Source organism: Burkholderia sp. HI2714 (genome assembly GCF_002223085.1).
GTDB classification, from domain to species: Bacteria; Pseudomonadota; Gammaproteobacteria; order Burkholderiales; family Burkholderiaceae; genus Burkholderia; species Burkholderia lata_D.
Window position 1 is genome coordinate 112573 of the sequence record NZ_NKFM01000021.1, and the last position, 219981, is coordinate 332553.

Annotated in this window: 190 protein-coding genes, 11 tRNA genes and 2 pseudogenes (1 of these 203 only partly in view); 81 read left to right on the top strand and 122 right to left on the bottom strand. The window is 66.5% G+C overall.

Annotated features, from left to right (window positions below; all coding sequences use genetic code 11):
* On the top strand, positions 1 to 49 hold the 3' portion of the coding sequence (locus tag CFB82_RS10655) for an NRDE family protein (protein ID WP_089484104.1). The gene continues 797 nt to the left of window position 1, outside the view; only the last 49 of its 846 coding nucleotides appear in the window; the start codon falls outside the window, past its left edge; its stop codon occupies positions 47 to 49.
* 20 nt (positions 50 to 69) lie between these two features.
* Here CFB82_RS10655 and CFB82_RS10660 read toward each other — a convergent pair whose 3' ends face one another.
* The 4 genes from CFB82_RS10660 to CFB82_RS10675 form a co-directional block, all read right to left on the bottom strand.
* Positions 70 to 510 carry a GNAT family N-acetyltransferase gene (locus CFB82_RS10660; protein ID WP_069248160.1) on the bottom strand — a complete coding sequence of 147 codons (441 nt, stop codon included), beginning with the start codon at positions 508 to 510 and terminating at the stop codon, positions 70 to 72.
* Between the two features lie 54 nt (positions 511 to 564).
* On the bottom strand, positions 565 to 1524 hold the full coding sequence (locus tag CFB82_RS10665) for an alpha/beta hydrolase (RefSeq protein ID WP_089484105.1): 960 nt from the start codon (positions 1522 to 1524) through the stop codon (positions 565 to 567).
* Between the two features lie 174 nt (positions 1525 to 1698).
* Positions 1699 to 2178 carry a PaaI family thioesterase gene (locus CFB82_RS10670; protein WP_046545900.1) on the bottom strand — a complete coding sequence of 160 codons (480 nt, stop codon included), beginning with the start codon at positions 2176 to 2178 and terminating at the stop codon, positions 1699 to 1701.
* Entirely contained in the window at positions 2175 to 2489 is a 315-nt protein-coding gene (locus CFB82_RS10675) for a Dabb family protein (protein ID WP_027787175.1), read from the bottom strand. Before CFB82_RS10675 ends, CFB82_RS10670 begins: the two co-directional genes overlap by 4 nt.
* 1206 nt (positions 2490 to 3695) lie before the next feature.
* On the opposite strand from CFB82_RS10675, the gene CFB82_RS10680 reads away from it, so the two are divergent.
* Both CFB82_RS10680 and CFB82_RS10685 read left to right on the top strand, forming a co-directional pair.
* The gene (locus CFB82_RS10680) at positions 3696 to 4163 is read left to right on the top strand and encodes an avidin/streptavidin family protein (protein ID WP_083265891.1); all 468 of its coding nucleotides are present in this window, start codon (positions 3696 to 3698) and stop codon (positions 4161 to 4163) included.
* A gap of 315 nt (positions 4164 to 4478) precedes the next feature.
* Positions 4479 to 5402, top strand: a complete 924-nt coding sequence (locus CFB82_RS10685; RefSeq protein WP_069248198.1) for a recombination-associated protein RdgC — start codon at positions 4479 to 4481, stop codon at positions 5400 to 5402.
* Between the two features lie 183 nt (positions 5403 to 5585).
* Here the strand turns inward: CFB82_RS10685 and CFB82_RS10690 are convergent, their stop codons facing one another.
* Positions 5586 to 6116 (bottom strand): isochorismatase family protein, encoded by a 531-nt coding sequence (locus CFB82_RS10690; protein ID WP_069248199.1) that lies wholly within the window; start codon positions 6114 to 6116, stop codon positions 5586 to 5588.
* 822 nt (positions 6117 to 6938) lie between these two features.
* Here CFB82_RS10690 and CFB82_RS10695 point away from each other — a divergent pair.
* Entirely contained in the window at positions 6939 to 9083 is a 2145-nt protein-coding gene (locus tag CFB82_RS10695) for a hypothetical protein (protein WP_089484106.1), read from the top strand.
* A gap of 163 nt (positions 9084 to 9246) precedes the next feature.
* Here CFB82_RS10695 and CFB82_RS10700 read toward each other — a convergent pair whose 3' ends face one another.
* The 5 genes from CFB82_RS10700 to CFB82_RS10720 form a co-directional block, all read right to left on the bottom strand.
* Positions 9247 to 10647: a sensor domain-containing diguanylate cyclase gene (locus CFB82_RS10700; protein ID WP_069248201.1), complete on the bottom strand. Its 1401-nt coding sequence runs from the start codon at positions 10645 to 10647 to the stop codon at positions 9247 to 9249.
* A gap of 261 nt (positions 10648 to 10908) precedes the next feature.
* Positions 10909 to 12087 carry an acetyl-CoA C-acyltransferase gene (locus tag CFB82_RS10705; RefSeq protein WP_069248202.1) on the bottom strand — a complete coding sequence of 393 codons (1179 nt, stop codon included), beginning with the start codon at positions 12085 to 12087 and terminating at the stop codon, positions 10909 to 10911.
* Between the two features lie 359 nt (positions 12088 to 12446).
* The gene (pncA, locus tag CFB82_RS10710) at positions 12447 to 13079 is read right to left on the bottom strand and encodes a bifunctional nicotinamidase/pyrazinamidase (RefSeq protein ID WP_089445808.1); all 633 of its coding nucleotides are present in this window, start codon (positions 13077 to 13079) and stop codon (positions 12447 to 12449) included.
* Between the two features lie 40 nt (positions 13080 to 13119).
* On the bottom strand, positions 13120 to 15204 hold the full coding sequence (locus tag CFB82_RS10715) for a 3-hydroxyacyl-CoA dehydrogenase NAD-binding domain-containing protein (protein WP_089484107.1): 2085 nt from the start codon (positions 15202 to 15204) through the stop codon (positions 13120 to 13122).
* A 201-nt stretch (positions 15205 to 15405) separates the two neighbouring features.
* On the bottom strand, positions 15406 to 17049 hold the full coding sequence (locus tag CFB82_RS10720; protein ID WP_089484108.1) for a 3-(methylthio)propionyl-CoA ligase: 1644 nt from the start codon (positions 17047 to 17049) through the stop codon (positions 15406 to 15408).
* A 146-nt stretch (positions 17050 to 17195) separates the two neighbouring features.
* On the opposite strand from CFB82_RS10720, the gene CFB82_RS10725 reads away from it, so the two are divergent.
* From CFB82_RS10725 to CFB82_RS10745, 5 genes are all read left to right on the top strand, one after another.
* Positions 17196 to 18764, top strand: a complete 1569-nt coding sequence (locus CFB82_RS10725) for a protein adenylyltransferase SelO (RefSeq protein WP_089484109.1) — start codon at positions 17196 to 17198, stop codon at positions 18762 to 18764.
* A 44-nt stretch (positions 18765 to 18808) separates the two neighbouring features.
* Positions 18809 to 19240 (top strand): peptide-methionine (R)-S-oxide reductase MsrB, encoded by a 432-nt coding sequence (gene msrB / locus CFB82_RS10730; RefSeq protein WP_046545914.1) that lies wholly within the window; start codon positions 18809 to 18811, stop codon positions 19238 to 19240.
* 125 nt (positions 19241 to 19365) lie between these two features.
* A complete protein-coding gene (locus tag CFB82_RS10735) occupies positions 19366 to 19896 on the top strand; it encodes a septation protein A (protein WP_011352350.1) in 531 nt (176 codons plus the stop codon).
* 1 nt (position 19897) lies between these two features.
* Complete coding sequence (locus tag CFB82_RS10740) at positions 19898 to 20206, top strand: BolA family protein (RefSeq protein ID WP_089484110.1); 309 nt, start codon at positions 19898 to 19900, stop codon at positions 20204 to 20206.
* An 18-nt stretch (positions 20207 to 20224) separates the two neighbouring features.
* Positions 20225 to 21007, top strand: a complete 783-nt coding sequence (locus CFB82_RS10745; RefSeq protein ID WP_069248208.1) for a peptidylprolyl isomerase — start codon at positions 20225 to 20227, stop codon at positions 21005 to 21007.
* A 176-nt stretch (positions 21008 to 21183) separates the two neighbouring features.
* Here the strand turns inward: CFB82_RS10745 and CFB82_RS10750 are convergent, their stop codons facing one another.
* Both CFB82_RS10750 and purL read right to left on the bottom strand, forming a co-directional pair.
* On the bottom strand, positions 21184 to 21729 hold the full coding sequence (locus tag CFB82_RS10750; protein WP_089484190.1) for a GNAT family N-acetyltransferase: 546 nt from the start codon (positions 21727 to 21729) through the stop codon (positions 21184 to 21186).
* A gap of 5 nt (positions 21730 to 21734) precedes the next feature.
* Entirely contained in the window at positions 21735 to 25799 is a 4065-nt protein-coding gene (gene purL, locus CFB82_RS10755) for a phosphoribosylformylglycinamidine synthase (RefSeq protein WP_089484111.1), read from the bottom strand.
* Positions 25800 to 26129: 330 nt separating this feature from the next.
* Here purL and CFB82_RS10760 point away from each other — a divergent pair, with 330 nt between their 5' ends.
* The 3 genes from CFB82_RS10760 to pgi all read left to right on the top strand — a co-directional run bounded on the left by CFB82_RS10760 (position 26130) and on the right by pgi (position 30762).
* Positions 26130 to 27431, top strand: a complete 1302-nt coding sequence (locus CFB82_RS10760; RefSeq protein WP_089484112.1) for an FAD-dependent oxidoreductase — start codon at positions 26130 to 26132, stop codon at positions 27429 to 27431.
* A gap of 52 nt (positions 27432 to 27483) precedes the next feature.
* On the top strand, positions 27484 to 29028 hold the full coding sequence (locus tag CFB82_RS10765) for an NAD(P)H-hydrate dehydratase (RefSeq protein WP_089484113.1): 1545 nt from the start codon (positions 27484 to 27486) through the stop codon (positions 29026 to 29028).
* Between the two features lie 111 nt (positions 29029 to 29139).
* Positions 29140 to 30762, top strand: coding sequence for a glucose-6-phosphate isomerase (gene pgi, locus CFB82_RS10770; RefSeq protein ID WP_089484114.1), 1623 nt, complete (start codon positions 29140 to 29142; stop codon positions 30760 to 30762).
* Positions 30763 to 30830: 68 nt separating this feature from the next.
* Here pgi and CFB82_RS10775 read toward each other — a convergent pair whose 3' ends face one another.
* Complete coding sequence (locus CFB82_RS10775) at positions 30831 to 31544, bottom strand: ABC transporter ATP-binding protein (RefSeq protein WP_089484115.1); 714 nt, start codon at positions 31542 to 31544, stop codon at positions 30831 to 30833.
* Between CFB82_RS10775 and CFB82_RS10780 the strand changes: the two genes are divergently transcribed.
* Positions 31543 to 32217 carry an arylesterase gene (locus CFB82_RS10780; RefSeq protein ID WP_069248214.1) on the top strand — a complete coding sequence of 225 codons (675 nt, stop codon included), beginning with the start codon at positions 31543 to 31545 and terminating at the stop codon, positions 32215 to 32217. The two genes, CFB82_RS10775 and CFB82_RS10780, sit on opposite strands and share 2 nt — an antisense overlap.
* A 70-nt stretch (positions 32218 to 32287) precedes the next feature.
* On the opposite strand, the gene CFB82_RS10785 is transcribed toward CFB82_RS10780, so the two are convergent.
* The 7 genes from CFB82_RS10785 to tig form a co-directional block, all read right to left on the bottom strand.
* Complete coding sequence (locus CFB82_RS10785) at positions 32288 to 34222, bottom strand: SurA N-terminal domain-containing protein (protein ID WP_089484116.1); 1935 nt, start codon at positions 34220 to 34222, stop codon at positions 32288 to 32290.
* A gap of 330 nt (positions 34223 to 34552) precedes the next feature.
* Positions 34553 to 34629, bottom strand: a tRNA-Asp gene (locus tag CFB82_RS10790).
* 23 nt (positions 34630 to 34652) lie between these two features.
* Positions 34653 to 34728: transfer RNA gene (locus CFB82_RS10795), tRNA-Val, on the bottom strand.
* Between the two features lie 204 nt (positions 34729 to 34932).
* A complete protein-coding gene (gene lon / locus CFB82_RS10800) occupies positions 34933 to 37356 on the bottom strand; it encodes an endopeptidase La (RefSeq protein ID WP_011352361.1) in 2424 nt (807 codons plus the stop codon).
* A 197-nt stretch (positions 37357 to 37553) separates the two neighbouring features.
* Positions 37554 to 38825 (bottom strand): ATP-dependent Clp protease ATP-binding subunit ClpX, encoded by a 1272-nt coding sequence (gene clpX, locus CFB82_RS10805; protein WP_006489345.1) that lies wholly within the window; start codon positions 38823 to 38825, stop codon positions 37554 to 37556.
* Positions 38826 to 38988: 163 nt separating this feature from the next.
* The gene (clpP, locus tag CFB82_RS10810; RefSeq protein ID WP_010092137.1) at positions 38989 to 39642 is read right to left on the bottom strand and encodes an ATP-dependent Clp endopeptidase proteolytic subunit ClpP; all 654 of its coding nucleotides are present in this window, start codon (positions 39640 to 39642) and stop codon (positions 38989 to 38991) included.
* A 140-nt stretch (positions 39643 to 39782) separates the two neighbouring features.
* Positions 39783 to 41129: a trigger factor gene (tig, locus tag CFB82_RS10815; protein WP_089445816.1), complete on the bottom strand. Its 1347-nt coding sequence runs from the start codon at positions 41127 to 41129 to the stop codon at positions 39783 to 39785.
* 388 nt (positions 41130 to 41517) lie between these two features.
* Here tig and CFB82_RS10820 point away from each other — a divergent pair, with 388 nt between their 5' ends.
* Together CFB82_RS10820 and CFB82_RS10825 are read left to right on the top strand one after the other, a co-directional pair.
* Positions 41518 to 42663 (top strand): glycerate kinase, encoded by a 1146-nt coding sequence (locus CFB82_RS10820; RefSeq protein ID WP_089484117.1) that lies wholly within the window; start codon positions 41518 to 41520, stop codon positions 42661 to 42663.
* Positions 42664 to 42725: 62 nt separating this feature from the next.
* Complete coding sequence (locus tag CFB82_RS10825) at positions 42726 to 43175, top strand: MarR family winged helix-turn-helix transcriptional regulator (RefSeq protein WP_039367176.1); 450 nt, start codon at positions 42726 to 42728, stop codon at positions 43173 to 43175.
* A 177-nt stretch (positions 43176 to 43352) separates the two neighbouring features.
* Here the strand turns inward: CFB82_RS10825 and CFB82_RS10830 are convergent, their stop codons facing one another.
* Entirely contained in the window at positions 43353 to 44351 is a 999-nt protein-coding gene (locus CFB82_RS10830) for a 2-dehydropantoate 2-reductase (protein ID WP_089484118.1), read from the bottom strand.
* Between the two features lie 109 nt (positions 44352 to 44460).
* Complete coding sequence (locus CFB82_RS10835; RefSeq protein ID WP_089484119.1) at positions 44461 to 45606, bottom strand: helix-turn-helix transcriptional regulator; 1146 nt, start codon at positions 45604 to 45606, stop codon at positions 44461 to 44463.
* Between the two features lie 302 nt (positions 45607 to 45908).
* On the opposite strand from CFB82_RS10835, the gene CFB82_RS10845 reads away from it, so the two are divergent.
* The 4 genes from CFB82_RS10845 to CFB82_RS10860 all read left to right on the top strand — a co-directional run bounded on the left by CFB82_RS10845 (position 45909) and on the right by CFB82_RS10860 (position 49655).
* Entirely contained in the window at positions 45909 to 46955 is a 1047-nt protein-coding gene (locus CFB82_RS10845; RefSeq protein WP_089484121.1) for a porin, read from the top strand.
* Positions 46956 to 46976: 21 nt separating this feature from the next.
* The gene (locus CFB82_RS10850; protein ID WP_089484122.1) at positions 46977 to 48185 is read left to right on the top strand and encodes an MFS transporter; all 1209 of its coding nucleotides are present in this window, start codon (positions 46977 to 46979) and stop codon (positions 48183 to 48185) included.
* Between the two features lie 16 nt (positions 48186 to 48201).
* On the top strand, positions 48202 to 49311 hold the full coding sequence (locus CFB82_RS10855; protein WP_089484123.1) for a class II histone deacetylase: 1110 nt from the start codon (positions 48202 to 48204) through the stop codon (positions 49309 to 49311).
* A gap of 113 nt (positions 49312 to 49424) precedes the next feature.
* Complete coding sequence (locus tag CFB82_RS10860; RefSeq protein ID WP_089484124.1) at positions 49425 to 49655, top strand: hypothetical protein; 231 nt, start codon at positions 49425 to 49427, stop codon at positions 49653 to 49655.
* Between the two features lie 104 nt (positions 49656 to 49759).
* Here the strand turns inward: CFB82_RS10860 and CFB82_RS10865 are convergent, their stop codons facing one another.
* Positions 49760 to 50053: a hypothetical protein gene (locus tag CFB82_RS10865; RefSeq protein ID WP_089484125.1), complete on the bottom strand. Its 294-nt coding sequence runs from the start codon at positions 50051 to 50053 to the stop codon at positions 49760 to 49762.
* Positions 50054 to 50246: 193 nt separating this feature from the next.
* Positions 50247 to 50333: transfer RNA gene (locus tag CFB82_RS10870), tRNA-Leu, on the bottom strand.
* A gap of 235 nt (positions 50334 to 50568) precedes the next feature.
* Here CFB82_RS10870 and hpnD point away from each other — a divergent pair.
* The gene (gene hpnD / locus CFB82_RS10875; protein ID WP_089484126.1) at positions 50569 to 51402 is read left to right on the top strand and encodes a presqualene diphosphate synthase HpnD; all 834 of its coding nucleotides are present in this window, start codon (positions 50569 to 50571) and stop codon (positions 51400 to 51402) included.
* 10 nt (positions 51403 to 51412) lie between these two features.
* Here hpnD and CFB82_RS10880 read toward each other — a convergent pair whose 3' ends face one another.
* The 3 genes from CFB82_RS10880 to CFB82_RS10890 form a co-directional block, all read right to left on the bottom strand.
* Positions 51413 to 52633, bottom strand: coding sequence for a DUF1501 domain-containing protein (locus tag CFB82_RS10880; RefSeq protein WP_089484127.1), 1221 nt, complete (start codon positions 52631 to 52633; stop codon positions 51413 to 51415).
* Between the two features lie 67 nt (positions 52634 to 52700).
* Positions 52701 to 54203 carry a DUF1800 domain-containing protein gene (locus CFB82_RS10885; protein WP_089484191.1) on the bottom strand — a complete coding sequence of 501 codons (1503 nt, stop codon included), beginning with the start codon at positions 54201 to 54203 and terminating at the stop codon, positions 52701 to 52703.
* A 132-nt stretch (positions 54204 to 54335) separates the two neighbouring features.
* On the bottom strand, positions 54336 to 54614 hold the full coding sequence (locus CFB82_RS10890) for a hypothetical protein (protein WP_011352385.1): 279 nt from the start codon (positions 54612 to 54614) through the stop codon (positions 54336 to 54338).
* Between the two features lie 258 nt (positions 54615 to 54872).
* On the opposite strand from CFB82_RS10890, the gene ompR reads away from it, so the two are divergent.
* The 4 genes from ompR to CFB82_RS10915 all read left to right on the top strand — a co-directional run bounded on the left by ompR (position 54873) and on the right by CFB82_RS10915 (position 58351).
* A complete protein-coding gene (gene ompR / locus CFB82_RS10900; protein ID WP_006478565.1) occupies positions 54873 to 55607 on the top strand; it encodes an osmolarity response regulator transcription factor OmpR in 735 nt (244 codons plus the stop codon).
* Positions 55608 to 55647: 40 nt separating this feature from the next.
* A complete protein-coding gene (locus CFB82_RS10905; RefSeq protein WP_069248226.1) occupies positions 55648 to 57009 on the top strand; it encodes an ATP-binding protein in 1362 nt (453 codons plus the stop codon).
* Positions 57010 to 57198: 189 nt separating this feature from the next.
* Complete coding sequence (locus CFB82_RS10910; RefSeq protein WP_006478563.1) at positions 57199 to 57747, top strand: peroxiredoxin; 549 nt, start codon at positions 57199 to 57201, stop codon at positions 57745 to 57747.
* A 76-nt stretch (positions 57748 to 57823) separates the two neighbouring features.
* The gene (locus tag CFB82_RS10915; protein WP_011352388.1) at positions 57824 to 58351 is read left to right on the top strand and encodes a carboxymuconolactone decarboxylase family protein; all 528 of its coding nucleotides are present in this window, start codon (positions 57824 to 57826) and stop codon (positions 58349 to 58351) included.
* A gap of 134 nt (positions 58352 to 58485) precedes the next feature.
* On the opposite strand, the gene ispF is transcribed toward CFB82_RS10915, so the two are convergent.
* Positions 58486 to 58971, bottom strand: a complete 486-nt coding sequence (gene ispF, locus CFB82_RS10920) for a 2-C-methyl-D-erythritol 2,4-cyclodiphosphate synthase (RefSeq protein ID WP_021160386.1) — start codon at positions 58969 to 58971, stop codon at positions 58486 to 58488.
* 28 nt (positions 58972 to 58999) lie between these two features.
* Positions 59000 to 59710: a 2-C-methyl-D-erythritol 4-phosphate cytidylyltransferase gene (gene ispD / locus CFB82_RS10925; protein ID WP_089484128.1), complete on the bottom strand. Its 711-nt coding sequence runs from the start codon at positions 59708 to 59710 to the stop codon at positions 59000 to 59002.
* 107 nt (positions 59711 to 59817) lie between these two features.
* Here ispD and mfd point away from each other — a divergent pair, with 107 nt between their 5' ends.
* The 4 genes from mfd to CFB82_RS10945 all read left to right on the top strand — a co-directional run bounded on the left by mfd (position 59818) and on the right by CFB82_RS10945 (position 66271).
* Positions 59818 to 63288 (top strand): transcription-repair coupling factor, encoded by a 3471-nt coding sequence (mfd, locus tag CFB82_RS10930; RefSeq protein WP_089484129.1) that lies wholly within the window; start codon positions 59818 to 59820, stop codon positions 63286 to 63288.
* Between the two features lie 105 nt (positions 63289 to 63393).
* Complete coding sequence (gene argE / locus CFB82_RS10935) at positions 63394 to 64614, top strand: acetylornithine deacetylase (protein WP_089484130.1); 1221 nt, start codon at positions 63394 to 63396, stop codon at positions 64612 to 64614.
* Between the two features lie 60 nt (positions 64615 to 64674).
* Positions 64675 to 65694, top strand: a complete 1020-nt coding sequence (locus CFB82_RS10940; protein ID WP_046545939.1) for a threonine/serine dehydratase — start codon at positions 64675 to 64677, stop codon at positions 65692 to 65694.
* Positions 65695 to 65839: 145 nt separating this feature from the next.
* Complete coding sequence (locus tag CFB82_RS10945) at positions 65840 to 66271, top strand: DUF3574 domain-containing protein (protein WP_089484131.1); 432 nt, start codon at positions 65840 to 65842, stop codon at positions 66269 to 66271.
* Positions 66272 to 66360: 89 nt separating this feature from the next.
* Here CFB82_RS10945 and CFB82_RS10950 read toward each other — a convergent pair whose 3' ends face one another.
* The gene (locus CFB82_RS10950) at positions 66361 to 68874 is read right to left on the bottom strand and encodes a penicillin-binding protein 1A (RefSeq protein WP_089484132.1); all 2514 of its coding nucleotides are present in this window, start codon (positions 68872 to 68874) and stop codon (positions 66361 to 66363) included.
* Positions 68875 to 69317: 443 nt separating this feature from the next.
* On the opposite strand from CFB82_RS10950, the gene CFB82_RS10955 reads away from it, so the two are divergent.
* The 4 genes from CFB82_RS10955 to CFB82_RS10970 all read left to right on the top strand — a co-directional run bounded on the left by CFB82_RS10955 (position 69318) and on the right by CFB82_RS10970 (position 72694).
* Complete coding sequence (locus CFB82_RS10955) at positions 69318 to 69998, top strand: PspA/IM30 family protein (protein ID WP_089484133.1); 681 nt, start codon at positions 69318 to 69320, stop codon at positions 69996 to 69998.
* Between the two features lie 88 nt (positions 69999 to 70086).
* The gene (locus tag CFB82_RS10960) at positions 70087 to 71250 is read left to right on the top strand and encodes a tetratricopeptide repeat protein (RefSeq protein WP_089484134.1); all 1164 of its coding nucleotides are present in this window, start codon (positions 70087 to 70089) and stop codon (positions 71248 to 71250) included.
* A 232-nt stretch (positions 71251 to 71482) separates the two neighbouring features.
* Entirely contained in the window at positions 71483 to 71914 is a 432-nt protein-coding gene (gene mscL, locus CFB82_RS10965) for a large conductance mechanosensitive channel protein MscL (protein WP_006487991.1), read from the top strand.
* Between the two features lie 333 nt (positions 71915 to 72247).
* Positions 72248 to 72694 (top strand): hypothetical protein, encoded by a 447-nt coding sequence (locus CFB82_RS10970; RefSeq protein WP_027784713.1) that lies wholly within the window; start codon positions 72248 to 72250, stop codon positions 72692 to 72694.
* 66 nt (positions 72695 to 72760) lie between these two features.
* On the opposite strand, the gene CFB82_RS10975 is transcribed toward CFB82_RS10970, so the two are convergent.
* Complete coding sequence (locus CFB82_RS10975) at positions 72761 to 73654, bottom strand: NAD(P)-dependent oxidoreductase (RefSeq protein WP_069248235.1); 894 nt, start codon at positions 73652 to 73654, stop codon at positions 72761 to 72763.
* Between the two features lie 135 nt (positions 73655 to 73789).
* On the opposite strand from CFB82_RS10975, the gene CFB82_RS10980 reads away from it, so the two are divergent.
* Together CFB82_RS10980 and CFB82_RS10985 are read left to right on the top strand one after the other, a co-directional pair.
* Positions 73790 to 73999: a dodecin gene (locus tag CFB82_RS10980; RefSeq protein ID WP_021160372.1), complete on the top strand. Its 210-nt coding sequence runs from the start codon at positions 73790 to 73792 to the stop codon at positions 73997 to 73999.
* A gap of 221 nt (positions 74000 to 74220) precedes the next feature.
* Entirely contained in the window at positions 74221 to 75150 is a 930-nt protein-coding gene (locus CFB82_RS10985; protein ID WP_006762467.1) for a LysR substrate-binding domain-containing protein, read from the top strand.
* A gap of 102 nt (positions 75151 to 75252) precedes the next feature.
* Here CFB82_RS10985 and CFB82_RS10990 read toward each other — a convergent pair whose 3' ends face one another.
* Complete coding sequence (locus tag CFB82_RS10990; protein WP_069248236.1) at positions 75253 to 76665, bottom strand: 8-oxoguanine deaminase; 1413 nt, start codon at positions 76663 to 76665, stop codon at positions 75253 to 75255.
* A gap of 510 nt (positions 76666 to 77175) precedes the next feature.
* Between CFB82_RS10990 and uraH the strand changes: the two genes are divergently transcribed.
* Together uraH and CFB82_RS11000 are read left to right on the top strand one after the other, a co-directional pair.
* Positions 77176 to 77529, top strand: coding sequence for a hydroxyisourate hydrolase (gene uraH, locus CFB82_RS10995; protein ID WP_011352401.1), 354 nt, complete (start codon positions 77176 to 77178; stop codon positions 77527 to 77529).
* A gap of 52 nt (positions 77530 to 77581) precedes the next feature.
* Positions 77582 to 78775: a urate hydroxylase PuuD gene (locus CFB82_RS11000; protein ID WP_039342830.1), complete on the top strand. Its 1194-nt coding sequence runs from the start codon at positions 77582 to 77584 to the stop codon at positions 78773 to 78775.
* 93 nt (positions 78776 to 78868) lie between these two features.
* Here the strand turns inward: CFB82_RS11000 and CFB82_RS11005 are convergent, their stop codons facing one another.
* Complete coding sequence (locus tag CFB82_RS11005; RefSeq protein WP_089484135.1) at positions 78869 to 79285, bottom strand: ACT domain-containing protein; 417 nt, start codon at positions 79283 to 79285, stop codon at positions 78869 to 78871.
* Positions 79286 to 79357: 72 nt separating this feature from the next.
* Positions 79358 to 80278 (bottom strand): LysR substrate-binding domain-containing protein, encoded by a 921-nt coding sequence (locus CFB82_RS11010; RefSeq protein ID WP_089484136.1) that lies wholly within the window; start codon positions 80276 to 80278, stop codon positions 79358 to 79360.
* 133 nt (positions 80279 to 80411) lie between these two features.
* Between CFB82_RS11010 and CFB82_RS11015 the strand changes: the two genes are divergently transcribed.
* Positions 80412 to 81227, top strand: coding sequence for an aminotransferase class IV family protein (locus CFB82_RS11015; RefSeq protein ID WP_179255393.1), 816 nt, complete (start codon positions 80412 to 80414; stop codon positions 81225 to 81227).
* A 142-nt stretch (positions 81228 to 81369) separates the two neighbouring features.
* Here CFB82_RS11015 and CFB82_RS11020 read toward each other — a convergent pair whose 3' ends face one another.
* The 11 genes from CFB82_RS11020 to CFB82_RS11070 all read right to left on the bottom strand — a co-directional run bounded on the left by CFB82_RS11020 (position 81370) and on the right by CFB82_RS11070 (position 91575).
* On the bottom strand, positions 81370 to 81882 hold the full coding sequence (locus tag CFB82_RS11020) for an ureidoglycolate lyase (protein WP_043187989.1): 513 nt from the start codon (positions 81880 to 81882) through the stop codon (positions 81370 to 81372).
* Positions 81879 to 82892: an allantoicase gene (gene alc, locus CFB82_RS11025; RefSeq protein ID WP_011352409.1), complete on the bottom strand. Its 1014-nt coding sequence runs from the start codon at positions 82890 to 82892 to the stop codon at positions 81879 to 81881. Before alc ends, CFB82_RS11020 begins: the two co-directional genes overlap by 4 nt.
* Positions 82893 to 82954: 62 nt before the next feature.
* Entirely contained in the window at positions 82955 to 83476 is a 522-nt protein-coding gene (uraD, locus tag CFB82_RS11030; RefSeq protein WP_069248241.1) for a 2-oxo-4-hydroxy-4-carboxy-5-ureidoimidazoline decarboxylase, read from the bottom strand.
* Positions 83473 to 84426 carry an allantoinase PuuE gene (puuE, locus tag CFB82_RS11035; RefSeq protein WP_069248242.1) on the bottom strand — a complete coding sequence of 318 codons (954 nt, stop codon included), beginning with the start codon at positions 84424 to 84426 and terminating at the stop codon, positions 83473 to 83475. Before puuE ends, uraD begins: the two co-directional genes overlap by 4 nt.
* Before the next feature lie 148 nt (positions 84427 to 84574).
* Positions 84575 to 85366, bottom strand: a complete 792-nt coding sequence (locus CFB82_RS11040; protein WP_069248243.1) for an aspartate/glutamate racemase family protein — start codon at positions 85364 to 85366, stop codon at positions 84575 to 84577.
* Positions 85367 to 85376: 10 nt separating this feature from the next.
* Entirely contained in the window at positions 85377 to 86861 is a 1485-nt protein-coding gene (locus tag CFB82_RS11045; protein WP_089484137.1) for an NCS1 family nucleobase:cation symporter-1, read from the bottom strand.
* A gap of 150 nt (positions 86862 to 87011) precedes the next feature.
* Complete coding sequence (locus CFB82_RS11050) at positions 87012 to 87716, bottom strand: GntR family transcriptional regulator (protein ID WP_089484138.1); 705 nt, start codon at positions 87714 to 87716, stop codon at positions 87012 to 87014.
* Between the two features lie 308 nt (positions 87717 to 88024).
* On the bottom strand, positions 88025 to 88963 hold the full coding sequence (ldcA, locus tag CFB82_RS11055) for a muramoyltetrapeptide carboxypeptidase (protein ID WP_089484139.1): 939 nt from the start codon (positions 88961 to 88963) through the stop codon (positions 88025 to 88027).
* Positions 88964 to 89082: 119 nt separating this feature from the next.
* Positions 89083 to 89679, bottom strand: coding sequence for a tRNA adenosine(34) deaminase TadA (gene tadA / locus CFB82_RS11060; RefSeq protein ID WP_069248247.1), 597 nt, complete (start codon positions 89677 to 89679; stop codon positions 89083 to 89085).
* Complete coding sequence (locus CFB82_RS11065; protein ID WP_006478536.1) at positions 89676 to 90077, bottom strand: DnaJ family domain-containing protein; 402 nt, start codon at positions 90075 to 90077, stop codon at positions 89676 to 89678. Before CFB82_RS11065 ends, tadA begins: the two co-directional genes overlap by 4 nt.
* Positions 90078 to 90354: 277 nt before the next feature.
* Positions 90355 to 91575 carry an MFS transporter gene (locus tag CFB82_RS11070; protein WP_089484140.1) on the bottom strand — a complete coding sequence of 407 codons (1221 nt, stop codon included), beginning with the start codon at positions 91573 to 91575 and terminating at the stop codon, positions 90355 to 90357.
* 323 nt (positions 91576 to 91898) lie between these two features.
* Here CFB82_RS11070 and CFB82_RS11075 point away from each other — a divergent pair, with 323 nt between their 5' ends.
* From CFB82_RS11075 to CFB82_RS11115, 9 genes are all read left to right on the top strand, one after another.
* Complete coding sequence (locus tag CFB82_RS11075) at positions 91899 to 92669, top strand: GntR family transcriptional regulator (RefSeq protein ID WP_069248249.1); 771 nt, start codon at positions 91899 to 91901, stop codon at positions 92667 to 92669.
* A complete protein-coding gene (locus CFB82_RS11080; protein WP_089484141.1) occupies positions 92666 to 94405 on the top strand; it encodes a fumarate reductase/succinate dehydrogenase flavoprotein subunit in 1740 nt (579 codons plus the stop codon). The genes CFB82_RS11075 and CFB82_RS11080 overlap by 4 nt, the downstream gene beginning before the upstream one ends.
* Positions 94406 to 94415: 10 nt before the next feature.
* Positions 94416 to 94661 carry a 4Fe-4S dicluster domain-containing protein gene (locus tag CFB82_RS11085; RefSeq protein WP_089445846.1) on the top strand — a complete coding sequence of 82 codons (246 nt, stop codon included), beginning with the start codon at positions 94416 to 94418 and terminating at the stop codon, positions 94659 to 94661.
* A 31-nt stretch (positions 94662 to 94692) separates the two neighbouring features.
* Positions 94693 to 95688, top strand: coding sequence for a HEAT repeat domain-containing protein (locus tag CFB82_RS11090; RefSeq protein WP_089484142.1), 996 nt, complete (start codon positions 94693 to 94695; stop codon positions 95686 to 95688).
* On the top strand, positions 95685 to 95972 hold the full coding sequence (locus tag CFB82_RS11095; protein ID WP_089484143.1) for a gamma-butyrobetaine hydroxylase-like domain-containing protein: 288 nt from the start codon (positions 95685 to 95687) through the stop codon (positions 95970 to 95972). Before CFB82_RS11090 ends, CFB82_RS11095 begins: the two co-directional genes overlap by 4 nt.
* A 97-nt stretch (positions 95973 to 96069) precedes the next feature.
* Positions 96070 to 96954, top strand: a complete 885-nt coding sequence (locus CFB82_RS11100; RefSeq protein ID WP_089484144.1) for an NAD(P)-dependent oxidoreductase — start codon at positions 96070 to 96072, stop codon at positions 96952 to 96954.
* Between the two features lie 50 nt (positions 96955 to 97004).
* Positions 97005 to 97496, top strand: a complete 492-nt coding sequence (locus tag CFB82_RS11105; protein WP_089484145.1) for an NUDIX hydrolase — start codon at positions 97005 to 97007, stop codon at positions 97494 to 97496.
* Positions 97497 to 97611: 115 nt separating this feature from the next.
* A complete protein-coding gene (locus CFB82_RS11110; protein ID WP_089484146.1) occupies positions 97612 to 98076 on the top strand; it encodes an acetyltransferase in 465 nt (154 codons plus the stop codon).
* Between the two features lie 255 nt (positions 98077 to 98331).
* Complete coding sequence (locus CFB82_RS11115; RefSeq protein WP_089484194.1) at positions 98332 to 98949, top strand: 3'-5' exonuclease; 618 nt, start codon at positions 98332 to 98334, stop codon at positions 98947 to 98949.
* A gap of 155 nt (positions 98950 to 99104) precedes the next feature.
* On the opposite strand, the gene CFB82_RS11120 is transcribed toward CFB82_RS11115, so the two are convergent.
* The 6 genes from CFB82_RS11120 to CFB82_RS11150 form a co-directional block, all read right to left on the bottom strand.
* The gene (locus CFB82_RS11120; RefSeq protein ID WP_089484147.1) at positions 99105 to 99398 is read right to left on the bottom strand and encodes a hypothetical protein; all 294 of its coding nucleotides are present in this window, start codon (positions 99396 to 99398) and stop codon (positions 99105 to 99107) included.
* Positions 99399 to 99867: 469 nt separating this feature from the next.
* Positions 99868 to 101487, bottom strand: a complete 1620-nt coding sequence (gene guaA / locus CFB82_RS11125; protein WP_069248259.1) for a glutamine-hydrolyzing GMP synthase — start codon at positions 101485 to 101487, stop codon at positions 99868 to 99870.
* Between the two features lie 116 nt (positions 101488 to 101603).
* Positions 101604 to 102209, bottom strand: a complete 606-nt coding sequence (locus tag CFB82_RS11130) for a hypothetical protein (protein WP_089484148.1) — start codon at positions 102207 to 102209, stop codon at positions 101604 to 101606.
* 6 nt (positions 102210 to 102215) lie between these two features.
* A complete protein-coding gene (gene guaB / locus CFB82_RS11135; RefSeq protein ID WP_011352433.1) occupies positions 102216 to 103676 on the bottom strand; it encodes an IMP dehydrogenase in 1461 nt (486 codons plus the stop codon).
* Positions 103677 to 103952: 276 nt separating this feature from the next.
* Complete coding sequence (locus CFB82_RS11145; RefSeq protein ID WP_089484195.1) at positions 103953 to 104759, bottom strand: DUF2182 domain-containing protein; 807 nt, start codon at positions 104757 to 104759, stop codon at positions 103953 to 103955.
* A gap of 28 nt (positions 104760 to 104787) precedes the next feature.
* Entirely contained in the window at positions 104788 to 105552 is a 765-nt protein-coding gene (locus CFB82_RS11150) for a DUF899 domain-containing protein (RefSeq protein ID WP_089484150.1), read from the bottom strand.
* Positions 105553 to 105666: 114 nt separating this feature from the next.
* Here CFB82_RS11150 and CFB82_RS11155 point away from each other — a divergent pair, with 114 nt between their 5' ends.
* The 3 genes from CFB82_RS11155 (at position 105667) to CFB82_RS11165 (ending at position 108725) form a co-directional block, all read left to right on the top strand.
* The gene (locus CFB82_RS11155; protein WP_089484151.1) at positions 105667 to 106887 is read left to right on the top strand and encodes a helix-turn-helix domain-containing protein; all 1221 of its coding nucleotides are present in this window, start codon (positions 105667 to 105669) and stop codon (positions 106885 to 106887) included.
* Positions 106888 to 106918: 31 nt separating this feature from the next.
* Positions 106919 to 107605: a Vgb family protein gene (locus CFB82_RS11160; protein ID WP_089484196.1), complete on the top strand. Its 687-nt coding sequence runs from the start codon at positions 106919 to 106921 to the stop codon at positions 107603 to 107605.
* 136 nt (positions 107606 to 107741) lie between these two features.
* Positions 107742 to 108725: a DMT family transporter gene (locus CFB82_RS11165; protein ID WP_089484152.1), complete on the top strand. Its 984-nt coding sequence runs from the start codon at positions 107742 to 107744 to the stop codon at positions 108723 to 108725.
* A 54-nt stretch (positions 108726 to 108779) separates the two neighbouring features.
* Here CFB82_RS11165 and CFB82_RS11170 read toward each other — a convergent pair whose 3' ends face one another.
* Entirely contained in the window at positions 108780 to 109103 is a 324-nt protein-coding gene (locus CFB82_RS11170) for an RnfH family protein (RefSeq protein ID WP_089484153.1), read from the bottom strand.
* Positions 109104 to 109107: 4 nt separating this feature from the next.
* Positions 109108 to 109545: a type II toxin-antitoxin system RatA family toxin gene (locus tag CFB82_RS11175; RefSeq protein WP_034188832.1), complete on the bottom strand. Its 438-nt coding sequence runs from the start codon at positions 109543 to 109545 to the stop codon at positions 109108 to 109110.
* A gap of 98 nt (positions 109546 to 109643) precedes the next feature.
* Between CFB82_RS11175 and smpB the strand changes: the two genes are divergently transcribed.
* Positions 109644 to 110090 carry an SsrA-binding protein SmpB gene (gene smpB, locus CFB82_RS11180; RefSeq protein ID WP_039342760.1) on the top strand — a complete coding sequence of 149 codons (447 nt, stop codon included), beginning with the start codon at positions 109644 to 109646 and terminating at the stop codon, positions 110088 to 110090.
* A gap of 240 nt (positions 110091 to 110330) precedes the next feature.
* Here the strand turns inward: smpB and CFB82_RS11185 are convergent, their stop codons facing one another.
* The 3 genes from CFB82_RS11185 to ppsA all read right to left on the bottom strand — a co-directional run bounded on the left by CFB82_RS11185 (position 110331) and on the right by ppsA (position 114386).
* Positions 110331 to 111266: an SPFH domain-containing protein gene (locus CFB82_RS11185; RefSeq protein WP_069248266.1), complete on the bottom strand. Its 936-nt coding sequence runs from the start codon at positions 111264 to 111266 to the stop codon at positions 110331 to 110333.
* A 33-nt stretch (positions 111267 to 111299) separates the two neighbouring features.
* Entirely contained in the window at positions 111300 to 111734 is a 435-nt protein-coding gene (locus CFB82_RS11190; protein WP_089484154.1) for an NfeD family protein, read from the bottom strand.
* Between the two features lie 252 nt (positions 111735 to 111986).
* Positions 111987 to 114386, bottom strand: a complete 2400-nt coding sequence (ppsA, locus tag CFB82_RS11195) for a phosphoenolpyruvate synthase (protein WP_089484155.1) — start codon at positions 114384 to 114386, stop codon at positions 111987 to 111989.
* A 376-nt stretch (positions 114387 to 114762) separates the two neighbouring features.
* Here ppsA and ppsR point away from each other — a divergent pair, with 376 nt between their 5' ends.
* Complete coding sequence (gene ppsR, locus CFB82_RS11200; protein ID WP_011352445.1) at positions 114763 to 115578, top strand: posphoenolpyruvate synthetase regulatory kinase/phosphorylase PpsR; 816 nt, start codon at positions 114763 to 114765, stop codon at positions 115576 to 115578.
* A gap of 96 nt (positions 115579 to 115674) precedes the next feature.
* Here the strand turns inward: ppsR and CFB82_RS11205 are convergent, their stop codons facing one another.
* The 16 genes from CFB82_RS11205 to rpsB form a co-directional block, all read right to left on the bottom strand.
* On the bottom strand, positions 115675 to 116457 hold the full coding sequence (locus tag CFB82_RS11205; protein ID WP_069248269.1) for a TrmH family RNA methyltransferase: 783 nt from the start codon (positions 116455 to 116457) through the stop codon (positions 115675 to 115677).
* Entirely contained in the window at positions 116454 to 117098 is a 645-nt protein-coding gene (gene rnhB / locus CFB82_RS11210; RefSeq protein ID WP_069248270.1) for a ribonuclease HII, read from the bottom strand. The genes CFB82_RS11205 and rnhB overlap by 4 nt, the downstream gene beginning before the upstream one ends.
* A complete protein-coding gene (gene lpxB / locus CFB82_RS11215; protein WP_046545976.1) occupies positions 117095 to 118264 on the bottom strand; it encodes a lipid-A-disaccharide synthase in 1170 nt (389 codons plus the stop codon). The genes rnhB and lpxB overlap by 4 nt, the downstream gene beginning before the upstream one ends.
* Positions 118265 to 118267: 3 nt before the next feature.
* Positions 118268 to 119056 carry an acyl-ACP--UDP-N-acetylglucosamine O-acyltransferase gene (lpxA, locus tag CFB82_RS11220; protein WP_089445861.1) on the bottom strand — a complete coding sequence of 263 codons (789 nt, stop codon included), beginning with the start codon at positions 119054 to 119056 and terminating at the stop codon, positions 118268 to 118270.
* A gap of 58 nt (positions 119057 to 119114) precedes the next feature.
* Positions 119115 to 119582: a 3-hydroxyacyl-ACP dehydratase FabZ gene (gene fabZ / locus CFB82_RS11225; RefSeq protein WP_011352450.1), complete on the bottom strand. Its 468-nt coding sequence runs from the start codon at positions 119580 to 119582 to the stop codon at positions 119115 to 119117.
* 129 nt (positions 119583 to 119711) lie between these two features.
* Positions 119712 to 120791 (bottom strand): UDP-3-O-(3-hydroxymyristoyl)glucosamine N-acyltransferase, encoded by a 1080-nt coding sequence (lpxD, locus tag CFB82_RS11230; protein ID WP_069248272.1) that lies wholly within the window; start codon positions 120789 to 120791, stop codon positions 119712 to 119714.
* Positions 120792 to 120807: 16 nt separating this feature from the next.
* Positions 120808 to 121305: an OmpH family outer membrane protein gene (locus CFB82_RS11235; protein WP_069248273.1), complete on the bottom strand. Its 498-nt coding sequence runs from the start codon at positions 121303 to 121305 to the stop codon at positions 120808 to 120810.
* A 64-nt stretch (positions 121306 to 121369) separates the two neighbouring features.
* Entirely contained in the window at positions 121370 to 123679 is a 2310-nt protein-coding gene (gene bamA / locus CFB82_RS11240) for an outer membrane protein assembly factor BamA (RefSeq protein ID WP_069248274.1), read from the bottom strand.
* A 61-nt stretch (positions 123680 to 123740) separates the two neighbouring features.
* Positions 123741 to 125111, bottom strand: coding sequence for an RIP metalloprotease RseP (gene rseP / locus CFB82_RS11245; protein ID WP_089445864.1), 1371 nt, complete (start codon positions 125109 to 125111; stop codon positions 123741 to 123743).
* Positions 125112 to 125122: 11 nt separating this feature from the next.
* Positions 125123 to 126319: a 1-deoxy-D-xylulose-5-phosphate reductoisomerase gene (locus tag CFB82_RS11250; RefSeq protein WP_089445865.1), complete on the bottom strand. Its 1197-nt coding sequence runs from the start codon at positions 126317 to 126319 to the stop codon at positions 125123 to 125125.
* 15 nt (positions 126320 to 126334) lie between these two features.
* Positions 126335 to 127156, bottom strand: a complete 822-nt coding sequence (locus tag CFB82_RS11255) for a phosphatidate cytidylyltransferase (RefSeq protein WP_089484156.1) — start codon at positions 127154 to 127156, stop codon at positions 126335 to 126337.
* Entirely contained in the window at positions 127150 to 127932 is a 783-nt protein-coding gene (uppS, locus tag CFB82_RS11260) for a polyprenyl diphosphate synthase (protein ID WP_069248278.1), read from the bottom strand. Before uppS ends, CFB82_RS11255 begins: the two co-directional genes overlap by 7 nt.
* A gap of 49 nt (positions 127933 to 127981) precedes the next feature.
* Complete coding sequence (gene frr / locus CFB82_RS11265) at positions 127982 to 128542, bottom strand: ribosome recycling factor (RefSeq protein ID WP_039342717.1); 561 nt, start codon at positions 128540 to 128542, stop codon at positions 127982 to 127984.
* A gap of 91 nt (positions 128543 to 128633) precedes the next feature.
* Positions 128634 to 129347 (bottom strand): UMP kinase, encoded by a 714-nt coding sequence (gene pyrH, locus CFB82_RS11270; protein WP_011352459.1) that lies wholly within the window; start codon positions 129345 to 129347, stop codon positions 128634 to 128636.
* A 163-nt stretch (positions 129348 to 129510) separates the two neighbouring features.
* On the bottom strand, positions 129511 to 130392 hold the full coding sequence (gene tsf / locus CFB82_RS11275) for a translation elongation factor Ts (RefSeq protein WP_069248279.1): 882 nt from the start codon (positions 130390 to 130392) through the stop codon (positions 129511 to 129513).
* Positions 130393 to 130555: 163 nt separating this feature from the next.
* Complete coding sequence (gene rpsB / locus CFB82_RS11280) at positions 130556 to 131296, bottom strand: 30S ribosomal protein S2 (RefSeq protein WP_006752149.1); 741 nt, start codon at positions 131294 to 131296, stop codon at positions 130556 to 130558.
* A gap of 378 nt (positions 131297 to 131674) precedes the next feature.
* On the opposite strand from rpsB, the gene map reads away from it, so the two are divergent.
* From map to CFB82_RS11300, 3 genes are read left to right on the top strand one after another with little or no spacing between them, the layout of a single operon-like run.
* Positions 131675 to 132490 carry a type I methionyl aminopeptidase gene (gene map / locus CFB82_RS11290; protein ID WP_021159103.1) on the top strand — a complete coding sequence of 272 codons (816 nt, stop codon included), beginning with the start codon at positions 131675 to 131677 and terminating at the stop codon, positions 132488 to 132490.
* A gap of 45 nt (positions 132491 to 132535) precedes the next feature.
* Positions 132536 to 135112, top strand: coding sequence for a [protein-PII] uridylyltransferase (locus tag CFB82_RS11295; protein ID WP_089445867.1), 2577 nt, complete (start codon positions 132536 to 132538; stop codon positions 135110 to 135112).
* A 16-nt stretch (positions 135113 to 135128) separates the two neighbouring features.
* On the top strand, positions 135129 to 137135 hold the full coding sequence (locus CFB82_RS11300) for a pseudouridine synthase (RefSeq protein WP_089484157.1): 2007 nt from the start codon (positions 135129 to 135131) through the stop codon (positions 137133 to 137135).
* A gap of 92 nt (positions 137136 to 137227) precedes the next feature.
* Here the strand turns inward: CFB82_RS11300 and def are convergent, their stop codons facing one another.
* From def to CFB82_RS11325, 5 genes are all read right to left on the bottom strand, one after another.
* Positions 137228 to 137761: a peptide deformylase gene (gene def / locus CFB82_RS11305; RefSeq protein ID WP_069248281.1), complete on the bottom strand. Its 534-nt coding sequence runs from the start codon at positions 137759 to 137761 to the stop codon at positions 137228 to 137230.
* On the bottom strand, positions 137758 to 139833 hold the full coding sequence (ligA, locus tag CFB82_RS11310) for an NAD-dependent DNA ligase LigA (RefSeq protein WP_069248282.1): 2076 nt from the start codon (positions 139831 to 139833) through the stop codon (positions 137758 to 137760). Before ligA ends, def begins: the two co-directional genes overlap by 4 nt.
* Positions 139834 to 139999: 166 nt before the next feature.
* Positions 140000 to 141283, bottom strand: coding sequence for a cell division protein ZipA C-terminal FtsZ-binding domain-containing protein (locus tag CFB82_RS11315; RefSeq protein WP_089484158.1), 1284 nt, complete (start codon positions 141281 to 141283; stop codon positions 140000 to 140002).
* An 85-nt stretch (positions 141284 to 141368) separates the two neighbouring features.
* Complete coding sequence (smc, locus tag CFB82_RS11320) at positions 141369 to 144881, bottom strand: chromosome segregation protein SMC (protein ID WP_046545990.1); 3513 nt, start codon at positions 144879 to 144881, stop codon at positions 141369 to 141371.
* 139 nt (positions 144882 to 145020) lie between these two features.
* Positions 145021 to 145962 carry a DMT family transporter gene (locus CFB82_RS11325; protein ID WP_089484159.1) on the bottom strand — a complete coding sequence of 314 codons (942 nt, stop codon included), beginning with the start codon at positions 145960 to 145962 and terminating at the stop codon, positions 145021 to 145023.
* Positions 145963 to 146121: 159 nt separating this feature from the next.
* On the opposite strand from CFB82_RS11325, the gene dapC reads away from it, so the two are divergent.
* The 6 genes from dapC to cls all read left to right on the top strand — a co-directional run bounded on the left by dapC (position 146122) and on the right by cls (position 152291).
* Positions 146122 to 147354, top strand: coding sequence for a succinyldiaminopimelate transaminase (gene dapC, locus CFB82_RS11330; protein ID WP_089484160.1), 1233 nt, complete (start codon positions 146122 to 146124; stop codon positions 147352 to 147354).
* A 43-nt stretch (positions 147355 to 147397) separates the two neighbouring features.
* On the top strand, positions 147398 to 148225 hold the full coding sequence (gene dapD / locus CFB82_RS11335; RefSeq protein WP_006478479.1) for a 2,3,4,5-tetrahydropyridine-2,6-dicarboxylate N-succinyltransferase: 828 nt from the start codon (positions 147398 to 147400) through the stop codon (positions 148223 to 148225).
* Complete coding sequence (locus CFB82_RS11340; protein WP_069248286.1) at positions 148225 to 148593, top strand: ArsC family reductase; 369 nt, start codon at positions 148225 to 148227, stop codon at positions 148591 to 148593. Before dapD ends, CFB82_RS11340 begins: the two co-directional genes overlap by 1 nt.
* A gap of 90 nt (positions 148594 to 148683) precedes the next feature.
* On the top strand, positions 148684 to 149823 hold the full coding sequence (dapE, locus tag CFB82_RS11345; protein WP_089484161.1) for a succinyl-diaminopimelate desuccinylase: 1140 nt from the start codon (positions 148684 to 148686) through the stop codon (positions 149821 to 149823).
* Between the two features lie 11 nt (positions 149824 to 149834).
* Complete coding sequence (gene prmB, locus CFB82_RS11350; protein ID WP_089445875.1) at positions 149835 to 150743, top strand: 50S ribosomal protein L3 N(5)-glutamine methyltransferase; 909 nt, start codon at positions 149835 to 149837, stop codon at positions 150741 to 150743.
* A gap of 108 nt (positions 150744 to 150851) precedes the next feature.
* Positions 150852 to 152291: a cardiolipin synthase gene (cls, locus tag CFB82_RS11355; RefSeq protein WP_089484162.1), complete on the top strand. Its 1440-nt coding sequence runs from the start codon at positions 150852 to 150854 to the stop codon at positions 152289 to 152291.
* Between the two features lie 63 nt (positions 152292 to 152354).
* Here cls and CFB82_RS11360 read toward each other — a convergent pair whose 3' ends face one another.
* Complete coding sequence (locus CFB82_RS11360) at positions 152355 to 152834, bottom strand: glutathione peroxidase (protein WP_089484163.1); 480 nt, start codon at positions 152832 to 152834, stop codon at positions 152355 to 152357.
* Between the two features lie 136 nt (positions 152835 to 152970).
* On the opposite strand from CFB82_RS11360, the gene CFB82_RS11365 reads away from it, so the two are divergent.
* On the top strand, positions 152971 to 154902 hold the full coding sequence (locus CFB82_RS11365; RefSeq protein ID WP_089484164.1) for an ATP-binding cassette domain-containing protein: 1932 nt from the start codon (positions 152971 to 152973) through the stop codon (positions 154900 to 154902).
* A 194-nt stretch (positions 154903 to 155096) separates the two neighbouring features.
* Here CFB82_RS11365 and CFB82_RS11370 read toward each other — a convergent pair whose 3' ends face one another.
* From CFB82_RS11370 to alr, 3 genes are all read right to left on the bottom strand, one after another.
* Positions 155097 to 155363, bottom strand: coding sequence for a DUF2866 domain-containing protein (locus CFB82_RS11370; protein ID WP_039342663.1), 267 nt, complete (start codon positions 155361 to 155363; stop codon positions 155097 to 155099).
* Between the two features lie 145 nt (positions 155364 to 155508).
* A complete protein-coding gene (gene radA, locus CFB82_RS11375; RefSeq protein ID WP_069248291.1) occupies positions 155509 to 156885 on the bottom strand; it encodes a DNA repair protein RadA in 1377 nt (458 codons plus the stop codon).
* A gap of 11 nt (positions 156886 to 156896) precedes the next feature.
* A complete protein-coding gene (alr, locus tag CFB82_RS11380; RefSeq protein ID WP_089484165.1) occupies positions 156897 to 157967 on the bottom strand; it encodes an alanine racemase in 1071 nt (356 codons plus the stop codon).
* Between the two features lie 218 nt (positions 157968 to 158185).
* Between alr and lplT the strand changes: the two genes are divergently transcribed.
* Together lplT and thiD are read left to right on the top strand one after the other, a co-directional pair.
* The gene (gene lplT / locus CFB82_RS11385) at positions 158186 to 159493 is read left to right on the top strand and encodes a lysophospholipid transporter LplT (protein ID WP_069248293.1); all 1308 of its coding nucleotides are present in this window, start codon (positions 158186 to 158188) and stop codon (positions 159491 to 159493) included.
* Positions 159494 to 159551: 58 nt separating this feature from the next.
* Positions 159552 to 160361, top strand: coding sequence for a bifunctional hydroxymethylpyrimidine kinase/phosphomethylpyrimidine kinase (gene thiD / locus CFB82_RS11390; RefSeq protein ID WP_089484166.1), 810 nt, complete (start codon positions 159552 to 159554; stop codon positions 160359 to 160361).
* Between the two features lie 18 nt (positions 160362 to 160379).
* Here thiD and CFB82_RS11395 read toward each other — a convergent pair whose 3' ends face one another.
* The 4 genes from CFB82_RS11395 to tsaB are packed head-to-tail and all read right to left on the bottom strand — an operon-like array spanning position 160380 to position 163630.
* Complete coding sequence (locus tag CFB82_RS11395; RefSeq protein ID WP_089484167.1) at positions 160380 to 161345, bottom strand: DUF1853 family protein; 966 nt, start codon at positions 161343 to 161345, stop codon at positions 160380 to 160382.
* Complete coding sequence (locus tag CFB82_RS11400; protein ID WP_089484168.1) at positions 161342 to 162379, bottom strand: uracil-DNA glycosylase; 1038 nt, start codon at positions 162377 to 162379, stop codon at positions 161342 to 161344. Before CFB82_RS11400 ends, CFB82_RS11395 begins: the two co-directional genes overlap by 4 nt.
* On the bottom strand, positions 162366 to 162866 hold the full coding sequence (gene rimI / locus CFB82_RS11405) for a ribosomal protein S18-alanine N-acetyltransferase (RefSeq protein WP_069248297.1): 501 nt from the start codon (positions 162864 to 162866) through the stop codon (positions 162366 to 162368). Before rimI ends, CFB82_RS11400 begins: the two co-directional genes overlap by 14 nt.
* Positions 162863 to 163630 (bottom strand): tRNA (adenosine(37)-N6)-threonylcarbamoyltransferase complex dimerization subunit type 1 TsaB, encoded by a 768-nt coding sequence (tsaB, locus tag CFB82_RS11410; protein ID WP_089484169.1) that lies wholly within the window; start codon positions 163628 to 163630, stop codon positions 162863 to 162865. The genes rimI and tsaB overlap by 4 nt, the downstream gene beginning before the upstream one ends.
* A gap of 148 nt (positions 163631 to 163778) precedes the next feature.
* Between tsaB and CFB82_RS11415 the strand changes: the two genes are divergently transcribed.
* The 3 genes from CFB82_RS11415 to aceA all read left to right on the top strand — a co-directional run bounded on the left by CFB82_RS11415 (position 163779) and on the right by aceA (position 167681).
* Complete coding sequence (locus CFB82_RS11415; protein WP_011352486.1) at positions 163779 to 164048, top strand: acyl-CoA-binding protein; 270 nt, start codon at positions 163779 to 163781, stop codon at positions 164046 to 164048.
* A gap of 363 nt (positions 164049 to 164411) precedes the next feature.
* Positions 164412 to 165962, top strand: a complete 1551-nt coding sequence (locus CFB82_RS11420) for a DEAD/DEAH box helicase (protein WP_089445881.1) — start codon at positions 164412 to 164414, stop codon at positions 165960 to 165962.
* A 411-nt stretch (positions 165963 to 166373) separates the two neighbouring features.
* Positions 166374 to 167681, top strand: coding sequence for an isocitrate lyase (gene aceA, locus CFB82_RS11425; RefSeq protein WP_069248300.1), 1308 nt, complete (start codon positions 166374 to 166376; stop codon positions 167679 to 167681).
* 200 nt (positions 167682 to 167881) lie between these two features.
* Here aceA and CFB82_RS11430 read toward each other — a convergent pair whose 3' ends face one another.
* Together CFB82_RS11430 and CFB82_RS11435 are read right to left on the bottom strand one after the other, a co-directional pair.
* The gene (locus tag CFB82_RS11430) at positions 167882 to 168316 is read right to left on the bottom strand and encodes a universal stress protein (RefSeq protein ID WP_031399397.1); all 435 of its coding nucleotides are present in this window, start codon (positions 168314 to 168316) and stop codon (positions 167882 to 167884) included.
* Between the two features lie 159 nt (positions 168317 to 168475).
* On the bottom strand, positions 168476 to 169381 hold the full coding sequence (locus CFB82_RS11435) for a LysR family transcriptional regulator (protein ID WP_069248301.1): 906 nt from the start codon (positions 169379 to 169381) through the stop codon (positions 168476 to 168478).
* A 154-nt stretch (positions 169382 to 169535) separates the two neighbouring features.
* Here CFB82_RS11435 and CFB82_RS11440 point away from each other — a divergent pair, with 154 nt between their 5' ends.
* Both CFB82_RS11440 and aceB read left to right on the top strand, forming a co-directional pair.
* Positions 169536 to 170297, top strand: coding sequence for a haloacid dehalogenase type II (locus tag CFB82_RS11440; RefSeq protein ID WP_089484170.1), 762 nt, complete (start codon positions 169536 to 169538; stop codon positions 170295 to 170297).
* A 67-nt stretch (positions 170298 to 170364) separates the two neighbouring features.
* Positions 170365 to 171957: a malate synthase A gene (aceB, locus tag CFB82_RS11445; protein WP_089484171.1), complete on the top strand. Its 1593-nt coding sequence runs from the start codon at positions 170365 to 170367 to the stop codon at positions 171955 to 171957.
* A 135-nt stretch (positions 171958 to 172092) separates the two neighbouring features.
* On the opposite strand, the gene CFB82_RS11450 is transcribed toward aceB, so the two are convergent.
* Positions 172093 to 172506 (bottom strand): gamma-glutamylcyclotransferase family protein, encoded by a 414-nt coding sequence (locus tag CFB82_RS11450; protein WP_089484172.1) that lies wholly within the window; start codon positions 172504 to 172506, stop codon positions 172093 to 172095.
* A 258-nt stretch (positions 172507 to 172764) separates the two neighbouring features.
* On the opposite strand from CFB82_RS11450, the gene CFB82_RS11455 reads away from it, so the two are divergent.
* Positions 172765 to 173640, top strand: coding sequence for an AraC family transcriptional regulator (locus tag CFB82_RS11455; protein ID WP_089484197.1), 876 nt, complete (start codon positions 172765 to 172767; stop codon positions 173638 to 173640).
* Positions 173641 to 173666: 26 nt separating this feature from the next.
* Here CFB82_RS11455 and CFB82_RS11460 read toward each other — a convergent pair whose 3' ends face one another.
* The 9 genes from CFB82_RS11460 to gltX all read right to left on the bottom strand — a co-directional run bounded on the left by CFB82_RS11460 (position 173667) and on the right by gltX (position 177052).
* A complete protein-coding gene (locus CFB82_RS11460) occupies positions 173667 to 174131 on the bottom strand; it encodes a GNAT family N-acetyltransferase (RefSeq protein WP_069248304.1) in 465 nt (154 codons plus the stop codon).
* Positions 174132 to 174482: 351 nt separating this feature from the next.
* Positions 174483 to 174559, bottom strand: a tRNA-Asp gene (locus CFB82_RS11465).
* A gap of 73 nt (positions 174560 to 174632) precedes the next feature.
* Positions 174633 to 174708 (bottom strand) — tRNA-Glu (locus CFB82_RS11470).
* A 66-nt stretch (positions 174709 to 174774) separates the two neighbouring features.
* Positions 174775 to 174851: transfer RNA gene (locus CFB82_RS11475), tRNA-Asp, on the bottom strand.
* 78 nt (positions 174852 to 174929) lie between these two features.
* Positions 174930 to 175005: transfer RNA gene (locus CFB82_RS11480), tRNA-Glu, on the bottom strand.
* A 63-nt stretch (positions 175006 to 175068) separates the two neighbouring features.
* A tRNA-Asp gene (locus tag CFB82_RS11485) sits at positions 175069 to 175145 on the bottom strand.
* 79 nt (positions 175146 to 175224) lie between these two features.
* Positions 175225 to 175300 (bottom strand) — tRNA-Glu (locus tag CFB82_RS11490).
* Positions 175301 to 175438: 138 nt separating this feature from the next.
* Positions 175439 to 175514: transfer RNA gene (locus tag CFB82_RS11495), tRNA-Ala, on the bottom strand.
* 128 nt (positions 175515 to 175642) lie between these two features.
* Positions 175643 to 177052 carry a glutamate--tRNA ligase gene (gene gltX, locus CFB82_RS11500; protein ID WP_089484173.1) on the bottom strand — a complete coding sequence of 470 codons (1410 nt, stop codon included), beginning with the start codon at positions 177050 to 177052 and terminating at the stop codon, positions 175643 to 175645.
* A gap of 279 nt (positions 177053 to 177331) precedes the next feature.
* On the opposite strand from gltX, the gene CFB82_RS11505 reads away from it, so the two are divergent.
* Positions 177332 to 178246 carry a patatin-like phospholipase family protein gene (locus CFB82_RS11505; RefSeq protein WP_089425949.1) on the top strand — a complete coding sequence of 305 codons (915 nt, stop codon included), beginning with the start codon at positions 177332 to 177334 and terminating at the stop codon, positions 178244 to 178246.
* A 147-nt stretch (positions 178247 to 178393) separates the two neighbouring features.
* On the opposite strand, the gene CFB82_RS11510 is transcribed toward CFB82_RS11505, so the two are convergent.
* The 6 genes from CFB82_RS11510 to CFB82_RS11535 all read right to left on the bottom strand — a co-directional run bounded on the left by CFB82_RS11510 (position 178394) and on the right by CFB82_RS11535 (position 185436).
* Positions 178394 to 179068 (bottom strand): C40 family peptidase, encoded by a 675-nt coding sequence (locus CFB82_RS11510; protein WP_089484174.1) that lies wholly within the window; start codon positions 179066 to 179068, stop codon positions 178394 to 178396.
* Between the two features lie 128 nt (positions 179069 to 179196).
* Positions 179197 to 180819 (bottom strand): ABC transporter ATP-binding protein, encoded by a 1623-nt coding sequence (locus CFB82_RS11515; RefSeq protein WP_089484175.1) that lies wholly within the window; start codon positions 180817 to 180819, stop codon positions 179197 to 179199.
* Positions 180816 to 181913 (bottom strand): ABC transporter permease, encoded by a 1098-nt coding sequence (locus CFB82_RS11520; protein WP_069248308.1) that lies wholly within the window; start codon positions 181911 to 181913, stop codon positions 180816 to 180818. Before CFB82_RS11520 ends, CFB82_RS11515 begins: the two co-directional genes overlap by 4 nt.
* A gap of 48 nt (positions 181914 to 181961) precedes the next feature.
* Positions 181962 to 183005, bottom strand: coding sequence for a microcin C ABC transporter permease YejB (locus tag CFB82_RS11525; protein WP_059532181.1), 1044 nt, complete (start codon positions 183003 to 183005; stop codon positions 181962 to 181964).
* Positions 183006 to 183057: 52 nt separating this feature from the next.
* A complete protein-coding gene (locus CFB82_RS11530; RefSeq protein ID WP_089484176.1) occupies positions 183058 to 184929 on the bottom strand; it encodes an extracellular solute-binding protein in 1872 nt (623 codons plus the stop codon).
* Positions 184930 to 185070: 141 nt separating this feature from the next.
* Entirely contained in the window at positions 185071 to 185436 is a 366-nt protein-coding gene (locus CFB82_RS11535) for a hypothetical protein (RefSeq protein ID WP_069248311.1), read from the bottom strand.
* Positions 185437 to 185732: 296 nt separating this feature from the next.
* Between CFB82_RS11535 and CFB82_RS11540 the strand changes: the two genes are divergently transcribed.
* From CFB82_RS11540 to CFB82_RS11555, 4 genes are all read left to right on the top strand, one after another.
* Positions 185733 to 188951, top strand: coding sequence for an efflux RND transporter permease subunit (locus CFB82_RS11540; protein WP_089484177.1), 3219 nt, complete (start codon positions 185733 to 185735; stop codon positions 188949 to 188951).
* Positions 188941 to 190116: an efflux RND transporter periplasmic adaptor subunit gene (locus CFB82_RS11545; protein ID WP_089484178.1), complete on the top strand. Its 1176-nt coding sequence runs from the start codon at positions 188941 to 188943 to the stop codon at positions 190114 to 190116. Before CFB82_RS11540 ends, CFB82_RS11545 begins: the two co-directional genes overlap by 11 nt.
* On the top strand, positions 190109 to 191524 hold the full coding sequence (locus tag CFB82_RS11550; protein ID WP_089484179.1) for an efflux transporter outer membrane subunit: 1416 nt from the start codon (positions 190109 to 190111) through the stop codon (positions 191522 to 191524). Before CFB82_RS11545 ends, CFB82_RS11550 begins: the two co-directional genes overlap by 8 nt.
* Positions 191525 to 191646: 122 nt before the next feature.
* Positions 191647 to 191892 (top strand): DUF4148 domain-containing protein, encoded by a 246-nt coding sequence (locus CFB82_RS11555; RefSeq protein ID WP_256990337.1) that lies wholly within the window; start codon positions 191647 to 191649, stop codon positions 191890 to 191892.
* 73 nt (positions 191893 to 191965) lie between these two features.
* Here the strand turns inward: CFB82_RS11555 and CFB82_RS11560 are convergent, their stop codons facing one another.
* The 3 genes from CFB82_RS11560 to CFB82_RS11570 are packed head-to-tail and all read right to left on the bottom strand — an operon-like array spanning position 191966 to position 194728.
* Complete coding sequence (locus CFB82_RS11560; protein WP_089484181.1) at positions 191966 to 192631, bottom strand: response regulator transcription factor; 666 nt, start codon at positions 192629 to 192631, stop codon at positions 191966 to 191968.
* Between the two features lie 19 nt (positions 192632 to 192650).
* A complete protein-coding gene (locus CFB82_RS11565; RefSeq protein WP_089484182.1) occupies positions 192651 to 194042 on the bottom strand; it encodes a sensor histidine kinase in 1392 nt (463 codons plus the stop codon).
* An 11-nt stretch (positions 194043 to 194053) separates the two neighbouring features.
* A complete protein-coding gene (locus CFB82_RS11570) occupies positions 194054 to 194728 on the bottom strand; it encodes a response regulator transcription factor (RefSeq protein ID WP_089445897.1) in 675 nt (224 codons plus the stop codon).
* Positions 194729 to 194944: 216 nt separating this feature from the next.
* Between CFB82_RS11570 and CFB82_RS11575 the strand changes: the two genes are divergently transcribed.
* The gene (locus CFB82_RS11575) at positions 194945 to 195244 is read left to right on the top strand and encodes a DUF4148 domain-containing protein (protein ID WP_069248318.1); all 300 of its coding nucleotides are present in this window, start codon (positions 194945 to 194947) and stop codon (positions 195242 to 195244) included.
* A gap of 107 nt (positions 195245 to 195351) precedes the next feature.
* Here the strand turns inward: CFB82_RS11575 and cyoD are convergent, their stop codons facing one another.
* The 11 genes from cyoD to cysS all read right to left on the bottom strand — a co-directional run bounded on the left by cyoD (position 195352) and on the right by cysS (position 208428).
* Entirely contained in the window at positions 195352 to 195684 is a 333-nt protein-coding gene (gene cyoD, locus CFB82_RS11580) for a cytochrome o ubiquinol oxidase subunit IV (RefSeq protein WP_009692722.1), read from the bottom strand.
* Positions 195685 to 196293 carry a cytochrome o ubiquinol oxidase subunit III gene (gene cyoC / locus CFB82_RS11585; RefSeq protein WP_069248319.1) on the bottom strand — a complete coding sequence of 203 codons (609 nt, stop codon included), beginning with the start codon at positions 196291 to 196293 and terminating at the stop codon, positions 195685 to 195687. It lies immediately after the preceding gene.
* The gene (gene cyoB, locus CFB82_RS11590) at positions 196293 to 198299 is read right to left on the bottom strand and encodes a cytochrome o ubiquinol oxidase subunit I (protein ID WP_069248320.1); all 2007 of its coding nucleotides are present in this window, start codon (positions 198297 to 198299) and stop codon (positions 196293 to 196295) included. The genes cyoC and cyoB overlap by 1 nt, the downstream gene beginning before the upstream one ends.
* Before the next feature lie 3 nt (positions 198300 to 198302).
* Positions 198303 to 199190, bottom strand: a complete 888-nt coding sequence (gene cyoA / locus CFB82_RS11595) for a ubiquinol oxidase subunit II (protein ID WP_039342567.1) — start codon at positions 199188 to 199190, stop codon at positions 198303 to 198305.
* A 275-nt stretch (positions 199191 to 199465) separates the two neighbouring features.
* Positions 199466 to 200995 (bottom strand): complex I subunit 4 family protein, encoded by a 1530-nt coding sequence (locus CFB82_RS11600; protein ID WP_069248321.1) that lies wholly within the window; start codon positions 200993 to 200995, stop codon positions 199466 to 199468.
* An 820-nt stretch (positions 200996 to 201815) separates the two neighbouring features.
* Positions 201816 to 201909, bottom strand: a tRNA-Ser gene (locus CFB82_RS11605).
* A gap of 110 nt (positions 201910 to 202019) precedes the next feature.
* The gene (locus tag CFB82_RS11610) at positions 202020 to 203273 is read right to left on the bottom strand and encodes an aspartate kinase (protein ID WP_027787050.1); all 1254 of its coding nucleotides are present in this window, start codon (positions 203271 to 203273) and stop codon (positions 202020 to 202022) included.
* A gap of 343 nt (positions 203274 to 203616) precedes the next feature.
* Positions 203617 to 205038, bottom strand: coding sequence for a tRNA lysidine(34) synthetase TilS (tilS, locus tag CFB82_RS11615; protein ID WP_089484183.1), 1422 nt, complete (start codon positions 205036 to 205038; stop codon positions 203617 to 203619).
* A 46-nt stretch (positions 205039 to 205084) separates the two neighbouring features.
* Positions 205085 to 206056 carry an acetyl-CoA carboxylase carboxyltransferase subunit alpha gene (locus CFB82_RS11620; RefSeq protein ID WP_039364696.1) on the bottom strand — a complete coding sequence of 324 codons (972 nt, stop codon included), beginning with the start codon at positions 206054 to 206056 and terminating at the stop codon, positions 205085 to 205087.
* Positions 206057 to 206159: 103 nt separating this feature from the next.
* Entirely contained in the window at positions 206160 to 206987 is an 828-nt protein-coding gene (locus tag CFB82_RS11625; RefSeq protein ID WP_089484184.1) for a DNA-3-methyladenine glycosylase family protein, read from the bottom strand.
* 43 nt (positions 206988 to 207030) lie between these two features.
* The gene (cysS, locus tag CFB82_RS11630) at positions 207031 to 208428 is read right to left on the bottom strand and encodes a cysteine--tRNA ligase (RefSeq protein WP_069248324.1); all 1398 of its coding nucleotides are present in this window, start codon (positions 208426 to 208428) and stop codon (positions 207031 to 207033) included.
* A gap of 234 nt (positions 208429 to 208662) precedes the next feature.
* On the opposite strand from cysS, the gene CFB82_RS11635 reads away from it, so the two are divergent.
* From CFB82_RS11635 to CFB82_RS11650, 4 genes are all read left to right on the top strand, one after another.
* A complete protein-coding gene (locus tag CFB82_RS11635; protein ID WP_069248325.1) occupies positions 208663 to 209385 on the top strand; it encodes a tetratricopeptide repeat protein in 723 nt (240 codons plus the stop codon).
* 39 nt (positions 209386 to 209424) lie between these two features.
* A complete protein-coding gene (locus CFB82_RS11640; protein ID WP_011352517.1) occupies positions 209425 to 210006 on the top strand; it encodes a peptidylprolyl isomerase in 582 nt (193 codons plus the stop codon).
* 88 nt (positions 210007 to 210094) lie between these two features.
* On the top strand, positions 210095 to 210586 hold the full coding sequence (locus tag CFB82_RS11645) for a peptidylprolyl isomerase (protein WP_006478428.1): 492 nt from the start codon (positions 210095 to 210097) through the stop codon (positions 210584 to 210586).
* 23 nt (positions 210587 to 210609) lie between these two features.
* Positions 210610 to 211410: a UDP-2,3-diacylglucosamine diphosphatase gene (locus tag CFB82_RS11650; protein WP_069248326.1), complete on the top strand. Its 801-nt coding sequence runs from the start codon at positions 210610 to 210612 to the stop codon at positions 211408 to 211410.
* Between the two features lie 48 nt (positions 211411 to 211458).
* On the opposite strand, the gene cysE is transcribed toward CFB82_RS11650, so the two are convergent.
* Positions 211459 to 212262, bottom strand: a complete 804-nt coding sequence (cysE, locus tag CFB82_RS11655; protein WP_089484198.1) for a serine O-acetyltransferase — start codon at positions 212260 to 212262, stop codon at positions 211459 to 211461.
* A 262-nt stretch (positions 212263 to 212524) separates the two neighbouring features.
* Complete coding sequence (locus CFB82_RS11660) at positions 212525 to 213349, bottom strand: RNA methyltransferase (protein ID WP_069248328.1); 825 nt, start codon at positions 213347 to 213349, stop codon at positions 212525 to 212527.
* A 280-nt stretch (positions 213350 to 213629) separates the two neighbouring features.
* Between CFB82_RS11660 and CFB82_RS11665 the strand changes: the two genes are divergently transcribed.
* Both CFB82_RS11665 and CFB82_RS11670 read left to right on the top strand, forming a co-directional pair.
* The gene (locus CFB82_RS11665) at positions 213630 to 214433 is read left to right on the top strand and encodes an inositol monophosphatase family protein (protein ID WP_011352522.1); all 804 of its coding nucleotides are present in this window, start codon (positions 213630 to 213632) and stop codon (positions 214431 to 214433) included.
* Positions 214434 to 214746: 313 nt separating this feature from the next.
* On the top strand, positions 214747 to 216369 hold the full coding sequence (locus CFB82_RS11670; protein ID WP_089484186.1) for an NAD(P)/FAD-dependent oxidoreductase: 1623 nt from the start codon (positions 214747 to 214749) through the stop codon (positions 216367 to 216369).
* 815 nt (positions 216370 to 217184) lie between these two features.
* Here the strand turns inward: CFB82_RS11670 and CFB82_RS11675 are convergent.
* The 3 genes and pseudogenes from CFB82_RS11675 to CFB82_RS11685 form a co-directional block, all read right to left on the bottom strand.
* Positions 217185 to 217316, bottom strand: a pseudogene (locus tag CFB82_RS11675) (helix-turn-helix domain-containing protein); the annotation flags it as partial.
* A 41-nt stretch (positions 217317 to 217357) separates the two neighbouring features.
* Positions 217358 to 218312 (bottom strand): annotated as a pseudogene (locus CFB82_RS11680) (IS5 family transposase).
* 224 nt (positions 218313 to 218536) lie between these two features.
* Positions 218537 to 219981, bottom strand: a 1445-nt coding sequence (locus CFB82_RS11685) for a C80 family cysteine peptidase (RefSeq protein ID WP_256990338.1), incomplete at its 5' end; no start/stop codon positions are given.

Consider the following 219981-nt stretch of genomic DNA (forward strand, 5'->3'; position numbering starts at 1 on the left):
GTTCGAGCGCGCGTTCACGTTCGACCTCGACGCGGCGCCGCCGCGCTGAGCACGCAAGCAGGCGCCGCGCTACGGCGCGCGCGCCATCTCGACGTGCGGCACGCCGGCTTCGACGAACGGTTCACCGACCGCCGCGAAGCCGTGCCGCAGGTAGAACGACACGGCCGAATCCTGCGCGTAGAGCCGTACGACGATTTCGCCGCGACGCCGCGCGGCCTCCAGCAGCGCGTTCAGCACGGCTGACCCGACGCCCTGCCCGCGCGCGTCGGCCAGCACCGCGACGCGGCCGATCGTGCCGGACGGCAGCAGCCGCCCCGTCGCGACCGCGCGGCGTGCGCCGGTCGCCGCATCGACGCGGTACGCCACCGCATGGAGCGACAGCGGATCGTCGTCATCGAGCTCCCATTCCGGCGGAATCTGCTGCTCGCGCACGAACACCGCGTCGCGGATCCGCGCGGCGTCGCCGCCCAGGACCGTCCAGTCGCCCGTTTCCACCACGCCGTTCGTCATCGCAGCCCCCTCCATGCGGCGCATACGCCGCTCAACAACCGCCGTCAAACGTTGTCAAACGTCGTCGAATGCGCCCTTCAACGCCGCGACCGCGTCGGCATGCGCGGCCCGCACCTCGGGCACGTAGCCGCCCATCTTGAAGAATTCGTGGATCATCCCCGGATAGCAGACCAGCGTGACCGCGTTTCCCGCCGCGCGCAACTTCTCCGCATACGCGGCGCCTTCGTCGCTCAGCGGATCGTATTCGGCCGTCGCGATCCACGCCGGTGCGACGCCCGCGAACGACGGCGCATCGCGCGTGCCGTCGAGCGGTGCGAAACGCCAGTCGTCGCGGTCCGCCCGATCGCGCACGTATTGCGTGAAGAACCACTGGATCGTGTCCTGCGTCAACAGGTAGCCGTTCGCGAGCCGTGCGTGCGATTCGGTGTCCTGGAAGCCCGTCACGCCCGGGTAGATCAGCATCTGCAGCGCAAGACGAATGCCTGCGTCGCGTGCAAGCACCGCGCAGACGGTCGCGAGCGTGCCGCCCGCGCTGTCGCCGCCGACGGCCAATCGCTCGGCATCGATGCCGAACGTGGCCGCTTCGCGATGCAGCCATTGCAACGCATCGTCGGCGTCGTTCACCGCGGTCGGAAACCGGTGTTCGGGCGCGAGCCGGTAGCCGACCGACAGCACCGCACATTGCGCATCGTGCGCGAACATCCGGCACAGCGCGTCGTGCGTATCGACGCTGCCGACCGTGAAGCCGCCACCGTGGTAGTAGACGAGCGCGGGCAGCGGCTCCGCGAGGCTCGGCGCGACCGGCAGGTACAACCTCGCACCGATCGTGCGTCCGTCGCGCGTCGGCACGACACATTCCTCGACCGAATGCATCGGCGCCGGTGCGACGTCGAGGATCGGCGCGCTCTTCTCATACGCGGCGCGCGCCTGCTGCGGCGTCTGGTGGTGATAGGACGGACGTTTCGCACGCTCGATCATGTCGAGCACCTGGGCGATCTTCGGATTCAGCGGCATCGGTGAGGACGGCGCCGGCGGGGCACCGTGAACGGACAAGCGTGCATGATGCCATGCGCGCGTCAGGCGGGCGTGATGCGCCGTGTGTTGCAACATTCCGCGGAGAACCGATGCACGCCGCAAAACAAAACGGCCCTGCCGGTGAAGAGGCAGGGCCGCCGTGCGTCCGGGCGCTTACGCGTCGCTCGGGCCGGGCTGGGCGTCCGGCGCGGTGCGCGAGCGTTGCCGCTTGATGTCGCGGCCCACCGCGAGCCGCCGCATGTACTTGAACGTGCCGAGCGCCTTCGCGACGAAATTGCCGTCGCTGTCGCGCACTTCGCCTTCGCAGTAGGCCATCGTCGTCGAGCGATGCATCACGCGTCCGTAAGCGCGCAGTTCACCGCGCCCCGGCTGCATGAAGTTCACCTTCATCTCGACGGTGACGACGCCGATACCGTCGTCGGTCAGGCTGCGCGCCGCCATCGCGAGCGCGATGTCCGCGAGCGTCATCGTCACGCCGCCGTGCGCGATGCTCCACGTGTTCATGTGCCGCTCCTCGAGCGGCAGCACGATCTCGCTTGCGCCGTCCTTCGCGGACACGAGTTGCACGCCGAGCATGTCGACGAACGGGCTTTCGATCGACGGGCCGTCCGTCGGGGTTGCCGCGTCGCTCATCGTGCGCTGTCGACGATATAGTCGACGCACTCGCGCGATTCGGCCACCGCGACGACGAATTTCTTCACTTCCTGGTGAACCGGGTGCACCTGGTATGCATCGAGTGCGGCCTTGTCCGCGAAATCGGATACCAGCACGATGTCGGCGGTCGCGTCGAGGCCCGGCGTCGCCACGCCGACGTCGATCTGTAGCGTGCCCGGCACGAGATCGCGGCAGCCTTCGAGCTTTTCCTTCAGCTTCAGCGCATTCTGTGCGCGCGTCGCGCCTTCGGCCGATTCTTTCAACTTCCACATGACGATATGTCGGATCACTTCGTTTGCTCCTGTTCGTTCCGGTTCGGCGACTTGCCTGTCACCCTTGCCAGTCGGGCATCTTACGCCCTTTCACCGTTAACTCGCGTTCGCTGGAAGTTGCGTCCGGCCGAGAAAGATGCGGGTAATAAAGCGGGTATCGTTTCGATCACCCGAAGACGATACCGGCTTTTTCACCCTGTAAGTTGACGACGCCAAGATCCGACAAGCGAAGGCAGACGACAAGCCTACCAAACTTGCCGACTTCGATGGACAGGATCTGTTTGGTGAATCCGCCCGGCTCCAAGCGCTAGCGATACAAGTACAGGATTACCGGGAAGGAGAATCTCCTCGCGATCGGCGAAGGGTCGGCGATCTGCTGCTGAGTCGGCATGAATATGCCCCCCCTATGAAGACTCGCCAGCAGAGAAAAAACTCGGGTCCGCCCCTCCCCCGCGTATGGCGATGGCCGTAGGGTCCCCGCCTGCTCAAAAAGTGGGCAGACCCGCCCCGATCGCGACATCGGCGCTCGAGCCGCGCGGTCCATCGCCCACACGACACGGTCCATCGCGTCGTCAAACACGAAACACCGCGCTGTAACGCACCCCACGCTTCGATCTTCATCCCACGCCGACCAAACGTCACGCGGTTCGACGCTCGTCGACTCGACTCGCATTTCTACGTCTCCAAAGCAAAAAACCCGTAGGGCCTTCGCCTAACGGGTTTCACCTTCTATTGGCACATCTCCAATATGGGGAGGTGCACCGCATCTACGTGACATCAATCATGATGCACATAATTGAAAATAATCGACAACAATTTCATTTAATTCACCCATCCCATGACGCCCACAAAATTCAGCCCCACATCACCACAAAGTCAGCATTTATTGACCCCGCAAATTCACCAAAATCCAATTCGCATTCTTGCAAATCACCCCCGATCAACCTATTCTGAATTTCCAATAATCACCCCAGAGAAAACCGCCTATTGAATAACAAAGCAACCAAGACCATTCTCGCCCGGTCAACTTTTCCCGTCATTGTTAATGGAAACGATCGCTCGAATAAATCACCCACTCGACCAAACCTCTTAAAAGGATGATTGCTGCCACCAGGAATCATCAGTCGAGCTCGCGCAATTGCGTGTCGGATTGGGGGTAAGGCTCACCACAGCGTGGTCGGGCCCATATGCGGGATCCGCACAATCACACGAAAGGAAGCCAAAATGAAGAAGACTCTCGCATCTCTCGCTATCTTGGCGACGCTCACATCACCCTCATGGGCCGAAACAGCTCCCACCACCCCAACTTGCCAGAGCCCAATCGGCTCATGGCGTAATGAGCTGGGTTCAACGATGAAAATCGGCTCCGTTTCCGGAGCGGGCGCCATTCAAGGCACTTATATTTCTCCCTCCGGAACAACAGGACAAACCTTTTCGCTTTCTGGTTGGTACTATGCCGCACCGCCTTCAAATAACGGGCTTGATCAAGTTACGCTGCTTACTTTTTCCGTAAACTGGAACAATAGCTCGGCCAGCTACAACAGCATTACAACGTGGTCGGGACTTTGCCGAGTGACGAACGGCACGCCGACTATCACCGCGCTCTACTACTACGCAAACGCTTTCGCCCAGTTTTCGTGGAAGCACACCAATGTGGGCCAAGATGTTTTCACACCGATCGGCTCACAGTAAGGAGGCCGCACTCCATATTCCCGAACCCACCTCACGTGTCAGTGTCAGGACTTGAAACGAAAGCGCCCCGCTGCCGAAGAATCGGCGCGGGGCGCTGGTTGAGCTGCACACAAAAAAGCCGTGGGAGCTTTCGCACTCAGGGCTTCGATATTCATTTCGACGACGATGCCCGCTTTTTCACCGTGGCGAATTGGGTGAGCGATGCCCACCTGCTCGACACGACATCCATCAACGATTGGCCCGTCACATCGCGCGACCGAATCCGCACCGGACGCATCACCGTCATATAGAATGGTGCGCTTTGCCCGTACTCCTATGTGGTTCAAGAACCTTCAGCTTCATCGTCTTCCGGCACCTTGGGCCGTTACCCCCGATCAGATGGAAAAATGGCTGGCGCCCCACGCGTTCCAGCCGGGCACCAGCGTCGAGATGCAGAGCCATGGATGGGCGTCGCCGCGTGACGACGGCGCACTTGTCTATTCGATCAACCGGCAGATGTTGCTGACGTTTCGTGCCGAAAAGAAGCTGCTTCCGGCGTCGGTCGTCACTCAGGTGACCAAGGCCCGCGCGCTTGAAATCGAGGAGCAGCAGGGCTTCAAGGTCGGGCGAAAACAGATGCGCGAACTCAAGGAGCAGGTGACCGACGAACTGCTCCCGCGCGCGTTCACCATTCAGCGCGATACCCGCGTGTGGATCGATACGGCGAACGGCTGGCTCGTCATCGATGCGGCTTCACAGGCGCTTGCCGACGACGTTCGCGGCCTGCTCGTCAAATCGATCGATCAGTTGCCGCTCGCCGGTGTTCAGGTGGTGCGTTCGCCGGTCGCCGCGATGACGGATTGGCTGTTGTCCGGCGAGGCGCCGGGCGGATTCACCGTGGACCAGGACGCCGAGTTGCGCTCGAGCGGCGAAGGTGGCGCCACGGTGCGATACGTCGGCCACGCGCTGGAAGCGAACGACATGCGCCGGCACATCGAGGCCGGCAAGCAATGCATGCGCCTTGCGATGACCTGGGACAACCGGATCTCCTTCGTGCTGACGCCGTCGCTGACGATCAAGCGCGTGACGCCGCTCGACGTGATCAAGGAAGCGGCGGATCCGACCGCACAGAACGACGATGAACGCTTCGACTCGGATGTCACGCTGATGACCGGTGAATTGGAGCGGATGTTGACCAGCCTCATCGATATCCTGGGTGGCGAGCAGCGCGACTCGGTTCATCAGGCGGCAGCAGCGTGAACGCCGTCGGCGGCCGAGAAACCTCGGCCGCCGCGACGACGAGGTTTCGAGCCGGCGCGACGATCCCGCCCACGACCGCCGGCGGCCAGCCCACCAAACCCGCCGGCTCCAACGGCCGACCTCCCCAGATTCACGCATCCGGCTCCCGGAACGCTGTTTCCGTCAGCGCACGGGCCCCGCGACTCACTTGATCAGGCGCAGCACATCGCGAAAACGCGGATGCCGGCTGGAGCCCAGCCATTCGAACCCGATCATCTCGACCGTTGCGATTTGCACCCCCGCCGCCGCGAGCCGGGCGATCCCCGCGTCCCGGTCGATCGTCCTGCGCGACCCCACGGCGTCGCTGACCACCGTGACTTTGCGGCCGCTGCGCAACAGCCCGAACGCTGTTTGCAATACGCACACGTGCGCCTCGCAACCGGCGACGATGACGCTGTTGCGCCCGGCCGGCAATGCATCGACCAGGCCCTCCGCGCATGCGTCGAAATGGTCCTTGACGACGGTGTTCGAGCAAAGATCCTTGATGTCCGGCACGTTCCGGCCCAACTGGACGGGGCTCTGCTCGGTACCCATCACCGGCACCCCGAGTATCTGCGCAATACGGGCAAGTCGGACAGCCTGCGTGACGACCGACACCCCGTCGTGGATCACCGGCATCAGCCGCGTCTGAAAATCAACCAATACGACCACTGAATCGTCGGATACGTGCAGCACGGCGCATTCTCCGGAGTGAAGGCGACGTCAACCCCCATCGGCCATCGATGGAGAGTCGCTCTGTCGCAAGATCGTCAGTCCCGCAAAAGACGGATATCGAATCGCATCAATGACCGACTGCGCCAATTCGATAAACGGAAGCGGTCCCCAAGCCTACCAAACTTGCCGACGCCGCTGGCGTGATCGCATGGAGCCCGGTTCACGGATTCACACGCCAGCCCGGTCGCAGGAACGCCGGTTGCTCACGGCTCTGTATTGCAGAATCCACCGCACTCCGCTCCTTCGTTTGAACCGCCCGAGACACGGCGACAGGCAAACCGCCACGATTCAATCCCGGTTCGGAATCAATCACCAATACCGACATCGATTGCCAATCGATTTTCACCAAACTCGACGATCAGCGCATCTCTATTTCCCCCGTGAATTCGCACATTTTACCGACCGAACAAGCAATAATTGCGACCTCATTCCAGAACATTATTCGAAAGCCATAAATCATTATTGACTTCGACTTTATCCGAACTTTAGAATCCCCTACGACAGCTTACGTTTCGTTTTTCACACCGCGCGCGCACCCATATCGGCACGGCGCCGGAACGTCAGCAGAGAAGTCTTTCATGCCTGGCCGGGGCAGCGCCTCCTTTTGTTTTCAATTCCGGCATTAGCCGCCAGTCGGTTATCTCCCATTCAATTCGCCTCAAAATCACATCCTGATTAATCCCATAGTTTCCGGGAATTCTTCAATACAGGACGCAGTAAACCGAGCATCCGCTCATTCGATAATTCTCATAAAAATCGCCAGTCATCAGGAGGGACATCAACATGCATCGCCTTGCGAAGTCGCTGTGTCTCGGATTCATCTGCGCCGGCTTGCTCGCGGCCTGCAATGACGACGACGTCAAATCGAGCAATCCGCCGTCGAACAACGCCGCACTGTCGTTCCGCATGGACACCGGCGGCCAGATCAACGCGTTCTACCGGCAGGACAACGTCGCCGCACACCTGCTGGTGCGCTCGTCGACAAAGCCGCGTCTGCTCGTGGTCTTCCCCGCCGGCAACAGCGGCACCGGGCTGTGGTTCGACGATACCGCGCAGCCGGTGAACTGGAGCCTCGACACGCCGCCGTCCGCGCTATCGGCACCCGACACGCACGGCCGCCCGCTTTACGGCATCGGTGCCGACGTGTCGGTGGACACCAACACGCTGACGATCCGCCAGGGCGTGCTCAGCAACGTGCGCTTCCTGCGCGACTTCAACGGCGGCGCCACGATTCCGCAGCAGATCCTCACCGCGCCGACGGTCCAGGGCAGCGCCGTGCAATGGCAACGCGACCGGATCGACGGCGCGCCCGGCTATTCACTGCGCATCACGCTGCGCGACGGCGGCAGCATCGCGCCGGCAGCGGGCGGCAAGCTCGTCCTGAGCGCACCGGCGGGCTCGCACACGCTGCGGCTGCATGTCGATGCGCTGTCGGGCGAGACGCCGTTGTCGCCGATCACGCGCGCCGACCTGCTCGCACCATCGGTGAACCCCGACCCGGTGAGCCAGAACGTGCTTGAGTTCCTGAGCTTCCACGACAAGCTGCTGGCCGGGTCGTGGCAATACGACACCTACTTCGGCCGCGACACGCTGATCTCGGTGCGCATGCTGATGCCCGTGCTCGAACCCGCGGCGATCGAGGCCGGCCTGTCGTCGGTGCTGAGCCGGCTGTCCACCGACGGCAAGGTCGCGCACGAGGAAGGGATCGGCGAATTCGCCCTCGTCGACAACCAGAAGAACGGGCGGCCGAACGATCCGACGCCGACCTACGACTACAAGATGATCGACAGCGACTACCTGCTCGCGCCGATCGCGGCCGCGTGGCTGATCGACGATACGCGCGGCCAGGCGCGCGCGGCCGCCTATCTCGCGCAGCGCGGCAGCGACGGGCAGACCAATGGCAGCCGCCTGGTCGTCAACCTGCTGCACGTCGCGACGACCGCGCAGCCGTTCGCGCAGCAGCCGTCGGTCGCGAACCTGATCCACCTGCGGCCCGGCGAAATCGTCGGCAACTGGCGCGACAGCACCGACGGGCTCGGCGGCGGCGTCTATCCGTACGACGTCAACGCGGTGCTCGTGCCGGCCGCGTTGCGCGCGGCGAACGCATTCCTCGCGCGCGGCCTGCTCGATCCGTATCTGGATGCCGGACAGCGCGCAACGCTCGCCAACACGGCCAACCAGGCGGCCACTTGGGAAACCCAGGCACCGCCGCTGTTCCAGGTCAGCGTGCCGGCCGCGCAGGCAGCCACCGACGTGTCGGCCTATGCGCCGTCCGCAGGCGTGCCGGCCGGCGCCGCGCCGGGCACGCCGCTGGCGTTCTACGCGCTGTCGCTCGATCAGCAGGGCAATCCGGTTCCGGTGATGAATTCGGACGGCGGCTTTGCGCTGCTGTTCGGCACGCCGCCGGACGACGAACTTCAGCGGATCGTCACCGACGTCACGCGGCCGTTCCCGACCGGGCTCGTGACCGATGCCGGGATGCTGATCGCGAATCCGGCGTATGCAAGCCAGGCGCTGTGGCCGAAGTTCACCAGTTCCGCGTATCACGGCACGGTGATCTGGTCGTGGCAGCAGGCGATGTGGGTGGCCGGGCTCGATCGCCAGCTCGCGCGCCAGGACCTGTCGGCCGCGACACGCACGCTGCTCACACAGGCACGGCAAACGATCTGGCAGGTGATCTCGAACGGACGCGACATGCGCACGTCGGAGATGTGGACGTGGTCGTACGTGAACGGCAAGTACCAGACCGATGCTTTCGGCACGCGCAGCGCGGACGCCACCGAAGCGAACGCGGCACAGCTCTGGAGTACGACGTATCTCGCGATCCGCGACCCGCAGCAGCGCGCGGGCAAGTACTGGTGGCAGGCGTCGCAGCGGATGCAGGATGCGCAGCCGAAGCAGAGCGCGGCGGCCCTGGCGTCGCGGTAGCGCATCGCCAGCCGCGTGCCGACCGGGCATGCAAAAGCCCCGGGCGCGTTACCGCCTCCGGGGCTTCGTGGGAGATCGCGGCGCCAGACACAGCCTCCGTACGCCCGGGTTGCCGAATGTTCCGCGTCCGCTCACCGATGTCCGCGTGCCGCGCAAACCCGCGTCACCGCGCCACGACCCGGTTCCGCCCTTCCCGCTTCGCCTGGTACAACCGTTCGTCGACCACACGCAGCAATGCATCGACCGTGCTGCCGTCGGGCCCGTATTGTGCAACGCCGACGCTGACCGTCACCTGCACGCGCTTGAAATCGAGCCCGAACGGCGAACTCGCGATCGACGAGCGCACGCGCTCGGCGGTCATCCGTGCGCCTTCGAGCGGCATGTCCGGCAGCAGCGCCATGAACTCCTCGCCGCCGACCCGCGCGAGCCCGCCGGCCGGCCGGATCGCGTCGAGGCACTGGCGCACGACGCCGCGCAGCACCTCGTCGCCGATCTGGTGCCCGTACGCATCGTTGATGTTCTTGAAATTGTCGAGATCGAGCGCGAGCAGGCAGAACGGCGTGCCGTCGCGTTCGGCCCGCACCATCTCGCGCTCGACCTGCGCGATGAACTGCCGGCGGTTCGACGCCCCCGTCATCGGATCGGTCGCGGCCATGTATTCGAGCTTCTGGTTCGTGCGCCGCAGCTCCTGCAGCGCGCTTTCGGTACGCGCCATCGATTCCGACAGCCGGCTCATCAGGTCTTCCTGGCTGTAGATCGCCGAGAACGAGCGCGTCGTCTGCAGCGCCTGCACGACGCCGTAGCTGAGCAGGAAGAAGCCGCCGGCAAAAATCGCATGCGCGAGCCACCACATGTGATTCCACGGCTTGCCGAGAATGAATGCGAGCGACGACAGCGCAAACGCCATGATCGACACGCCGTAGATCACCATCAGCGGCGAGCGGATCCGCCGCGCGAGCAGCACGGCGACGTTCAGCAGCGAGAACAGGAGCGCGCCGCCTTCCATCGACAGCCGCGTGCCCGGCGCGCCCGCGACCGGCGAATACGCGATGTACGCCACGGCCACGTTGACGATCACGAAGAACACGATCCACGGCAGCCACGTGCGCACGCTCGTGCGCTTCTCGAAGCGATCGGGCGGACGCGAATACGACAGCAGGCCCGTGAGCAGCAGAATCGACATCACGAGCCGCGACGCGGGCCCGTACAGCAGGAACAGCCAGATGTTGTGATGCGCCATCCCGGTGAATGCACCGTGCAGCGCATAGATCATCGCGAAGCCGAGAAAGCCGAGTGTCAGCCAGCGCAGCAGCGGCTCGCCGGACGAGCGGTAGCAGACCCACGTCACGTAGGTGACGAACGCGCCTTCGAGGGTCGCGGCCGCGATCGCGATTTCATGGAACGCGTGGTTCTCGAACACGACGTGCGGATCGCTGAAGAACCACAGATAAGCGATCAGATAGGCAGGCAGCAACGCGAATCCGACCAGCAGGCATTTCGCGTAGAGCCTTGCGGCCGCGCTGACGACGCGCGGCGGTTCCCCGGCTGCATAGGTCGTACTCATTCGGTCCCCGGTCGGTCTGCTGCGTTGGTTCGAACCTTCGCGGCACGGATCGCACGACGCACGATCCGGCCCATCGTGCCGAAAGGCAAATGTCAGAGCAAGTATAGGTGGGGCAATTCGTTTGACAAGTAAGGGGAAACGGCATTGCCGGGCGCATGCCTTTTGCTTCCCGATTGTTTCGAATGGCGGATCAGTCGCGCCGATTCGCGACGCGGCCGCCTGTCTCGCCGAAGCGAAACCGCGGCCGCTCCGCGCCAAAGATCAGAGGATTTCGAACAGGCCGGCCGCGCCCTGCCCGCCGCCGATGCACATCGTGACGACCGCGTACTTCACGCCGCGCCGCTTGCCTTCGATCAGCGCATGGCCCGTCAGGCGTGCGCCCGACACACCGTATGGATGGCCGACCGCGATCGCGCCGCCGTTCACGTTCAGACGATCCTCAGGAATCCCGAGCGTGTCGCGGCAGTACAGCACCTGCACCGCGAACGCTTCGTTCAGCTCCCACAGGCCGATATCGTCGACCTTCAGCCCCGCCTGCTTCAGCAGCTTGGGCACGGCGAACACGGGGCCGATGCCCATCTCGTCCGGCTCGCAACCGGCCACCGCGAACCCGCGGAACACGCCGAGCGGCTGCAGCCCTTCGCGCTGCGCGGCGTCGGCGCTCATCACGACGCAGGCCGACGCACCGTCCGAGAACTGGCTCGCGTTGCCCGCGGTGATCACGCCACCCGGCACGGCCGAGCGGATCTTCGACACGCCTTCGAGCGTCGTGTCGGGGCGAATCCCTTCGTCGGCCGAGACCGTCACTTCCTTCGTGAACAGGCGGCCCGTCGCCTTGTCGGCAACGCCCGCGAGCACCGTGATCGGCACGATCTCGTCGCGGAAACGCCCGGCTTCCTGCGCAGCCGCGGCGCGCAGCTGCGACTGCACGCCGTACTCGTCCTGCCGCTCCTTCGAGATGCCGTAGCGCTTCGCGACGTTCTCGGCCGTCTGCAGCATGTTCCAGTAGATCTCGGGCTTGTGCTGGACGAGCCAGCCTTCCTGGATCATGTGGTGGTTCATCTCGTTCTGCACGCACGAGATCGATTCGACGCCGCCCGCGACATACACTTCGCCTTCGCCCGCGATGATCCGCTGCGCGGCGAGCGCGATGGTCTGCAGCCCGGACGAGCAGAAACGGTTCACCGTCATCCCCGGCACCGTCACGGGCAGCCCCGCGCGCAGCGCGATCTGACGCGCGATGTTCGCGCCGGTTGCGCCTTCGGGGTTCGCGCACCCCATGATCACGTCCTCGACGCGGGCGGGGTCGAGCTTCGCGCGTTCAACAGCGGCCGCGACCGCGTGGCCGCCGAGCGTCGCGCCGTGCGTCATGTTGAACGCACCGCGCCAGGATTTCGCCAGCGGCGTGCGGGCGGTCGATACGATTACGGCTTCGGTCATGCGAGTCTCCTTCGGTCCTGCTTCATGTTAGGGTCTGCTTACCTATGGAACGCGCATGCGTTGCCACGAGAACGGCCGCTCGCGAGGCGCGCGACGCCGCGAATACTGACGTATTCGCAAGGAGCGCAACGCGGCGAGCGGCCGTTCTCGTGGCAACCCCTAATTAAAAAATCCATTCCACGGGAATGCCCGAAATCGCCCGTATGGCGGCGTCGCTCATCGCTTGTCCCCCAAGGGGACTTCCTTCGGGGCGTTTGGCAACGCGAAACGGCGCTCCTCACTTCTTGCCCTACGAGCGATTTCGGGCATTCGCATGTGCGTTCCATAGGTAAGCAGACCCTAAATCGATTGGGAATGCGCTACGCCGCCGGGCGCGCGCCCGCGGACGTCACATGCGCGACGCCCGCTGCCTGCATCTGCTGCCATGCGTGGGCGAGCGACCCGTTCAGGTCGATCGCGCGACACGCATCGTTGATCACCGCGGCTTCGAAACCGGCCGCGCGCGCATCGAGCGCGGACCACGCGACGCAATAGTCGGTAGCGAGCCCGCAGCACCACACACGCTTCGCGCCGAGCTCGCGCAGATAACCCGCGAGCCCGGTGCGCGTCGTGCGGTCGGCTTCGACGAACGCGGAATAGCTGTCGACCTGCGCGTCGCCGCCCTTGCGGATCACGAGCCGCGCATGCGGGATATCGAGATCGCGATGCAACGCCGCGCCTTCGGTGTCCTGCACGCAGTGCACGGGCCACAGCACCTGCTCGCCGTACGGCAGCGCGAGCGTGGAGAACGGTTCGCGGCCCGGGTGATTCGCCGCGAACGACACGTGCTCGCGCGGGTGCCAGTCCTGCGTCAGCACGACCTGGTCGAAGCGTTGCGCGAGCGCGTTGATCACCGGCACGACCGCGTCGCCGTCGGGCACCGCGAGCGCGCCGCCCGGCATGAAGTCGTATTGCACGTCGATCACGAGCAGGACGTCGTCAGTGCGTTTCATTGCGTTTCTCCGGGTGTGCGTGGCGCCGCGATCCGGCGCGTCAGCCGTTGAACCCGCGGCCGGCCTTCGCGAGCTCCGCGATCGACGGCGCGAGCTGCCATGCGTCGCCGTTCGGTGCAGCCGCGTAGCGGCGAATCGCGCGCTCGACGTTGTAGAGGCCGACCACGTCCGCGTACAGCATCGGGCCGCCGCGCCACAGCGGGAAGCCATAGCCGGTCAGGTAGACCATGTCGATGTCGGACGCCTTCGACGCGATCTTCTCCTCGAGGATCTTCGCGCCTTCGTTGACGAGCGCGAACACGAGCCGTTCGACGATCTCGTCGTCGCCGATCTTCCGACGCTCGACACCGCGCTCCTTCGAATACGCGACGACCATCTCGTCCACGAGCGAAGACGGCTTCGCCTTGCGATCGCCCGGCACATAGTCGTACCAGCCGGCGCCCGTCTTCTGGCCGAAGCGGCCCTGTTCGCACAGGCGGTCGGCGATCTTCGAGTAGTGGAGCTCGGGCTGCTCGACGTAGCGGCGCTTGCGGATTGCCCAGCCGATGTCGTTGCCGGCGAGGTCGCTCATCCGGAACGGTCCCATCGCGAAACCGAATTTCTCGATCGCACGGTCGACCTGCGCGGGCAGCGCGCCTTCCTCGAGCATGAAGAGCGCCTGGCGGATGTACTGCTCGATCATCCGGTTGCCGATGAAGCCGTCGCACACGCCGGACACGACCGCCGTCTTGCGGATCTTCTTCGCGACGGCCATCACGGTGGCGAGCACGTCCTTCGCGATCTGCGCGCCGCGCACGACCTCGAGCAGCTTCATCACGTTCGCCGGGCTGAAGAAGTGCATGCCGACGACGTCCTGCGGACGCTTCGTGAACGCCGCGATCTTGTCGACGTCGAGCGTCGACGTGTTCGACGCGAGGATCGCGCCCGCCTTCGCGACTTCGTCGAGCTTCTTGAACACCTGCTCCTTCACGCCGAGTTCCTCGAACACGGCTTCGATGATCAGGTCGGCGTCCTTCAGGTCGTCATAGGACAGCGTGGGCGTGATCAGCGCCATGCGCGCGTCGAGCTTCTCCTGCGAGAGCTTGCCCTTCTTCACCTGCGCGTCGTAGTTCTTGCGGATCGTCGCGACGCCGCGCTCGAGCGCGTCCTGTTTCGTCTCGAGCAGCGTGACGGGCAGCCCTGCGTTGACGAAGTTCATCGCGATCCCGCCGCCCATCGTGCCCGCGCCGATCACGCCAACACGGCGGATCTCGCGCAGCGGCGTATCGCCCGGCACGTCGGGAATCTTGCTCGCCGCGCGCTCGCCGAAGAACGCATGCCGCAGCGCGCGGCTTTCCGGCGTCATCATCAGCGCGACGAAACCCTCGCGCTCGGCAACGCTGCCCTTGTCGAAGCCGTGCAGCACACCGGCCTCGATCGCGTCGATACACTTGTGCGGTGCGGGGAAATTCGGTGCGGCGGCCCGGGCCGAATTGCGCGCGAACTGGATGAAGCCGGCGGCGTTCTCATGGACGATCTTGCGATCGCGCACGCGCGGATGCGGCCCCTTCTGCGCACCGACCTTGCGGGCGAACGCGACGGCCGCGTCGAGCAGGTCGCCGTCGGCCATTTCGTCGAACAGCCCGCTCTTCGCGAGCTGCTCCGACGGCACGGGCGCGCCCGACACGATCATGTTCAGCGCGGTTTCGAGCCCCACCGCACGCGGCAGGCGCTGCGTGCCGCCCGCGCCCGGCAGCAGGCCGAGCTTCACTTCGGGCAGCGCGACCTGCGCGCCCGGCGCCGCGACGCGGTAGTGCGCGCCGAGCGCGAGCTCGAGGCCGCCGCCCATCACGACGCTGTGCAGCGCCGCGATGACGGGCTTCGCGCTCGCCTCCACCGCGCGGATCACGGTGTGCAGCGTCGGCTCCTGCAACGCCTTCGGCGTATTGAATTCGGTGATGTCGGCGCCGCCCGAGAATGCGCGTCCCGCGCCGGTCAGCACGATGGCCGTGACCGACGGGTCCTGCGCGGCGCGATCGAGCGCGTCCATGACGCCCTGACGGGTCGACAGGCCGAGCCCGTTGACGGGCGGATTGTTGAGCGTAAGGACGGCCACGCCGTCGCGAGTCGAGTAATCCACTGCCATCTGCCTGCCTCCATGCATCGCGCGCCGGGGTGGCTGCGCTTCATTGTGCGCGGTCGAACAGCCGCATGTCCTGATGAACGGAGTCAGCATACAACGAAAAAGCACGGTCGTTCAATTTGAATTTTGCTCCCGATGCCGGTCGCCCGATCCGTCCCCGGATCGGGCGACCGCCTCACGAGCCGCTTCCGGCTCGGCCCCGGGTTACGGCTCGCAGACCGCCGTCGGCAACACGTAGTCGCGGAACGTCTCGCGCAGCTTCAGCTTCTGCAGCTTGCCGGTCGCGGTGTGCGGCAGCGATTCGACGAACACGACGTCGTCGGGAATCCACCATTTCGCGACCTTGCCTTCGTAGAACGCGAGCAGCGCGTCGCGGCTCAGGTTCGCCCCTTCGCGCGGCACCACGACGAGCAGCGGGCGCTCGGTCCATTTCGGATGCGCACAGGCGATGCAGGCGGCCTCGGCCACGCCCGGGTGCGCAATCGCGACGTTTTCGATGTCGATCGAGCTGATCCACTCGCCGCCCGACTTGATCACGTCCTTGCTGCGGTCGGTGATCTGCAGGAAGCCGTCGGGATCGATCGTCGCGACGTCACCGGTCGGGAACCAACCGTCCGACAGCGGCGACGACTCGCCGCGAAAGTAGTGATCGATCACCCACGGGCCGCGCACCTGCAGTTCGCCGAATGCGACGCCGTCCCACGGCAGTTCGTGGCCGTCCTCGCCGACGATGCGCATGTCGACGCCGCAGATCACGCGCCCCTGCTTCTCGAGCAGCTTGCGCTGCGCGTCGACCGGCCGCTGCGACTGCGCCCAGTTGAGCTTCGCGAGCGTGCCGAGCGGCGACAGCTCGGTCATGCCCCATGCGTGAATCACGCGCACGCCGTATTCGTCCTCGAAGGTGCGCAGCATCGCGGGCGGGCACGCGGAGCCGCCGATCACCGTGCGGTTCAGCGTCGAGAAGCGCACGCCGGCCTCGCGCATGTAGTTGAGCAGGCCGAGCCACACGGTCGGCACGCCCGCGGAAAACGTCACGCGCTCGGCCTCCATCAACTGGTACAACGATTTCCCGTCGAGATCCTTGCCGGGCAGCACGAGCTTGCCGCCCGTGAGCGGCACCGCGTACGGCAGCCCCCATGCGTTGACGTGGAACATCGGCACGACGGGCAGCACGGCGTCCATCGCGGACAGGTTCATCGCGTCGGGCAGCGCGGCGCCGTATGCGTGCAGCACGGTCGAGCGGTGCGAATACAGCACGCCCTTCGGGTTGCCGGTCGTGCCCGACGTGTAGCACAGCCCCGACGCCTGCTGCTCGTCGAGGCGCGGCCAGTCGTAGCGGCCGTCCTCCGCTTCGACGAGCGTTTCGTAGCAGAGGAACGGCGTCGTGCCGGACGGGAGGTGCGCGGCGTCCGTCATCGCGACCCAGCCCTTCACGTGCGGGCATTGCGGCGCGATGGCCTCGACGAGCGGCGCGAAATTGATGTCGAAGAAGACGTAGCGGTCTTCCGCGTGATTGACGATGTACGCGATCTGCTCGGGAAAGAGGCGCGGGTTGATCGTGTGGCACACGGCACCCATGCCGCCGATCCCGTAATAGGCTTCCAGATGCCGGTAGCCGTTCCACGCCAGCGTACCGACGCGATCGCCGGTTTCGACGCCGAGCCGCGCGAGCGCCTGCGCCAGCTGCTTCGCGCGGCGCTCGCAATCGCGGTACGTGTAGCGATGCAGATCGCCTTCCACGCGCTTCGACACGATCTCCGTATCGCCGGCGTGCCGCGCGGCGTGAGAAATCAGCGAGGACACCAGCAACGGCATGTCCATCATCTGGCCCAGCAACGGCTTACCCATCGTCTTGTTCTCCGTGAGGATGCGAATCGGTGCCTCTGCGGCGCGCCCGTCAGCGGCCCCGGACGGGCTTGGCGCACGATGCGCGGGCCACCATGCGGGCGGCGCGGCGCCGTCTTACAATATCGGCTTACCCAGAGGCGCTCAACATGTCGTTTTCCCGAAGCGCAGCCGATGCGGCTGACACCCTCCCCGACCTCGCCGCCACGCTCGGCGAGCCCGGCACTGGCGCGTTCGTCTCGCTCGGCGACGCGTTTCATACGCGGCTGCCGGCCGCGCCGCTTGCCACGCCGTACGTCGTCGGCTTTTCCGACGAAGTCGCGCAACTACTCGACCTGCCGCCGTCGATCGCCGCGCAGCCCGGCTTCGCCGAGCTGTTCGCCGGCAACCCGACGCGCGACTGGCCCGCGCACGCGATGCCGTATGCATCGGTGTATTCCGGCCACCAGTTCGGTGTGTGGGCCGGCCAGCTCGGCGACGGCCGCGCGCTGACGATCGGCGAGCGCACCGGCACGGACGGCCGCCGCTACGAGCTGCAGCTGAAAGGCAGCGGTCGCACGCCTTACTCACGGATGGGTGACGGCCGTGCGGTGCTGCGCTCGTCGATCCGCGAATTCCTGTGCTCGGAAGCGATGCATCACCTCGGCATCCCGACCACGCGCGCACTGACGGTGATCGGTTCCGACCAGCCGGTGGTGCGCGAGGAGATCGAGACGTCGGCCGTCGTCACGCGCGTGTCGGAGAGCTTCGTGCGCTTCGGCCACTTCGAGCACTTCTTCTCGAACGATCGCCCCGACCAGCTGCGCCAGCTCGCCGATCACGTGATCGACCGCTTCTATCCGGATTGCCGCCGCGTCGACGATCCGTACCTCGCGCTGCTCGAAGCCGCGACGCTGCGCACGGCCGACCTCGTCGCGCAGTGGCAGGCCGTCGGCTTCTGCCACGGCGTGATGAACACCGACAACATGTCGATCCTCGGCGTGACGATCGACTACGGCCCGTTCGGCTTCGTCGACGCGTTCGACGCGAACCACATCTGCAACCACTCGGATACGAGCGGCCGCTACGCATACCGGATGCAGCCGCGCATCGCGCACTGGAACTGCTATTGCCTCGCGCAGGCGCTGTTGCCGTTGATCGGGCTGCAGCACGGCATCGCCGACGACGACGCGCGCGCCGAGCGTGCGGTGGAGGACGCGCAGGCCGTGCTCGCTAAGTTTCCGGAACGCTTCGGCCCCGCGCTCGAACGTGCGATGCGCGCGAAGCTCGGCCTGGCGCTCGAACGCGAGAACGATGCCGAGCTCGCCAACAAGCTGCTCGAGACGATGCATGCGAGCCACGCGGATTTCACGCTGACGTTCCGCCGGCTCGCGCAGATCTCGAAGCACGACGCGAGCCGCGACGCGCCCGTGCGCGACCTGTTCATCGACCGCGACGCGTTCGATGCGTGGGCGAACCTCTACCGCGCGCGGCTGTCCGAGGAAACACGCGACGACGCGGCACGTGCCGCCGCGATGAACCGCGTGAACCCGAAATACGTGTTGCGCAACCATCTGGCCGAAGTCGCGATCCGGCGCGCGAAGGAAAAGGATTTTTCGGAAGTCGAGCGGCTCGCGCAGATCCTGCGCCGCCCGTTCGACGAACAACCGGAGCATGAAGCGTACGCGGCGTTGCCGCCCGACTGGGCCGGGTCGCTCGAAGTGAGCTGCTCGTCCTGAGCCCCGACCCGCGCGTATCGACCGACCGATCAGGAGAACCCCACATGTCCCACGATTCAGACGACAAGACCTTCCCGTACGAGAAGGACGACGCCGAGCTGCGCCGCCGGCTCACGCCGATGCAGTACGAAGTCACGCAGCATGCGGCAACCGAGCGTGCGTTCACCGGCGAATACACCGACACCGAAGACGACGGCATCTACAAATGCGTCGTCTGCAGCACGCCGCTGTTCGAGTCCGGCGCCAAGTTCCACTCGGGCTGCGGCTGGCCCAGCTACTTCAAGCCGCTCAACGGCGAGGTGATCGACGAAAAGGTCGACTACTCGCACGGGATGGTGCGCGTCGAGGTGCGCTGCAACCACTGCGGTGCGCACCTCGGCCACGTCTTCGAGGACGGCCCGCGCGACAAGACCGGTTTGCGGTACTGCATCAATTCGGCTGCGTTAAACTTCGAGTCCCGACCCGAAAACGAATGAGCGGCGCCGGGCGGATCCGCGGGGCGCCCCTCGCGCCACCGCCCCGATCCGCTCCGGCGGTGCCTGGCGGGTCCCTACAACGGTGAAAGGCCGCGCAAGCGGCCTTTCACGCAGCTGCGAGCGCCATGAAATTCCTGTTCGATCTGTTTCCGATCATCCTGTTTTTTGCCGCCTTCAAGGTCTGGGGCATCTTTACCGCCACCGCCGTCGCGATCGTCGCGACGCTGGCCCAGGTCGCCTGGGTTGCCTTCCGGCACCGGAAGGTCGACACGATGCTGTGGGTCAGCCTCGGCGTGATCGTCGTTTTCGGTGGCGCCACCCTCGTCCTGCATGACGAGAAATTCATTCAATGGAAACCGACTGTGCTGTACTGGCTGTTTGCGATCGGGCTGCTCGCCGCGCGCTATGCGTTCGGCAACAACCTGATCGAGAAGATGATGGGCAAGCAGCTCACGCTGCCGCACCCCGTGTGGGACAAGCTGAACGTCGCCTGGGCGCTGTTCTTCGCGGTGCTCGGTGTCGCGAACCTGTACGTGGTGCACAACTTCACCGAATCGCAATGGGTGAACTTCAAGCTGTTCGGCACGACGGGCGCGATGGTCGTATTCATCATCCTGCAGAGCCTGTGGCTCACGAAATACCTGAAGGACGAGTGACATGACGGACGCCTTTCTCCACGCATCGCCCGACGAACGCATCGCGCTGATCGAAGCGCGCCTCACCGCGGCGCTCGCCCCGCTGTCGCTCACCGTGCGCGACGACAGCGCGCAGCACGCGGGCCACGCCGGCGCGTCCGCCGGCGGCCACTTCACGGTCACGATCGTGTCGGCCGCCTTCGCCGGCAAGCCGCGCGTCGCGCGGCACCGGCTGGTGTATGATGCGCTCGCTGATGCGATGCAGCGCGGCGTTCACGCGCTCGCGATCGTGGCTTACACGCCCGAAGAATTCAACGAATCTTCAATCTAGTCTCATTAGGAATTCCCGATGATCCTGAAATCCCCCCGCCTGTGGGTCGCGGCGGCTGCTTTTGCAGCGGCACCGGCATTTGCCCAGAACATCGCCGTCGTCAACGGCACGCCGATTCCGAAGTCGCGCGCCGACGCGATGGTTGCTCAGCTCGTCCAGCAAGGCCAGACCGACAGCCCGCAACTGCAGCAGGCCGTGCGCCAGGAACTCGTGAACCGCGAAATCCTGATGCAGGAAGCGATCCGCGAAGGCATCCCGAACCGTCCGGACGTGAAGGCGCAGGTCGCCGTCGCGCAGCAGACCGTCGTGCTGCGCTCGATGATCGAGAGCTTCCTGAAGAAGAACCAGCCGACCGACGCCGAAGTGAAGGCGCGCTACGACGACCTCGTCAAGGGCGCCGGCGGCAATCGCGAATACCACCTGCACCACATCCTCGTCAGTGACGAGCAGCAGGCGAAGGACCTGATCGCGAAGATCAAGGCCGGCGCGAAGTTCGAGGATCTCGCGAAGCAATACTCGAAGGATCCGGGTTCGGGCAAGAACGGCGGCGATCTCGACTGGTCCGACCCGAAGGCGTACGTACCGGAATTCGCGGCGGCGGCGCAGAAGCTGCAGAAAGGCCAGATGACCGACACGCCGGTGAAGACCCAGTTCGGCTGGCACATCATCCGTGTCGACGACATCCGCGACATCGCCCCGCCGCCGCTCGAGCAGGTGAAGGCGCAGATCGCGCAACAGCTCGTGCAGCAGAAGCTGCAGGCGTTCGAGGAAGGTCTGCGCCAGCAGGCAACTGTCAAGTAACGCCGGCACGCGCCGCACGCGCATCGAAAAGCCGCTCTTCGGAGCGGCTTTTTTATTGCCCGCGCGCACCGCCTGCGGACGCGTCACGATGCGCTTGCAGCCCCGCAAAAGAAAAAGGCCGCTCCAAAGAGCGGCCTTACCCGTGCCGGATTCACGCGCATCGCAAGCGCAGCAGGCTACGCAGGATGGAACACGTCGTGATAGCGAACGTCACCCGACGGCCGCGGCGCCGAATCGTCGAGCGACAGCGCGAGGAAATACTCGGGCGGCACGCCCGGGAACACGATGTCGCCGGATGGCGCAAAGCCGAACCGCGTGTAGTACGCGGGTTCGCCGAGCAGCACGCAGCCGCGCGCGCCAAGCCGGCGCAACGCGTCGAGCCCCGTGCGCACCAGCCCCGCACCGATGCTCTGCCGCTGGCAACCGGGCAGCACCGCGAGCGGCGCCAGCCCGTACCAGCCCTGGCTGCCGGACGGCTCGCCGCCGATCGACACCGGCGAGAACGCAACGTGCCCGATCAGGCGGCCGTCGCGCTCCGCGACGAGCGAGACGCTCAACGCACCGTCCGCACGCAGCGTATCGACGATCCGCCGTTCGAACTGGCCGCCTTCCGGCTCGCCCGCGAACGCGGCGACGATCACGCGGCCGATCGCGTCGGCCTCGCTTGCACGCTCATCGCGCAGCGTGACGACCTCGACTGGCGCGTGCGGGTCGAACATCATCCCGATCAGCCGATCCAGCGGCGCGCGTTGCGGAACACGCGCATCCACGGGCTCGCTTCACCCCAGCTTTCCGGGTGCCAGCTCATCGCGACCGTACGATGCACACGCTCCATGTGCGGCATCAGCACCGAGAAGCGGCCGTCAGCCGTCGTGACCGACGTGATGCCGGCCGGCGAGCCGTTCGGGTTGAACGGATAGCGCTCGGTCGCTTCGCCGCGGTGGTCGACGTAACGCATCGCGACCGCGACGCGATCGATGTCGCCCTGCTGCGAGAAGTCCGCGTAGCCTTCGCCGTGCGCGACCGCGACCGGAATCCGCGAACCTTCCATCCCCGCGAAGAAGATCGACGGCGACTTCTCCACTTCGACGAACGAGAAGCGCGCCTCGAACTGCTCGGACTTGTTGCGTGTGAACTTCGGCCACGCATCCGCGCCCGGGATCATCGACGCGAGGCTCGACAGCATCTGGCAGCCGTTGCAGATGCCGAGCGCGAACGTGTCGGGACGCGCGAAGAAGGCCGAGAACATGTCGGCGAGGTTCGCGTTGAAGCGGATCGTCTTCGCCCAGCCTTCGCCCGCGCCCAGCACGTCGCCGTACGAGAAGCCGCCGCATGCGACCGCACCCGCGAAATCGGCGAGCGTGGCACGGCCGGCGAGCAGGTCGCTCATGTGCACGTCGTGTGCATCGAAGCCCGCGCGGTCGAACGCGTAGGCCGTTTCCAGATGCGAGTTCACGCCCTGCTCGCGCAGGATCGCGACGCGCGGCCGTGCACCCGTCGCGATGAACGGCGCGGCGATATCGTCGGCCGGATCGAAGCTCAGCACCGGCGAGATGCCCGGATCGGCCGCGTCGAGCAGCGCGTCGTATTCGGCATCCGCGCAGGCGGGGTTGTCGCGCAGGCGTGCGATGCGCCAGCTCACTTCGCTCCATGCGCGATGGAGTTCGATGCGCGGTGCGTCGAAGATCTTCTTCGCGTCGCGGTACACCTCGATCACGTCGCGATCGTTGACCGAGCCGATCACGTGCGAGCATGCCGACAGGCCGAACTCGCGCAGCGCGCCGAGCACCGCGTCGCGATCGGTCGCACGCACCTGCACGACGGCGCCGAGTTCCTCGGAGAACAACGCGCGCAGCGTGCGATCCTCGCGGCGGCCGCTCGTCTGCTTCGCCCAGTCCTTCGCGTCGCCGTAGTCGGATTCGTGATTCGGGTCGAGCGTCAGCATGTCGACGTTCAGCGACACGCCCGCGTGGCCCGCGAACGCCATTTCGCACACCGTCGCCCACAGGCCGCCGTCCGAGCGGTCGTGGTATGCCAGCAGCTTGTCTTGCGCATTGAGCGACTGGATCGCGTTGAAGAAGCGCTTCAGGTCTTCCGCATCGTCGACGTCCGGCGTCGTGTCGCCGACCTGCTGCGTGACCTGCGCGAAGATGCTGCCGCCCATCCGGTTCTTGCCGCGGCCGAGATCGATCGCGATCAGCACGCTGTCGCCCGCGTCGGCGATGCGACGCAGTTGCGGCGTCAGGTGACGGCGCACGTCCTCGACCGGCGCGAACGCGGAGATGATCAGCGACACCGGCGACACCACTTCCTTCGCGACGCCCTGCTCGTCCCACTTCGTCTTCATCGACAGCGAATCCTTGCCGACCGGGATGCCGATCCCGAGCGCCGGGCACAGCTCCATGCCGATCGCCTTGACCGTGTCGAACAGCGCGGCGTCCTCGCCGGCCGTGCCGCATGCCGCCATCCAGTTGGCCGACAGCTTCAGCTTGTTGAGCGACGCGATCGGCGCGCTCGCGATGTTCGTGATCGCCTCGCCGACCGCCATGCGGCCCGATGCCGGCGCGTCGATCACCGCGAGCGGCGTGCGCTCGGCCATCGTCATCGCCTCGCCCTTGAAGCCCGCGTAGTCGAGCGCGGTGACCGCGCAGTCGGCCACCGGCACCTGCCACGGGCCGACCATCTGGTCGCGCACCGACGTGCCGCCGACCGAGCGGTCGCCGATCGTGATCAGGAACGACTTGCTGCCGACCGTCGGGTGCTTCAGCACGTCGACCGCGACCGTCGACAATGCGATGCCCGTCACGTCGACCGGTGCACGCTCCGCCGTCACGCGCGTGACGTCGCGATGCATGCGCGGCGGCTTGCCGAGCAGCACTTCCATCGGCATGTCGACCGGGTATTCGTCGGCGCCCGTCGCCTCGTCGTCGACGAGCTTCAGCTGGCGTTCGTCGGTCGCGACACCGACCACCGCGAACGGGCAGCGCTCACGGGCGCAGATCGCCTCGAAGCGCGGCAGGTCGGCCGGCGCGATCGCCAGCACATAGCGCTCCTGCGCCTCGTTCGACCAGATTTCGCGCGGCGACAGGCCCGATTCCTCGAGCGCGACCTTGCGCAGCTCGAAGCGCGCGCCCTTGCCCGCACCGTCGACGATCTCGGGGAACGCGTTCGACAGGCCGCCCGCGCCGACGTCGTGGATGCTCAGGATCGGGTTTTCCGCGCCGAGCTGCCAGCAGCCGTTGATCACTTCCTGTGCGCGACGCTCGATTTCGGGGTTGCCGCGCTGCACCGAGTCGAAGTCGAGTTCGGCCGTGTTCGCGCCGGTCGCCATCGAGCTCGCGGCGCCGCCGCCCATCCCGATCCGCATGCCGGGGCCGCCGATCTGGATCAGCAGCGAGCCTGCCGGCACGTCGTGCTTGTGCGTATGCTGATCGGCGATGTTGCCGAGGCCGCCCGCGATCATGATCGGCTTGTGATAGCCGTGCACCTTCCCGCCGACGTTCTGCTCGTACACGCGGAAATAGCCGCCGAGGTTCGGACGGCCGAATTCGTTGTTGAACGCGGCGCCGCCGAGCGGGCCGTCGATCATGATCTGCAGCGGCGACGCGATGCGGTCCGGGCGGCCGTACGGGCCGTGCACATCGTTCGGGTTGCGCTCGGCCACCGGCTGCGCGGCGTCACGGTCGTTTTCCCACGGCTGGCGGGCATCGGGCAGATCGAGGTTCGACACGGTGAAGCCCGTGAGGCCGGCCTTCGGACGCGCACCGCGGCCCGTCGCGCCTTCGTCGCGGATCTCGCCGCCCGCGCCGGTCGCCGCCCCCGGGAACGGCGAGATCGCCGTCGGGTGGTTGTGCGTCTCGACCTTCATCAGTGTGTGCGTGAGCTCGGTGTGGCGGCCATAGCGCTCACCCGGTTCGCCGGCCGAGCCGGTATTGCGCGGGAACCAGCGCTCGGCTTCGGCGCCGACCATGATCGACGAGTTGTCCGAATACGCGACGATCGTGCCCTGCGGGTTCAGCTTCTCGGTGTTGCGGATCATCGCGAACAGCGACATGTCCTGCGCCTCGCCGTCGATCGTCCACTGCGCGTTGAAGATCTTGTGACGGCAGTGCTCGCTGTTCGCCTGCGCGAACATCATCAGTTCCACGTCGGTCGGGTTGCGTTCGAGCTTGCGGAACGCGTCGACCAGGTAGTCGATCTCGTCGTCGGCAAGCGCGAGGCCCAGCTCGACGTTCGCGCGCTCGAGCGCGCCGCGGCCGGCGCCCAGCACGTCGACGCTCGCGAGCGGCTTGGCCGGCAGTTCGTCGAACAGGTGCTTCGCGTCGTCGCGTGCCGCGACCACGCTTTCGGTCATGCGGTCATGCAGTGCGGCCGCGACGGCTGCGCGCGCGTCGTCCGACAGCGCCTTCTTGCCGCCGAGCAGGCCCGACTTCAGCGTGACCGTGAATTCGACGCCGCGCTCGATGCGGCGCACCTGCGTGAGGCCGCAGTGCTGCGCGATGTCGGTCGCCTTGCTCGCCCACGGCGAGACCGTGCCGAAGCGCGGCAGCACGACGAAGGTCTCGGCCGTGCCCTTCTCGGCCGCCGGCTCGAACGGCGCGCCGTAGTGCATCAGCGCGTCGATGCGCGCGCTGTCGTCGGCCGACAGCGGCTCGGCCGCATTGACGAAGTGCAGGAACTGCCCGCGCACCGCGACGATGTTGGCGTCGATTTGCTTGAGCGTGTCGAGCAGACGGGTTTGACGGAAATCGGAGAGGGCCGAAGCGCCGGGAAAACACGAGAAGTGAGCCATGGGCTGGACTGACGTCGATGAGTCGCGCGAGGTGGCGACGTGGGGCGAAAGGAAGGCCGTAATTATACCCGGAAGTCGGTCGCCCCAGACCGGCCAATCGGTAGCCTGCATGCACCGCAACGGTGCCGCGGCGTGCGCGGCGCACGGCACGCCCGCCGGGCCGCCCGCGCGGGCGCGGCAGCCGGCGGCCGTGGCGCGGCTGCACGGTCCGTGCTCGCCCGGCGCCGGTTCCCGCGATTTTGGCGCTATCATTCCGGGTTCACCGGGCCGGGGCCCTCAGCGAATTCTCACCGGGCGGCGCACGCGCGCCGCCCGTCATCGAAGCAATCCATGGATGTCATCGTCATCGGCGGCGGAATCAGCGGCGTCGCCACCGCCTACCAGTTGCGCGCGGCCGGCCATCGCGTGTGCGTGGTCGAACGTCACGCCACCGTCGCGCAGGGTGCGACCTACGGCGACGGCGGCGCGCTGCTGCCGAGCCCGCTCGACGTCTGGTTCGGCCCGACCTTCATGCGCCAGCGCCAGCCGCGCGACAGCGGCATCGTCTACAAGCCGGGCTTCAACGGCGGCGTGCGCCGCTTCGTCAAGCAGCTCGGCACGCTGCGCGAACCCGACGCGTTCGCCGCCCAGTACGCGCGGCTGCGCCCGCTGATCGATGCATCGCGCGACACGCTCGCCGACATCGAGACGCGCCTCGAACTCGAATTCGAACAGAAGCCCGGCATCCTGCACGTGGTGCGCGATCCGCGCGACTGGGAGGCGATGCAGCCCGCGCTCGACCTGTTGCGCACGCTCGACCAGCCGTACCGCCTGCTCTCCGCCGACGAATGCGCGGCGCTCGAGCCGTCGGTGCCGGCCGAGCCCGGCTTCGCCGGCGGCGTGCTGCTCGAATCCGAACGTACCGGCAATTGCCCGCTGTTCGCGAAACTGGTCAAGCAGACGCTCGACGAGCATGGTGTGCAGTTCCGCTTCGGCGCGGAAGTCGCCGCGATCCGCGTCGATACCGGCCGTGCCGCGGTCGAGCTCGTCCCGCCCGGCGACCGGCGCGCGTCGAACGCACGCGAGGTCGACGTGATTTCCGCCGATGCGATCGTGGTCGCCGCCGGCGCCGGCAGCCTGCCGCTGCTCGACCGGCTCGGCTGGCGCCTGCCGCTGCACCCGGTGCGCGTCCATACGCTCACCGCGCCGGTCGCCTACGAAGAACACGCACCGCACCTGAACGTCATCGATTCGATCAAGCGGATCTCGATCACGCGCACCCACCAGCGGCTGCGCGTCGGCGGCGGCGCCGTACTGCAGAGCCTGCCCGACACCGCGAAGCCGCTCGCCGAGCCGCTGTCCGAGGCCGCGCTCGCACTGCTCGGCCAGGCCGTCCACGACTGGGTGCCCGGCGCCGCGCGGATCTCGGCCGCATTGTCGTGGCAAGGCACGCAGCTGCTGTCACCGGACGGCCTGCCGGTCGTCGGTCCGACCCCGCATCCGCGCGTATTCGTCAATTTCGGGCACGGTCCGGCCGGCTGGGGGCTCGCATGCGGGTCTGCTAAAGTGGTGACCGACTATCTGGGCGGCGACGTGCAGCACTGGCCCGCCGACACGCTCGCCGCACTGCGCGCCGGGCGCTTCACGACCTGACCGCCGCGGGCCCGTTCCCGGCGGCCTCCTAGCCAGCCGCCACGACCCCGCGATGACCGTTACCCATCCGCTCCCCGACTCCGATCCGATCGCGCTGCTGCGCGTCGCCGACCTGCGCACGGCCGAAACCGACGCCGCGGCGGCGCTGCCGCCGCATGCGCTGATGGGTCGCGCCGGCACCGCCGCCGCGCACTGGCTGTCCGAGCGCATGGCCGGCGACGACCGCCCCGTGTGGTTCGCAGTCGGCCCGGGCAACAACGGCGGCGACGCGCTGGTTGCCGCCGCTCACCTCCAGCAGCTTGGCGTCGCCACGCAAGCGTGGATGCCGGTGCCGGTAAAACCGGACGACGCGCAATGGGCGCTCGGCCTCGCGCGCGCAGCCGGCGTACCGCTGTCCGCCACGCCGCCTGCTTCGCTGGACGGCTATGCATGGGTCGTCGACGGGCTGTTCGGCATCGGTCTCGGCCGCGCGCTCGACGGCGCATTCGCCGAGCAGGCCCAGCGCATCGCCGCGCATGCGCGCAGCGGCGGCCACGTGCTCGCACTCGATGTCCCGAGCGGGCTCGACAGCGATACGGGCCAGATCGTCGGCGCAGGTGTCGCCGTCGCCGCCACCCATACGCTCACGTTCATCGCCGCGAAGCCGGGCCTCTACACGGGTGAAGGCCGCGATCTCGCCGGCGAAATCGACGTCGCATCGCTCGACGTCGCGCCGCCCACTACGCCGGCCATCGTGCTGAACGCGCCTGCGCGCTTCGCCGCTGCCCTGCCCGCGCGCGCATTCGCGTCCCACAAGGGCACGTTCGGCAGTCTCGCCGTGCTCGGCGGCGACACGGGCATGTGCGGCGCGCCGATTCTGGCCGCCCGCGCCGCGCTGTTCGCCGGTGCCGGCAAGGTGCACGTCGGCTTCCTCGGCGCCGGCGCACCGCCGTACGACCCGCCGTTCCCCGAACTGATGCTGCATCCGGCCGACGGCCTCGATCTCGACGCGATGACTGCCATCGCGGCCGGCTGCGGGCTGGGCACGCGCGAGGCCGCGGCGACGCTCGTGCGCGACGTGCTCGCACACGATGCCGTGACGCTGCTCGATGCCGATGCACTGAACCTCGTCGCGACGCATGCGGATCTCGCGACCGCCGTCGCCACGCGCGGTACGCGCGGCAATCCGTGCGTGCTGACGCCGCATCCGCTCGAAGCCGCGCGGCTGCTCGGCAGCGACACGGCGACGGTCCAGCGCGACCGCGTCGCAGCCGCGCAGGCGCTTGCGACTCGTTATGCGGCGCGTGTCGTGCTGAAAGGCTCGGGCACGGTGATTGCGGCGCCCGACGGCCGCGTGACGATCAATCCGACCGGCAACGCGGCGCTCGCCACGGGCGGCACCGGCGACGTGCTCGGCGGCCTGATCGGTGCGTTGCTCGCGCAGCGCGTCGCACCGTACGAGGCGGCGCTGGCGGGCGTGTACCTGCACGGCCTCGCGGCCGACACGCTGACCGCACACGGCACCGGCCCGGTCGGACTCACGGCCGGCGAACTCGCGCCGATGGTGCGCACGCTGATCAATCGCCTTTTTTACGCGTCGCCGCGCGCCGACACATAAGGCCGCTATACTGACTGCCCCGCCGCACGGCGGGCCCTCTCGTCCGCCGGCCTTCCGATCCCGATGAGCCGGCGCGGCATTCCTCCCGATTCACGCTTCACTCGAACCGCCATGACGCTGAATTCGCTCCCCGCCTGGACTGCCCTTCAATCCCACTTCGAGCAAATCCGCCATGCTCGCCTGCGCGACTGGTTCGCGCCGGAAAACGACCACGCGCCGACGCGTGCCGAACGCTTCACGCTCGCGGGCGGCGGCCTCGCGGCCGATTTCTCGAAGAACCGCATCAACGACGAGACGCTGCGCCTGCTCGTGCAACTCGCGCGCGACGCGGGCGTCGAAGCACGCCGCGACGCGATGTTCGCGGGCGAGATCGTCAACCCGACCGAAGGCCGTGCCGCGCTGCACACCGCGCTGCGCGCGACCGATCCGCAAGCGCCGTTCCACGCACAGATCAGCGCCGAGCGCGCGAAGATGGCGACCTTCGCGCGCGCCGTGCGCAGCGGCACGTGGACGGGCTACACCGGCAAGCGCATCCGCCACGTGATCAACATCGGCATTGGCGGCTCCGATCTCGGGCCGAAGATGGTCGTGCATGCGCTGCACCACGTCGCGACGCCTGAGATCACCACGCACTTCGTGTCGAACGTCGACGGCGCCGATCTCGCACGCGTGCTCGAACAGGTCGATCCCGAGGAAACGCTCGCGATCATCGTGTCGAAAACGTTCACGACGCTCGAGACGATGACGAACGCACGCTCGCTGCGCGACTGGTTCGTCGCACGCGGCTGCCCCGAGGACGCGCTCGCGAAGCACTTCGTCGGCGTGTCGGCGAACCCGGCCGAAGTCGTGAAGTTCGGCATCGCCGCGGACAACGTGTTCGAAATGTGGGACTGGGTCGGCGGCCGTTACTCGCTGTGGTCGGCAGTCGGCCTGTCGATCATGATCGCGATCGGCCCCGAGCAATTCGACGAACTGCTGGCCGGCGCGAACGACATGGACCGTCATTTCCGCGAAGCGCCGCTCGAGCGCAACCTGCCCGTGCTGCTCGGCCTGATCGGCATCTGGTACCGGAATTTCTTCGGTTCGCAGAGCTATCTCGTCGCACCGTATTCGGAAGCGCTGCACTACCTGCCGTCGTACCTGCAGCAGCTCGAAATGGAGAGCAACGGCAAATCCGCGCGCCTGGACGGCACCTTCGTCGATTACCCGACCTCCGCCGTCACGTGGGGCGAGCCGGGCACCAACGGCCAGCACGCGTTCTTCCAGATGCTGCACCAGGGGCCGACGATCGTACCGATCGACTTCATCGCGGTGCTGACGCCCGAGCATCCGCTCGCGAGCCATCATCCGAAGCTGCTGGCGAACTGCTTTGCGCAGAGCGAGGCGCTGATGCTCGGCCGCACGCTCGACGAAGCGCGCAAGGTCGCGGGGCCGGGCAAAGAGGCGCTCGCGCCGCATCTGACGTTCCCCGGCAACCGCCCGACGACGACGCTGCTCGTCGATGCGCTGACGCCGCGCACGCTTGGCGCGCTGATCGCGCTGTACGAACACAAGGTACTCGTGCAGGCAACGGTGTGGGACATCAATCCGTTCGACCAGTGGGGTGTCGAGCTCGGCAAGATTCTCGGCAAGGTGGTGGAAGCCGACCTGACGGCCGAGTCGGTCGATCCGGCCAAGCACGACTCGTCGACCACCGCGCTGATCGAGCGCGCCCGCGCGGCGCTGAAGCGCTGATGCGCTGAGGTATCGGCGTCATGCAGATGCCGGCCGCGCAGCCCTGCCCGCGCGGCCGGCCGCTCAATTCAGGTGCCGCGCTGCTCCGCGTGCGGCTCGACGATGCGTCCGGCGTCGATCGTCACGGTCGTCGCGCAGCGGCGTGCGAGTTCGACATCGTGCGTGACGAGCACGAGCGTGGCGCCATGCATGCGGTTCAGTTCGAACATCAGGTCGATGACCGCATGGCCCGTAGCCGCATCGAGGCTGCCGGTCGGCTCGTCGGCGAACAGGATCGCCGGGTGCGTGACGAATGCGCGCGCAAGCGCGACGCGCTGCTGCTCGCCTCCGGACAACAGCTTCGGATAATGCGCGGTGCGCTCGCCGAGACCGACCTGCACGAGCAGCGCCCGGGCACGATCGGCTGCTTCACGCGCGCTGATGCCCCCCTGCAGCTCGAGCGGCAGCATCACGTTCTCGAGCGCCGTCAGGTGCGGCATCAACTGGAACGACTGGAACACGAAGCCGACTGCACCGTTGCGCAGCGCCGCACGCGCATCCTCGTCGAGCTGGTCGAGCGCGCGACCGAGCAGGCGAACCGCGCCGCTCGTCGCGCTGTCCAACCCGGCAAGCAGGCCGAGCAGCGTCGATTTACCCGACCCCGACGCACCGACGATCGCGAGGCTGCTGCCCGGCTGCACGGCGAGCGTGATGCCGTCGAGGATCGTCAGCTCGCCCGTTGCATCGGCGACCCGCTTGCATACGTCATGGACTTCGATGATCGGATCGGTAATCTTGAACATGGACACGACATTTCGCTGGAAAAGACGCGCGGCGGTCGCCGCGCTGCTGGGCACCCTGCTCGCTGCCGCCGTGCCGGCACGCGCGGCAACGACGCCGGCCGCGACATCGGGCCAGCCCGTGATCGTCGTGCTCGGCGACAGCCTGTCGGCCGAATACGGACTGCCGCGCGACTCCGGCTGGGTGGCGTTGCTGCGGCAACGACTCACGACCGAGCGAATCGATTATAGCGTCGCGAACGCCAGCGTCAGCGGCGACACCACGAGCGGCGGCCGCGCGCGGCTACCTGCGGTGCTGCAGCGGCTCAAGCCATCGATCGTCGTCGTCGAGCTCGGTTCGAACGATGCGCTGCGCGGCGTGCCGCTCGCCACGACCGAGCAAAACCTGCGCGACATCATCGCCGGTGCGCGACAGGCGCGGGCAAAGGTCGTGCTGGTCGGCATGTATGTGCCACCCAATTACGGCCCCGACTACACACAGAAGTTCCACGCCGTCTATACGCGGCTGTCGAAGGATCTCGGCGTGCCGCTCGTGCCGTTCCTGCTGGCCGGCATCGAGAACAAGCCCGAGATGTTCCAGGCCGACCAGATGCATCCCGCGCAGCAGGCGCAGGGCATTCTGCTCGACAACGTCTGGCCCGCGTTGAAGCCGCTGCTCGGCAAGCCGCGCGGCTGACGATACCGCCCCGCCGGAAAACAAAAAGCCCCGCGTGAAGCGGGGCTTTTTGTTGCATGCGAAACGACGCTCAGTTGTCGCCGTCCTGCGACTGGCTGGCCGTCGAGCCGTACAACTTCACCTTCGAGCGATCGCGCAGTGCGGCGAGATACGCTTCGCCTTCGCTCTGCGCGTCGACCTGCGCCATCTGCTGCTGCGCGGCGGCCAGTTGCTGCGGATCGACCGCCGAACCCGGGATCACCGCGTTCACACGGTAGATCGCGTAGCCGTCCGCGCCGAGATCGACACCGACGTACGCCGGCAGCGTCTTCGCATCGACCTTGTACACGGCGCTCAGTGCAGCCGGCGTCAGGCCCTGCGACTGCGTGCGCGACACCTTCTGCGCGGCCGCGAACCCGTCGGCCGACTTCGACTTCTGCAGTTCGGCAAGCTTCGCCGCGCCGTCCTTCTTCGCGAGTTCCGCAGCCTGTTCGGCAACGACCTTCTGGCGCACGACGTCCTTGATCGCGTCGAGCGCGGGCACGGCGGCCGGCTTGTAGTCGGTCACGCGCGCCGAGATCAGCGTGTTGTTGCCGACGTCGATCGCCTGCGTGTTGTTCTGGTTCTTCACCGCGTCGTTCGCGAATACGGCGGCCAGGAACTTCGGATTGTTCAACGGGCTCGTCGCCGGCAGCTGCGGATTCGGCGTCGGCGTGACGGTGGCCGTCTGGATCGTCAGCTTGTACTTGTCCGCGGCCGGCTGCAGCGTCTTCGCCTTTTCGTAGACGGTGGACGTGAAGCCTTCCGCGTTGTCCGTGAACGCCTTCGATGCGTACTGCTGCTTCAGGGCGACTGCGATTTGGTCCTTCACGTCGGCGAACGGCTTGATGGCGGCCGGCTTCACTTCCGTTGCCTTCAGGATGTGGAAGCCGAGATCCGACTGCACGACACCGCTCACGTCGCCCTGCTTGAGCGCGAACGCGGCATCGTCGAACGCCTTGCCGCCCGCCGTCGAGCCGCGCGCGATGAAGCCGAGGTCGCCGCCCTTCGCTGCCGACGGTGCGTCCTGCGAGCTCTTCTGCGCGATCTGCGCGAACTGGTCCGGATGCGCCTTCACGTCGGCCAGCAGCTGCTCGGCCTTCGTCTTCGCTGCTGCCTTGTCGGCCGCGCTTGCGCTGCCCGGCGCGGCGATGAAGATGTGGCTCACGCGAACCTGCGCTTCGGTGCGGAAGTGCGTCGGGTTGTCGTCGTAGAACTTCTTGATGTCCGCATCGGTCGGCTGCGTGCTCGCGGCTGCTGCGGCGGGCGAATAGACCAGGTACTGGATCGTCGCGGTCTCCGGCGTCGCGAAGCTCTGCTTGTGCGCGTCATAGTACGCGGCGAGCTGCGCATCGGTCGGCTGGACCTTCGCGGCGAAGTCGCTCGTCTTCAGCACGAGCGCCTGCACTTCGCGCTGCTGCGCGGCGAGTTCGGACAGGCGTTGCGCGAGGCTCTTCGGCGTGAATGCGCTCGACACGATGCTGGCCGGAATCTGTTGCAGCGAGAGGCTGTAACGCACGCGCTCCTGATACTGTTCGGGCGTCATCCCCTGGAACGACAGCAGTTGCGCATAGCGCTCGACGTCGATCGAGCCGTCGGGCTTCTTCAGCGACGCGATCATCGGGTCGCTCATCAGCGCGTCGCGCACCGCGTTGTCGGATGCGGTCAGGTGCAGACGTTGGGTCTCGTCGGCCAGCACGCGTTGCTGGATCAGGCCGTCGAGCACCTGCTTGCGGTGCTCGGGCGTATCGAACATCTTGATGTCGAACTGCCCGCCGAGCGCCTGACGCGCCTGGTCGATCTGCTGGCGGAACGCGCCGTCGAATTCGACCCGCGTGATCTTGTGCCCGTTGACTGCCGCGACGTTCGCGCTGTCGTCGAAGAAGCCGCGGAAGCCTTGGATCCCGACGAAACCCAGCCCCGGCAACACGATCAGGAGCAGGAGCGCCATCATCAGGCGCTGGTGATTACGGAAGAAATCGAGCATGCGTGACGGGAAAATTGGACAAAACGACCGATATTACAACATACGGGGTGGGACGGGAGAAAAGCAGACGTACTGCGGGCGAGTACGGCGCGGCAAACAGGCGCACAAAACGAAAATGCCCGCACAAGGCGGGCACTTTCGTTTGTTTGGCGGAGCGGACGGGACTCGCCTACATCCTGCAGGCCGCGGCTGCGCTTGCAAGCGCAGCCCTTCGAGTCCCGCCGGAAGCTGCGCAGGCAGCTTCCTCCACTCCGCAGTCACGCGCCCGCCAGCGGGCACAATCGGAAACGCAAATGAAAAAGCCCGCACAAGGCGGGCTTCTTCATTTTCTGGCGGAGCGGACGGGACTCGAACCCGCGACCCCCGGCGTGACAGGCCGGTATTCTAACCGACTGAACTACCGCTCCTTGGTCTGGCTGAATCAGGAAACTGGTGGGTGCTGAGGGGTTCGAACCCCCGACCTACGCCTTGTAAGGGCGCCGCTCTACCAGCTGAGCTAAGCACCCGTTTCCGATTCGTTCTGGCTGCGATCTGCGTTTCGGCATCAACAACCAGCGAGCCCGCAAGTTTAATTCATCCCCGATCATTTTGCAAAGCCCTGACGCGAATTTTTTAAACGTCCGCGCACACGATTCGGCTACGCATAAAAAAACCCGCGGCCATGCCGCGGGTTTCGTGAACAACCGTCAGGAACGACGGTGTCCCGATGCTTAGTGCTTGACGAATTCCGTCGAGCCGGCATCCTTCGCCGCATCGGCGACCGGTGCCGCCGCCTTCGCCTCTTCTTCCGGCGGCAGCGGGGTCGGCGAACGCTCGAGCGCGAGTTCCAGCACCTTGTCGATCCAGCGGACCGGCACGATCTCGATCGCGTTCTTCACGTTGTCCGGAATCTCGGCGAGATCCTTCACGTTCTCTTCCGGGATCAGCACGAGCTTGATGCCACCGCGATGCGCCGCGAGCAGCTTCTCCTTCAGGCCACCGATCGGCAGGACTTCACCACGCAGCGTGATTTCGCCCGTCATCGCGACATCGGCACGCACCGGGATACCCGTCAGCACCGACACCAGCGCGGTCGTCATCGCACCGCCCGCGGACGGACCGTCCTTCGGCGTCGCGCCTTCCGGCACGTGGATGTGGATGTCCTGCTTCTCGAACGCTTCGTCCTTGATGCCGAGACGACGCGAGCGCGAGCGCACGACCGAACGTGCTGCCTCGACCGACTCCTTCATCACGTCGCCGAGCGAACCCGTACGGATCACGTTGCCCTTGCCCGGCATCACCGCGGCTTCGATCGTCAGCAGATCGCCACCGACTTCCGTCCACGCGAGGCCCGTCACCTGACCGACCTGGTTTTCCTTCGCCGCGAGGCCGAAGTCGTACTTGCGTACGCCGAGGAACGTATCGAGGTTTTCGCCGTCGACCTTGATCGCGCCCGATGCCTTCTTCAGCAGCAGCATCTTCACGACCTTGCGGCAGATCTTCGACACTTCCCGCTCGAGCGAACGCACACCGGCTTCACGCGTGTAGTAGCGGATGATGTCGCGGATCGCCTGCTCGGTGACCTCGATCTCGCCTTCCTTCAGCCCGTTGTTCTTCTTCTGCTTCGGCAGCAGGTAACGCTGGGCGATGCTGACCTTCTCGTCTTCCGTGTAACCCGACAGACGGATCACTTCCATCCGGTCGAGCAGCGGCGGCGGGATGTTCAGCGAGTTCGACGTCGCGACGAACATCACGTCCGACAGGTCGAAGTCGACTTCGATGTAGTGGTCGGCGAACGTGTGGTTCTGTTCCGGATCGAGAACTTCGAGCAGCGCCGACGACGGATCGCCGCGGAAATCCATGCCCATCTTGTCGACTTCGTCGAGCAGGAAGAGCGGATTGCGCACGCCGACCTTCGTGAGGCTCTGCAGGATCTTGCCCGGCATCGAACCGATGTACGTGCGGCGGTGGCCACGGATCTCGGCCTCGTCACGCACGCCGCCGAGCGCCATCCGGACGAACTTGCGGTTCGTCGCGCGGGCGATCGACTGGCCGAGCGAGGTCTTGCCGACGCCCGGGGGCCCGACGAGGCACAGGATCGGCGCTTTCACCTTGTCGACGCGCTGTTGGACCGCGAGATACTCGAGGATGCGTTCCTTCACCTTCTCGAGGCCGAAGTGATCCTCGTCGAGCACCTGCTCGGCGTTCGACAGGTCGTTGTTGACCTTGCTCTTCTTGCGCCACGGCAGGCCGATCAGCGTGTCGATGTAGTTGCGCACGACGGTGGCTTCCGCCGACATCGGCGACATCAGCTTCAGCTTCTTCAGCTCGGCGTCGGCCTTCTTCTTCGCTTCCTTCGGCATGCGTGCGGCGTTGATGCGCTTCTCGAGCTCCTCGAGATCCGCACCCTCTTCGCCTTCGCCCAGTTCCTTCTGGATCGCCTTGACCTGTTCGTTCAGGTAGTACTCGCGCTGGCTCTTTTCCATCTGGCGCTTCACGCGCCCGCGGATGCGCTTTTCGACCTGGAGGATGTCGATCTCGGCTTCGAGCTGCGCGAGCAGGTGCTCGAGGCGCTCGATGACCGGGAACATCTCGAGGATGTGCTGCTTCTGGTCGAGCTTAAGCGGCAGGCGCTCGGCGATCATGTCGGCGAGGCGGCCCGCTTCGTCGATACCCGACAGCGACGTGAGGATCTCCGGCGGGATCTTCTTGTTCAGCTTCACGTACTGGTCGAACTGCGACACGATCGCGCGGCGCAGCGCTTCCGTTTCAGCGCTGTCGGCATGATCGGGCTCGAGCGGCATCACTTCGCAGGAGAATTGCGTTTCCTGCTCTTCGATCGACAACGCCTTCGCGCGCTGCAGGCCCTCGACGAGCACCTTCACGGTGCCGTCCGGCAGCTTCAGCATCTGCAGGATGTTGGCGATACAACCGACCTCGTACATGTCCTTTTCGGTCGGTTCGTCCTTGGCCGCGGTTTTCTGGGCGACGAGCATGATGTGCTTGCCGCCTTCCATCGCTGCTTCGAGGGCCTTGATCGATTTCGGCCGGCCCACGAAGAGCGGAATCACCATGTGCGGGAAAACGACGACATCCCGCAGCGGCAGCAGCGGGAGCGTGATGCGTTCCGGCGGGAGAAGTTGGGTGCCTGACATTTCATTTCCCCATGAGTGGAATCAATTGTTCGGTAATTGAGGCCGCCACAACGAATTGCAAGCCTTCAAGTGCGGGAAATATTCGGTAAGAAAGTAACCACCGCGTGTCGAGTCAGAGTTACCCACAAGATAAACGAAAAAAAGCCGCCCACGGTCTCATGAACGGCCTTTTTCGCAGAACATCGTCGGCAAGCCGGTCAGTTCGAACCCGCCACCTTCGGCGTGTCCTCGTAGATCAGCAAAGGCTTGCCGTCGCCATCGATGACGTTCTCGTCGATGATGACCTTGCTGACCCCTTTCATCGTCGGCAGTTCGTACATCACGTCGAGCAACGCCTGTTCGATGATCGAACGCAAACCGCGCGCGCCGGTCTTGCGGCGGATCGCCTTGCGGGCGACTGCCTGCAGTGCGCCCGGCCGGATCTCCAGCTCGACGCGCTCCATCGCGAACAGCTTGTGATACTGCTTGACGAGCGCGTTCTTCGGCTCGACCAGGATCTTCATCAGCGCGGCTTCATCGAGCTTGCCGAGCGTCGCGACCACCGGCAGGCGGCCGATCAATTCGGGGATCAGACCGAATTTGATCAGGTCTTCCGGCTCCGTCTCGCGCAGCACTTCGCCCGCGTCGCGCTCCTGCTTGCTCTTGACCGTCGCGCCGAAGCCGATACCGGTTTTCTCGGTACGGTCGGTGATCACCTTTTCGAGGCCGTCGAATGCGCCACCGCAAATGAACAGGATGTTGGTCGTGTCGACCTGGATGAAATCCTGGTTCGGGTGCTTGCGACCGCCCTGCGGCGGCACCGACGCCATCGTGCCCTCGACGAGCTTCAGCAGCGCCTGCTGGACGCCCTCGCCCGACACGTCGCGCGTGATCGACGGGTTGTCCGACTTGCGGCTGATCTTGTCGATTTCGTCGATGTAGACGATCCCGCGCTGGGCCTTGTCGACCTCGTAGTTGCAGTTCTGCAACAGCTTCTGGATGATGTTCTCGACGTCCTCGCCGACGTAGCCGGCTTCGGTCAGCGTCGTCGCATCGGCGATCACGAACGGCACGTTGAGCAACCGCGCGAGCGTCTGCGCGAGCAGCGTCTTGCCGGAGCCCGTCGGGCCGATCAGCAGGATGTTGCTCTTCGACAGCTCGACGTCGTCCTTCTTGTCGAGATGCTTCAGGCGCTTGTAGTGGTTGTACACGGCCACCGCGAGGATTTTCTTCGCACGCTCCTGACCGATCACGTACTGATCGAGGATGTCGCGAATTTCCTGCGGGCTCGGGAGATCCGACCGGGACAGGCTGGCCTCGACGCCGGCGGCAGCCGCCTCGTCGCGAATGATTTCGTTGCAGAGGTCGATACATTCATCGCAGATGAACACCGACGGGCCCGCGATGAGTTTTTTCACCTCATGCTGGCTTTTCCCGCAAAACGAGCAATACAACAGCTTCTCGCTGTTCGAACCTTTTTTGTCCGCCATGAATGTAGAGCCTCCGGACAGGTAAATGACATGATACGCCGATTGCTCCGGACGCCGCGCCTAGGGCGCGACCGGAGCCGGCTGGATGCGCTTGCCGCAGATGCTCAGGGCACTCGGGACGTTTGAGGGCGCCGCCCGAATCGGGGCGGCACCCCGTTTAAGCTCACGGGCGCTTCAACAGCACCTGATCGATCAGCCCGTACGCCTTCGCGTCCTCGCTCGACATGAAGTTATCACGGTCGGTGTCGCGCGCGATGCGCTCGACGTCCTGGCCCGTGTGCTGCGCGAGCAACTGGTTCAGCCGCTCCTTCAGGTAGAGGATTTCGCGTGCCTGGATCTCGATGTCGGATGCCTGGCCGCGTGCGCCGCCGAGCGGCTGGTGAATCATCACACGCGAGTTCGGCAGCGCGAAACGCTTGCCCTTCGCACCCGACGCGAGCAGGAACGCACCCATGCTGGCCGCGAGACCCATGCACAGCGTCGACACGTCCGGCTTGATGAACTGCATCGTGTCGTAGATCGCCATGCCGGCCGACACCGACCCGCCCGGGCTGTTGATGTACAGGCTGATGTCCTTGTCGGGATTCTCGCTCTCGAGGAACAGCAACTGCGCGACCACGAGGTTGGCGGTCTGGTCGTTCACTTCGCCGACCATGAACACCAGGCGCTCCTTCAGGAGACGCGAGTAGATATCGTACGAACGCTCGCCGCGGCCGCTCGTTTCGACGACGATCGGCACCAGCCCCAGCGCTTGCGCCTCGAAACCCTGCGGCGCGTTCGAAGCAAGCATGTCCAGCAATTCAGCGCGAGTGATCATTCAATGAACCTTGTTCGAATGGAAAATTGAACGGAAGGAAGCCGCCCGCTCAATCGCCATATTAATGGCAACCGTGCGCTTGACGTAAAAACGGCGTGCGGGCCGTCGCTCCGACAGCCGGCACGCCGCTAGAGCAACACTTACGCTTGCGCCGATGCGCTCGCGAGTGCTTCGAAGCTCACTTCCTTGTCCGTCACCTTCGCCTTGCCCAGCACGAAATCGACGACGTTGCTTTCAACGACGAACGCTTCCATCTCGGCGAGGCGCTGCTGGTTCGAATAATACCAGCGGACCACTTCCTTCGGGTCTTCGTAGCTCTTCGCGAACTCGTCGACTTCCGCGCGGATCTGTTCCGGCTTCGCTTCGAGGCCGTTCGACTTCACGAGCTCGGCCAGCACGAGGCCCAGCTTCACGCGGCGTTCTGCCTGCTCGGTGAACATCTCGGCCGGGATCGGTGCGTCCTTCGCGTTCGGCACGCCGCGCTGCGCCAGGTCCTGGCGAGCCATTTCGACGAGGCGTTGCTGGTCCTGCTCGATCAGCGCCTTCGGCACGTCGAGTTCGGAGATCTTCAGCAGCGCGTCCATCACCTGGTTCTTGACGATCGACTGCGTGCGACGCTTCGCTTCGCGCTCGAGGTTTTCCTTGATCTCGGCGCGCATCTTCGTGAGGTCGCCGTCTTCGATGCCGAGCGACTTCGCGAATTCCGCGTCGATTTCCGGCAGGTGCGGCCACTCGATCTTCTTCATCGTGACCGTGAACTGCGCCGTCTTACCCGCGACGTCCTTGCCGTGGTAGTCCTCTGGGAACGCCAGGTCGAACGTGCGCGATTCACCTGCCTTCAGGCCCAGTGCAGCCTTTTCGAATTCCGGCAGCATGCGGCCTTCGCCAAGCACGAACGGGAAATCTTCGGCCGTGCCACCCTGGAACGCGACGTCGTCGATCTTGCCGACGAAGTCGACCGTCACGCGGTCGCCGTCCTTGGCTGCGGTGTCCGCGCCGCCGTCGCCGTGCTCGCCGGCTTCGCCGCGTGCGTGGTAGTGCACGCGTTGCTTGCGCAGGATGTCCAGCGTGCGGTCGATTTCGGCGTCGCCGATCGACGTCGTCGAGCGCTCGACTTCAGCCGTCGCCAGATCGCCGATCTTCACTTCCGGGTACACCTCGAACGTTGCGTCGAACGCGTATGCACCTTCAGCCTGCTCCTGCTTCGGCTCGAAGCTCGGCTGGCCAGCGACGCGCAGGTTTTCCGCGCGGCTGATCGTGAAGAATTCCTGGCCGATCTTGTCGCTCAGCACTTCCGCCTCGACCTGACCCGCGTACTGTTGCGCGACCATCTTCACCGGCACCTTGCCCGGGCGGAAACCCGGCATGCGCACAGTCTTCGCGAGTTTCTGGATACGGGCGTCGATTTCCTTCTGCACGGTGTCTTTCGGCAGGGAAATCGTCACGCGGCGTTCAAGCTTGCCGAGGTTCTCAACAACGTTAGCCATGGCTTCAATCGTCCTAAAATTATTCGAGCGAATCGGGTTTTCCTTGCCGTGCCTGCCTGCGGCGTGATGTGTGTCACATCCACTCGCCGCGCCGGAGCGCCACGCCATCCCTGCACGCGCCGGATGGCTAGCGCAAGCGGCTCGGAGCACGGCTTTGGCCGGAAGAATCGACTATTCTAGCAAACAATTTTCATCACACCGCCAGATCGGCGCGACGCGCGTGCGTCCGCGCCGCGTCAACAGCCCTTTGCACGGCAATGCAAGCGGATCGCCGCTATGCCGAACGCCGTATCCACCCCGGGCCCGCCATCCTGTAAGCTCCAATTGAAGGGTCGCCGCCGTCGCGGCCCCACCATTCTTCACACCAATCACGCCTTCCGGAGACACCATGCCGCAACACCCGTCCGCGCCTGTCGTCGTCATCGCGCCCGATTCGTTCAAAGGCTCGCTTTCCGCCGAGCAGGTCGCGGACGCGATCGCCACCGGCATCCGCCGCGCCCGGCCCGACGCTGTCGTGCGCTGCTGCCCGATGGCCGACGGCGGCGAAGGCACGCTCGACGCGATGCTGGCGGGCGGCGGCACGCGGCGCGCGCTGCGGGTGGCCGGCGCGTCGCTCGCGGCACGCGACGCGGCGGTCGGCGTGATCGACGCGCGCACCGCGATCGTCGAGACGGCGGAGATCGTCGGCATTACCGATCCGGTCGGCATGAGCGTGCCGGTCGATGCACGCAGCACACGCGGGATGGGCGAGGCGATCCGCACGCTGCTCGACGAAGGCGTGCGCCGCTTCTTCGTCGCACTCGGCGGCAGCAGCACCAACGACGCGGGCGCCGGGCTGCTCGCGGGCCTCGGCCTGCAGTGCTTCGACGCGGCCGGCCAGCCGGTCGAGCCCGTGCCGTCGCGGCTCGCCGACATCGCGCGCATCGACGCGTCGGGGCTCGACCCGCGGCTGAAGGAAACGGAATTCATCGGCATGTCCGACGTCGACAACCCGCTGACGGGCGCGCACGGCGCGACCGCCGTGTTCGGCCCGCAAAAAGGCGTGACGCCCGGGCAGGTCGCCACCCTCGACGCCGCCCTCGCCCGCTTCGCCGACCTCCTCGAAGCCGCGCTCGACCGTCGCAGCCGCGACCTGCCGGGCGCCGGCGCCGCGGGCGGCCTCGGTTTCGCGCTGCACATGCTCGGCGCGCAGTTCGAAGCGGGCGCCGAAGTGGTCGCGCGGCAGGTCGGCCTCGATGCGGCGCTCACCGGCGCCAACTGGCTGATCACCGGCGAAGGCCGCTCGGACGTGCAGACGCTGCACGGCAAGGCGCCGTTCATCGCGTGCCGCCATGCGCAAGCCGCGGGCGTGCCGGCGGCGCTGCTGTCGGGCGCGGTCGACCCGGCCGCGCTGCCGCGCCTGTCCGAACATTTTTCCGGCTGCTTCTCGCCGGCTCCCGGGCCGATCACGCTCGACGTCGCGATTCGCGACGCGGCCAATCTGCTCGCGAACGAAGCGGAGCAATTGACACGCCTGAAGTACGGCGCACACTGACCGTTGACCCGAGCGCGCGATACAGGAACAATCGGGCCCGCCCTTTTTCTTCAGGATTCGACATGAAAGGCCGTCAAGCCGGGCTCGATCAGTTTCTGACCTATCGCCTCCACGCGCTCACGAAGCGATCCGACCGCGGGATCGGCGAGGTGTACCGGCACAAGCTCGACATCTCGCTGCCCGAGGCGCGCGTGATCGCCGCCGTCGGCGCCTTCGGCCCGTTCTCGATCATGGATCTCGCGCGCCACACCAATCTCGACAAGAGCCAGGCGAGCCGGGCAGCCGAGGCGCTGCTGCGCCAGGGGCTGCTCGAACGCAGCGCAAGCGAGGAGGATGGCCGGATCGTGCTGATCGCGCTGACCGCCGACGGCCGCGCACTGCATCGCAAGATCATGCCGATCGTGCGCAAGTGGAACGACGGCTTGCTCGCGTGCCTGTCCGACAGCGAACGCCAGACGTTCGAACGGCTGCTCGACAAGGTCGTCGCGCACGCGACCGAGCGGGACGACTGAGCCGCCGCAACACAGGGCATGGCGCACCCGGTATTGATCCGACGAATTTGACGGGCCGCCCCGGTCGCCTCACCGGCGACGCGGGCGGCCCGTTTTGCGTCATGCGGCACGTCGCGTTGCAAACGGACTACGGCGCTCCGCCTCGCCGGCGTCGCGCATGCAGCGGCCCCGCCCGCGCTACAGCCCGCTGTTCGCTGCACGCTGGCGCAGCAGCCCGAGTACCGCGTCGCAGTACGGGGTCGACACGCCGAGCTTGCGTCCGAGTTCAGGGAACACGCCGAGAATCGGCCCGATCTCGAGCGCGCGCCCCGCTTCGAAATCCTGCAGCATCGACGTCTTGAACGCGCCGAGCTTGCGCGTGACCGCGATCCGCTCGGGTCCGCTCATCCCCGTCGACAGGCCGAGCCTCGCGCCGATCGCGGCCGCCTCCTCCATCATCCGCAACGCGAGATCCTGCGTGAACGGATCGTCGAGCAGTTGCTCGGCCGTCGACCCCGTCAGCGCGCTCAGCGGATTCATGTTCATGTTTCCCCACAGCTTCGTCCAGATCTCGGTCCGGATCGCGGGCGTCGACTCGACGTCGAAACCGCCGGCCGCGAGCGCCGCGGCGAAGCGGGCTGTGGCGACGTCGAGCCGCGGATCAGGCGCACCGACGATCAGCCGGTTGCCGCGCCCGCGACGCACGACGCCCGGCGCGTCGGTACTCGACGACAGGTGCACGACACAACCGATCGCCTGCGCCGGCGGCAACGCCGTCGACACCGCGCCGGCCGGATCGACCGCATCGAGCGACACGCCGTCGAGCGCCCCTTCGAGCCCGTGCGTGAACCACCACGGCAGCCCGTTCATCGCCGCGACGATCACGGTGTCCGGCCCGACCAGCGGCGCAATGCGCGCGGCCAACGCCGGCAGCACCTGCGCCTTCAGCGCGATCACCACGTAGTCCTGCACGCCGAGCGCGGCCGCATCGTCGCTCGCTCGCACCGGAACCGACGATGTCTCGCCCGCCTCGTCGATCACACGCACGCCGTGCGCATTCAGCGCGTCGAGCGTCGCGCCGCGCGCATATGCGCTCACGGTCATGCCGGCCCGCGACAGCGCGGCCGCGAGCAACCCGCCGATCGCGCCGACCCCGACCACTGCCGCGCGCACCGACCCTGAATTCGTGTCGTTCATGATGGAATTCCGTCTCCTGGAAGCTGACGAGCATAACGCCCAATGGTTGCGGGAACAACCATTCACGCGATTGCATGCAACGCGCGGCGATCGTGCGACTCAGCGCAATTCAGCGCGACTCGCCACCGGCTTCCATCGGCTCGTCGTCGGCCGCGCCGCCCGTTGCGCCGAGCACGCCGGCGATCTGGCTCTTGTCGTGCATGCCGAGCTTGCGGTACGCGCAGCGCAGGTAGTGGCGCACGGTCGTCGGCGAAATCGCCATCCGTTGCGCAACTTCCTTGTGCGAGCGCCCGGCGCCGTAATAGCGGATCGCCGCGAGCTCGCGCGGGCTCAGGCGGTCGAGCAGCGAGCGCGGCCGCGCCTCGATCTGGAACAGCCCCGCAACCGGCACGCACTGGATTCGCAGCGCATCGCCGACGAACGGCTGGCCCGACTGGCGCCGCAAATGCGCGACGAGCGGCTCCGGCACGCGGGCACCGGCCCATGCCGGCCATTCGGTGCGCAGCACGTCGTCGAAACCGTGATCGGCATGGTGAAGCACACCGAAGTTGTCGCACAGTGCACGCGCCGCCGGCGCGACCGCATCGCCGCGCTCGCGCGTGAGCTGCGCGGCGCGATTGATCGTCAGCGCCGCCGCGAGATGCGGAATCACTTCCTCGAAACGGCGTGCATCGTCGTCGCTGAACGGGCGATTCAAGCCCTGGCGGTAGATCGACATGAACGTCGTCAGGCCGAAACGGCGATCGAGCGTGCACACGCACATCAGTTGTGCGAGCCCGTACTTCACGCACCAGTCGCGAAACCGGGCATCGAGCCCCGGTTCGACGACCGACAACCGCACCGCATGGCCATGCGCGCCGCGCAGCGTGCGGTGCGCGAGCGGGTCGCAATCGCGCACGCGCTTCCAGTCGCTGAAAAATGCGTGCGGCAGACGGTACAGGAAGCTGTTGTGCATCACCGGGCCGGTCGGCACATGGGTCGCGACGCCCGTCCATGCGGCGTCGAACGGGATGAGCGCCTGCAGCAGCGAAAAGAACCGATATTCGAATTCGCCGATGCCGGACCGGGCGGCAACCGCGTACAGGTCGAGCAGCATCAGCCCGAGTTCGCGCTGCGATGCGTCACCGCACGTGACGCCGTCGAAATCGGCACGCCGGGGCGGCAGCGTCGGCCAGGCGAAGTCGTCGAGCACGATGGCGGCCGGCACGTCGCGCAGCGCATCGAGATCCTGCCCGATATCCGTCGTGATCCTCACCTTCCGCTCCCCTGCCCGATCGGGCTGCTGATGTGCGCAACGACACCGGCCGATTATAGCGATCGGCTTTTTTGACGGGCCACGGTGCCGGAACGGGCGTCAGCCCCATCCATTTGAACGGTGCACGGCACGTTGCTGCTCCGCAGCACGTCGCACCACGGCTACTCGCCGCTTGCGTGCCGCGCACCACGGGTTTTCCACACCGTTCATCTGTACGACTGTTCGAAGGTTTTCCCGCTGCGGACACTGCGTCGCGACAACACCAACGACAAACCGATGCAGGACGGTATGGAGAACCCCACGTGACGAAACCCCGCTTCATCCGCACGGCCGCGGCCGTCGCGACGCTTGCCGCGTGCAGCGCTGCCGCGCACGCGCAGTCGAGTCTCACGCTGTACGGCGCGCTCGACGCCGGCGTGCAATACCTGGCGCATGCCGACGGGCGCCACTCGGCCGTGCAGTTGCAGAACTACGGCATCCTGCCTTCGCAGATCGGGCTGAAAGGTCACGAGGATCTCGGCGGCGGCTGGCGTGCGCTGTTCAAGCTCGAACAGGGCCTCAACCTCAACGACGGCACCGCGACCGTGCCCGGCTATGCATTCTTCCGCGGCGCGTACGTCGGCATCGCGGGGCCCGTCGGCACCGTCACGCTCGGCCGGCAGTTCAGCGTGCTGTTCGACAAGACGTTGTTCTACGACCCGCTCTGGTACGCGTCGTACAGCGGCCAGGGCGTCATCGTGCCGATGAACGCGAACTTCATCGACCACTCGGTCAAGTACCAGTCGCCGACGTTCGCCGGCTTCGACGTGGAGGCGCTTGCCGCGACGTCCGGCGTCGCCGGCAATACACGCGCCGGACGCGTGCTCGAACTCGGCGGCCAGTACACGAGCAACGGCCTGTCGGTCAGCGCGGTACTGCATCAGGCACATGGCGATGTTTCCACGGCCGACGACACGTCGGCGCGCCGCCGCGAACTCGGCACGCTCGCCGCGCGCTATGCGTTCGCCACACTGCCGCTCACCGTTTATGCGGGCGTCGAACGCCTGACCGGCGACCTCGACGCGGCGCGCACGATCGTCTGGGGCGGTGCGCGCTACCAGATGTCGAGCGAGATCGGCCTGAACGCGGGTGTCTATCACACCGACTCGCACACGCCGGCGATCGGCCACCCGACGCTGTTCATCGCGAGCACCACGTACGCACTGTCGAAACGCACCGTCGCCTATGTGAACCTCGGCTACGCACGCAACAGCGGCCAGAGTTCGCAGACCGTCTACGAATACGACCCGACGCCGCTCGCCGGCGCATCGCAGTTCGGCGCGATGGTCGGCATGTACCACCTGTTCTGATTCCCCACACGAGATCCCGCCATGAAAACCCTTTCACCGGATGCCGCACTCCCGCCCGACGGCCGCGCATCGGCCTTCGCGCGCTCGACGCTCGTCGCGCTCGTCGTGTTCGCGGCCATTACACCGCTGCTGCTGCTCGTGGCACCCGCCGTCGCGGGCCAGCTCGCGACACAGCTCGGGTTGTCCGCGTCGCAGATCGGCACTTACTTCTTCGTCGAACTCGGTGCGTTCAGCCTCGCGACCGTGCCGTCGTACCTGTGGCTCGGCCGGGTCGACGCGCGCCGCGTCGCCGCATTCGCCATCGCGCTGTTCGGCGCGGGCAACCTGCTGACCGCGCTGTGGATGCCGAGCTTCGTCGCGCTGCTCGCGCTGCGCGCCGTCACCGCGCTCGGCGGCGGCTCGCTGATGGTGCTCTGCATGACGAGCGCCGCGACGAGCGAGAACAGCGACCGCGTGTACGGCCTATGGGTCGTCGGTCAGTTGATTGCGGGGGCAATCGGCCTGTTCGTGCTGCCACACGTGTTCGCGGCGTTCGGGTTGCGCGCGCTGTATGTCGCACTCGCCGCGCTCGCGCTGCTCGCGGCGCCGCTGTCGCGCGGCTTTCCGTCCTCGCTGGGCACGCGAGCCACGCCCGCACAACACACGCGCAACGCTGCGGCGCGGACACCGCAAAGCTTCGTCGTGCTCGCGATCGGCGCGGTGCTGACGTTCTATCTCGCGATCGGCAGCGTGTGGACGTTCGCAAGCCGCGCCGCGACCGAAGCCGGACTCGATCCGCAGTCGACCGGCAACGTACTCGCGATCGCAAGCGTGATGGGCATCGCCGGTGCGGCGCTCGCGTCGTGCGCAGGCGGCCGGCTCCCGAGGCGCGCGATGCTCGCGGCCGGTTACGCGCTGCTGGCGGCCTCGCTCGTCGCGCTCGCCGTGATGCGGCATGCCGGCGGCTACAGCGCGGCGATCTTCGCGTTCAAGTTCGCGTGGACGTTCGTCCTGCCGTTCATCCTCGCGACCGTCGCGCAGATCGACACGTCGGGCCGCCTCGTGGCCACGCTCAATTTCGTGATCGGCGCGGGTCTCGCGGCCGGCCCGCTGCTCGCCGGGCTGATGCTCGATGCCGGCGGCACGATGCGCGCGCTGTTCACGATCGCGACGGCCGTCGCGATCGTGTCGTTCGCCGCGCTGCGCCACATCGATCGCCGCACGCGCCCTTCCATTTCCACCCAACCGTGACAGGTCACGCACATCCATGAATCGCACTGCCTTCTTCACCGACGAACGCACTTTCTGGCATACCGGCGGCACGCACGCGCTGTTCTTCCCGGTCGGCGGCTGGGTCCAGCCGCCGTCGAGCGCGGGCTACGCGGAATCGCCCGATTCGAAGCGCCGTTTCCTGTCGCTCGTGCAGGCCTCGGGCCTGGCCGCGCAGCTCGACCTGCGCGGCGCCGAGCCGGCCGCGACCGCCGACCTGCTGCGCATCCATCCCGCGCACTATCTCGACGCGTTCCGCGCACTCAGCGATGCGAACGGCGGCGACCTCGGCGATCTCGCGCCATTCGGCAAGGGCAGCTACGAGATCGCCGCGCTGTCGGCCGGACTCGCGATCGCGGCCGTCGATACGGTCCTCGGCGAACGTGCGGGGAACGCCTTCTCGCTGTCACGGCCGCCCGGCCATCATTGTCTACGCGACCGCCCGATGGGCTTTTGCCTGCTCGCGAACATCCCGATCGCGATCGAGGCCGCCCGCGCGAAACATGGCATCGAGCGCGTCGCGGTGATCGATTGGGACGTGCATCACGGCAACGGCACGCAGTCGATCTACTACGACGATCCGGACACGCTGACGATCTCGCTGCACCAGGATCGCTGTTTCCCTCCCGGCTACAGCGGCGCGGACGATTGCGGCGAAGGCGCGGGTATCGGCGCGAACCTGAACGTGCCACTGCTCGCGGGCAGTGGCGACGATGCGTATCGCTACGCGTTCGAACGAATCGTGCTGCCGGCGCTGGAGCGCTTCCGGCCCGAGCTGATCATCGTCGCGAGCGGCCTCGACGCAAGCGCGGTCGATCCGCTCGCGCGCATGCAGTTGCATACCGACAGCTACCGGTTCATGACGCGTGCGGTGAAGGAGGCTGCGCAACGCCATTGCGGCGGGCGGCTCGTGATCGTTCACGAAGGCGGCTATTCGGAGGCGTACGTGCCGTTCTGCGGGCTCGCGATCGTCGAGGAACTGGCGGGTGTTCGCACCGACGTCGCCGATCCGATGCTCGAGCTCGCGATCGCGCAGCAGCCGGGCGAGCGGTTCGTTGCGTTCCAGCGCGAATTGCTCGACGAACTGGCTACGTCGTTCGGGTTGTAAAGCGCGCCGGCGGACGCGACGAGGGCCGGCCACCGCCGGCCCTCTTGCGCGATCGGAGCGGATGGGGTTTCCTGTGCTTTTATCCCGTTTCGGCCCGAAGCCGCACTCTTCCGATGAAATCGTCCCCGCGCGATAACGATGACGATGCCAAGACGCGCCGCCAGCCTTCGAAGCTGGTCCTGAACATCGCCGCCGTGACGGTCGGCCTCATCACGTTCGCAATCGGCGCGGCGTGGGTGATCTATAGCTGGGTCGTCGATCGCGAAGCACAGTATTTCGCGATCCCGCTGGTGTTCTCGGTGCCGGTGATCGTGGCGGTCGCGATCCGCAGTTTCTGGGAATAAGCGCGGCTGGCATGACGAAGCGCCGCGGGTCGGGCGACGCGCGGCGCTGGTATCCGGCTTGTTTCAGATGAGGCGGGAATTCCCGCGGTTCGCTTGCGGGTCGGTTACAGGCCGGAGGACGCACACGGATCGGGGACTGTGCCCCGAGCCCCGCCGATGACGAGGGTGGGCCCAGTGCCGGTCAGGAACCTGGCGGCCGCTATCAGCACACGTTCCGTCGTCAGCGATTCATCGCTCGAAATCTGCCGATTCGAGTAGGCGTAACACTCCGGGGGCATGACGAACCGCTGCACAGGCTTGGCGCTCCAGGCTATGTTGTCGGCGGGCGTCGTGGCAAATGCCGGCGCAGCGAGTATCAGCGCCAGTACGGAAATCGAAATGCGGACGGTGTTTTTCATCGATGGCCCTCGGCGTAATTGTGTTTCTTATATGGAAAGCGAACACGATATTACACGCGGCACGAATATTCGCGCACCACTTGCCCCGGCGCTCGTGCCGGGAAAAGCACCGGCATCAACAAAAAAGCGCTGCGGTCAATCGACCGACAGCGCTTTTCGGTGAACGGCCCCTCACGGAGGCGCATTCGACTTCTGGTGCGTGAGGCCGGACTCGAACCGGCACACCCTTGCGGGCGTCAGGACCTAAACCTGGTGCGTCTACCAATTTCGCCACTCACGCGCATTTCTGTCGCCTGACCACGCGGCACGAAAGATGCGTGACCACGCGCCCGGGACATCGCGCCGGCTTGTATCCGGCACGCCCGATCAGGCGAGCGCGAGATTCTACCCGATCCGTGCGGCGTTGTCTCGCCCCTGCCGGCACCCGTCGTGCAGCGATGCTAGAATGCCGCGCTCGACGTTTCGGCACCGCGCCGCCGCGCGTCCCCCGAACCCGCCCCCACCCGATTCCGCCCGTGAACTTCGACGACTACTGTCAGCAAAAGGCCGCCCCTGCGGGCTCCAGCGTCTACTACGCGCTGCGCCAGGCGCCGCACGCCACGCAGCCGCGCCTCACTGCGCTGTTCGCGCTGCGCCGCGAACTCGAGGAAACCGCCAAGGAAACCAGCGACCCGACCGTCGGACACACGAAGCTCGCGTGGTGGCACAAGGAACTCGCGGCGCTGGCCGACGGGCAGCCGTCGCACCCGGTCACGAAGGCGCTCGCGCAGCATCATCCGGCGATCGCCGCCGAGGCCGATGCGTTGCGTGCGCTCGTCAACGGTTACGGGATGGACCTCGAACAGGCGCGCTACCTCGATTTCGCGAACCTGCAGCGTTATATCGCGCAGGTCGGCGGCACCTTCGCGTCGCTGGTCGCGCGCGCAAGTTCGGCAAACCCGGCGGAACCACAACCGTGGGCCGCGGACGCCGGCCGCGCGCTGATGCTCGCGCAATTCGTGCAGGACCTCGGCAACGATGCGCGCCACGGCCGCATCTACCTGCCGATCGACGAACTGCAGCGCTACAACGTGACCGCGGCCGACCTGCTGAACCGCCGCTACAGCCCGGCCTTCACCGAATTGCTGCAATTCCAGACGGCCCGCGCGCGCGAAGCACTCGTGGCCGCCGAAGCGGCGATCCCGGCATCCGAACGCCGCGCCCAGCGCACGCTGCGCGCGCAGATCGCACTGGCCGGCTCGCTGCTCGACGAAATCGAGCGCGACGGCTACCAGGTGCTGCATCAGCGCATCGCGCTGACGCCGATCCGCAAGCTTTGGATCGCGTGGCGCGCCGCGCGCCGCCGCTGATCCCCACGCCTCACGCCTTCAACAACGGCAGCGTATCGAAGCGCTGCTGCAGCACGCGGGTCGCGTCGAGCCCCCACCACGGCCCGAGCACGGTCGCGTAGAGCTGGCGGAAATCGACCGCGACCGGCAGGTTGCCGTTGCCGTCGAGCCGCCCGAGCGCCGGCGGCGCACCGTATAGCCCGCCGGCCACGCGGCCGCCCATCACGAAATGCGGCGCGGCCGTGCCGTGATCGGTACCGTTGCTCTGGTTCTCGCGCACGCGCCGCCCGAATTCCGCATACGTCATCACGAGCGTCTGGTTCCAGCGCCCGAGTTCGATCAACGCACCGCGCATCGCGCTCATCCCTTCCGCGAACTGCTTGAGCAGCGCAGCCTGCTGCCCCGGCTGGTTCTGGTGCGTATCGAAGCCGTTGAGCGTCAGGCGCAGCACCGCGACACCATCCTGCGCACCCGGCCCGGACGCTTCGCACGCGGCCAGCACCTGCATCGCGGTCTTGACCGACGTGCCGAACGCGCCGGCCGGAAAGGCCGTCCGGAATTCACGCATCCCGCCGCGCGGACGCAGCCGGTCGGCCGCCTTCACGATGTCGTTCTCGACGTCGATGATGTGTGCGAGCGCGGGGTTCTGTTCGCGCAGCGACGACGGCTCGGCAAGCCGGGCCGCACGAATGAACTGCGCGGGATTGACGAGCGCGATCGCACGCGCACCGTTCGAGAGCGGCCCCATCTCGGCGCTACCGAGCACGACGCCGTCGGCCGCGAAACCGGGCGGCACGGGCGCCTGCGCAAACGTGCGCGTCAGCCAGCCTTCGTGCAGATATTGATCCGAGCGCGACGCGGTATCCCAGATCTCGATCGAGCGGAAATGCGACAGGTTCGGCTGCGGATAGCCGACGCCCTGTACGACCGCGACCTGCCCGTCGCGCCATAGCGACATCAACGGCGCAAGCGACGGATGCAGCCCCGTGTGCGCGTCGAGTTGCAGCACCTGCTCGCGCTTGATGCCGATGCCGCGGCGGAACTGGTAATACAGCGGGTCCGCATACGGCACCACCGTGTTGAGGCCGTCGTTGCCGCCCTTCAGCTCGACGAGGATCAGCACGTTCGCGTACCCGGCCGCCGATGGGCGCCCCGTCTGCGCCACGGAAGCCGCCATCGCAGGGGCCTGCCACATCGACACGCCGGCCGCGGCCGCGGCGCCCGTCAGCGTCAGAAAATCACGTCGGTTCATCGCGCATCCTTTGGTTCGCCGCCCGGTACCCTTGCCGCACCGGCGCCCCGCTTCATCGTCGTTCGAATCATTTCAGTTGGTAGGCCGGATCCATCAGCAGTGCCTCGAGATACGCACTGCCGGTCGAATCCGTGTCGATCGCCGCGACCGGCGACAACTGCAGCACCGCATGTTGCAGCTGAAGCTCGGTCGACAAACCGGCGATCGCCTGCGGCCGCGCGCGATATTGCGCAAGCCAGCGTTCGAGGTCGAATCGCAGGCCGGCGCGCGCGGGCTTGGCAGGCGTTCCGTGCATGCCGGCAGCGGATGCCGTCTCGACCACCGGCATCGCATGCGCGCGGGCATTCGGCGGCTGCACCATCGCATGCGCCGGCGGGTGCATGCCGGCCGTCTCCGTCGCGCGGAACAGTTGCTCGACGAACTGCTTGCGCGCGAGCAGCGTGGTGCTGTTGATCCACAGCGCGCCGCCCGGCCAGCCCTTCACGTTCGGCGGATAGAACAGGTTCTGCCCGAGCGTGCGCACGGTGTTCGCCAGCATCTGTGGATCGCCGTATGACACGTCGAACAGTCGCACCGATCCGACGACGAATTCCGCCGGCGACTTGACGAGCACGCCGCGGTTGCGAGGATCCCAGAAGGCGTCGGTCGACCACAGCGCGGCGAGCGCCGTGCGAATGTCATAGCCGCTCGAGCGAAACCGCTCGGCCACTGCATCGAGCGCGCCCGGATCGGGCGTATCCGACACGAACTCGCGCCACAGCTTGGCGACGATGAAACGCGCGGTACCGGGCCGCTTCAGCAGGATGTCGAGAAAGCCGTCGCCATCGAACGGCCCCGTTTCGCCGAGGATCGTCTTGTCGCCGGCGTCGTGCCAATCCTGCCGAACCTCGAAGCGATACGTATCGGGATCGACCGTCCAGCCCGTCATCGCACGCGCGGCTTCGGTCACGTCGTATTGCGTGTAATGCCCTTCGCCGAGCGTGAACAGCTCCATCACCTCGCGCGCGAAATTCTCGTTCGGACGCCCCTTGCGATTGCTCGCGCCATCGAGGTACTGCAGCATCGCCGGATCCTTCGCGACCGCATGCAGCAGCACGCCGAAGTTGCCGAGCGCCTCGCGGCGAAACAGCGCGTTCTGCGCCGCCATCGTCTGCGGGTACGGCACCTTGTCCTGCCCCGACGTGAAATGCCCGTGCCAGAACAGCGTCATGCGCTCGGTGAGCGGCGACGGCGTGACGATCATCTCGTTGACCCACGCCGCGCGCAGCGCATCGTACCGAACGTTGCGCTCGCGCTGCTCGTCGCGCCGCATGTCGGGCGTCAGCGCCTGACGCTGCGCGCGCGTCGGCGGCAACTCGGCGATCCAGTCGGGCCAGCTCGTAACGGGGTCGCGGCGAACGTTGCCGAGCGTGTCGACCACGACCTGCGCGCGCGTCATGCCGACGACGCGCGCAACATCGGCGGGCGCGGGAGAAAAACCGGTGCGACTCAGGAAAAACAATGCATCGTCGGCGTCGAGCGGCGACTGCATGGCGGGCGACGGCGCCGGTGCGGCAGCGTTCGCTTTCATCGTCATGGACTCCCGGAGCGCACCGGCGGTGCGGATGCCGGTACAACGGCAATCGGCAGGCGAAAGTTGACGGAAAAATTGCTACGAATCTTTTCCGCGCGAAGTATTTCGCGCAGGGCGAAGGACGGCGTGTCAGCGCTTGTACAGCTCGCGAACGGCGTCTTCGATGTGCTGGCGCAAAAGGTGGCGCTCCTCGGGCGTCATGTGCCCGTCGCGGCGGCGCTGTTCGAGATCGGGGGGCACGGCGGAACGGACCGTCATCTCGGCGGTGCGATCGGACTGCGGCGCTTTGCCGCGCGGCAGCTTGCGCGACGATGCGCCCTGCTCGGGGCGCTGCGCATACGCGAAGTTCGACGCATACGGACCGGCAAGCGCGATCGTCAGCATCAGTGCAATCCGGGCAGATCGCATGACCGTCCTCGCTTCTTTGGTCGATTTGTTCCCTTCGTCACGCGGCAACCGGCTACCTCTGGTACTTGAAAAACCCTGCGGAATTCGGGTGTGCAAAGATGAATGATGGAGTGCAGGGGAGTATCTACCGAATTTCGGCTTCGAGTAAAGGAATCTCTATAGCCTGCCTTTACTCGGCGCGACACTACGGGTAAATTTTGTAACCGACTGTAACGCCCGAAAATACACGGCCGTGCGCCAATTCCCATTCGCGATAAGATGCCGATCATGGAAACGAAAAACCCCTCCAAGATTCTCGTCGTCGACGACGACCCGCGCCTGCGCGATCTGCTGCGCCGCTATCTCGGCGAGCAGGGTTTCAATGTCTACGTCGCGGAAAACGCGACCGCAATGAACAAGCTCTGGGTACGCGAGCGTTTCGACCTGCTCGTGCTCGACCTGATGCTCCCGGGCGAAGACGGCCTGTCGATCTGCCGCCGCCTGCGCGGCAGCAACGACCGCACGCCGATCATCATGCTCACCGCAAAGGGCGAGGATGTGGATCGCATCGTCGGCCTCGAGATGGGCGCCGACGATTACCTGCCGAAGCCGTTCAACCCGCGCGAACTCGTTGCGCGCATTCATGCGGTGCTGCGCCGCCAGGCGCCGGCCGAACTGCCGGGCGCGCCGTCGGAAACCACCGAGGTGTTCGAGTTCGGCGAGTTCTCGCTGAACCTCGCGACGCGCACGCTGACGAAGTCCGGCCAGGAAATCCCGCTCACCACCGGCGAGTTCTCGGTGCTGAAGGTGTTCGCGCGTCATCCGCGCCAGCCGCTGTCGCGCGAGAAGCTGATGGAGCTCGCGCGCGGCCGTGAATACGAAGTGTTCGACCGCAGCCTCGACGTGCAGATCTCGCGCCTGCGCAAGCTGATCGAACCGGATCCGGGCAGCCCGCGTTTCATCCAGACCGTCTGGGGCCTCGGCTACGTGTTCATCCCGGACGGCGCCGCCTGACCTTTTTCCTTTCCGGTTTCGCCCGCCCACGGCCCGTCCCATGCGTATCGACCGGCGCCTCCTTCAGCTCGCGTTCGGCGGGCTGTTCTGGCGCACCTTCCTGCTGATCGCGCTGCTGATCTCGGTCAGTCTCGCCGCGTGGTTCCAGAGCTTTCGCGTGATCGAGCGCGAGCCGCGTGCGCAGCGCGTGGCTCTCCAGCTCGTCGCGGTCGTGAAGCTCACGCGCACCGCCCTGCTCTATTCCGATCCCGATTTGCGGCGCGCGCTGCTGCAGGATCTCGAGAGCAACGAGGGCGTGCGCGTTTACCCGCGCGAGAAGACCGACAAGTTCAAGCTGCAGCCCGACGAATCGCTGAACCGCCTGATCGAACACGACATCCGCAGCCGCCTCGGCGACGATACCGTGATCGCGCAGTCGGTCAACGACATTCCCGGCGTGTGGATCAGCTTCAAGATCGACGACGACGATTACTGGGTCGCGCTCGACCGCGACCAGCTCGACAACGTCACGGGCTTGCAGTGGGCCGGCTGGGGGCTGTTCGCGCTCGCGTTGTCGCTATTCGGCTCCGCGTTCATCACCAGCCTGGTGAACCGGCCGTTCTCGCGGCTCGCGCTGGCCGCGCGGCAGATCGGCTCGGGCCAGACACCCGAGCTGCTGCCCGAGCGCGGGATGGGCGTCGCGGCCGAGACCAATCGCAGCTTCAACCAGATGGTGCGCGACCTCGAGCAGCTCGAGGCCGATCGTGCGCTGATGCTCGCGGGCATCTCGCACGACCTGCGCACCCCGCTCGCGCGGCTGCGGCTCGAAACCGAGATGAGCCCGTCCGACCAGGCGACCAAGGATGCGATGGTCGACGACATCGAGCAGATGGACCGCATCATCGCGGCCTTCATCGACTACGCACGCCCGTCGCAACGCAAGCCGGAGCCCGTCGACCTGTCGTCGATCGCGCAGGAAGTCGCCGCCCGCGTGTCGGGCGAGGATGGCGTCGAGATCCGCACGCGGCTCGCGCCGAGCGCGGTGATCGAAGCCGACGAGACCGACATGCGCCGCGTGATCGGCAACCTCGTCGAGAACGCGCGCAAGTATGGCCAGAGCAAGCAGGACGGCGTGTCGCGCATCACGCTCGAGACACGCGTGTCGCACGCGCGCGTCGAACTGTCGGTGAGCGACGAAGGCCCCGGCATCCCCGAGGATCAGCTGCCGCTCGTGATGCGGCCGTTCTACCGCGTCGACACCGCGCGCACCAAGGCGGACGGCACGGGCCTCGGGATGGCGATCGTGCTGCGCCTCGTCGGCCGCTATCGCGGCGCGCTGCGCCTGCGCAACCGCAACCCGGAAGCAGGCCTCGAAGTCACGCTCGAATTCCCCGGCGCCGGCAAGGCGCGTGCGACTGCGTGACGCGCTCGCGCACGCTTCTTGCGCTGCACACTATCGATCCGGTTGAAAAAAGCTATGAGGATCGTTAGTCAAAATCTATTGAAGTAAATAACTAATAGTGTTATAGTTTTACCCATGCTGTCACATCATCGTTGCAGCACCGAGGTAGCTTGACTCAGTCTTCTTCCCAACTCATACAGGAGTATCCGCATGAAAACCGTGGGCGATAAACTCGAAGCTTTCACCGTCGTAGCCGCGAAGCCGGGCTTCAACAATCACGAGGAAAACGGCCAGTCGGCGTTCGAGACCGTCACCGAAGCGTCGTTCCCGGGCAAGTGGAAGATCATCTACTTCTATCCGAAGGATTTCACGTTCGTGTGCCCGACGGAAATCGTCGAATTCGCGAAGCTCACGAAGCAGTTCGAAGAACGCGATGCCGTCCTGCTCGGCGGCAGCTCGGACAACGAATTCGTCAAGCTCGCATGGCGCCGTGAGCACAAGGACCTCGACAAGCTGAACCACTACTCGTTCGGCGACGTCAAGGGCGAGCTGATCGACCAGCTCGGCGTGCGCGACAAGGAAGCCGGCGTGGCCCTGCGTGCAACGTTCATCGTCGATCCGGACAACACGATCCAGCACGTTTCGGTGAACAACCTGAACGTCGGCCGCAGCCCGGAAGAAGTCCTGCGGATTCTGGACGGCCTGCAAACGGACGAACTGTGCCCGTGCAACCGTGCAGTCGGCGGCGCAACGCTGTAAGCGCATCGATGCACGAAGCCCGCGGCGCACGTCCTGCCTGCGGGCTTTTTTAACGGCCAACCCATAGGAGATATCAATGGAATTCATCGACTCGATTAAGGCACGTATTCCCGACTACGCGAAGGACATTCGCCTGAACCTCGACGGCACGATCTCGCGCTCGTCGCTCGAAGGCACCGACGCGGTCGGTGTCGCGCTGGCGGCGGCCATCGCGGCGAAGAGCACGGTGCTCATCAAGACGATCCGCGAAGCCGGCGTCCTGTCGCCCGAAGAGACGAACGCCGTGCTGACGGCGGCCGCGCTGATGGGGATGAACAACACCTGGTATCCGTATGTCGAGATGGCCGACGATGCCGACCTGAAGACGCAACGCGCCGAGCTGCGGATGGGCGCGTATGCGACGCACGGTGGCGTCGACAAGCGCAAGTTCGAGATGTACGCGCTCGCCGCGTCGATCGTCGGCAAGTGCCACTTCTGCGTGAAGTCGCACTATGCACTGCTGAAGAACGAGCAAGGGATGACCGTCACGCAGCTGCGCGACGTCGGCCGTATCGCGTCGGTGATCAACGCCGCCGCGCAAGTGATCGCCGCAGAAGGCGAATAAGCGGTTGCACCACCCGGCCGGCAGTCGCGCCGGCCCGGTCGCCGCGCCAAACGAAAATGCCACGCATCCGCGTGGCATTTTTCATTTCCGCCGCGCGGCGCGGCGGGCGAACCGCGCGCCGCCGCAGCCGGGCATCAGCCGCCCTGCTTCACCAGCAGCGCGGCAGCCTGCGCCTCGATCCCCTCGCCGCGGCCGAGATAGCCGAGCTTCTCGTTGGTCTTCGCCTTCACGTTCACGCGATCGAGCGGCAGCCCGAGATCGGCCGCGATGTTCGCGCGCATCCCGTCGATATGCGGCGCCAGCTTCGGCGCCTGGGCGATCACGGTGCTGTCGACGTTCTGGATCGTGAAACCGGCCGCCTTGATGCGTGCGGCGCACTCGCGCAGCAGCACGCGGCTGTCGGCGCCCTTGAACGCCGCGTCCGTGTCGGAAAAGTGGCGGCCGATGTCGCCGAGCGCCGCCGCGCCGAACAGCGCGTCGGTGATCGCGTGCAGCAGCACGTCCGCGTCCGAGTGGCCGAGCAGGCCGCGTTCGTACGGAATCGTCACGCCGCCGATGATGAGGGGGCGCCCCTCGACGAGCTGGTGCACGTCGTAGCCTTGTCCGATTCTGAAATCCATGCGTATTCCGATTGTGAGGGGGTGAAAGTCAGGAAGCGTTCGTGGAACGCGCGAGGATCGCTTCCGCGAGCGCGAAATCTTCCGGGTACGTGACCTTGAAATTGCGCAGGCTGCCCTGCACGACGCGCGGCGTATGGCCGGCCCATTCGATCGCGCTCGCTTCGTCGGTCAGGTCGTGCCCTTCGCGCTGCGCCTGCAGGATCGCCTCGCGCAGCATGCCGATGCGGAACATCTGCGGCGTCTGCGCCTGCCACAGCGCGTCGCGCGACTCGGTGCGCGCGATCGCGTCGCCGCCGGCCGGCACGCGCTTGAGCGTATCGGCCACCGGCAGCGCGACGATGCCGCCGACCGGATCGTCCTTCAGCGTCGCGACGAGCGTGCGAATCAGCTCCGGCGTGATGCCCGGACGCGCGGCGTCGTGCACCAGCACCCAGTCGTGGTCGGTCGCGCCGAACTCGGCCAGTTCGAGCAGCCCGTTCAGCACCGACGCCTGGCGCGAGCCGCCGCCGCAGCGGCGCACCGCGAAGCGCAGGCCCGCGAAGCGGCGCGCGTCGAAGTGGGAATCGTCGGGCGCGAGGACGACGAGCGTCTGCGCGAATTCGCTGCACGCGTCGAACGCGGCAAGCGTGTAGTGCAGCAGCGCGCGGCCGGCCAGCGTGCGGTATTGCTTCGGCACGGCCGAGCCGGAACGGCTGCCGGTGCCGGCACAGGGAATCAGGGCGAAAAGTCGGGGAGTCACGAAAGGAAACGCCGGAAAGATGAAATCGAGAAGCGGATTTTATAATAGGTCTTTCGTCTCGACCGGCGCACCGCGATGCGCCCGTGCACGCCACCCCTGTCGTCCCTATGCCAGATAACGCTTCCACCCCGTCCGCCTCGCCCGTTGCCCGCGTCAAGCCCGGCCAGCGCTTCGCCTTCGACGGCGCGCACGGCTCCGCCGACGCGCTCGCCATCGCCCGTTATCTCGCCGACAACCGCCAGGACGTGCCGCTCCTCGCGGTGATCTGCGCGAACGCGGTCGACGCGCAGCGGCTCTCGCAGGAAATCCGCTACTTCTCGCCCGACGCGCGCGTGCGCCTGCTGCCGGACTGGGAAACGCTGCCGTACGACACGTTCTCGCCGCACCAGGATCTCGTGTCCGAGCGTCTCGCGACGCTGCACGACCTCGGCGAGGGCCGCTGCGACATCCTGCTCGTGCCCGCGACCACCGCGCTGTACCGGATGCCGCCCGCGTCGTTCATGGCCGCGTACACGTTCGCCTTCGCGCAGGGCGAGCGGCTCGACGAGGCGAAGCTGAAGGCGCAGCTCACGCTGGCCGGCTACGAGCACGTGAGCCAGGTCGTGCGGCCCGGCGAATACTGCGTGCGCGGCTCGCTGATCGACCTGTACCCGATGGGCTCGCCGCTGCCGTACCGGATCGACCTGTTCGACGACCAGGTCGACTCGATCCGCGCGTTCGACCCGGACACGCAGCGCAGCCTCTACCCGGTGCGCGACGTACGCCTCCTGCCCGGCCGCGAGTTCCCGTTCGACGAAGCCGCACGCACGGCCTTCCGCAGCCGCTGGCGCGAAACCTTCGAAGGCGACCCGAGCCGTGCGCCGATCTACAAGGACATCGGCAACGGCGTGCCGTCGGCCGGCATCGAGTACTACCTGCCGCTGTTCTTCGACGAAACCGCCACGCTGTTCCACTACCTGCCGCAGGACGCGCACCTCGTGTTCACCGGTGATCTCGAAGCGTCGATCCGGCGCTTCACGGCCGATACGAAGCAGCGCCATGCGTTCCTCGCGCACGATCGCGAGCGGCCGATCCTCGAACCGCAGCGCCTGTTCCTGTCCGACGAGGATTTCTTCGCGTTCGCGAAGCCGTTCGCGCGCGTCGTGCTGCCCGCGCAGCCGGCCGGCGGCTGGGCGACGGCGCTGCCCGAGCTCACCGTCGATCGCCATGCGGACGATCCGCTCGCATCGCTGCGCACGTTCGTCGAATCGTCGGGCAAGCGCGTGCTGCTGACGGTCGAATCGGCCGGCCGCCGCGAGACGATCCTGCAGCTGCTCGCCGAACACCATCTGCGCCCCGCGTCGAACGACCACTTCGCCGGCTGGCTCGAGAGCGACGCACGCTTCGCGCTCGGCGTCGCGCCGCTCTCGAACGGCTTCGCGGTGCCGGGAGAAGGCTACGCGATCGTCACCGAAACCGAGCTGTACGGCGCGCTCGGCCGCCGCGCGGGCCGCCGCCGGCAGGAACAGGCCAGCAACGTCGACGCGATGGTGCGCGACCTGTCGGAGCTGAAGGTGGGCGACCCGGTCGTCCACGCGCAGCACGGCATCGGCCGCTACATGGGCCTCGTGTCGATGGATCTCGGCGAAGGCGAGACCGAATTCCTGCATCTCGAATACTCGGGCGACAGCAAGCTCTACGTGCCCGTCGCGCAATTGCACGTGATCTCGCGCTACAGCGGCGCCGATCCCGACAGCGCGCCGCTGCACGCGCTCGGCTCCGGCCAGTGGGAGCGCGCGAAGCGCAAGGCCGCGCAGCAGATCCGCGATACGGCCGCCGAACTGCTGAACCTGTACGCGCGCCGCGCGGCCCGCGAAGGCCATGCGTTCTCGCTCGATCCGCGCGACTACGTGAAGTTCGCGGAAAGCTTCGGCTTCGAGGAAACGCCCGACCAGGCGGCCGCCATCGCGGCCGTGATCGGCGACATGACGAGCGGCAAGCCGATGGACCGCCTCGTGTGCGGCGACGTCGGCTTCGGCAAGACCGAGGTCGCGCTGCGTGCCGCGTTCATCGCGGTGCTGGGCGGCAAGCAGGTCGCGCTGCTGTCGCCGACCACGCTGCTCGCCGAGCAGCACACGCAGACCTTCGCCGATCGCTTCGCGGACTGGCCGGTGCGCATCGTCGAGCTGTCGCGTTTCAAGACCACGAAGGAAGTGAACGCGGCGATCGCGCAGATCAACGAAGGCAGCGTCGACATCGTGATCGGCACGCACAAGCTGCTGTCGTCGGACGTGCAGTTCAAGCGCCTCGGTCTCGTGATCATCGACGAGGAACACCGCTTCGGCGTGCGCCAGAAGGAAGCGCTGAAGGCGCTGCGCGCGGAAGTCGACGTGCTGACGCTCACCGCGACGCCGATCCCGCGTACGCTCGGGATGGCGCTCGAAGGGCTGCGCGATTTCTCGGTCATTGCCACCGCGCCGCAGAAGCGGCTCGCGATCAAGACCTTCGTGCGCCGCGAGGAGGAAAGCGTGATCCGCGAGGCGATGCTGCGCGAACTGAAGCGCGGCGGCCAGGTGTACTTCCTGCACAACGAGGTCGAGACGATCGAGAACCGCAAGGCGATGCTCGAGGCGCTCGTGCCCGAAGCCCGCATCGTGATCGCGCACGGCCAGATGCACGAACGCGAACTCGAACGGGTGATGCGTGATTTCGTCGCGCAGCGCGCGAACGTGCTGCTGTGCACGACCATCATCGAGACCGGCATCGACGTGCCGAGCGCGAACACGATCATCATGCACCGCGCGGACAAGTTCGGCCTCGCGCAGCTTCACCAGCTGCGTGGCCGCGTCGGCCGCTCGCACCACCAGGCGTATGCGTACCTGCTGGTCCACGATCCGCAGGCGCTGACCAAGCAGGCGCAGCGCCGGCTGGAAGCGATCCAGCAGATGGAGGAACTCGGCTCGGGCTTCTATCTCGCGATGCACGACCTCGAGATCCGCGGCACCGGCGAAGTGCTCGGCGACAAGCAGTCCGGCGAAATCCACGAGATCGGCTTCCAGCTCTATACGGACATGCTGAACGACGCGGTGAAGGCGCTGAAGAACGGCAAGGAGCCCGACCTCACCGCCCCGCTCGCCGCGACGACGGAAATCAACCTGCATGCGCCGGCGATCCTGCCGGCCGACTACTGCGCGGACGTGCAGGAGCGGCTGTCGCTGTACAAGCGTCTCGCGAACTGCGAGCACGGCGACGCGATCGACGGCATCCAGGAAGAACTGATCGACCGCTTCGGCAAGCTGCCGCCGCAGGCGCACGCCTTGGTCGAGACGCACCGGCTGCGGATCGCCGCGAAGCCGCTCGGCATCGTGAAGATCGATGCGAGCGAGGTCGCGATCGGGCTGCAGTTCGAGCCGAGTCCGCCGATCGATCCGATGCGGATCATCGAGATGGTGCAGAAGCACCGGCACATCAAGCTCGCGGGCCAGGACAAGCTGCGCATCGAGACGCGCTCGCCCGATCTCGCGATCCGCGTGTCGACGATCAAGGAAACGCTGCGCGCGCTCGGCCCGAAACAGGGGGTGGCCGTCGCGGCCCGCTGACGCAATCCTGACGGGCGCGACGTTGCTGCACCGCATCGCGCCCGACGAAGGCGGGCCGACGCGTTTTTGAGTATGATTTTCCCATTCATCAGACGGAGTTTTGCCATGTCCACTCTCGACGCGACAGCGCCTTCCGCCGCAACTCCAGGCGAAGCGTCGCTCGTCAGCCTGCCCTGGATCAAGCAACTCGTGTCGATGGACACCACGAGCCGCGTGCCGAACCTCGGCCTGATCGAAACGGTGCGCGACGCGCTCGCCGCGAAAGGCATCGCATCGACGATCACGCACGATCCGCGTGAAGGCTGGGCGAACCTGTTCGCCACCGTGCCCGCGCACGACGGCTCGACGAACGGCGGCATCGTGCTGTCGGGGCATACCGACGTCGTGCCGGTCGATGGCCAGCAATGGGACAGCAACCCGTTCGCGCCGGAAATCCGCGACGGCCGCCTGTACGGCCGCGGCACCTGCGACATGAAGGGCTTCATCGGCGCGGCCCTCGCGCTGCTGCCCGAGATGCAGGCGACGAAGCTCGCGAAGCCGATCCATTTCGCGCTGTCCTATGACGAGGAAATCGGCTGCGCCGGCGCGCCGCTGATGATTGCGGATCTGGTCAAACGCGGCGTGCAGCCGTCCGGCTGCATCGTCGGCGAGCCGACCAGCATGCGGCCGATCATCGCGCACAAGGGCATCAACGCATACCGCTGCTGCGTGCGCGGCCACGCCGCGCATTCGTCGCTGACGCCGAAGGGGCTGAACGCGATCGAGTATGCGGCGCGCCTCATCTGCCACATCCGCGACATCGCCGAGCGCTTTCGCGCCGAAGGCCCGTTCGACGAACTGTACGACGTGCCGTTCACGACCGCGCAGACGAGCACGATCCAGGGCGGCAATGCGATCAACACGGTGCCGGCCGAGTGCCGCTTCGACTTCGAGTTCCGCAACCTGCCGACGCTCGATCCCGAGCAGATCTTCACCCGCATCGAAGCGTATGCGCAGGAAACGCTGCTGCCGCAGATGCTGCGCGAGCATCCGAATGCCGCGATCGAGTTCTCGAAGATCGCCGCGGCGCCCGGCCTCGACGCGACCGAACAAGCCGCGATCACGCAGCTCGTGCGCGCGCTGACGGCCGACCAGGACAAGCGCAAGGTCGCGTACGGTACCGAAGCCGGTTTGTTCGAACGAGCGGGCATCCCGAGCGTCGTGTGCGGGCCCGGCAACATCGAGCAGGCGCACAAGCCGAACGAATATGTCGAGCTCGCGCAACTCGCCGGCTGCGAGCAGTTCCTGCGCAAGTTCATCCGCAGCATGTCGGTCGACGCACACTGACTGCCTCCCGCCACGCCGGCCCGCGTGTGCGGGCCGGCCCACTCCGCCACCCGCCACGTCATGTCGACTGAACAACAGGGCACCGCCCATACGACGATCGACGGCGAGCCGATCCCGACGCTCGACGAAATCGCCGCGCAGCATTTCGCGCTGTCGCCGTGGGTCGCGCGCACGCCCGTGTTCGAACGCGCCGACCTGCCGTCCCTCGAGGGCACGCACGTCAACTTCAAGTTCGAGCTGCTGCAGGTCAGCGGCAGCTTCAAGGCGCGCGGCGCATTCACGCACCTGCTCGCGCTCGACGAGGCGCGCAAGAACGCCGGCGTCACCTGCGTGTCGGCCGGCAATCACGCGGCGGCCGTCGCGTACGCGGCGATGCGGCTCGGCAGCAGCGCCAAGGTCGTGATGTTCCATACCGCAAGTCCGTCACGCATCGCGCAGTGCAAGCAGTACCGCGCGGAAGTCGTGCTGGCCGGCAGCGCATCGCAGGCATTCGATCTGGTCCGGCGGATCGAGGCCGAGGAAGGCCGCTTCTTCATCCATCCGTTCAACGGCTACCACACGATCCTCGGCACCGCGACACTCGGCTACGAATGGGCGACCCAGACGCCCGACCTCGACGCGGTGATCGTGCCGATCGGCGGCGGCGGGCTCGCGGCCGGCATGGCGACCGCGCTGCGGCTCGCGAACCCGCGCGTGCACGTGTACGGCGTCGAGCCGGAAGGCGCCGACGCGATGAGCCGAAGCTTCGCGGCGAATCACACGATCAAGATGAGCGCGATGCAGACGATCGCCGATTCGCTGATGGCGCCGCATACCGAGGAATACAGCTACCAGCTGTGCCGGCGCCACGTCGACCGCATCGTCACCGTGTCCGACGACGCGCTGCGTGCCGCGATGCTGTTCCTGTTCTCGCAACTGAAACTGTCGGTCGAACCGGCATGCGCGGCCGCGCTGGCCGCCCTGCTCGGTCCGCTGCGCGAAACGCTGCAGGGCAAGCGGGTCGGCGTGCTGCTGTCGGGCACCAATACCGACCCCGCCACGCTCGGCATGCATCTCGCGCACGCGAAACTGCAGCACTGACCCCACATCGGACACGCGCGGACGAACCTAGGGTTATCCCCAGATAATGTTGACAGCCCTGTTGATAACCCGCCGGACAAGCACGCAAGTGGTTGAGCGCGCAGCGTTTTGCGCGCGCGGAGGTCGATCGTCACGAAATGGGCAGATGCGGTCGCTGGGCGCATGCGTCATGGCGATCGCCCTGCTCGCCGGTTGCGCGGCACCGCCCTCGCCCGTCGTCGGCGCGCCGTCGGCCTGCACGCAGCCGGGCGAAAACTCCATGCTGCAGGCCGACCTGCTGTTCGGGCGCGACATCACGGGGCGCGGCCCCGTCACCGATGCGGAGCGTGCGGCATTCCTCGCCGACACGGTCACACCACGGTTCCCCGACGGCCTCACCTACTGGGACACGCACGGCCAGTGGCGTGACCGGGCAAGCGGCGGAATCACGCGCGAAGACAGCTTCGTGATCCGTATCATCGCCGACGATACGCCCGACACGCGTACGCGGCTCGCCGCGATCCGGCAAGCGTACATGCAGCGCTTCCACCAGCAATCGGTCGGCATGACGGTCGTGCCGGCCTGCGCATCGTTCTGATTCCCCCTTCTCCTTCTGCCGGCAATCCGCGCAAAAAAAAAACGGGCGCCCGAAGGCGCCCGTCGCATGCCGGAACCGCGGCTTGCCGCTTACTTGTTCTCGAACATGTCCATGATCTGCTGCTTCTCCTGCGGCGTGACGGGCGGCGGCGCAAGCCCCGCCGCGCCGGCCGAGCCGAGTGCGTCGTTCGCGCTGATCGCGTTCTCGGCCGGGTTGATGTCGACGTTCGCGACGAAGCCGTTGCCCGGCGTGCGATCGGCGTAGAACAGCTCGCCGTCGATCGAGGTCAGGCCGTCCGGCATCGGCATCTGCTGCTCCGGCACGCCGTTCAGCGCGGTGCGCATGTAGTTCACCCAGATCGGCAATGCGAGCTGCGCGCCGAACTCACGACTGCCGAGGCTCTTCGGCTGGTCGAAGCCCATCCACGCGACCGCGACGAGCGATTGCTGGTAGCCGGCGAACCAGCCGTCCTTCGCATCGTTCGTCGTACCCGTCTTGCCCTGCAGGTCGCTGCGGCCCAGTGCGTTGGTGCCGGCGCCCGTGCCGGCCGTCGCGACCGAATGCAGCAGGCTGTTCATCACGTACGCGTTGCGGCCTTCGATCGTGCGCGGCGCCGTGCTGCCCGCGAGCACCGGCTGCGACTTCTGCAGCGGCTGGCCGCGTGCGTCGTCGACTTCGGCGATCAGGTACGGATCGACCTTGTAGCCGCCGTTCGCGAACACCGCATAGCCGGTCGCGAGCTGCAGCGGCGTCACGAGGCCCGCGCCGAGCGCCATCGGCAGGTAAGGCGGCGTCTTCGCGGGATCGAAGCCGAAGCGCTGCGTCACGTACTCCTGCGCATACTGCGTGCCGATCGACGCGAGGATCCGGATCGACACGAGGTTCTTCGAACGCTGCAGGCCGGTGCGCATCGTCATCGGGCCGTCCGGCTGGTCGTCGTCCTTCGGCTCCCAGGCAGTGCCGCCCGGCACGCTCGGCGGGAAGTACAGCGGCGCGTCGTTGATCATCGTCGCCGGCCCGAGCCCCTTGTCGAGCGACGCCGAGTAGATGAACGGCTTGAACGACGAGCCCGGCTGCCGCCATGCCTGCGTCACGTGGTTGAACTTGCTCTTGTTGAAGTCGAAGCCGCCGACGAGCGAACGGATCGCGCCGTCCTGCGGCGCGATCGCGACGAGCGCGCCTTCGACCTGCGGCAGCTGCACGACCTGCCAGCCCGTCTTGCCGTCCTTCAGCACGCGCACGACCGAACCCGGCTTGATGCGCAGCGTGTCGTTCGCGCGGGGGCTGAGCGCGCCCGCCACGAAGCGCAGCCCGGCCGGGCCGATCGTCGTGGTCGCGCCGCCGACGAACTGCACCTCGACCGCATTCGGCGATGCCGACAGCACGACCGCCGACTGCAGGTCGCCGTTGTCCGGGTGATCGGCGAGCGCGTCGTCGATCGCCTCGTCGCGGTCGTCGCCGGCCGCGGGCAGCTTGATCGACGCTTCCGGCCCGCGATAGCCGTGGCGGCGCTCGTAGTCGAGAATGCCGCGACGCACGGCCTGGTACGCGGCTTCCTGGTCGGACGAGTTGATCGTCGTCGTGACGGTCAGCCCGCGCGTATAGGTTTCGTCCTTGTACTGCTGGTACATCATCTGCCGCACCATCTCGGCGACGTACTCGCCGTGCACCGCGTACTGGTTGCCCGGCGTGCGCACGTGGATCTCTTCCTTCACGGCCGCGTCGTACTGCGGCTGCGTGATGTAGCCGACCTCGAGCATGCGCTTCAGGATGTATTCCTGGCGCACCTTCGCGCGCTTCGGATTGACGACCGGGTTATACGCGGACGGCGCCTTCGGCAGCCCGGCGAGCATCGCCGCTTCCGCGAGCGTGATGTCCTTCAGGTCCTTGCCGAAATACACGCGCGCGGCGGCCGCGAAGCCGTACGAGCGCTGGCCGAGATAGATCTGGTTCATGTACAGCTCGAGAATCTGGTCCTTCGTCAGGGCCTTCTCGATCTTGTACGCGAGCAGCATTTCGTAAATCTTGCGCGTGTAGGTCTTCTCGCTCGACAGGAAGAAGTTGCGCGCGACCTGCATCGTGATCGTGCTCGCGCCCTGGCGCGCGCCGCCGTGCATCAGGTCGGCGACACCCGCGCGCAGGATGCCGACGAAGTCGACGCCGCCGTGTTCGTAGAAGCGGTAGTCCTCGATCGCGAGCACCGCCTTCTTCATCACGTCCGGAATGTCCTGGAAGCGCACGAGGCTGCGGCGCTCCTCGCCGAACTCGCCGATCAGCACATGATCGGCCGTGAACACGCGCAGCGGCACCTTCGGCTGGTAGTTGGTCAGCGCATCGAGCGACGGCAGTTGCGGCGCCATCACGACCAGCGCGTAGCCGACGATCAGCGCGCCGACGATCGCCAACGTCGCGATGAGGCCGGCGAACCACAGCATGACGCGCGAGCCGAATGAGCGACCGCGCCCTCCGCCGCTGCGCTGGGTGCGGCGGTCGTCGTCGCGATCGTCGTCATCGGGGTAATAGGCTCCGGACGGCGAACGGCGCAGCGTGTAGTGGGGTTCGTTCCTGTCGGAAGAAGAAGGCGGTCGTTTGATAATTGGCATGTCGGAATGGCGGGCGGTCGTGGCGCCCTCGGACGCATGCGGAAATGCAGGCGAATGGATCAGAGCGGATACAGCGTGATGCGGCTGTCACGTCGACAGACCCCGCCGCGCGGCGATCCGTTCCCGCGACGTGACAGCGCATTTTAATGAAATCGACCGGGTGCCTTCGCGATTTTTTGTAAAAATTCCCGCAATGCCGTGATTTGAGGAACGTATTGTCGGCATCCTCTGCCTATCATGGACACGCAATATCGCGCGCACGGCCGATTTTCTTTCAATCACGAAAGGTTCGGCATCCTGATGCGCAAGCCGCTTGAACTCGCGCGTTTAAGCCGTATTTAAGTGAACCGGTGGTGTAATATCCGCCGGCTCATGCGGGTCGGAACCGGCTCGCAACGGGCACTGCCGCTCTCACGCGGCGCCTTTCAACCACGGAGGATTTCATGTCGCTTTTCGACTCTGTTTCGCGCACGATCAAAGGCCTGCTGAACGATGCGGCCGATTCGGTACAGGATCCGTCGCGCGACGCACGGCAGATCGTGCGGGAGCTCGACGACAGCATCGGCCGTGCCGAGAATTCGCTGATCGAGATCGAGGCACAGGTCGCGACCCAGCGCAGCAAGCGCGATGCGGCCGACGACAAGGTGAAGAAGTATGAGGACGGCGCGAAGCGCGCGCTGCAGGCCGGCAATGAAGCACTCGCACGCGAGGCGCTCGGCGCGCAGTCGAACGCGGAAGCCGAGCGTGACGCGCTCGCAGCCGAATTGACGACGCTCGAGCCGTCGGTCGAGAAGCTGAAGAGGCAGATCGCCGACATGCGTCAGCGCCGCAACGACCTGAATGCACGCTCGAACATCCTGCAGGCCAAGCAGGAAATCGCGCAGGCGAAGGACGTCGCGGCAAGTGCCTTGGGCGGCATCGGCGGCAAGAACCTGTCCGAGGACTTCCAGAAGCTCGAGGACAAGGTCGCGCTGCAGAACGCACGCTCGGACGCGCGCCTGAATTCGGCCGACACGTCGAGCGGCAAGGCGCTCGACGACAAGCTCGCCGCGCTGAACAAGGGCCCGTCGGTCGAGGATCGCCTCGCCGCGCTGAAGAAGCAGCTCGATACGCCCGCGCAGTAACGGCCACTGCGGGCCACCGCGCCGCCGCCCGCCCCGGGCGCGGCGCGAACCGATCGTCAGGAGACGGGCGCCTGCGCCCGGTTCGACCATGAAGAAATCTCTCGCCGCACTCGGCCTCTCGCTGATGGTGCTGTCGTCCGCCGCGTTTGCGGTCCCGTCGCTGCAGCAGGTCGAGCAATCGATCGCGCAACGCAACTGGCAGCAAGCCGACACGCAGCTGTCGCAAGTCATCGACGCCCATCCGAACAATGCGCATGCGCGTTACCTGTACGCACAGGTGCTGGACCGCGAAGGCCGCGCGTCCGACGCACTCGAGCAACTGCAGCGCGCGAAGTCGCTCGATCCGCAACTCAAGTTCACCGACGCTTCGCGCTTCGCGCAGACGGAGTCGCGCATCCGCGCCGACGCCGCGCGCGTGAGCGGCAACGTGCCGTCGGCCACGCAGGCAGGGACGCTTCAGCCGGGGCTCGCGCCCGCCGTCGCGCCGGCCGAAAAACACGGTCCGTCGACCGGCATGTGGATCGGCCTCGGACTGATCGTCGCGGTGATCGCGCTGGTGCTGCGCTGGACGCTGCGGCGCGCACGCACGGCCGACGACAGCCGCGCCGACGACGAACGCCGCACGCAGCTCAAGCGCGCCACCGACGTGCTGAACGACATCCGCCCGCTGAAACTCGACGCGAAGCTGTCGACGGCGCCCGGCGCCGCAGCGCTCACGGGCGAGCTCGAAGCGATCGAGACCGATGCGCGCACGCTCGTCGAATCGCTGTCGAACGGCAAGAATCCGGTGCCGCCGTATCGCGTCGATGAACTCGAACAGCGTCATGCCAGCGTGAAGGCACGCGTCGAAGGCCGTCCCGACCCGGCCGCGCAGCCCGCGGCCCCGGCGAACGGCAGCGGCTCCGTGTATGCGCAGGAAGCCGATCGCATGACGGGCGCGCAAGGCCAGCCGTATCCGCCGCAGCCCTACCCGCAGCAGCAACCGCCGGTAGTGATCCAGCAAGGCGGCGGTGGTTTCGGCGGTGGCATGGGTGGATTGCTGACCGGCGTATTGCTCGGCGAGGCGATGTCCGGCGGCCGCGAGCGCGTGGTCGAACGCGACGTGATCGTCGACGGCGAGCGCCGCCGGCAGGAAAACGACCCGGGTGTCGACCTCGGCCGTGGCGACAGTTCGAACTGGAGCGACGGCAACGGCGGCGGCGGCATGGATCTCGGCAGCAACGACGACGGCTGGACCGACGACAACACCTGAAGTTGCGCAGCGCGTCGACGCCCCCGCGACGCGCTGCAACGCACGCCACGCTCCCCTGCATGGCCGGCCGCGCCGACGCGCGGATTTGTCAATCATTTCAAGATGGACTACCGGCAATGGGGAGCGTTCGCTATCATGCGGCCATCGGCGTGCCACCGACCCTCATTCGACGCTCTGCATCCCTGCGCGTCGCGGCACGCCTCCCCTCGCCCCAAACAGGAGAAAGCCGCTCATGAGCATCATCAAGGAATTCAAGGAGTTCGCCGTCAAGGGCAACGTCATGGATCTCGCCGTCGGCGTGATCATCGGCGGCGCGTTCTCGAAAATCGTCGACTCGGTCGTGAAAGACCTCATCATGCCGGTCATCGGCGTGCTGACCGGCGGCCTGGATTTCTCGAACAAGTTCGTTCTGCTCGGCACTATCCCCCCGACGTTCAAGGGTAATCCCGATTCGTTCAAGGACCTGCAGGCCGCGGGTGTCGCCGCGTTCGGCTACGGCTCGTTCATCACGGTGGCAATCAATTTCGTCATCCTCGCGTTCATCATTTTCCTGATGGTGAAATTCATCAACAAGCTGCGCAAGCCGGAAGAAGCCGCACCGGCCGCGACGCCGGAAGACACGGTGCTGCTGCGCGAGATCCGCGATTCGCTGAAGCAGCGCTGATCGCCAAGCGCCCCGCCAGCCAGGCCCGCCCCGAGCGGGCCTTTTTATTGCGCGCGCGATGCGCCGCCGCATGCGGCCTATCTCACTTTTTTGTGACGGGCGAATGCACGCGCGGGGAAAGCAGGTCTATGATGGAGACTAAACGACAGTACGGGCGCCAAGACGCTGGCTGTGTCGATCATGGCGAGCAGGTCGACGGGAGACATTGATCGTCGTACTGCACGAAGGCAGCATTTTCGTGTGCTATAAAGGATCGACATGCGGCGTACATAGCCGGGAGTGGGTCGCATGAAAGTGCCGCATTTCTTGCAATTGTTTTTGAGGCGAGTGTTTATGTCCTTCCCGAAAAAACGTCGGCGTGCCCAGCAGGATGGCCAGGAGTCATTCCTCGCGGTATTGCGCCACTCGAAACCGTTTGCCCAGCTCGACACCAAGATTGCCCGCGCCCGTGCGCAGGACGAACCCGTCCTGTACGCACATGTGCTGCCCGGTCTCGACGTGCTCCTGTGCAGCGTACGCGGCGCCCAGCCGCCTTATCCCGCCATCGCCGAGTTGCGCAAGCGCTGCATCGAATCGATCGCCAACGCGCTCGAGCAGCCGCTGGACGGCCTCGAGAACGGCGGGTACTGGTATGAAGCAAACGGCTTCGGCTTCCTCGTGTTCGCCAGCCGTGCGCGTGCGCGCATCCTGCCCGAGTTTGGTGCAGGCACGAAAGCGAGCCTGCGCGGCGGGCTCGGTCGCCAGAACGCCGGCGACACGACACCACGCTCCCTCGGCTGATCACCCTGCCATCCGATGGGCCGCCTCCGGGCGGCCCATCTGCCATTCACGCGCCCCGCTTGCCCGTCACGACACCTGCTGACGCCCGTTGCCGGGTCGCACGATGTCGATGAACGCGGCGAAATCGGCACCGGCGAGCCCTTGCGCGGCGCCGAGCCGCAACACCTGCTGCACGGTGGCCGATACAGGCATCACTGCACCCGTGTCGCGCGCCGCGTCGGCGATCGCATCGACGTCCTTCTGGAACGTGCTGAGCGCGCCGATCGGCGCATGACCGCCCGACGTCATGCGCGGCACGAACGTCTGCAGCAGCACCGAATCAGCCCAGCCGCCGGCCAGCGCTTCGGCCAGCCGAGCGGCATCGATGCCGCTCGCCTGCGCCAGACCGACGGCCTCGGCGATCGCGGTCACCGTCGCGGTGACGATCGCCTGGTTGCACAGCTTCGCCGTCTGCCCCGCGCCCGCGTCGCCCATATGCGTGATCCGCGACGCGTAGGTATCGATCAGCGGCCGCACCGCGTCGAGATCGGCCGCGCGGCCGCCGGCCATCACCGCGAGCGTGCCGGCCTGCGCGCCGGGCACGCCGCCCGACACCGGCGCATCGACCCAGCCGACGCCGAGCGCCGCGGCACGCGCCGCGTAATCACGCGTGGCGGCGGGCGGAATGCTCGAATGATCGACGATGCGCTGCAGACGACGCGCAGGCGCATCGCCGGAGAGCAGCCCGTGCTCGCCGAACACGACGTCGCCCACCGCGCGGCCGTCGAGCACGCACACGAATACCGTCTCGACGCGTTCCGCCAGTTCGCGCGGCGTGGCGACCACCTGCGCGCCGTCCTTCACGAGCGCCTCGGCCTTGTCGCGCGAGCGATTCCACACGCTGACCCGATGCCCTGCCGCCAGCAAATGCCGAATCATCGGCGCGCCCATCAATCCCGGTCCGCAAAATCCGACTTCCACGATGCTCCTCGTCTCCGATATGGGTTGAACTTGCCGCCCATCATACCTATCACTCAAGAAGCCGGGCACGCGCGGCGCCGCTTCGGGACCACGGCTTGCGCCGGCCATCCATACCGACATCCCAGGGAGCGCATCATGAGCGACCACGTGTACAAGATGATCGAGCTGACCGGTTCGTCGCAGCAATCGAGCGACGACGCCATCCGCAATGCGATCTCGAAAGCCGGCAAGACGCTGCACAACCTGCACTGGTTCCAGGTGACCGAAACGCGCGGTCACATCGAAGGCGACCAGGTCGTGCACTGGCAGGTCACGCTGAAGGTCGGCATGCGCATCGACGACTGACGCGCCCCCTGCATCACACGCCGCGCCGCCATTCGGATCCGTGCAACGCGCTTCCGCGCGGCGCCGCGCGCACCGCAATTCGCCCCGTTCAGGCCCCTTGTCGCGGCCCGGCCGGCGGGTACCTGCGGGTATCCATCTCTTGACGCTGATTTTCGTTCATATTAAAAACGATATACCCACCCCACCCCTCGATCAGCCCAGCCATATAAACCGGAGATAACATGAGTCAGCAACGCGAGGCGATCGACACGTACCTCTTGCGCGTCTTGCACACCTTGTTGATGGAGCGCAGCGTCACGCGCGCGGCCGTCAAACTGAACCAGTCGCAACCGGCGATCAGCGCCGCGCTGCGGCGCCTGCGCGACATCACCGGCGATCCGCTGCTGGTGCGCGGCAAATCCGGCATGGTGCCGACCGAATACGGGCTGCGCCTGCTCGAACCGGTGCAGAACGCACTGCGTGAAATCGAACGCATCAAGTTCCAGCAGCACAATTTCGACCCGGCCACGTCGATCCGCTGCTACCGGATCGGCTGCCCCGACTACCTGAACGTGCTGTTCGTGCCGACCGTCGTCGAACGCTTCCGCCAGGCCGCGCCGAACGCGACGCTCGAGTTCCATTCGCTCGGCCCCGCGTTCGACTACGAACTCGCGCTGGAAGACGGCAAGCTCGACATCGTCGTCGGCAACTGGCCCGAGCCGCCCGAGCAGCTGCACCTGTCGAACCTGTTCGTCGACGAAATCGTCTGCCTGATGAGCAATACGCACCCGTTCGCGAAGCGCGGCGGGCTCACGCTCGACCAGTACCTGAACGCCCCGCATCTCGCGCCGACGCCGTACTCGGTCGGCCAGCGCGGCGCGATCGACGTGCATCTCGCGCGCGAACGGCTCAAGCGCCACGTGGTCGTCACGCTGCCGTACTTCAACCTCGCACCGTACGTGCTCGTGAAGTCCGACCTGATCTTCACGACGACGCGACTGTTCGCCGATCACTACGCGAAGTTCCTGCCGCTGTCGGTCGTGCCGGCGCCGCTCGACTTTCCGCCGATGCAGTACTACCAGCTGTGGCACGAGCGCTGCCATTACTCCGACGAAGTGCGCTGGCTGCGCAGCCTCGTCGCCGAAGCCACCCGCACGCTGATCGAGGCGTAGCGGCCTAAGCCGCCCGCGCCGTCGTGGCGCGCGACACCTCGCGGCACGACGACCGCCGGCGGCACGCCCTGCAAGGCGGCCGCCTGAGGATTTCAGCGTGGGTTAGCGCGATGCCGCGACGAGCGCATGTGCAAGCGCGTTGTGACGCTCGATGACAGGCGGCAGATCGAGCGTCGCCAACCGCCCTTCCCGTACCACCACCTTCCCGTTCACCACCGTGTACGCCGTCTGCGACGGCGCGCAGAACACGAGCGCCGCGACCGGATCGTGCAGCGCGCCCGCGAACAGCGGCTGGCGCAGGTCGAATGCGGCGAAGTCCGCGGCCATGCCGGGCTTCAGCGCACCGATGTCGTCGCGGTTCAGCACCTTCGCGCCGCCGAGCGTCGCGATCTCGAGCGCTTCGCGCGCGGTCATCGCATCGGGGCCGAAACCGACCCGCTGCAACAGCAGCGCCTGCCGCACTTCCGCGACCATCTGCGCGCCGTCGTTCGATGCCGAGCCGTCGACACCGAGGCCGACCGGCACGCCCGCGAGCCGCATCTTCTTCACTGGCGCGATGCCGGACGCGAGCCGCATGTTCGAGCACGGACAGTGCGCGACGCCGGTGCCGGTGCGCGCGAAGAGGCTGATACCCGCATCGTCGAGCTGCACGCAGTGTGCGTGCCACACGTCGTGGCCGACCCAGCCCAGGTCTTCCGCATATTCGGCCGGCGTCATCCCGAACTTCTCGCGGCTGTACGCGATGTCGTTGACGTTCTCCGCGAGGTGCGTGTGCAGCGACACGCCGTATTCGCGCGCAAGCACGGCCGCATCGCGCATCAGGTCGCGGCTCACCGAGAACGGCGAGCACGGCGCGACGACCACGCGCAGCATCGCGTAGCGGCCTTCGTCGTGATAGGTCTCGATCAGGCGCTGCGTGTCGCGCAGGATGTCGGGCTCGCGCTCGACGACCGAATCGGGCGGCAGCCCGCCGTCGCGCTGGCCGACGCTCATCGCCCCGCGGCTCGCGTGAAATCGCATGCCGATCCGCTGCGCGGCGCCGATGCTGTCGTCGAGGCGGCTGCCGTTCGGGTAGATGTACAGATGATCGCTCGACGTCGTGCAGCCCGACTGCAGCAGCTCGGCCATCGCGGTGAGCGTCGACACTTCGATCATCTCGGGCGTCAGGTGCGCCCAGATCCTGTACAGGTTCGTGAGCCAGCCGAACAGCTCGGCGTTCTGCGCCGCAGGCACCGCGCGCGTCAGGCTCTGGTACATGTGGTGGTGCGTGTTCACGAGCCCCGGGATCACGAGGTGGCCGCGCAGGTCGAGCACTTCGTCGGCCGTCTCGGGCAGCTCCGCGGTCGGGCCGACCGCGACGATCCGGTTGTCTTCGATGTAGAGCCCCGCATCGCGCAGCTCGCGACGCGTGTCGTCCATGGTCACGAGCACGTCGGCGTGCTTGACCAGCAGGGTTGTCGGGCGGGATGAGGAGGTGTTCGGCGCGCGTGCGCCAGCGTGCTGCTCGAGATTCATGCGTTCTCCGCGTCGGTCTGCTTCCAGGGGCTGATCCTGGAAGTCGTCACACAGCCGTTCGAACGCTGAATCGCGGCACGCGCCGGTGCCTGCGTCCGTTCGAACGCCCTGGCCCGGTTACCCGGCGTGCTCGCCGTCTTCGGGGTACGCGCGGGCCTCAGGCCGACGCGCACGGCGGGAGGATCGCCCAAGCGCGCGCCGCACACAATGCGCGATCCGGAATACCGCGTTTCACGGTTTCGATATGGTACGCCGCGCAACACCCCGCCGGCGGCCCGAAATGCCCGCCGGAAGCCGTATCCGGCGTGCCGTCGACAGCCGCTCATGCGCGGCGCATTATCTTTGATATCGCGCCCGTATTTGCGCCGGGAACCTTTTTACAATGCCTGCACGGCGCTCGCTTCAATCTCGCCGACGGGTATGTAGCCACGTGACGTGGAGCCTCGATCCGCCGCATAGTCAATGGATCGAGTCGCCGCCGAACCTCGCATTCACACAAGGACACAACGAATGGGAAAGCTCACTACCCACGTACTCGATACGGCGCACGGCCGTCCCGGCGCTGCAATCAAGGTGGACCTCTACGCGCTGGACGGCGAATCGCGCCGCGCGATCAAGACCGTGCTGACCAATAGCGACGGCCGCTGCGACGAACCCCTGCTCGAAGGCGCCGCGCTCGCCGCCGGCGAATACGAACTCGTGTTCCATGCCGGCGACTACTTCGCGTCGCTCGGCGTGAAGGTGCCCGAACCCCGTTTCGTCGATCGCGTCGTACTCCGCTTCGGCATCGCCGACACCGGCTCGCACTATCACGTGCCGCTGCTCGTGTCGCCGTGGTCGTACAGCACCTATCGCGGCAGCTGACATTCGAATCAGCGCCCGCATCAAACAAACGATTTGAGTCTGGAGGAGTTTCATGGAAGGCTTCATCACCGACTGGCTGAACCTCGCGCTGCGATGGCTGCACGTCATCGTCGCCATTGCGTGGATCGGCGAGTCGTTCTATTTCGTCGCGCTCGACAACAGCCTGAAACCGCCGACCGACCCGAACCAGCGCAAGCGCGGTGTGTTCGGCGAGCTGTGGCACGTCCACGGCGGCGGCTTCTACAACATGCAGAAGTATACGGTCGCCCCGCCGGAAATGCCGGATGACCTGCACTGGTCGAAGTGGCCGTCGTACACGACCTGGCTGTCGGGCTTCTCGCTGTTCTTCGTGCTGTACCTGCTCGCACCGAACACGTACCTGATCGACAAGAGCGTGCTCGACATGGGCCCGGTGGTCGCCGTCGCGTCCGCACTCGGCTTCCTCGCGGCCGGCTGGATCGTCTACGACTCGCTGTGCCGCATCCTCGGCACCAACGACCGCGTGCTCGGCATCTGCGTCGGCATCTACGTGGTCGCCGCCGCGTACCTCGCGTGCCACATCTTCGCGGGTCGTGCCGCCTACCTGATCGTCGGCGCGATGCTCGCAACGATCATGTCGGCGAACGTGTTCTTCGTGATCATCCCCGGCCAGCGCAAGATGGTCGACAAGATGCTCAAGGGCGAAGAGCCGAACCCGATCTACGGCAAGCGCGGCAAGCAGCGCTCGGTGCACAACACGTACTTCACGCTGCCGGTCGTGTTCGCGATGCTGTCGAACCACTATGCGATGACGTACACGAACAAGTTCAACTGGGTCGTGCTCGTGCTGATCATGCTGGCCGGCGCGCTGATTCGCCAGTTCTTCGTGATGCGCCACCGTGGCAAGCAGCTGTGGTACCTGCCGATCGGCGGCGTCGCGCTGCTGGCAGGCGCACTGGTCTGGACGACGCCGAAGCCGGTCGCGCCAGAAGCGCAGGCCGCGAACGCGCCGAAGGTCGTGATCAACGACATCATGCCGATCCTGCAGCAGCGCTGCGTCGAGTGCCACTCGGCGAAGCCGACGCTGATGGGCAGCGCGCCCGCAGGCGTGATGTTCGACACGCCGGACGAAGTGTCGAAGAACGCGCAGCGCATCTACGAACAGGCCGTGCGCCTGAAGGCGATGCCGATCGGCAACGTCACGCACATGACCGACGACGAGCGCACGAAGCTCGCCGCCTGGTTCGAGGGTGGCGCGAACAAGTAAGCCGCCGTGCGCCGGGTGTGCTTTTCCGGCGCAATCCTCTCTGTTCGCGGGCCCGTTACGGGTCCGTTTTTTTTGCGTGTTGCAGATGCGTTGCTAGCGCTCAGCGCGCATCGCATCGCGCTGGAGCGCGACGAGCGCGTCGAGTGCGCGCGGGCCGTCGTCGAACGGCACGAAGATGTGATCGTGGCAAGCCGCCGCCATCACGTTGCAACTGATGCCGGCCGCGCCGAGCGCGCGTGCGAACGCCGCCGTGAGGCCGACAGCCGCAAGGTCGGAATGCACGGTCAGCGTGATCCAGGCCGCACGGAACAGCACGGGCCAGCCGTGACGTGCTGCCGCCTCCTCTTCGGCCACGACCGTCAGCCCTTCCGCTTCGCGGAACGTTGCGATTACTTCGGATAACGATACGTCTGAGCCGGTCGGCAATGATACGAAGGCGAACGCACCCGGATGCAGTTCGGGCTGCATCGTTCTCAGCAGGATCGCCAGGTCGTTTTCAGGTTGGCTCATCGGAGGACCATGCCCGGAATCGGGCATCGCGCGGTGGAGATGCCGGCACGATAGCACGCGCCACCGTCACCGCTACGCGCGCATCGTCGTGACTTCATCCGCGAGCCAGTCGCGCAATGCGACGATGCGCGGATCGTCCTGCGTGTGCTCCGGATATACGACGTGATAGGCAAGCCCCGGCGCCACGTCGACGTTCACGTCGAACAGCCGGACGAGGCGCCCTTCCGCGAGATCGCGCGCGATCATGTGCGGCTCCGCCAGCCCGACCGCCGTACCGTCCATCACGGCCTGCACGACGTGGCTCGAATCCGGAAACGCGACGCACCGGCTATCGTCGAAACCGTCGACGCCGGCAGCGGCCATCCGTGCCGACCAGCGCGGCCAGGTCACGCCGTCGACTTCGCAGTCCACGTGGCACAGCGTGTGGCGCAGCAGATCGCGCGGCTTGCGCAACGGCGGGCCGGCCGACAACAGCGCCGGGCTGCAGATCGCAACGACCGACGTATCGAACAGGCGCTGCGCGCACGCATCGCGATAACGCCCGGTGCCGAAGCCGATCGCGGCATCGACGTCGTCGTCATCGAAATCGCGCAACCGGTCGGTGATATCGAACGACAGCTCGAACGCAGGATGCTCGGCCCTGAAACGCGGCAGGCGCGGCAGCAGCCAGTGTGTTGCGAAGCGCGCGCCGACCGATACGCGCAACTCCGCCTGCTCCCGCGCGACGCGCCGTGCCCGGGCAGTCGCACGCCGCAGCCCCGCCAGTGCCTCGGCGGCCGCGGCAGCCAGCACGACACCGGCCGGCGTCAGCCGGATACTGCGGCTCGTGCGGACGAACAGCACCATGTCGAGCTGCGCCTCGATTTCCTTGATCTGGTGACTGACCGCCGCCGGCGTCAGCCCGACCTCGTCGGCCGCCCGCGAGAAATTCAGGTGCCGCGCCGCCGCATCGAACGTCCTCAGCGCGCGCGTACCGGGCCACATGCGTTCCATCGATCTTCAAACCGGATTTGATGACCGTTCCAAAACTACTCGTTTTTCAAGACAGCATCAATCGGCAAACAATAGGCTTTCTTGAAGATTTCGCGCACCGCCCGGTGCGCGCGGCCAACCTGGAGAATCGCCGATGACCGCTGAACCATTCCCGTCCATCGCCCAGCTCAACGGCGTCGTCGCCGCCCCGGACGCGCTCGCCGCGCTCGCGTTCGCGGGCCACGCGCATTTCACCGCGATGCAGGTACGCGACGGCCACGTACGCGGTCTCGACCTGCATCTCGCGCGGCTGCGCGATGCGTCGAACACGCTGTTCGGCCAGGCACTTCCCGATGACCTGATCCGTACGCTCCTGCGCGCAGCGCTCGAGCGCGCGCCGTCGGCGCTGTCGCTGACGGCGACCGTGCATGCGACGACGGGCGAATTCGTCGCGCCGCGCGACGACGAAACGCTCGACGTGCTGGTCCGCACGGCACCGCCGTCGTCGGGCCCGGCGGGCCCGCTCGATCTCGCGCTGTTCGAATACGAGCGCGTGCTGCCGGACATCAAGCACGTCGGCGAAGTCGCGAAGACGCACTTCCTGCGCCGCGCGATCGCGCAGCGTTTCGACGATACGGCCTTCATCGATCGTCACGGGCGCATCAGCGAAGGCTCGATCTGGAATCTCGCGTTCTGGACCGGCGACGCGGTCGTATGGCCGGTGGCCGGCATGCTCGGCGGGGTCACGATGGGCATCCTGCGTCGGCAACTGGCGCGCCTCGGCGTCGCGCAGCACGATCGCGAACTGACGCCGGCCGACCTGCCGTCGCTGGCCGGCGCCGCCGTGATGAATTCGTGGACGCCCGGGATCGCCGTGCGCCGGTTCGGCACGGCGACGCTGCCCGACGCATCGCAGTTCGTCGCGCTGCTGCATCGCGCATACGAACAGGAGCCGCCGGTCGCGCCGTGACGCGCTGGCGTCGCGGCGGCCCGGTTCGCGCGCCGCACGCAAAACCAAAGCGACCTGAATCGCGAGCAAGCGACCATACATAAAAAAACCGCGCGAATTGCGCGGGTTTCGACAAGCAGTCAGTCGCGAAGGCGCGAGCGAGTCACGCAGTCAGCGCGTGCAGCGCCTCGTCGGTGAGCCACAGCGATTCCTGCAGGTCCTGCTCGTTCAGGTTCAGGCCATCGCCGCCGCGATCGACAACGATGAAGTCGCTGACGCCGCCGAGCGCGATCAGCGGGTGATGCCACACGCCCTTCGCATAGTTGACGCCCTGCCAGCCGCTCGTCACGAACGCGCGGATCTTCGCCGGATCGAGATCGCCCGCGGGCGCCACGACGACGAGGTACGGCTGGTCGTTCAACGGCACGAACGCCTGGCTGCCGAGCGGGTGCCGCTCGAGCATCTTCACTTCGAACGGCAGCGTGCGCGGCTGGCCGCGGAACAGGTTGACGAGCGTGCGGCCGTCTTCATCGGTCACGTCGACTTTCGCGAGATCGTGAAAGCGGATCGTCGTGCCGAGGTTGATCGGGATCTGCTTCGCCCCTTCCGTCTCGATCACGTCGCCGAACGGCGCGAATGCTTCCTTGGTCAGCGGTTCGATGGCAAGCGTCTTCATTTGTCGAGCGTCCCCCACAGACGCAGGCGCGACACGCCGCCGTCCGGAATGATGTTCAGTCGCACGTGCGTGACGGGGCCGAGCGATGCGATGTCCTGTTCGAAGTAGTGCTGCTTGTCCATCTGCAGCTTCTGTTCGCCGAGCAGCACGGGCCAGAACATCGATTGCGTGATCAGCGAGCTGTCCGTGCCGCCCGACACGTACGCGGCCTGGATCGAGCAGCGGTCCGGATAGTTGCCCTTGAAGAACGCGGTATCGACTTCGATCTTGCGGATCACGCCCGGCTGCGCGAGCGCGATGATCGCCCAGTCGTTGCCCGGTTCGCGGCGACGACGGGTTTCCCAGCCGTCGCCCATGTTCACGCCGCGGCCCGGCAGCAGCAGGTTCGACGCGACGCCGAAGTGCTGGTTGTTCGCGGCCACCACGTAACCGCCGTTTTCCATCGCCGCGAGATCGAACTGCTCGGTCGCGCTCGCGCCGGCCCAGTCGAGCTGCGGCTGGCCGTACACGCGCAGGCGTGCAATGCCGCCATCCGGATAGATGTTCACGCGCAGGTGCGTGAAGGCGCGCGCATCGCTCGCTTCGACGTAGTGATGACTGTTGCCCTGCAGCGTCGTCGACGGCACGATCTCGACCCACTCGGTCGCATGCGTCGGCGCGCCGTCGGCCACGAACGCGGCCTCGATCGACGCGGCCGGCGGGAAGTTGCCGGTGAAGTGGCTCGTGTCGATGTCGAAGCCCTTGATCACGCCCGGGCGCGCGAGCTTGACGATGCACCAGTCGTAGCCCGTCGTGCGCTTGCGGCGCGTTTCCCAGCCGTCCATCCACTTGCCGTGGTCGTCGTACTTGCCGGGGATGAACACAGCCGGCTCGGGGTTCAGCATCCGGTCCTTCGGCGCGAAGAAATCGTCGCTGGCTTCGAGCGCCTGCGCACCGAGACGCGGGTCGGCGAGGTTCACGTAGCGCCGCGTGAAGTCGGGTGCGTTGGGATCGAGAAGCGGAACAGCCATGATGTTTCCTTGTTTCAGTGAGGCGATCAGGCCGCTGCGACGCAGCAGGCCGTATTGCGGTGTCAGGCGTCGATCAGGTCGTCGAGGCGGAAGCGCGCGATCCGGTAGATCTGGTCGAGGCTCGCCCGCAGTTCTTCGGTGCGCGAATGATTCACGCGCGACTCGAAGTTCGCGATGATGCCGTGCCGGTCATAGCCGCGCACCGCGAGGATGAACGGGAAGCCGAACTTCTCGCGATACGTGCGGTTCAGCGTCAGCAGCTTGTCGAATTCTTCCTGCGTGCACTGGTCGAGGCCCGCGCCGCTCTGCTCGCGCGTCGACTCGGCGGTCAGCTCGCCACGCACGGCGGCCTTGCCGGCCAGCTCCGGGTGAGCGTTGATCAGCGCGAGCTGGCGCGCTTCGCCGGCCGTTTCCACCGCGCCGGACATCGTCTTGTGCAGCGCGTCGATGCTCGCGAACGGCCGCTCGCCCGCGGCGACTTCGGCCACCCACGGCGAATGTTCGAAAATCCCTGACAACGCCGCGACAAATGCGCTCGGCGCCATCGTGTTCAGTTGTTCCAACGTGTAGCGCATCGCCTTCATGCTTTCCCTTCGTTTCGATGATTGGGCTGATACGGATGATGTTCACGCCAGTGACGCGCGATATCGACACGGCGCGTCACCCATACGCGATCGTGCTTCTCGATGTGATCGAGGAAACGCTGCAGCCCGCGGAACCGGCCCGGCCGGCCGAGCAACCGGCAGTGCATGCCGATCGACAGCATCTTCGGCGCCTCGTCGCCCTCCGCGTACAGCACGTCGAATGCATCGCGCAGGTAGTCGAAGAAGTGATCGCCGGTGTTGAAGCCCTGCGGCGTCGCAAAGCGCATGTCGTTCGTGTCGAGCGTGTACGGCACGATCAGCTGCGGCGACTTCTTGCCGCCCGATACTTCAACGTCCATCCAGAACGGCAGGTCGTCGCCGTAGTTGTCGGAGTCGTACAGGAAGCCGCCGTATTCCGCGACCAGGCGGTGCGTATTGGGGCTGTCGCGGCCGGTGTACCAGCCGAGCGGGCGCTCGCCCGTCACGCGCTCGATCGCTTCCATCCCGAGGCGCATGTGCTCGGCCTCGAGTTCCGGCGTCATGCTCTGGTAGTGGATCCAGCGCCAGCCGTGGCACGCGATTTCATGGCCCAGCTCGACGAAGGCGCGCGCGAGCTCAGGATGGCGCTCGATCGCCATGCCGACGCCGAATACCGTCAGCGGCAGCCCGCGCTTCTCGAATTCGCGCAGGATGCGCCATACGCCGGCCCGCGAACCGTATTCGTAGATCGACTCCATGCTCATGTGGCGGTCGGGATACGCGGCCGCGCCGACGATTTCCGACAGGAACTGCTCGGAGCCCGGATCGCCGTGCAGCACGCAGTTCTCGCCGCCCTCCTCGTAGTTCAGCACGAATTGCACGGCGACGCGGGCACGCCCCGGCCAGTTCGCCTGAACGGGATGGCGGCCGTAGCCGATCAGGTCGCGAGGATAGTTGGGATCGAGTGACATGGTTCGAAGAGCGGCGAAAGCTCGCTGAAATAATGGGTTCGCATCGACTGCGCGGGTGCCGGAGGCCGGCTGCGCAAGCCGATGCGATGACGGCCCAGTTTAGCGAAAACGCCCATACGCGCCCATACAGCGGCGCAGATAGTGCGTGTCAGACGGTGTGTATGTGCGGTTGCGGCAAATTCGCGACCGGTTCCGCCTGATCCCCGTCCGGCGGGCTGAAGCGGGCGAACGCGCCGTCGTAGCGCTTCGGCAGCGGGCGCGCGTAGTCGCCGCGCTTCGCGGTCGCGAGGCGTAGCGCGACGAGCGCCTCGGCCCACTTGACGGCCGCCGTGACGCCCTCGACCACCGGCGCGCCGATCTGCTGCTCGATCTCGTGCGCGAACTCGGCCATCCCCGCGCAACCGAGCACGATCGCGTCGGCGCCGTCCTCGTCGAGTGCGCGCCGGCATTCGTCGACGATGATCCGGCGCGCGGCCGAGCCCGGCCGGTCGAGCTCGAGCACCGCGACGTCGGTCGCGCGCACGTTGCGGCAGAACCGTTTCATCCCGTAGCGTTCGGCGAGATGCCACGCCATCCCGCAGGTGCGCGCGAGCGTCGTGACGACCGAGAAGCCCGGCGCGAGCACGCTCGCTGCATGCATCGCGGCCTCGGCAATGCCGATCACCGGCCCGCGCGCGAGCTCGCGCGCCGCGTACAGGCCCGGATCGCCGAAGCACGCGATCACGTACGCATCGCAGCCGTCGCGCTCGCCCTGCACGATCTCGGCGAGCAGCCCCGGCGTCGCGAGCGCCTCGTCGTAATACCCTTCGATCGACGGCGGCCCCATCGGCGGGCTCACCGCGACGATCTCCGTGCCGGCAGCGGCGACCTCGCGCGCGCAGCGGCCCATCGCGTCGGTCATCCGCTGGGTCGTATTCGGATTGATCAGTCGGATCTTCATCGCACGCTCCTCAGGCCTTCGCGCTCACGAGCAGCCGGTAGAACACGAAGCCGAGCCCCGCGCCGATGAACCACGAGAAGTTCGCGACGCCCTGCCAGCCCGGCACCATCACGCAGACGATCGCGATCACCGCGGCCGGCAACAGCGCGGCAAGCGCGCGGCGGTTCACGCCGCCCGTGTACCAGTACGTGCCGCTTTCCGACATCGTGTACAGGTCGTCGCGCACGAGCCGGCCGCGCTTGACGAGGTAGAAGTCGGCGATCAGCACGCCGTACAGCGGGCCGATGAAGGCGCCGAGCACGTCGAGCGTGTAGTGGATCACGGCCGGGTTGTTGAACAGGTTCCACGGCGTGATGAAGATCGACGCGACGGCCGCGAGCATCCCGCCCGCGCGCCAGCTGATCAGGCGCGGCGCGACGTTCGAGAAGTCGAACGCGGGCGACACGAAGTTCGCGACGATGTTGATGCCGATCGTCGCGATCGTGAACGTCAGCGCACCGAGGATCACCGCGGTCGGATGGTCGATGCGGCCGACCGTCTCGACGGGATCGGTGATCAGTTCGCCGAACACCGGCAGCGTCGCGGCCGTCGTGATCACCGTGACGAGCGAGAACGCGAGGAAGTTGACCGGGAGCCCCCAGAAATTGCCGCGCTTCACTTCGCCGAACGAGCGGCAGTAGCGCGAGAAATCGCCGAAGTTCAGCATCGGCCCGGAGAAGTACGACACGACCAGCGACACCGCCGTGACCATCACCGGAATCACTTCCGCGCCGTGATACTTCACGCCACCGAGGTTGAGGCCGATGTTGCGCCAGCCCGCGCGCCACACCATGTAGCCGGCGAGGATGAACATCACGACGTAGACGGCCGGGCCCGCGAAGTCGATGAACTTCTTGATCGTCTCCATCCCGTTCCAGAACACGAACGCCTGGAGCACCCACAGCAGCATGAAGCCGGCCCAGCCGACCGCCGACAGCCCGAGGAAGCCGTAGCGATGCACGTCCGCGTAAGGCAGCCATTGCGGGAAGAATTTCAGCACGACGATCACGAGCGCGCTCGACGCGAGATAGGTCTGGATCCCGTACCACGCGATCGCGATCAGCCCGCGGATCACGGCCGGCACGTTCGCGCCGAGCACGCCGAACGTCGCGCGGCATGCGACCGGATACGGCACGCCGATCTGCTGGCTCGGCCGCGCGATCAGGTTGCACAGCAGGTTCACGAAGCCGATCCCGACGATCAGCGCGATCAGCACCTGCCAGCTCGTCAGCCCGAGCGCGAACAGGCTGCCCGCGAATACGTAGCCGCCGACGCTGTGCACGTCCGACATCCAGAACGCGAAGATGTTGTATGAACCCCATGTCTTATTTTTCAGGGGTGCCAAATCTTCGTTGTACAGACGTTCGCTGTAACCATTCGGCAGTGTCGGATCGCCGCCCTCGCCGCCTTCTTCCGCCGGATAGGCGCTGTCGTGCGCCACACTGAACTGAGCCATGACTTCTCCTTGACGCGGCCGGGAGGCCGCTCCACCGTCATCGATATCGCTCCGGATCGACGCCCGGAGTCGGACCAGCGGCCCGCGGCACACGCCGCGGGCCTGCATTTCGCTCGTTCTTGTGGCGCGTGGCCGGGTTCGCGTCGCCGCTCAGGCGCCGCCGAACACTTCGCGCAAATCGACCTGCCCTTGTGCGGGCCGGTCCAGCATCTTCAGTTCGACATGCTGCAGGTGGTGCGCCATCAGCGTCACCGCCCGCTTCGGATCGCCGGCCTCCAGCGCACCGAGGATCTCGTCGTGGTCGTCGCACGAGCACGGGCTGCGCCCGTGCGACTCGTACAGCGCCGACATCAGCGTCGAGCGTGCGACGAGCCCTTCGAGGCACTCGCTGAGCGTCGCATTGCCCATCAGCGTGGCGAGCGCCGTATGGAATTCGCCCGACAGGCGGATCCAGGCCGCGAAGTCTTGCCGCTCGAACGCCTTGCGTTCCTTCTCGATCAGCGAGGCGACGCCCTTCAGCCGCTTCGCGCCGGGCCCGGTCGCGAGCCGCTCGACCACGGCGAGCTCGATGATCCGGCGCATCTCGAACACCTCGTGCACGTCCTGCAGCGTCGGGCTCGCGACGAACGCGCCGCGGTTCGGCTCGAGATCGACCAGCTTGTCGGTCGCGAGCTGCGCGAGCGCCTGGCGGATCGCCCCGCGCTTCACGTTGAACACGTCGCAGAGCTGCGCCTCCGTCAGCTTCGCGCCCGGCGCGAGCCGATGCTCGAGGATCGCCGTGCGGATCCGCTCGGCGATCGCTTCGGGACTGGCTGCACCGGACGGGTGGGATTCGGGCTCGTTCATGATCGGCATCGTGTGATGATCCTCATCCTAGGGTGGACATAAAGATTGTCAACAATTCTTTTCCGGCATTGCGCACAATCGGTGTGCATCGACGTGACCCTGTCCGGTGCACGATGCGTCGAATCCATGCACGACAAGGCTGAGACCTATGACAGGCCCGCTTCTCGTCGTATATCCTCCCGGTCATTTTGTTGACAAGACTGGTGCAAGATCCGGTGACGACCTTGCTGCTGTCGACGAAAATACTTGACCGTTAGTTGCGCACTTACATAAAGAAAAAGGCGGGAACCCCCGCCTTTCGACCGACTGCGCCCGCCTCAACCGAGGTGCGGATAGTCCGACAGCGTGAGCCGGAAACCGTGCGCATTCGCGACCAGTTGCGCCTGCGCGCCGAACGGCAGCGTCAGCAGGTCGGGCACGTGGCCGAACTGGAGCCCCGTCACGACCGGAATCCCGATCACCGCGCGCACCTGGTCGATCATCGCCTGCATATCGTAGCCGTTGTCGTACTCGAACGGCCGCGCGCCGGTGAACTGGCCGAGCACGAGCGCCTGCTGGCGCGCGAGCAGCCCCGAGAGATGCAGTTGATAGATCATCCGTTCGATCCGGAACGGCTGCTCGTTGACGTCCTCGATGAACAGGATGCCGCCCTCGATGTCGGGCATGTACGGCGTGCCGACGAGCGACGTGAGGATCGCGAGATTGCCGCCCCACAGCGTGCCCGTCACGTTCACGCTCTGCACCTGCGGCGCTTCGGCGATGATCGTCGTGCTCGACTGCGTCAGCGTCTGCCAGAAGTGCTGCATCGTGAAGTCGCTCGGCGTTTCCGCGCCGAAGTCGGCGGACAGCATCGGGCCGCCGAACGTCTTGATGCGCGCCTTCGCGTACAGCGCAAGCTGAAGCGCCGTGAAATCGCTATGGCCGACGAGCGCGACCGGCTGGTCACGCAGCCTGCGCTCGAGCCCGCGATAGTCGAGCCCGTGCAGGATGCGCGCGGCACCATAGCCGCCACGCACCGCGAGCGCGATGTCCGGCAGCGGCCGCTCGGGATCGGCAAGACGGTTCAGGTCGCCTGCCCGTTCGCCGTCGGTACCGCCGAACCGCTGGAAGCGCCGCTGCGTCGCTTCGATGTTCTCGATGCGATGCTGTGCAGTGCTGAGGCGCTCGAGCGCGCGATTGATCGCATCCGGGTCGTGCGGATAGCCGGACGGCGCAAGCAGGCGGATGGTGTAGGACGCGGCGGGCTGGAAGGACATGGCAAAGAGAGGTGTCGGGTCGTCAAACCTGCTTAGAGGGTCCGAACCGTCTCCGGTTCACGGAACCGTGTGCGCCCGGCTCGCGTAGAGCATCGAGCGACGGGCGCGGCGGGGCGTGCCTATGACGCGCCGGATTCGGCGTCGCGGGCGAGCCGTGCTTCGCGCAGCGCGCGACGGCGCTCGGCGAAGAACGACTTCAGCGCGGCGCCGCACTCGTCGGCGAGCACGCCGCCGGTCACTTCGGTATGGTGGTTCAGTTGCGGATTCGCGAATGCGTCGATCACGCTGCCGCACGCGCCCGTCTTCGGATCGGCGGCACCGTAGACGACCCGTGCGATGCGCGCATGCATGATCGCGCCCGCGCACATCAGGCACGGCTCGAGCGTGACGTACAACTCGCAGCCGGGCATCCGGTAATTCTGCAGATGCTGCGCGGCCATGCGCAGCGCGGCCATTTCCGCATGGGCCGACGGGTCGTGCCCGCCGATCGGATGGTTGAAGCCGCGTGCGATCACTTCGTCGCCACGCACGAGCACCGCGCCAACCGGCACTTCGCCGGCCGCGCGCGCCTCTTCGGCGGCAGCCTGCGCGAGACGCATGAAATGCAGGTCGCGCGCCGATACGGGCGCGGCTTCGGGAACGGGGGAATCGGCGGCGGGTTCGGCCACCGGGGCGGCTGCCGACCGGGCTGCGTCGTGCAGCGCGTCGGACGTCACATCGGCCCCGCTTCGGCGGAGGCTTCGTCGAGCCCGCGCTCGCACAGGCGCTCCGCGATGCGCCGGCAGTAGTCGCGCGGCATCACCATCGGGCCGCCGCGCAGCGATTCGAGCGCCATGTCGAGCGCGAGGATCTTCGCCTGCAGCCGGCACCGCGCGGCGCGGTCGCTGACCGCCTGCACTTCGTCGTGCAGGTTGCGCAGCGCGCGCAATTGCTCGACGGCCGGCGGCACGAAGCCCGCATTCTTCAGGATACGGTTGGCCACCCGCACCTCCTCGGGCACGAGCAGGTCGTCATCCAGCGCCTGTGGCGCGCCGGTACCCGGCAAATCGTCGAACTCGCCCCGCGCGGCGGCGGCGGCAATACGTTGTTCGACCAGGGCGTCAAGCAATCTCATCAGTCAATCGGAACAATGCGGCAGGCCGAATTCTAGCAGGGTGACGAAGGTATGACAGGCCCTTCGAATATATGCTCGATATTGTATTTTTAGGGGCCGAATCGCGGGGCATGCACGCCGATCGGTCTCATTTGCCGCTCTGCTGCGCCGCAGCGGGCTGCGGGCCGTTCGCACACCGTCCAACGTGTCCGGTGTCCGGCCCTGTTTTTCTGAGGCAACGCGGACCACGCCGCGCCGATCCGGTGAAACGGAAGCCGTCCCCGCTTCGGTCGCAGGGTCACGCAGCCACCGTTTCCTGCCGCGCGTTCGCGAACGGGCGGAACATCATCGCGATCAGGAACGCGCCGAGACCGATCGCAAACGAGCCGAGATACAGCCAGCCGTAGCTGCCGAGCGTATCGACGATCAGGCCGCCGGCGACGGGGCCCGCGGCCATCCCGAGGCTGCCGGCCATCGCGCAGCCGCCGATCACGGTGCCCATCATCCGCAGCGGGAAGTTCTCGCGCGCAAGCACCGAATACAGCGGCATCACGCCCGCGTAGATGAAGCCGAACACGATCGCGACCGCGTAGAACCCGTCGAGCGTGCGCACGAAGTAGTACCCGAGCGCACCCAGCGCCTGCGCAAGCAGCCCGGCCACCAGCATGCGCTTCGCGCCGAGGCGGTCGCCCAGGATCCCGAACGCGATCCGTCCGCCCATGCCGGCGAGCCCTTCGACGCTGTAGATCGACACCGCGACGATCAGCGGGATCCCGCACGTCACCGCGTAGCTGACCGTATGGAAGATCGGGCCCGAATGCGTCGCGCAACAGAAGAAATTGGTCAGCAGCAGTACGATGAACTGCGGCGAACGCAGCGCATCCGCGACCGACATCGCCGCAGGCGCGCCGGCAGGCGCCGACGCCGCAGGAGCCGCCTGCGCGCCGTCGAGCGCGGGCGCCCGGCGCACCAGCAGCGACACCGGAATCATCACGAAGGCCGCCAGCGCCGCAATCAGCAGCATCGACGTGCGCCAGTCGCGCACCGACACGAGCCACGCGGCCAGCGGGGCCATCGTCATCGGCGCCATCCCCATGCCGGCCGACACGAGCGACACCGCGAGGCTGCGGTGCGTGTCGAACCAGCCCGTCACGCACGCCATCATCGGCGCGAATATCGCAGCCGTCGCGCCGCCGACGGCGAGGCCGAAAGTGAGCTGGAACGCGAGCAGCGACGGCGCGCGGCTCGCCAGCGCCAGGCTTGCCGACAGCAGGACGGCGCCCGTCATGATGACCGGGCGCGTGCCGATGCGGTCCGACAGGCTGCCCCACCCCATGCTCGCGAAAGCCATCGCGATGAAGCCGAGCGTCATCGCGCCGGAAATGCCGGTCATCGACCAGCCCGTGTCGCGCGCGATCGCGCGCAGGAACACCGGCAGCGAAAACATCGCGCCGATCGCGATGCAGCCCATCAGGCCGCCCGCGGCGACGATGACCCAGCGGTATCGGGAATCCGGCATGGGGTACCTCCTTGTCGTGATGACGATCCTCGGGAACCGGGCGCCATCTGCGTCGCGCAATGCCCGGTCGACATGGATACGACGGGCGGCGCACCGCGAAATCGACATGCGCGGCACACACGCCGGCGAATTTTCTGATTGTCCGCCGATCCGCTCCGCCCGCAACGGGCGGACCGGTCGTCGCCGCACGCCGGTTCGACCGTTCGGTCAGGCCCCTGGCGCCGCGCTTTTCCGGAATCGGAAAGTCGAAATCAGAAATAGTTGGTTGGGGCGCGCGCCCCGGCTGACTACACTCGAGCGATCTTGTCATAACAAGTTGACCGATGACCTCCCCCAACGTCGTGCCGCTGTCAGCGGCCCCGCTCTACGTGCAGATCAAGGACACGCTGCGCACGCGCATTCTCGACGGCACCTATGCGCCGCACAGCCGGATGCCTTCCGAGCACGAACTCTGCGCGATGTTCGACGTCAGTCGCATCACGGTGCGCCAGGCGCTCGGCGATCTGCAAAAGGAAGGACTGCTGTTCAAGCTGCACGGCAAGGGCACCTTCGTGTCGAAGCCGAAGGCATTCCAGAACGTGACCTCGCTGCAGGGCTTCGCCGAGGCGATGTCGTCGATGGGCTACGAGATCGTCAACCAGGTGCGCAGCTTCCGCACCGTCAAGGCCGACCGCCATCTCGCCACGAAGCTGAACGTGCCCGAAGGCGCGCCGCTCGTCGAGATTCATCGTGTGCGACTGCTCAATCGCGAGCCCGTGTCGCTCGAACAGACGTGGGTGCCCGAAGCCCTCGGCAAGCGCCTCGCGGGCGCCGACCTCGCGACCCGCGACATTTTCCTGGTCCTGGAAAACGACTGCGGCATCCCGCTCGGCCATGCCGACGTGTCGATCGACGCGATCCTCGCCGACGACGAGATCGTCGATGCACTGCACGTCGAGGAAAGCAGCCCCGTGCTGCGTATCGAGCGCCTCACGCACGACGCGTCGGGCGCACCGATCGACTTCGAATACCTCTACTTCCGCGGCGACGCCTTCCAGTACCGGCTGCGCATCGACCGGCAGAAACCGCGCAAACCTGCAAGGAAACAGCGATGACTACCCATGTGCTCGAATACGACATCGTCGTGGTGGGCGGCGGCACCGCCGGCCCGATGGCGGCGATCAAGGCGAAGGAGCGCGACCCGTCCCTGCGCGTGCTGCTGCTCGAGAAAGCCAACGTGAAGCGCAGCGGCGCGATCTCGATGGGGATGGACGGCCTGAACAACGCCGTGATCCCCGGGCATGCGACGCCCGAGCAGTACACGCGCGAGATCACGATCGCCAATGACGGGATCGTCGACCAGGAAGCCGTATACGCGTACGCGACGCACAGCTTCGCGACGATCGAGCAGCTCGACCGCTGGGGCGTGAAGTTCGAGAAGGACGGCACCGGCGACTACGCGGTGAAGAAGGTCCATCACATGGGCTCGTACGTGCTGCCGATGCCGGAAGGACACGACATCAAGAAGGTGCTGTACCGGCAGCTGAAGCGCGCGCGCATCGCGATCACGAACCGGATCGTCGCAACGCGCGTGCTGACCGATGCGCACGGTCGCGCGAGCGGCGTACTCGGCTTCGACTGCCGCACCGCCGAGTTCCACGTGATCCGCGCGAAAGCCGTGATTCTCTGCTGCGGCGCAGCCGGTCGCCTCGGCCTGCCGGCCTCGGGCTACCTGATGGGCACCTACGAGAATCCGACCAACGCGGGCGACGGCTATGCGATGGCGTATCACGCCGGTGCCGCGCTCGCGAATCTCGAGTGCTTCCAGATCAATCCGTTGATCAAGGACTACAACGGCCCCGCGTGCGCGTACGTGACGGGCCCGCTCGGCGGCTTCACCGCGAACGGCAAGGGCGAACGCTTCATCGAATGCGATTACTGGAGCGGCCAGATGATGTGGGAGTTCTACCAGGAACTGCAAAGCGGCAACGGCCCCGTGTTCCTGAAGCTCGACCATCTCGCGGAGGAAACGATCCAGACCATCGAGCAGATCCTGCATACGAACGAGCGGCCGAGCCGCGGCCGCTTCCATGCCGGGCGCGGCACCGATTACCGCAGCCAGATGGTCGAGATGCACATCTCCGAGATCGGCTTCTGCAGCGGGCACAGCGCATCCGGCGTGTACGTGAACGCCCGCGCGGAGACGACCGTGCCCGGGCTCTACGCGGCCGGCGACATGGCGGCCGTCCCGCACAACTACATGCTCGGCGCATTCACGTACGGCTGGTTTGCCGGCCAGAACGCGGCCGACTACGTGGCCGGCCGCGAGCATGCGCCGGTGGACGACGAACAGGTCGCCGCCGAACGCACCCGTGTGCTTGCCCCGCTGCTGCGCGAGCGCGGCCTCGCGCCGGCGCAGGTCGAATACAAGCTGCGCCGCATGGTGAACGATTATCTGCAACCGCCGAAGGTGACACGCAAGATGGAAATCGGTCTTCAACGTTTTGACGCCATTACTGAGGATATCGAAGAGATAAAGGCGAACCATCCGCATGAACTGATGCGCGCCGCCGAGGTGCGTGCGATCCGCGACTGCGCGGAAATGGCTGCGCGCGCGTCGCTGTTCCGCACCGAGAGCCGCTGGGGGTTGTACCACCACCGTGTGGACTTTCCACATCGCAACGACGCCGAATGGTTCTGCCATACCTGGTTGCGCAAGGACGCCGACGGCGCGATGCGCAGCGAGAAGCGGCCGGTCGAACCGTATGTCGTGCCGCTCGCCGACGACGAGCACGGCGCCTACACGAATCTGCGCATCCGCGAGCCGGCCGCGCTCGCGGCCGCCCTTTGAGGAACCTGCCATGCCCCATACCCCGCACGACGTCTTCCAGCGCAGCAGCGCACCCGTGACGATCGACGAGACCCTGTGCATCGCCGACAAGGGCTGCACCGTCTGCGTCGACGTATGCCCCCTCGACCTGCTCGCGATCGACGTGACCAAAGGCAAGGCCTATATGCAGTTCGACGAATGCTGGTACTGCATGCCATGCGAACGCGATTGCCCGACCGGCGCGGTCAAGGTCGACATCCCTTATCTGCTGCGCTGACCGTGTCCTTCAACGCTCTCTCCCGTCGCCCATGACCGACTCCTCCTTCGCTGCCGCGTTGCCCCGCGCACACGTCCCCGACGAAGCCGCACTCATCGCACGCCTCGCCGCGCCCGATGCCGCCGTGCGCCGCGTCGCACTGTTCGAACTCGCCGATCTCGAGGACCCGGGGTTCGTGCCCGCGTTCGTCGCCGCGCTGGGCGACGATCCGTCGGCCGACGTGCGCGGCGAAGCCGCCCGTGTGCTCGGCGCGTGGGAGCAGCCCGACATCGTCGACGCGCTGTGCGGCGCATTGCTCGATCCGGACGACGACGTGCGCGACGCCGCCGCGCAGAGCCTGTCCGAACTGAAGGACGCCGCATCGGGCGCCGTGCTGTGCCGATGGGCCGACCGGCCCGAGCCGTTCGTGCGCCGTGCCGTGCTGCGCGGATTGCGCGAGTTGCGCGACCCCGGCGCGTTCGCGCCCGCACTGCACGCGCTCGATGCCGAACACGCCGAGGTGCGCGTCGAAGCCGTGGCGGTGCTCGGCTGGCTCAAGGATCCGCGTGCGCTGCCGCCGCTCGCGCGCAGCGCGACGACCGATGCCGCGGCGGACGTGCGACGTATTGCCGTTGGCGCGATCGGGTTCGCGACACCCGACGATGCGACCGTCATCCATGCCCTGTTTGCCGCGTTGCGCGACCGCGAATGGCAGGTGCGCGAGGAAGCGGCCACGACGCTCGGCAAGCTGCGCGTCGCGACCGCGCGCGAACCGCTCGTCGCCGCGCTCGATGACGACTACTGGCAGGTGCGCCTGCGCGCCACGCGTGCGCTCGGGCAACTGCGCGATGCGGCCGCGGCGCCGGCCGTCGTCGTGCTGCTCTCGCACGCGATCAGCAACCTGCGCAAGGAAGCCGCGCTTGCGCTCGGCGAATTGCGCGACCGCGCGACGTTGCCCGCGCTGACCCACGCATTGGAGGATCACGATCCGGAAGTCCGCAAGGCCGTGCGGATCGCGATCCGGCAGATCGACGAGGCGTCGCGATGATCTCCCCGACCGACATCGTGCTCGATCATCCGGCCCGCACGTTGACACTCCGCTGGCCGGACGGTCACACGCAACGCGTCAGCTATGCACGGTTGCGCGGTGATTGCCCGTGTGCGGAATGTCGAAGGATCCGGCGCGACGGCGGTCGTGTCGATGCGCGGCCCGACCTGACGCTGGACAGCCTTGAAACAGCCGGCTACGGCATCCGCGTGGTGTTCGGCGACGGTCATGCGCGCGGCATCTATCCGTGGCCGTATCTGGCGGGCATGACGGCGCGGCCGTGACGTCGCTCCCGCGGCTGCGCGGATGACATGGCAGGCCTGTGGAAACGCTGCGATACTGACGCCCACGATCGTCTCCACCCACCGTGGGAGCCAGAACATGCAAACCGCAGTCGGATTCGTCGGCCTCGGCGTGATGGGCACGCCGATGGCGCTCAATCTTGCGCGGGCCGGCACGCCGCTCGTCGTATGGAGCCGGTCGCACGGCAGCGACGATGCGCTGCGCGACGCCGGCGCGCGCGTGGCCGAGCACATCGACGACGTGTTCGCGGCCTGCCGCACCGTGATCCTGATGCTCGCGAACGACGCGGCGATCGACGGCGCCCTCGCGCGCGGCACGACCGGTTTCGCCGCCCGTGTCGGCGGCCACACCATCGTGAACATGGGCACGAACGCACCCGAGTATTCGCGCGCACTGGCCGACGACATCGCCGCCGCGTCGGGCCGTTATGTCGAAGCGCCCGTGTCGGGGTCGCGCAAGCCGGCCGAAGCCGGTCAACTCGTCGTGATGCTCGCCGGCGCACCGGACGACGTCGACGCCGTCCGTGCGCTCGTGAAGCCGCTGTGCCGCGACAGCTTCGTGTGCGGCGATGTGCCGTCGGCGCTGACGATGAAGCTCGCCGTGAACCTGTTCCTGATCACGATGGTCACCGGCCTGACCGAAGCCACGCATTTCGCGCAACGCCATGGCATCGATCTCGCCCGCTTCGCCGACGTGCTGAACGCGGGCCCGATGGCGAGCGACGTGTCGCGCGTGAAGCTCGGCAAACTCGTCGCGGCCGATTTCTCGGTGCAGGCCGCGATCACCGACGTGCTGAAGAATGCGCGCCTCGTCGCCGAATCCGCGCGCGGCATCGGCATCGCGTCGCCACTGCTCGACATCTGCCATGCGCTCTACGGCGAGACCGAGCGAGCCGGACATGGCGCGCACGACATGGTCGCCGTGATCCGCGCGATCGAGCAGCGCACCGACGACGCGCAATGAATCGTCGCCGACCGCCCCATACACTCGAACGCTTCTGCGCGTAACACCCCATGTCCGACTCCCGCCGCTCCCCGACCCGCGTCCCCGCTTCCGTCCGCCCGGTTCCCGCCGTGATCGGCATCGTCCTGCGAGAGCGCGACGTGCTGCTGGTGCGTCGCGCCAATCCGCCCGATGCGGGCTGCTGGGGCTTTCCCGGCGGCAAGATCGAAGCGGGGGAATCGATTGCAAACGCGGTCGTGCGCGAGATCGCCGAAGAGACGACCATGGACGTCGAAGCGCTCGACGCCTTTACCGCGCTGGATGCGTTCGATTACGATGCGGGCGGCGACGTGCGTCAGCATTTCGTGATGGTCGCGGTGCTGTGCCGATGGTTGCGCGGCACGCCTGCCGCCGGCGATGATGCGCTCGACGCGCGCTGGTTCGATCTCGCCGAACTCGACCGCGATGACTTGCCGATGAGCGCGGGCGTTCGCGATGTCGCGCGACGTGCGATCGAGCGTGCGGCGGTCCTGGGTCACGCGCAGCGTCCGGCCAATACTTGAAACCTGAAATACCGCCGTCTTTCACGCAGCCGTTGCGAGCGGCCCGACCGGGACCATGACGGTGCCGGCTACGCGCCGACGAACTTCCCATTACACATCAAAGATGGGCCAACCCATGATCAGAATTCGCAAGTCCACCCCGGCCGACGGCACACACGCGCTGGATATCTGGCGCAACGCGGTCGACGCCACGCACCATTTCCTCAGCGATGACGACCGACGCGCGATCGAATCCGAAGTCGTCGCGTTCCTGCCCGGTGCACCGCTCGATCTCGCCGTCGACGATACCGACCGCGCGATCGGCTTCATGCTGCTCGACGGCAATCACATGGAAGCGCTGTTCGTCGATCCCGCTCACCATGGCGCGGGTGTCGGGCGCCTGCTTGTGGAAGACGCGCTCAAGCGTCACCCCGACCTGTCGACCGACGTCAACGAACAGAACGAAGCGGCAGCGGGATTCTATGAACGGCTCGGCTTCGAGCGCACCGGGCGATCGGCGCTTGATGGGCAGGGGCGCGCCTATCCGTTGATCCACCTGCGCTATCGCGCGAAACCATCGTCCTCGCCGCAGCACGCATAATCGTGACCGGCGCGGGATAGCGCGCCGCCCTCCACGTCATGCGCTCCGGGCACGCGAACGCGGCGACCTGATACCAAGTCCGCTCCACGCATGCCGCATGCGGCCACGTGACGCGTCATAAACGACGCACCGGCACCACGTGCTCGACCATTGCACGGATGATCGTTTCTCGGGCTGAACGCGCCTGTCGCGGGCCGGGAGATGCTAACCTCTCGGCCACTCTAACGACACCGCGTGAAGCCACAGGATTCGATCATGCAAACCGTTGCGGTACTGGACTTCGAAACAACCGGACTTTCGCCGAATATGGGCGACCGTGCGACCGAAATCGCCGTCATCCTGCTCCGGGACGGTGAAATCGTCGACCGTTTCCAGAGCCTGATGAATGCAGGCAGGCGCATACCGTCCGATGTCGTCGCGCTGACCGGCATCACGAACGAGATGATCGCAGCCGCGCCGCCGGCGTCGACAGTCATGAAGGAAGCCGCGGCGTTCGTCGGCAAGCATGCCGTCGTCGCACACAACGCCGGTTTCGACAAACGGTTCTGGCAATCCGAGCTCGGGCTTCTGGGCATGTCGGCCGAGCATGCCTTTGCGTGCACGATGCTCGTGGCGCGACGTATCTACCCGGATGCCCAGAGTCACCGCCTGTCGAGCCTGGTGGATATGCTGCGGTTGCCGAAATCGGGCCGTGCGCACCGGGCGATGGTCGATGCCGAGATGGCCGGGCACCTGTGGTGCCGGTTGCAGCACGACATTGCTCGGACTTACGGACTGAATCGCATCGATCACGCGCTCATGACGCGTGTGCAGGCCACGGCGAAGGCGAAAGTGCCGACGTACCTACGGTCGCTCATGGGTTCGCACGCGTGAGCATCCGGGTCGCGAGGGTTCCGACTCGCGCAATCCATTAATGAAAAACGGCTTGGCAACCTGCCAAGCCGTTTTCTTGTCGCAGCAGTCTTCCGGTTGAATCCGTCGTGACCTGCCGTCAGTCCGACCAACTGAGTCGCGTCTTGTTTTTCGGACTATGCAAGGCCGATAAGGAGCACTTTGAGAACACCTCCATGCTTGAGATCTCCCAGATAGGCAACGACTTTCAGCTTCTGTCCAAGCGCTGTGAGCGCGTTTCCGATCTGGATCAGCAACGCCGTGTTCGAGGCATTCACTGCAAACGAATTCCCGCCCTCGTTATTGAGCATGAACGGAAGGGTATCCTGATTGTCCCAATAGCCCAGCTGAATCGACTCAACATCTACCCGTTTCAAATCGTCCGCCTGCTCCGCGAACTTCTGAATTTCGCTGAAATTTTCGTTCGACATGACAATTTCTCCTGCAGTGAGTTGAGAGAAAGCCGAAAACCAGGGTCGTATAGGCCGAATCTGGTTTGCGTGCATCACGCATCGATAACGTTCATCACAGTCTCCGCAGTGGCTTGGATCAGCCATCCACGAAGAGCCCTGCCGGGAAGAAATTAGGCTGAGCGCGCGGAGCAATCAATCGCACTCGATTACAGTCGCGGCGAAATCGGGAGGTAGCGGCACGTCGTTTTCCGGCATGGTGCAGTCGATGCGCGGAGCCGCTGGTTGAACAAGAACGGCAATAAAGGCACCCGCGACGCCTCATGGCGCACGAATGCTCTCGGTGTGTTCTAGTCAATGAAACACGCCATCCGCGCGATGCGCCAATCGGGCGGTGGCGCCGATCGGGCCAAAAACAAAAAAGCCCGCTGTGAAGCGGGCTTTGATGTGTTCTGCTGTCAGGTCGTACCGGCACGTGCCGGACGTCCAATCACTCCCACTCGATCGTCGCCGGTGGCTTGCCCGAGATGTCGTACACCACACGGTTGATCCCGCGCACCTCGTTGATGATCCGGTTCGACGCCCGGCCAAGCAGCGCGTACGGCAGGTGCGCCCAGTGTGCGGTCATGAAGTCGGTCGTCTGCACCGCGCGCAGCGACGTCACGTAGTCGTACGTGCGGCCATCGCCCATCACGCCCACCGACTTCACCGGCAGGAACACCGCGAACGCCTGGCTCGTCAGGTCGTACCAGCTCTTGCCGACATCGGCTTCGCCGCACAGGCCGGCGGCCGCATCCTGCGCGGTCGCGGTCGTGTTGCGCAGCTCCTCGATGAAGATCGCGTCCGCACGGCGCAGCAGGTCCGCGAACTCGCGCTTCACTTCGCCGAGAATCCGCACGCCGAGGCCCGGGCCCGGGAACGGATGGCGGTACACCATCTCCGGCGGCAGGCCGAGCGCGACGCCCAACTCGCGCACTTCGTCCTTGAACAGGTCGCGCAGCGGCTCGAGCAGCTTCAAGCCGAGCGTTTCCGGCAGGCCGCCGACGTTGTGGTGGCTCTTGATCGTCGTCGCCTTCTTCGTCTTCGTGCCGCCCGATTCCACCACGTCCGGGTAGATCGTGCCCTGCGCGAGCCACTTCGCCTTCGACAGCTTCTTCGCCTCGGCCTGGAACACCTCGACGAATTCGCGGCCGATGATCTTGCGCTTCGCTTCCGGATCGGTCACGCCGGCCAGGTGGCCGAGGAACTGGTCGGACGCGTCGACGTGCACGACCTTCGCGTGCAGGCGGCCCTCGAACATGTCGAGCACCATCTTGCCTTCGTTCAGGCGCAGCAGGCCGTGGTCGACGAACACGCAGGTGAGCTGGTCGCCGATCGCGCGATGGATCAGCGCAGCGGCAACGCTCGAATCGACACCGCCCGACAGGCCGAGAATCACTTCCTCGTCACCGACCTGCTCGCGGATCTTCGCGACGGCTTCCTCGATGTGGTTGCTCATGATCCAGTCGGGCTTCGCACCGGCGATCTGCAGCACGAAGCGTTCGATGATCTGGCGGCCCTTCACCGTATGCGTGACTTCGGGATGGAACTGCACCGCGTAGTAGCCGCGTGCCTCGTCGGCCATGCCGGCGATCGGGCAGCTCGGCGTCGACGCCATCAGCGCGAAGCCCGGCGGCAGCTCGGCAACCTTGTCGCCGTGGCTCATCCAGACCTTCAGCATCCCGTGGCCTTCGTCCGTCTTGAAGTCCTCGATGCCGTCGAGCAGGCGCGTATGGCCGTGCGCGCGCATTTCCGCGTAACCGAATTCGCGGTGGTCGCTCCACTCGACCTTGCCGCCGAGCTGCACGGCCATCGTCTGCATGCCGTAGCAGATGCCGAGCACCGGCACGCCGAGATCCCACACGGCCTGCGGCGCGCGCAGCTGATGGTCTTCGTACGTGCTCGCATGGCTGCCCGACAGGATCACCGCCTTCGGCGCGAACTCGCGGACGAAGTCGTCGGACACATCGTTCGGATGGATTTCGCAGTAGACGTGCGCTTCGCGCACGCGTCGCGCAATCAGTTGGGTGACTTGCGAACCGAAGTCGAGAATCAGGATTTTGTCGTGCATGGCTGCGGACGGGATGAAGAGAATAAGAAAAGCAGCGCATCATTTTCATCATGCGCTGCGTCAATAGCATGGACAGCGTCGTCGGGCGGAAGGCAGCACGCTCGACGCATGGCCGGTCAATCCTGCATCGGCGGCCGCTCGTCGAGTGCGACGGTGCCGGACGACGATGGGCCGGATGCGGCCGGTGACGACGATGCAGCGGACGCTGCGGGGCGGCTGACGACGGGTTCGACACGCTGCGGTGCGGGCGACGACGCGGGCGCCATCGCCGGCTCGGCCGGACGCTGCGCCGGCGCGCGTGCGTCGAGCGCCTGCGCTTTTTCGCGCTGGCGCACGGCCGATGCGAGCCGCACGCCGCCGAGGCCGAGCACGATCAGCGCGACACCGGCCACGGCCGACAGCACACGGCCGGCGGCCGCGAGCGCGGGACCGCTGCCGGTGCCGATCGACCAGACGATCGTCAGCGCGCCGGTCAGCCAATACACATGGCCGACCGATCGCGCGACCGGCGCCGTGAGATCTCCGTTGAACGCTGCATGAAACGCGAGCCACGCGAGCCCGAGCAACGCGATGCCGAACGCCTGGCCGAGCATCGCCGGCTGGACGTTCGCAAGCTGCAGCGCGTTGAAGAGCGACTGCCAGGGCGTCAGCACGAACAGCACGCCGAACGCCAGCAGCAGTACGGCATCGATGATCAGCACGGCTCGCAGCAGCGGTTTCATCGGCGATCAGTCCACGTGGTAGTTCGGCGCTTCCTTCGTGATCTGCACGTCGTGCACGTGCGACTCGCGCATGCCCGCCGCGGTGATCTGGACGAATTCGGCCTTGTCGTGCAGCTCGTCGATCGTCTTGCAGCCGCAGTAGCCCATGCTCGCGCGCACGCCGCCGACCAGCTGGAACAGGATCGCGTTGACCGAGCCCTTGTACGCGACACGGCCTTCGATGCCTTCCGGCACGAGCTTGTCGATGTTCGCCGAGTTGTCCTGGAAGTAGCGGTCTGCCGCGCCGTCCTTCATCGCACCGACGGAACCCATGCCGCGATACGACTTGTACTGGCGGCCCTGGTACAGGAACACGTCGCCCGGCGCCTCTTCGGTGCCCGCGAACATGCTGCCCATCATCACTGCGTTCGCGCCGGCCGCGAGGGCCTTCGACACGTCGCCCGAGAAGCGCACGCCGCCGTCGGCGATGCACGGCACGCCCGTGCCCTTCAGCGCTTCCGCGACGTTCGCGATCGCGCTGATCTGCGGCACGCCGACACCGGCGACGATCCGCGTCGTGCAGATCGAGCCCGGGCCGATACCGACCTTGACCGCATCCGCGCCGTATTCGACGAGCGCCTTCGCGGCGGCGGCCGTCGCGATGTTGCCGCCGATCACTTCGACGTGCGGGAAGTTCTGCTTGACCCAGCGAACGCGCTCGAGCACGCCCTTGCTGTGGCCGTGCGCGGTATCGACGACGATCACGTCGACGCCGGCCTGCACCAGCAGCTCGACACGCTCTTCGTTGTCGGGACCGACGCCGACCGCCGCGCCTGCGCGCAGCTTGCCGTGTTCGTCCTTGCACGCGTCCGGGTGCTCGGTCTGCTTCGTGATGTCCTTGACGGTCATCAGGCCGCGCAGTTCGAACGCGTCGTTGACGACCAGCACGCGCTCGAGGCGGTGGCTGTGCATCAGCGCCTTCGCTTCGGCGAGCGGTGTGCCTTCCTTGACCGTGACGAGGCGCTCGCGCGGCGTCATGATCGACTTGACCGGCTCATCGAGGCGGGTTTCGAAACGCAGGTCGCGGTTCGTGACGATGCCGACGAGCTGCGGGCCTTCGACGACCGGGAAGCCCGAGATGCCATGCTGGCGCGACAGCGCGATCACGTCGCGCACCTTCATTTGCGGCGGCACCGTGATCGGATCGCGGACGACGCCCGATTCGAAACGCTTGACCTTCGCGACCTCGCGGGCCTGTTCGGCCGGCGTCAGGTTCTTGTGGACGATACCGACGCCACCCTGCTGGGCCATCGCGATCGCAAGGCGACCTTCGGTGACCGTGTCCATCGCGGCGGACACGAGCGGCATGTTCAGGGAGATGTTGCGGGTCAGCTTGGTCTTGAGGCTGGTGTCGCGCGGGAGAACGTCGGAGAAGGCGGGAACGAGGAGCACGTCATCGAAAGTGAGTGCTTTTTGGATCAGACGCATGGCAAATCCTATGGGCGCAAAAGCGAATTATACGCGAAGCGCCGTGAATTTTCACAACACGAACAACGGCTTAGCCGGTTTCGGCCGTTCGGGGGCCGAATCGTTCGGATCGCCGTTCGGTTCGTTTTCGATCGCTTTTCGTTTCACGGCCGCATCGAGCCATTCGCGCAGCCGGCCGCGAAACGGCCCTTCCGCCTGTTGCGGACGGGCCACGCGGCGTAGCGGCGACGATGAAGCCCGGCCCGGCAACGGGTCGAACAGGCCCACCGCTCCGCCTTACAGCAGCCCGGCCGCGCGGACGATCATCACCATGCCGCCGCCGACCGCGACACCGCCGACGATCCGCGCAACCCGCCCGCCGGCCGGCACAAGGCGCTCGGCGGCGATCGCAACCGTCACGACCGCCATCACGCGCAGATCCATCATGCCGGCCGCCAGCGCGACCGCCATCAGGTTCCCGCAACACGCCCCGCATCGGATGGCGGCTCGCACGCCGTGCCGCCATGCCGCACCGGCCTCCGCGTGCGGCGGATGCATGCAGGTCGCCGCGTGCCGGCAGCACGTCAGCCGGCGCGCCTTCCATCCGGAGCATTGCAGGACGCCTGCGGCCAATACGACCGTGCCGGCCACGAACGGCATTGCGCGCGCGAGCGCCGGCAGCCGTGCGGCTGCGCTCGTCAGCGCGGCGCCGGCCGGAAACACGAGCGCGCCGACTGCCATCCACACGGCGAAATACCCGGCGCCCGCCACGGCGACGAGCCAGGTCGAACGCGCCGCCGCCAACGGGCCGACGCTCTGCCGGTATCGCCACAGCACCGGCGCCAGCACGGGCAGCATCATCGTCACCGTCATCGCGCCCCACATGCCGGCGAACGCCGCGAACGTGCGGCCGGCGCCCCATCCGCACGGCCGCTGCCATGCCGCCGACATCATCCAGCCGCCGGACACCGGTGCGCCGCCCATCGCGGCCATCGACACGTGCTGCGTCACGGTCGCAACAACGGCAACGGCGAACACGGCCGCGAGCGCCACCGCGAAGGCCCGTGGATCGGGGCCCGCACCGCCGGCCGCAGGCCGAGTCATCGCCCGCCCCCGCCCGTCGCCGGCGCGCTCAGCCGCGTGCGTACTCGTCATGACGGCGCCACCACGGGCCGGTCTCGTTGCGCCCGCGCGGTGCGCGATCGAGCCACTGGTACATCCCCCACAGCGCGTCGAGGCCGCGCGCATAGGTCGAATACGTGTGATAAACCACACCGTCCTCGCGCACGAACGCGCTCATCCCCGGCCGGTCGAGCGAATACGTGACCGCGTCCGTGCCGCACGTCGCAGCGAACGCCACGACCGGTGCCGGGGGCGGATCCATGTCCATCGCGTGACCGGCCCGCGCGTAGTTGTATTCGACGTCGCCGGCGCGCTGCTGCGCTTCGGTGAACGACACGTTGAAGTCGAAGTTGAAATCGCTGCCGACCGACGACGCCCACGGAAAGTGCCACCCCATCCGCTGCCGGTACGCGAGCAGCTTCGCGAGCGGCGCGCGTGACACGGCGGCGAGCGTCACGTCGTGGTTCGCCAGATGCACGGCGAAGCCGTCGAAACCGTCGGCGATCGACGAACACGACGGGCAGCCGGCCTTGTAGTCGGGGCCGAACATGAAGTGATAGACGAGCAGTTGCGAACGGCCGCGAAACAGGTCGTCGAGCGTTGCCTGCCCGTCTTCGGTGTCGAACCGGTAAGTCTTGTCGACGCGCACCCAGGGCAGCGCCTGGCGTCGCCGCGCGAGCTCGTCGCTTTGCCGCGTCAGCGCCTTTTCCGCGTCGAGCAGTGCGCGGCGCTCGGCCAGCCAATCGTCGCGCGTTCCGGTGAGATGGGTCGTCATGGCGGGTTCCTCCTTCCGATGGGTATCCGGGCACGGCGTCCGGTGCCGTGTGCGTGGTGCTAGATTAGTGGCGGGCATCGGACCGGAGGGAGTGACAAGTGTGTCGGGATTCGGATGGATTCGCTGATCACGGCGGCCGCGCGCGCGCTCGCGGCCGGTGACGCGCTCGGCGCGCTGAACCGCGTCGCGCTGCGCGACGATGCGCCGGCGCTCGCGCTGCGCGGGATCGCGATGGCGCAGCTCGGCGATTTCGAACGTGCTCGCGCACTCGTGCGCGGCGCCGCTCGTGCGTTCGGCGCAAAGGAGACCGTGGCGCGTGCGCGCTGCGTCATCGCGGAAGCGGAGATCGCGCTCGCGTCGCGCGACCTGCGCTGGCCGACGCGCGCGCTCGATGCCGCGTGCGCGACGCTCGACGCGCACGGCGACCGCGCGAACGCCGCGCATGCGCGCTATCTCGGCGTGCGCCGGCTGCTGCTGATCGGCCAGCTCGACGATGCCGAGCGGATGCTCGCGCATCTCGATCCCGCGCCGCTGCCGGCTGCATCGCGCGCCGCCCATGAGCTGATCGCGGCCGGCATCGCGATGCGCCGCATCCGCACGCACGCGGCCCGCGCAGCGCTTGCCCGTGCGCGCGCAGCCGCCCGCGACGCCGGCATCGCCGCGCTGACGGCCGAGGTCGACACCGCCGCGCGCGTGCTCGACGCACCGGCCGCACGCCTTGTCACACGCGGTACATCGCGGCTCGTGCCGCTCGATGAAGTCGAGACGCTATTCGCGTCGAACGCGCTCGTCGTCGATGCGTGCCGTCACACGGTGCGCGACGCGCGCACGACCGTGTCGCTTGCGCGGCGGCCCGTGCTGTTCGTGCTTGCCCGCGCGCTCGGCGAGGCATGGCCGGCCGACGTGTCGCGCAACGCGCTCGTCGCCGTCGCGTTCCGCGCGAAACACGCGGACGAATCGCATCGCGCACGCCTGCGCGTCGAGATCGGCCGGCTGCGCGCGGTGCTGCGGCCGCTCGCGAACGTCATCGCCACACCGCGCGGCTTCGCGCTCGAACCGCTCGGCATGCGTGAGACCGTCGTGCTGGCGCGCCCGGTCGACGATCGCCACGCGGCCGTGCTCGCGCTCCTCGCCGATGGCGAAGCGTGGTCGAGCTCCGCGCTGGCGCTGGCCCTCGGCGCGAGCCAGCGCACCGTGCAGCGCGCGCTCGACGCGCTCGCCGAAGCCGGCAAGGTCCAGGCGCTGGGCCGCGGCCGCGCGCGCCGCTGGATGACGCCGCCATTGCCCGGTTTCGCGACGACCTTGTTACTCCCCGCCCCGCTCCCGGGCGATTAGGATGACCTCACCGAACGACGAGGTGACGAACATGAAACGCTCCCGTGCAGACATCCTTCGCGAATACGGCCCGTTTCCGGGCGTCGACGGCGTACACGGCGTCACGTACGACGGGCAATACGTGTGGTACGCGTCCGGCGACAAGCTGAATGCGCTCGACCCGGAACGCGGCACGACCGTCCGCTCGCTCGACGTCGCCGCGCATGCGGGCACGGCGTTCGACGGCCGCCACCTGTACCAGATCGTCGAGGATCGCATCGAGAAGATCGATCCCGAATCGGGCCGCGTGCTCGCGACGATCCCCGCTCCCGGCAAGGGCGGCGATTCGGGGCTGGCTTGGGCCGAAGGCGCGCTGTGGGTCGGCCAGTACCGCGAACGCAAGATTCATCAGGTGGACCCGCAAACGGGCGCCGTGCTGCGCACGATCGAATCGAACCGCTTCGTCACCGGCGTGACGTGGGTCGACGGCGAGCTGTGGCACGGCACCTGGGAAGCCGACCAGGCCGACCTGCGCCACATCGATCCGCACACCGGCCAGGTGCTCGAGCAGATCGACATGCCGGCAGGCGTCGGCGTATCAGGGCTCGAATCCGACGGCCACGACCGCTTCTACTGCGGCGGCGGCAACAGCGGCACGTTGCGCGCCGTGCGTCGGCCCGCGCGAGCGGGGGCGTCGGGCCACAACGCGGGCGCATCGCACGATTCGGCTGACGAATGATCCGCGGCCTGCCGTGATCGCTCCGGGGCGCAGCACGGCTGCGCTCCGCCCTGCGCCGAGTGCAGGAATGAACAAGACGACGTCGCGACCGCGTCGCTAAGCTGCGCGCTCGTCAATCATGTGTTCGGAGCGGTCGATGCGACGCGGTGTGGTCTATGGTGTCCTGGCAGGTGCCCTGTGGGGCATGGTGTTTCTCGTTCCTCGGCTGCTGACCGACTTCTCGCCGCTGCTGCTGAGCGCCGGCCGCTACGCGATGTACGGCCTCGTGTCGTTGGCGGCCGCACTGCCGGCCGCCCGCTCGCTGCTCGCGCGGCTGACCCGCGAGGATCTCGTCGCGCTGGTCAGGCTCGCCGTCGTCGGCAACGTCGCGTACTACATGCTGTTGTCCGGCGCCGTGCACCTGATCGGCATCGCGCCCAGTTCGCTGATCGTCGGCGTGCTGCCCGTCACGGTCACGCTCGCGGGCCTCGGCGACCACGGCGCGGTGCCGCTGCGGCGGCTCGCCGCCCCGCTCGCGCTGGTGATCGCGGGCATCGTCTGCATCAACGTCGACTTGTTCACCTCCGAGGCCGCGCATGCGACGACGCTCGGCCAGAAACTCGCCGGCATCGCCTGCGCGGCCGGCGCGCTCGCGAGCTGGACCTGGTATGCGGTCGCGAACGCACGCTATCTGCAGCGCCACCATCATTTCGGCGGCAACGAGTGGTCGGTGCTGTGGGGTGTCGTGACGGGCCTGATCGGCGGGCTCGTCTGGATCGCGATCCTCGCGCTGCCGGGCGGCACCGTGCAGGCGGCGGTCCCGGCGTCGCGCTGGCAACTGTTCTGGCTGCTGAACCTGGTGCTCGCGATCGGCGCGTCGTGGCTCGGCAACGGGCTGTGGAATGCCGCGTCGAAGCGGCTGCCGCTCACGCTGTCGGGCCAGCTGATCGTGTTCGAAACCGTGTTCGCGATGCTTTACGCGTTCGTGTACGACCAGCGGATGCCGCATGCACTCGAGATCGCCGCGCTGGGGCTGCTGCTCGCGGGCGTCTACGGATCGGTGCGGCAGCATGGCGACACGCCCGCCGGCGGCGATACGTCGGGAAGCACGTCGGCAAACGCAAACGCCGCGGCCCACTGAGCGCCGCGGCGTTTGATCAGACGAATCGAAACGAAAGCCGCGGATCGGCCCGCGTCAGCGCGAGTCCTTGTGCATCCACTTGCGGCCCTCGATGGAGCCGGCGCGGCGCGACTTGTCGACGCGCCGCTGGCGCGCGAGCTTCGGATCGACGATCAACGGGCGGTAGATCTCGACGCGGTCGTGATCGGCGAGCGGCGTGTCGAGCGGTGCAAGCTTGCCGTACACGCCGGTCTTCGCGTTCGCGAGATCGATTTCCGGGTACAGCGTGAGCACGCCGCTCGCATCGATCGCCGAGCGAACGGTCGCCCCTTCGGGCAGCGACAGCGGAATCAGCGTCTGCCGATCCGGCAGCGCGTAGCAGACTTCGATCGACAGCATCGCGTCACCCCTTCCCGTAGCGCTGGTCGGCGCGCTTCACGAACGAATCGACGAACGTGTTCGCGATATGGCTGAACACGGGCCCGATGATCTTCTCGAGCAGGATGCTCGAGAACTCGTAGTGCAGCGCGAATTCGATCTTGCAGGCATCGGCACGCAGTGCCGTGAAGCGCCACGAGCCCGTGAACTTCTTGAACGGGCCGTCCGTGAACTCCATGTCGATCCGCGTCGGGCGCTGCTGCGTGTTGCGCGTCGCGAAATGCTGCTTGATGCCCTTGAAGTTGATGTCGATGCGCGCTTCCATCCCGCTCTCGTCCTGACGGCGAATCTCGACACCGCCGCACCAGGGCAGGAAATTGGGGTAGTCGGCCACGTCGGTGACGAGGTCGAACATCTGTTCCGCCGAATGACGGATCAATACGGTTTTCTGGACATCTGCCATAAATCGCGCGGCATCGCTTAAGGTGAGAACGCAAGCCGGGCGATTCCCGCCCCGCTTTGCTAAAATCGTGATTTTAAACGAGTTGGCCCGATCCTTTCATGAGCATCATCGACAACAGGAAAGCGCACTTCGATTACCACATCGAGGAACGCTACGAGGCGGGGCTCGTGCTCGAGGGCTGGGAAGTCAAGGCGCTGCGCGCCGGGCGCGGCCAGATCCGGGAAGGTTACGTCGTGATCAAGCACGCCGAGATCTTTCTGATCGGTACCCATATCAGCCCGCTGCCCGAGGCTTCGACCCACATCACGCCCGACCCGGTTCGCACGCGCAAGCTGCTGCTGCACCGCGAGGAAATCAAGAAACTGATCGGCAAGGTCGAGCAGCGTGGCTACACGCTCGTGCCGCTGAACTTCCACTACAAGGGCGGTCGCGTGAAGTGCGACATCGCGCTCGCGAAGGGCAAGAAGCTGCACGACAAGCGCGAAACCGAGAAGAAGCGCGACTGGGAACGCGAAAAGGCACGCATCATGCGCGCCGGCACCTGATCTGCGCGACACGCATCACAAACGACACGGCCCGCTCGAAGCGGGCCGTGTTGCTTTGTGGTCAGGTGAATCGGGCGCGCCGGCTACAAGAGCGATCCCCGGCACGCCACGCTGCCGGTTTCGGCTGAAGAAAGGCACCGACGACGGCACCGCACGGGCATCATCCGCCCCCGGCTGCGCGACGATTCGCCGCACGCCGATCGCATGCGGCGACCACCTGCGCACCGCGTCAATCCGGACTCAGGCCTTCCCGCCCGAGGCGGCCCCCGCGCTCTTGACGATCGTCAGCGCCGACGAGATCGCCGTGCCGAGATCCGACAGGTTCGACGGCACGATCAGCGTGTTGCCCTGCTTCGCGAGATTCGAGAATGCGCTGACATACTGCTCGGCCACCTTCAGGTTCACCGCGTCCATCCCGCCCTGCGATTGCATCGCGTTCGCGATCTTCTGGATCGCCTGCGCGTTCGCCTCGGCCACCGCCAGGATCGCGGCTGCTTCACCCTGCGCCTGGTTGATCGCGGCCTGCCGCTCGCCTTCGGATTTCTGGATCGCCGCTTCGCGCGCGCCCGACGCGAGATTGATCTGCTCCTGCTTGCGGCCCTCGGATGCGGCGATCAGCGCGCGCTTTTCACGCTCCGCGGTGATCTGCGCCTGCATCGCGTGCAGGATTTCCTTCGGCGGCGTCAGGTCCTTGATCTCGTAGCGCAGGACCTTCACCCCCCAGTTCGCCGCGGCCTGATCGAGCGCCGACACGATGTTGTGGTTGATGAAGTCGCGCTCCTCGAACGTCTTGTCGAGTTCGAGCTTGCCGACCACCGAGCGCAACGTCGTTTGCGCAAGCTGCGTGATCGCGAGCACGAAGTTGCTCGACCCGTACGACGCCTTCATCGGATCGGTCACCTGGAAATACAGCACGCCGTCGACCTGCAGCTGCGTGTTGTCGCGCGTGATACAGACCTGGCTCGGCACGTCGAGCGGGATTTCCTTCAGCACGTGCCGGTATGCGATGCGATCGACGAAAGGCAGCACGATGTTCAGGCCGGGCGACAGCGTCGCGTGATAGCGCCCGAAACGCTCGAGCACCCACGCATGCTGCTGCGGCACGATCTTCACCGTCTTCGACACGATCACGATCGCGATGACGAGCAGGACAACCCAGATGATCAGCGAATCCATGAAATATTCCCTCCTTGTTGTATCGGCGGACGATCAGCCCGCGGGTTTCGCCACGACCACGAGACAATTGCCGCGCACGGCACTCACCTGATACACGTGCGCATCGTCGCGCTCGCCGTTCTCGAGCTCGACGTCCCAGTCGGCGCCGCGATATTGCACGCGCGCGCGGCCGTCACGCCACGCGTCGACCGTGACGGTCGCGCCGATATCGAGATTGACGTCGGGATTCGTCGACGTGTCGCGCTTCTGCTTGCGGCCGAGCCCCGAACGCCGCAACACGACCATCGCGACGATCGCGACCACCGCCGCCGCCCCGAACTGCACGTGCGGCGCGAAACCGGCCAACTGCAGCAGCCCGCCCGCGAGAAAGCCGAGCGCGATCATCAGCAGGTAGAACTTACCCGTCAGCAATTCGGCCACGACCAGCACGCCCACCGCGACCCACCAGAACAGATGCCCCGACATCATTGTGGTCTCCAGAAAAACATCCCCGTGCTCACCTGCCGTGCAGGCAACCAGAATACGCGTTGAAGCGCGACTCCGGTTCAACATGCCCGCCGCCCCCGAGGAGACGGCCAATGCGCGTGGGCCGGCCCGGTGCGTACCCACAAATAAAAACACCCCGGTGCCTACCGGGGTGTTTATAGCATGAACCTTGCATTTTGCCTTCAGCGGAAGCACGGTGCCACCGCGCTTCCGTCAAAGATGCATGACCGACCGTTACTTCCGGTTGGCGAGCGCCTGCCACGTATCGACGATCGTGTCGGGGTTCAGCGAGATCGACACGATGCCTTCGTCGGTCAGCCATTGCGCGAAGTCCGGGTGATCGGACGGGCCCTGGCCGCAGATGCCGACGTACTTGCCCATCTTGCGGCAGGTATCGATCGCGCGCTTCAGCAGGAACTTGACGGCCGGATCGCGTTCGTCGAAGTCGACAGCCAGCAGTTCCATGCCCGAATCGCGGTCGAGGCCGAGCGTGAGCTGCGTGAGGTCGTTCGAGCCGATCGAGAAGCCGTCGAAGAACTGCAGGAAGTCTTCGGCGAGGATCGCGTTGGTCGGGACTTCGCACATCATCACGAGGCGCAGGCCGTTTTCGCCGCGCTTCAGGCCGAACTTCTCGAGCAGGCCGACGACGCGCTCCGCCTGCTTCACGGTACGCACGAACGGCACCATGATCTCGACGTTGGTCAGGCCCATCTCGTCGCGCACGCGCTTCAGTGCACGGCACTCCATCTCGAACGCCTGCGCGAAGTCTTCAGCGATGTAACGCGACGCGCCGCGGAAGCCCAGCATCGGGTTTTCCTCGTCCGGCTCGTAACGCGAACCGCCGATCAGCTTCTTGTACTCGTTCGACTTGAAGTCGGACAGACGCACGATCACGGGCTTCGGATAGAACGCCGCCGCGATCGTCGCGACACCTTCCGTCAGCTTGTCGACGTAGAACTGACGCGGCGATGCGTGACCACGCGCGACGCTCTCGACGGCCTTCTTCAGGTCCTGGTCGATGTTCGGGTACTCGAGGATCGCCTTCGGGTGAACGCCGATGTTGTTGTTGATGATGAACTCGAGACGCGCGAGACCCACGCCGGCGTTCGGCAGTTGCGAGAAGTCGAACGCGAGCTGCGGGTTGCCGACGTTCATCATGATCTTGACCGGGATTTCCGGCAGTTCGCCGCGCTGCACTTCCGTGACTTCCGTCTCGAGCAGGCCGTCGTAGATCTTGCCTTCGTCGCCTTCCGCGCACGACACGGTGACGAGCGCGCCGTCCTTCAGGATGTCGGTCGCATCGCCGCAGCCGACGACTGCCGGCACGCCGAGTTCACGCGCGATGATTGCCGCGTGGCAGGTCCGGCCGCCACGGTTCGTGACGATCGCGGCTGCACGCTTCATCACCGGCTCCCAGTTCGGGTCGGTCATGTCGGCCACCAGCACGTCGCCCGGCTGCACGCGTTCCATTTCCGACGGATCCTGGATCACGCGCACGGGGCCCGCGCCGATCTTCTGGCCGATCGCACGGCCCGTTGCCAGCACCTGCGACTGGCCCTTCAGCTTGAAGCGCTGCTCGGCCTTGCCGGTCGCCTGGCTCTTCACGGTTTCCGGACGTGCCTGCAGGATGAAGATCTTGCCGTCGCGGCCGTCCTTGCCCCACTCGATGTCCATCGGACGCTGGTAGTGCTTCTCGATGATGACCGCGTACTTCGCCAGCTCGATCACGTCTTCGTCGGTGATCGAGTAGCGGTTGCGCTGCTCGTGCGGCACGTCGACCGTCTTCACGCGGCCCGGCTCGCCCGGCTGCGTGAATTCCATCTTGATCAGCTTCGAGCCGATCGAGCGGCGGATGATCGGGTACTTGTCCTGTGCGAGCGTCGTCTTGAACACATAGAACTCGTCCGGGTTCACTGCGCCCTGCACGACGGTTTCGCCCAGGCCGTAGCTCGACGTGATGAACACGGCGTCCTTGAAGCCCGATTCGGTGTCGATCGTGAACATCACGCCGGCCGCGCCGACGTCCGAGCGGACCATGCGCTGCACGCCGGCCGACAGGGCGACTTCCGCGTGCGTGAAGCCCTTGTGCACGCGATACGAGATCGCGCGGTCGTTGTACAGCGACGCGAACACGTGCTTCATGCGGTCGAGCACGTCTTCGATGCCGACGACGTTCAGGTACGACTCCTGCTGGCCGGCGAACGATGCGTCGGGCAAGTCTTCCGCGGTAGCGGACGAACGCACGGCGAACGACAGCTCGCCGGGCGAGCTGTTCTTCAGGATGTCGAACTGCTCACGGATTTCCTGCTCGAGACGTGCCTGCATCGGCGCATCGACGATCCACTTGCGGATTTCGGCGCCGGCTTCGGCGAGCGCCTTCACGTCGTCGATGTCGAGCGACTCGAGACGCTTGGCGATGCGGTCGGTGAGGTCGTTGTGCTTGAGGAAATCGCGGAACGCGAGCGCGGTCGTGGCGAAACCGGTGGGTACGCGAACGCCTGCTTCGGAAAGCTGGCTGATCATTTCGCCCAGCGACGCATTCTTGCCGCCGACGATCTCCACATCGGTCATCCGCAACTGCTCGAACGGAATTACATACGCCTGGTCCTTTGCGACGTTTGCTGCGTTAGTCATACAAGCCCCTAAGTGTGAAAAAAATGCTCGATTGCGCAAGTGGGCTTGGACGCGGGCGCGTGCAAAAAGGCGCGGCGCGTCTTGCGCAACCTGTTGGAGAAACAATCGCAGCGGCGGACAATCTTCCGACCCGATTTGCAAAAATCCCGGAAGAAGGGCGATATTTGCAGACAAATCACCAAACTTGCCGGGAATTTTGGAATCGAGCGGCGAAGTCCGGGGCGCCGTTCGCGCCCTGCCCCCGCAATTGCTTATCCAACAGGTTGCCGCTATTCTACCGTGCCGGCTGCCGGATGTGGCGCGACCTTGTCACTGCGTCTGGAGGCGAACCTCCAGCCGCCCGCGCAACCGCCCTTCACGTTCGACGCCCAGATTCATGCTGCCTACCGTATTCATCGTCTCCGACGGCACCGGGATCACTGCCGAAACCTTCGCGCATTCGATCCTCTCCCAGTTCGACCAGAAATTCCGTCTCGTGCGCGTGCCGTTCGTCGACTCGCTCGACAAGGCCTATGCGACCGTCGAGAAGATCAACGAGGCCGCCGTGCACGACGGCCGCCGCGCGATCGTGTTCACGACGCTCGTCGACAGCGAGTCGAACGACATCGTCAAGCGCTCGAACGCACTCGTGCTCGACATGTTCCAGCGCTTCGTCGAACCGCTCGAGCAGGAACTGGAGCTCAAGTCGAGCCACGCGATGGGCCGCGGCCACCAGAACGCGGACACCGAGGAATACAAGACCCGGATCGAGGCGATCAACTTCTCGCTCGCGCACGACGACGGCCAGTCGAACCGCAACCTGTCGGAAGCCGACGTGATCCTCGTCGGCGTGTCGCGCAGCGGCAAGACGCCGACGAGCCTGTATCTCGCGATGCAGTACGGCGTGAAGGCGGCAAACTATCCGCTGATTCCGGAGGATTTCGAGCGCGGCAAGCTGCCGTCGGCGCTCGCCGCGTACAGCGAGAAGCTGTTCGGGCTGTCGATCGACCCGCAGCGCCTGTCGGAGATCCGCAACGAGCGCCGGCCGGGCAGCAAATACGCGGCGCCCGAGAACTGTCGCTACGAAATCAACGAGGCCGAAGCGATGATGCGCCGCGAGGGGATCAAGTGGCTGTCGTCGACGCACAAGTCGATCGAGGAAATCGCGACGACGATCCTGCAGGAAATCCGCCTCGACCGGCAGTCGTACTGAGCCGGAGCGCTGGCGGCCGCCTGGCCGCCGCCGGCAACAAAAAGGCCGCGTCGAACGCGGCCTTTTCCATGGTGCGCGGCAAGCACGCGTGTGGCGTCACGCACGCCGCTGTTGACGCACCTGCTCGAACAGGCAGACCGCAGCCGCGGCCGCGACATTCAGCGACTCCATCCCGCCCGGTTGCGGGATCGTCACGCGATGCGTGGCCGCGTCGCGCCAGAACGCCGACACGCCCGCCCCCTCGTTGCCGAACACCCATGCAACCGGCCCCGACAGGTCGCAGTCATAGACCGCCTGCGCGCCGTGCGAGTCGGTCAGCGCGACCGGCACAGCGAGGCGCTCGGCGAGCGCGCCGGCTTCGACGTCCTCGTGGATCGACAGCAGGAAATGCGCGCCCATGCCCGAGCGCAGCACCTTCGACGACCATGCATACGCGGTGCCCGGTGCACAGAACACGTGGCGCACGCCTGCGGCCGCCGCGCTGCGCAGGATCGAGCCGACGTTGCCGGCGTCCTGCACGCCGTCGAGCACGACCGACGACTGCGTCACGCGCGCCGGCAGCGGCTGCGCCGGCCGGTCGACGAGCAGCAGGAAGCCGACGCCGTTGACGACGTTCGACAACTGTCCGAACAGCGCGTCGGGCAGCGTGACGATTCGCTGCGCATCGATGCGCGCGACGATCGCCTGGGCCTCGGCGTGGCCGAGTGCGCCTTCGGTCGTGACGCACAGCTCGGGCGTCGCGCCCGTGTCGAGGTACGCGCTCGCGAGATGGAATCCTTCGAGCAGCGCCTGGCCGCCGCGGCGCTGATGGGACGTCGAACCCGCGAGCGCCTTCAGGCGCTTGTACAGCGGGTTGTCGCGGGAAGTAATGCTTTTCATCGAATCAGGTCGAGTGCCGCGCGAACCGGCGCGAACGAGCGCCGATGGGCTTCGCACGGGCCGTGCTCGCGCAGCGCGGCAAGGTGTTTCTCGGTGCCGTAGCCCGCATGCACGTTGAAGCCGTACACGGGGAAGCGTTCGTGCAGGTCGACGAGCATGCGGTCACGGGTGACCTTCGCGAGGATCGACGCGGCCGAGATGCTCGGCACGAGCGCGTCGCCGCTGACGATCGCCTCGGCGCGCACCGTCAGCGTCGGGCAGCGGTTGCCGTCGATCTGCGCGAGCGTCGGCAGGACCGACAGCCCTTCGACCGCCCGCTTCATCGCGAGCATCGTCGCGTGCAGGATGTTCAGCGTGTCGATCTCGTCGACACTCGCCGACGCGACGCAATACGACAGCGAGCGCGCGACGATCAGCTCGTACAGTGCGTCGCGCTTCTTCGCGGACAGCGCCTTCGAATCGTCGAGCCCGTCGATCGGCTGCGCCGGATCGAGAATCACCGCGGCGGCCACCACCGGCCCGGCGAGCGGGCCGCGGCCCGCTTCGTCGACGCCGCAGACGATCTCGTCGGGACGGCTGAAATCGAATCCGCCCTGCACGTCGCTCGACGCGCGGCGGCGTGGTGCACGTACTGCGGTCATGCGCGCCCCTTGCGTTGTTCGAGCACGCGTACGACCGCTTCGGCCGCCTTCGCGGCCGTGTTCTGTCGCAGCGAAAGGTGCATTTCGGTAAAGACTTCGGTCAGCGTGCGGCGGTTCGCGTCGTCGCGCAGCTGCGTGAGCGTCGCATCGGCGAGCGCCTCGGGCGTCGCGAAATGCTGCAGCAGCTCGGGCACGACGAAACGCCCCGCCAGGATGTTCGGCAAGCCGACGTACGGCAGGTAACCCTGCCGGCGCATGATCTGCCCGGTCAGCCAGGGCACCTTGTACGAGATCACCATCGGCTTTTTCAGCAGCGCGGCTTCCAGCGTGACCGTGCCGCTCTTCACGAGGATCGCGTCGGCAGCCGTCATCGCGACCTGCGAGCGGCCATCGGTGATCGTCAGCGCGAGCTGCGGATGCGCATCGACGAGCGGCTGCAGCAGCGCGCGCAGCGCGGGCGTGGCCGCCGGCATCACGAACCGCACGCCAGGCTCGCGCTGCTGCATCAGCGCCATCGCCGCGAAGAACGTCGGGCCGATCAGTGCGATTTCCGAGCGCCGGCTGCCCGGCAACACGGCGATCACCGGGCCGTCGGCCGGCAGTCCGAGCGCGATGCGCGCACCGTGCGTGTCGGGTTCGAGCGGAATCTCGTCGGCGAGCGGATGGCCGACGTAGGTCGAGGCAACGCCTGCCTTGTCGAGAATCGCCGGTTCGAACGGGAACAGGCACAGCATGTGATCGACCGACTTCGCGATCTTCTTGATCCGGCCGCCGCGCCATGCCCAGATCGACGGGCACACGAAGTGGATCGACGGGATGCCCGCGTCGCGCGCCGCCTGTTCGACGTTGAAGTTGAAGTCGGGCGCGTCGACGCCGATGAACGCGTCCGGCCGCTCGGCGAGCAACTGGCGCTTCAGCTCGCCGCGAATCCGCAGGATCTCGGGAATCTGGCCCAGCGCCTCGACATAGCCGCGCACGGTCAGCTTGTCCATCTGCCAGTGCGAGTCGAAGCCCTGCGCGATCATCCGCGGCCCGCCGATCCCGTAGTACTGGGCCGATTCGGGCAGCCGCTCGCGCAGCCCGCCGAGCAGCGACGCGCCGAGCAGGTCGCCCGACGGTTCGCCGGCCACCATCGCGAGCCGGAGCTGAGTGGTCGGAAGCGGCATCGCTTAGCGGATGATGCCGCGTTGCGACGCGTCGATGAACTCGACGAGCGCCGTCACGGGTGCGTCGCCCTCGCCGCCCGCCGCCGCCAGCTCGCGCAACTGCACTTTCGCTTCCTCGAGCGACAGGCCGTTCTTGTACAGCAGGCGGTACGCGCTGCGCAGCGCGGAGATCGCGTCGGGCGAGAAACCGCGCCGGCGCAGCCCTTCGACGTTGATCCCGTGCGGCTCGGCCTTGTTGCCTGCCGCGATCACGAACGGCGGAATGTCCTGCACGAGCGCCGATGCGCCGCCCAGCATCGAGTGCGCGCCGATGCGCACGAACTGGTGGACGCCCGACATCCCGCCGACGATCGCCCAGTCGCCGATCTCGACGTGGCCGGCCATCTGTGCGTTGCTCGACAGGATCACGTGGCTGCCGACGGTGCAGTCATGGCCGATGTGCACATAGGCCATGATCCAGTTGTCGTCACCGAGCGTCGTCACGCCGACGTCCTGCACGGTGCCCGTGTGGATCGTCGTGAATTCGCGGATCGTGTTGCGATTGCCGATCACGAGCTTCGTCGGCTCGTCCTTGTACTTCATGTCCTGCGGACGACCACCGACCGACGCGTAATGGCCGATGCGGTTGTCCTCGCCGAGCGTCGTATGGCCTTCGATCACGCTGTGCGAGCCGATCGTCGTACGCGCGCCGATCGTGACGTGCGGACCGACGATCGCGTACGGGCCGATCTCGACCGATTCGTCGATCTGCGCGCCCGGTTCGACAATCGCGGTGGGATGAATCCTGGTCATGCGCCGTTGCCTCTCGATGTGATGTGTCGCGTTGCGTTGCCTGTCCGTGCCGCGTCGCTCAGGGCGCCACGTCGGTCGTCTTGACCGTGCACATCAGTTCGGCCTCCGCCGCCACCTTGCCGTCCACTTCCGCCACCGCCTTGAACTTCCAGATGCCGCGGATGTAGCGTTCGAACGTCACGTTCAGAATCAGTTGGTCGCCCGGCTCGACCGGACGCTTGAAGCGCGCGCCGTCGATCCCGACGAAGTAGTACAGCGTGTTCTCCGGATCCTTCGGCTGCTCTTCCGAGAAGGTCAGCAGCGCCGCGGCCTGCGCGAGCGCTTCGAGGATCAGCACGCCCGGCATCACCGGCCGCTTCGGGAAATGTCCCTGGAAGTACGGCTCGTTGATCGACACGTTCTTCAGCGCTTTGATTCCCTTGTGCGGTTCGAGTTCGAGCACGCGATCGACGAGCAGAATCGGGTAGCGATGCGGCAGCAGCGTGAGGATCTTGTGGATGTCGAGATTGATTTTTTCAGTGCTCATGATGGTTCGTCTCACGCAGAGGCTGCGCGGTGGTGATGCAAAGGCTGAAGCGGGCCGTCGTGCGGCCCAGTCTGGCAAACCGGGCCGGTTGCGCTGGCCGTGCCCGGTTCGAGGTCTCGCATGATGCGCTCAGGCGTTGGTGCCGCCCTGGGCGGCGAGCGCGGCTTCGAGCGCCTTGATGCGCTCGCGCAGCTTGTCGAGGTTGCGCACGAGCGCGGCGCTCTTGTTCCATTCGCCGTGGTCGACGGCCGGGAACGCGCTGGTATAGATGCCGGCCTTCGGCAGCGACTTCGATACGCCCGATTTCGCGGTGATGATGACATAGTCGCCGAGCGTCACGTGGCCGGCGATCCCGGCCGCACCGCCGATCATGCAGTGGCGGCCGATCGTCGTGCTGCCCGCGATCCCGGCGCTGCCGGCGATCACCGTGTACGCGCCGATCCGGCAGTTGTGGCCGATCTGCACCTGGTTGTCGATCTTCACGCATTCCTCGATGACGGTATCCGCCATCGCGCCGCGATCGATCGTCGTGTTCGCGCCGATCTCGACGTCCGGGCCGATCGTGACGCCCCCGACCTGCGGGATCTTGACCCAGCTGCCGGTGCGCGCGTCGCCGTCGCCGACGAAATCCGGCGCGAAGCCGAAGCCGTCGGAGCCGATCACGGCGCCCGCATGGATGATCGCGCGCGCGCCGACCTTGCAGCCGTGGTACACCGATGCGTTCGGATACAGGTGCGAGCCCGCGCCGATCGTCGTGCCGCGGCCGATGAAGACGTTCGCATCGAGCTGCACGCCGTCTTCGATCACCGCACCGGCCTCGACCGTCACGTGCGGGCCGATCACCGCGCTCGCGGCGACCTGCGCGGCCGGATCGATCGTCGCACTCGGATGCACGCCGGCGGCGCGCTGCGGCGTAGCCAGGTCGATGAACATCTGCGCGACGCGCGCGAAGTACGCGTATGGATTCGGCGTGACAATGAAATTGCGGCCGGTAGCGGCCGCGCCCAGCTTTTCCAGATCCTTCGGCGCGATCAGCACCGCGCCGGCGCGGGTCGACTCGACCTGCGACAGGTACTTCGGATTCGCGAGGAACGCGAGATGCTGCGGGCCTGCCTGGTCGAGCGGCGCGAGTGCGCCCACCTTGCACTGTGCGTCGCCGGCGATCTCGCCGCCGAACCGCTTTACGAGTTCCTCAAGCGTCAATGCCATTCGTCGTCTGCTCCGTTCAGTTCGTCGAGCCGGACGCGAGCGCCTTGAGCACCTTGTCGGTGATGTCGATGCGCGGGCTGACGTACACGGCTTCCTGCACGATCAGGTCGTAATTCTGCTGCTCGGCGATCTGCTTGATGACCTTGTTCGCCCGCTCAAGCACGGCCGCCAGCTCCTCGTTGCGGCGCTGGTTCAGGTCTTCGCGGAACTCGCGCTGCTTGCGCTGGAAGTCGGTATCGAGCTGGGCGAGATCACGCTGCTTCTGCGCGCGGTCGGCCGCCGACAGCGACGCGCCGTTCTTGTCCAGCGAATCGGACATCGACTTCAGGCGCGCCGCCAGATCCTGCAGATCCTTGTCGCGCTTCGCGAACTCGGCTTCGAGCTTCGTCTGCGCCGCCTTCGCGGGCACCGACTCGCGCAGGATCCGATCCGAATTGACCGCCGCGATGCGGGCGACGTCCTGTGCATGCGCCGTTGCCGCGCCCAAGGCCAGCGCAACGGTCAGCGCGCACATCACTCGTTTCGAAAACTTACCGGTTAGCAAAATTACCCTCTCGTTGCTGTTGTCATGCGTTCGGTCAGAACGCCGTCCCGATCTGGAACTGGAATTTCTGGTACTGGTCGCCTTCGTGCTTCTGCAGCGGGAAGCCGAGGCTCAGCTTCAGCGGGCCGATCGGCGAGATCCACGCGAGACCCACACCGTAGCCGTAACGCAGGCCGTTGGCGCCCGTACTCGTGCCGCCCGGCGCGTTGCCCCACACGTTACCGCCGTCGAGGAACGTGAACACGCGCAGCGTGCGGTCGTAGCCCGTGCCCGGCAGCGGGAACGTCAGCTCGATGTTGCCGACGACCATCTTCGAACCGCCGATCGGGTCGTTCGTCTTCGTGTCGCGCGGGCCCAGCGAGCTCGGCTCGTAGCCACGCACGGAGCCGATACCGCCCGCGTAGTAGTTCTTGAAGATCGGGTACGGGTTGCCGATACCGTTACCGTAGCCGCCTTGCAGGTTCAGGCCCAGGATGAAGCCGCGCGAGAACGAGTAGTAGTACTGGGCCTGCAGGTCGGCCTTGTAGTACTGGATCTTGCCGACCGGCACGCCGTACTCCATGTTCGCCTGCGTGAAGTAGCCGCGGCTCGGAATCAGCGCGCTGTCACGCGCGTCGCGCGACCACGCGACCGTCAGCGGCACCGTGTTCGACACGCGGCCGAACTGGTTCACGTAGTCCTGGTAGCTCTGCGGCGTGTTCGAATCGACGTCGAGACGGTTCTGCTCGAAGCCCGCGCCGAAGTAGACGGTGTCGACTTCCGAGAACGGGATGCCGAACTTCAGGTTGCCGCCCGCGCTGATGATCCGGAAGCTCGAGCTCGTCGAATAGTAGAGCGGCTGGTACGTGCGGTAGAAGACGTCCGTGATCCGCTTGATGCCGTCGACCGTGAAGTACGGGTCGACCTGCGTGACGGTCAGCGTACGGTAGCTCTTCGCGGTGTTGACGTTCACCGACAGGCTGGTACCCGAACCGAACACGTTGTCCTGCGACACGCCGGCCGACAGCACGACCTTGTCCGTCGACGAGAAGCCGGCGCCCAGCGTGATCGCGCCGGTCGGCTTTTCATCGACCTTCACGTTCACGTCGACCTGGTCGTTCGTGCCTTCGACCGGCACCGTCGTCACGTCGACGTTGGTGAAGTACCCGAGACGGTTCACGCGATCCTTCGACAGCGCGAGGCGGTTCGAATCGAACCACGAGCTTTCGAGCTGGCGCATTTCGCGGCGCACCACTTCGTCGCGCGTGCGCGTGTTGCCGACGACGTTGATACGGCGCACGTACACGCGGCGGCTCGGATCGACGACGAGGTTCAGGTTCACCTTGTGGTTCGCCTGGTCGATGTCCGGCTGCGCGTTGACGGTCGCGAATGCGTAGCCGTACTCACCGAGCTTGTCGACGATCGACTTGGTGGTCTGTTGCAGCTTTTCGGCCGAGAAGCGATCGCCCGGCTTGATCTTGATCAGCTTGTTGAGTTCGGCTTCGCGATCGAGCAGGTTGCCCGACAGCTTGATGCCCGACACCGTGTACGGCTCGCCTTCGTGCAGCGTGACCGTCAGGTACATGTCCTTCTTGTCGGGCGAGATCGACACCTGGGTCGAATCGATGTTGAACTCGAGATAGCCGCGGTTCAGGTAGTACGAGCGCACCGCCTCGAGGTCGCCGGTGAGCTTTTCCTTCGAGTACAGATCGTTCTTCGTGTACCAGGAGAACCAGTTCGGCGTCGACAGCTGCATCTCGTCGCGCAGCGTGCTGGTGCTGAAAGCCTTGTTGCCGATGAAGTTGATCTGGCGGATCTTCGCGCTCGGGCCTTCGGCCACCGCGAACAGGATCGACACGCGGTTCGCGTCGACCGGCGTGATCGTCGTCTTGACCTCGGCCGCGTAGAAGCCGCGCGTGAGGTACTGGCGCTTGAGTTCCTGCTCCGCCTTGTCGACGAGCGCCTTGTCGTAGTAGCGGCCGTCGGCGAGACCGACTGCGCGCAGCGCCTTCGTCAGGTTGTCCTTGTCGAATTCCTTCGTGCCGGTGAAGTCGATCGACGCGATGGCCGGACGCTCCTGCACCTGCACGATCACGACGTTGCCCTGCGTGGCGATGCGTACGTCGTTGAAGAAGCCCGTCGCGTACAGCGCGCGGATTGCTTCGGATGCCTTGTCGTCCGTGAAGGTATCGCCCTGCTTGATCGGCAGGTAGGCGAACACCGAACCCGCTTCGACGCGCTGCAGCCCCTCGATCTTGATGTCTTGCACCACGAACGGTGCCGCTGCATGGGCCGCGAGGCCGTGCGCGGCGAGCGCGGCCGCTGCAACTGTCTTAGGTACAAAGCGATGAGGTTTGAACAACATGCATCCCCAGTATTTAGCTGCATCAAATCAGGCGGCTGCCCAGCGGGCGCCGCCTGACGCTTCAGAAATGGATTAACCGAGCCAGATCGTTGAACAGCGCGATCGCCGACAATGCGACGATGCAGATCAACCCGGCTCTTTGCAGAATCAGCTGCCAGCGCTCCGAGACAGCCTTCCCGGTCGCGGCTTCAACCGCATAATATAACAGATGCCCCCCGTCCAAAACGGGAATCGGCAACAAGTTCAGGACGCCAAGGCTAATGCTGACAAGGGCGAGGAACGACAGGAACGCCGACGGACCGAGCCGCGCGCTCTTGCCCGCGTAGTCCGCGATCGTCACCGGGCCGGACAGGTTCTTCAGCGATGCGTTGCCCGTGATCATGCGCCCGAACATCTTCAGCGAATACACGGAGATGTCCCACGTACGGTGCGCGCCGAGCTCCAGGCTCTCGATCGGCCCGTACCGCACGTCGACGGACGGCGCATGCATCGACAGCGCCGCGCCGATACGGCCGACCTGCTGCCCCGATTCATCGTCGCGCTGCATCTGCGGCACGATCGACACCGTCTGCGCGGCGCCGTCGCGCTCGATCCGCAGGTCGAGCGGCTTGCCCGCATGGTGTTTTACGAAATCGATGAAGCGCGACGCGCCGCCGATCGGCTTGCCGTCGAGCGCGACCAGCTTGTCGCCCGACTTCAGGCCCGCCTGCTCCGCCGCGCTGCCGGGCTGCACGGACGCGACCGACAACGTCCCGCCGCCGGTCTCGAAGCCCAGATGGGCCATGAAATCGTCGTCGAGCTGACTTTCGGGAACATTGCGGAGGTCGACGCGGAAATCGAACGTCGTGTTGCCGTCGCGGGCGCCGAGCACGATCTCGCGGTGATCGAACGCGGCCGCCAGCAGCTTCCAGCGCAGGTCCGACCACGACCGCACCGGCTCGGCCTCGCCGCCCTGCGCGTTGCGGATCGACACGATCTTCTCGCTGCCGTCGAAGCCCGCGCGCGCAGCGACCGTGCCGGCGGCCGGCGGTGCGACGATCGCGGCGGGCTCGGTTACGCCGGTGGCGAATACGACGGCAAACAGCGCGATTGCCAACAGGAAGTTGGCAATCGGCCCGGCTGCGACGATCGCGATGCGCTTGTAGACGGATTGCCGGTTGAACGCCTGGCCGAGTTCCTCGGGCGGGATGCCGGGCCCGGGATCGCGCTCGTCGAGCATCTTCACGTAGCCGCCGAGCGGCAGTGCCGACAGCGTCCACTCGGTGCCCGTCCTGCGGCTGACCCAGCGCGCGACGGGCTGGCCGAAGCCGATCGAGAAACGCAGCACCTTCACGCCGCACCAGCGCGCGACGCGATAGTGTCCGTACTCATGCACGACGACCAGCACCCCGATCGCCACGGCAAACGCGATCAGTTCGACCAGCACGTTCATGAGCACTCCATTCAGACAGTGCGCTCCACGCGTGGCGCAGGCGCTTTCGCAATGATTTCGACGGCGAGGCGGCGTGCCTCGGCATCCGCCGCCAGGACGTCCTCGAGCCCCTCGGGCGTACGGTTCGGCAGCGCGTTGAGCACGGCGTCGACCGTCGCCGCAATCGTCATGAAGCCGATGCGGCGCTCGAGAAACGCTTCGACCGCGACTTCGTTCGCCGCGTTCAATGCGGCGCTCGCGATGCCGCCTTCCTCAAGCGCCTTCAGCGCAAGCGCGAGGCACGGGAAGCGCGCGTAATCGGGCTTTTCGAACGACAGCTGCGCAATTTGCGCGAGATCGAGCTGCTCGACGCCCGCATCGACACGCTCGGGGAACGCGAGCGCGTGCGCGATCGGCGTGCGCATGTCGGGATTGCCGAGCTGGGCCAGCACCGAGCCGTCGCGATACGACACGAGCGAATGGATCACGCTCTGCGGGTGGATCAGCACGTCGATGCGGTCACCCGGCAGCCCGAAGATCCAGTGCGCCTCGATCACCTCGAGGCCCTTGTTCATCATCGTCGCGGAATCGACCGAGATCTTGCGGCCCATTACCCAGTTCGGGTGCTTGCACGCCTCGTCCGGCGTCACGTCGACGAGCGTGGCCGGTTCGCGCGTGCGGAACGGGCCGCCCGACGCGGTCAGGATGATCTTCGAGATCCCGCCGTGCTCGGCCGCGTCGCGCGGCATGCACTGGAAGATTGCGTTGTGTTCGCTGTCGACCGGCAGCAGGATCGCGCCATGGTCGCGCACGGCGTCCATGAAGATCGCGCCCGACATCACCAGCGCTTCCTTGTTCGCGAGCAGGATGCGCTTGCCGGCGCGCGCGGCCGCGAGGCTCGGCGCCATGCCGGCCGCACCGACGATCGCCGCGACCACCGTGTCGCAACCATCGCTCTTCGACACGTCGACGAGCGCCTGCGGCCCGTACAGCACGGTCGTCTTGCTGCCCGCCGCGCGCAGTTTCGCGTCGACCTGCGCAGCCGTCTCGGCATCGCCGACCACCGCCACTTCGGGCGCGAAGCGCAGGCATTGCTCGACGAGCTTGTCGCCGTTGCGGTGTGCGGTCAGCGCATAGACCGAGAAGCGCTCGGGATGGCGCGCGACCACGTCGAGCGTGCTGTCTCCGATCGAGCCCGTGGAACCGAGCAATGTCAGACGTTTTTGCATAACAGAATTAGTGGTTTAACCAAGCAGCAGCATCGCGAGCGGCAGCACCGGCAGCAGCGCGTCGACACGGTCGAGCACGCCGCCATGGCCCGGCAGCAGTCCGCTCGAATCCTTCACGCCCGCCTGCCGCTTCAGCAACGACTCGAACAGGTCGCCGATCACGCTGTACGCGACCAGCAGCGTCAGTGCGGCCCACGCGCCGGGCATCCCGTAGCGCACGGCGAACGCGGAAAACAGGGTCGGCTCGAACGCATGCACGGCCATCGCGACACCGGCGACGACCATCACCGCGAGCCAGCCACCGATCGCGCCTTCCCAGCTCTTGCCGGGGCTGATCGTGATGGCCAGTTTACGCTTTCCGAACGCCTTGCCCGCGAAGTATGCGCCGATATCGGCGAGCCAGACGACCAGAAGCAGCGACAACACGAACGGCACGCCCTGCGCACGCGCCGCGACGAGCGCATGCCAGCAGGCCGCGAAGACCACGAGGCCGGCCGCGAGCAGGAACGGCCGCCATACGCCGCCCGCGAGCGCCGGCTTGCGCCGCAGCGTGAACGGGCCGACCAGCAGCCAGAACACGCCGGCTGCCATGAAAAGGGGACGGGACGAAGCCGCATCGACGCCGAGCGGCGCCGTTGCCGCGAGCGCCAGCGCCGCAACGACGGCATAGACGACCGGGCCGGCGCCGCCGAGCTTGAGCAGGCGCGCCCATTCCCATGCGGCAAACACGAGCACGACGCCGATCAGCGCGCCGAACGCGGTGAGCGGCGCGAACAGCGTCACCGGCAGCAGGACCGCCAGCATCACGATCGCCGTGATCACACGGGTTTTCAGCATGAAAGGGAGTCGGCGTTCTGCGATTGCGGTTCGAGCTGCGCGCTCGTGCGGCCGAAACGGCGCTCGCGCTCCGTATACGACGCGATGGCGTCGGCCAGTGCCGCGCCGTCGAAATCCGGCCAGTATTTGTCGGTGAAATAGAATTCGGCGTACGCGAGCTGCCACAGCAGGAAGTTGCTGACGCGCTGCTCGCCACCGGTACGGATGAAGAGATCGGGCTCCGGCGCATAGGCCATCGCCAGGTGCGGCGCGAATGCCTCCTCGGTCACTTCGACCTCGCGGCCCTCGCGCACGGCCTGCTCGACGAGCTTCTTCGTCGCCTGCAGGATGTCCCACCGGCCGCCGTAGTTGGCCGCGATGGTGAGCGTAAGACGGGTATTGCGCGCCGTCTTGGTTTCGGCGCGGCGAATCAGTTCGCGGATGCGCGGCTCGAAGCGGTCGAGATCGCCGACGACACGCAGGCGGATCCCGTTCGCGTGAAGCTTGCCGACCTCGCGCTCGAGCGCGGTGATGAAGAGGCGCATCAGGAACGACACTTCGTCGTTCGGACGGCGCCAGTTCTCCGAACTGAACGCGAACAGCGTCAGATATTCGACGCCGGCGCGCGCGCAGCCTTCGACCACCGCCCGCACGGCATCGACGCCGCGGGTGTGCCCCGCGACGCGCGGCAAGCGGCGTTCGGTCGCCCAACGGCCGTTGCCGTCCATGATGATCGCGATGTGACGCGGCACGACGCCGACGTCAGGCACGCGAACGGTAGAGCTGGTATAGGTCATGGCCGTTGAGACAGTAATGCGGGAAGAAGGCGGCGCGCGAGGACGGTCGTCAGACCGTCATGATCTCGGCTTCCTTGCTCTGCACGAGCTTGTCGATTTCGGCAACGTGCTTGTCGGTCAGCTTCTGCACGTCGTCGCTCGCACGGCGCTCGTCGTCTTCCGAGATTTCCTTGTCCTTCACGAGCTTCTTGAGCGCTTCGTTCGCGTCGCGGCGCAGGTTGCGGATCGCGACCTTGGCCGTTTCGCCTTCGCTCTTGACGACCTTGGTCAGCTCGCGGCGGCGCTCTTCCGTCAGCGCGGGCATCGGCACGCGGATCAGGTCGCCGGCGGTGGCCGGGTTCAGGCCCAGGTCGGCTTCGCGAATGGCCTTCTCGACCTTCGCGACCATGTTCTTTTCCCACGGCTGCACGCCGATCGTGCGCGCATCGACGAGCGTCAGGTTGGCGACCTGCGAGATCGGCACCATCGAGCCGTAGTAGTCGACCTGCACGTGATCGAGCAGACCGGTGTGTGCACGGCCCGTACGGATCTTTGCCAGATCGTTCTTGAACGCTTCGATCGAGCGCTGCATCTTTTGCTCGACGCCCTTCTTGGTATCAGCGACACTCATTTCAACCTCCGAACCTTCTAACCTTCAAAGAACACGGGCCCTGCCCGGCGCGTCGGATGCGCCGCGGCCGATGGCCCGCATCCGCGGGAGTTTACACGTGGACGAGCGTACCTTCGTCCTCGCCCAGCACGATGCGCTTGAGCGCGCCCGGCTTGTTGATCGAAAACACGCGAATCGGCAGCTTCTGGTCGCGGCACAGCGCAAAGGCCGTCGCGTCCATCACCTGCAGGTTGCGGCTGATCGCCTCGTCGAAAGTGATCGTCGTGTAACGCGTGGCCGACGGATCCTTCTTCGGATCGGCAGAATATACGCCATCGACCTTGGTCGCCTTCAATACGACCTCGGCGCCCACTTCCGAACCGCGCAGCGCGGCGGCCGTGTCCGTCGTGAAGAACGGGTTGCCCGTACCGGCCGCGAAGATCACGACGCGGCCTTCCTCGAGCTGGCGGATCGCGCGGGGCCGGATGTACGGCTCGACGACCTGGTCCATCCGCAGCGCGGACTGCACACGCGCCTCGATGCCGGCGTGGCGCATCGCGTCCTGCAGCGCCAGCGCGTTCATCATCGTCGCGAGCATCCCCATGTAGTCCGCCGTCGCGCGATCCATGCCGGCCGCGCCACCCGCGACACCGCGGAAAATATTACCGCCACCGATCACGACCGCGAGCTGCGTACCGAGACGCACGACTTCGGCGATATCGGCCACCATCCGTTCGATCGTCGCGCGATTGATGCCGAAGGCATCGTCGCCCATCAGCGCTTCGCCGGAGAGTTTGAGGAGGACGCGTTTATAGGCATTGGACATAGGGGCTTCCGAGCGACGAGAGGATGACAACCACGAACTGTAGGGGCGAAATACTGATTCGGGCAAGCGCCGACGGTCGGACGGGGTTTCCCGGCCGGCCGGCGGCGCCGCCGACCGCGGCGGAGCGGACGCCCGCCGCGGATACTGCCTGACTGCTTACGGCTTACTGCTGCTTTGCTGCTGCGACTTGCGCGGCCACTTCGGCGGCGAAGTCGTCCTGGCGCTTCTCGATGCCTTCGCCGACGACGAACAGTGCGAACTTCTGCACTGCGGCATCCGCTGCCTTCAGCATCTGCTCGATCGTCTGCTTGTCGTTCTTCACGAACGTCTGGTTCAGCAGCGACACTTCCTTCAGGTACTTCTGGACGCTGCCGTCGACCATCTTCGCGACGATTTCAGCCGGCTTGCCCGATTCTGCGGCCTTCTGCTCGGCCACGCGGCGTTCCGTCTCGATCAGTTCCGCCGGCACGTCAGCCGACGACAGCGCGACCGGCTTCATTGCCGCGATGTGCATCGCGACATCCTTGCCGACCTGCTCGTCCGCGCCCGTGTACTCGACGATCACGCCGATACGCGCGCCGTGCAGGTACGTTGCGATCTTGTTTGCGGTTTCGAAACGGACGAAACGGCGGATCGAGACGTTCTCGCCGATCTTGCCGACCAGTGCCAGGCGCACTGCGTCGACCGTCGAGCCGTCGAGCGGCAGCGCCGACAGCGCAGCCACGTCGGCCGGGTTTTGCGTCGCGACGAGTTCTGCAACCGTCTTCGAGAATGCGAGGAAGTCGTCGTTCTTCGCGACGAAGTCGGTTTCGCAGTTCAGTTCGACCAGCGAACCTGCGTTGCCGCCGACGAACGATGCGACGACGCCTTCTGCCGTCACGCGCGATGCCGCCTTGCTCGCCTTGTTGCCGAGCTTGACGCGCAGCAGTTCTTCAGCCTTGGCCAGATCGCCGTCGGCTTCCGTCAGCGCCTTCTTGCACTCCATCATCGGTGCGTCGGTCTTTGCGCGCAGTTCTGCCACCATGCTTGCGGTAATTGCCGCCATCATTCGCTCCTTGAGTCTGTATTCACAACGCCGCCCGCTTGGACGCGAACGGCCGAGATTCGTTTCCGGACCCGCACCCTATTCGGCGCGATCAGGTCCGGCGCACAAGCTTAAAAAAAGGGGGCCTGTTGAGAGCCCCCTTTTTGCGCCGGCTCGGGGCCAGTTACGCGTTTTCCTCGACGTACTCGTCGTCGCCGCGTGCGGCCTGGACCACTTCGTTGACCGCGTTCGCACGGCCTTCGAGGATCGCGTCGGCCACGCCTTCAGCGTACAGCGCGACTGCCTTGCTCGAGTCGTCGTTACCCGGGATCACGTAATCCACACCTTCCGGCGAGTGGTTCGTATCGACCACGGCGATGACCGGCACGCCCAGCTTGTTCGCTTCGGTGACAGCAATCTTGTGGTAGCCGACGTCCACGACGAAGATCGCGTCCGGAATGCCGCCCATGTCCTTCACGCCGCCGATCGACTTTTGCAGCTTGGCGATTTCGCGTTCGAACAGCAGCGCTTCCTTCTTGCTCATCTTTTCGAGCTCACCTGCCTCGACTGCCGCTTCCATGTCCTTCAGGCGCTTGATCGATACCTTCAGCGTCTTGAAGTTGGTCATCATGCCGCCGAGCCAGCGTGCGTTGACGAACGGCATGCCTGCGCGCTGCGCTTCCTGGGCGATCGTGTCACGCGATTGACGCTTCGTGCCGACGAACAGGATCGTGCCGCGGTTCGCTGCCAGCTGGCGCACGTACTTCTGTGCGTCCGTGAACATCGGCAGCGTCTTTTCGAGGTTGATGATGTGAATCTTGTTGCGGTGACCGAAAATGAACGGAGCCATCTTCGGGTTCCAGAAGCGCGTCTGGTGACCGAAGTGGACACCCGCTTCCAGCATTTGGCGCATCGTAACTGCCATGTAAATTCTCCACGAGGGTTGGGTCTTAAGCCGGCCGCCGTACCGCCGCGCGATCCCACCCCGAAGGGCGCGAGTTCCGCGCGGCCGGCACCCTGGTTGCGCCGGCTTGCGATTCGGCACGTGCAAACGCCCGTGCCGTAAGCCTTCTATCCGCGATGCCGCCCCAACACGGGGCAAGCTCGGCAATTGGATATCGACTTAGCCAAAGAGTATAGCACGCCGATTTGTCCGCTCTCAAGTCGCTCACCACTTTCGCTTGCCGCGCGGCAGCCGGCCGGACAATCAGCGAAAACCCGCATCCGCACCGCCGGCAGGGGCTGCGACGCCTGCCAGAAGGTGCGATAATCCGTCAATTCACCGCATTCCAGGCATACCTCGATGGCTATTACGCTCAAAAACGAACACGATATCGCCGAGATGCGCGTCGCCTGCCGTCTCGCGAGCGAAGTGCTCGACTTCATCACGCCGCACGTCGTCGCGGGCATCACGACCGCCGAACTCGACCGCCTCTGCCACGAGTTCATGCTCAACGAACAGGGCACGATCCCGGCGCCGCTGAACTACCAGCCGCCCGGCTACCCGCCGTACCCGAAGGCCACCTGCATTTCGGTCAACGACGTGATCTGCCACGGCATTCCCGGCGAGAAGGTGATCAAGAACGGCGATGCGCTGAACATCGACATCACCGTGATCAAGAACGGCTACTTCGGCGACACGAGCCGCATGTTCATCGTCGGCGAGGGGTCGATCCTCGCGAAGCGCCTCGTGCAGACCACCTACGAATGCATGTGGCTCGGCATCGACCAGGTCAAGCCGGGCGCGCACCTCGGCGACATCGGCTACGCGATCCAGAAGCACGCGGAAGCGCAGGGCTACAGCGTCGTGCGCGAATACTGCGGCCACGGCATCGGCACGGTGTTCCACGAAGATCCGCAGGTCGTCCACTACGGCCGCCCGGGCACGGGCATCGAGCTGAAGGCCGGGATGATCTTCACGATCGAGCCGATGATCAACGCCGGCAAGCGCGACATCCGCACGATGCCCGACCAGTGGACGGTCAAGACGCGCGACCGCAGCCTGTCGGCGCAGTGGGAGCACACGGTGCTCGTCACCGAAACCGGCTACGAGGTGCTGACCGTATCGGCCGGCACGCCGGCGCGCCCCGTGTTCGCGCAACCGGCCGCCGCCGTCTGAGCGCCGTCGCGCCAGCCCGCCCCACCCGCACCTGAACGGCCGCCCATGAGCGCTCACGCTGCCCCCTCGCCCGAAGCGCTGTCGCGGCGCGCCGAATTCAAGGCCGCCAAGACGGAGATGCTCGAGCGCTTTCGCCGCGCGGCAAACGTCGCGTCGCTGATGCACGCGCTGTCGAAACTCACCGACGAAGCGCTGAAGCGCGTATGGGACGACTGCGGGCTGCCCGCGACGCTCGCGCTCGTCGCCGTCGGCGGCTACGGGCGCGGCGAGCTCGCGCCCTATTCCGACGTCGACATCCTCGTGCTGCTGCCCGATGCGCACGACCCGGCGCTCGATGCGCGCATCGAGCGCTTCATCGGCATGGCGTGGGATCTCGGCCTCGAGATCGGCAGCAGCGTGCGCACGGTCGCGCAGTGCATCGAGGAGGCGTCGCAGGACGTCACGGTACAGACCTCGCTGCTGGAAGCGCGCCGCATCGTCGGCAGCACCGCGCTGTTCGAACGCTTCACGGTGCGCTACCACGAGGCGCTCGACGCCCGCGCGTTCTTCACCGCGAAGGTGCTCGAGATGCGCCAGCGCCACGCGAAGTTCCAGGACACGCCGTACAGCCTCGAGCCGAACGTGAAGGAAAGCCCCGGCGGGCTGCGCGACCTGCAGACGATCCTGTGGATCGCGCGCGCGGCCGGTTTCGGCAGCAGCTGGCGCGAACTCGACACGCGTGGCCTCATCAGCGACCGCGAAGCGCGCGAGCTGCGCCGCAACGAAGGTTTCCTGAAGACGCTGCGCGCGCGGCTGCACGTGATCGCCGGCCGCCGCCAGGACATGCTCGTGTTCGACCTGCAGACGCAGGCCGCCGAGAGCTTCGGCTACCAGCCGACGCAGGCCAAGCGCGCGAGCGAACAGCTGATGCGCCGCTACTACTGGGCCGCGAAAGCCGTCACGCAGCTCGCGACGATCCTGATCCAGAACATCGAGGCGCAGTTGTTCCCCGCGACGAGCGGCATCACGCGCGTGCTGTCGCCCGACCGCTTCGTCGAGAAGCAGGGCATGCTCGAGATCGTCGACGACGGCGTGTTCGAACGCCATCCCGACGCGATCCTCGAAGCGTTCCTGTTGTACGAGACGACCCGCGGCGTGAAGGGGCTGTCCGCCCGCACGCTGCGCGCGCTGTACAACTCGCGCGAGATCATGAACAACGCGTGGCGCCGCGATCCGCAGAACCGCGACACGTTCATGCGGATCCTTCAGCAACCCGAAGGGATCACGCACGCGTTCCGGCTGATGAACCAGACGAGCGTGCTCGGCCGCTACCTGCTGAACTTCCGCCGCATCGTCGGCCAGATGCAGCACGACCTGTACCACGTGTACACGGTCGACCAGCACATCCTGATGGTGTTGCGCAACATCCGCCGCTTCGCGGTGGCCGAGCACGCGCACGAATATCCGTTCTGCAGCCAGCTGATCGGCAACTTCGAGCGCCCGTGGGTGCTGTATGTCGCGGCGCTGTTCCACGACATCGCGAAGGGCCGCGGCGGCGACCACTCGACGCTCGGGATGGCCGACGCGCGGCGCTTCTGCCGCGAGCACGGCATCGCCGGCGACGATGCGGCGCTGATCGTGTGGCTCGTCCAGCATCACCTGACGATGAGCCAGGTCGCACAGAAGCAGGACACGAGCGACCCCGAAGTCATCAAGCGCTTCGCGGAAGTCGTCGGCAACGAGCGGTACCTCACCGCGCTGTACTTGCTGACCGTCGCCGATATCCGCGGCACAAGCCCGAAGGTGTGGAACACGTGGAAGGGCAAGCTGCTCGAGGACCTGTACCGCATCACGCTCGCGGTGCTCGGCGGGGCCAACCCCGACGCGCATTCGGAGCTGAAGTCGCGGCAGGAACAGGCGCTCGCGCTGCTGCGCCTCGAGACCGTGCCCGACGACGCGCATCGCGCGCTGTGGGACCAGCTCGACGTCGGCTTCTTCCTGCGTCACGACGCGGCCGACATCGCGTGGCAGACGCGCGTGCTATACCGGCACGTGAATGCCGAAACCGCGATCGTCCGCGCGCGGCCGTCGCCGATCGGCGATGCGCTGCAGGTGCTCGTGTACGTGAAGGATCGCCCCGACCTGTTCGCGGGCATCTGCGCGTACTTCGACCGCAACGGGCTGTCCGTGCTCGACGCCCGCATCAGCACGACGCGGCACGGCTATGCGCTCGACAATTTCATCGTCACGCAGACCGAGCGTGACGTGCGGTATCGCGACATCGCGAATCTCGTCGAGCAGCAACTCGCGTCGCGACTCACCGAAACCGCACCGTTGCCGGAGCCGTCCAAGGGCCGCCTGTCGAGGCTGTCCCGGACGTTTCCGATCACGCCGCGCGTCGACCTGCGGGCCGACGAGCGCGGCCAGTACTACATCCTGTCCGTGTCGGCCAACGACCGGCCGGGCCTTCTCTATTCGATCGCGCGCGTACTCGCCGAGCATCGGATCGGCGTCCATGCGGCGCGGATCAATACGCTCGGCGAGCGCGTCGAAGACATCTTCCTGCTCGCGGGTGCCGGCCTGTCCGACAACCGCCTGCAGATCCAGCTCGAAACCGAATTGCTGCGTGCGATCGCAGTCTGAATGAATCCCAGCGTTTATGCGCACCAAATTAACCGTCAAGAATCCGAAGCCGGCGTCGCCGACCCGCGCCCCTGTCCGCTCCGGCAGCCTCGTCGCCCGCAAGGCGGTGCGTCCCGCTACGCCTCCCGCCGGGGACAAGCCGGCCCGCCCGAAGAAGGCCGCCCCGGCCGCTGCCGGCGAGCGCACGTTCAAGCCGCGCGCCGCCGCGGGCGCCGAGCGCCCGGGCGCGGATCGCGCACCGGCCAAGCGTGCGCCGCGTGACGGCGGTGCCGAACGCGGCACGCGTGCCCCTTATCGCGACAACGCATCCGGCGAAGGCGCGAAGCGCAGCTTCGGCGACCGTCGCACGTCGTCCGATCGCCCGCCCCGCCGTGATGACGACGCACGGCCGCGTCGCACAGGTGGCGAAGGCGGCGCACGCGCGCCGTATCGCGACAACGCCGGCGGTGAAGGCGCAAAGCGCAGCTTCGGTGACCGTCGTACGTCGTCGGATCGCCCGCCCCGCCGCGACGACGATGCCCGCCCGCATCGTGCAGGTGGCGAAGGCGGCGCACGCACGCCTTATCGCGACAACGCATCCGGCGAAGGCGCAAAGCGCAGCTTCGGCGACCGCCGCACGTCGTCCGATCGCCCGCCGCGCCGCGATGACGATGCCCGCCCGCGCCGCGCAGGTTCCAGTGAAGGCGGCGCACGCGCGCCGTATCGCGACAACGCATCAGGCGAAGGCGCAAAGCGCAGCTTCGGCGACCGCCGCACGTCGTCCGATCGCCCGCCGCGCCGCGATGACGATGCACGTCCGCGTCGCGCAGGTTCCAGTGAAGGCGGCGCACGCGCGCCGTATCGCGACAAGCCTGCCGGCGAAGGCGCGAAGCGTAGCTTCGGCGACCGTCGCACGTCGTCCGATCGCCCGCCGCGCCGCGATGACGATGCACGTCCGCGTCGCGCAGGTTCCAGTGAAGGCAGCGCACGCGCGCCGTATCGCGACAAGGCAGCCGGCGAAGGCGCGAAGCGCAGCTTCGGCGACCGCCGCACGTCGTCCGATCGCCCGCCGCGCCGTGATGACGATGGCCGCCCGCGCCGCGCAGGCGCCGACGACGGCAAGCGCCCGTCGTATCGCGACAAGCCTGCCGGCGAAGGTGCAAAGCGCAGCTTCGGCGACCGCCCGGCCCGCCCCGCGCGCGACGGCGAGCGCCGCTCGTTCGGTGCGGTCAAGACCGCGCAACCGGTCAAGCGCGCCGCCGCCGATATCGACTACGGTGACGAATCGGGTCTGATGCGCCTGTCGAAACGGATGTCCGAGCTCGGCATGTGCTCGCGCCGCGAAGCCGACGAATGGATCGAAAAGGGCTGGGTCCTCGTCGACGGCGAACGCATCGACACGCTCGGCACCAAGGTACGCGCGGACCAGAAGATCGAGATCGACGAACGGGCGAGCGCCGCACAGGCCGCGCAAGTGACGATCCTGCTGCACAAGCCGGTCGGCTATGTGTCGGGCCAGGCGGAAGACGGCTACGAGCCGGCGGCCGTGCTGATCACGCGCGCGAACCGCTGGAGCGGCGATCATTCGCCGGTGCGTTTCTCGCCGCAGCACCTGCACGCACTCGCACCGGCCGGTCGTCTCGACATCGACTCCACCGGCCTGCTCGTGCTGACGCAGAACGGCGTGATCGCGAAGCAGCTGATCGGCGAGCAATCGGACATCGACAAGGAGTACCTGGTGCGCGTGCGCTTCGGCGAACGGCTCATCGACATCGACCAGCACTTCCCCGCGGAATCGCTCGCAAAGCTGCGCCACGGCCTCGAGCTCGACGGCGTCGCGCTGAAGCCCGCGATGGTGAGCTGGCAGAACGGCGAGCAGTTGCGCTTCGTGCTGCGCGAAGGCAAGAAGCGCCAGATCCGTCGCATGTGCGAGCTGGTGGGCCTCGACGTGATCGGCCTGAAGCGCGTCCGAATGGGCCGCGTGATGCTCGGCGCACTGCCGCAGGGTCAATGGCGCTATCTGTCGGCCGACGAGACGTTCTGATCGCGGGCGCACACCCGTGCGCCACGCAATGAAAAAGCCCGCGCAAGCGGGCTTTTTCTTGTCTGCGAGAAGCTGAGAAGCCAGTGCGGCAATCAGTCGTCGGAAGCCGGATCGAGCCCCGGGAACAGCACTTCCGTGAAGCCGAAGCGCGTGAAGTCGGTGATCCGCATCGGATACAGCTTGCCGATCAGGTGATCGTATTCGTGCTGGACGACGCGTGCGTGAAAACCGTCGACCACGCGGTCGATCTTCTCGCCGTACTGGTCGAAGCCGCTGTAGCGCACTTTCGCGTAGCGGCTGACGACGCCGCGCATGCCCGGTACCGACAGGCAACCTTCCCAGCCCTCTTCCATGTCCGGCGGCATGTACTCGATCTTCGGGTTGATCAGCACGGTCTCGGGCACCGGGGGCGCGTCCGGGTAGCGGTTGTTGTTGCCGAAGCCGAAAATGATGATCTGCAGCCCGATGCCGATCTGCGGTGCGGCCAGGCCGGCGCCGTTCGCATGGTGCATCGTCTCGAACATGTCCGCGACGATCTCGTGCAGTTCGGGTGTATCGAACCGCTCGACCGGCTTGGCGACTTCGAGCAGGCGCGGATCGCCCATCTTCAGGATCTCGCGAATCATGGCGTATTACCCTCCAGGAGTTGGTGCAGACCGTCTTCGTCCAGCACGGGGATGCCGAGTTCCTCGGCCTTCGCGAGCTTGCTGCCGGCTTCGGCGCCCGCGACCACGTAATCCGTCTTCTTCGATACCGAACCGGCCACTTTCGCGCCTGCCGCTTCGAGCATTTCCTTCGCGGCATCGCGCGTGAGCGTCGGCAGCGTGCCCGTCAGCACGACCGTCTTGCCGGCCAGCACGCCCTGCGGCGCCTTCGGCGCGGGCGGCCCTTCCGGCCACGTCACCTTGCCCGGCGCGCGCAACTGCTCGATCACGGTCCGGTTGTGCTCTTCCGCGAAGAACTGATGGAGCGACTCGGCGACGATCGGCCCGACGTCGTTGACTTCGAGCAGTTCTTCGATCGATGCGTCCATGATCGGCGTCAGCGAGCCGAAATGCTTCGCGAGATCCTTCGCGGTCGATTCGCCCACGTGACGGATGCCGAGCCCGTAGATGAAGCGCGCGAGCGTCGTATGCTTCGCCTTCTCGAGCGAGTCGAGCAGGTTCTGTGCCGACTTCTCGGCGAAGCGGTCGAGCTCGGCGAGCGTCGCAAAGCCGAGATTGAACAGGTCGGCCGGCGTGCGCACGAGATTCAGCTCGACGAGCTGGTCGATGATCTTCTCGCCGAGCCCGTCGATGTCGAGCGCGCGGCGCTGCGCGAAGTGCCACAACGCCTGCTTGCGCTGCGCCGGGCAGAACAGGCCGCCCGTGCAGCGCGCGATCGCCTCGTCCGGCAGGCGCTCGATCTTCGAGCCGCACACCGGGCATTCGGTCGGCATCACGAACTCGGCCGCATCGGCCGGTCGCCGGTCGAGCAGCGCGCCGACCACCTCGGGGATCACATCGCCCGCGCGGCGCACGATCACGGTATCGCCGATCCGGATGTCCTTGCGGCGCACTTCGTCCTCGTTGTGCAGCGTCGCATTCGTCACGGTCGCACCGCCGACGAACACGGGCTCGAGGCGCGCGACCGGCGTGATCGCGCCGGTGCGGCCGACCTGCACGTCGATCGCGACGAGCTTGGTCAGCGCTTCCTGTGCAGGGAACTTGTGCGCGAGCGCGAAGCGCGGCGCGCGCGACACGAAGCCGAGGCGCTCCTGTTCGTCGCGCCGGTTGACCTTGTAGACGACGCCGTCGATGTCGTACGGCAGCGACTCGCGCTTCTCGCCGACCTTGCGGAAGAAGTCGAGCAAGCCTTCGGCGCCGTGCACGACCGCGCGCTCGCGGTTCACGGGCAGGCCGAGCGACTCGTACCAGTCGAGCAGCGCGCTGTGCGTATCGGGCATCGGCATCCCGTCGAGCACGCCGATCCCGTACGCGAAGAACGACAGCGGACGCTGCGCGGTGATCTTCGAGTCGAGCTGGCGCAGGCTGCCGGCCGCCGCGTTGCGCGGGTTCGCGAATTCGCGCTGCTCGGCCGCGCGCTGGCGTTCGTTCAGGCGTGCGAAATCGCGCTTGAACATCAGCACCTCGCCGCGCACGTCGAGCAAGGCCGGCACGTGCTTGCCCTTCAGCTTCAGCGGAATCGAGCGGATCGTGCGCACGTTCTCGGTCACGTCCTCGCCCGTCGTCCCGTCGCCGCGCGTGGACGCCTGCACGAATACCCCCTGCTGGTAGCGCAGCGAGATCGCCAGACCGTCGAACTTCAGTTCGCACGCGTATTCGACGGGCTCCGTCACCGAGCCGGCGAGATCGGTGGTCTTGTCGAGCGCGTCGGCGACACGCTTGTCGAATGCGACGATGTCCTCGTCGGCGAAACCGTTGTTCAGCGACAGCATCGGCGCGTCATGGACGACCGGCGTGAAGCCGCCGGCCGCCTCGCCGCCGACACGCTGCGTCGGCGAATCGGGCGTCACGAGTTCGGGATGGTCGGTCTCGAGCTGCTGCAATTCGCGGAACAGCCGGTCGTATTCGGCGTCTGGCAGATCCGGCTGGTCGAGCACGTAATAGGCGTAGTTCGCCCGCTCGAGTTGATCGCGCAGCCACGCGGCGCGCGCGTCGGGCTGGCTGGCTGGCGGTTCGGCTTGGGTTCGGGCCATGCTGGCGGCAGAGTCGTTCTGAAAAATCGGAATTCCGATTATCTCAGTTTGACGCCGCAGCGGGGGCACGCGATGCGTGCCGCGCGGGCCCGCTGCAGTGCACACAAGCACGGTGCATGGCAGCGTCGGGCGACGGCGCCGGAAGCCGCCGCCCGCCGGGCGCGCGTTACTGGCTGAAGAGGCGGCGCGTGACCGGCGAACCGGCCGGGATGCCGGCTTCCTCGAGCTTCGCGTACAGCTTCATCAGTTGCTGATCGATCGCGACCAGCGTCGATTCCGGCAGCGGCCGCCGCGAATCGTCGACGACCCGCGCGCCGATCCGTTCGGACAGCGATTTCGCGTAATCGCACATCAGCCGGAACGGCAGGATGTCCTCTTCGGCGACCGGCACGTCGAGCACCAGCGTGATCATGTTGCCGCCCTTGTACGTGAGGTCGTCGCGCAGGAAGTTCGTGTCGCCGAACTGCAGCATGAACACGGGGTTCTGCTTCGCGTCGAGCTTCACGAAACGCGTGCCGTCGCGCGACAGCAGCAGCCCGTCCTGCGACGCGACCGCCTGCACGTAGTTCGCCGACCACGGCGCGCCGTCCGACATCACGTTGATCGACAGCTGCGCGTCGCACTGCGCGGCGAACGCGTCGAGCTCGCGCGCCATCGCGACCGTTTCCATCATGTCCGGGAATTCGGGGGCGCCGTCGATCGCGTCGGCGAACTGCTGGACGCCCGTCACGAATTCGGAGAACTCGAGCTCGTTCAGCGCACCGCTGCGGTTCGCGAGCTGCGCGGCCGCGCGCAGTTCCTCGTAGCGCACGCCGTTCTGCAGCATCTCCCACTGGCCGCCTTCCGGCTTGCCTTCGATGTGCACGGGCTTGCTGCCCGCGCGGCGCAGCCGCTGCGCGGCCGGCAGGATCTTGTCGCCCGGCAGCGACCCGCCGAGGCGGATCGGCACGATGCAGTCGATCCGGCGATCGACGATTGCCGGCGGGGCCGACGAGATCGTCGTGGCGGCCGGCAGCACCGGTTCGGCCGGCTCTGCCGGTTCAGCGTGCGTGTCGTGCGCGGAAGCCGGCACGGCTGTTTCGCCCGCAACCGGCTCGACCGACTCGGCCGGTGCATCGACGCCGGTCGCCTCGGCCTGCAGATCGGCCGGCATGTCGGCAGGTGCCGCTCCACCGAACGTCGGCTCGACGCGCGCGACTTCGGCCGGCGTGCCGCCCGTGGCGGCCGCCGGGGCCGGTGCCGCGGGCTCGCGCCGCACCGGCTGGCGCACCGGCTCGATGAACGGCAATTCTTCCTCGCGTTCGGGGCGGTTCATCGCCTCGGCCGCTTCCTCCGGCATCGGGCGCGGCATCCTGCGCCGCACCTTCGCGCCCTGCCATGCGTTGTAGACCACGACGCCGCCCACCACGACGGCGCCCGCGCCGATCAAACCGAGTGTCAACTCGTCCATGCACGCTCCATCAGCAATTCTTGTTCGTCGGAACCGCGAACGGGCGCCCATGCGCCGCGCGAACGCGGTCCGGTTTCGTCAAACGTCAATTCTGGGCAAATCCCGCGGCGGTTTCCATGTCCACCGCAACGATCCGCGACACGCCCTGCTCCTGCATCGTCACGCCGATCAGCTGCTGCGCCATTTCCATCGCGATCTTGTTGTGCGAGATGAACAGGAACTGCGTCTTGTCGGACATCGCGCGCACGAGATTCGCGAAACGCTCGGTGTTCGCGTCGTCGAGCGGCGCGTCGACCTCGTCGAGCAGACAGAACGGCGCCGGGTTCAGCTGGAACATCGCGAACACCAGTGCGGTCGCGGTCAGTGCCTTCTCGCCGCCCGACAGCAGGTGGATCGTCGCGTTCTTCTTGCCCGGCGGCTGCGCCATCACCTGCACGCCGGCGTCGAGAATTTCGTCGCCCGTCATGATCAGCTTCGCCTGGCCGCCGCCGAACAGACGCGGGAACAGGTCGCTGAAGTGACGGTTGACCTCGTCGAAGGTGCCCTGCAGCAGCGTGCGGGTTTCCTGGTCGATCTTGTGGATCGCGTCCTCGAGCGTCGTGATCGCGTCGATCAGGTCGGCCGACTGCGCGTCGAGGAACACCTTGCGCTCGCTCGCGGCCTTCAGCTCGTCGAGCGCGGCCATGTTCACCGGGCCGAGCGCGTTGATCGCGTTGTTCAGGCGCGTAACCTCGCCCTGCAGGTACGACGGCTTCAGATCCGGCGTGAGCTTCTCGCGCAGCGCTTCCTCGTCGACCTCGGCCGTCGTCAGTTGCTCGGCGAACTGCTCGACCGACAGGCGCGCGGCCTGCTCCTTCAACTGCAATTCGGTGATGCGGTCGCGCAACGGCTGCAGCGAGCGCTCGGCGACGAGTCGCTGCTCGTCCGACGCGCGCAGCTTCGCGGTCAGGTCGTCGAGTTCGATCCGCGCGGCCTGCAGCGCCTCTTCCTTCACCGCACGAATCTCGAGCGCATCCTGCAGGCCCGTGTGCGCGGTCTGCTCGTTGATCGTCTCGAGCTCGGCGCGTGCGTCTTCAAGCGACGCGGCGACGCGCTCGCTCTGCTCGTGCGCGACCTGGATGCTGCGCTTGAGTTCGTCGATCCGCGTCACGGCATTGCGTGCGGCGAAGCGCGCGTCGTTCGCGCCGCGCTCCAGGTCACGCGCTTCCTGACGCGCCTGCGTCAGCGATTCGTCGAGCGCTTCGAATGCGAGCTGGTTGTCCTCGAAGCGCGCCTGCAGTTCTGCCAGTTCGCCGTCGAAACGCTCGAAATTCGCTTCCGACTCCGCGCGCATCGCGCGCTGCTCCTCGATCTGCGCGCCGATTTCCTCGAGTTCCTCGCGGATCTGCGTGCTGCGCTGCGTGTAACGTTCGTGCGCCTGCGCAAGCTTCAGCACGTCCATCTGCAGCGCGTGCACGCGCTGCGTCGCACGCTCGGCCTGCGCTCGCACGTCGCCGAGCGCCTGCGTGGCTTGCGTGTGCGCGGCTTCCGCACGTACGGCGGCCGTGCGCGCCTCGTCGGCGAGCAGCGCCTGCGCACGCACCTGGCGCGTCAGGTTTTCGATTTCCTGCTGGCGGGCCAGCATCCCGGCCTGCTCCGAATCGGCGGCATACAGCTGCACGCCGACGCGCGTGACGATATGGCCGGCCTTGACGACGAACGCGCCGCCTGCCGGCAGCTGCGTGCGCGTCGCGAGCGCCTGCGCGACGTCGTCGGCGACATACACGTTGCCGAGCCAGTCGTTCAGCACCGCGCGGATGCCCGCATCGTCGATGCGCACGAGCGACAGCACCGGACGCAGGCCGGCCACGGCCGCCGGCGGTTCACCGGCTGCGGGCGGCGCGTAGAACGCGAGCTTCGCGGGCGGTGCGTCGGTGGCAAAAGCCTTCACCCAGTCGAGATTCGACACTTCGAGCGCGGCGAGGCGCTCGCGCAGCACGGCTTCGAGCGCCGCTTCCCAGCCGGCTTCGACATGCAGCTTCTTCCACAGACGCGGCAGCGCGCCGAGCTCGTGCTTGTCGAGCCACGGCTGTACCTTGCCTTCGGTCTGCACGTTTTCCTGCAGCTGCTTCAGCGCGGCGAGACGTGCCTCGAGCTGGTGGATCTGCGCGGCTTCGGCCTGCACGCGCTCCTGCGCGGCACGGCGCTCGCCATCGAGGCGCGGCACCGTTTCCTGCGCGTCGGCGAGGCGCGCCTGCGCCTCTGCCAGGATCTCTTCCTGCTCGGCGAGCTGCATGCGCAGCTCTTCGAGCTGCGCCTCGTCCGGCGCATCGAGCCCGCCCGCTTCGCTCTTCAGGCGCTCATGGCGCTGCTGCAGCTGCTGGAGCTGCTGGTCGGCGTTGCGCTGGTGCGCGGCTTCGAGCTTCAGCGACTGTTCGGTCTGCGCGATCCGCGCGCGCTCGTCGTTGAGCTGCGCCTGCGCATCGCGGAATTTCGCCTCGAGCGCCGGCAGCGCGTCGTGCTTCGCAGCGGCGTTGTCTTCGGCGAGCGCGGCCTTCTCGTCGGCCATCGCGCGCGCTTCTTCGGCTTCCTCGAGCTCGTCCTGCGCCTTCTCGGCCTGCGCGCGCCATTGCTCGCGCTGCGCATTCAGCGCGGCGATCTGCGCCTGCACGCGATTGCGCGATTCGACGATGAACTTGATCTCGGCTTCGAGGCGGCTCACCTCGGCGTTCGCTTCGTAGAGCGAACCCTGCGCGCCCTGCATCGCGTCGCTTGCCGAGTAATGCGCCACGCGCAGCGTCTCGAGCTGCGCCTCGACCTCGCGCAGCTTCGCCGTCTGCGCCTCGAGGTCGATCTGCGCCTGTTCGATCGCGCGCTGCTGCTTCTGCTGCTCGCCGGCGGCCTCGTTCTTGCGCAGCAGCCACAACAGGCGCTGCTTCTCCTCGCCGTCGGCGACGAGTTCCTTGTACTTGGTCGCGACGACGGCCTGCGCCTCGAGCTTCTCGAGGTTCGCGCCGAGTTCGCGGACGATGTCCTCGACGCGCGTCAGGTTCTCGCGCGTGTCGTGCAGGCGGTTCTCGGTCTCGCGGCGGCGTTCCTTGTACTTCGACACGCCCGCGGCTTCCTCGAGGAACACGCGCAGCTCTTCCGGCTTCGCCTCGATGATCCGCGCGATCATGCCCTGCCCGATGATCGCGTACGCACGCGGCCCGAGGCCGGTGCCGAGGAAGATGTCCTGGATGTCGCGGCGGCGCGCCGGCAGGTTGTTGATGTAGTAACTCGACGTGCCGTCGCGCGTGAGCACGCGCTTCACGGCGATCTCGCCGTACTGGCCCCACTGGCCGGCCGCGCGGCCGTCGGAGTTGTCGAAGATCAGTTCGACACTGGCCCGGCTGCCGGGCTTGCGGGCGGTCGAGCCGTTGAAGATCACGTCCTGCATCGATTCGCCGCGCAGCTCGGAAGCGCGCGACTCGCCGAGCACCCAGCGCACGGCATCGATGATGTTGGACTTGCCGCACCCGTTCGGGCCCACCACGCCGACAAGCTGGCCCGGAACCTGGAAATGCGTGGGATCGACAAAGGATTTGAAGCCAGCGAGTTTGATCGAGCTCAGACGCACGGCGGTATCGGATGTGAAGAAGGTGTGAAACGGACGGAGCCGCACTGCGCGAGGCCGGACAGCCCATGCGCGCGATGCGCCCCGGAATTCAAAAGCGGGGCCGCGCGCATACAGCGTTGGGCCCCGCAAACGGCTTCCATCATACCATCGCGCGTGCGCCGTCCCGACCGTCGCCCGGTTTGTCCGGTGCCGGCGCGGCACGATGGACCCGGCTCGACAGCAGCGTCGCCAGCACGATGCAGGCGCCGCCCGCCCACTCGCGCGCGGTCGGCAGCTCGTTCGCGAACACCCATGCCGACAGCGCGGTGATCACGATCTCGAACAGCATGATGATCGACGCGCGGTTCGCCGGCACGCGCGCCAGCCCGTATTGCACGAGCAGGTTGTTCGACGCCATCGTCACGCCGATCGCGACGATGATCAGCGCGGCCGTGCCGAGGTGGCCGCCCGCCGGCGCGGCCGGTATCCCCTCGAACAGCGACGCGATCGCGCCGAACACCGCCGCGCCGCCGAACAGCGTCGCGGTACGCATCTCGGCGCGCATCTCCGGCAGCTCGCGGCTCGCCTTGATCACTAGCACGTTGCTCATCGCAAAGCTCAACCCGGCCGCGAGACCCGCCCATTCGGCCGGGGTGGCCGGCAGCGGCAGGCCGAGCGCCGGCGACCACAGCATCAGCATCGCGCCGCCGATCGACAGCGCCGCGAGCCCCGCGCCGGCCCAGGTCAGCCGCTCGCGCAGCAGGAAGTGCGCGTAGATCGCGGTCCATGCGGGGGTCAGGTAGAACAGCAGCATCACGCGCAGCACTTCGCCGTGGATCGTGCCCCACACGAACCCGAGGTTCGTCACGCCGGCCGTCACCGCGATGCCGGGCAGCACCCAGTGCCAGCGCAGCGTCGCGATCGTGCGATGGCGCGCGACGATCACGAACAGGAAGGCGACGAGGCTCGTCAGCGCGCTCGCCAGCGTGCCCGTCACGCCGAGCGACGCCAGGATCCGCAGCGGATACCAGATCAGGCCCCATACCGATGCACCGATCAGGATGGCCAGCGTCGGCAGGCTGCCGCGTACCGCGTTATTCATTTGGTCCGATACCCTTTATTCGACCGGCCCGGCCGCCGTTCCGGCAGGCCGTGACCGCATTTCGTCACGCTATAATCGTCCGTTGCGACCCGCGCGCCATCGGCGCCCGTTCGCAGCCGCGCGGCGCGCCCGCCGCTTCTTTCGCTCCAACCGGCCGCGATGGCCGCTTCGCCCGTGAACCCTCGACTCGACTCGCTCCAGCCCTATCCCTTCGAAAAGCTGCGCGCCCTGTTCAAGGACGTGACGCCCTCCGGCGCCCTCAAACCGATCAGCTTCGGCATCGGCGAGCCCAAACATGCGACCCCGGCGCTGATCCGCGACGCCGTGGTGGCCGCGCTCGACGGTCTCGCGTCGTACCCGGCCACCGCCGGTTCGGACGCGCTGCGCACGTCGATCGCGCACTGGCTCGAGCGCCGCTACGGGCTGCCGGCCATCGATCCGGCCACGCAGGTGCTGCCCGTGTCGGGGTCGCGCGAGGCGCTGTTCTCGCTTGCGCAGACGGTGATCGACGCACGCCCGGCCGAACAGGGCGAGAAGGCGATCGTACTCTGTCCGAATCCTTTCTATCAAATTTACGAGGGCGCGGCGCTGCTGGCCGGTGCCGAACCCTATTTCGCGAACAGCGACCCGGCCCGCAACTTCGCGTGCGACTACGCGTCCGTGCCGGACGAAGTCTGGGCGCGCACGCAGCTGCTGTACGTGTGCTCGCCGGGTAACCCGACGGGCGCCGTGCTGACGCTCGACGACTGGCGCGAGCTGTTCGCGCTGTCCGACCGCCACGGTTTCGTGATCGCGTCCGACGAGTGCTACTCGGAAATCTATTTCGACGAAGCGGCGCCGCCGCTCGGCGGCCTCGAGGCCGCGCACCGCCTCGGCCGCGGCTTCGAGCGCCTCGTGATGCTGTCGAGCCTGTCGAAGCGCTCGAACGTGCCGGGCATGCGCTCGGGCTTCGTCGCCGGCGACGCGGCGCTGCTGAAGCAATTCCTGCTGTACCGCACGTACCACGGCGCGGCGCTGTCGCCGGTCTGGCAGCACGCGAGCATCGCCGCGTGGAACGACGAGGCGCACGTGCGCGAGAACCGCGCGCTGTACCTGCAGAAGTTCAATACCGTCACGCCGATGCTCGCCGACGTGATCGACGTGAAGCTGCCCGACGCGGCGTTCTACCTGTGGGCCAACGTGTCGCGCACCGGGCTGTCGGACACCGAGTTCGCCCGCCGCCTGTACGCCGACTATAATGTGACGGTTCTGCCCGGCTCGTACCTGGCGCGCGATGCGCACGGCACGAATCCGGGCCGCGATTTCATCCGGATCGCGCTCGTCGCGGGCACCCCCGAATGCGTCGAGGGCGCGCAACGCATCGTCGATTTCTGCCGCTCTCTCGCGCGGTAATCGTTCATCCGATCAATTCCATCCATCTCCTGCGAAAACGAACATGTCGCAACAACTTCAGCAAATCATCGATACCGCCTGGGAAAACCGCGCCGAGCTGTCGCCGAAGGCCGCACCGGCCGACGTCCGCGAAGCCGTCGCGCACGCGATCGAGCAGCTCGACAAAGGCGCGCTGCGCGTGGCCGAGAAGATCGACGGCAACTGGACCGTGCACCAGTGGCTGAAGAAGGCCGTGCTGCTGTCGTTCCGCCTGGAGGACAACGCGCCGATGCCCGCCGGCGGCTACTCGCAGTTCTACGACAAGGTCCCGTCGAAGTTCGCGAACTACACCGCCGAAGATTTCGCCGCGGGCGGCTTCCGCGTCGTCCCGCCGGCCATCGCGCGCCGCGGCTCGTTCATCGCGAAGAACGTCGTGCTGATGCCGTCGTACACCAACATCGGCGCGTACGTCGACGAAGGCACGATGGTCGACACGTGGGCAACGGTCGGTTCGTGCGCGCAGATCGGCAAGAACGTGCACCTGTCGGGCGGCGTCGGCATCGGCGGCGTGCTCGAGCCGCTGCAGGCGAACCCGGTCATCATCGAAGACAACTGTTTCATCGGCGCGCGCTCGGAAGTCGTCGAAGGCGTGATCGTCGAGGAAAACTCGGTGATCTCGATGGGCGTGTACCTCGGCCAAAGCACGAAGATCTACGACCGCGAGACGGGCGAAGTCAGCTACGGCCGCATCCCGGCCGGCTCGGTCGTCGTCGCCGGCAACCTGCCGTCGAAGGATGGCTCGCACAGCCTGTACTGCGCGGTGATCGTCAAGAAGGTCGACGCGAAGACGCGCGCGAAGGTCGGCCTGAACGAGCTGCTGCGAGGCGACTGATGGCGAAGCCGCACACCGTGGTCGTCTACGGCATTCCGAACTGCGACACTGTGAAGAAGGCCCGCGTGTGGCTCGACGATCACGGCGTCGAATTCGAGTTTCACGACTTCAAGAAGCTCGGTGTCAGCGCACCGCTCGTCGAGGACTGGCTGAAGGACGTGTCGCTCGACGCGCTCGTCAACAAGCGCGGCACGACGTGGCGCGGCCTGGACGACGCGATGAAGGCGGCCGCCGAAACGAAGGCCGGCGCGGTCGCGCTGATGATCCACAAGCCGTCGGTCATCAAGCGCCCCGTGCTGGTGGTCAACGGCCGCGTGAAATCGCTCGGCTTCGTGGCCGATCAATACGCGGCGCTGTTTGCCGCATAGGGCTGCCCGCGCTGCGCCTGTCAGCGCAGCCCGACGTCTTGTCGCTGCCGGCCACCGCGCCGGCATTTTTTATCGAAAGTGGTCCGAACCATGTCCGCCACCCTAGCCCTTACCGAACAGCTGATCGCCCGCGCGTCCGTGACGCCCGACGACCAGCATTGCCAGCAGATCATGACCGAGCGCCTCGCGGCGCTCGGCTTCGAATGCGAGACCATCGCGTCGCACGGCGTGACCAACCTGTGGGCCGTCAAGCGCGGCACCGACGGCCGCGACGGCAAGCTGCTCGCGTTCGCGGGCCACACCGACGTCGTGCCGACCGGCCCGCTCGAGCAGTGGAGCTCGCCGCCGTTCATCCCCGCCCATCGCGACGGCAAGCTGTACGGCCGCGGCGCGGCCGACATGAAGACGTCGCTCGCGGCGTTCGTCGTCGCGTCCGAGGAATTCGTCGCGGCCCATCCCGGCCACCGCGGCACGATCGCGTTCCTGATCACGAGCGACGAGGAAGGCCCCGCCACCGACGGCACCGTGAAGGTCGTCGAGCTGCTCGAAGCGCGCGGCGAACGCATGGACTACTGCATCGTCGGCGAGCCGACGTCGACCGCCGAGCTCGGCGACGTCGTGAAGAACGGCCGCCGCGGCTCGATGTCGGGCGAACTCGTCGTCAAGGGCGTGCAGGGCCACATCGCGTATCCGCACCTCGCGAAGAACCCGATCCACCTGCTCGCGCCGGCGCTCGCCGAGCTCGCCGCCGAGCAGTGGGACGAAGGCAACGAATACTTCCCGCCGACCACCTGGCAGGTGTCGAACCTGCACGCCGGCACCGGCGCGACCAACGTGATTCCCGGCCACGCCGACCTGCTGTTCAACTTCCGCTTCTCGACCGCCAGCACGGTCGAGGGCCTGCAGGCACGCGTGCACGCGATCCTCGACAAGCACGGCCTCGAATACACGCTGAAGTGGTCGGTGAGCGGCCTGCCGTTCCTCACGCCGCGCGGCGAGCTGTCGGGCGCACTGGAAAACGCGATCCGCGCCGAGACCGGCATCACGACCGAGCTGTCGACCACGGGCGGCACGTCGGACGGCCGTTTCATCGCGCGCATCTGCCCGCAGGTGATCGAGTTCGGCCCGCCGAACGGCAGCATCCACAAGATCGACGAGCACATCGAAGTGCGCTTCGTCGACCCGCTGAAGAACGTGTACCGCCGCGTGCTCGAACAACTGATCGCCTGATGGAGCCTCGCATGACGACACCTTTTGCCACTGTTCGCGACCTGCTGCGCTACGCGGTCACGCGCTTCTCGAAGGCGAAGCTCGCGTTCGGCCACGGCTCCGACAATGCATACGACGAAGCGGCCTACCTCGTGCTGCGCACGCTCGACCTGCCGCTCGACACGCTCGAGCCGTTCCTCGACGCGCGGCTGCTGCCCGACGAAATCGCGGCCGTGCTCGCCGTGATCGAACGGCGTGCGACCGACCGCGTGCCGGCCGCGTACCTCACGCATGAAGCGTGGATGCACGGCCACCGCTTCTACGTCGACGAACGCGTGATCGTGCCGCGCTCGTTCATCGGCGAACTGCTCGACGACGGGCTGCAGCCGTACGTCGCCGACCCCGAGCAGGTCGGCGCGGTGCTCGAACTGTGCACGGGCTCCGGTTGCCTCGCGATCCTCGCGGCGAGCGCGTTCCCGAACGCCGAGATCGACGCGGTCGACCTGTCCGACAAGGCGCTCGAAGTCGCCGAGATCAACGTACGCGACTACGGCCTCGAAGACCGCGTCGCGCTGCACCGCGGCGACCTCTACGCGCCGCTGCCCGCGTTCCGCACCGATCCGGGCTCGCGCTATGACGTGATCCTGACGAACCCGCCGTACGTGAACGCGTCGTCGATGGCCGCGCTGCCGCCCGAGTACCGGCACGAGCCGGAGATGGCGCTCGCGGGTGGCGATGACGGGATGGACATCGTGCGACGTATCGTCGCCGAGGCCCATCGCTGGCTGCACGACGACGGCGTGCTCGTCGTCGAGATCGGCAACGAGCGCGAACACGTCGAAGCCGCGTTCGGCGGCCTCGAGCTCACGTGGCTGCCCACCAGCGCGGGCGACGACGCCGTGTTCCTGATCCAGGCGTCGGACTTGCCCCGCAAGGCCTGAGCCTTCCCGGCTCGCCCACCGTGCGGTGCACCGTTGCGCCGCACGGTTGGGTAAGATGCGCGTAGGCGGCCGCCCGGCCGCACGACCTCAGGAGTCCGTCACGCGCCCATGACCCTCGACTGGCTACATCTCGGCACCCTGATCCTGACCATCCACGTGCTCGGGATCGTCGCGGCATTCCACGCGATCATGAATACGCGCACGTCTCAAGGCGCGATCGCGTGGGCCGTCTCGCTCGCGGCCATGCCGTACCTGACGCTCATTCCGTACCTGTTCCTCGGCCGCAGCAAGTTCTCCGGCTACGTCGACGCCCGGCGCCACGAGCTGGAAATGTTGCGCATGCACACACCGCGCTCGCCCTGGCTCAGCACCGACGCGACCGACGGGCCGGCCGCCGACGCAATCGGCCAGGCCGCGGTGCTCGCGCTCACGCGGCTCGGCGGCATGCCGTTCCTCGGCGGTAATTCGGTGCGCACGCTCGTGAACGGCGACGCGACGTTCTCGGCGATCCTGGCGGCCATCGACGCCGCGCGCGACTACGTGGTGGTGCAGTTCTTCATCGTGCGCGACGATGCACTCGGCCGGATGATGCGCGACTCGCTGCTCGCGCGTGCGGCAGCCGGCGTGCGCTGCTGCCTGCTGTACGACAGCATCGGCAGCTTCGACCTGCCGCACAGCTACGTCGACACGCTGCGCCGGGGCGGCGTGGAGGTCCACCCGTTCGCGACCAACCGGAAGTTCGTCAACCGCTTCCAGCTCAACTTCCGCAACCACCGCAAGATCGTCGTCGTCGACGGCAATCGTGCGTTCGTCGGCGGCCACAACATCGGCGTCGAATATCTCGGCGCGAAGGCGCGCCTGTCGCCGTGGCGCGACACGCACATCGAGATCCGCGGCCCGGTGGTCGCGAGCATCCAGTACGTGTTCGCCGAAGACTGGCACTGGGCAACGCAGAAGCTGCCGCCGCTCGCGCTGCCGCCGCCCGCACTGCCCGGCGACAACATGCATTGCCTCGCGGTGCCGATGGGGCCGGCCGACAAGCAGGAGACGGGCTCGCTGTTCTTCGTCGAGGCAATCAACGCCGCGCGCGAGCGGGTCTGGATCACCACACCGTACCTTGTCCCCGACGAAGCCGTGATCTCCGCGCTGAAGCTCGCCGTGATGCGCGGCGTCGACGTGCGCATCCTGATCCCGAGCCGGCGCGATCACTACGTGGTATTCGAGGCGTCGAAGCTGTACGCGCGCGACCTGGTCGATGCGGGCGTCAAGGTGTTCCGCTACCGGCCCGGCTTCCTGCACCAGAAGGTCGTGCTGATCGACCGCATCGCGGCGGCGATCGGCAGCGCGAATCTCGACAACCGTTCGTTCCGCCTCAATTTCGAGATCATGGTGCTGACCGTCGATCGCACGTTCGCCGACGAGGTCGAGACGATGCTCGATGCCGATTTCGCGCAGGCGTACGAGGTCGATGCGAGCGAATACCGCCAATCGCGCGCCTGGCGGCGCATCGCGATGCACGTCGCGCGACTGTTCGCACCGATCCTCTAACGGCCGGGACGGCGGCGGCGCCCGTGCGACCCGCACCGACGCCGTGAACGCCGCCGGCAGCTGTCACAGCAGCTTGTCGATATCCGCGGCGATTTCCTCCGGCTTGGTCGACGGCGCGTAGCGCTTGACGATGCACCCTTCGCGATCGACCAGGAATTTCGTGAAATTCCACTTGATCGCCTTGAGGCCGAGAATGCCGGGCGCCTCGTCGGTCAGGTAGCGGTACAGCGGATGCGCATGGTCGCCCTTCACGTCGATCTTCGCGAACATCGGGAACGTGACGCCGTAATTGCGCTCGCAGAACGCGCCGATCTGTGTGGCGTCGCCGGGCTCCTGCTTGCCGAACTGGTTGCACGGGAAGCCGAGCACATAGAAGCCGCGTGCCGCGTACTGGTCGTACAACTTCTGCAGGCCAGCGTACTGCGGTGTGAAACCACACTCGCTCGCGGTGTTGACGATCAGCAGCACCTTGCCGCGATACGCATCGAGCGACGCCGGCGCGCCGGCAAGCGTCTCTGCGCTGAACGAATACAGGGTGGACATCGGGCACTCCTTTTACGAAACCGGATCGACGTGGAGTCTAGGCGAAATTGCCCCGTTGCGGCATCCGCCGAACGGCCAATGCCCGGCGCGAGCGGCGCGCAGTCTAGAATAGCGGTTTTGGCCAGTCATTTCCGCCGTGATCCGTTTCAATCAGTTCAGTCTTGCGCGCGGCACCAAGCCGCTGTTCGAGTCGACCTCCTTCGTGCTCAATCCCGGCGAGAAAGCCGGCCTGATCGGCGCGAACGGCGCCGGCAAGTCGACCCTGTTCTCGGTCCTGCGCGGCGAGCTGCACTCGGACGGCGGCGATTTCTCGATGCCGCCGTCGTGGCGGATCGCCCATGTGTCGCAGGAAACGCCCGCGGTCGACCGCTCGGCGCTCGACTACACGCTCGACGGCGACGCCGCGCTGCGCGAGATCGAGGCCCGCATCGCCGCCGCCTCCGCCGCGCATGACGGCGCCGCCGAAGCCGACGCGCACGCGGCGTTCGCCGACGCCGACGGCTACACCGCGCCCGCCCGCGCCGAGGCGCTGCTGCTCGGCCTCGGCTTCACGCTCGCGCAGACGCGCGAATCCGTCGCCAGCTTCTCCGGCGGCTGGCGCATGCGCCTGAACCTCGCGCAGGCGCTGATGTGCCGCTCCGACCTGCTGCTGCTCGACGAACCGACGAACCACCTCGACCTCGACGCGATCGTCTGGCTCGAGGATTGGCTGCACCGCTACCCCGGCACGCTCGTCGTGATTTCGCACGACCGCGAATTCCTCGATTCGATCTGCAATGTCACGCTGCATCTGGAAAACCGCCAGGTGAAGCGCTACGGCGGCAACTACTCGCAGTTCGAAGTGCTGCGCGCGCAGCAACTGGCGCTGCAGCAAAGCGCGTACGAAAAACAGCAGAAGACGATCGAACACCTGCAGAGCTTCGTCGACCGCTTCAAGGCCAAGGCGACCAAGGCCAAGCAGGCGCAGAGCCGGATGAAGGCGCTGGAGAAGATGGAGCTGATCGCGCCCGCGCACATCGCGTCGCCATTCACGTTCGAATTCCGCACGCCCGATGCCGCGCCGAACCCGATGATGGTGATGGAAGACGTTCGCTGCGGCTACCACGCCGACGGCGGAGCGGAAATCCCGATCGTCGAGCGCGTCGCGCTGTCGATCCAGAACGGCCAGCGCATCGGCCTGCTCGGTGCGAACGGCCAGGGCAAGTCCACGCTGATCAAGACGCTGGCCGGCACGCTCGCGCCGCTGTCGGGGCACGTCCGCGACGGCAAGGGGCTGACGATCGGCTATTTCGCGCAGCACCAGCTCGAAACGCTGCGCGAAGATGATTCCCCGCTCGCGCATCTGGCACGGCTCGCGCCCGACACGCGCGAACAGGAGCTGCGGGACTTCCTCGGCGGCTTCAACTTCTCGGGCGACATGGCGACCACCCCGGTCGGGCCGTTTTCGGGCGGTGAAAAGGCACGCCTCGCGCTCGCGCTGATCATCTGGCAGAAGCCGAACCTGCTGCTGCTCGACGAACCGACCAACCACCTCGACCTCGAAACCCGCCATGCGTTGACGATGGCGCTCGCGCAGTTCGAAGGCACGCTGATCCTCGTCTCGCACGACCGCCACCTGCTGCGCGCGACGACCGACCAGTTCATGCTGGTCGCGAAGCACCGGCTGCAGCCGTTCGACGGCGACCTCGACGACTACCGTGACTGGCTGCTGCAGCACGCGGCCGAGCAACGCGCCGCCGCGAAGGCCGACAGCGCGGCGTCGGCGGGCGCGGGTGCCGCGGCCAACCGCAAGGACCAGAAGCGTCAGGCCGCCGAGGAACGGCAGCGCCTGTCGGTGCTGAAAAAGCCGCTGCAGACGCGCATCACGAAGCTCGAAAAGGAAATGGAGACGCTGCACGCGGAGAAGGCGCGCCTCGACGCATTCGTCGCCGATCCGGCGAGCTACGAGGCCGAGCGCAAGACGGAACTGACCGATGCGATCCGCAAGCTCGGGGACGTCAACACGCGTCTCGAAACGGTCGAGGCCGACTGGCTCGCCGCGCAGGAAGAACTCGAGCAGATCGGCTGACCGCCGTCGCGGCACGGCCAACCGATACGCCGGCCAGCCCGGCGTGCCGACTGGCTCCGCGCCGCGACACCTCGGCATCGCAGTACCTCGGCAGACCATCGGGCCGTGGGCGGGCCCAGATACGACAAGGCCGGGCGCGCCGGCCCGGCCTGTTCATTCATTACCGCAGTCACCCGATTCGCCGCGTTGCCGGCTCAGCGTCGCGGCAACGTGTCACGCGGCATCTGCTCGTCGTCGCCCATCAGGTGCCGGCGCCCTTCGGTTGGCCGCCGGATCGCCGCAGCGACTTCCGCTTCCGTCACGTCCTCGGACACGACCTTGCGCGCCAGGCGCCCCTCGTCGTCGATCCATTCGACGATCCGGCATCCGCCGCCCCAGGGCTGGCGAATCGGCTCCGACACGCGGCAGCCACGCAGGTTGTAAAGGCGTCCGCTCGGCGCTTCCCCATACGATTTCAACATAGGATCCCTTCGCATTGCGCGGTTCGACAATCCGGCAAAGGATAGGGAAAAGCGATGTCCGTCGGGTTACAGAAGCCTACATATTCTTTACAACGAATTACGCGACAGATCGCCCGCACGCATGGCCGGGCGCCTTCCGGGCCGGTCACTCGAGATCGCGCACGCGGTCGATCGCCTGTTCGAGCCGATCGACGGCCATCACGTTCAGCCCTTCGATCGGCTGCTTCGGCGCATTCGCCTTCGGAATCAGCGCGGACGTGAAACCGAGCTTCGCGGCTTCGCGCAGCCGTTCCTGCCCGCGCGGCGACGGCCGGATCTCGCCCGCCAGCCCGACTTCGCCGAACACGATCAGCCCCTTCGGCAACGCCTTGTTGCGCATCGACGAATGGATCGCCAGCAGCACCGCGAGGTCGGCGGCCGGCTCGGTGATCTTCACGCCGCCCACCGCGTTGAGGAACACGTCCTGGTCGAAGGCCGCGATGCCCGCGTGCCGGTGCAGCACCGCGAGCAGCATCGCGAGCCGGTTCTGCTCGAGGCCGACCGCGAGCCGGCGCGGGTTCGGCACGTGCGCCGTATCGACGAGCGCCTGGATTTCGACGAGCAGCGGGCGCGTGCCTTCCTGCGTGACGAGCACGCACGAGCCGGGCACGACCTGCTCGTGCTGCGACAGGAACAGCGCGGACGGGTTGGCCACGCCGCGCAGCCCGCGCTCGGTCATCGCGAACACGCCGAGCTCGTTGACCGCACCGAAGCGGTTCTTGAACGCGCGCACGAGCCGGAACGACGAATGCGTGTCGCCTTCGAAGTACAGCACGGTGTCGACGATGTGCTCGAGCACGCGCGGGCCGGCCAGGTTGCCCTCCTTCGTCACGTGCCCGACCATGATGATCGCGGTGCCCGACTGCTTCGCGATGCGCGTGAGCTGCGCCGCGCACTCGCGCACCTGCGCGACCGAGCCCGGCGCCGACGTGAGCGCTTCCGAATAGACGGTCTGGATCGAGTCGATCACGGCCACGTCCGGCCGTTCCGTGTCGATTGCGGCCTGGATCTTCTCGAGCTGGATCTCGGCGAGCAGCTTCAGTTCATCCGCCGCCGCACCGCCGTCGAGCAGCGCAAGCCGTTGTGCGCGCAACGCGATCTGCGCGGCCGACTCCTCACCGCTGATATAGAGCGCGCGCCGCTCGCTCGCGATGTCCGCGAGCGACTGCAGCAGCAGCGTCGACTTGCCGATGCCCGGATCGCCGCCGATCAGCACGACGCCGCCCGGAACCAGCCCGCCGCCGAGCACGCGGTCGAATTCGCCGATGCCGGTCGAGAAGCGCGGCACGTCGGCCGCTTCGATGTCGACGAGACGCTGGACGGGCGCCCGCTTGGCGAGCGACTGGAAACGGTGGGCCGACGGCGCCTCGGCGGCCGATTCAACCAGCGTGTTCCAGGCCTGGCACGACGGGCATTGGCCCTGCCACTTCGGGGTCTGTCCGCCGCACTCGCTGCAGACGTATACGGTTTTCTGTTTGGCCACGCGCGACGCCCTTATTCCGCGCGCACGGGCACGCGGCCGGCGACCGCGCACATCAGCTCGTAGCCGATCGTGCCGCAATGGCGGGCGACGTCGTCGATCGGCAGCGCGTTGCCCCACAGCTCGACGCGCGCGCCGACGCCAGCCTGCGGGCACGGGGTCAGGTCGACGGTGATCATGTCCATCGATACGCGACCGACGATCCGCGTGCGGATGCCGTCGACGATCACCGGCGTGCCTTCGGGCGCGACCCGCGGATAGCCGTCCGCGTAACCGCACGCGACCACGCCGATCCGCATCGGCGCCTGCGCGGAGAACGTCGAGCCATAGCCGATCGCCTGGCCCTTCCCGATCGTCTGCACCGCGATCAGCTCGGACGCAAGCGTCATCGCGGGCTTCAGCCCGGTATCGGCGATGTCGGACGACAGCCCGGACGGCGACGCGCCGTACAGCACGATCCCCGGGCGCACCCAGTCGAAGTGCGTGTCCGGATGCCACAGCACGGCCGCGGAGTTCGCGAGGCTGCGCGTGCCGGCGATGCTTTCCGCGCCGCGCTCGAACGTCGCGAGCTGCTCGGCGACGCCGCGCTCGTTGTCCGCATCCGAAAAATGGGTCATCAACGTGATCTGGCCGATGCCGGGGCACGCGCGGGCGCGCTCCCAAGCGGCGCGGTATTTTTCCGGCTGGTAGCCGAGCCGGTTCATCCCGCTGTTCATCTTGAGCTGCACGTTGACGGGCTTCGACAGCCGCGCCGTTTCCAGCATCCGCATCTGCTCGTCGTTGTGGATGGTCGTCGTCAGGCTGTAGCGGTCGATCACGTCGATGTCGGTCGAGCGGAAGAACCCTTCGAGCAGCAGGATCGGGCCGGCCCAGCCGAGCTCGCGCAGCTTGACGGCCTCGTCGAGGTCGAGCAGGCCGAAGCCGTCGGTGCCGCGCAGGCCGGGAAACACACGCGCGAGACCGTGACCGTACGCGTTGGCCTTGACGACCGCCCAGACCTTGGACGGGCCGGCAAAGCGGCGGACGACGGAGAGATTGTTCGCGAGAGCGGCGGTATGGATGGTGGCGGAGATCGGGCGCGGCATGGGAAATTTACGTAAAGACGCTTGCGAATCATCAGCTTACCGCGCCTTTTGAGCACTGAAGCCGACAATTTGCGGAACGATCGGGGAATCTTGCTAGTCCGAATTGGCGTATTTTCATGTTATAAAGCCGTGCGCACAACCCATTTCGAACGGAATAAGCCGATCGCATACCAGGCGGCCTACGCGGCCCTGCCGCAGCGACGAAAGCATCGCATCAGATGAAAAAAGGTTTTTACACCATCATGGCCGCGCAGTTTTTCTCGTCGCTGGCCGACAATGCGCTCCTCATCGCCGCCATCGCCCTGCTGAAAGACCTCCACGCCCCCAACTGGATGACACCGCTGTTGAAGCTGTTCTTCGTGTTGTCCTATGTGGTGCTGGCGGCCTATGTCGGCGCCTTCGCGGATTCGCGCCCGAAGGGCCGCGTGATGTTCATCACCAACTCGATCAAGGTCGTCGGCTGCATGATCATGCTGTTCGGCGCCCACCCGTTGATTGCGTACGGGATCGTCGGCTTCGGCGCGGCGGCCTACTCGCCCGCGAAATACGGCATCCTCACCGAGCTGCTGCCGGCCGACCGGCTGGTCGCCGCGAACGGCTGGATCGAAGGCACGACCGTCAGCTCGATCATTCTCGGCACCGTGCTCGGCGGTGCGCTGATCAGCCCGCACATCGCGTCGCACGTGATCGCGCACACGCCAGCCTGGATCGGCACGCCCGCCGAAGCGGCGATGGCGATCATCATGGCGATCTACGTGATCGCCGCGCTGTTCAACCTGCGCATCCCCGATACGGGCGCCCGCTACCCGAAGCAGGAACGCGGCCCGGTCAAGCTCCTTACGGATTTCGCCGACTGCTTCATGGTGCTGTGGCGCGACAAGCTCGGCCAGATCTCGCTGGCGGTCACGACGCTGTTCTGGGGCGCGGGCGCGACGCTGCAGTTCATCGTGCTGAAGTGGGCTGAAGTGTCGCTCGGCATGTCGCTGTCGGAAGGCGCGATCCTGCAGGCCGTGGTTGCCGTGGGCGTCGCGGCCGGCGCAATCGCTGCTGCCGCCCGAATCCCGTTGAAGAAGTCGCTGACCGTGCTGCCCGTCGGCATCATCATGGGCATCGCGGTGATGCTGATGGCGTTCTACACGCGCGACCTGTTCCCGTCGAACTGGGCCGTGCACATCGGCCACCTGCGCATGCCCGTGTACCTGATCATCGCGTACATCTTCCTGATGTGCGTCGGCGCATTGTCCGGCTACTTCGTCGTTCCGATGAACGCGCTGCTGCAGCATCGCGGCCACGTGCTGCTGTCGGCCGGCCACTCTATCGCGGTGCAGAACTTCAACGAGAACCTGTCGGTGCTCGTGATGCTGTGCCTGTATGCGGTGCTCGTATGGCTCGACGTGCCGGTCGGCGTCGTGATCGTGCTGTTCGGCACGTTCGTCTGCCTGACGATGTGGCTCGTGATGCGCCGGCACCAGGCAAACCAGCGCCAGTTCGACTCGGTCGCGCTGATCGGCGAATCGCGGCACTGACGCTACACTTCCCGTTTCCGTCCGCTGGCGCCGGTCCTCGAACCGGCGCGTTGCCCTCATGACGCACCCGATACCCAACATCCTGACGATCGCCGGCTCCGATTCGGGCGGCGGCGCAGGCATCCAGGCCGACCTGAAGACCTTTTCCGCGCTCGGCGCGTATGGCGCGAGCGTGATCACCGCGCTGACCGCGCAGAACACGCGCGGCGTGACGGGCGTGCATGCGCCGGACGCGGCGTTCGTGACCGCGCAACTCGATGCGGTGTTCGGCGATATCCGCATCGATGCGGTCAAGATCGGGATGCTCGCGAATGCGGCGATCGTGCACGCGGTCGCCGACGCGCTGCGGCGCTATACGCCGCGCTTCGTCGTGCTCGACACGGTGATGATCTCGAAGAGCGCGCACGCGCTGCTCGCGCCCGATGCCGTCGACGCGTTGCGCGAGGCGCTGCTGCCGCTCGCGACGGTCGTGACGCCGAACCTGCCCGAAGCGGCCGCGCTGCTGAACGATGTGCCCGCAACCACAGAACCCGACATGGTCCGGCAAGGTCAGGCATTGTTACGGACGGGCGCGCGCGCCGTGCTGATGAAAGGCGGCCACCTGCCGGACGCGTCAGCGAGCCCCGACTGGCTCGTCGAAGCGACCCGCACGGTGCGGCTCGACGGCGCACGCGTGCCGGTCAGCAACACGCATGGCACGGGTTGTACGTTGTCGTCGGCGATCGCCGCGCTGCTGCCGCAGCAGCCCGACCTCGAAAGCGCGGTGCGCGAAGCCAAGACCTACCTGACCGGCGCGATCGCCGCGAGCGGCCACCTCGACGTCGGCCACGGCGTCGGCCCCGTCCATCACTTCCATCGCTGGTGGTGAGCGCCGGCTGGCGCGGCGTCAGTGATCCTGCGCCGCGAACGCCTGGGCGCGTACCGGCCAGTCGTCCGGCACGACGAAGCCGCGCGCCGTTTCGCGCCACGTGCCGTCACTGCCCTTTTCATGGATGCCGATCAGCGCGGGCGCCTCGCGCGTCGTCAACACCGGCGGCAGGTCCAGCGTGGCCGCCAGCGTTTCGGGTTCGAATCCGCTACCGGCGGCAGCCCGTCGCGGCGCCAGCCACGCAAGCCGCGGCAACACGCTCCATGCGACGCCGGCACGCTGGGCGGCCGCCCAGGCCGGCCACTGCGCGTGCGTCAGCCAGAAACCGTGCGGGTGATCCGGCGCGATTTCCGCGGACACCGGCGGCAGCGGCGCGCCGTACGGGTAGAACAACCAGCCCTTGATGAACATCTGCGCATCGGACGGCGCGCCGTAGCCGAGCCGCGCAAACCCGTCGCGATCGCCGAGCCGCAGCTGGTGCTCGAGTAACCGGCTGCGCTTGCGGTCGAACCGGTCGACGAGGTTGGGGCCGACGAAATCGGCAAGCGATGCGCCGGCTTGCACCGGTGCGCACAGGTAGCACTTCACCGCGAGTTCCCAGTGCAGGCGCTGCCCGTCCGGTGCATCGACGAGAAAATCGACTTCGCCGAGCGTCTTGCCGTTGCTGCGCAGCGGCAGATTGGCCGCGACGAGCCGCAGCGACGGCCCGTGCGTCAGGAAATACTCGAGCAGGCATTCGGCGTAGCGGCCGAGCCGGGTCGGCCGGAAGCCGTCGAGCGCGCGATGCAGCGGCTCGGGCTGCGCATCGAGCGCGGCGAGCCATGCTTCGACGGCCGACTGTCCGGCTGCATCCAGCCACGGGCGCGCCAGCGGCGCGTCCGGCACCGCGGTCAGCAGGCTCGGGCTGGCCAGCAGCCAGCCCAGATCCCGAACCGCGACGTCGTGCAGCGTATCGACGAATGCGAACGCCGCGCCGGTCGTCATTGTCCGGCCGGCCCGTTCGCGTCGCCGCCTTCTGCGCGCTGGAACGTGTCGCGCGCGAGGCACAGGTCGGCCCACGCCTTCGACTTGTCCGGCAGGCTGCGCAGCAGGTATGCCGGATGGTAGGTCACGATCACCGGCACGCCTTCGTACGCATGCACGCGGCCGCGCAGCGACGCAATGCTCGCGTCCGTCTTCAGCAGCGTCTGCGCGGCGAAGCGGCCGAGCGCGACGATCAGCTTCGGCTTCACGAGCGCGACCTGGCGCTGCAGATACGGCTCGCAGCTCGCGACCTCGTCCGGCTCGGGATTGCGGTTGCCGGGCGGCCGGCACTTGATCACGTTCGCGATGTACACGTTGTCGCCGCGCTTGAGCGACAGCGAGTGCAGCATGTTGTCGAGCAGCTTGCCGGCCTGGCCGACGAACGGCTCGCCCTGCTTGTCCTCGTTCTCGCCCGGCGCTTCGCCGATCAGCATCCAGTCCGCTTCGCGGTCGCCGACGCCGAACACGGTGTTGGTCCGCTTCTCGCACAGACCGCACAGCGTGCAGTCGGCCACGCGCGCGGCCAGCACATCCCAGTCGAGCGCGGCAACCGGCGTACCGACGGGGCGCGATTCGGCCACCGGCATGGGATCGCCCGGCGGCGCCGCATCGAACCACGCGAAATCGTCGGGTCCGGCAGGCGGCATGTCGTCCATCGGCGGCATCGTGTCGGTCGACGCGACCGGCATGACCGGTGCAGGCGCGCGATCGCCATCGTCGACGCGGCGCGACGGGGCGGCGGCCGGCTCGCGAGCCGGCGACGCATCGACGCTTCGCGCCACCGCCGGCGGTGCGTCGCCCTGCACCGGCGTACGCGCGGTCCGCGCAGGTCGCTCGGTCGCGACGGCCGGTGTGGCGTCCACGGCACCGGTTTGCGCGGCGGTGTGCGCTTCGGCTGCCGCGCCCTCGGCCGTGCCTTCATCCGCGCTTTGCCCGCGCCGCACCCAGATCTGCGCGAGGCCCATTTCCTCGAGCGCCGCTTCAGCCCATGCCATGCGCGTCCCCTTTGTCCTTGTTCAGCGTCAGACGCATCACGATCGCGTCCTCGCGGCTGCGATGCTTCGCCGGGTAATAATTCTTGCGCCGGCCGATCGTCAAGAAGCCGAAACGCTCGTACAGATGGATCGCGCGCAGATTGGACGGCCGCACCTCGAGCAGCACGCCGTCGAGCCCTTCCGCGCGCGAAATGCGCACGGCCTCGCGCAGCAGCGCCAGGCCCGCGCCCGCGCACTGCGCGGCCGGCGCGACGCACAGGTTCAGCAGGTGCATCTCGTCGACCACGGGCATCAGCACGCAATAGCCGATCAACGAACCCGTCACGTGCCGCAGGCACACGCCCAGATAGCCGTTGCGCAACGAATCCTCGAAATTGCCGCGGCTCCACGGGAATTCGTACGCGACGTGCTCGATCGCGACGACCTCGTCGAGATCGGCATCCGTCATCGGCGCCAGATAGCGGTCGCTCAGCAGGACGCCCGTCATCCCTTCGCTCCACCCGTCTGCGCGGCCCGTGCCGCAACGCGCTCGGCGGTGGTCTGCGCGACCTTGTCGCGCACGTACTCCGGCGCGGCCTGGTCGGCGGGCACCGCACGGCCGGCGCGGAATGCACGCAGGGCGGCATGGGCGACCGCCAGCGCATGCGGCATCGCATCGCCGTCGATCACGGCCGCGTGCGCCGCAGCCGGCAACTGCGCGCCGAACGCGGCGGCCGCATTGCCCGCGAGCGTGAACGGTGCATCGGGCACGCCGACGGCGCCCGGCGCATCGAGCGAAGCCGGATGCAGCGTGCGCCAGTCGCCGGTGCTGTCGTCCCACGCGAAATCCGCCCAGTAGGCTTCGTCCATCCGCGCATCCAGCGCGGCCAGCACGCGGGTCGTGCCGGGCGCGCGCAGCCGTGCGTGCTCGGCGCACGCGAGCAGCGTGCCGATCGGCACGACCGGCAGCCCGCGCCCGAACGCGAGACCCTGGGTGATGCCTGTCGCGGTACGCAGGCCCGTGAACGAGCCGGGGCCTGAACCGAACGCGATCGCGTCGCAATCGGCGAGCGTCAGCCCCGATTCGGCGAAAAGGTCCTGGATGGCCGGCAGCACGCGGTTGCTCGACACGGCGCCCGTCAGCTCGTGGCGGACCCAGGTTTGCGGGGTGGAAACGGCGTCATCGGCGTGGGCCGAGCGCAGCAGCGCGACCGAGCAGTATTCGGTCGACGTATCGATGGCGAGGAGCACTGTTTGCGTCATGGGCGACATTGTAATGCGGCGCCCCGCTCCCACGGGCGATCGGGCCCGATCCGTGCGTGCGCGCCGCACCGGGTGGCGGTTTGGAAGGATCGCTCGACCCCGCGCGGCGGTCCGCTTGTTAAGATCGCCCGACCTGAAACCCTTACGGAGACACCCGATGAGCGAACTCACCGCCCAATTCGACCAGGCCCAGATCGACGTCAAGCAACTGACGGAACGTCCGGGCAACCTGACCCTGCTACGCCTGTACGCACTCTTCAAGCAGGCGACCGACGGCGACGCCCATGGCGACAAGCCGGGCTTCACCGACATCGTCGGCAAATACAAGTACGACGCATGGGATGCGCTAAAGGGCACGTCGCAGGATGCAGCGAAGCAGCAGTACATCGAACTCGTCGAATCGCTGAAGAACGGCACGGCTTCCTGACCGAATCGCCCCCTGCCGCAATAGGCAATCAAATCAGTGGCGCAGCGCAGCAAATCTCTTTATAATGCTGCCTGCGTCATCTTCCGCGCTCGGCTCGCAAGCCGTTCCGGCCTGGCGCCTCGTAGCGTTAAGCTCCAATCCGGTTTAGAACCTGTCCCCTCCTGCTTCGACCTTCACGGTCGTCACTTATCAGGCTGGCGGCCACGCTCCTGAAGCGCGCCGCACCCAAAACAGCTTCTAATGCCTCATCCGCCGACGGTTCGGCGGATTGCACCCCCGTTTCCCGATTTGCTCGCTGAATCCGACGACTTGGGTATGCGCGATTGGCGCCGACGTTTCACCCACTGTGTTTCAAGGATTGTTATGACTTCGAGCATCAACTCCAGCCCGCTCAACGCGATCGCCGACCAGGCGCTCGGTCTCGACGACGCCGCCGCACCGGCCGCGGTCGAACCGGCGTCGGACGAGCCGAATTTCGCGTCGCTCGGGTTGTCGCCGGAGATCGTCTCCGCGCTGCAGGCCGCCGGCTATGTGAAGCCGACGCCGGTCCAGCAGCGCGCGATTCCGGCCGGCATCGCCGGCCGTGACCTGCTGGTCTCGAGCCCGACCGGTTCGGGCAAGACCGCCGCATTCATGCTGCCCGCGATCGAACGTTTCGCGCAGCTCCAGAAGGCGCAGGCGCAGCAACCGCGCGCGCCGCGCGAACCGAACCAGGGCGACCGCCGCGCGCGCCGCCCGCAACCCGTCGCGCGCCCGGGCCTGCTCGTGCTGACGCCGACCCGTGAACTCGCGATGCAGGTCACCACGGCCGCAACGACCTACGGCAAGCACCTGAAGCGCCTGCGCACGGTCAGCATCCTCGGCGGCGTCGCCTACGGCCAGCAGCTGATGCTGCTCGCGAAGAACCCGGAAATCCTGGTCGCCACGCCGGGCCGTCTGCTCGACCACCTCGAGCGTGGCCGCATCGACCTGTCCGAGCTGAAGATGCTCGTGCTGGACGAAGCCGACCGCATGCTCGACATGGGTTTCATCGACGACATCGAAACGATCGTCGCCGCCACCCCCGCGTCGCGCCAGACGATGCTGTTCTCGGCCACGCTCGACGGCAAGATCGGTTCGCTGACGAGCCGCCTGCTCAAGGATCCGGAACGTATCGAGATCCAGCAGCGCCTCGAGTCGCGCGCGAACATCGCGCAGACCGTGCACTACGTCGACGACCGTGACCACAAGGATCGCCTGCTCGATCACCTGCTGCGCGACGACGCGCTCGACCAGGCGATCATCTTCACGGCGACCAAGATCGACGCCGACCAGCTCGCCGGCCGTCTCGCCGACGCAGGCTTCGAATCGGCCGCGCTGCACGGCGACCTGCCGCAGGGCGCGCGTAACCGCACGATCCGTGCGCTGCGCGAGCGCCGTGTGCGCGTGCTGGTGGCCACCGACGTCGCGGCACGCGGCATCGACATCCCGGGCATCACGCACGTGTTCAACTACGACCTGCCGAAGTTCGCGGAAGACTACGTGCACCGTATCGGCCGTACGGGCCGTGCAGGCCGTTCGGGCACGGCAGTGAGCCTCGTGCACCACGCCGAGCAAGGCGCGCTCAAGCGCATCGAGCGCTTCGTGCGCTCGCCGCTGCCGGTCAACGTGATCGAAGGCTTCGAGCCGCGCAAGGCGCCCCCGCGCAACGGCGGCACCGGTGGCCGTGGCCGTCCGGGCGGCGGCAACGGCGGTCGTCGTTTCGGCGGCAAGCCGGGCGGCGGTTATGGCGGCAACGGTAACGGCAACGGCCGCAGCTACGGCGGCGGCAATGGCGGCGGCTGGAGCGGCAAGCCGGGCGGCAGCCGTGACGGCGGCCCGCGTCGCGACGGCCAGCGCAGCGGCGGCCCGCGTCGCAGCAACTCCGCGTCGTAAGCACGCACGGGCGGCCATGGGCCGCCCCACGGAGGGCAGACCGGCGGATAACCGCCCTGCCCATCCAGCCAACCGGCGCATCCGCGCCGGTTTTTTTTCGCCCCGCCCTACATTTCACGATACGGAAAATTTTTTTGTGTCGTAAAAAATCATGCTGCGCGGCACAATACGGGCGATTGCAGGATGGGAAAAAGCATTTCTTATCCCGAAATTACAATTTCAAGCTATTGATTTAAAACAATTAAAAATTTACCACACACCTCAAGCCGCCCCCTGTCCCGCTCCAGCCGATTTGCCTAGACTCTTATACAAGACCTCACGAAACCGAACGCACTGCTTCCGGCTTCGAGACCAGCGTCAACACCGTCAGAGTCAACCCATCAGGCATCGCACCGCATCAAGGAGCTCATCATGTCGCGACAGCAACAGGCACAGGAACTGCAAAAGCAATGGGAAACCGATCCGCGCTGGAAAGGCATCAAGCGCAGCTACTCGGCTGAGGACGTGGTTCGGCTGCGTGGTTCGATCCCGATCGAGCACACGCTCGCCAAGCGCGGGGCGGAAAAACTGTGGAGCCTCGTCAACAACGAGCCGTTCGTCAACGCACTCGGCGCACTGACCGGCAACCAGGCGATGCAGCAGGTGAAGGCCGGCCTGAAGGCCATCTACCTGTCCGGCTGGCAAGTGGCCGGCGACGCGAACGTCGCGGGCGAAATGTACCCGGACCAGTCGCTGTACCCGGCAAACTCCGTGCCGCTCGTCGTGAAGCGCATCAACAACACGCTGACGCGCGCCGACCAGATCCAGTGGTCGGAAGGCAAGAACCCGGGCGACGAAGGCTATGTCGACTTCTTCGCACCGATCGTCGCCGATGCGGAAGCCGGTTTCGGCGGCGTGCTGAATGCATTCGAACTGATGAAGGCGATGATCGAAGCCGGCGCGTCGGGCGTCCACTTCGAGGACCAGCTCGCTTCGGTGAAGAAGTGCGGCCACATGGGCGGCAAGGTGCTCGTGCCGACGCGTGAGGCCGTCGCGAAGCTGTCGGCCGCACGTCTCGCGGCCGACGTGATGGGCACGTCGACCGTGCTGGTCGCCCGCACCGACGCGGAAGCGGCCGACCTGATCACGTCCGACGTCGACGACAACGACAAGCCGTTCCTGACGGGCGAGCGCACGGTGGAAGGCTTCTTCCGCACGAAGCCGGGCATCGAACAGGCGATCTCGCGCGGTCTCGCGTACGCACCGTACGCCGACCTGGTCTGGTGCGAAACGGGCAAGCCGGATCTCGAGTACGCGAAGAAGTTCGCGGAAGCGATCCACAAGCAGTTCCCGGGCAAGCTGCTGTCGTACAACTGCTCGCCGTCGTTCAACTGGAAGAAGAACCTCGACGACGCGACGATCGCGAAGTTCCAGAAGGAGCTCGGCGCGATGGGCTACAAGTTCCAGTTCATCACGCTGGCCGGCTTCCATGCGCTGAACTACTCGATGTTCAACCTCGCGCACGGCTATGCCCGCACGCAGATGAGCGCATTCGTCGAATTGCAGCAGGCCGAGTTCGCGGCGGCGGACAAGGGCTTCACGGCGGTCAAGCACCAGCGCGAAGTCGGCACCGGCTACTTCGACGCCGTGACCCAGACGGTCGAACGCGAAGCATCGACCACCGCATTGCACGGCTCGACCGAGGACGAACAGTTCTTCGACGGCAAGAAGGTCGCGTAAGCAGAAAAACACGACGCGCCACGCGTCATGCCGATGCCCGACCTCGTCTCGCGACGGCGGGCATCGGCCACCGAACAACAATCAGGGAGGAGACGGCAGGCGCGCGATACCGATCGCGCGACCGGCCGCGCGGCCTGCGGGCCGCCAGCAACGACGCGCGCCGGCTCCGTCCGGCGCGCCCTTTTTTCCAGGGCGCCGCCCTACCGATACACGATCACCGGAATTTTCGTATGGGTCAGCACGCGCTGCGTCTCGCTGCCGATCAGCAAGCTGCCGAGCCCGCGGCGACCGTGGGACGCCATGAAGATCACGTCGCAGCCGCCGCGTTCGGCCGCCTCGATGATGCCGAGATACGGCGACGGATGCACGCTCGTCCAGGTGTCGCAATCGACGCCGGCCGCCTTCGCGGCCGATTCGACCTCGTCGAGGTGCGCGCGTGCCTCGCGCTCGCTGCGCGCCCGGAAATCGGCGGGCGGCTCGATGATCACTTCGGAAAACGGCGAGTACGGATACTGCGGCAGGCACGCGTAGGCCGTAACCCGCGCACCGACCGCGCGCGCCAGGTCGATCGCACCGTCGATCGCCTTCTGCGACAGTTCGGAACCGTCGGTTGGAACGAGGATGTGCCGGAACATCGCGCCCTCCTTCGTCAATCGCACTCCGCGCGCCGCGCTTCCGGGCGGTCCGGCCGCGTCGCGTGGGGCATGCCTGTTTCGATTGTAGGACGTGAAAGCACGCGGCCGGGCTGTGCAGCGGGTTCGCCCTCATATCGGAAACGCGCGGGCACGCGTGGCCTACTCGCCCCAATATCCGGGCTGCTCGTACGTGTGCTTCAGGTAATCGAGAAACAGCCGCACGCGCAGCGGCAGATGCCGGCGCTGCGGGAATACCGCGTGGATGCCGATCGGCGGAGCGGCGAACGCGTCGAGCACGCTGACGAGCCGGCCGGCCGCGATGTCTTCGCCGACCTCCCACCACGAGCGCCACGCGAGCCCGTGACCCTCGAGGCACCACTCGTGCAGCACCGCACCGTCCGAGCATTCCATCGTGCCGTTCACGCGGATCGACACGACCTTGTCGTCTTCCTGGAACGTCCAGCCGCGTTGCTGGTTCGCATTTGCCGCGAGCGCGAGGCAGTTGTGCCGCGCCAGCTCGGCGAGCGTGGCCGGCGTGCCGCGCCGGGAGAGATACGCGGGCGACGCGACGCACACGCGGCGGTTCTCGCCGAGCTTCAGCGACACGAGCGACGAGTCGGGCAGCTCGCCGAGCCGCACCGCGCAATCGAACCCCTCGTTGACGAGGTCGACCATGCGGTCGGACAGGTCGAGCGTGACCGATACGTCCGGATGCCCGACGCTGAATTCGGGCACGAGCGGCGCGACGTGCCGCCGACCGAAGCCGGCCGGCGCGGAAATGCGCAGGTGGCCGCTCGCCTTGACGCCGCCGGCGGACACGCTCGCCTCCGCGTTCTGCATGTCGTTGATCACGCGCTGGCAATCCTCGAGGAACGCCGAGCCCTCGAACGTCAGCGTGAGCTTGCGCGTCGTGCGCACCAGCAGTTTCACGCCGAGCCGCTCCTCGAGCGCGTCGAGCCGGCGGCCGATGATCGCCGGCGCGACACCTTCCGCATGCGCGGCCGCCGACAGGCTGCCCTTTGCCGCGACCGCGGCGAACGTTTCGATCTGCTTGAACCGGTCCATGACTCGCAGGGGCGGCGCTGCCGCCCTTCAAATGGCTTAAACCGCTCAAGATTATGTATATGAAAGTAAAAGATCAAGTGATGTTTAGCGTATTTTTTAGCACATACGATCACGAATAGAATTCACCTGACCTCTGAAACTGGAGCGCAAGGCTATGTCGGCCACAACGACACTCTCCTCTCCCGACGCAATCCTCTTCGACGCATTCGGCACGTTGTTCGACGTGCGTGCGGTCCTGGCCGCGGCGGAGCAGATGTTTCCCGGTCACGGGGAACGGTTGTCGCAGTTGTGGCGACGCAAGCAAATCGAATATTCGCAACTGCGCACGCTCGCCGATCCGGCCGGCGCCCGCTATCGCCCGTTCCGGGACATCACGCTCGATGCGCTGCGGTTCGCCGCGCGCCGGCTCGGGCTCGCGCTGAACAGCGCGGCCGAGAAGCGGCTGATGGACGAATACGCGTGCCTGTCCACCTATCCCGATACGGTGCCCGCGCTGCGCAAGCTGCGCGCGCTCGACCCGCGCCCGCCGCTCGGGATCCTGTCGAACGGCACGCCGCAGATGCTCGACATCGCGATCAAGAGCGCCGGCATGTCCGGGCTGTTCGATCGCGTGCTGTCGGCAGACACCGTGCGCGCGTACAAGCCGAGCCCGGCCGCCTACGCGCTCGGCACCGACGCGTTCGGACCGAACCGGCGCGGCATCGTGTTCGTGTCGTCGAACGCGTGGGACGTCGCCGGCGCCGTCTGGTTCGGCTACACGACGTTCTGGCTCAACCGCACGGGCGCGCCCGCCGAGGAACTCGGTGCGCCGCCCGACGGCACCGGCACCGGCATGGCCGACCTGCTCGCATTCCTCGCCGCCCCGGCTCCGTCCGGCAGACCCGCAAACCGCACGCGCCCCAGCCCGGGTGCATGACGTTCGCAGCGCTGCCGCCTTCCCCCTTCACCGAAACCGCAACTGACCGACCAAGGAGATGAGACTCATGAGCACCCCGATCACGCTGCCGCAAGGCATGGCGATCACCGGCGAAATCAAGCCGGGTTACGAAGCAATCCTGACGCCCGAAGCGCTCGCACTCGTCGCAGCGCTGCACCGCACGTTCGAGCCGCGCCGCCAGGCGCTGCTGCAGGCGCGCGTCGAGCGCACGAAACGCCTCGACGCGGGCGAGCGCCCCGACTTCCTGGCCGAGACGAAGGCGATCCGCGAAGGCGACTGGAAGGTCGCGCCGCTGCCGGCCGACCTGCAATGCCGCCGTGTCGAGATCACGGGCCCCGTCGAGCGCAAGATGATCATCAACGCGCTGAACTCGGGCGCCGATTCGTACATGACGGACTTCGAGGATTCGAACGCGCCGAGCTGGACGAACCAGATCGACGGCCAGATCAACCTGAAGGACGCGGTGCGCCGCACGATCTCGCTCGAGCAGAACGGCAAGTCGTACCGGCTGAACGACAAGGTCGCGACGCTGATCGTGCGTCCGCGTGGCTGGCACCTCGACGAGAAGCACGTGACGGTTGACGGCCAGCGCGTGTCCGGCGGCATCTTCGATTTCGCGCTGTTCCTGTTCCACAACGCGAAGGAACTGCTCGCGCGCGGCTCGGGCCCGTACTTCTACCTGCCGAAGATGGAAAGCCATCTCGAGGCGCGCCTGTGGAACGACATCTTCGTCACCGCGCAGGAAGGCGTCGGCGTGCCGCGCGGCACGATCCGCGCGACGGTGCTGATCGAGACGATCCTCGCCGCGTTCGAGATGGACGAGATCCTGTACGAACTGCGCGAACACAGCTCGGGCCTGAACGCCGGCCGTTGGGACTACATCTTCTCGGCCATCAAGAAATTCAAGAACGACCGCGACTTCTGCCTCGCCGAGCGTTCGAAGATCACGATGACGGTGCCGTTCATGCGCGCGTACGCGCTGCTGCTGCTGAAGACCTGCCACAAGCGCAACGCGCCGGCGATCGGCGGGATGAGCGCGCTGATCCCGATCAAGAACGATCCGGAAGCGAACGACAAGGCCATGGGCGGCGTGCGCTCGGACAAGCAGCGCGACGCGACCGACGGCTACGACGGCGGCTGGGTGGCCCACCCGGGCCTCGTGCCGATCGCGATGGAAGAGTTCGTCAAGGTGCTCGGCGACAAGCCGAACCAGATCGCGAAGCAGCGCGACGACGTGCAGGTCGAAGGCAAGAACCTGCTCGACTTCCAGCCGGAAGCGCCGATCACCGAAGCCGGCCTGCGCAACAACATCAACGTCGGCATCCACTACCTCGGCGCATGGCTCGACGGCAACGGCTGCGTGCCGATCCACAACCTGATGGAAGACGCGGCCACGGCCGAGATCTCCCGTTCGCAGGTGTGGCAATGGATCCGCTCGCCGAAGGGCGTGCTCGACGACGGCCGCAAGGTCACCGCCGAACTCGTGCGTGAATTCGCGAAGGCCGAACTCGACAACGTGAAGCGCTCGGTCGGCGGCAACACGCAGCCGTACGAGCGCGCCGCGGCGATCTTCGAGCAGATGTCGACGTCGGAAGGCTTCACCGAATTCCTGACGCTGCCGCTGTACGAGGAAATCTGACGTCGCTGCCCGCCTCGACCGGGGCCGGCCCTGCGTCGGCGCCGGTCGTGTGCGATGACAGCGTCAAAAAAAACGCCCCTCGGGGCGCTTTCTCTTTTGCGACCGGATCCGCTACCGCGGCGGTCGCGCAACCGGTCAGACGGCTTCCCGCTCGCGCCGGTGCTGAACCCAGTCGCCCGACGCAATGCGCGGACGCCCGACAATCGCGTGCGCGGCAACCGGATAGTAAAGGCACGCGTACTGCCGGCCGCCGAGCTCGACGGTCACGTCTTCCGGCTTGAACAGCGAGTCGACGCCCGGATACACGCGCTCGATTTCGTCGAGCACGGGAACGAGCTGGTCGTCGACCTCGTAGACGTCGCCCCAGACCAGCGACTTGCCGGCCGACCCGGCGATCATTCCCGGATACGTGCCGAAATCGTACAGTTCGCCCGGCAGCGCGACGGCACCGAGCAGCGTCGGCGCGGCAATCCCGTGCCTGGCGGCCGCGTGGCCGATGTCGTTGACCTCCCCGTTTCTCAGGGTGCCGTAGACGAATACGTAGCGCATCGTGGTTCTCCTCTTTGATTCGTGTGTTGCCGTGTTCGCACGCGATTCGTGGCGAAATCGCCCGCGCATCGATAGACCACGATACCGGCCGGATGGTTCGAACCCGCAAGCGCGCCCGGCCCCGGGGCAGTCCGAAAATCGCCGGGGCCCCACACAAAGTTCATTTGAACGCGGCATGATCGACCGACAAACCGCCGCATGCACTTTCGCGGCGCCTTCTACAATAACGGCATCGCCGCCGCGCTGCCCGAATCGTCCATGAACCCGCCGTTCCAAGCCGACGTATCGAACCCGTACGTCATCGACATTCCGCCCGAATTCGCGCCGACCGCCGTCCATCCGATGCGCGTGCGCGCCCGGCAGGTCGATACCGGGCACCGCATCCCGCTGCATACGCATGCGTGGGCGCAACTCGCGTACGCCTCGCGCGGCGTGCTGCGCGTCGCGACGACCGGCACGACATGGATGGTGCCGCCGTCCCGCGCGATCTGGGTGCCGCCGCGCGTGACGCATGAGGTCGTGATCGTCGAAGAGGCGTATCTGCGCACGCTGTATATCGACGAGTCGATCGTGCCGGACGGGCTCGACGCGTGCCGCGTCGTCGAAGTGACGGGACTCCTGCGCGAACTGATCGTCGCACTCGACGCGCGCGACCTGAGCGCCACGCGCGAGCGCCTGCTGTGCGGGCTCGTGCTCGACGAGTTGAGTCACGCCGAGCCGCTGCCGCTCGCGGTGCCGATGCCCGACGAAAAACGGCTGCGCATGCTGTGCGAATCGGTCCTCGCGCAACCGGCCCACGCGGAGTCGCTCGAGCATTGGGCCAGCGAGGTCGGTGCCAGCACGCGCACGATTTCGCGGCTCTTCAAGCAGGAACTGGGTGTGAGCTTTTCGCAGTGGCGCCAGCAGGCGCTGCTGGCGCGGGCCATTCCGTTGCTGAACCAGGGGCGCCCGCTGTCGCATATCGCGCGCGAACTCGGCTACCAGAGCCAGAGCGCGTTTTCGGCGATGTTCCGGCGTGCATTCGGAGAAAGCCCGCGCGCATTCATGCTGCGCGGCTACGAGCACCGCGGCCCGGAAGGCAGCCGCGCGGACGACGAAACTCCGGACGACGACGCGATCGACGCTGCCCGCTGAACGCCTCGCGCCAGGTCGTCAGGACTTCAGACCGGGCGCACCATGTGGCGGATCGAGCCCAGCTGCGCGAGCCGCGACCCGGTAACCCGATAGCCCATGCGCAGGTAGAGACGCGCGGCTGGATTGTCGACGAACACGCGCAGTTGCAGTTCGTGCAGCCCGCGCGCGCGCGCCCAGCGGTGCGACATGTCGAGCAAGTAGGTGCCGGCGCCCTGCCCACGATGACCGGCCGCGATCTGTACGTCGCGGATGTGCAGCGAGTCGCCCTCCTCGGTCACGCGCAGCACGCCGATGCGCTCGCCGTCAGCCTCCAGGATGAAGTTCTCGGAATCGCGCCAGCTCGCGTAGAACAGGTCACTGCGCCACACGAGCCCATGCCGCTTGTAGTAGCCGCCCATGTTGCCGTGCGTCAGCGCTTCGGCAAACGGAAAATCGCCAGCCTCCGCGGGCCGGAGCTGATAAAGGAGTCGCAGGTCGGTCGGATCGAGCATCGCGCAGGGGTCAAGAACGCATCCCGCCACGATAGCGCAGTCGCGTGCGGATGCAATCGCGGATTTCTCGTAGCGGCTCGACACCGGATGACCGGCGGTTACGCGACCGGCGGCGCAACCGGAAACGCAAATGAAAAAGCCCGCACAAGGCGGGCTTCTTCATTTTTTTGGCGGAGCGGACGGGACTCGCCTACATCCTGCAGGCCGCGGCTGCGCTTGCAAGCGCAGCCCTTCGAGTCCCGCCGGAAGCTGCGCAGGCAGCTTCCTCCACTCCACAGTCACGCGCCCGCCAGCGGGCGCAACCGGAAATGCAAATGAAAAAGCCCGCACAAGGCGGGCTTCTTCATTTTTTGGCGGAGCGGACGGGACTCGAACCCGCGACCCCCGGCGTGACAGGCCGGTATTCTAACCGACTGAACTACCGCTCCAGTCTTGCTACTTGCCTGGCAGGCGTCGGTTGCTTCCTGCCGGCGCATCGTTTGTTCGAACGACGCCGAAATCTGGCGTCCCCTAGGGGATTCGAACCCCTGTACTCACCGTGAAAGGGTGATGTCCTAGGCCTCTAGACGAAGGGGACAACGTACTGCTTACATCTTTAATGCAAAAGCCCGTTCAAAAATCGTTCTTTGAACGGGCTTCGTTCTGGCGGAGCGGACGGGGCTCGAACCCGCGACCCCCGGCGTGACAGGCCGGTATTCTAACCAACTGAACTACCGCTCCAGCTTTCTTGCTCACACCTGCAGGACATCGTCACGTTCCTGCATGTGTTGCGACACTTCTACGAAACGCCGCTGAATCTGGCGTCCCCTAGGGGATTCGAACCCCTGTACTCACCGTGAAAGGGTGATGTCCTAGGCCTCTAGACGAAGGGGACAACGTACTGCTTACATTCTTAATACAAAAGCCCGCTCAAAAACGTCTTGAACGGGCTTCGTTCTGGCGGAGCGGACGGGACTCGAACCCGCGACCCCCGGCGTGACAGGCCGGTATTCTAACCGACTGAACTACCGCTCCAGCTTTCTTACCCTCACCTGCAGGACGTCGGTTACGTTCCTGCAAGCGTTGCGACATTTCTATGAAACGCCGCTGAATCTGGCGTCCCCTAGGGGATTCGAACCCCTGTACTCACCGTGAAAGGGTGATGTCCTAGGCCTCTAGACGAAGGGGACAAAATCTTTTCAGATCTGTCTGACTTTCGCTATTCATTTTTCAATCAACAGCGAAGGCCGAAATTCTAACTGCTTTGAATCATTTTGTGAAGCATTTATTACTACCACTGCTTCGCAAATCAACCCAGCTTGTTCTGATGGTGGAGGTAAGCGGGATCGAACCGCTGACCTCTTGCATGCCATGCAAGCGCTCTCCCAGCTGAGCTATACCCCCTTGCAGAACAGAAATGAGATTATATGGAGCTACTTCGAACTTGTAAATACCCTTTTTGCGATTCGAGCGAAATTTTTTGCGAAGCTGCCGCGATGTCACGCACGGGCAGCTTCGCTCGCCGTCGAACCTCAGGCCAGCGCCGCCTCGATGCGCGACACTACGACATCGCGACCGAACAGCACGAGCACCGCATCGATCGACGGCGTATGCGTCGTACCCGCCACCAGCAGGCGCACCGGCATCGCGAGTTGCGGCATCTTCAGCTTGTGCGTGCCGAGCGTCGACTTCAGCGCGGCGGACACGGCCTCCTTCGTCCAGTCGGCCGCCTTCAGCGCAGCGGCGAGATCGGCCAGCGCCGGACGCACCGCATCGGTCACGTGCTGCGCAAGCGCATCGGCTTCCGGTGCCGGTACACGGTAGAACATCGTGGCGCCTTCCGCGATCTCCTTGACCGTCGTCGCACGATCCTTCATCAGACCGACCACCGCTTCGAGCGCAGGGCCCGTCGCGATCGCCGCATCGTCGATGCCGAGCGCGGAGAGGAACGGCTTCGCCAGCTCGGCGAGGCGCGCGTTGTCGGCTTCCTTGATGTAATGCGCGTTCAGCCAGCTCAGCTTGCTGTGGTCGTACTGCGCGGGCGACTTGCCGAGATGCTCGAGATCGAACCACTCGACGAACTGCTCGCGCGAGAAGATCTCGGCGTCGCCGTGCGACCAGCCGAGGCGCGCGAGATAGTTGACGACGGCTTCGGGCAGGAAGCCTGCGTCGCGGTACGCCATCACGCTCATCGCGCCATGCCGCTTGCTCATCTTCTCGCCCTGCTCGTTCAGCACGGTCGGCAGGTGCGCATAGACGGGCGGCTCGCCGCCGAGCGCATTCAGGATGTTGATCTGGCGCGGCGTGTTGTTCACGTGGTCGTCGCCACGGATCACGTGCGTGATGCCCATGTCCATGTCGTCCACCACCACGCAGAAGTTGTAGATCGGCGTGCCGTCCGGGCGCGCGATCACGAGGTCGTCGAGTTCCTCGTTCGAGATCTCGACACGCCCCTTCACGGCGTCGTCCCACACGACCGTGCCGGTCAACGGATTGCGGAAGCGCAGCACCGGCTTCACGCCGGCCGGCGGCTCCGGCAGCACCTTGCCGGGCTCCGGACGCCACGTGCCGTCGTAGCGCGGCTTCAGGCCGGCCTCGCGCTGGCGTTCGCGCAGCGCGTCGAGTTCGTCGGCCGACATGTAGCACGGGTACGCGAGGCCCTTCTCGAGCATCTGCGCGAGCACCTCGCGATAGCGGTCCATCCGCTGCATCTGGTAGATCGGGCCTTCATCGAAATCCAGGCCGAGCCATTGCATCCCTTCGAGGATCGCGTCGACCGCTTCCTGCGACGAACGCTCGACGTCGGTATCCTCGATGCGCAGCACGAACGTGCCCTTCATCTTGCGGGCGAACGCCCACGGATAGAGCGCGGAGCGGATGTTGCCGAGGTGGATGAAGCCGGTGGGACTCGGCGCGAAGCGGGTACGGACAGGACGGGTCATAAACGGTAACTCGAACGCCTGGGGCGCATGAATGATTCGACGCGGGATCGACGGCGGCAGCCCGGACAGCAACGGGGCCGGCGACGCCCGGAACGGGAAAGAAGCCGGAATTATACTCGCGCCGGACATCGCGCCAAGCGCGCCGCTTGCTTTATGATGTGCGCGCCGCGGCCGCCAGCCGGCGCGGCGCCGGCCGCACGGAACCCCTGCGCGGCCGCTCGGAACCTATCGCCGCCGCGGGCCGTGACACCCGCCGCCAAGCCGCCGGAGAACCATTCGATGTCGTCCCCTCGCCTGTCGCGCCGCCACTTCACGATCGCCGCCGCGTCCGCCAGCCTCGCCGCCTGCACGTCGTTCGGCGACAAATCCCGCCCCGGCGCTGCACTGCCGCAGGAAAAGCCCGTGAAGATCGGCATCGCCCTCGGCGGCGGCGCCGCGCGCGGCTTCTCGCACATCGGCGTGCTGAAAGCGCTCGAGGCGCGTGGCATCCCGATCGAGATCGTCGCGGGCACGAGCGCGGGCTCGGTGGTCGGCGCACTCTATGCCTCGGGCATGAGCGCACTGCAGATCAACAAGATCGCGCTCGACATGGATCAGGCGGCGATCAGCGACTGGGCGCTGCCGTTCCGCTCGCGCGGGCTGCTGCAAGGCGTCGCGCTGCAGAACTTCCTGAACAAGACCCTCAACAACCGGCCGATCGAGAAGATGGCGAAGCCGCTCGGCATCGTCGCGACCGATCTGCAGAACGGCCAGCCGATCCTGTTCCAGCAAGGCAATACGGGGCTCGCCGTGCGCGCATCGTGCAGCGTGCCGTCGGTGTTCGAGCCGGTGAAGATCGGCAACCGCGAGTATGTGGATGGCGGCCTCGTGAGCCCGGTGCCCGCGTCGTATGCGCGCAAGATGGGCGCGAGCTTCGTGATCGCGGTCGACATCTCGTCCCGGCCGGACGGCGCGGCAACCAACAACCCGATCGAGATGCTGCTGCAGACCTTCACGATCATGGGCCAGACGATCAAGACCTACGAACTCGACAAGTACGCGGACGTCGTGATCCGCCCGAATCTCAACGCGATGGGCGGCAGCGACTTCAACCAGCGCAACGCGGCGATTCTCGCGGGCGAGGAAGCCGTCGCGCGGATCATGCCGGAACTGCAGCGCAAGCTCGCGGCAGCGCGCGGCGTGGCTGCCGCGTAATCACGCGATGCGCGGGCCGGCGCGCGCCGCCGGCCTGCCCACGGCGAAACGGTTTTCAGCTCACCGTTTGCACCGCCCCAAAACAAAAAACCCTGCCGCCTTTCGGTGACAGGGTTTTTTCGATCCGGCCGGACCGGCCGTCGAACGTCAGTTGTTGCCGTTCGCCGAATCGTCGCCGATCGTCGCGCGCACACGCTGACGCAGGTCTTCCGGCTTCATCGGGAACTCCGATTCGAGCCGGCGCGCGCCGGTGAAACGCTTTTCCCAGTAGCCGCTGTCGAGATCGTCGACGCGGATGGTGCTGCCCGTCGACGGCGAGTGCACGAACTTGTTGTCGCCGATATAGATGCCGACGTGCGAGAACGTACGGCGCATCGTGTTGAAAAACACGAGGTCGCCCGGCTTGAGGTTGCTCATGCTCACCTTCTCGCCGACGCGGCTCATCTCTTCCGCACGACGCGGCAGCGACATGCCGAGGGTGTCCTGGAACACGTAGCGCACGAAGCCGCTGCAGTCGAGGCCCGAATCCGGCGAGTTGCCGCCCCAGCGATAGCGCACGCCGATCATGTTCAGCGCGCCGACGACCACGTCGCCCGCTTTGCCGGCCATGCCCGCGAGGAACGACTTCGCGCCGCCGCTCGACGGCTGCGCGCTGGTCTGCTGGAGGGAGGAACTCGACCCGTTCTGCGTCGAATTCGTGACATTTTGGTTAAAACTGCTGACTTCGTCGGCGAACGCGCCGGGAGCTGCTGCAAACAGGGCGCCGATGAACAGCCCGGCGATGGTGCGCGCGCATGCCTGGGTCAGGGATCGATGCTGCATTGGTCGATGGAATTTGCTTAAAAATCAGCTGATTGGCGGAAAATTTCGGTCGATACTAGCCAGCGCGTAATCGTTTGTCAAAACAAATTAATAAATACAATCGAGATGGTCAGACCATTGGCCGCCTATCACGCTTTCCAGACCGCTTTCAACAGCTTTTGTGTGTAAGGATGTGACGGCCTGGTGAAGATGTCGGCCACCTCTCCCGACTCGACGACGGCCCCGTCCTGCATCACCGCGACGCGGTGCGCCATCGCCCCGATCACCTCCAGGTCATGGCTGATGAAGACATAGCCGAGGTTGTATTTCTGTTGCAAATTCGCGAGCAGTTTCAGCACCTGCTGCTGGATCGACACGTCGAGCGCGGACGTCGGTTCGTCGAGGATCAGGATGCGCGGCTCCAGCACCAGCGCCCGCGCGATCGCGATCCGCTGGCGCTGCCCGCCCGAGAATTCGTGCGGATAACGGTGCAGCACCGTGCGGTCGAGGCCGACTTCGCGCAGCACCGCCAGCGACTTCGCACGCCGCGCGTCGGGCGTCATGTCCGGGCGATGCAGCTCGAGCCCCTCGCCGACGATCCGCTCGATCGTGTGACGCGGTGAAAGTGAACTGAACGGATCCTGAAAGACGACCTGCATGTTCGAGCGCAGCGCGGTCTGTTCGCGGCCGCGATAGGTCGACAGCGCGCGCCCCTGGAATTCGATCGTGCCGCCGGCCGTCTTCTGCAGGCCGAGCAGCGCCATCGCGAGCGTCGACTTCCCGGACCCCGATTCGCCGACGATGCCGAGCGTCTCGCCCTGCCGCACCGACACCGACACGTCGGCTACGGCCGTCACCGGCACCGAGCCGAACCAGCCCGCGATGCCCGGCCGCTTGCGCGCGAACTGCACGCTCACGTGCTGCGCGTCGAGCACGACCGGCGCGATCGGCATCACCGGGGTGACCGCGCGTTGCGGCCGGCTGTTCAGCAGCCGCTGCGTGTACGGATGCTCGGGTTCCGCGAAGATCCGCTCGACGGGCCCGCTCTCGACGAGCCGGCCGTGCTCCATCACCGCGACGCGATCCGCGAAGTGCCGCACGAGATTCAGGTCGTGCGTGATCAGCAGGATCGCCATCCCGCGCTTTTCCGCTTCCTCGCGCTGCAGTTCGAGCAGCAGATCGACGATCTGCGCGCGGATCGTCACGTCGAGCGCGGTGGTCGGCTCGTCGGCCAGCAACAGGCGCGGCCGGCAGGCGAGCGCCATCGCGATCATCGCGCGCTGGCGCTGGCCGCCCGACAACTGGTGCGGATAGCTGTCGACGCGCTTCTCCGGCTCCGCGATGCCCGTGCGCGCGAGCAACGCGATCGCGCGCTTGCGCGCCTCGACCGCCGACACGCCGTCGTGCAGCACGATCGTCTCGCCGATCTGCACGCCGATCGTATACAGCGGGTTGAGCGCGGTCATCGGCTCCTGGAAGATCATCGCGATGTCCGAGCCGCGCAGCCCGCGCATCTCGCGTTCGCTCTTGCCGACGAGGTCCTGTCCGGCGAAGCGGATCGCACCGCTCACGTCGGCGTCGCGCAGCAGCCGCAGGATCGACAGCGCGGTCACGCTCTTGCCCGAGCCCGACTCGCCGACCAGCGCGACGCGCTCGCCGCGGCCGATCGCGAGCGTCACGTCGTCCACCGCGACCGTGTCGCCGAAGCGCACATGCAGATGCTCGAGCGCCAGCAGCGGCTCGTGCTGCGTCGATACGACCGGTTCGCTCATCGCTGGCCTCCCGCCGCGCGCACCGAATCGGCGATCCGCGTGTCGAGTGCGTTGCGCAGCGCATCGCCCATGAAGGTCAGCAGCAACAGCGTCGCGACCAGCACGCCGAAGGTCGACAGCGAAATCCACCACGCGTCGAGGTTGCCCTTGCCCTGCGCGAGGAGCTCGCCGAGGCTCGGGGTCGGCGGCGGCACGCCGAGCCCGAGGAAATCGAGGCTCGTGAGCGCGAGGATCGAACCGCTCATCCGGAACGGCAGGAACGTGATCACCGGCGTGAGACTGTTCGGCAGCACGTGGCGCCAGATGATTTGCCAGTTCGTGAGGCCCATCGCACGGGCCGCGCGCACGTAGTCCTGCGTGCGGTTGCGCAGGAATTCCGCGCGCACGTAGTCGGCGAGCCCGATCCAGCCGAACAGTGAAAGCAGCACGATCAGCAGCAGGAAGCTCGGCTCGAAGATCGACGCGAAGATGATCAGCAGGTACAGCTCGGGCAGCGAACTCCAGATCTCGATCAGCCGCTGCCCGACGATGTCGATGCGCCCGCCGAAGAAGCCCTGCACGGCGCCCGCGGCAATCCCGAGCAGCGTGCCGATCACGGTCAGGATCAGCCCGAACTCGACCGACACGCGGAACCCGTACACGAGCCGCGCGAGCAGGTCGCGCCCCTGCGCGTCGGTGCCGAGCCAGTTCGCGCGCGACGGCGGCGCGGGATTCGGCACGTTCGAGAAGTAGTTCAGCGTGTCGTAGTTGTAACGGTTCGGCGGGTAGACGACGAAGTTGCCGGGCGCCTCGAGCCGCTTGCGCACGTACGGATCGAGATAGTCGGCCGGCGTCGGGAAATCGCCGCCGAACGTCGTCTCCGGATACGCGTGGAACAGCGGGAAATAGTACTGGCCGTCGTAACGCACGACGAGCGGCTTGTCGTTCGACCACAGCGGCGCCGCCACGCTCGCGGCGAACGCGACGAAGAAGATCACGAAGCTCCAGTAGCCGAGGCGCTGCTGCCTGAAGCGCTGCCATACGCGGCGCGCGGGCGACGGCGACACGCGGGCGCGCGCCGCGTCGATGCGGGATGACACGACGGCCCGGTTCATCGCGCACCTCGCCCGGTGACGCCGGGCATGCAGACGGACGGTTTCATGTCAGCGCTCCAGGGTATCGAATTGAATGCGCGGATCGACCCACACATAGCAGAGATCGGAGATCAGCTTGGTCGCGAGCCCGATCAGCGTGAACAGGTACAGCGTGCCGAGCACGACCGGATAGTCGCGCCGCACGACCGATTCGTACGACAGCAGCCCGAGGCCGTCGAGCGAGAACAGCGTCTCGATCAGCAGGCTGCCGGTGAAGAACGCGCCGATGAACGCGGCCGGAAAGCCGACGATCAGCGGCAGCATCGCGTTGCGGAACACGTGCTTCCACAGCACGTTGCGCTCGGAGAGCCCCTTCGCACGCGCGGTCAGCACGTATTGCCGGCGGATCTGGTCGAGGAACGCATTCTTCGTGAGCATCGTGACGACCGCGAAGCTGCCGACGACCGACGCGGTGATCGGCAGCGCGATGTGCCACAGGTAGTCGAGCACCTTGCCGACGAGCGACAGCTGCGCGAAGTTGTCCGACGTGAGCCCGCGCAGCGGGAACAGCTGCCAGAACGAGCCGCCGCCGAACAGCACGAGCAGCAGCACGCCGAGCACGAAGCCCGGAATCGCATAGCCGACGAGCACGACGAGGCTCGTCGCGACGTCGAACGGCGAACCGTTGCGCACCGCCTTCGCGATGCCGAGCGGCACCGATATCAGGTACGTGAGGAAGAACGTCCACAGCCCGATGCTGATCGACACGGGCAGCTTCTGCACGACCAGCGACCACACGCTCTGGTGGCGGAAATAGCTGTCGCCGAGATCGAAGCGCGCGAAGCGCTTGAGCATCAGCCAGTAGCGTTCGAGCGGCGGTTTGTCGAAGCCGTACAGCGCCTTGAGCTGCGCGAGCTGCTGCGCGTCGACGCCGGTGTGCGCGCGCATCCCGAACGGCACCGCGCCCTGCTCCGTCGCGCCCTTGCGCAATTCCTGCACGGCCTGTTCGACGGGGCCGCCCGGCACGAACTGGATCACCGCGAACGTGAGGGTCAGCACGCCGATGAGCGTCGGGATCATCAGCAGCAGGCGTTTGAGGATATAGCTCCACATAGGGCGTCGACTCGCGATCGGTAGGCGGGGTTGGACGTCAGGGCGGCGTGGGTCAGTGGTCGGGCTTCGCCCACCAGGTCGACACGACCCAGCCCTCGGCCGAATAGTACAGCGGCAGCGTCTGCGGATAGGCAAGCGTGCGCTTGTACGCGACCCGGTGCGTCGTGCTGTACCACTGCGGGACCGCGTAGTAGCCGTGCATCAGCACGCGGTCGAGCGCGTGCGTCGCGTCGAGCAGGTCTTCGCGCGTCTGCGCGGTACCGAGCGCGTGCAGCAGCGCGTCGACGGCCGGCGACTTCAGCCCGATGAAGTTGTCGGAGCCCGGCTCGTCGGCGAACTTGCTCGCGTAACGCGAGTATTGCTCGGCGCCCGGCACCTGCACGCCCGGCAAGCGGATCGTCGTCATGTCGTAGTCGAACGCGTCGAGGCGCTTTTGCAGCAGCGCGTAATCGGCCGTCCGAAAACGTGCGTCGATACCGAGCTTCGCCAGGTTGCGCTGGTACGCCGCCACGATCCCTTCCATCGCCGCGCCGGAATCGTCGAGGATCTCGAACGTGAACGGCTCGCCTTTCGCGTTGCGCAGCGCGCCGTCGCGATAGGTCCAGCCGGCCTGCGCGAGCAGCGCGCGCGCCTTCAGCAGGTTCGCGCGCAACGAGCCCGGCGGATTCGTGTTCGGCTGCGTGACCATCGGACCGAACACGGCCGGGTCGAGCTGCGCGCGCAGCGGCTCCAGCAGCTTCAGCTCGCCCGGGCCGGGCGTGCCGGTCGCCTGCAGGTCGGTGTCGGCGAAGTAGCTGTTCATACGCGTGTAGCCGCTGTAGAACAGCTGGCGGTTCAGCCATTCGAAGTCGAACGCGAGATCGAGCGCCTGGCGCACGCGCACGTCGCGAAACAGCGGCCGGCGCAGGTTCATGAAGAAGCCCTGCATGCCGGCGCCGTTGTGCTGGCGGAATTCACGCTTGATGAGCTCGCCGTTGTCGAAACGCTTGCCGACGTCGCGGCGCGTCCAGTTGCGCGCGATGTACTCGACGAGCACGTCGTATTCGCCGGCCTTGAACGCCTCGAGCCGCGCGACGCCGTCGCCGTACAGCTTGTAGACGATCCGCTCGAAGTTGTTGGTGCCCACCCGCACCGGCAGGTCGGCGCCCCAGTACGCCGGGTTGCGCCGGTAAGTGATCGTCCGGCCGTTGTCGTAATGGTCGATCAGGTACGGGCCGCTGCCGATCGGCTGCTCGAACGCGAGCTGGTCGAACGGGATGCGCGAGCCGTCCGCGCGCAACCCCCACTTGCGAGAAAACACCGGCACGCCGCCGGCGATCAGCGGCAATTCGCGGTTCGTGCTGCGGAACTCGAAGCGCACGGTGGCCGGATCGACGACCACGGCCTTCACGATCTCCGCGAAATAGGCGCCGAACTGCGGCGCGGCCTGCTTGCTCTTCAGCGTGTCGAACGAGAACTTGACGTCGTCGGCGGTGACGCGCTCGCCGTTCGAGAAGCGCGCGCGCGGATTCAGGTGGAACGTGACCGACCGGCGGTCCGGTGCGATGTCGATGTCGTCGGCGAGCAGGCCGTACGCGGAGGCCGGCTCGTCCGAGCTGCCGGTCGCGAGGCTCTCGAACAGCATGTCGAGGCCCGGCGCGGAATTGCCGCGCATCGTGAACGGGTTGAACTTGTCGAACGACGTCAGCCGGTTCGGGTTCGCGAGCACCAGCGTGCCGCCCTTCGGCGCATCGGGGTTGACGTAGTCGAAATGCCTGAAGCCCGGCGGATACTTCGGCTCGCCGTACTGCGCAATGGCGTAGACCGCGTGCGCAGCGGTCGCGGCCAGCACCGCTTGCAGCACGAACACCACGGCCGTGCGGCCGGCCATTCGTATCGCACGGCGGACGCGCGCGGCGGCGGCCCGGGGCGAACCCTTCGTCATAGAGGCCCTGTCGGTCGAATGAGGGTAGTAACGAGGGACGATTCTACCCATTCAGGCCGGCGAGCCAAAAGAAAACCGCCACGCGGGCGGTTTCTTCACGAGCGGATCGGGGGCGCGCATCAGGCGGGCGCGCCCTGCCGATCAGTGCCAGCCGTTGTGGCGGCCGTTGTCCCAGTGGCCGCGATCGCCACGATCGCCCCAGCCGCGGCCATGACGGCGGTACCACTCGTCACGGCCCCAGTAGCGACGGCCGTCCCAGTAGCGGTCGCCGTGCCAGCCGATCACGATGGTCGGCCCCGGTGCGTATACCGGGGCGGGCGCGTAGACCGGCGCAGGCTGATAGACGACCGGCGGCGGAGGCGGCGGCGCATACACGGGTGCGGGCGCGACGTAGACCGGCGCCGGAACGCCGAGATTGATCCCGACATTGACTCCCGCCATTGCTGCGCCCGACACGAGCAACGCCGTCATACCGGTCAAGAGCGAGGCAACACGCAAGGTCTTCATGGATTCCTCTTCTGGTTGTTTCATGTGTGATTCGACTATAACGGCAAGCGCCGTCTCCGCATATTTCCACTTTGTAAGAACTGATGCGCGGCATCGCAACGGGAAGCTCGCGCTAACGTCTTGTAACAATCGGCGCCCGTCCGGCCCCTCACGCACCATTCCTAAAACATCTTTCATCCTGCCCCGCGCCCCGCGTTAAGCAGCGCCACGCACACTGCGCGAGCCGAACCGGGCTCCCGCCGCGCTTCGGCACTTCGCTGACAGGCCGGCGCCCCGCGCCGGCGGAGACCTCGCCGATGCTGAAACTCGTCCGACTCGCGCTCGCGCGCCCCTACACGTTCATCGTCCTCGCGCTGCTGATCCTGATCGCGGGGCCGCTCGCGGCGCTGCGCACGCCGACCGACATCTTCCCCGACATCCGGATTCCGGTCATCAGCGTGGTGTGGAACTACGCGGGCCTGCAGCCGGCCGACATGGCCGGACGCATCGTCACCTACTACGAGCGCACGCTCGGCACGACGGTCAACGACGTCGCGCACATCGAGTCGCAATCGTTCCGCAGCTTCGGGATCGTCAAGATCTTCTTCCAGCCGGGCGTCGACATCCGCACCGCGACCGCGCAGGTCACGTCGATCTCGCAGACCGTGCTCAAGCAGATGCCGCCGGGCACCACGCCGCCGCAGATCCTCAACTACAACGCATCGACCGTGCCCGTGCTGCAGCTGGCGCTGACGAGCGACACGCTGAACGAACAGCAGCTCGGCGACTACGCGACCAACGTGATCCGGCCTCAGTTGCTGTCCGTCGCGGGTGTCGCGATTCCGTCGCCGTACGGCGGCAAGGTGCGCCAGGTGCAGATCGATCTCGATCCGCAGGCGCTGCAGGCCAAGGGGCTGTCCGCGCAGGATGTCGCGACCGCGCTGGCGCAGCAGAACCAGATCATCCCGGCCGGCACGCAGAAGATCGGCGGCTTCGAGTACAACATCCGGCTCAACGACAGCCCGCTGACCATCGACCAGCTCAATGCGCTGCCGATCCGAAGCGTGAACGGCGCGGTGATCTTCATGCGCGACGTCGCGCACGTCCGCGACGGCTATCCGCCGCAGGGCAACATCGTGCGCGTCGACGGCCGGCGCGCGGTGCTGATGAGCGTGCTGAAAAGCGGTTCGGCGTCGACGCTCGACATCATCTCGGGCGTCAAGGCGCAGTTGCCGCGCATCGAGGCGACCCTGCCGCCGTCGCTCAGGCTCGTCGTGATGGGCGACCAGTCCGTGTTCGTCAAGGGCGCCGTCAGCGGCGTGGCGCGCGAAGGCCTGATCGCCGCCGCGCTCACGTCCGCGATGATCCTGCTGTTTCTCGGCAGCTGGCGCTCGACGCTGATCATCGCCGCGTCCATTCCGCTCGCCGTGCTGGCCGCGATCGCGGCGCTCGCGGCCGCGGGCGAGACGCTCAACGTGATGACGCTCGGCGGGCTCGCGCTCGCGGTCGGCATACTCGTCGACGATGCCACGGTCACGATCGAGAACGTGAACTGGCACCTCGAACAGGGCAAGGCGGTGCGCGATGCGATCCTCGACGGCGCGTCGCAGATCGTCGCGCCGGCCTTCGTGTCGCTGCTGTGCATCTGCATCGTGTTCGTGCCGATGCTGCTGCTCGATGGCGTGGCCCGCTTCCTGTTCGTGCCGATGGCCGAAGCCGTGATCTTCGCGATGATCGCGTCGTTCGTGCTGTCGCGCACGTTCGTGCCGATGATGGCCCGTTACCTGTTGAAACCGCATGCCGCGCATCCTGCGGCCGCACTCGCGCCGCACGGCGCGCCCTTCCCGCCGCCACGCGCGCGCAATCCGCTCGTCGCGTTCCAGCAGGGGTTCGAGCGCCGCTTCGCCGCACTGCGCGCCGGCTACCGCGTCGTGCTCGGCCTCGCACTCGTCCACCGCGCACGTTTCGTCGCGCTGTTCCTCGCGGCGGTGGCCGTGTCGTTCGTGCTGGTGCCCTGGCTCGGCCGCAATTTCTTCCCGTCGGTCGACGCGGGCGAAATCGCGATTCACGTGCGCGCACCGATCGGCACGCGCATCGAGGAGACGGCCGCGCTGTTCGACCACGTCGAGCAGACGGTGCGCGGCGTCGTGCCGCCCCACGCGATCGCGAGCATCGTCGACAACATGGGGCTGCCGAACAGCGGGATCAACCTCACGTACAGCAACAGCGGCACGATCGGCCCGCAGGACGGCGATATCCTCGTGTCGCTCACGGGCGACCACGCGCCGACCGCCGACTACGTCAAGCAGTTGCGTACGCGGCTGCCGCGCGCGTTTCCGGGCGTGACGTTCTCGTTCCTGCCCGCCGACATCGTGAGCCAGATCCTCAACTTCGGCGCGCCCGCGCCGATCGACGTGCAGGTAACCGGCCCCGATCGCGCCGCCAACCGCGCCTATGCGACCGAGCTGTTGCGGCGCATCCGCAGCGTGCCGGGGGTGGCCGACGCCCGCGTGCAGCAGGCGTCGACCTATCCGCAGTTCACCGTATCGGTCGACCGTACGCGGGCCGCGCAACTCGGCATCACCGAGCAGGATGTCACCAATGCCGTGGTCGCCAGCCTGTCCGGCACGAGCCAGGTATCGCCGACCTACTGGCTCGATCCGCACAACGGCGTGTCATATCCGATCGTCGCGCAGACGCCCCAATACCGGATGACGTCGCTGTCGGACCTGCGCGCGCTGCCCGTCACGGGCCGCTCGGGCGCGCCGCAACTGCTCGGCGGCCTCGCGACGATCGTGCGCGGACAGACCGACGCAGTGGTGTCGCACTACGACATCGCCCCGCTGTACGACATCTTCGCGACGACGCAGGATCGCGATCTCGGCGCGGTCAGCGCCGACATCGAACGCGTGCTGCGCGCGAGCGCGCCTGGCTTGCCCAAGGGATCGCGCGTGACCGTGCGCGGCCAGGTACAGACGATGAACGGCGCGTTCGGCGGGCTGCTCGCGGGCCTCGCCGGCGCGGTCCTGCTGATCTACCTGCTGATCGTCGTCAACTTCCATTCGTGGCGCGACGCATTCGTGATCGTGAGCGGCCTGCCCGCGGCACTCGCCGGCATCGTCTGGATGCTGTTCGTCACGCGCACGCCGCTGTCGGTGCCGGCCTTGACGGGCGCGATCCTGTGCATGGGGGTCGCGACCGCGAACAGCATCCTCGTCGTGACTTTCGCGCGCGAACGGCTCGCGCACACCGCCGATGCGGCCGTCGCCGCGCTCGAGGCCGGCTTCACGCGCTTTCGGCCCGTGATGATGACCGCGCTCGCGATGATCATCGGCATGGCGCCGATGGCCCTCGGTCTCGGCGACGGCGGCGAGCAGAACGCGCCGCTCGGCCGTGCGGTCATCGGCGGCCTGCTGTGCGCGACCGTCGCGACGCTCGTGTTCGTGCCCGTCGTGTTCAGCCTCGTCCACCGGCGCGATCGCGCGCCCCGTTCCGAATCCCTGCCCCTCACTCCGGGAGAACAGCATGTCCACTGAATTCGACGTCCGCCCCCCTGGCACGCCGCGCTATCTGAAACCGCTCGCGATCGCGGGGGCCATCGCCGCGCTCGCCGTCGCGGCGGCCGGCCTCGTCGCCCGCATGCACGATGCGCACGCGGTCGCCGCCTGGACCGTGCAACAGGTCATCCCGACCGTCGCGACGGTTGCGCCGCAGCCGGCCGCGGCCGACGCGCTGGTGCTGCCCGGCCGGCTCGACGCGTACGTCGACGCGCCGATCTACGCGCGCGTGCCCGGCTACCTGCACGCGTGGTACGCCGACATCGGCGCGCATGTGAAAGCCGGCCAGTTGCTGGCGTCGATCGACACGCCCGATCTCGACCAGCAGTTGCAGCAGGCACGCGCCGACCTGCAGAGCGCGACCGCGAACGAACGGCTTGCGGCCGTCACGGCTGCCCGCTGGGCCGAGATGCTCGCGCAGGATTCCGTCTCGCAGCAGGAGGCCGACGAGAAACGCAGCGACCTCGACGCGAAACGCGCGGCCGTCGCGGCGAGCACCGCCAATGTACGGCGGCTGGAAGCGCTCGAATCGTTCAAGCGGCTCACCGCACCGTTCGACGGCATCGTGACGGCCCGCAAGACCGATGTCGGCGCACTGATCGACGCCGGCAGCGGCAACGGCGCCGAACTCTTCACCGTCTCGGACGCGCGGCGGCTGCGGCTGTACGTCCACGTTCCGCAAGACGACGCGGCCGCGATCCGCGCCGGCATGCGTGTCGCGCTGACCGTGCCCGAGCGGCCCGGCATGACGTTCGACGCCACGCTCGCCGATTCCGCCCAATCGATCGATCCGGCTTCCGGCACGCTGCTCGCGCAGTTCTCGATCGCCAACCCGGCAGGCATGCTGTTCCCGGGCGAGTACGCGCAGGTCCGGATCGCGATGCCCGGCGCCGCGCATGCGCTGTCGATTCCGGCAAGCACGCTGATCTTCCGCCACGACGGATTGCAAGTCGCCGTGCTCGATCCAACCGGGCATGCGCGGCTGCGCAACGTATCGATCGCGACCGATCTCGGCACGCGCGTCGAGATCGCATCGGGGCTCGCGGCCGCCGACCGCGTGATCGACAATCCACCCGATTCGCTCGCGGATGGCGACCCTGTGCGTATCGCCGGCCCCTCGGCGACGGAGCGTGCGCATGGCTGACCGTCTGCTCGCTGTGTGGCTGGGCAGCATCGCGCTGCTCGCCGGCTGCTCGCTGGCGCCGGCCTATCGCGCGCCGGCCGTTCCGGTACCGACCGCGTTTCGCGAAACGGGCGCGTGGGTCGATGCCGTGCCAGCCGATCGCCTGCCGCGTGACGGCTGGTGGCGCGTGTTCGGCGACGCGACACTCGACCGGCTCGAACCGCTCGTCGCGCGCGCGAATCCCGACCTGGCCGCCGCCGTCGCGCGGCACGATGAAGCCGCAGCGCTGTTCGACGAGGCGCATGCGGCGTTGCTGCCGACCGTGGGGATCGATGCCGAGACCGACCGCGACCGTCAGTCCGCGCGCCGGCCGCTGCGTGGCAGCGGTCAGCCGGATACCTATGAGTCGAACACGCTCGAAGCGGGGTTCGGCTACGACGTCGATCTGTGGGGCAAGGTCCGCAACGCGGTCGCGGCCGGCCGTGACGACGCGCAGGCGGCCGACGACGATCTCGCGTCGGTCCGGCTCAGCCTGCAGGCCGGCGTCGCCAGCACCTACTTCGACCTTGCGGGGCTCGACCGTGAAGCGGACACGCTCGCGCAGACGATCGACACATACCGCCGTGCGTGGCAACTGACGGTCAGCCGCCATCGCGGCGGCCTCGCCTCGGGACTCGACGTCTCGCGCGCGCAAACGCAACTCGCGCTCGCCCGGGCACGTGCGTCCGACATCGCCGCGCGTCGCGCGCTCGACGAGCATGCGATCGCGGCACTCGTCGGGGAATCCGCGTCGACGTTCTCGCTGCCGCCCGTTGCTGCGCTGCCGGGCGTGCCGTCGATTCCGACGGGACTCGCGTCGACCCTGCTCGAACGCAGGCCTGACGTCGCCGCCGCCGAACGCCGCGTCGCGGCCGCGAACGCGCGGATCGGCGTCGCACGCGCCGCGTACTTTCCCGACCTGTCGCTCGGCCTCGACGCCGGGTTCCAGAGCGATACGTTTTCGCCCTGGCTCGCCGCGCCCAACGAGATCTGGTCGATCGGGCCGCGTCTCGCGATGACGCTGTTCGACGGGGGCCGGCGTGCCGCCGGCGTACGCAATGCGCGCGCGCAGTTCGACGAACAGGGCGCGCGCTACCGCGCGGTCGTGCTGCAGGCGTTCCGCGACGTCGAGGACGATCTTGCCCAGTTGCACCGCCTCGGCGACGAATCGGACCAGGACGACACGGCGCTCGTCGCGGCGCGGCATTCGCTTGCGCTGGCGATGTCGCGCTATCGCGACGGCGCGGTCAGCTATCTCGACGTGGTCACCGCGCAGACGACCGAACTCGATACGCAGATCGCGGCGCTCGATGTCGACGCCCGACGCCTGCAGGCATCCGTCGGACTCGTGCGTGCGCTCGGCGGCGGCTGGCACGACGCGCGTTCATGAACGTTTCTTCATCGGCGCGCCCGGTGCCCGCACGGGCGCACCCGATAACGTGTTTCAGGCCGGTATCGCATCCGCGACACCGGTCTCCGACCTTCGACAAGGATCACGCCATGAGGACTTTAATGTTCGCCACCCTGCTCTCCGCCCTGTGTGTCGCGCTGCCCGGCCGGGCCAGCGCAACGCAGCCCGACGCCGCGACTGCACCGCGGGCGTTCGCCGCGACCGCGTCCGCACCGTCGTCGTCGCAACCGGCATGGAACGCACGGCCGGCCACGCCGCTGACACGCGCGCAGGTGTATCGCCAACTCGTCCGTGCCGAACGCGACGGCCAGCTCGCGCAGCTCAACCGCGAACTCTATTCGCACTGACCGCACGCAATCGAGCCTGCCGCGCGACGCGCGGCATGCGCACCCTCCACCAGCCCGGCGCGATCCCGCATCGTCATCCGCCCGCGTCGAACCTGAACCCGAATCGCGCGACCGTTTCGATGCGCGCGGAAAACGCGTGTGCGGCCAGCTTGCGCCGCAATCGCACGACCAGCGCATTGACCGTCTCGGGTTCGACGTCGGCATCGCCCCATGCATAACGCAGCACGGCGTCGCGTCCGACCGGTCGCCCCGCTTCCCGCAGCAGGCATTCGACGAGACGGAATTCCCGCGTGCTGAGCGCCAGCCTGCGGCCATGCTCCTCGAGTGCGCGCGTGGCCGTGTCGAGCCGGACCGGCTCGCGCATCCCGATTACGCCAGTTCGGCGCCACAACGCGCGCAACCGCTCGTGCAGCTCCACGAATGAACAGGGATGGGCAAGACACACATCGCAGCCGGCCAGCAACATCTGCGCGCGCTGCGCAGGTGTCGTGCCGGCGACGATCGCGGCAAGCGTCGCGCCGCCGGCCGATGCGGCGAGTCGCGGCAATGCCTCGAGCATCATCGGGGCGGCGGCCGTGTCGGGCGCAACGATCACGATGGCATCGAACCGGTCCTGCTCAGCCACGAAGCAGCCGTCGCGCCATTCGTCGACGCGCTCGACGCCATGCGTGCTCTCGCGAAATGCCTTGTCGAGCCGCGCGGCCTCCGGGTTCGGCGGAGAAATCAGCAGGATGCGCATCGTTCGTACCCCGACGCCGTCATGCGAGCGAGCGCGGCCAGCATTCGACCGTGATCGCCGTACCGGCCAGCGGTGCATCGCCGATCCGCAGCGCAAAGCCGTGCACGCGCATCACCGCCGAGACGATGCTCAGCCCGAGCCCCGAGCCGCTCACATGGCGCGTGCGCTCGCCCCGATAGAAACGCTCGAGCACCGCGTCGCGTTCACCGGGCGGGATGCCGGGCCCGGTGTCCTCGATTCGCACGAGTGGCCCGCTCGGCGTCGAATGGAGCGCGACGCGCACGCGGCCGCCCGGCGGCGTGAACTTGATCGCGTTGTCCGCGAGATTGCTGAATGCCTCGAACAGCAACGCGCGATCGCCGTGAATGCGGTCGACCGATGTCGCGGCGAGTTCGAACGACACGTCGACGGCTTCGGCCAGCGGTTCATAAAGATCGCAAACGTCGCGCAGCAACGCCGCGACGTCGACCGCGGCAAAGCCGCCACGCCGGCTCAGCGTGCCGATCTCGGAGATCCGCAGCATCGCGCGAAAGCGCTCGAGCAAGCGGTCGGTCTCGTCGCGCGCCGACGCGAGCAATGCCGACGACGCAGGGTCGTCCGCGCAAAACGGCTGCTCCGCGAGCCGCGCCAGCATCGTATGCACGCGTGCGAGCGGCGTGCGCAGATCGTGCGCAATACCGTCGCAGGTATGACGTACCTCGCCCATCAGCCGCTCGACTTCGTCGAGCATGTGGTTCACGAGATGCGCGAGCAGGTCGAGTTCGTCATAACGTCCGACCGGCAGCCGCTTGCCGAGATCGCCCTCGGCGATCTGCCGCGTGACGCGCCGGATCGCGGCGACGCGGCGCATCTGCCGCATGCCGAGCATGCTGCCGCCCGCGATGCCCGCGATCAGGATCATCACGCCGCCGATCACGAGCCCGCGGATCGCGACATCGCGGATCTGGATGAAATGCGACAGGTCGCGTGCCACCACCAATGTCATCCCGTTGTCCCGGCGTACCGCCATCGCGCGCGTGATCGGCGCGGGCTGGCCGTCGAGCGGCGCAAGCGTGCGGTTCAGCGTGCGTCCGTGGCGATCCGTGCGCAGCGCGGGCGGCGTCGCGATGTCGCCGGCCACGCGGCGCCCGTTCGTGTCGAACAGCCCGTAGAAACTGGTATGCATGTGCTCGTGCTCGAGCCGCCGGTGGATCGCGAGCGGCAGCTCGGCATCGGGAATCGAATCGAAATAGATCAGTTGCCACGCGAGCACCTCGTCGGTGTCGCGCGCCATCGTGTGCGTCGCGGCCATGCTGATCACGCCCGCGAGCACGAGCAGCGAAACCGAGAAGATCGCCGCATACGCGCACAGCCACCGGAACGTCGTCGTGTGCCAGCGGCGCGTGAAGTTCGCCGCGCGAGCCGCATCCATCCGCGCCTCCGTCATGCGAGCATGTAGCCCGAGCCGCGTACCGTCTGGATCATCGGGGTCGCGCCGGGCGGATCGATCTTCTTGCGCAACCGGCCCATGTGGACGTCGATCAGGTTGGTGCCGGGATCGAAGTGATAGCCCCACACGGTCTCGAACAGCATCGTGCGCGTGATCGTCTGCCCCGCATTGCGCATCATGAATTCGAGCACGCGGAACTCGGTCGGCAGCAGCGGAATCTCGTCGGCCCCACGACGCGCGCAGCGCGAAATGAGGTCGAGTTCGAGCGGGCCGACCTTCAACAGCGTCTGCTGCGGCACGCCCGACGCCTGCCGGCGACGCAGCAGCACCTCGATGCGGGCGCTCAGCTCGCCGGAATCGAACGGCTTCGTGAGGTAATCGTCGCCGCCCGCGCGCAGCCCGCGGATGCGCTCGTCGACATCCCCGAGCGCGCTCAGCATCAGCACCGGTGTATCGATGCCGACCGTGCGCATCGCGGTCAGGATCGCGAGGCCGTCCGCGCCCGGCAGCATCCGGTCGAGCGTGATCGCGTCGTACGATGCGCTCATCGCGCGCAGCATGCCTTCGCGGCCGTTGTCGATCCAGTCGACCTCGAACCCGCGCGCGGTCAGTTCGCCGACGATTTCGTTCGCGGTCACCGCATCATCCTCGACCGTCAGTACTCGCATGGTTGCCCTCGCAATGAACATCATGACGGGCGCACGCGAGGCGCCCGCGACTATCGTAGACGCCCCGATCGCCGTTCGGCGTTACATGAAAAATGCTTCATCCGGTGCCGTGGCGCACGCGTGAAACATGTTTCATCCGTGCGTCGCCCGCCCCGTCGTGCGCGCCGCCTACGCTGGCGTCATGCGGCATCGGGCCGCGCAACCAGGAGCTACCGGATGAAACTGTCGACTACCGTCGCCTGCATGCTGCTCGCATGCGCCAGCACCGCCGCGTTCGCGGCACCGCACCTGACGCCGCAGGAATGCAACGCGTATCCGTTCGTCCACACCGGCCACGGCGTCACGCATGCGGACCTCGTGCGCGAGCTGACCGAACTCGAACAGGTCGGCTACGAGCCAGCGCATGCGAGCCCGTATTACCCCGACGATCTCGATGGTGCGAAAGATCGGCTCGCCGCCGAGTACCGCGCCGACTGCACGCATGCGCTGACGGCGGATGCGGGCGCACGGCACTGATTTCACTGCCCGGCACAACACGGTCGGGAAAAACAAAAGGCGGCACTCGCGTGCCGCCTTTTGTTCGTGAACGCGCAAGGATATCGATCGCTGCGCTTTGCTGCCGCTCAGCGCGACATCATGTTCATGCTGACGTTGTGCATCACCCACAGCGTGCCGACGATCAGGATCGCCGCGGTCAGCACCGTGTAGCTGAACGCCATCACGTTCCAGCGCTGGCCCGACGAGCCGTTCATGTGCAGGAAGTACACGAGGTGCACGACGATCTGCACGAACGCGAGCACGGCCAGCGCGACCAGCGACGCGTGCGGCGACAGCACGCCGCCCATCACGAGGCCGAACGACGCGGCCGTGAGCAGCACCGACAGGATGAAACCGGCGACGTAGCCGCCGACACTGCCGTGCCCTTCTTCGAGTTGAGACGAATGCGAATGGGCCATTTAGATCACGCTCGCGAGATAGACAAAGGAAAACACGCAGATCCACACGATGTCGAGGAAGTGCCAGAAGAGGCTCAGGCACGTCAGGCGTCGCAGGTCGCGATCGGTCAGGTCGCCGCCGCGGAACACGATCTGCCCGGCGAGCACGATCATCCACAGCAGGCCGGCCGTCACGTGCAGCCCGTGCGTGCCGACCAGCGTGAAGAACGCCGACAGGAACGCGCTGCGCTGCGGGCCTGCGCCCTCCGCGATCAGGTGCGAGAACTCGCGCAGCTCCATCACGAGAAACGCCGCGCCGAGCACGAACGTCACCGCGAGCCACGCGAGCAGCGCGCCGCGCCGCTGCTTGTACGCAGCGAGCATCGCGAAACCGTACGTGATGCTCGACAGCAGCAGCGCGCCCGTTTCCACCGCGACGCCCGGGATATCGAACAGGTCTTTCGCGGTCGGGCCGCCCGCATACTGCTGGCCGAGCACCGCGAACGTCGCGAACAGCGCCGCGAAGATCACGCAGTCGGTCATCAGGTACAGCCAGAACCCGAACACCGAATGCGACGGCGGATGGTCGTCGTGCTCGAGCAGGGTTGCGCTCAAGGTTTTCTGCAACATCAGTTGGCCTCCAGTTCCACGTCGTCAACGCGCGCAGCCACGCGCTTCGTCGGCTGCTTGTCTTCGATCTTCCGCACCGTCGACGCGGGGATGTAATAGCCGTCGTTGTCACGCGAGCTGTAGATCACGAGCGTCGCGACGATCCCGACGAGCCCGCCGATCGCCATCCACCAGATGTGCCACACCAGCGCAAAGCCGAGCACCAGGCTGAAGATCGCGACGACGAGGCCCGCGCAGGTATTCGACGGCATGTGGATGTCGCGAATCGCTGCCGGGTTCGGCCGGCCTTCGCCGTGTGCCTTCATGTCCGCGTACGCGTCGAGCGTGCGCACGTGCGGGATCACCGCGAAGTTGTAGTCGGCCGGCGGCGACGAGGTCGCCCACTCCAGCGTGCGGCCACCCCACGGATCGCCCGTCGTGTCGCGATACTCGGGCAGGTTGCGGTTGCGGATGCTGACCACCAGTTGCAGCAGCTGGCATGCAATGCCGATCGCGATCAGCACGGCGCCGAATGCGGCGACCAGCAGCCACGGATGCCAGGCCGGGTTGTCGTAATGGTTGATCCGGCGCGTCATGCCCATGAAGCCGAGCACGTAGAGCGGCACGAACGCAACGTAGAAACCGATCTGCCAGAACCAGAACGCCGCCTTGCCGAGCTTCTCGTTCAGCTTGAAGCCGAACGCCTTCGGGAACCAGTAGTTGAAGCCCGCGAGATAGCCGAACAGCACGCCGCCGATGATCACGTTGTGGAAGTGCGCGATCAGGAACAGGCTGTTGTGCAGCACGAAGTCCGCGCCGGGGATCGCCATCATCACGCCGGTCATGCCGCCGAGCGTGAACGTGACCATGAAGCCGATCGTCCACAGCACGGGCGTCGTGAATTCGATCCGGCCGCGATACATCGTGAACAGCCAGTTGAACACCTTCACGCCGGTCGGGATCGCAATGATCATCGTCATGATGCCGAAGAACGCGTTCACGTTCGCACCCGAGCCCATCGTGAAGAAGTGGTGCAGCCACACGAGGAACGACAGCACCATGATCGCGCAGGTCGCGTACACCATCGTCTTGTAGCCGAACAGCGGCTTCTTCGCGAACGTCGAGATGACTTCCGAGAAAATGCCGAACGCCGGCAGGATCAGGATGTACACCTCGGGGTGACCCCATGCCCAGATCAGGTTCAGGTACAGCATCGCGTTGCCGCCGGCTTCGTTCGTGAAGAAGTGCATGCCGAGGTAACGGTCGAGGCCGAGCAGCGCGAGCGTCGCGGTCAGGATCGGGAACGACGCCATGATCAGCACGTTCGTGCAGAGCGCGGTCCACGTGAACACGGGCATCTTCATCAGCGTCATGCCCGGCGCGCGCATCTTGATGATCGTCACGAAGAAGTTCACGCCGGTCAGCAGCGTGCCGACGCCCGAGATCTGCAGCGCCCACAGGTAGTAGTCGACCCCTACCCCCGGACTGAACTGCAGCTCCGACAGCGGCGGATACGCGAGCCAGCCCGTCTGGGCGAACTCGCCGATCACGAGCGAGATGTTGATCAGGATCGCGCTGACGGCCGTCATCCAGAACGAGAGCGAGTTGATGAACGGGAACGCGACGTCGCGCGCGCCGATCTGCAGCGGCACGATCAGGTTCATCAGGCCGACCATGAACACCATCGCCATGAAGAAGATCATGATCACGCCGTGTGCCGTGAAGACCTGGTCATAGTGGTGCGGCGGCAGGTAGCCGGGCCCGTTGTACGAGAGCGCGAGCTGCATGCGCATCATGATCGCGTCCGCGAAGCCGCGCAGCAGCATGATCAGCGCGACGATGATGTACATCACGCCGAGTTTCTTGTGGTCGACCGTGGTCAGCCATTGCGTCCACAGCCATTTCCACCGGCCGGTGATCGTCAGCGCGGCGAGAATGCCCAGCACGACCAGCCCCATGAAGGCACCGGCCCCCATGATTATGGGCTGATCGAACGGGATCGCCGAGAGTGTGAGTTTGCCGAACATGCGTTACCCCTTCGTGCCGCAGGCGGCGTCCTTCAGGTCGAGGACGTGGCCATCGTTGTATTTCGCGATGATGTTGTGGAAGAGCCGCGGATCGACCGACGAGAAGTAGCGCACGGGCGCCTTCTCGCTCGGCTGCGCGACGGTGCCGTACACGGTCGCGTCGAGCCGGTCCGGCGACGCCTTCACCTTCTGCACCCATGCATCGAACTGTTCGCGCGGCTCGGCGAGCGTGCGGAACTTCATGTCGGAGAAGCCGCGGCCGCTGAAGTTGGCGGACGTGCCCGCATAGTTGCCGGGCTCGTCGGCGATCAGGTGCAGGCGCGTCTGCATGCCGGCCATCGCGTAGACCTGGCCGCCGAGCTGCGGGATGAAGAACGAGTTCATCACCGAATCCGACGTGATGCGGAAGTTCACCGGCGTGCCGACGGGAATCGCGAGCTGGTTCACCGACGCGATGCCGAGTTCCGGATAGATGAACAGCCACTTCCAGTCGAGCGCGACGACCTCGACGTCGATCGGCTTCACCGACGACTCGAGCGGCTTGTACGGGTCGAGCTCGTGTGTGGTCTTCCACGTGAGCACGCCGAGGAACAGGATGATCAGCGTCGGCACCGTCCAGATCACGACCTCGATCGCGGTCGAGTGCGACCAGTTCGGCGCGTAGGTGGCGTTGCGGTTCGACGCGCGGTAACGCCACGCGAACCACAGCGTGAGCAGGATCACCGGCACGACGACGATCAGCATCGCCCAGGTGGACGTCGCGATCAGCGCCTTTTCGGCAGCGCCCACGCTTCCTTTCGGATTTAGTACATCTAAATTACAGCCTGACAGGCTCAAAGCCGCGCCGATCGACATCAGCGCCACTCCGCCTTTTGAAGCTTTTCTTTTCATCACACAGCCCGAGGGTCATTGAATCCGTTTGCGTATGCCCGATGCGCATTCGATTCACGAAAGTGGCCGAATCATACGTCGCGCGAGTGCGATGAAAAACCAGCTAATGCGGAAAATCATCATTGCAGAATCTGCTGTGAGACAGATTGTCGCGGGGCAATTTCACGCAGCCGAAAGCCGGCCCGGCGCTGCCCGCGCCGGACCGCGACCGGATCGATGCGCGTGCAACGACCGCACCGCCGTGCGGTGCACCCCACTCCCGCGACGTGCCGCGATCAGCCGCGCGTCGATGCCATGTACGACGGCTGCGGCTGCGCAGGGCCGTCCCCTGTCGGCAGCTTCGAATGGCTCGCGTCTTCGATCAGCCGTCCGACGGTCGGATCGATCGCGTCGGTGAACGGCTTCGGATCGATGCCGACCGCCAGCACCACGAGTGCGAGCGACGCGAACATCACGATCTCGCGACGGTTCAGGTCGGCGAGCTTCGCGATCCGCTGGCTCGCGACCTTGCCGAACACGACGCGCTTGAGCATCCACAGCGTGTACGACGCGCTGAGGATCAGCGTCAGCGCCGCGATGGCGCCGATCCAGAAGTTGAAGCGGATCGCGCCCATGATGACCATGAACTCGCCGACGAACCCCGACGTGCCCGGCAGGCCGACGTTGGCCATCGCGAACAGCACGGTGAAGGTCGCGAAACGCGGCATCACGCCCGCGACGCCGCCGTAAGCGGCAATCTCGCGCTGCTTCGTGCGATCGACGAGCACGTTCACGCACAACAGCATCGCACCCGCGACGAAGCCGTACGACACGAGCTGGACGATCGCGCCTTCGACGCCGATCCGGTTGAACAGGAACAGCCCGAGCGTGACGATCCCCATGTGCGCGACCGTCGAATACGCGAGCAGCTTGCCGAGATCGGTCTGCGCGAGCGCGATCAGGCTCGCATAGACGATCGCGAACAGCGACAGCGCGATCACGGCCGGCGCGAAGAAGTGGCTCGCATCGGGCGTGACCGGCAGCGCGAAACGCAGGAACCCGTAGCCGCCGAGCTTGAGCATCGCGAGCATCAGCGCGGCGCCGGTCGGGCCGTCGGTGTAGACGTCGCTCAACCACGTGTGGACCGGCCACATCGGCACCTTGACCGCGAAGGCGGCGAAGAAGCCGAGGAACACCAGCAACTGCGGCGCGAAGCCGAGCTGCAGCGTGCGCCATACGGCCATGTCGAACGTATGCGACTGTGCGTACAGGTACAGCATCGCCATCAGCAGCAACAGCGAGCCGGCGAACGAGATGAAGAAGAACTTCACGGCCGCGTACACGCGACGCTCGCGCCCCCACGTGCCGATCAGCAGGTACAGCGGGATCAGTGTCGCCTCGAAGAAGATGAAGAACAGCAGCCCGTCCTGTGCGACGAACACGCCGACCATCAGCCCCGACAGGATCAGGAACGACGCGTAGTACTGCGCGACGCGTACCGTGACCGACTCCCATGACGCCACCACCACCACGAGCGTCGTGAACGCGGTCAGCACGACGAGCCACAGCGACGCGCCGTCGATGCCGACCCGCCATCCGGAATTGAATGCCGCCAGCCAGTTGCGGCTTTCGACGAACTGCATCGCGGCCGAATGCGCATCGAAACCGGCAACCAGCGGCACGACCGCCGCAAGCCCCACCAGCGCGCCGACGAGCGCGATCAGCCGCGTACGGCGTGGATGATGGTCGGAACCGGCGCGCAGCAGGCACGCGCCGAACAGGATCGGAGCCCAGATGGCCAGGCTCAGGAAGGGGAAATCATGCATGTCAACGAGGCCTTGATGAAGTCGCGCACTGCATCGGGGACAGGCGAGACGAAAGGAACGAAATCAAATCGACAGGTAGATTTCGTGAATCGCCAGTGTTGGCAAAATGTAAAGCGGCATCACCGGAAAACTTGACGCCGCTCAAATGCGATCGGGTTAACCAGCATAAGACGATTGATTATTTTCTGCAGCGCAACAGAGCATTGATTTTTAACGCCGCCCTATGTAACTGATTTTTATGCGTAATTTTTTGTATTGCCCGATGACGCCGATCGCGAGAATCGACGCAGTGCCGCATTTTTGACACTGATGGCCTATTTCGAAGGGTCGGAACGCGCTAATTGACGGCCGCTAGAACGATGCGTTTGCGGCTCTCGATTCTTACAATTGACCTTTCATTGTTATTTCATTCGACTTTGCTCGACGCAGGTCGAGGGAATGGTCGCTCCCCCTCGTCTTCATGTTCCCGAGCGTGATCGCTGACGACTCAGGCGGCCCCCGATGCGCATCCTCATCGCGCGCGATGCTGGTCGTGTTGCGCAGGAAATGGGACGATGCGGCTTGCGCGCGTGGCATGGACCGGCGTCGATCACGCCGCTTGCGGCGGACTGTGCCGACTTCGATGCGGGGGGCGTCATGACAATCGCATCGTAGATGCCGTTCGCGACATCCCGCGGCGCGGCACGCGTATCGAATGCGAAGAGAGGGACCGGGCACGAGCGGCAACGCTGCCCTGCTCCATCGCAACACGCTGCACGACGGGCCCGAAAAAGAAAAAGCCCCGCAAGTCCGAGAACTTGCGGGGCTTTGTCACCGCTTTTGGCGGAGACGGAGGGATTCGAACCCTCGATCCAGGTTTTGGCCCAGATGCTCCCTTAGCAGGGGAGTGCCTTCGACCTCTCGGCCACGTCTCCCAAACTTTCGCTCGCACCAGGGAGGCAGTGCGACGAGAACGAAATAATATAGGGTTTCGAACCGCGCGTCAATTTCCGTGATGCATTTTCTTCAATGCATCACGGAAAATTCACGATGCCTGGTCGAGTTCGAATGCCTTGTGCAGCGCGCGGACGGCCAGCTCCATGTATTTCTCGTCGATCAGCACCGAAATCTTGATTTCGGACGTCGAGATCATCTGGATGTTGATGCCCTCTTCCGACAGCGTGCGGAACATCTTGCTCGCGACGCCCACGTGCGAACGCATGCCGACACCGACGACCGACACCTTCGACACCTTCGGGTCGCCCTGCACCTGCTCGGCATTCACGTGGCCCTTCACCTGGTTGGTGAGGATGTCCATCGCCTTCTGGTAGTCGCCACGGCCGACCGTGAACGTGAAGTCGGTCTTGCCCTGGACGCTCTGGTTCTGGATGATCATGTCGACGTCGACGTTCGCATCCGCGACCGGGCCGAGGATCTGATACGCGATGCCCGGCTTGTCGGGCACGCCCATCACAGCAATGCGTGCTTCGTCGCGCTGGAACGCGATGCCGGAAATGACTGCCTTTTCCATGGTCTCGTCTTCTTCAAAAGTAATCAGGGTGCCCGAGCGCATTTCTTCGTCGAGCGCAATCAGCGGATCGGTCAGGCTCGACAGCACACGCGTCTTCACCTGGTATTTGCCGGCGAATTCGACCGAGCGGATCTGCAGAACCTTCGAGCCGAGGCTGGCCATTTCCAGCATTTCCTCGAACGTCACGCGATCGAGGCGTCGCGCCTCTTCGACGACGCGCGGATCGGTCGTGTAGACGCCGTCGACGTCCGTATAAATCAGGCACTCTTCGGCACCCAGCGCAGCCGCGACCGCCACCGCCGACGTATCCGAGCCGCCACGGCCCAGCGTCGTGATGTGACCGTCCGGATCGACGCCCTGGAAGCCCGTGATGATCACGACCTTGCCTGCATTCAGATCGGCCTTCACGCGTTCGTCGTCGATCGAGTGAATGCGCGCTTTCGTGAACGCGCTGTCGGTCTTGATCGGCACTTGCCAGCCGGCGTAGCTCACGGCCTCGACGCCGATTTCCTGCAGCGCGATCGACAGCAGGCCGACGCTGACCTGCTCGCCGGTCGACGCGATCATGTCGAGCTCGCGCGGGCTCGGCTGGCTCGAAATCTCTTTCGCAAGACCGAGCAGACGGTTGGTTTCGCCGGACATCGCCGACGGCACGACCACCATCTGGTGCCCGGCCTGATGCCATTTTGCGACGCGTTTCGCGACGTTCTTGATGCGCTCGACCGAGCCCATCGAAGTGCCGCCGTATTTGTGTACGATGAGTGCCATTGTCGTTCTGAACTGGAGGAGAAACCGCACGGGCGCGCTGGGCAGGCCGCGTAGCCGTTCGGTCACGCGGCTTGTGGCTGTGGACGGACGACGAGGGGGACGGCTGGGACGCAACACGCAAGCGTGACGGATTTTGCCCGGAAGGCCGATCAGGCCGCGCAAACCGGGTACGTCACGCGGAAAACCTGCACAAATCGCTCAAAAATCGAGCCGAGCAAACGACCGAGCGTACCCGATAGAGGCCCGCTTGACAAGCCGCGCGCGGCGTCCAGGGCCGTTCCGGCGCTGTTTACCAAATGGTGAAAATGCGTGTGCCATCGCGCCGCCACGCGGGCCACCGCCGCTATGCGATCAGCAAGTCGGGACGCCACTCGACCCGGCGCCACGCGCCATCACCGGGCGCTCCGCCGCCGGACATGCCGACATCGCGATTCACGCCGAGGCGCGGCACGTAGATCAGCCGGTCGCCGGCGAACAGCAGCGGCACATCGCGCTGCCAGGCGGGCACGCCACGCTCCTGGAACAGGTTCTTCAGCGTACGGCCCGGGCCGCCCGGCGACGTGCGCATCCGCTCGCCGCCCGCTCGGGCACGCGCCGCCAGCCGCGCGCCGCGCAGCAGCGCCTCCGGCACCGCGTCGGCGCTTCCCGCGTCGGCCGGCACGAACACGAACGTGCCGCGCCAACCCGGCAGGTGCCAGACGTCCTGTCCGTCCCACGCGAGCACCGCTTCCGGATGCGGGCTCCCGGTGCCGTCATCGGCCGGTTCGCTGCTGTCGCCCGCTTCCCAGTAGACGACATCGCGATACAGGCGCAGGCATTGCCCTGCGTGATCGACGCGCAGCGCATGGGCGACATTCGTGGCACGCAACTGCCGCATCATGTTGGCGAGCCGGGCAGCCGACGCACTCGGCAGACCGAGCCGACGCATCCAGAAGCGCAGCAGATTCGCGCCGCGCGTATCGTCGAACGCGACCAGCGCATCGCGCGCCAGGGCCTGCCCGTCATCGCGCGCGGCAACGGCGAAGTCGAGTTCGGCCAGATCGTCGAGCAGTCGCTGGGCGGCCGCCGCATGCTGGGCCGCGCGGCCGAGCGCGTCGCGAAAGCCCGGGAAATGCACGGCCAGCGCCGGCAGCACGTCGATGCGCAACGCATTGCGCGCGTAACGCGTGTCGTTGTTCGATTCGTCGTCGATCCATGCCAGATCGCGCTGCGTCGCATAGCGCTCGAGTTGCGCACGCAACAGTCGCAGCAGCGGGCGCACACGCTCGACGCTCACACCGTCAGGGCGGTAACGCGGCGCCATGGCGGCAAGCCCCGCGATCCCCGCGCCGCGCAACAACTGCAGCAACACGGTCTCGGCCTGGTCGTCCGCATGCTGCGCGAGCCACAGCGCGGTCGCGCCGTGGCGCTCGCACATCTCGTCGAGCGCCGCGTAGCGCCGCTCGCGCGCCGTCGCCTCGACGCCAAGGCCGCTGTCGCGCGGCACGTCGACGCGCATCGATTCGAATGCGACGCCAAGCCCCGCGGCGCCGGCCTCGGCGTGCGCCACCCACGCGTCGGCATTCGCACTCAGCCCGTGATGCACGTGCAGCGCGACGCAGCGCGACGCGCCCGCGACGCGCACGGCCGCGTCGAGCAGCACCGTCGAGTCGAGGCCGCCGCTGTACGCGATCGCGATGCGTGCATCGGGCGGCATACCGGAAAGCGCAACGCCGACCGCGTCGAGAACGACGCGGTCGGCAGAGTATTCGGTTGGCGGAATCACGAGAGGAACGCGCGCGCAGCGGCGCGCGACTGGAAGACGCAGCCGGTCATGCGCCGGGCGTGGTTTCCTTGAACTTGCCGTAGGCCATCAGGCGTTCGAAGCGACGCTCGCGCAGCGCATCGATGCTCATCCCCTGGAACTGGCGCAGCGAATCGGCCAGCGCACGGCGCAGCAGCGCAGCCATGCCCTTCGGATCGCGATGCGCGCCGCCGAGCGGCTCGTTGATGATCTTGTCGATCAGGCCAAGCGCCTTCAGGCGGTGCGCGGTCAGGCCCAGCGCTTCCGCCGCTTCCGGCGCCTTCGCGGCGCTCTTCCACAGGATCGACGCGCAGCCTTCCGGCGAGATCACCGAGTAGGTCGAGAATTGCAGCATCATCACCGTGTCGGCCACCGCGATCGCGAGCGCGCCGCCCGAACCGCCCTCGCCGATCACCGTCGTGATGATCGGCGTCTTCAGCTCGGCCATCACGTAAAGGTTGCGGCCGATCGCCTCCGACTGGCCGCGCTCTTCCGCGCCGATGCCCGGGTACGCGCCCGGCGTGTCGACGAACGTGAAGATCGGCAGACCGAACTTCTCGGCGAGACGCATCAGGCGTTCGGCCTTGCGATAGCCTTCCGGACGCGGCATCCCGAAGTTGCGCGCGGCGCGCTCCTTCGTGTCACGGCCCTTCTGGTGACCGATCACCATGCACGGATGGCCGCCGAAGCGCGCGAGGCCGCCGACGATCGACACATCGTCCGCGAATGCGCGGTCGCCGTGCAGCTCGTGAAAATCGGTAAACAGTTCCGCAACGTAATCGAGCGTGTACGGACGCTGCGGATGCCGCGCGATCTGCGACACCTGCCACGGCGACAGGTTCGCGTAGAGGTCTTTCGTCAGTTGCTGGCTTTTCTTCGACAGCCGCTCGATTTCTTCCGAAATGTCGACAGCCGAGTCGTCCTGCACGAATCGCAGCTCTTCGATCTTGGCCTCGAGTTCGGCGATCGGCTGTTCGAAATCCAGAAACGTGGTCTTCATGTGTTCGAATCCTTGGGTCTTGCGGCAGCGCGTATTCTACCCGCGCGGGCGACGCTCAAAACCGGCTCTCAACTATTGATGTTTAAAACCCGATAGCCGCCGCTCAGGCGTCGGCGTCGGGCGCATCGAGGCTGCGCCACATGTACCAGGTCGCGACGGTACGCCACGGCTCCCAGTTGGCCGCAACTTCGCGCGCCTCGCTGCGCGTGACGGGTTCCCCGCTGAAGTAATTGACGCTGATCGCGCGGATCAGGCCCGGGTCGTCGAGCGGCAGGACGTCCGGCCGCGACAGGTTGAAGATCAGGAACATCTCGGCCGTCCAGCGGCTGATGCCGCGGATCTGCGTGAGTTCCGCGATCACGTCCTCGTCGTCCATCGACGTCCATTTGTCGACGTGCAGCGCGCCCGACACGAAATGCTGCGCGAGATCGAGGATGTATTCCGTCTTGCGCTTCGACAGCCCGCACGCGATCAGCTTGTCCGCGCCGAGCCGGATCACCGGCTGCGGCGCGAGTTTCGGACAGGCATCCCCGATGCGTGCCCACAGCGACTGCGCCGACGGCACCGAAATCTGCTGGCCGACGACCGAGCGCGCGAGCGTGACGAACGGGTCGCCGCGCTTCACGAGATGCGCGGGACCGAACTTCGGAATCAGTTTCTTCAGGATCCGGTCGCGCTTGACGAGGTCGGCGCATGCTTTATCCCAGTATGCAGGACGCACGACGACCTCCTCGCCGTCCGCTTCGGACGCACGAGCCTTGCGGGCCGCGTCGGCGGCCGGCGGCGCAGCCGCCGGCTGCGCATGACCGTTGAGCGCGCCGTTCGGCACGGCGCGCGTCGCGTCCGTCTTCGCCGGCGGCACGCGCTTGGCTGCCGGACGCGCGGCGACCGGGGTCGCGCGCCTGACCGGCGCTTTTCTGGCCGTTGCCATCTTGCCTCCTACCTGACGGATCGGTCAGTGGAACGCACCGCGCTCATACGCGACGCCATTCGGTCGATCCGCCCGGTTTGTCTTCAAGTGCGATACCGGTCTCGAGCAGTTCTGCCCGGATCCGGTCCGCTTCGGCATAGTCCTTCGCTTGCTTCGCCGCGACACGCGCAGCGATCTTCGCTTCGATCTCGTCGGCGGCGAGCCCGCCCGCCTGCGCGGCGCCGGACGCCTGCTGCAGGAACGCGCGCGGTTCGCGGCCCAGCAGGCCGAGCAGGCCCGCCAGTTGTTTCAGCTGCCGCGCGAGCGATGCGTCGCCCGTGCGATTCACCTCGCCCGCCAGCTCGAACAGCGTCGCCACCGCGACCGGCGTGTTGAAGTCGTCGTTCATCGCGGCGGCGAAACGCTGCGCGTGCGGCTCGTTCCAGTCGAGCGCGAGCGTGTCGGCTTCAACGTCTTTCAGTGCGGTATAGAGCCGCGTGAGCGACGCGCGCGCATCGTCGAGATGCACGTCGCTGTAATTGAGCGGCGAACGATAGTGCGTGCGCACGATGAAGAAGCGCATGACTTCGGCGTCGTAGCGTTCGAGCACTTCGCGGATCGTGAAGAAGTTGCCGAGCGATTTCGACATCTTCTCGTTGTCGACCTGCACGAAGCCGTTGTGCATCCAGTAATTGACGAACGTCTGGCCGGTCGCGCCTTCGCTCTGCGCGATCTCGTTCTCGTGGTGCGGGAATTGCAGATCCTGCCCGCCACCGTGGATGTCGAAATGCTCGCCGAGCAGCGTGCAGCCCATCGCCGAGCACTCGATGTGCCAGCCCGGGCGCCCCATCCCGTACTTCGACGCCCACGACGTGCCTTCCGGATCCTCCGGCTTCGCGCGTTTCCACAGCACGAAATCGAGCGGATCTTCCTTCGCGTCGTTCGCGGCGACGCGCTCGCCCGCGCGCAAGTCGTCGAGCGACTTGCCCGACAGCTTCCCGTAGTTCGCGAACTTGCGCACCGAGTAATTGACGTCGCCGTCGGTCGCCTGGTACGCGTAGCCGTTCGTCTCGAGCGTCTCGATCATGCCGAGCATCTGCGGGATGAACTCGGTCGCGCGCGGCTCGATGTCGGGCCGCTGGATGCCGAGCGCGCTTTCATCGTCGTGCATCGCGCCGATGAACCGGTCGGTCAGCGACTTGATCGTCTCGCCGTTCTCGACCGCGCGGCGAATGATCTTGTCGTCGATGTCGGTAATGTTGCGCACATACGTGACCCGGTAACCGATCGCACGCAACCAGCGCTGGACGAGGTCGAACACGACCAGCATGCGCGCGTGGCCCACGTGACAATAGTCGTATACGGTGATTCCGCATACGTACATCCGCACTTCGCCAGCCTGGCGCGGCACGAAGACTTGCTTGTCACGCGCGAGCGTGTTGTAGATGCGCAGTGATTCCATAGAGATGAACCGTGAGCCGAAGGAAACCGCCCTGGCGAAGCTCGCCCAGCATGTGAAACGGACGGACCATCTGCTGCGGCACCAGGCCGAGCGTCCTCGATATCACATGGGGCGGTCAGGCTGCAAGCACAGCGGTGACGGCCACGAGAGGCAAAGAAAGACTGTCTGACGCTCGCCGGAACGCGCAGACGTTTTGTTAGAATGGCTCGGAGTATAACATTCCGATTTACGCCTATGAAACCTCATCGCGGCCGCGCGCAGAGCGCTGCGACCCTCGTTGCGACCACCGTCATGGGCGTCGCGCTGACGCTTTTCGCGGCTCCCGCGGCGCATGCGCAGAAGGCCCCGGCCACCGCCGACGGCACGCCCGAAATCGACGCGTCGATCGCCGGCAAGCAGTGGAAGCAGGCGCTCGCGCAGCTCGACGCGCGCATCGCATCGAACCCGCACGACGTGCAGGCGCAGTTCAAGCGCGGCACCGTGCTGGCCCGCCTGAACCGCGATGACGACGCGATCCAGCAGTTCGTCGCGATCACGCAGGCGTACCCCGAACTGCCCGAGCCGTACAACAACCTTGCGGCGCTTTACGCGAAGCATGGCCGTTACGACGAAGCGCGCACCGCGCTCGTCACGGCGACGCAATCGAACCCGGGCTACTCGCTCGCGTACGAGAACCTCGGCGATCTCTACCTGCGCCTCGCGGCCGAGTCGTACAAGCGCGCGCAATCGCTCGGCCGCACGAGCGGCGCGACCGCGCAGCGCCTCGCCGATCTCCAGAAGATCGTGTCGCCGCCGAAGGCCGCGCCGAATGCCCGCGCGACCACACCGGCCACGCGCGACTACTCCGACCGCGCTGCCGCGAACGTGAGCACCACCACGCTGCCGATGTCGCCGACGTTCCAGTTCAGCGGTCCGTCGGGCGCACTGGCGGCGCCGTACGTCGCGCCGTCGAAATAAGCGGCGCGGCCTCCTTTCCCTCCCAACCTGAGGATCGCAATGAAACGTCTGTTGCTGGCGCTTGGCGGCGCCGCCCTTCTCGCGACCGCGACCGCACCTGCGTTCGCGCAATCGGCTACCGCGCACCCCGTCGTGCAGCTGAAGACCTCGCAGGGCGATATCCGCGTCGAGCTCTACCCGGAGAAGGCGCCGAAGTCGGTCGCCAACTTCCTCGATTACGTGAAGGCCGGCCAGTACAACGGCACGATCTTCCATCGCGTGATCAAGGGCTTCATGATCCAGGGCGGCGGCTACAAGACCAACTTCGAGGAGAAGCCGACCCGCGCGCCGATCCCGCTGGAGAGCCGCAATGGTCTGAAGAACCTGACGGGCACGATCGCGATGGCACGCACGAGCGATCCGAACTCGGCCACCGCGCAGTTCTTCATCAACACGGTCGACAACAGCGGCCTCGACTACCCGAACCCGGACGGCAACGGCTATGCGGTGTTCGGCAAGGTCGTGTCGGGTCTCGACGTCGTGAAGAAGATCGAAGGCGTCGCGACGACCTCGCGCGGCCCGATGCAGGACGTGCCCGCGCAACCGATCGTGATCGAATCGGCCAGCATCGTCTCGAAGTAAGAACCTGCCGGCACGTCCGGCGCCTCACGCGGCCGCGTCGCACGACCGGCCGCGTGCCATTTAAACCGCCTCACCGAAGGAATTCATCATGGTTGAACTGCATACGAACCACGGCGTGATCAAGCTCGAGCTCGACGCCGCGAAGGCACCGAAGACGGTCGAGAACTTCCTGAACTACGTGAAGAAGGGCCACTACGACGGCACCGTGTTCCATCGCGTGATCAACGGCTTCATGATCCAGGGCGGCGGCTTCGAGCCGGGCCTGAAGCAGAAGCCGACCGATGCGCCGATCGACAACGAAGCGAACAACGGTCTGAAGAACGACAACTACACGGTCGCAATGGCACGCACGAACGATCCGCACTCGGCGACCGCCCAGTTCTTCATCAACGTGAACGACAACGACTTCCTGAACCACTCGTCGCCGACGCCGCAAGGCTGGGGCTACGCCGTGTTCGGCAAGGTCGTCGAAGGCCAGGACGTGGTCGACAAGATCAAGGGCGTCAAGACGGGCAACGCTGGTTTCCACCAGGACGTGCCGACTGACGACGTCGTGATCGAGAAGGCCGTCGTGGTCTGACGCGTCGTTACGGAGGCACTTCGATGCTGCAGGAGAGTCCGCCGCGAAGCGTCTCCGCGGGCGTGCCGGGCGAGCGCGAATACGCGCAAGCCGCACGCCCGTTCCTGTTTCTCTCCGATCTGCACCTGAGCGAAGCGATTCCGAAGACGGTCGCCGCGTTCGAGCACTTCGTGAAATACACCGCCGACAGCGCCGACTCGGTGTTCATCCTCGGCGACCTGTTCGAATACTGGATCGGCGACGACATCCTCGACGACGATCCGTTCGCGGCCCGCATGGCCGCGCTGATGCACACGTTCTCGGAGCGCGGCATCGCGCTCTACGTGATGCACGGCAACCGCGATTTCCTGCTCGGCCGGCGCTTCATGAAGGCAGCCGGCGCGATGCTGCTGCCCGATCCTTCGCTGGTCATGGCCTTCGGCCAGCGCATCGTGCTCGCGCATGGCGACGCGCAGTGCACGGCCGACCGCGGCTACCAGGTGTTCCGCCGCTTCGCACGCAACCGCATCGCGCAATGGCTGTTTCTCGCGTGGCCGTTCCGCTGGCGCCGCGCGCTCGCGCAGCGCATGCGCTCGAACAGCGAAGCGGGCCGGATGCGCCCTGCTTCGGCGATTTACGATGTCACGCGTGAAGGCGTGGCGGCGCTGTTCCGGAAAAGCCGCGCGAGCGTGATCATTCACGGCCATACGCACCGCCCCGCGCGGCACCTGGAACCGGGTGGCATCCGCTGGGTATTGCCCGACTGGGATCTCGACCACGGCAAGCCGCGCGGCGGCTACCTGCGCGTCGACGCGGAAGGCATCCACGCGATGCCGCTCGACTGACACCGCCGCTGCCGTCGCACCAGCCGGCAGCGGCGGGCATCCATTGAATTACGCCTGGCGTTCGACCGACTTGCCTTCCAGCACGGCCGACAGCCGGCGCAAATCGAGGCGCGCCGCGTCGGCGCCCTGCAACGTTTCCAGATGCGTGCCGAGCCGCTCGAGCGCCGCGACGATCTCGTCGACGCGGCGGCTTTCCTTCGCCGCATGATCGATCAGCCCGTGAATCGCGAGCGACATCGGATCGTCGGCATTCGGCGTGATCCCGTACGCGCAGAACGCCGCGCGTTCGGGCTGCGGCTTCGGCTGCGCCGGCATCACGACGCGCGCCGGATTGCCGACCGCCGTGCCGCCTGGCGGTACCGGCTTCACGACGACCGCGTTCGAACCGATCTTCGCACCCGCCCCGACCGTAAAGCCGCCGAGCACCTTCGCGCCCGCCCCGACGATCACGCCGGCCTCGAGCGTCGGGTGGCGCTTGGCGCCGCGCGTGAGCGACGTGCCGCCCAGCGTCACGCCCTGATAGATCGTGCAGTCGTCGCCGACGATCGCCGTCTCGCCGATCACGACCCCCATCCCGTGATCGATGAACACGCGCCGGCCGATCGTCGCGCCGGGGTGAATCTCGATCCCCGTCAGGAACCGGCCCGCCTGCGACGCGAAACGCGCGAGCCAGTAGCGCTTCGCGCGCCAGCATGCGTGTGCGAAACGATGCAGCACGAGCGCATGCAACCCCGGATAACAGGTCAGCACTTCCCATGCACTGCGAGCGGCGGGATCCCGCTCGCGAATCGTTGCAACGTCTTCGCGCAGTCTCGTGAACATGATGTGGTCTGGGAGAAGGCCGGCGCGCATCGCCGACAATGACCGGCCGTTATCGCGCCGGGTAATTTACTTATGACGTTTGGCGATTGTAGGGCGAGTCACGAACGGCCGCACGTGCTCGCAAGTTCACCCCGCCGCCGGCGCGGGTATTCGGGCGGAGCGCTTGCTGTTAACGGGTTTGCGGGGTGGTCGATCAAGTGGAGCGATCGGCCCCGGCGCTTTCGGCGGCCGACCCGGCACCTGCCGACGCGTGGTTGCCCCACGCGCCGGAACATCCGGCACCGCCGACCGCTTACGCGTCGCCGTCGGGCTTGCCCGATTTCAGCAGGATGTGCTTCGCGACACCGCGCAGGATGTTGACCTCCTCGCGCTCGAGGCCCGTGCGCGCGAACAGGCGCCGCAGCCGTGGCATCAGCTTCTTCGGGTTGCGCGGATCGAGGAAGTCGAGCGCGATCAGCGCGTTCTCGAGGTGCACGTACATCCGCTCGATCTCGTCGCTCTGCGCAAGCGTGCCGGCTTCGGCCGACGGTTGCGCCGACGGCTCGCTCGCCTGCTCGAGAAACGCGACACGCAGCTCGTACGCAAGCACCTGCACGGCCTGTGCGAGATTCAGCGAACTGTAGGCCGGGTTCGCCGGGATATGCGCCAACGCACTGCACTGCTCGACATGCTCGTTCGCGAGGCCCGTGCGCTCGTTGCCGAACACGAGCGCGATTTCACCCGTGCCGACCTGCGCGCACGCCTGCGCGGCGGCGGCACGCGGCGCCAGGCGCGGCGGCCCGTATTCGCGCGTGCGCGCGGTCAGCGCGATCGACCAGTGAACACCGGACAGCGCGTCGCCGAGCGTCGGCACGACATGCGCGGACGCCAGGACGTCGTCCGCGCCGCTAGCCATTGCGATCGCCTCGGGATCGCTCTGCACGTGCGGCACGCGGGGCGCGACCAGCACGAGACGCGAGAAGCCCATCGTCTTCAGCGCACGGGCGGCCGCCCCGACATTGCCGGGATGGCTCGGCTCGACAAGCACGAAACGGGTGGACGTGAAGCCGCCGGACGGCGGCTGGGACGAGGCCGCGCCCGGCTCGGACGGCGCGGCGGTGATCTGCGGGGTTTCCACTACGATACGACTCGGTTCATCAGAATGGCAGTATGGTATCGCCATCGCCGCGGCAAACCCACTCGTCCGGATGGATAGTGGGGGTTTCCCCGTACGCCGGTCGCCTGAAACCGCCAAAAATCGGGTAAAATCATGCCTTTACGCGTCGCACTCCGTGCGGCGCGGGTCGTACCCCGTTCTTTGTCAATTCGCGTCTCACCTCGCCTGCCACGCTTGCGCCGTGCCGGGCGGTTGTTCCACTTCGTGGCGGCCCGTGCCGCCGGCTACAGGATCCAGGCTCATGCATCCCATGCTCAACATTGCTGTCAAGGCTGCGCGCCGCGCCGGACAGATCATCAATCGCGCGTCCCTCGATCTCGACCTGATCGAGATCCGCAAGAAGCAGCAGAATGACTTCGTCACCGAAGTGGACAAGGCCGCCGAAGACGCGATCATCGAGACGCTGAAAACCGCCTACCCCGACCACGCGATCCTCGCGGAAGAATCGGGCGAATCGGAGAACGAATCCGAATTCAAGTGGATCATCGATCCGCTCGACGGCACGACCAACTTCATCCACGGCTTCCCGTACTACTGCGTATCGATCGCGCTCGAGCACAAGGGCGTCGTCACGCAGGCTGTCGTCTACGACCCGAACAAGAACGACCTGTTCACGGCCACCCGCGGCCGCGGCGCGTACCTGAACGACCGCCGCATCCGCGTCGGCCGCCGCGACCGCCTGTCGGACGCACTGGTCGGCACGGGCTTCCCGTTCCGCGAAAAGGACGGCCTCGATGCCTACGCGCGCCTCTTCACCGAAATGACGCAGGCCTGCACGGGCCTGCGCCGTCCGGGCGCAGCCGCACTCGATCTCGCGAACGTCGCGGCCGGCCGCCTCGACGCGTTCTTCGAACAAGGCATCAACGTGTGGGACATGGCAGCGGGCAGCCTGCTGATCACCGAGGCCGGCGGCCTCGTCGGCAACTACACGGGCGACGCCGATTTCCTGCATCGCCATGAGATCGTCGCCGCGAACCCGAAGATCTACGCGCAGATGATCCCGATCCTGAAGGGTTACACGCGCGTGCATCCGGCGGCGGAGTAAGCCCCGGCCGCGCCTGCATGGCGCGGCTTTCGCGCATACCGCTCGCGGGCATCGTCATGACGGCGCGCCGTTCGCCTCCCGGTTGCCGGGAGGCGGGACAATCTTCCCGCACAAGGGTCGCTTCGTGCGCCTATCCTGAAGTTGCTTGAGTTGTTCGGGCCGGTCAGCGTGCTTCCGCTTGCACGGCCCTTCCCGCAATGACAATGATGGGTTTGCGTCCGGCATGCCCGCACGGCGGACCACACCGCCGGCCTGCCGGGCCCCGACCGTATCCACACTGCCACGACGCCGTGGCAATCGCATCCGAGTCACCATGTTACGGCTAAGCGAAATTAAACTCCCCCTCGACCACCCCGAAAGCGCGCTCGAGGCCGCGATTCGCGCGCGCCTCGCGGAGCTTGGCGTGGCCGCGGACGGGCTCCTCCGTTACACCGTGTTCCGCCGTGCGCACGATGCGCGCAAGCGCGCCGACATCAAGCTCACGTATATCGTCGATGTCGAAGTCACGGACGAAGCGGCCGCGATCAAGCGCCTCGCCGGCAAGCCGCATTGCGGCGTGACGCCCGACATGGCGTACCACTTCGTCACGAAGGCGCCCGAGCACGGCAATTTCCTGCGCCCGGTCGTGATCGGCATGGGGCCGTGCGGCCTGTTCGCGGGGCTGATCCTCGCGCAGATGGGTTTCCGCCCCATCATCCTCGAACGCGGCAAGGCCGTGCGCGAGCGCACGAAGGACACCTTCGGCCTGTGGCGCAAGAGTGTGCTCAACCCCGAATCCAACGTGCAGTTCGGCGAAGGCGGCGCCGGGACGTTTTCCGACGGCAAGCTGTACAGCCAGATCAAGGATCCGAACCACTATGGCCGCAAGGTGCTGGACGAATTCGTCAAGGCAGGCGCGCCGGACGACATCCTGTATCTGAGCCGGCCGCACATCGGCACGTTCCGCCTCGTCAGCATGGTGGAAAAGATGCGTGCATCCATCCATGAACTGGGTGGTGAAGTGCGTTTCGAAACGCGGGTCGACGATATCGAGATCGATCAGGGCAAGGTACGCTCGCTGAAGCTCTCGAACGGCGACACGCTGCGGTGCGACCACGTGGTGCTGGCCGTGGGCCACAGCGCGCGCGACACCTTCCAGATGCTGCACGATCGCGGCGTCTATATCGAAGCCAAGCCGTTCTCGCTCGGCTTCCGTATCGAACATCCGCAGGGGCTGATCGATCGCAGCCGCTTCGGCAAGTTCGCGGGCCACAAGCAGCTCGGCGCGGCGGACTACAAGGTGGTGCACCACTGCAGCAATGGCCGCGCCGTCTACAGCTTCTGCATGTGCCCGGGCGGCACGGTGGTCGCGGCGACCTCCGAGCCGGGCCGCGTGGTCACCAACGGCATGAGCCAGTATTCGCGCGCCGAACGCAATGCGAACGCGGGCATCGTCGTCGGCATCACGCCGGACGACTATCCCGGCGGGCCGCTGGCCGGTATCGCGTTCCAGCGCAAGTGGGAAGAGCGCGCGTTCGAACTCGGCGGCGGCGATTACCGCGCGCCGGGCCAGCTGGTCGGCGATTTCATCGCCGGCCGGCCGTCGACGTCGCTCGGCTCCGTGGAACCGTCGTACAAGCCGGGCGTGAACCCGACCGATCTCAGCACCGCGCTGCCGGACTACGTGATCGAAGCGATCCGCGAAGCCCTCCCCGAGATCGACAAGAAGATCGCCGGGTTCGCGATGCACGATGCGGTGCTCACCGGTGTCGAGACGCGCACTTCGTCGCCGATCCGGATTCGACGCAAGGACGATTACCAGAGCATGAACGTCGAGGGGCTGTATCCGGCGGGTGAAGGTGCGGGGTATGCGGGTGGCATCTATTCGGCGGCCATCGACGGGATCGAAGTCGCGCAGGCGGTGGCGCTCCGCATGACATCGGGGCAAGCGGCCTGATGTACGAAACGAGTCGGCGCGCGAAGGTTCTCCACCTGAGCGGCGCCGACTTTCGCATGGCCGGCCAGGAGCGCGGTCGGACGGCAGCGTGAGAACGATCGCCGCCGGTCGCGCAATCTCCGGCAACCTGGCCGAACGGCGAACTTCGCGCGTGCATGCCGAAGCCACTGGTCAACTCGGGCAACCCAAGCAACAACTTCACGCCTGACCTGTGACCACGCTGTCGCCCGACGCCTTCGCCGGCCATACCCCGATGATGCAGCAGTACCTGCACCTTATCTGACAAGGCTCCGCACGCAAACCTACGCCAAGACCTACGCTTACCCTCGCAGGAATCGGTAACCATCTCGCATCACCGCGTCTCTGCATGTCGCCTAATGACAAGTGCAGTCAAAGAAAAGCCTCGCCGAAGCTGGGCTGTTTCAGGAGGTGCAGCCGTAATCGAACCGTCCTCAACGGCTTTGCAGGCCGTCACAAGCCAAATAAAATCAACAACTTCCGCCAATCAACCGCCCGAATTGACCGCTTTGAAAACGTGAGTACTTGCGTCTAACTGACACTACTTTGATTCGAAAGCCACACCCGCGCCTTAGCTTGTCTTAACTGCCGGCACCTGAATCTCTCGACAGACGGTACACAACCTTGAACTGTTCGTCGCTGTTGATATCGTAGCCGCTAAACGCCTCGATTGGCGGGAGTCGGATGTGCTGCGAACTCCGGTGTTGTTGCATAAATCGATCTTGATGGTGAAGTAGCCGTTATGCTCATCATCTCAAGCAATGCGGACGGATTGCGGACGAGCGAGGTCAGTCATGCCCGTCCTCTCCCGCTTCCTGGTAGCGACGCAGCCACTTGCGAAGCGTTGGCCTAGAGATGCCACAACGCGCGCACACGAGACCGGCGTTGCCGGTCTCATGATACATGTGCACCAAACGGCGTTGTTGCATAAGTCGAGTATGAGGGCGAAGCGATTCCTATGTTCACGGCGTCAGGCAACGCGGAAGGATTGCGGACGTGCGATGTCGGCCATGCGGTTCAGCACGCCCACGCGGATGGCAACCTCGGTTGCCTGCGATTCGGTGCGTCGTGCCCACAAGCAGTTACCCGTGAGCGTCTTGAAGCGATACATCGCGTTCTCCGCGAGCGAGCGCCGATGGTAGCCGCTGTCCTTCTTCCATTCGCGGCGACCGAGTCGGGCGATTGTATCGACCGCGTCATTGCGCCACGTCGCGCCCGATGTATTCGCGGGCATGAGCAGCGCCTTCGCGCGGCGGGATCAATGGCGTTGCGCCGCGCGCGGCGATCGCGGCATGGCACGGTTTGGTGTCGTAGGCACCGTCACCACCGATGACATCGAGCAACTCGTCCTCCGGGATCTGGTTCAGCAGTTCGGCCAGGATGTCACCGTCGGCGACATCCTGATGCGTCATCAGCACGGCACGCACCTGACCGGTGTTCGCGTCGAGCCCGAGATGCACCTTGCGCCACGTGCGCCGCTTCGAATAGCCATGCTGGCGAACCTTCCATTCTCCCTCGCCGTAGACCTTCACACCGGTGCTGTCGACCACCAGATGGATCGACTCGCCATCGCGGATGATCGGCAGTTGGACCTCAAGCGTTTGCGCACGGCGGCAAAGCGTCGTGTAGTTCGGCACGGGCAAGGTGGCGAAAGCCAGCGCGCGCAGGCTTTGCGCAAAGCCTTGCAACGCACGCAGCGGCAAGCGGAACACGGTCTTGACGCCCAGCAGCGCCTGGATCAGCGCATTGCTGTACAGACGCGGACGGCCGCGCGTTGGCTCGGCGTCAGGAATGTCCGCAAGGGCAGCTTCATCGATCCACATCGTGACGTTACCTCGGTTGATCAGGCCGGCGTTGTAGGCAGACCAGTTCCTGACACGGTAGCGCGCCTTTGGCTCGCACTTCTTGCTCCTGTTCCTTCGCATCTTCTCGAAGCCAAAAATCGAGAATCTACGCAGGAACCCGAATCGTTAACAGGGGTGTCGGACCGACTGTTGTGCGTAAACGTCAACCGGCCGCGTGCCCACCCGATCAATGCAACAACGCCCCCCATCGCATTACACACATCTTTTTACCCAGATAGAATTTGCCCCAGTAAGAGCCTTGCCCAGCGGGGCTTCGCGACGAAAACTGGCTGACTTTCGATCGACTAATGACGTTCCTGGAGCCTTGCTGGGCGGGCGTCCGACGACTTGTGTGTAGTGAGATGCGCCCCCTGCCTATTATAGCGGGTCCCCGGAAAAGCAACATCCACATTTCCCTTAATAACTCTCTGGGAAAAAGACGCCGATTGAAAAGGGTGCCCCTCCTGCCACAGTAGAGTAACGAAAGATCCTCTTTCCACATCGCCCACATGGTAGCGCATATCCGATATAGTTGACGCATATCCCGATACATATCCAACCTTTATGGATCTCTTGTCAAGTTCACCAACAAGATTTTCCATATAGCCACACTTGCCCGTTAAGCAGCTTTTAAGCTTCAACACCCCCACCTCTCTAAGCCCCCGATGATCAAGATATCGCGCCAGGTCCGCTGCACTATAGTCCTCGAACGATTCTGTTGAGCCATGTCCTTCCAGAGTTAGTCGGCTTTGAAGCGACAAAGAACTCAAGGATTCGCCAAATTCCTCAATATATTTCCCGGTAGTTTTTCCGTTCGCCCTCATTGTAAATATATTTTCAACAGGGATTCGGTGTGCAATGGCGTCATTTCGCACCCCCCCCCTGATCACCTCATCAGAGTCTGATGATAAAATATACCGATCATCGGGAGCCCACTTCGGATACGTCCGCATTTGAATTTCGTCATTTAAACTAGGTGCAGGCACAAGAGCATCCCAATCCACCAGCATGCCATTCCCGCTCGGATTCTCAGGCGTCACTGCGAGCTTTCGCCCCTCTCGCCGCACTTTTCTTAATGGATCATTTCGATTAAATTTCCCTTGATCCACATTCTCCTGTGGATCATCTTTCTTAAACTTCGCCTTGACCTGAGCTAAAAGCTTCGTCAACGGGTTAGGCAACGCCTGCGGATCATTGTCATCGGTATCGCTCTTTCGCCCGTCCTGGTCAACCTTCACATATTTCTCGCGGCCCTTCACCTCGCCCACCTCGGTGTCCTGCTTCGCGAGCGCCTCCTGCACCTGCTGCTTCAGGCTCGGCTGCTCATCCGTGCCACACGCCGTGCGGCACCCCACCAACGTCACCTTCGACACCTGCGCTTCCTCGCCCAGCTGCGCCTTCACCTGCTTGATCTGCCCCGCCAGCTCCTGTGCATCCGCACCACCCAGCTTCCCACTCTCCGGATCACCGTGTCCCACCACCTGCACCTTCACCTTCCCATCCGTGGCGCCGAGCTTGTCCAGCCCGTCCAGCTCGCCTCCCGGCCCCACCTTCACCACCGTCGTGTTGTCACCATGCTTGGCCGCCAGGTTCCGGGCCGCCTGCGTCGTCACCTCATCATCGCCCTGCTGCACGATCACCCGCTTCGCGTAGCGATCCGTGCTCCGCTGGCCCGACTCCGCCTCATCCTGCTCGACCCGCGCCACCTGCCCGGGCTTGACCACCCGTTGCGACGACACACCCTCTTCCT

Bases quoted from the DNA above. Each gene is read 5' to 3' on its own strand.
- CFB82_RS10735 (WP_011352350.1), top strand. From the start codon at position 19,366: ATGAAATTCCTGTTCGATCTGTTTCCGATCATCCTGTTTTTTGCCGCC.
- cysE (WP_089484198.1), bottom strand. From the start codon at position 212,262: ATGCGCGCCGGCCTTCTCCCAGACCACATCATGTTCACGAGACTGCGC.
- CFB82_RS10660 (WP_069248160.1), bottom strand. From the start codon at position 510: ATGACGAACGGCGTGGTGGAAACGGGCGACTGGACGGTCCTGGGCGGC.
- CFB82_RS11075 (WP_069248249.1), top strand. From the start codon at position 91,899: ATGACCTCCCCCAACGTCGTGCCGCTGTCAGCGGCCCCGCTCTACGTG.
- ppsR (WP_011352445.1), top strand. From the start codon at position 114,763: ATGCTGCCTACCGTATTCATCGTCTCCGACGGCACCGGGATCACTGCC.
- lplT (WP_069248293.1), top strand. From the start codon at position 158,186: ATGAAAAAAGGTTTTTACACCATCATGGCCGCGCAGTTTTTCTCGTCG.
- cls (WP_089484162.1), top strand. From the start codon at position 150,852: ATGACCCTCGACTGGCTACATCTCGGCACCCTGATCCTGACCATCCAC.
- CFB82_RS10745 (WP_069248208.1), top strand. From the start codon at position 20,225: ATGATCCTGAAATCCCCCCGCCTGTGGGTCGCGGCGGCTGCTTTTGCA.
- CFB82_RS11545 (WP_089484178.1), top strand. From the start codon at position 188,941: ATGTCCACTGAATTCGACGTCCGCCCCCCTGGCACGCCGCGCTATCTG.
- CFB82_RS10760 (WP_089484112.1), top strand. From the start codon at position 26,130: ATGGATGTCATCGTCATCGGCGGCGGAATCAGCGGCGTCGCCACCGCC.
- CFB82_RS11530 (WP_089484176.1), bottom strand. From the start codon at position 184,929: ATGACGAAGGGTTCGCCCCGGGCCGCCGCCGCGCGCGTCCGCCGTGCG.
- CFB82_RS11070 (WP_089484140.1), bottom strand. From the start codon at position 91,575: ATGCCGGATTCCCGATACCGCTGGGTCATCGTCGCCGCGGGCGGCCTG.
- mfd (WP_089484129.1), top strand. From the start codon at position 59,818: ATGCCAGATAACGCTTCCACCCCGTCCGCCTCGCCCGTTGCCCGCGTC.
- CFB82_RS11170 (WP_089484153.1), bottom strand. From the start codon at position 109,103: ATGCTGTCGATCGAAGTCTGCTACGCGCTGCCGGATCGGCAGACGCTG.
- uraH (WP_011352401.1), top strand. From the start codon at position 77,176: ATGGGAAAGCTCACTACCCACGTACTCGATACGGCGCACGGCCGTCCC.
- tsaB (WP_089484169.1), bottom strand. From the start codon at position 163,630: ATGTCGCCCATGACGCAAACAGTGCTCCTCGCCATCGATACGTCGACC.
- mscL (WP_006487991.1), top strand. From the start codon at position 71,483: ATGAGCATCATCAAGGAATTCAAGGAGTTCGCCGTCAAGGGCAACGTC.
- CFB82_RS11255 (WP_089484156.1), bottom strand. From the start codon at position 127,156: ATGCTGAAAACCCGTGTGATCACGGCGATCGTGATGCTGGCGGTCCTG.
- CFB82_RS10685 (WP_069248198.1), top strand. From the start codon at position 4,479: ATGTGGTTCAAGAACCTTCAGCTTCATCGTCTTCCGGCACCTTGGGCC.
- lpxA (WP_089445861.1), bottom strand. From the start codon at position 119,056: ATGACCAGGATTCATCCCACCGCGATTGTCGAACCGGGCGCGCAGATC.
- argE (WP_089484130.1), top strand. From the start codon at position 63,394: ATGTCCACTCTCGACGCGACAGCGCCTTCCGCCGCAACTCCAGGCGAA.
- CFB82_RS10960 (WP_089484134.1), top strand. From the start codon at position 70,087: ATGAAGAAATCTCTCGCCGCACTCGGCCTCTCGCTGATGGTGCTGTCG.
- lon (WP_011352361.1), bottom strand. From the start codon at position 37,356: ATGTCAGGCACCCAACTTCTCCCGCCGGAACGCATCACGCTCCCGCTG.
- CFB82_RS11130 (WP_089484148.1), bottom strand. From the start codon at position 102,209: ATGAAACCGCTGCTGCGAGCCGTGCTGATCATCGATGCCGTACTGCTG.
- CFB82_RS10970 (WP_027784713.1), top strand. From the start codon at position 72,248: ATGTCCTTCCCGAAAAAACGTCGGCGTGCCCAGCAGGATGGCCAGGAG.
- tsf (WP_069248279.1), bottom strand. From the start codon at position 130,392: ATGGCGGCAATTACCGCAAGCATGGTGGCAGAACTGCGCGCAAAGACC.
- CFB82_RS10985 (WP_006762467.1), top strand. From the start codon at position 74,221: ATGAGTCAGCAACGCGAGGCGATCGACACGTACCTCTTGCGCGTCTTG.
- CFB82_RS11080 (WP_089484141.1), top strand. From the start codon at position 92,666: ATGACTACCCATGTGCTCGAATACGACATCGTCGTGGTGGGCGGCGGC.
- CFB82_RS10955 (WP_089484133.1), top strand. From the start codon at position 69,318: ATGTCGCTTTTCGACTCTGTTTCGCGCACGATCAAAGGCCTGCTGAAC.
- CFB82_RS10775 (WP_089484115.1), bottom strand. From the start codon at position 31,544: ATGTTCAAGATTACCGATCCGATCATCGAAGTCCATGACGTATGCAAG.
- CFB82_RS10820 (WP_089484117.1), top strand. From the start codon at position 41,518: ATGCCGCAACACCCGTCCGCGCCTGTCGTCGTCATCGCGCCCGATTCG.
- CFB82_RS11420 (WP_089445881.1), top strand. From the start codon at position 164,412: ATGACTTCGAGCATCAACTCCAGCCCGCTCAACGCGATCGCCGACCAG.
- CFB82_RS11650 (WP_069248326.1), top strand. From the start codon at position 210,610: ATGCTGCAGGAGAGTCCGCCGCGAAGCGTCTCCGCGGGCGTGCCGGGC.
- CFB82_RS10950 (WP_089484132.1), bottom strand. From the start codon at position 68,874: ATGCCAATTATCAAACGACCGCCTTCTTCTTCCGACAGGAACGAACCC.
- CFB82_RS11205 (WP_069248269.1), bottom strand. From the start codon at position 116,457: ATGAAAAGCATTACTTCCCGCGACAACCCGCTGTACAAGCGCCTGAAG.
- CFB82_RS11090 (WP_089484142.1), top strand. From the start codon at position 94,693: ATGACCGACTCCTCCTTCGCTGCCGCGTTGCCCCGCGCACACGTCCCC.
- CFB82_RS11050 (WP_089484138.1), bottom strand. From the start codon at position 87,716: ATGCCGATCATGAACGAGCCCGAATCCCACCCGTCCGGTGCAGCCAGT.
- CFB82_RS11505 (WP_089425949.1), top strand. From the start codon at position 177,332: ATGTCGTCCCCTCGCCTGTCGCGCCGCCACTTCACGATCGCCGCCGCG.
- uraD (WP_069248241.1), bottom strand. From the start codon at position 83,476: ATGAAGGCGATGCGCTACACGTTGGAACAACTGAACACGATGGCGCCG.
- CFB82_RS11105 (WP_089484145.1), top strand. From the start codon at position 97,005: ATGTCCGACTCCCGCCGCTCCCCGACCCGCGTCCCCGCTTCCGTCCGC.
- clpP (WP_010092137.1), bottom strand. From the start codon at position 39,642: ATGATCACTCGCGCTGAATTGCTGGACATGCTTGCTTCGAACGCGCCG.
- CFB82_RS11150 (WP_089484150.1), bottom strand. From the start codon at position 105,552: ATGACGACCCATCTCACCGGAACGCGCGACGATTGGCTGGCCGAGCGC.
- CFB82_RS10825 (WP_039367176.1), top strand. From the start codon at position 42,726: ATGAAAGGCCGTCAAGCCGGGCTCGATCAGTTTCTGACCTATCGCCTC.
- frr (WP_039342717.1), bottom strand. From the start codon at position 128,542: ATGAGTGTCGCTGATACCAAGAAGGGCGTCGAGCAAAAGATGCAGCGC.
- ppsA (WP_089484155.1), bottom strand. From the start codon at position 114,386: ATGACTAACGCAGCAAACGTCGCAAAGGACCAGGCGTATGTAATTCCG.
- CFB82_RS11160 (WP_089484196.1), top strand. From the start codon at position 106,919: ATGAAACGCTCCCGTGCAGACATCCTTCGCGAATACGGCCCGTTTCCG.
- CFB82_RS10850 (WP_089484122.1), top strand. From the start codon at position 46,977: ATGAAAACCCTTTCACCGGATGCCGCACTCCCGCCCGACGGCCGCGCA.
- CFB82_RS11430 (WP_031399397.1), bottom strand. From the start codon at position 168,316: ATGTTCCGGCACATCCTCGTTCCAACCGACGGTTCCGAACTGTCGCAG.
- CFB82_RS11005 (WP_089484135.1), bottom strand. From the start codon at position 79,285: ATGAGCCAACCTGAAAACGACCTGGCGATCCTGCTGAGAACGATGCAG.
- CFB82_RS10765 (WP_089484113.1), top strand. From the start codon at position 27,484: ATGACCGTTACCCATCCGCTCCCCGACTCCGATCCGATCGCGCTGCTG.
- CFB82_RS11525 (WP_059532181.1), bottom strand. From the start codon at position 183,005: ATGTGGAGCTATATCCTCAAACGCCTGCTGCTGATGATCCCGACGCTC.
- CFB82_RS10885 (WP_089484191.1), bottom strand. From the start codon at position 54,203: ATGAAAGCGAACGCTGCCGCACCGGCGCCGTCGCCCGCCATGCAGTCG.
- CFB82_RS10990 (WP_069248236.1), bottom strand. From the start codon at position 76,665: ATGAATCTCGAGCAGCACGCTGGCGCACGCGCGCCGAACACCTCCTCA.
- CFB82_RS10750 (WP_089484190.1), bottom strand. From the start codon at position 21,729: ATGATGTTCGACCCGCACGCGCCAGTCGAGGTCGTCACGCTGCGCGAT.
- CFB82_RS11360 (WP_089484163.1), bottom strand. From the start codon at position 152,834: ATGTCCACCCTGTATTCGTTCAGCGCAGAGACGCTTGCCGGCGCGCCG.
- CFB82_RS10830 (WP_089484118.1), bottom strand. From the start codon at position 44,351: ATGAACGACACGAATTCAGGGTCGGTGCGCGCGGCAGTGGTCGGGGTC.
- rseP (WP_089445864.1), bottom strand. From the start codon at position 125,111: ATGAACGTGCTGGTCGAACTGATCGCGTTTGCCGTGGCGATCGGGGTG.
- CFB82_RS11315 (WP_089484158.1), bottom strand. From the start codon at position 141,283: ATGGACGAGTTGACACTCGGTTTGATCGGCGCGGGCGCCGTCGTGGTG.
- CFB82_RS11085 (WP_089445846.1), top strand. From the start codon at position 94,416: ATGCCCCATACCCCGCACGACGTCTTCCAGCGCAGCAGCGCACCCGTG.
- CFB82_RS10670 (WP_046545900.1), bottom strand. From the start codon at position 2,178: ATGAGCGACGCGGCAACCCCGACGGACGGCCCGTCGATCGAAAGCCCG.
- def (WP_069248281.1), bottom strand. From the start codon at position 137,761: ATGATTCGCGAGATCCTGAAGATGGGCGATCCGCGCCTGCTCGAAGTC.
- CFB82_RS10725 (WP_089484109.1), top strand. From the start codon at position 17,196: ATGTCGTTTTCCCGAAGCGCAGCCGATGCGGCTGACACCCTCCCCGAC.
- dapD (WP_006478479.1), top strand. From the start codon at position 147,398: ATGTCGCAACAACTTCAGCAAATCATCGATACCGCCTGGGAAAACCGC.
- CFB82_RS11045 (WP_089484137.1), bottom strand. From the start codon at position 86,861: ATGGCTCAGTTCAGTGTGGCGCACGACAGCGCCTATCCGGCGGAAGAA.
- CFB82_RS11620 (WP_039364696.1), bottom strand. From the start codon at position 206,056: ATGAAGACCACGTTTCTGGATTTCGAACAGCCGATCGCCGAACTCGAG.
- lpxB (WP_046545976.1), bottom strand. From the start codon at position 118,264: ATGCCGCTTCCGACCACTCAGCTCCGGCTCGCGATGGTGGCCGGCGAA.
- CFB82_RS11550 (WP_089484179.1), top strand. From the start codon at position 190,109: ATGGCTGACCGTCTGCTCGCTGTGTGGCTGGGCAGCATCGCGCTGCTC.
- CFB82_RS11560 (WP_089484181.1), bottom strand. From the start codon at position 192,631: ATGCGCATCCTGCTGATTTCTCCGCCGAACCCGGAGGCCGCGCGGCTC.
- CFB82_RS10785 (WP_089484116.1), bottom strand. From the start codon at position 34,222: ATGCTCGATTTCTTCCGTAATCACCAGCGCCTGATGATGGCGCTCCTG.
- guaB (WP_011352433.1), bottom strand. From the start codon at position 103,676: ATGCGTCTGATCCAAAAAGCACTCACTTTCGATGACGTGCTCCTCGTT.
- CFB82_RS10705 (WP_069248202.1), bottom strand. From the start codon at position 12,087: ATGACCGAAGCCGTAATCGTATCGACCGCCCGCACGCCGCTGGCGAAA.
- CFB82_RS11570 (WP_089445897.1), bottom strand. From the start codon at position 194,728: ATGCGAGTACTGACGGTCGAGGATGATGCGGTGACCGCGAACGAAATC.
- CFB82_RS11510 (WP_089484174.1), bottom strand. From the start codon at position 179,068: ATGCAGCATCGATCCCTGACCCAGGCATGCGCGCGCACCATCGCCGGG.
- CFB82_RS11145 (WP_089484195.1), bottom strand. From the start codon at position 104,759: ATGACTCGGCCTGCGGCCGGCGGTGCGGGCCCCGATCCACGGGCCTTC.
- CFB82_RS11415 (WP_011352486.1), top strand. From the start codon at position 163,779: ATGAGCGAACTCACCGCCCAATTCGACCAGGCCCAGATCGACGTCAAG.
- CFB82_RS11600 (WP_069248321.1), bottom strand. From the start codon at position 200,995: ATGCATGATTTCCCCTTCCTGAGCCTGGCCATCTGGGCTCCGATCCTG.
- CFB82_RS11435 (WP_069248301.1), bottom strand. From the start codon at position 169,381: ATGGACCGGTTCAAGCAGATCGAAACGTTCGCCGCGGTCGCGGCAAAG.
- CFB82_RS11400 (WP_089484168.1), bottom strand. From the start codon at position 162,379: ATGGCATGGGCTGAAGCGGCGCTCGAGGAAATGGGCCTCGCGCAGATC.
- CFB82_RS11665 (WP_011352522.1), top strand. From the start codon at position 213,630: ATGCATCCCATGCTCAACATTGCTGTCAAGGCTGCGCGCCGCGCCGGA.
- CFB82_RS11250 (WP_089445865.1), bottom strand. From the start codon at position 126,319: ATGCAAAAACGTCTGACATTGCTCGGTTCCACGGGCTCGATCGGAGAC.
- CFB82_RS11295 (WP_089445867.1), top strand. From the start codon at position 132,536: ATGAGCGCTCACGCTGCCCCCTCGCCCGAAGCGCTGTCGCGGCGCGCC.
- rpsB (WP_006752149.1), bottom strand. From the start codon at position 131,296: ATGGCAGTTACGATGCGCCAAATGCTGGAAGCGGGTGTCCACTTCGGT.
- CFB82_RS11120 (WP_089484147.1), bottom strand. From the start codon at position 99,398: ATGTCGAACGAAAATTTCAGCGAAATTCAGAAGTTCGCGGAGCAGGCG.
- purL (WP_089484111.1), bottom strand. From the start codon at position 25,799: ATGGCTCACTTCTCGTGTTTTCCCGGCGCTTCGGCCCTCTCCGATTTC.
- CFB82_RS11175 (WP_034188832.1), bottom strand. From the start codon at position 109,545: ATGGCAGATGTCCAGAAAACCGTATTGATCCGTCATTCGGCGGAACAG.
- CFB82_RS10905 (WP_069248226.1), top strand. From the start codon at position 55,648: ATGCGTATCGACCGGCGCCTCCTTCAGCTCGCGTTCGGCGGGCTGTTC.
- ldcA (WP_089484139.1), bottom strand. From the start codon at position 88,963: ATGTCCTTCCAGCCCGCCGCGTCCTACACCATCCGCCTGCTTGCGCCG.
- uppS (WP_069248278.1), bottom strand. From the start codon at position 127,932: ATGACCTATACCAGCTCTACCGTTCGCGTGCCTGACGTCGGCGTCGTG.
- gltX (WP_089484173.1), bottom strand. From the start codon at position 177,052: ATGACCCGTCCTGTCCGTACCCGCTTCGCGCCGAGTCCCACCGGCTTC.
- CFB82_RS10695 (WP_089484106.1), top strand. From the start codon at position 6,939: ATGCATCGCCTTGCGAAGTCGCTGTGTCTCGGATTCATCTGCGCCGGC.
- CFB82_RS11000 (WP_039342830.1), top strand. From the start codon at position 77,582: ATGGAAGGCTTCATCACCGACTGGCTGAACCTCGCGCTGCGATGGCTG.
- CFB82_RS11640 (WP_011352517.1), top strand. From the start codon at position 209,425: ATGAAACGTCTGTTGCTGGCGCTTGGCGGCGCCGCCCTTCTCGCGACC.
- CFB82_RS11010 (WP_089484136.1), bottom strand. From the start codon at position 80,278: ATGGAACGCATGTGGCCCGGTACGCGCGCGCTGAGGACGTTCGATGCG.
- CFB82_RS11515 (WP_089484175.1), bottom strand. From the start codon at position 180,819: ATGAGCGAACCGGTCGTATCGACGCAGCACGAGCCGCTGCTGGCGCTC.
- CFB82_RS11625 (WP_089484184.1), bottom strand. From the start codon at position 206,987: ATGGCAACGGCCAGAAAAGCGCCGGTCAGGCGCGCGACCCCGGTCGCC.
- CFB82_RS11040 (WP_069248243.1), bottom strand. From the start codon at position 85,366: ATGAAGATCCGACTGATCAATCCGAATACGACCCAGCGGATGACCGAC.
- CFB82_RS11185 (WP_069248266.1), bottom strand. From the start codon at position 111,266: ATGGATTCGCTGATCATCTGGGTTGTCCTGCTCGTCATCGCGATCGTG.
- cysS (WP_069248324.1), bottom strand. From the start codon at position 208,428: ATGGAATCACTGCGCATCTACAACACGCTCGCGCGTGACAAGCAAGTC.
- rimI (WP_069248297.1), bottom strand. From the start codon at position 162,866: ATGACGGGCGTCCTGCTGAGCGACCGCTATCTGGCGCCGATGACGGAT.
- CFB82_RS10945 (WP_089484131.1), top strand. From the start codon at position 65,840: ATGCGGTCGCTGGGCGCATGCGTCATGGCGATCGCCCTGCTCGCCGGT.
- CFB82_RS11540 (WP_089484177.1), top strand. From the start codon at position 185,733: ATGCTGAAACTCGTCCGACTCGCGCTCGCGCGCCCCTACACGTTCATC.
- CFB82_RS11325 (WP_089484159.1), bottom strand. From the start codon at position 145,962: ATGAATAACGCGGTACGCGGCAGCCTGCCGACGCTGGCCATCCTGATC.
- puuE (WP_069248242.1), bottom strand. From the start codon at position 84,426: ATGTCACTCGATCCCAACTATCCTCGCGACCTGATCGGCTACGGCCGC.
- alc (WP_011352409.1), bottom strand. From the start codon at position 82,892: ATGGCTGTTCCGCTTCTCGATCCCAACGCACCCGACTTCACGCGGCGC.
- pyrH (WP_011352459.1), bottom strand. From the start codon at position 129,347: ATGTCCAATGCCTATAAACGCGTCCTCCTCAAACTCTCCGGCGAAGCG.
- CFB82_RS11455 (WP_089484197.1), top strand. From the start codon at position 172,765: ATGAACCCGCCGTTCCAAGCCGACGTATCGAACCCGTACGTCATCGAC.
- CFB82_RS11460 (WP_069248304.1), bottom strand. From the start codon at position 174,131: ATGCTCGATCCGACCGACCTGCGACTCCTTTATCAGCTCCGGCCCGCG.
- CFB82_RS11520 (WP_069248308.1), bottom strand. From the start codon at position 181,913: ATGAACCGGGCCGTCGTGTCATCCCGCATCGACGCGGCGCGCGCCCGC.
- alr (WP_089484165.1), bottom strand. From the start codon at position 157,967: ATGCCGCGCCCGATCTCCGCCACCATCCATACCGCCGCTCTCGCGAAC.
- CFB82_RS10940 (WP_046545939.1), top strand. From the start codon at position 64,675: ATGTCGACTGAACAACAGGGCACCGCCCATACGACGATCGACGGCGAG.
- CFB82_RS11015 (WP_179255393.1), top strand. From the start codon at position 80,412: ATGACCGCTGAACCATTCCCGTCCATCGCCCAGCTCAACGGCGTCGTC.
- fabZ (WP_011352450.1), bottom strand. From the start codon at position 119,582: ATGAGCACTGAAAAAATCAATCTCGACATCCACAAGATCCTCACGCTG.
- cyoB (WP_069248320.1), bottom strand. From the start codon at position 198,299: ATGTTCGGCAAACTCACACTCTCGGCGATCCCGTTCGATCAGCCCATA.
- CFB82_RS10910 (WP_006478563.1), top strand. From the start codon at position 57,199: ATGAAAACCGTGGGCGATAAACTCGAAGCTTTCACCGTCGTAGCCGCG.
- CFB82_RS10665 (WP_089484105.1), bottom strand. From the start codon at position 1,524: ATGCCGCTGAATCCGAAGATCGCCCAGGTGCTCGACATGATCGAGCGT.
- cyoC (WP_069248319.1), bottom strand. From the start codon at position 196,293: ATGTTGCAGAAAACCTTGAGCGCAACCCTGCTCGAGCACGACGACCAT.
- CFB82_RS11065 (WP_006478536.1), bottom strand. From the start codon at position 90,077: ATGAGATTGCTTGACGCCCTGGTCGAACAACGTATTGCCGCCGCCGCC.
- CFB82_RS11450 (WP_089484172.1), bottom strand. From the start codon at position 172,506: ATGCGCTACGTATTCGTCTACGGCACCCTGAGAAACGGGGAGGTCAAC.
- CFB82_RS11155 (WP_089484151.1), top strand. From the start codon at position 105,667: ATGGATTCGCTGATCACGGCGGCCGCGCGCGCGCTCGCGGCCGGTGAC.
- CFB82_RS11020 (WP_043187989.1), bottom strand. From the start codon at position 81,882: ATGAAGACGCTTGCCATCGAACCGCTGACCAAGGAAGCATTCGCGCCG.
- CFB82_RS11095 (WP_089484143.1), top strand. From the start codon at position 95,685: ATGATCTCCCCGACCGACATCGTGCTCGATCATCCGGCCCGCACGTTG.
- smpB (WP_039342760.1), top strand. From the start codon at position 109,644: ATGAGCATCATCGACAACAGGAAAGCGCACTTCGATTACCACATCGAG.
- CFB82_RS10780 (WP_069248214.1), top strand. From the start codon at position 31,543: ATGGACACGACATTTCGCTGGAAAAGACGCGCGGCGGTCGCCGCGCTG.
- pgi (WP_089484114.1), top strand. From the start codon at position 29,140: ATGACGCTGAATTCGCTCCCCGCCTGGACTGCCCTTCAATCCCACTTC.
- prmB (WP_089445875.1), top strand. From the start codon at position 149,835: ATGACGACACCTTTTGCCACTGTTCGCGACCTGCTGCGCTACGCGGTC.
- CFB82_RS10860 (WP_089484124.1), top strand. From the start codon at position 49,425: ATGAAATCGTCCCCGCGCGATAACGATGACGATGCCAAGACGCGCCGC.
- thiD (WP_089484166.1), top strand. From the start codon at position 159,552: ATGACGCACCCGATACCCAACATCCTGACGATCGCCGGCTCCGATTCG.
- ispF (WP_021160386.1), bottom strand. From the start codon at position 58,971: ATGGATTTCAGAATCGGACAAGGCTACGACGTGCACCAGCTCGTCGAG.
- CFB82_RS11575 (WP_069248318.1), top strand. From the start codon at position 194,945: ATGAAACTGTCGACTACCGTCGCCTGCATGCTGCTCGCATGCGCCAGC.
- CFB82_RS10980 (WP_021160372.1), top strand. From the start codon at position 73,790: ATGAGCGACCACGTGTACAAGATGATCGAGCTGACCGGTTCGTCGCAG.
- CFB82_RS10700 (WP_069248201.1), bottom strand. From the start codon at position 10,647: ATGAGTACGACCTATGCAGCCGGGGAACCGCCGCGCGTCGTCAGCGCG.
- CFB82_RS11300 (WP_089484157.1), top strand. From the start codon at position 135,129: ATGCGCACCAAATTAACCGTCAAGAATCCGAAGCCGGCGTCGCCGACC.
- CFB82_RS11565 (WP_089484182.1), bottom strand. From the start codon at position 194,042: ATGGATGCGGCTCGCGCGGCGAACTTCACGCGCCGCTGGCACACGACG.
- guaA (WP_069248259.1), bottom strand. From the start codon at position 101,487: ATGCACGACAAAATCCTGATTCTCGACTTCGGTTCGCAAGTCACCCAA.
- CFB82_RS11395 (WP_089484167.1), bottom strand. From the start codon at position 161,345: ATGACGACCGGCGCGGCGTTCGCATTCGTCGATACGCTGCACGACGTC.
- lpxD (WP_069248272.1), bottom strand. From the start codon at position 120,791: ATGGCATTGACGCTTGAGGAACTCGTAAAGCGGTTCGGCGGCGAGATC.
- CFB82_RS10720 (WP_089484108.1), bottom strand. From the start codon at position 17,049: ATGGGTAAGCCGTTGCTGGGCCAGATGATGGACATGCCGTTGCTGGTG.
- CFB82_RS11110 (WP_089484146.1), top strand. From the start codon at position 97,612: ATGATCAGAATTCGCAAGTCCACCCCGGCCGACGGCACACACGCGCTG.
- dapE (WP_089484161.1), top strand. From the start codon at position 148,684: ATGTCCGCCACCCTAGCCCTTACCGAACAGCTGATCGCCCGCGCGTCC.
- cyoA (WP_039342567.1), bottom strand. From the start codon at position 199,190: ATGAAAAGAAAAGCTTCAAAAGGCGGAGTGGCGCTGATGTCGATCGGC.
- CFB82_RS10740 (WP_089484110.1), top strand. From the start codon at position 19,898: ATGACGGACGCCTTTCTCCACGCATCGCCCGACGAACGCATCGCGCTG.
- clpX (WP_006489345.1), bottom strand. From the start codon at position 38,825: ATGGCGGACAAAAAAGGTTCGAACAGCGAGAAGCTGTTGTATTGCTCG.
- CFB82_RS10715 (WP_089484107.1), bottom strand. From the start codon at position 15,204: ATGGCAGTGGATTACTCGACTCGCGACGGCGTGGCCGTCCTTACGCTC.
- map (WP_021159103.1), top strand. From the start codon at position 131,675: ATGGCTATTACGCTCAAAAACGAACACGATATCGCCGAGATGCGCGTC.
- aceA (WP_069248300.1), top strand. From the start codon at position 166,374: ATGTCGCGACAGCAACAGGCACAGGAACTGCAAAAGCAATGGGAAACC.
- bamA (WP_069248274.1), bottom strand. From the start codon at position 123,679: ATGTTGTTCAAACCTCATCGCTTTGTACCTAAGACAGTTGCAGCGGCC.
- CFB82_RS11340 (WP_069248286.1), top strand. From the start codon at position 148,225: ATGGCGAAGCCGCACACCGTGGTCGTCTACGGCATTCCGAACTGCGAC.
- CFB82_RS10880 (WP_089484127.1), bottom strand. From the start codon at position 52,633: ATGAACCGACGTGATTTTCTGACGCTGACGGGCGCCGCGGCCGCGGCC.
- pncA (WP_089445808.1), bottom strand. From the start codon at position 13,079: ATGAAACGCACTGACGACGTCCTGCTCGTGATCGACGTGCAATACGAC.
- CFB82_RS10680 (WP_083265891.1), top strand. From the start codon at position 3,696: ATGAAGAAGACTCTCGCATCTCTCGCTATCTTGGCGACGCTCACATCA.
- CFB82_RS11555 (WP_256990337.1), top strand. From the start codon at position 191,647: ATGTTCGCCACCCTGCTCTCCGCCCTGTGTGTCGCGCTGCCCGGCCGG.
- rnhB (WP_069248270.1), bottom strand. From the start codon at position 117,098: ATGACCGCAGTACGTGCACCACGCCGCCGCGCGTCGAGCGACGTGCAG.
- CFB82_RS10890 (WP_011352385.1), bottom strand. From the start codon at position 54,614: ATGCGATCTGCCCGGATTGCACTGATGCTGACGATCGCGCTTGCCGGT.
- CFB82_RS11670 (WP_089484186.1), top strand. From the start codon at position 214,747: ATGTTACGGCTAAGCGAAATTAAACTCCCCCTCGACCACCCCGAAAGC.
- CFB82_RS11235 (WP_069248273.1), bottom strand. From the start codon at position 121,305: ATGTGCGCGCTGACCGTTGCGCTGGCCTTGGGCGCGGCAACGGCGCAT.
- ompR (WP_006478565.1), top strand. From the start codon at position 54,873: ATGCCGATCATGGAAACGAAAAACCCCTCCAAGATTCTCGTCGTCGAC.
- CFB82_RS11535 (WP_069248311.1), bottom strand. From the start codon at position 185,436: ATGAAGACCTTGCGTGTTGCCTCGCTCTTGACCGGTATGACGGCGTTG.
- CFB82_RS11165 (WP_089484152.1), top strand. From the start codon at position 107,742: ATGCGACGCGGTGTGGTCTATGGTGTCCTGGCAGGTGCCCTGTGGGGC.
- CFB82_RS11370 (WP_039342663.1), bottom strand. From the start codon at position 155,363: ATGTTGAAATCGTATGGGGAAGCGCCGAGCGGACGCCTTTACAACCTG.
- CFB82_RS11635 (WP_069248325.1), top strand. From the start codon at position 208,663: ATGAAACCTCATCGCGGCCGCGCGCAGAGCGCTGCGACCCTCGTTGCG.
- CFB82_RS11610 (WP_027787050.1), bottom strand. From the start codon at position 203,273: ATGGCACTCATCGTACACAAATACGGCGGCACTTCGATGGGCTCGGTC.
- ligA (WP_069248282.1), bottom strand. From the start codon at position 139,833: ATGGCCCGAACCCAAGCCGAACCGCCAGCCAGCCAGCCCGACGCGCGC.
- CFB82_RS11190 (WP_089484154.1), bottom strand. From the start codon at position 111,734: ATGATGTCGGGGCATCTGTTCTGGTGGGTCGCGGTGGGCGTGCTGGTC.
- CFB82_RS11440 (WP_089484170.1), top strand. From the start codon at position 169,536: ATGTCGGCCACAACGACACTCTCCTCTCCCGACGCAATCCTCTTCGAC.
- CFB82_RS10855 (WP_089484123.1), top strand. From the start codon at position 48,202: ATGAATCGCACTGCCTTCTTCACCGACGAACGCACTTTCTGGCATACC.
- dapC (WP_089484160.1), top strand. From the start codon at position 146,122: ATGGCCGCTTCGCCCGTGAACCCTCGACTCGACTCGCTCCAGCCCTAT.
- CFB82_RS10915 (WP_011352388.1), top strand. From the start codon at position 57,824: ATGGAATTCATCGACTCGATTAAGGCACGTATTCCCGACTACGCGAAG.
- CFB82_RS11115 (WP_089484194.1), top strand. From the start codon at position 98,332: ATGCAAACCGTTGCGGTACTGGACTTCGAAACAACCGGACTTTCGCCG.
- CFB82_RS11100 (WP_089484144.1), top strand. From the start codon at position 96,070: ATGCAAACCGCAGTCGGATTCGTCGGCCTCGGCGTGATGGGCACGCCG.
- CFB82_RS11645 (WP_006478428.1), top strand. From the start codon at position 210,095: ATGGTTGAACTGCATACGAACCACGGCGTGATCAAGCTCGAGCTCGAC.
- tig (WP_089445816.1), bottom strand. From the start codon at position 41,129: ATGGCTAACGTTGTTGAGAACCTCGGCAAGCTTGAACGCCGCGTGACG.
- cyoD (WP_009692722.1), bottom strand. From the start codon at position 195,684: ATGGCCCATTCGCATTCGTCTCAACTCGAAGAAGGGCACGGCAGTGTC.
- aceB (WP_089484171.1), top strand. From the start codon at position 170,365: ATGAGCACCCCGATCACGCTGCCGCAAGGCATGGCGATCACCGGCGAA.
- msrB (WP_046545914.1), top strand. From the start codon at position 18,809: ATGTCCCACGATTCAGACGACAAGACCTTCCCGTACGAGAAGGACGAC.
- CFB82_RS10865 (WP_089484125.1), bottom strand. From the start codon at position 50,053: ATGAAAAACACCGTCCGCATTTCGATTTCCGTACTGGCGCTGATACTC.